The 224,953-nt window shown below is 64.4% G+C and carries 223 protein-coding genes, 3 tRNA genes and 1 pseudogene (2 of these 227 running past the window's edge); 142 read left to right on the forward strand and 85 right to left on the reverse strand.

Annotation, left to right across the window (positions count from 1 at the left end; translation table 11 throughout):
• Window positions 1-1,202: the 3' portion of an acyl-CoA dehydrogenase family protein gene (locus tag XH96_RS16075; RefSeq protein ID WP_194393329.1), read on the forward strand. 34 nt of this gene lie to the left of the window's left edge; the window shows 1,202 of its 1,236 coding nt (coding positions 35-1,236); the start codon falls outside the window, past its left edge; its stop codon occupies window positions 1,200-1,202.
• A gap of 125 nt (window positions 1,203-1,327) precedes the next feature.
• Window positions 1,328-2,386, forward strand: a complete 1,059-nt coding sequence (locus tag XH96_RS16080; protein WP_194393330.1) for a phosphotransferase family protein — start codon at window positions 1,328-1,330, stop codon at window positions 2,384-2,386.
• 129 nt (window positions 2,387-2,515) lie between these two features.
• On the opposite strand, the gene argE is transcribed toward XH96_RS16080, so the two are convergent.
• Together argE and XH96_RS16090 are read right to left on the reverse strand one after the other, a co-directional pair.
• Complete coding sequence (gene argE / locus XH96_RS16085) at window positions 2,516-3,688, reverse strand: acetylornithine deacetylase (protein ID WP_194393331.1); 1,173 nt, start codon at window positions 3,686-3,688, stop codon at window positions 2,516-2,518.
• Window positions 3,689-4,919: 1,231 nt separating this feature from the next.
• Window positions 4,920-5,705: an SDR family NAD(P)-dependent oxidoreductase gene (locus XH96_RS16090; RefSeq protein WP_194393332.1), complete on the reverse strand. Its 786-nt coding sequence runs from the start codon at window positions 5,703-5,705 to the stop codon at window positions 4,920-4,922.
• 133 nt (window positions 5,706-5,838) lie between these two features.
• Between XH96_RS16090 and XH96_RS16095 the strand changes: the two genes are divergently transcribed.
• Together XH96_RS16095 and XH96_RS16100 are read left to right on the forward strand one after the other, a co-directional pair.
• Complete coding sequence (locus XH96_RS16095) at window positions 5,839-6,537, forward strand: histidine phosphatase family protein (RefSeq protein ID WP_194393333.1); 699 nt, start codon at window positions 5,839-5,841, stop codon at window positions 6,535-6,537.
• 66 nt (window positions 6,538-6,603) lie between these two features.
• Window positions 6,604-7,371 (forward strand): SDR family NAD(P)-dependent oxidoreductase, encoded by a 768-nt coding sequence (locus tag XH96_RS16100; protein WP_025037031.1) that lies wholly within the window; start codon window positions 6,604-6,606, stop codon window positions 7,369-7,371.
• 197 nt (window positions 7,372-7,568) lie between these two features.
• Here the strand turns inward: XH96_RS16100 and XH96_RS16105 are convergent, their stop codons facing one another.
• A complete protein-coding gene (locus XH96_RS16105) occupies window positions 7,569-8,804 on the reverse strand; it encodes a serine hydrolase (RefSeq protein ID WP_194393334.1) in 1,236 nt (411 codons plus the stop codon).
• A gap of 147 nt (window positions 8,805-8,951) precedes the next feature.
• Between XH96_RS16105 and XH96_RS16110 the strand changes: the two genes are divergently transcribed.
• Window positions 8,952-9,027: transfer RNA gene (locus XH96_RS16110), tRNA-Trp, on the forward strand.
• Window positions 9,028-9,145: 118 nt separating this feature from the next.
• Here XH96_RS16110 and XH96_RS16115 read toward each other — a convergent pair.
• From XH96_RS16115 to XH96_RS16215, 21 genes are all read right to left on the reverse strand, one after another.
• Window positions 9,146-9,907, reverse strand: a complete 762-nt coding sequence (locus XH96_RS16115) for a glycosyltransferase family 2 protein (RefSeq protein WP_194393335.1) — start codon at window positions 9,905-9,907, stop codon at window positions 9,146-9,148.
• 141 nt (window positions 9,908-10,048) lie between these two features.
• Window positions 10,049-10,489 (reverse strand): hypothetical protein, encoded by a 441-nt coding sequence (locus XH96_RS16120; protein WP_246790170.1) that lies wholly within the window; start codon window positions 10,487-10,489, stop codon window positions 10,049-10,051.
• A gap of 74 nt (window positions 10,490-10,563) precedes the next feature.
• Window positions 10,564-11,070 carry a hypothetical protein gene (locus XH96_RS16125; protein ID WP_194393337.1) on the reverse strand — a complete coding sequence of 169 codons (507 nt, stop codon included), beginning with the start codon at window positions 11,068-11,070 and terminating at the stop codon, window positions 10,564-10,566.
• A 223-nt stretch (window positions 11,071-11,293) separates the two neighbouring features.
• Window positions 11,294-12,334, reverse strand: a complete 1,041-nt coding sequence (locus tag XH96_RS16130) for a Gfo/Idh/MocA family protein (RefSeq protein ID WP_194393338.1) — start codon at window positions 12,332-12,334, stop codon at window positions 11,294-11,296.
• A 3-nt stretch (window positions 12,335-12,337) separates the two neighbouring features.
• On the reverse strand, window positions 12,338-13,543 hold the full coding sequence (locus XH96_RS16135; protein WP_194393339.1) for a class I SAM-dependent methyltransferase: 1,206 nt from the start codon (window positions 13,541-13,543) through the stop codon (window positions 12,338-12,340).
• The gene (locus tag XH96_RS16140; RefSeq protein WP_194393340.1) at window positions 13,536-14,753 is read right to left on the reverse strand and encodes a class I SAM-dependent methyltransferase; all 1,218 of its coding nucleotides are present in this window, start codon (window positions 14,751-14,753) and stop codon (window positions 13,536-13,538) included. The genes XH96_RS16135 and XH96_RS16140 overlap by 8 nt, the downstream gene beginning before the upstream one ends.
• Before the next feature lie 244 nt (window positions 14,754-14,997).
• Window positions 14,998-16,926 (reverse strand): hypothetical protein, encoded by a 1,929-nt coding sequence (locus XH96_RS16145; RefSeq protein ID WP_210337890.1) that lies wholly within the window; start codon window positions 16,924-16,926, stop codon window positions 14,998-15,000.
• A 344-nt stretch (window positions 16,927-17,270) separates the two neighbouring features.
• On the reverse strand, window positions 17,271-19,022 hold the full coding sequence (locus XH96_RS16150) for a hypothetical protein (protein WP_194393342.1): 1,752 nt from the start codon (window positions 19,020-19,022) through the stop codon (window positions 17,271-17,273).
• 17 nt (window positions 19,023-19,039) lie between these two features.
• Window positions 19,040-19,612, reverse strand: coding sequence for a WbuC family cupin fold metalloprotein (locus XH96_RS16155; RefSeq protein ID WP_194393343.1), 573 nt, complete (start codon window positions 19,610-19,612; stop codon window positions 19,040-19,042).
• Window positions 19,590-20,255 carry a class I SAM-dependent methyltransferase gene (locus XH96_RS16160; RefSeq protein ID WP_194393344.1) on the reverse strand — a complete coding sequence of 222 codons (666 nt, stop codon included), beginning with the start codon at window positions 20,253-20,255 and terminating at the stop codon, window positions 19,590-19,592. Before XH96_RS16160 ends, XH96_RS16155 begins: the two co-directional genes overlap by 23 nt.
• 25 nt (window positions 20,256-20,280) lie before the next feature.
• Complete coding sequence (locus XH96_RS16165) at window positions 20,281-20,673, reverse strand: LIC12192 family sporadic carbohydrate cluster protein (protein ID WP_194393345.1); 393 nt, start codon at window positions 20,671-20,673, stop codon at window positions 20,281-20,283.
• Window positions 20,666-21,472, reverse strand: a complete 807-nt coding sequence (locus XH96_RS16170; protein WP_131867549.1) for a sporadic carbohydrate cluster 2OG-Fe(II) oxygenase — start codon at window positions 21,470-21,472, stop codon at window positions 20,666-20,668. The genes XH96_RS16165 and XH96_RS16170 overlap by 8 nt, the downstream gene beginning before the upstream one ends.
• Window positions 21,469-22,587: a DegT/DnrJ/EryC1/StrS aminotransferase family protein gene (locus XH96_RS16175; protein ID WP_194393346.1), complete on the reverse strand. Its 1,119-nt coding sequence runs from the start codon at window positions 22,585-22,587 to the stop codon at window positions 21,469-21,471. The genes XH96_RS16170 and XH96_RS16175 overlap by 4 nt, the downstream gene beginning before the upstream one ends.
• Entirely contained in the window at window positions 22,577-23,683 is a 1,107-nt protein-coding gene (locus XH96_RS16180) for a DegT/DnrJ/EryC1/StrS aminotransferase family protein (protein WP_194393347.1), read from the reverse strand. Before XH96_RS16180 ends, XH96_RS16175 begins: the two co-directional genes overlap by 11 nt.
• An 8-nt stretch (window positions 23,684-23,691) precedes the next feature.
• A complete protein-coding gene (locus tag XH96_RS16185) occupies window positions 23,692-24,651 on the reverse strand; it encodes a transketolase family protein (protein WP_194393348.1) in 960 nt (319 codons plus the stop codon).
• A gap of 10 nt (window positions 24,652-24,661) precedes the next feature.
• Complete coding sequence (locus XH96_RS16190; protein ID WP_210337892.1) at window positions 24,662-25,510, reverse strand: transketolase; 849 nt, start codon at window positions 25,508-25,510, stop codon at window positions 24,662-24,664.
• Window positions 25,485-26,522 carry a phosphotransferase gene (locus XH96_RS16195; protein WP_194393349.1) on the reverse strand — a complete coding sequence of 346 codons (1,038 nt, stop codon included), beginning with the start codon at window positions 26,520-26,522 and terminating at the stop codon, window positions 25,485-25,487. The genes XH96_RS16190 and XH96_RS16195 overlap by 26 nt, the downstream gene beginning before the upstream one ends.
• Window positions 26,519-27,130 carry a hypothetical protein gene (locus XH96_RS16200; RefSeq protein WP_246790103.1) on the reverse strand — a complete coding sequence of 204 codons (612 nt, stop codon included), beginning with the start codon at window positions 27,128-27,130 and terminating at the stop codon, window positions 26,519-26,521. The genes XH96_RS16195 and XH96_RS16200 overlap by 4 nt, the downstream gene beginning before the upstream one ends.
• A 5-nt stretch (window positions 27,131-27,135) precedes the next feature.
• Window positions 27,136-28,137, reverse strand: coding sequence for an NAD(P)-dependent oxidoreductase (locus tag XH96_RS16205; protein ID WP_194393351.1), 1,002 nt, complete (start codon window positions 28,135-28,137; stop codon window positions 27,136-27,138).
• 26 nt (window positions 28,138-28,163) lie between these two features.
• Window positions 28,164-29,729, reverse strand: a complete 1,566-nt coding sequence (locus tag XH96_RS16210) for a PfkB family carbohydrate kinase (protein WP_194393352.1) — start codon at window positions 29,727-29,729, stop codon at window positions 28,164-28,166.
• Window positions 29,730-29,813: 84 nt separating this feature from the next.
• Complete coding sequence (locus XH96_RS16215; protein WP_194393353.1) at window positions 29,814-30,842, reverse strand: SDR family oxidoreductase; 1,029 nt, start codon at window positions 30,840-30,842, stop codon at window positions 29,814-29,816.
• Window positions 30,843-31,007: 165 nt separating this feature from the next.
• Between XH96_RS16215 and XH96_RS16220 the strand changes: the two genes are divergently transcribed.
• The 48 genes from XH96_RS16220 (at window position 31,008) to XH96_RS16455 (ending at window position 75,718) form a co-directional block, all read left to right on the forward strand.
• Window positions 31,008-31,595: an SIS domain-containing protein gene (locus tag XH96_RS16220; protein ID WP_246790104.1), complete on the forward strand. Its 588-nt coding sequence runs from the start codon at window positions 31,008-31,010 to the stop codon at window positions 31,593-31,595.
• A gap of 12 nt (window positions 31,596-31,607) precedes the next feature.
• Entirely contained in the window at window positions 31,608-32,630 is a 1,023-nt protein-coding gene (locus XH96_RS16225; protein WP_131867569.1) for a lysylphosphatidylglycerol synthase transmembrane domain-containing protein, read from the forward strand.
• Window positions 32,631-32,784: 154 nt separating this feature from the next.
• On the forward strand, window positions 32,785-33,981 hold the full coding sequence (locus XH96_RS16230) for a class I SAM-dependent methyltransferase (protein WP_246790105.1): 1,197 nt from the start codon (window positions 32,785-32,787) through the stop codon (window positions 33,979-33,981).
• A 338-nt stretch (window positions 33,982-34,319) separates the two neighbouring features.
• On the forward strand, window positions 34,320-34,511 hold the full coding sequence (gene secE, locus XH96_RS16235; RefSeq protein WP_007611620.1) for a preprotein translocase subunit SecE: 192 nt from the start codon (window positions 34,320-34,322) through the stop codon (window positions 34,509-34,511).
• Complete coding sequence (nusG, locus tag XH96_RS16240) at window positions 34,511-35,065, forward strand: transcription termination/antitermination protein NusG (protein WP_028177956.1); 555 nt, start codon at window positions 34,511-34,513, stop codon at window positions 35,063-35,065. The genes secE and nusG overlap by 1 nt, the downstream gene beginning before the upstream one ends.
• 134 nt (window positions 35,066-35,199) lie before the next feature.
• Complete coding sequence (gene rplK, locus XH96_RS16245; protein WP_194393356.1) at window positions 35,200-35,628, forward strand: 50S ribosomal protein L11; 429 nt, start codon at window positions 35,200-35,202, stop codon at window positions 35,626-35,628.
• Window positions 35,629-35,634: 6 nt separating this feature from the next.
• A complete protein-coding gene (gene rplA, locus XH96_RS16250; RefSeq protein WP_018647230.1) occupies window positions 35,635-36,327 on the forward strand; it encodes a 50S ribosomal protein L1 in 693 nt (230 codons plus the stop codon).
• A 90-nt stretch (window positions 36,328-36,417) separates the two neighbouring features.
• Window positions 36,418-37,371: a 2-hydroxyacid dehydrogenase gene (locus tag XH96_RS16255; protein ID WP_194393357.1), complete on the forward strand. Its 954-nt coding sequence runs from the start codon at window positions 36,418-36,420 to the stop codon at window positions 37,369-37,371.
• A 586-nt stretch (window positions 37,372-37,957) separates the two neighbouring features.
• On the forward strand, window positions 37,958-38,476 hold the full coding sequence (gene rplJ / locus XH96_RS16260; protein ID WP_036041495.1) for a 50S ribosomal protein L10: 519 nt from the start codon (window positions 37,958-37,960) through the stop codon (window positions 38,474-38,476).
• A 54-nt stretch (window positions 38,477-38,530) separates the two neighbouring features.
• Complete coding sequence (rplL, locus tag XH96_RS16265) at window positions 38,531-38,908, forward strand: 50S ribosomal protein L7/L12 (protein ID WP_024342440.1); 378 nt, start codon at window positions 38,531-38,533, stop codon at window positions 38,906-38,908.
• A gap of 482 nt (window positions 38,909-39,390) precedes the next feature.
• The gene (gene rpoB, locus XH96_RS16270; protein WP_194393358.1) at window positions 39,391-43,515 is read left to right on the forward strand and encodes a DNA-directed RNA polymerase subunit beta; all 4,125 of its coding nucleotides are present in this window, start codon (window positions 39,391-39,393) and stop codon (window positions 43,513-43,515) included.
• 128 nt (window positions 43,516-43,643) lie between these two features.
• Window positions 43,644-47,840 carry a DNA-directed RNA polymerase subunit beta' gene (rpoC, locus tag XH96_RS16275; protein ID WP_194393359.1) on the forward strand — a complete coding sequence of 1,399 codons (4,197 nt, stop codon included), beginning with the start codon at window positions 43,644-43,646 and terminating at the stop codon, window positions 47,838-47,840.
• 194 nt (window positions 47,841-48,034) lie between these two features.
• A complete protein-coding gene (locus XH96_RS16280) occupies window positions 48,035-50,089 on the forward strand; it encodes an FAD-dependent oxidoreductase (RefSeq protein ID WP_194393360.1) in 2,055 nt (684 codons plus the stop codon).
• A 115-nt stretch (window positions 50,090-50,204) separates the two neighbouring features.
• Window positions 50,205-52,205, forward strand: coding sequence for an ABC transporter ATP-binding protein (locus XH96_RS16285; RefSeq protein ID WP_194393361.1), 2,001 nt, complete (start codon window positions 50,205-50,207; stop codon window positions 52,203-52,205).
• 850 nt (window positions 52,206-53,055) lie between these two features.
• Window positions 53,056-53,427, forward strand: a complete 372-nt coding sequence (gene rpsL, locus XH96_RS16290; RefSeq protein WP_007603006.1) for a 30S ribosomal protein S12 — start codon at window positions 53,056-53,058, stop codon at window positions 53,425-53,427.
• 15 nt (window positions 53,428-53,442) lie between these two features.
• A complete protein-coding gene (rpsG, locus tag XH96_RS16295) occupies window positions 53,443-53,913 on the forward strand; it encodes a 30S ribosomal protein S7 (RefSeq protein ID WP_194393362.1) in 471 nt (156 codons plus the stop codon).
• 32 nt (window positions 53,914-53,945) lie between these two features.
• Window positions 53,946-56,018, forward strand: coding sequence for an elongation factor G (fusA, locus tag XH96_RS16300; RefSeq protein WP_194393363.1), 2,073 nt, complete (start codon window positions 53,946-53,948; stop codon window positions 56,016-56,018).
• Between the two features lie 40 nt (window positions 56,019-56,058).
• Window positions 56,059-57,249 carry an elongation factor Tu gene (gene tuf, locus XH96_RS16305; RefSeq protein WP_028177965.1) on the forward strand — a complete coding sequence of 397 codons (1,191 nt, stop codon included), beginning with the start codon at window positions 56,059-56,061 and terminating at the stop codon, window positions 57,247-57,249.
• 83 nt (window positions 57,250-57,332) lie between these two features.
• Window positions 57,333-57,641: a 30S ribosomal protein S10 gene (gene rpsJ, locus XH96_RS16310; protein ID WP_002712302.1), complete on the forward strand. Its 309-nt coding sequence runs from the start codon at window positions 57,333-57,335 to the stop codon at window positions 57,639-57,641.
• A 98-nt stretch (window positions 57,642-57,739) separates the two neighbouring features.
• On the forward strand, window positions 57,740-58,453 hold the full coding sequence (rplC, locus tag XH96_RS16315; protein ID WP_024342448.1) for a 50S ribosomal protein L3: 714 nt from the start codon (window positions 57,740-57,742) through the stop codon (window positions 58,451-58,453).
• 1 nt (window position 58,454) lies between these two features.
• A complete protein-coding gene (rplD, locus tag XH96_RS16320) occupies window positions 58,455-59,075 on the forward strand; it encodes a 50S ribosomal protein L4 (protein ID WP_018647243.1) in 621 nt (206 codons plus the stop codon).
• Window positions 59,072-59,374, forward strand: a complete 303-nt coding sequence (locus XH96_RS16325) for a 50S ribosomal protein L23 (protein WP_007603019.1) — start codon at window positions 59,072-59,074, stop codon at window positions 59,372-59,374. The genes rplD and XH96_RS16325 overlap by 4 nt, the downstream gene beginning before the upstream one ends.
• Window positions 59,375-59,386: 12 nt before the next feature.
• Window positions 59,387-60,220 carry a 50S ribosomal protein L2 gene (rplB, locus tag XH96_RS16330; protein WP_028177967.1) on the forward strand — a complete coding sequence of 278 codons (834 nt, stop codon included), beginning with the start codon at window positions 59,387-59,389 and terminating at the stop codon, window positions 60,218-60,220.
• A gap of 12 nt (window positions 60,221-60,232) precedes the next feature.
• Window positions 60,233-60,511, forward strand: coding sequence for a 30S ribosomal protein S19 (rpsS, locus tag XH96_RS16335; RefSeq protein ID WP_008136357.1), 279 nt, complete (start codon window positions 60,233-60,235; stop codon window positions 60,509-60,511).
• Window positions 60,512-60,521: 10 nt separating this feature from the next.
• Window positions 60,522-60,905 (forward strand): 50S ribosomal protein L22, encoded by a 384-nt coding sequence (rplV, locus tag XH96_RS16340; protein WP_131867589.1) that lies wholly within the window; start codon window positions 60,522-60,524, stop codon window positions 60,903-60,905.
• A gap of 17 nt (window positions 60,906-60,922) precedes the next feature.
• A complete protein-coding gene (rpsC, locus tag XH96_RS16345; RefSeq protein WP_014494500.1) occupies window positions 60,923-61,648 on the forward strand; it encodes a 30S ribosomal protein S3 in 726 nt (241 codons plus the stop codon).
• A 30-nt stretch (window positions 61,649-61,678) separates the two neighbouring features.
• Window positions 61,679-62,092: a 50S ribosomal protein L16 gene (rplP, locus tag XH96_RS16350; protein WP_008136349.1), complete on the forward strand. Its 414-nt coding sequence runs from the start codon at window positions 61,679-61,681 to the stop codon at window positions 62,090-62,092.
• A gap of 5 nt (window positions 62,093-62,097) precedes the next feature.
• Window positions 62,098-62,304: a 50S ribosomal protein L29 gene (gene rpmC / locus XH96_RS16355; RefSeq protein WP_011088144.1), complete on the forward strand. Its 207-nt coding sequence runs from the start codon at window positions 62,098-62,100 to the stop codon at window positions 62,302-62,304.
• Window positions 62,305-62,317: 13 nt separating this feature from the next.
• The gene (gene rpsQ, locus XH96_RS16360) at window positions 62,318-62,566 is read left to right on the forward strand and encodes a 30S ribosomal protein S17 (protein WP_028177969.1); all 249 of its coding nucleotides are present in this window, start codon (window positions 62,318-62,320) and stop codon (window positions 62,564-62,566) included.
• Window positions 62,567-62,650: 84 nt separating this feature from the next.
• Complete coding sequence (gene rplN / locus XH96_RS16365) at window positions 62,651-63,019, forward strand: 50S ribosomal protein L14 (protein ID WP_007603030.1); 369 nt, start codon at window positions 62,651-62,653, stop codon at window positions 63,017-63,019.
• Complete coding sequence (gene rplX / locus XH96_RS16370; RefSeq protein WP_028177970.1) at window positions 63,019-63,333, forward strand: 50S ribosomal protein L24; 315 nt, start codon at window positions 63,019-63,021, stop codon at window positions 63,331-63,333. The genes rplN and rplX overlap by 1 nt, the downstream gene beginning before the upstream one ends.
• The gene (rplE, locus tag XH96_RS16375) at window positions 63,326-63,883 is read left to right on the forward strand and encodes a 50S ribosomal protein L5 (RefSeq protein WP_028137019.1); all 558 of its coding nucleotides are present in this window, start codon (window positions 63,326-63,328) and stop codon (window positions 63,881-63,883) included. Before rplX ends, rplE begins: the two co-directional genes overlap by 8 nt.
• Window positions 63,884-63,929: 46 nt before the next feature.
• Window positions 63,930-64,235 (forward strand): 30S ribosomal protein S14, encoded by a 306-nt coding sequence (gene rpsN / locus XH96_RS16380; RefSeq protein ID WP_057745473.1) that lies wholly within the window; start codon window positions 63,930-63,932, stop codon window positions 64,233-64,235.
• 14 nt (window positions 64,236-64,249) lie between these two features.
• Window positions 64,250-64,648, forward strand: coding sequence for a 30S ribosomal protein S8 (rpsH, locus tag XH96_RS16385; protein ID WP_024342456.1), 399 nt, complete (start codon window positions 64,250-64,252; stop codon window positions 64,646-64,648).
• A gap of 16 nt (window positions 64,649-64,664) precedes the next feature.
• Window positions 64,665-65,198 carry a 50S ribosomal protein L6 gene (gene rplF, locus XH96_RS16390; protein ID WP_194393364.1) on the forward strand — a complete coding sequence of 178 codons (534 nt, stop codon included), beginning with the start codon at window positions 64,665-64,667 and terminating at the stop codon, window positions 65,196-65,198.
• Window positions 65,199-65,209: 11 nt separating this feature from the next.
• Window positions 65,210-65,572, forward strand: a complete 363-nt coding sequence (rplR, locus tag XH96_RS16395) for a 50S ribosomal protein L18 (protein WP_024342458.1) — start codon at window positions 65,210-65,212, stop codon at window positions 65,570-65,572.
• Window positions 65,573-65,619: 47 nt separating this feature from the next.
• Entirely contained in the window at window positions 65,620-66,216 is a 597-nt protein-coding gene (gene rpsE / locus XH96_RS16400; protein ID WP_014494507.1) for a 30S ribosomal protein S5, read from the forward strand.
• 25 nt (window positions 66,217-66,241) lie between these two features.
• Entirely contained in the window at window positions 66,242-66,436 is a 195-nt protein-coding gene (gene rpmD, locus XH96_RS16405) for a 50S ribosomal protein L30 (protein ID WP_027554162.1), read from the forward strand.
• A 75-nt stretch (window positions 66,437-66,511) separates the two neighbouring features.
• Window positions 66,512-66,997, forward strand: coding sequence for a 50S ribosomal protein L15 (rplO, locus tag XH96_RS16410; protein WP_028177974.1), 486 nt, complete (start codon window positions 66,512-66,514; stop codon window positions 66,995-66,997).
• A 148-nt stretch (window positions 66,998-67,145) separates the two neighbouring features.
• Window positions 67,146-68,477 (forward strand): preprotein translocase subunit SecY, encoded by a 1,332-nt coding sequence (gene secY, locus XH96_RS16415; RefSeq protein ID WP_028177975.1) that lies wholly within the window; start codon window positions 67,146-67,148, stop codon window positions 68,475-68,477.
• An 83-nt stretch (window positions 68,478-68,560) separates the two neighbouring features.
• Entirely contained in the window at window positions 68,561-69,685 is a 1,125-nt protein-coding gene (locus XH96_RS16420) for a preprotein translocase subunit SecY (RefSeq protein ID WP_246790107.1), read from the forward strand.
• Entirely contained in the window at window positions 69,682-70,572 is an 891-nt protein-coding gene (locus tag XH96_RS16425) for an adenylate kinase (protein ID WP_194393366.1), read from the forward strand. The genes XH96_RS16420 and XH96_RS16425 overlap by 4 nt, the downstream gene beginning before the upstream one ends.
• 185 nt (window positions 70,573-70,757) lie before the next feature.
• Window positions 70,758-71,126, forward strand: coding sequence for a 30S ribosomal protein S13 (gene rpsM / locus XH96_RS16430; RefSeq protein WP_028137012.1), 369 nt, complete (start codon window positions 70,758-70,760; stop codon window positions 71,124-71,126).
• 130 nt (window positions 71,127-71,256) lie between these two features.
• Window positions 71,257-71,646 carry a 30S ribosomal protein S11 gene (gene rpsK, locus XH96_RS16435; RefSeq protein ID WP_007603045.1) on the forward strand — a complete coding sequence of 130 codons (390 nt, stop codon included), beginning with the start codon at window positions 71,257-71,259 and terminating at the stop codon, window positions 71,644-71,646.
• A gap of 111 nt (window positions 71,647-71,757) precedes the next feature.
• Window positions 71,758-72,789, forward strand: a complete 1,032-nt coding sequence (locus XH96_RS16440) for a DNA-directed RNA polymerase subunit alpha (RefSeq protein ID WP_029674561.1) — start codon at window positions 71,758-71,760, stop codon at window positions 72,787-72,789.
• A gap of 192 nt (window positions 72,790-72,981) precedes the next feature.
• Complete coding sequence (gene rplQ / locus XH96_RS16445) at window positions 72,982-73,398, forward strand: 50S ribosomal protein L17 (RefSeq protein WP_035680050.1); 417 nt, start codon at window positions 72,982-72,984, stop codon at window positions 73,396-73,398.
• A 168-nt stretch (window positions 73,399-73,566) separates the two neighbouring features.
• Window positions 73,567-74,355, forward strand: coding sequence for an SDR family NAD(P)-dependent oxidoreductase (locus XH96_RS16450; RefSeq protein ID WP_194393367.1), 789 nt, complete (start codon window positions 73,567-73,569; stop codon window positions 74,353-74,355).
• Between the two features lie 61 nt (window positions 74,356-74,416).
• Window positions 74,417-75,718 carry a chloride channel protein gene (locus tag XH96_RS16455; RefSeq protein WP_194393368.1) on the forward strand — a complete coding sequence of 434 codons (1,302 nt, stop codon included), beginning with the start codon at window positions 74,417-74,419 and terminating at the stop codon, window positions 75,716-75,718.
• 90 nt (window positions 75,719-75,808) lie between these two features.
• On the opposite strand, the gene XH96_RS16460 is transcribed toward XH96_RS16455, so the two are convergent.
• The gene (locus tag XH96_RS16460; RefSeq protein WP_194393369.1) at window positions 75,809-76,822 is read right to left on the reverse strand and encodes a zinc-binding alcohol dehydrogenase family protein; all 1,014 of its coding nucleotides are present in this window, start codon (window positions 76,820-76,822) and stop codon (window positions 75,809-75,811) included.
• A gap of 121 nt (window positions 76,823-76,943) precedes the next feature.
• On the opposite strand from XH96_RS16460, the gene XH96_RS16465 reads away from it, so the two are divergent.
• The gene (locus XH96_RS16465; RefSeq protein ID WP_194393370.1) at window positions 76,944-77,321 is read left to right on the forward strand and encodes a helix-turn-helix domain-containing protein; all 378 of its coding nucleotides are present in this window, start codon (window positions 76,944-76,946) and stop codon (window positions 77,319-77,321) included.
• A gap of 66 nt (window positions 77,322-77,387) precedes the next feature.
• On the opposite strand, the gene XH96_RS16470 is transcribed toward XH96_RS16465, so the two are convergent.
• On the reverse strand, window positions 77,388-79,001 hold the full coding sequence (locus XH96_RS16470) for an OprO/OprP family phosphate-selective porin (RefSeq protein ID WP_194393371.1): 1,614 nt from the start codon (window positions 78,999-79,001) through the stop codon (window positions 77,388-77,390).
• A gap of 316 nt (window positions 79,002-79,317) precedes the next feature.
• On the opposite strand from XH96_RS16470, the gene XH96_RS16475 reads away from it, so the two are divergent.
• From XH96_RS16475 to XH96_RS16510, 8 genes are all read left to right on the forward strand, one after another.
• Window positions 79,318-80,724, forward strand: a complete 1,407-nt coding sequence (locus XH96_RS16475; protein WP_194393372.1) for a DegQ family serine endoprotease — start codon at window positions 79,318-79,320, stop codon at window positions 80,722-80,724.
• Window positions 80,721-82,058: a replication-associated recombination protein A gene (locus XH96_RS16480; RefSeq protein WP_194393373.1), complete on the forward strand. Its 1,338-nt coding sequence runs from the start codon at window positions 80,721-80,723 to the stop codon at window positions 82,056-82,058. Before XH96_RS16475 ends, XH96_RS16480 begins: the two co-directional genes overlap by 4 nt.
• Window positions 82,059-82,110: 52 nt before the next feature.
• Window positions 82,111-83,325: an RluA family pseudouridine synthase gene (locus XH96_RS16485; protein WP_194393374.1), complete on the forward strand. Its 1,215-nt coding sequence runs from the start codon at window positions 82,111-82,113 to the stop codon at window positions 83,323-83,325.
• Window positions 83,326-83,370: 45 nt separating this feature from the next.
• On the forward strand, window positions 83,371-83,667 hold the full coding sequence (locus XH96_RS16490; RefSeq protein WP_194393375.1) for a hypothetical protein: 297 nt from the start codon (window positions 83,371-83,373) through the stop codon (window positions 83,665-83,667).
• 135 nt (window positions 83,668-83,802) lie between these two features.
• Window positions 83,803-84,597: an ATP12 family chaperone protein gene (locus XH96_RS16495; protein ID WP_194393376.1), complete on the forward strand. Its 795-nt coding sequence runs from the start codon at window positions 83,803-83,805 to the stop codon at window positions 84,595-84,597.
• Window positions 84,598-84,651: 54 nt separating this feature from the next.
• Window positions 84,652-86,262, forward strand: coding sequence for a flagellar hook-length control protein FliK (locus XH96_RS16500; RefSeq protein WP_194393377.1), 1,611 nt, complete (start codon window positions 84,652-84,654; stop codon window positions 86,260-86,262).
• The gene (locus tag XH96_RS16505) at window positions 86,259-86,522 is read left to right on the forward strand and encodes an EscU/YscU/HrcU family type III secretion system export apparatus switch protein (protein WP_194393378.1); all 264 of its coding nucleotides are present in this window, start codon (window positions 86,259-86,261) and stop codon (window positions 86,520-86,522) included. The genes XH96_RS16500 and XH96_RS16505 overlap by 4 nt, the downstream gene beginning before the upstream one ends.
• Window positions 86,523-86,558: 36 nt before the next feature.
• Window positions 86,559-87,416: a penicillin-binding transpeptidase domain-containing protein gene (locus XH96_RS16510; protein WP_371740107.1), complete on the forward strand. Its 858-nt coding sequence runs from the start codon at window positions 86,559-86,561 to the stop codon at window positions 87,414-87,416.
• Between the two features lie 110 nt (window positions 87,417-87,526).
• Here the strand turns inward: XH96_RS16510 and XH96_RS16515 are convergent, their stop codons facing one another.
• The gene (locus tag XH96_RS16515; RefSeq protein WP_194393380.1) at window positions 87,527-87,931 is read right to left on the reverse strand and encodes a DUF4260 domain-containing protein; all 405 of its coding nucleotides are present in this window, start codon (window positions 87,929-87,931) and stop codon (window positions 87,527-87,529) included.
• A gap of 139 nt (window positions 87,932-88,070) precedes the next feature.
• Between XH96_RS16515 and XH96_RS16520 the strand changes: the two genes are divergently transcribed.
• Together XH96_RS16520 and XH96_RS16525 are read left to right on the forward strand one after the other, a co-directional pair.
• Window positions 88,071-89,603: an acyl-CoA carboxylase subunit beta gene (locus XH96_RS16520; protein ID WP_194393381.1), complete on the forward strand. Its 1,533-nt coding sequence runs from the start codon at window positions 88,071-88,073 to the stop codon at window positions 89,601-89,603.
• Between the two features lie 614 nt (window positions 89,604-90,217).
• Window positions 90,218-90,565 (forward strand): hypothetical protein, encoded by a 348-nt coding sequence (locus XH96_RS16525; RefSeq protein ID WP_194393382.1) that lies wholly within the window; start codon window positions 90,218-90,220, stop codon window positions 90,563-90,565.
• 19 nt (window positions 90,566-90,584) lie between these two features.
• On the opposite strand, the gene XH96_RS16530 is transcribed toward XH96_RS16525, so the two are convergent.
• Both XH96_RS16530 and XH96_RS16535 read right to left on the reverse strand, forming a co-directional pair.
• Window positions 90,585-90,737, reverse strand: coding sequence for a hypothetical protein (locus XH96_RS16530; protein WP_194393383.1), 153 nt, complete (start codon window positions 90,735-90,737; stop codon window positions 90,585-90,587).
• Between the two features lie 75 nt (window positions 90,738-90,812).
• Window positions 90,813-91,466, reverse strand: coding sequence for a glutathione S-transferase family protein (locus XH96_RS16535; protein WP_194393384.1), 654 nt, complete (start codon window positions 91,464-91,466; stop codon window positions 90,813-90,815).
• 130 nt (window positions 91,467-91,596) lie between these two features.
• Here XH96_RS16535 and XH96_RS16540 point away from each other — a divergent pair, with 130 nt between their 5' ends.
• Both XH96_RS16540 and XH96_RS16545 read left to right on the forward strand, forming a co-directional pair.
• On the forward strand, window positions 91,597-91,911 hold the full coding sequence (locus XH96_RS16540; protein ID WP_194393385.1) for a hypothetical protein: 315 nt from the start codon (window positions 91,597-91,599) through the stop codon (window positions 91,909-91,911).
• A gap of 111 nt (window positions 91,912-92,022) precedes the next feature.
• Window positions 92,023-92,307 (forward strand): twin-arginine translocation signal domain-containing protein, encoded by a 285-nt coding sequence (locus XH96_RS16545; RefSeq protein WP_028182359.1) that lies wholly within the window; start codon window positions 92,023-92,025, stop codon window positions 92,305-92,307.
• 162 nt (window positions 92,308-92,469) lie between these two features.
• Here the strand turns inward: XH96_RS16545 and XH96_RS16550 are convergent, their stop codons facing one another.
• From XH96_RS16550 to XH96_RS16560, 3 genes are all read right to left on the reverse strand, one after another.
• A complete protein-coding gene (locus XH96_RS16550; RefSeq protein ID WP_194393386.1) occupies window positions 92,470-92,721 on the reverse strand; it encodes a GCG_CRPN prefix-to-repeats domain-containing protein in 252 nt (83 codons plus the stop codon).
• Window positions 92,722-92,910: 189 nt separating this feature from the next.
• Window positions 92,911-93,921 (reverse strand): alpha/beta fold hydrolase, encoded by a 1,011-nt coding sequence (locus tag XH96_RS16555; RefSeq protein ID WP_194393387.1) that lies wholly within the window; start codon window positions 93,919-93,921, stop codon window positions 92,911-92,913.
• Between the two features lie 194 nt (window positions 93,922-94,115).
• Window positions 94,116-94,814 carry a winged helix-turn-helix domain-containing protein gene (locus XH96_RS16560; protein ID WP_194393388.1) on the reverse strand — a complete coding sequence of 233 codons (699 nt, stop codon included), beginning with the start codon at window positions 94,812-94,814 and terminating at the stop codon, window positions 94,116-94,118.
• A 71-nt stretch (window positions 94,815-94,885) separates the two neighbouring features.
• On the opposite strand from XH96_RS16560, the gene XH96_RS16565 reads away from it, so the two are divergent.
• Genes XH96_RS16565 through XH96_RS16575 form a run of 3 tightly spaced genes read left to right on the forward strand, consistent with a single transcriptional unit; the run spans window position 94,886 to window position 96,429 of the window.
• Entirely contained in the window at window positions 94,886-95,194 is a 309-nt protein-coding gene (locus XH96_RS16565) for an NIPSNAP family protein (RefSeq protein ID WP_194393389.1), read from the forward strand.
• 23 nt (window positions 95,195-95,217) lie between these two features.
• Entirely contained in the window at window positions 95,218-95,568 is a 351-nt protein-coding gene (locus XH96_RS16570) for an antibiotic biosynthesis monooxygenase (RefSeq protein WP_027574093.1), read from the forward strand.
• A 51-nt stretch (window positions 95,569-95,619) separates the two neighbouring features.
• The gene (locus XH96_RS16575) at window positions 95,620-96,429 is read left to right on the forward strand and encodes an oxaloacetate decarboxylase (protein ID WP_194393390.1); all 810 of its coding nucleotides are present in this window, start codon (window positions 95,620-95,622) and stop codon (window positions 96,427-96,429) included.
• Window positions 96,430-96,486: 57 nt separating this feature from the next.
• Here the strand turns inward: XH96_RS16575 and XH96_RS16580 are convergent, their stop codons facing one another.
• Complete coding sequence (locus tag XH96_RS16580) at window positions 96,487-96,912, reverse strand: hypothetical protein (RefSeq protein WP_194393391.1); 426 nt, start codon at window positions 96,910-96,912, stop codon at window positions 96,487-96,489.
• A 166-nt stretch (window positions 96,913-97,078) separates the two neighbouring features.
• Between XH96_RS16580 and XH96_RS16585 the strand changes: the two genes are divergently transcribed.
• Window positions 97,079-97,729: a trimeric intracellular cation channel family protein gene (locus tag XH96_RS16585; protein ID WP_194393392.1), complete on the forward strand. Its 651-nt coding sequence runs from the start codon at window positions 97,079-97,081 to the stop codon at window positions 97,727-97,729.
• A gap of 55 nt (window positions 97,730-97,784) precedes the next feature.
• Here the strand turns inward: XH96_RS16585 and XH96_RS16590 are convergent, their stop codons facing one another.
• On the reverse strand, window positions 97,785-99,005 hold the full coding sequence (locus XH96_RS16590) for a cytochrome c (RefSeq protein WP_194393393.1): 1,221 nt from the start codon (window positions 99,003-99,005) through the stop codon (window positions 97,785-97,787).
• 291 nt (window positions 99,006-99,296) lie between these two features.
• Between XH96_RS16590 and XH96_RS16595 the strand changes: the two genes are divergently transcribed.
• From XH96_RS16595 to XH96_RS16630, 8 genes are all read left to right on the forward strand, one after another.
• Window positions 99,297-102,788, forward strand: a complete 3,492-nt coding sequence (locus XH96_RS16595; protein ID WP_194393394.1) for an indolepyruvate ferredoxin oxidoreductase family protein — start codon at window positions 99,297-99,299, stop codon at window positions 102,786-102,788.
• Between the two features lie 858 nt (window positions 102,789-103,646).
• The gene (locus XH96_RS16600) at window positions 103,647-104,804 is read left to right on the forward strand and encodes a thiolase domain-containing protein (protein ID WP_194393395.1); all 1,158 of its coding nucleotides are present in this window, start codon (window positions 103,647-103,649) and stop codon (window positions 104,802-104,804) included.
• Entirely contained in the window at window positions 104,804-105,193 is a 390-nt protein-coding gene (locus tag XH96_RS16605; protein ID WP_194393396.1) for a Zn-ribbon domain-containing OB-fold protein, read from the forward strand. Before XH96_RS16600 ends, XH96_RS16605 begins: the two co-directional genes overlap by 1 nt.
• A 234-nt stretch (window positions 105,194-105,427) precedes the next feature.
• Window positions 105,428-106,288 (forward strand): MaoC family dehydratase, encoded by an 861-nt coding sequence (locus XH96_RS16610; RefSeq protein WP_194393397.1) that lies wholly within the window; start codon window positions 105,428-105,430, stop codon window positions 106,286-106,288.
• A 157-nt stretch (window positions 106,289-106,445) separates the two neighbouring features.
• Window positions 106,446-107,324, forward strand: a complete 879-nt coding sequence (locus XH96_RS16615) for an SDR family oxidoreductase (protein ID WP_194393398.1) — start codon at window positions 106,446-106,448, stop codon at window positions 107,322-107,324.
• Between the two features lie 104 nt (window positions 107,325-107,428).
• Window positions 107,429-108,382, forward strand: coding sequence for a dihydrodipicolinate synthase family protein (locus tag XH96_RS16620; protein WP_194393399.1), 954 nt, complete (start codon window positions 107,429-107,431; stop codon window positions 108,380-108,382).
• 4 nt (window positions 108,383-108,386) lie between these two features.
• Window positions 108,387-109,184, forward strand: a complete 798-nt coding sequence (locus tag XH96_RS16625) for an NUDIX hydrolase (RefSeq protein ID WP_194393400.1) — start codon at window positions 108,387-108,389, stop codon at window positions 109,182-109,184.
• 211 nt (window positions 109,185-109,395) lie between these two features.
• Window positions 109,396-112,083 carry a PAS domain S-box protein gene (locus XH96_RS16630; protein WP_194393401.1) on the forward strand — a complete coding sequence of 896 codons (2,688 nt, stop codon included), beginning with the start codon at window positions 109,396-109,398 and terminating at the stop codon, window positions 112,081-112,083.
• Here the strand turns inward: XH96_RS16630 and XH96_RS16635 are convergent, their stop codons facing one another.
• The gene (locus XH96_RS16635) at window positions 112,084-112,437 is read right to left on the reverse strand and encodes a GrlR family regulatory protein (protein ID WP_028178611.1); all 354 of its coding nucleotides are present in this window, start codon (window positions 112,435-112,437) and stop codon (window positions 112,084-112,086) included.
• 261 nt (window positions 112,438-112,698) lie between these two features.
• Here XH96_RS16635 and XH96_RS16640 point away from each other — a divergent pair, with 261 nt between their 5' ends.
• Window positions 112,699-113,196: a hypothetical protein gene (locus XH96_RS16640; RefSeq protein ID WP_194393402.1), complete on the forward strand. Its 498-nt coding sequence runs from the start codon at window positions 112,699-112,701 to the stop codon at window positions 113,194-113,196.
• Window positions 113,197-113,251: 55 nt separating this feature from the next.
• Here the strand turns inward: XH96_RS16640 and XH96_RS16645 are convergent, their stop codons facing one another.
• Window positions 113,252-113,638: a VOC family protein gene (locus XH96_RS16645; RefSeq protein ID WP_194393403.1), complete on the reverse strand. Its 387-nt coding sequence runs from the start codon at window positions 113,636-113,638 to the stop codon at window positions 113,252-113,254.
• Between the two features lie 169 nt (window positions 113,639-113,807).
• Between XH96_RS16645 and XH96_RS16650 the strand changes: the two genes are divergently transcribed.
• The 3 genes from XH96_RS16650 (at window position 113,808) to XH96_RS16660 (ending at window position 115,292) form a co-directional block, all read left to right on the forward strand.
• Window positions 113,808-114,380 carry a hypothetical protein gene (locus XH96_RS16650; RefSeq protein ID WP_194393404.1) on the forward strand — a complete coding sequence of 191 codons (573 nt, stop codon included), beginning with the start codon at window positions 113,808-113,810 and terminating at the stop codon, window positions 114,378-114,380.
• 160 nt (window positions 114,381-114,540) lie between these two features.
• The gene (locus tag XH96_RS16655; protein WP_194393405.1) at window positions 114,541-115,065 is read left to right on the forward strand and encodes a hypothetical protein; all 525 of its coding nucleotides are present in this window, start codon (window positions 114,541-114,543) and stop codon (window positions 115,063-115,065) included.
• Window positions 115,066-115,215: 150 nt separating this feature from the next.
• A tRNA-Arg gene (locus tag XH96_RS16660) sits at window positions 115,216-115,292 on the forward strand.
• A 66-nt stretch (window positions 115,293-115,358) separates the two neighbouring features.
• Here the strand turns inward: XH96_RS16660 and XH96_RS16665 are convergent.
• Window positions 115,359-116,324, reverse strand: a complete 966-nt coding sequence (locus XH96_RS16665) for an AraC family transcriptional regulator (protein WP_194393406.1) — start codon at window positions 116,322-116,324, stop codon at window positions 115,359-115,361.
• A 357-nt stretch (window positions 116,325-116,681) separates the two neighbouring features.
• Window positions 116,682-116,960: a hypothetical protein gene (locus XH96_RS16670; RefSeq protein ID WP_194393407.1), complete on the reverse strand. Its 279-nt coding sequence runs from the start codon at window positions 116,958-116,960 to the stop codon at window positions 116,682-116,684.
• 235 nt (window positions 116,961-117,195) lie between these two features.
• Between XH96_RS16670 and XH96_RS16675 the strand changes: the two genes are divergently transcribed.
• Together XH96_RS16675 and XH96_RS16680 are read left to right on the forward strand one after the other, a co-directional pair.
• Entirely contained in the window at window positions 117,196-117,606 is a 411-nt protein-coding gene (locus tag XH96_RS16675) for a DUF3775 domain-containing protein (protein WP_194394156.1), read from the forward strand.
• Window positions 117,607-117,645: 39 nt separating this feature from the next.
• Complete coding sequence (locus XH96_RS16680) at window positions 117,646-118,107, forward strand: host attachment protein (RefSeq protein WP_194393408.1); 462 nt, start codon at window positions 117,646-117,648, stop codon at window positions 118,105-118,107.
• Between the two features lie 25 nt (window positions 118,108-118,132).
• On the opposite strand, the gene XH96_RS16685 is transcribed toward XH96_RS16680, so the two are convergent.
• Window positions 118,133-118,396, reverse strand: a complete 264-nt coding sequence (locus tag XH96_RS16685; RefSeq protein ID WP_194393409.1) for a hypothetical protein — start codon at window positions 118,394-118,396, stop codon at window positions 118,133-118,135.
• Window positions 118,397-118,696: 300 nt separating this feature from the next.
• Here XH96_RS16685 and XH96_RS16690 point away from each other — a divergent pair, with 300 nt between their 5' ends.
• Both XH96_RS16690 and XH96_RS16695 read left to right on the forward strand, forming a co-directional pair.
• Window positions 118,697-119,143, forward strand: a complete 447-nt coding sequence (locus XH96_RS16690) for a hypothetical protein (RefSeq protein ID WP_061027138.1) — start codon at window positions 118,697-118,699, stop codon at window positions 119,141-119,143.
• 102 nt (window positions 119,144-119,245) lie between these two features.
• Window positions 119,246-120,118 (forward strand): DMT family transporter, encoded by an 873-nt coding sequence (locus tag XH96_RS16695; RefSeq protein ID WP_194393410.1) that lies wholly within the window; start codon window positions 119,246-119,248, stop codon window positions 120,116-120,118.
• A gap of 239 nt (window positions 120,119-120,357) precedes the next feature.
• On the opposite strand, the gene XH96_RS16700 is transcribed toward XH96_RS16695, so the two are convergent.
• Window positions 120,358-120,672, reverse strand: coding sequence for a histone (locus XH96_RS16700; protein ID WP_194393411.1), 315 nt, complete (start codon window positions 120,670-120,672; stop codon window positions 120,358-120,360).
• Between the two features lie 66 nt (window positions 120,673-120,738).
• Window positions 120,739-122,130 (reverse strand): deoxyribodipyrimidine photo-lyase, encoded by a 1,392-nt coding sequence (locus XH96_RS16705; RefSeq protein WP_246790171.1) that lies wholly within the window; start codon window positions 122,128-122,130, stop codon window positions 120,739-120,741.
• A gap of 170 nt (window positions 122,131-122,300) precedes the next feature.
• On the opposite strand from XH96_RS16705, the gene XH96_RS16710 reads away from it, so the two are divergent.
• Window positions 122,301-124,025, forward strand: a complete 1,725-nt coding sequence (locus XH96_RS16710) for a methyl-accepting chemotaxis protein (RefSeq protein ID WP_194393412.1) — start codon at window positions 122,301-122,303, stop codon at window positions 124,023-124,025.
• Between the two features lie 94 nt (window positions 124,026-124,119).
• Here XH96_RS16710 and XH96_RS16715 read toward each other — a convergent pair whose 3' ends face one another.
• Window positions 124,120-124,779, reverse strand: coding sequence for a peroxiredoxin (locus tag XH96_RS16715; protein WP_188102111.1), 660 nt, complete (start codon window positions 124,777-124,779; stop codon window positions 124,120-124,122).
• A 393-nt stretch (window positions 124,780-125,172) separates the two neighbouring features.
• Between XH96_RS16715 and XH96_RS16720 the strand changes: the two genes are divergently transcribed.
• Window positions 125,173-125,742 carry a hypothetical protein gene (locus XH96_RS16720; protein ID WP_194393413.1) on the forward strand — a complete coding sequence of 190 codons (570 nt, stop codon included), beginning with the start codon at window positions 125,173-125,175 and terminating at the stop codon, window positions 125,740-125,742.
• 55 nt (window positions 125,743-125,797) lie between these two features.
• Here the strand turns inward: XH96_RS16720 and XH96_RS16725 are convergent, their stop codons facing one another.
• From XH96_RS16725 to XH96_RS16745, 5 genes are all read right to left on the reverse strand, one after another.
• The gene (locus XH96_RS16725; RefSeq protein ID WP_194393414.1) at window positions 125,798-127,654 is read right to left on the reverse strand and encodes an alkaline phosphatase family protein; all 1,857 of its coding nucleotides are present in this window, start codon (window positions 127,652-127,654) and stop codon (window positions 125,798-125,800) included.
• A gap of 663 nt (window positions 127,655-128,317) precedes the next feature.
• Window positions 128,318-128,680, reverse strand: coding sequence for a response regulator transcription factor (locus XH96_RS16730; protein WP_246790108.1), 363 nt, complete (start codon window positions 128,678-128,680; stop codon window positions 128,318-128,320).
• A gap of 4 nt (window positions 128,681-128,684) precedes the next feature.
• Complete coding sequence (locus XH96_RS16735; RefSeq protein ID WP_194393415.1) at window positions 128,685-129,908, reverse strand: ABC transporter permease; 1,224 nt, start codon at window positions 129,906-129,908, stop codon at window positions 128,685-128,687.
• The gene (locus XH96_RS16740; protein WP_194393416.1) at window positions 129,905-130,630 is read right to left on the reverse strand and encodes an ABC transporter ATP-binding protein; all 726 of its coding nucleotides are present in this window, start codon (window positions 130,628-130,630) and stop codon (window positions 129,905-129,907) included. Before XH96_RS16740 ends, XH96_RS16735 begins: the two co-directional genes overlap by 4 nt.
• A complete protein-coding gene (locus XH96_RS16745; RefSeq protein ID WP_246790109.1) occupies window positions 130,627-132,459 on the reverse strand; it encodes an efflux RND transporter periplasmic adaptor subunit in 1,833 nt (610 codons plus the stop codon). Before XH96_RS16745 ends, XH96_RS16740 begins: the two co-directional genes overlap by 4 nt.
• A 188-nt stretch (window positions 132,460-132,647) precedes the next feature.
• On the opposite strand from XH96_RS16745, the gene XH96_RS16750 reads away from it, so the two are divergent.
• From XH96_RS16750 to XH96_RS16775, 6 genes are all read left to right on the forward strand, one after another.
• Window positions 132,648-133,322, forward strand: coding sequence for a response regulator transcription factor (locus XH96_RS16750; RefSeq protein WP_194394160.1), 675 nt, complete (start codon window positions 132,648-132,650; stop codon window positions 133,320-133,322).
• A gap of 151 nt (window positions 133,323-133,473) precedes the next feature.
• Window positions 133,474-133,872 carry a curlin subunit CsgB gene (locus XH96_RS16755; RefSeq protein WP_194393417.1) on the forward strand — a complete coding sequence of 133 codons (399 nt, stop codon included), beginning with the start codon at window positions 133,474-133,476 and terminating at the stop codon, window positions 133,870-133,872.
• Window positions 133,873-133,996: 124 nt separating this feature from the next.
• A complete protein-coding gene (locus XH96_RS16760) occupies window positions 133,997-134,395 on the forward strand; it encodes a curlin (RefSeq protein ID WP_194393418.1) in 399 nt (132 codons plus the stop codon).
• Window positions 134,396-134,440: 45 nt separating this feature from the next.
• Window positions 134,441-134,854, forward strand: coding sequence for a curlin (locus XH96_RS16765; RefSeq protein WP_194393419.1), 414 nt, complete (start codon window positions 134,441-134,443; stop codon window positions 134,852-134,854).
• Between the two features lie 48 nt (window positions 134,855-134,902).
• Window positions 134,903-135,352: a curlin gene (locus tag XH96_RS16770; protein ID WP_194393420.1), complete on the forward strand. Its 450-nt coding sequence runs from the start codon at window positions 134,903-134,905 to the stop codon at window positions 135,350-135,352.
• A 12-nt stretch (window positions 135,353-135,364) separates the two neighbouring features.
• Window positions 135,365-135,646: a hypothetical protein gene (locus tag XH96_RS16775; protein ID WP_194393421.1), complete on the forward strand. Its 282-nt coding sequence runs from the start codon at window positions 135,365-135,367 to the stop codon at window positions 135,644-135,646.
• A 53-nt stretch (window positions 135,647-135,699) separates the two neighbouring features.
• On the opposite strand, the gene XH96_RS16780 is transcribed toward XH96_RS16775, so the two are convergent.
• A complete protein-coding gene (locus XH96_RS16780) occupies window positions 135,700-135,981 on the reverse strand; it encodes a hypothetical protein (RefSeq protein ID WP_194393422.1) in 282 nt (93 codons plus the stop codon).
• Between the two features lie 284 nt (window positions 135,982-136,265).
• On the opposite strand from XH96_RS16780, the gene XH96_RS16785 reads away from it, so the two are divergent.
• The gene (locus XH96_RS16785; protein ID WP_194393423.1) at window positions 136,266-136,712 is read left to right on the forward strand and encodes a hypothetical protein; all 447 of its coding nucleotides are present in this window, start codon (window positions 136,266-136,268) and stop codon (window positions 136,710-136,712) included.
• A gap of 188 nt (window positions 136,713-136,900) precedes the next feature.
• Here XH96_RS16785 and XH96_RS16790 read toward each other — a convergent pair whose 3' ends face one another.
• Window positions 136,901-137,743 (reverse strand): GNAT family N-acetyltransferase, encoded by an 843-nt coding sequence (locus XH96_RS16790; RefSeq protein WP_194393424.1) that lies wholly within the window; start codon window positions 137,741-137,743, stop codon window positions 136,901-136,903.
• 114 nt (window positions 137,744-137,857) lie between these two features.
• Between XH96_RS16790 and XH96_RS16795 the strand changes: the two genes are divergently transcribed.
• The 3 genes from XH96_RS16795 to XH96_RS16805 all read left to right on the forward strand — a co-directional run bounded on the left by XH96_RS16795 (window position 137,858) and on the right by XH96_RS16805 (window position 139,526).
• Window positions 137,858-138,562 (forward strand): SDR family oxidoreductase, encoded by a 705-nt coding sequence (locus tag XH96_RS16795; protein ID WP_194393425.1) that lies wholly within the window; start codon window positions 137,858-137,860, stop codon window positions 138,560-138,562.
• Window positions 138,563-138,645: 83 nt separating this feature from the next.
• Complete coding sequence (locus XH96_RS16800; protein WP_194393426.1) at window positions 138,646-139,032, forward strand: helix-turn-helix transcriptional regulator; 387 nt, start codon at window positions 138,646-138,648, stop codon at window positions 139,030-139,032.
• Between the two features lie 2 nt (window positions 139,033-139,034).
• A complete protein-coding gene (locus XH96_RS16805) occupies window positions 139,035-139,526 on the forward strand; it encodes an SRPBCC family protein (RefSeq protein WP_194393427.1) in 492 nt (163 codons plus the stop codon).
• Between the two features lie 225 nt (window positions 139,527-139,751).
• On the opposite strand, the gene XH96_RS16810 is transcribed toward XH96_RS16805, so the two are convergent.
• The gene (locus tag XH96_RS16810; RefSeq protein ID WP_194393428.1) at window positions 139,752-140,075 is read right to left on the reverse strand and encodes a hypothetical protein; all 324 of its coding nucleotides are present in this window, start codon (window positions 140,073-140,075) and stop codon (window positions 139,752-139,754) included.
• Between the two features lie 288 nt (window positions 140,076-140,363).
• On the opposite strand from XH96_RS16810, the gene XH96_RS16815 reads away from it, so the two are divergent.
• On the forward strand, window positions 140,364-140,861 hold the full coding sequence (locus XH96_RS16815; protein ID WP_194393429.1) for a ferritin-like domain-containing protein: 498 nt from the start codon (window positions 140,364-140,366) through the stop codon (window positions 140,859-140,861).
• Window positions 140,862-140,983: 122 nt separating this feature from the next.
• On the opposite strand, the gene XH96_RS16820 is transcribed toward XH96_RS16815, so the two are convergent.
• The 4 genes from XH96_RS16820 to XH96_RS16835 are packed head-to-tail and all read right to left on the reverse strand — an operon-like array spanning window position 140,984 to window position 145,357.
• Complete coding sequence (locus XH96_RS16820) at window positions 140,984-142,207, reverse strand: ABC transporter substrate-binding protein (RefSeq protein WP_194393430.1); 1,224 nt, start codon at window positions 142,205-142,207, stop codon at window positions 140,984-140,986.
• 20 nt (window positions 142,208-142,227) lie between these two features.
• Window positions 142,228-143,214, reverse strand: coding sequence for a tripartite tricarboxylate transporter substrate binding protein (locus tag XH96_RS16825; RefSeq protein ID WP_194393431.1), 987 nt, complete (start codon window positions 143,212-143,214; stop codon window positions 142,228-142,230).
• A gap of 57 nt (window positions 143,215-143,271) precedes the next feature.
• Window positions 143,272-144,468, reverse strand: a complete 1,197-nt coding sequence (locus tag XH96_RS16830; protein ID WP_194393432.1) for a CaiB/BaiF CoA-transferase family protein — start codon at window positions 144,466-144,468, stop codon at window positions 143,272-143,274.
• Window position 144,469: 1 nt separating this feature from the next.
• Window positions 144,470-145,357, reverse strand: a complete 888-nt coding sequence (locus XH96_RS16835) for an IclR family transcriptional regulator (protein ID WP_194393433.1) — start codon at window positions 145,355-145,357, stop codon at window positions 144,470-144,472.
• Between the two features lie 213 nt (window positions 145,358-145,570).
• On the opposite strand from XH96_RS16835, the gene XH96_RS16840 reads away from it, so the two are divergent.
• Complete coding sequence (locus XH96_RS16840; protein ID WP_194393434.1) at window positions 145,571-146,413, forward strand: hypothetical protein; 843 nt, start codon at window positions 145,571-145,573, stop codon at window positions 146,411-146,413.
• A 3-nt stretch (window positions 146,414-146,416) separates the two neighbouring features.
• On the opposite strand, the gene XH96_RS16845 is transcribed toward XH96_RS16840, so the two are convergent.
• The 4 genes from XH96_RS16845 to XH96_RS16860 form a co-directional block, all read right to left on the reverse strand.
• Complete coding sequence (locus XH96_RS16845) at window positions 146,417-147,628, reverse strand: ABC transporter substrate-binding protein (protein WP_194393435.1); 1,212 nt, start codon at window positions 147,626-147,628, stop codon at window positions 146,417-146,419.
• Window positions 147,629-147,669: 41 nt separating this feature from the next.
• Window positions 147,670-148,521: a fumarylacetoacetate hydrolase family protein gene (locus XH96_RS16850; protein ID WP_194393436.1), complete on the reverse strand. Its 852-nt coding sequence runs from the start codon at window positions 148,519-148,521 to the stop codon at window positions 147,670-147,672.
• A 22-nt stretch (window positions 148,522-148,543) separates the two neighbouring features.
• Window positions 148,544-150,049, reverse strand: a complete 1,506-nt coding sequence (locus tag XH96_RS16855) for a bifunctional 3-(3-hydroxy-phenyl)propionate/3-hydroxycinnamic acid hydroxylase (RefSeq protein ID WP_194393437.1) — start codon at window positions 150,047-150,049, stop codon at window positions 148,544-148,546.
• A 188-nt stretch (window positions 150,050-150,237) separates the two neighbouring features.
• Window positions 150,238-151,029, reverse strand: a complete 792-nt coding sequence (locus XH96_RS16860; protein ID WP_194393438.1) for a DNA-binding transcriptional regulator — start codon at window positions 151,027-151,029, stop codon at window positions 150,238-150,240.
• A 147-nt stretch (window positions 151,030-151,176) separates the two neighbouring features.
• On the opposite strand from XH96_RS16860, the gene XH96_RS16865 reads away from it, so the two are divergent.
• Complete coding sequence (locus XH96_RS16865) at window positions 151,177-152,160, forward strand: VOC family protein (protein WP_194393439.1); 984 nt, start codon at window positions 151,177-151,179, stop codon at window positions 152,158-152,160.
• A gap of 37 nt (window positions 152,161-152,197) precedes the next feature.
• Window positions 152,198-153,160, forward strand: coding sequence for an MBL fold metallo-hydrolase (locus XH96_RS16870; RefSeq protein ID WP_194393440.1), 963 nt, complete (start codon window positions 152,198-152,200; stop codon window positions 153,158-153,160).
• Window positions 153,161-153,171: 11 nt separating this feature from the next.
• Here the strand turns inward: XH96_RS16870 and XH96_RS16875 are convergent, their stop codons facing one another.
• Both XH96_RS16875 and XH96_RS16880 read right to left on the reverse strand, forming a co-directional pair.
• On the reverse strand, window positions 153,172-153,819 hold the full coding sequence (locus XH96_RS16875) for a response regulator transcription factor (RefSeq protein ID WP_194393441.1): 648 nt from the start codon (window positions 153,817-153,819) through the stop codon (window positions 153,172-153,174).
• Entirely contained in the window at window positions 153,816-155,198 is a 1,383-nt protein-coding gene (locus XH96_RS16880) for a sensor histidine kinase (RefSeq protein WP_194393442.1), read from the reverse strand. Before XH96_RS16880 ends, XH96_RS16875 begins: the two co-directional genes overlap by 4 nt.
• 192 nt (window positions 155,199-155,390) lie before the next feature.
• On the opposite strand from XH96_RS16880, the gene XH96_RS16885 reads away from it, so the two are divergent.
• The gene (locus XH96_RS16885) at window positions 155,391-156,257 is read left to right on the forward strand and encodes a DUF3280 domain-containing protein (RefSeq protein ID WP_194393443.1); all 867 of its coding nucleotides are present in this window, start codon (window positions 155,391-155,393) and stop codon (window positions 156,255-156,257) included.
• Window positions 156,258-156,263: 6 nt separating this feature from the next.
• On the opposite strand, the gene XH96_RS16890 is transcribed toward XH96_RS16885, so the two are convergent.
• From XH96_RS16890 to XH96_RS16900, 3 genes are read right to left on the reverse strand one after another with little or no spacing between them, the layout of a single operon-like run.
• The gene (locus tag XH96_RS16890; RefSeq protein ID WP_194393444.1) at window positions 156,264-157,295 is read right to left on the reverse strand and encodes an L-idonate 5-dehydrogenase; all 1,032 of its coding nucleotides are present in this window, start codon (window positions 157,293-157,295) and stop codon (window positions 156,264-156,266) included.
• 20 nt (window positions 157,296-157,315) lie between these two features.
• The gene (locus XH96_RS16895) at window positions 157,316-158,083 is read right to left on the reverse strand and encodes an SDR family oxidoreductase (RefSeq protein WP_194393445.1); all 768 of its coding nucleotides are present in this window, start codon (window positions 158,081-158,083) and stop codon (window positions 157,316-157,318) included.
• Window positions 158,084-158,095: 12 nt separating this feature from the next.
• Window positions 158,096-159,295, reverse strand: coding sequence for a mandelate racemase/muconate lactonizing enzyme family protein (locus XH96_RS16900; RefSeq protein ID WP_194393446.1), 1,200 nt, complete (start codon window positions 159,293-159,295; stop codon window positions 158,096-158,098).
• A gap of 177 nt (window positions 159,296-159,472) precedes the next feature.
• Between XH96_RS16900 and XH96_RS16905 the strand changes: the two genes are divergently transcribed.
• Both XH96_RS16905 and XH96_RS16910 read left to right on the forward strand, forming a co-directional pair.
• Window positions 159,473-160,240 carry a GntR family transcriptional regulator gene (locus XH96_RS16905; protein ID WP_194393447.1) on the forward strand — a complete coding sequence of 256 codons (768 nt, stop codon included), beginning with the start codon at window positions 159,473-159,475 and terminating at the stop codon, window positions 160,238-160,240.
• Between the two features lie 26 nt (window positions 160,241-160,266).
• The gene (locus XH96_RS16910) at window positions 160,267-161,631 is read left to right on the forward strand and encodes an MFS transporter (RefSeq protein ID WP_194393448.1); all 1,365 of its coding nucleotides are present in this window, start codon (window positions 160,267-160,269) and stop codon (window positions 161,629-161,631) included.
• Window positions 161,632-161,677: 46 nt separating this feature from the next.
• On the opposite strand, the gene XH96_RS16915 is transcribed toward XH96_RS16910, so the two are convergent.
• The 4 genes from XH96_RS16915 to XH96_RS16930 all read right to left on the reverse strand — a co-directional run bounded on the left by XH96_RS16915 (window position 161,678) and on the right by XH96_RS16930 (window position 167,153).
• Entirely contained in the window at window positions 161,678-161,914 is a 237-nt protein-coding gene (locus XH96_RS16915) for a hypothetical protein (RefSeq protein ID WP_194393449.1), read from the reverse strand.
• 123 nt (window positions 161,915-162,037) lie between these two features.
• On the reverse strand, window positions 162,038-163,288 hold the full coding sequence (locus tag XH96_RS16920) for an arsenic transporter (protein WP_194393450.1): 1,251 nt from the start codon (window positions 163,286-163,288) through the stop codon (window positions 162,038-162,040).
• 26 nt (window positions 163,289-163,314) lie between these two features.
• The gene (locus XH96_RS16925; protein ID WP_194393451.1) at window positions 163,315-164,598 is read right to left on the reverse strand and encodes an MFS transporter; all 1,284 of its coding nucleotides are present in this window, start codon (window positions 164,596-164,598) and stop codon (window positions 163,315-163,317) included.
• Between the two features lie 77 nt (window positions 164,599-164,675).
• Window positions 164,676-167,153, reverse strand: coding sequence for a PAS domain S-box protein (locus tag XH96_RS16930; RefSeq protein ID WP_194393452.1), 2,478 nt, complete (start codon window positions 167,151-167,153; stop codon window positions 164,676-164,678).
• 215 nt (window positions 167,154-167,368) lie between these two features.
• On the opposite strand from XH96_RS16930, the gene XH96_RS16935 reads away from it, so the two are divergent.
• From XH96_RS16935 to XH96_RS16950, 4 genes are all read left to right on the forward strand, one after another.
• Window positions 167,369-168,460, forward strand: a complete 1,092-nt coding sequence (locus tag XH96_RS16935; RefSeq protein WP_194393453.1) for a putative zinc-binding metallopeptidase — start codon at window positions 167,369-167,371, stop codon at window positions 168,458-168,460.
• A 165-nt stretch (window positions 168,461-168,625) separates the two neighbouring features.
• Window positions 168,626-170,641: an acetyl/propionyl/methylcrotonyl-CoA carboxylase subunit alpha gene (locus XH96_RS16940; RefSeq protein ID WP_194393454.1), complete on the forward strand. Its 2,016-nt coding sequence runs from the start codon at window positions 168,626-168,628 to the stop codon at window positions 170,639-170,641.
• Between the two features lie 221 nt (window positions 170,642-170,862).
• The gene (locus tag XH96_RS16945) at window positions 170,863-171,729 is read left to right on the forward strand and encodes an oxaloacetate decarboxylase (RefSeq protein ID WP_194393455.1); all 867 of its coding nucleotides are present in this window, start codon (window positions 170,863-170,865) and stop codon (window positions 171,727-171,729) included.
• Entirely contained in the window at window positions 171,726-172,025 is a 300-nt protein-coding gene (locus tag XH96_RS16950) for an acylphosphatase (protein WP_131867775.1), read from the forward strand. Before XH96_RS16945 ends, XH96_RS16950 begins: the two co-directional genes overlap by 4 nt.
• A gap of 94 nt (window positions 172,026-172,119) precedes the next feature.
• Here XH96_RS16950 and XH96_RS16955 read toward each other — a convergent pair whose 3' ends face one another.
• Together XH96_RS16955 and XH96_RS16960 are read right to left on the reverse strand one after the other, a co-directional pair.
• Window positions 172,120-173,637 (reverse strand): PAS domain-containing sensor histidine kinase, encoded by a 1,518-nt coding sequence (locus XH96_RS16955; RefSeq protein ID WP_194393456.1) that lies wholly within the window; start codon window positions 173,635-173,637, stop codon window positions 172,120-172,122.
• A 108-nt stretch (window positions 173,638-173,745) separates the two neighbouring features.
• Window positions 173,746-174,621 carry a LysR substrate-binding domain-containing protein gene (locus XH96_RS16960; protein ID WP_194393457.1) on the reverse strand — a complete coding sequence of 292 codons (876 nt, stop codon included), beginning with the start codon at window positions 174,619-174,621 and terminating at the stop codon, window positions 173,746-173,748.
• 114 nt (window positions 174,622-174,735) lie between these two features.
• On the opposite strand from XH96_RS16960, the gene XH96_RS16965 reads away from it, so the two are divergent.
• A complete protein-coding gene (locus XH96_RS16965; RefSeq protein ID WP_194393458.1) occupies window positions 174,736-175,158 on the forward strand; it encodes a 4-oxalocrotonate tautomerase family protein in 423 nt (140 codons plus the stop codon).
• A gap of 50 nt (window positions 175,159-175,208) precedes the next feature.
• On the opposite strand, the gene XH96_RS16970 is transcribed toward XH96_RS16965, so the two are convergent.
• Complete coding sequence (locus XH96_RS16970; protein WP_194393459.1) at window positions 175,209-175,922, reverse strand: DNA helicase; 714 nt, start codon at window positions 175,920-175,922, stop codon at window positions 175,209-175,211.
• A gap of 172 nt (window positions 175,923-176,094) precedes the next feature.
• Entirely contained in the window at window positions 176,095-176,844 is a 750-nt protein-coding gene (gene lipB / locus XH96_RS16975) for a lipoyl(octanoyl) transferase LipB (RefSeq protein ID WP_194393460.1), read from the reverse strand.
• 68 nt (window positions 176,845-176,912) lie between these two features.
• Here lipB and XH96_RS16980 point away from each other — a divergent pair, with 68 nt between their 5' ends.
• The 6 genes from XH96_RS16980 to XH96_RS17000 all read left to right on the forward strand — a co-directional run bounded on the left by XH96_RS16980 (window position 176,913) and on the right by XH96_RS17000 (window position 183,134).
• Window positions 176,913-177,155 (forward strand): FliM/FliN family flagellar motor switch protein, encoded by a 243-nt coding sequence (locus XH96_RS16980; RefSeq protein WP_028177375.1) that lies wholly within the window; start codon window positions 176,913-176,915, stop codon window positions 177,153-177,155.
• 194 nt (window positions 177,156-177,349) lie between these two features.
• Window positions 177,350-177,434: transfer RNA gene (locus tag XH96_RS16985), tRNA-Leu, on the forward strand.
• 348 nt (window positions 177,435-177,782) lie between these two features.
• On the forward strand, window positions 177,783-177,914 hold the full coding sequence (locus XH96_RS39640) for a hypothetical protein (protein ID WP_256439354.1): 132 nt from the start codon (window positions 177,783-177,785) through the stop codon (window positions 177,912-177,914).
• Window positions 177,915-178,016: 102 nt separating this feature from the next.
• Window positions 178,017-179,333 (forward strand): aspartate aminotransferase family protein, encoded by a 1,317-nt coding sequence (locus XH96_RS16990; protein ID WP_194393461.1) that lies wholly within the window; start codon window positions 178,017-178,019, stop codon window positions 179,331-179,333.
• An 85-nt stretch (window positions 179,334-179,418) separates the two neighbouring features.
• On the forward strand, window positions 179,419-181,077 hold the full coding sequence (locus XH96_RS16995; RefSeq protein ID WP_194393462.1) for a hydantoinase B/oxoprolinase family protein: 1,659 nt from the start codon (window positions 179,419-179,421) through the stop codon (window positions 181,075-181,077).
• Window positions 181,078-181,091: 14 nt separating this feature from the next.
• On the forward strand, window positions 181,092-183,134 hold the full coding sequence (locus XH96_RS17000) for a hydantoinase/oxoprolinase family protein (RefSeq protein WP_194393463.1): 2,043 nt from the start codon (window positions 181,092-181,094) through the stop codon (window positions 183,132-183,134).
• 235 nt (window positions 183,135-183,369) lie between these two features.
• Here the strand turns inward: XH96_RS17000 and XH96_RS17005 are convergent, their stop codons facing one another.
• Together XH96_RS17005 and XH96_RS17010 are read right to left on the reverse strand one after the other, a co-directional pair.
• The gene (locus XH96_RS17005) at window positions 183,370-184,692 is read right to left on the reverse strand and encodes an HlyD family type I secretion periplasmic adaptor subunit (protein WP_194393464.1); all 1,323 of its coding nucleotides are present in this window, start codon (window positions 184,690-184,692) and stop codon (window positions 183,370-183,372) included.
• 10 nt (window positions 184,693-184,702) lie between these two features.
• Window positions 184,703-186,481, reverse strand: coding sequence for a type I secretion system permease/ATPase (locus XH96_RS17010; protein WP_194394161.1), 1,779 nt, complete (start codon window positions 186,479-186,481; stop codon window positions 184,703-184,705).
• A 501-nt stretch (window positions 186,482-186,982) separates the two neighbouring features.
• Between XH96_RS17010 and XH96_RS17015 the strand changes: the two genes are divergently transcribed.
• Window positions 186,983-195,304: an ExeM/NucH family extracellular endonuclease gene (locus tag XH96_RS17015; RefSeq protein ID WP_194393465.1), complete on the forward strand. Its 8,322-nt coding sequence runs from the start codon at window positions 186,983-186,985 to the stop codon at window positions 195,302-195,304.
• Between the two features lie 431 nt (window positions 195,305-195,735).
• Window positions 195,736-196,344 (forward strand): cysteine hydrolase family protein, encoded by a 609-nt coding sequence (locus XH96_RS17020; RefSeq protein WP_194393466.1) that lies wholly within the window; start codon window positions 195,736-195,738, stop codon window positions 196,342-196,344.
• A 142-nt stretch (window positions 196,345-196,486) separates the two neighbouring features.
• Here the strand turns inward: XH96_RS17020 and XH96_RS17025 are convergent.
• Together XH96_RS17025 and XH96_RS17030 are read right to left on the reverse strand one after the other, a co-directional pair.
• A pseudogene (locus XH96_RS17025) lies at window positions 196,487-197,058 on the reverse strand (hypothetical protein).
• Between the two features lie 12 nt (window positions 197,059-197,070).
• On the reverse strand, window positions 197,071-198,246 hold the full coding sequence (locus XH96_RS17030) for a zinc-dependent alcohol dehydrogenase (protein WP_194393467.1): 1,176 nt from the start codon (window positions 198,244-198,246) through the stop codon (window positions 197,071-197,073).
• Window positions 198,247-198,413: 167 nt separating this feature from the next.
• On the opposite strand from XH96_RS17030, the gene XH96_RS17035 reads away from it, so the two are divergent.
• Complete coding sequence (locus XH96_RS17035; protein WP_194393468.1) at window positions 198,414-199,196, forward strand: SDR family oxidoreductase; 783 nt, start codon at window positions 198,414-198,416, stop codon at window positions 199,194-199,196.
• A gap of 336 nt (window positions 199,197-199,532) precedes the next feature.
• On the opposite strand, the gene XH96_RS17040 is transcribed toward XH96_RS17035, so the two are convergent.
• The gene (locus XH96_RS17040) at window positions 199,533-199,745 is read right to left on the reverse strand and encodes a hypothetical protein (protein ID WP_194393469.1); all 213 of its coding nucleotides are present in this window, start codon (window positions 199,743-199,745) and stop codon (window positions 199,533-199,535) included.
• Window positions 199,746-199,796: 51 nt separating this feature from the next.
• A complete protein-coding gene (locus XH96_RS17045) occupies window positions 199,797-200,201 on the reverse strand; it encodes a response regulator (RefSeq protein WP_194393470.1) in 405 nt (134 codons plus the stop codon).
• 85 nt (window positions 200,202-200,286) lie between these two features.
• Between XH96_RS17045 and XH96_RS17050 the strand changes: the two genes are divergently transcribed.
• The 4 genes from XH96_RS17050 to XH96_RS17065 all read left to right on the forward strand — a co-directional run bounded on the left by XH96_RS17050 (window position 200,287) and on the right by XH96_RS17065 (window position 205,825).
• The gene (locus tag XH96_RS17050) at window positions 200,287-201,294 is read left to right on the forward strand and encodes a chemotaxis protein CheB (RefSeq protein ID WP_194393471.1); all 1,008 of its coding nucleotides are present in this window, start codon (window positions 200,287-200,289) and stop codon (window positions 201,292-201,294) included.
• Window positions 201,295-201,304: 10 nt separating this feature from the next.
• Entirely contained in the window at window positions 201,305-201,571 is a 267-nt protein-coding gene (locus tag XH96_RS17055; protein ID WP_194393472.1) for a hypothetical protein, read from the forward strand.
• Window positions 201,572-201,896: 325 nt separating this feature from the next.
• Entirely contained in the window at window positions 201,897-205,067 is a 3,171-nt protein-coding gene (locus XH96_RS17060; RefSeq protein ID WP_194393473.1) for a CheR family methyltransferase, read from the forward strand.
• A complete protein-coding gene (locus XH96_RS17065; RefSeq protein WP_194393474.1) occupies window positions 205,067-205,825 on the forward strand; it encodes a Crp/Fnr family transcriptional regulator in 759 nt (252 codons plus the stop codon). Before XH96_RS17060 ends, XH96_RS17065 begins: the two co-directional genes overlap by 1 nt.
• 73 nt (window positions 205,826-205,898) lie before the next feature.
• Here the strand turns inward: XH96_RS17065 and XH96_RS17070 are convergent, their stop codons facing one another.
• Entirely contained in the window at window positions 205,899-206,090 is a 192-nt protein-coding gene (locus XH96_RS17070; protein WP_194393475.1) for a hypothetical protein, read from the reverse strand.
• Between the two features lie 298 nt (window positions 206,091-206,388).
• On the opposite strand from XH96_RS17070, the gene XH96_RS17075 reads away from it, so the two are divergent.
• Window positions 206,389-206,571: a hypothetical protein gene (locus tag XH96_RS17075; RefSeq protein WP_194393476.1), complete on the forward strand. Its 183-nt coding sequence runs from the start codon at window positions 206,389-206,391 to the stop codon at window positions 206,569-206,571.
• A 132-nt stretch (window positions 206,572-206,703) separates the two neighbouring features.
• Window positions 206,704-206,904 carry a hypothetical protein gene (locus XH96_RS17080; protein ID WP_194393477.1) on the forward strand — a complete coding sequence of 67 codons (201 nt, stop codon included), beginning with the start codon at window positions 206,704-206,706 and terminating at the stop codon, window positions 206,902-206,904.
• A gap of 163 nt (window positions 206,905-207,067) precedes the next feature.
• Here XH96_RS17080 and XH96_RS17085 read toward each other — a convergent pair whose 3' ends face one another.
• The gene (locus tag XH96_RS17085; protein ID WP_194393478.1) at window positions 207,068-207,352 is read right to left on the reverse strand and encodes a hypothetical protein; all 285 of its coding nucleotides are present in this window, start codon (window positions 207,350-207,352) and stop codon (window positions 207,068-207,070) included.
• A gap of 278 nt (window positions 207,353-207,630) precedes the next feature.
• Between XH96_RS17085 and XH96_RS17090 the strand changes: the two genes are divergently transcribed.
• The 6 genes from XH96_RS17090 to XH96_RS17115 all read left to right on the forward strand — a co-directional run bounded on the left by XH96_RS17090 (window position 207,631) and on the right by XH96_RS17115 (window position 210,697).
• Window positions 207,631-207,840, forward strand: coding sequence for a hypothetical protein (locus XH96_RS17090; RefSeq protein ID WP_194393479.1), 210 nt, complete (start codon window positions 207,631-207,633; stop codon window positions 207,838-207,840).
• Entirely contained in the window at window positions 207,840-208,040 is a 201-nt protein-coding gene (locus tag XH96_RS17095; protein ID WP_194393480.1) for a hypothetical protein, read from the forward strand. The genes XH96_RS17090 and XH96_RS17095 overlap by 1 nt, the downstream gene beginning before the upstream one ends.
• Window positions 208,041-208,102: 62 nt before the next feature.
• Window positions 208,103-209,179 carry a flavodoxin family protein gene (locus XH96_RS17100; RefSeq protein ID WP_194393481.1) on the forward strand — a complete coding sequence of 359 codons (1,077 nt, stop codon included), beginning with the start codon at window positions 208,103-208,105 and terminating at the stop codon, window positions 209,177-209,179.
• A complete protein-coding gene (locus XH96_RS17105; RefSeq protein WP_246790112.1) occupies window positions 209,176-210,078 on the forward strand; it encodes an NAD(P)/FAD-dependent oxidoreductase in 903 nt (300 codons plus the stop codon). Before XH96_RS17100 ends, XH96_RS17105 begins: the two co-directional genes overlap by 4 nt.
• 90 nt (window positions 210,079-210,168) lie before the next feature.
• Entirely contained in the window at window positions 210,169-210,498 is a 330-nt protein-coding gene (locus tag XH96_RS17110; RefSeq protein ID WP_194393482.1) for a four-helix bundle copper-binding protein, read from the forward strand.
• 10 nt (window positions 210,499-210,508) lie between these two features.
• Entirely contained in the window at window positions 210,509-210,697 is a 189-nt protein-coding gene (locus tag XH96_RS17115; protein WP_194393483.1) for a hypothetical protein, read from the forward strand.
• Between the two features lie 19 nt (window positions 210,698-210,716).
• Here the strand turns inward: XH96_RS17115 and XH96_RS17120 are convergent, their stop codons facing one another.
• Complete coding sequence (locus XH96_RS17120; protein ID WP_194394163.1) at window positions 210,717-211,655, reverse strand: GlxA family transcriptional regulator; 939 nt, start codon at window positions 211,653-211,655, stop codon at window positions 210,717-210,719.
• Between the two features lie 92 nt (window positions 211,656-211,747).
• Here XH96_RS17120 and XH96_RS17125 point away from each other — a divergent pair, with 92 nt between their 5' ends.
• Together XH96_RS17125 and XH96_RS17130 are read left to right on the forward strand one after the other, a co-directional pair.
• On the forward strand, window positions 211,748-212,434 hold the full coding sequence (locus tag XH96_RS17125; RefSeq protein WP_194393484.1) for a DJ-1/PfpI family protein: 687 nt from the start codon (window positions 211,748-211,750) through the stop codon (window positions 212,432-212,434).
• Between the two features lie 59 nt (window positions 212,435-212,493).
• Entirely contained in the window at window positions 212,494-213,759 is a 1,266-nt protein-coding gene (locus XH96_RS17130) for an ABC transporter substrate-binding protein (RefSeq protein WP_246790114.1), read from the forward strand.
• Window positions 213,760-213,805: 46 nt separating this feature from the next.
• Here the strand turns inward: XH96_RS17130 and XH96_RS17135 are convergent, their stop codons facing one another.
• Window positions 213,806-214,063 carry a hypothetical protein gene (locus tag XH96_RS17135; protein ID WP_193374346.1) on the reverse strand — a complete coding sequence of 86 codons (258 nt, stop codon included), beginning with the start codon at window positions 214,061-214,063 and terminating at the stop codon, window positions 213,806-213,808.
• A 277-nt stretch (window positions 214,064-214,340) separates the two neighbouring features.
• Between XH96_RS17135 and XH96_RS17140 the strand changes: the two genes are divergently transcribed.
• On the forward strand, window positions 214,341-214,715 hold the full coding sequence (locus XH96_RS17140; RefSeq protein ID WP_194393485.1) for a hypothetical protein: 375 nt from the start codon (window positions 214,341-214,343) through the stop codon (window positions 214,713-214,715).
• A 4-nt stretch (window positions 214,716-214,719) separates the two neighbouring features.
• Here the strand turns inward: XH96_RS17140 and XH96_RS17145 are convergent, their stop codons facing one another.
• Entirely contained in the window at window positions 214,720-216,039 is a 1,320-nt protein-coding gene (locus tag XH96_RS17145; protein ID WP_194393486.1) for a polysaccharide deacetylase family protein, read from the reverse strand.
• Window positions 216,040-216,200: 161 nt separating this feature from the next.
• The gene (locus tag XH96_RS17150; RefSeq protein ID WP_194394165.1) at window positions 216,201-216,974 is read right to left on the reverse strand and encodes a polysaccharide deacetylase family protein; all 774 of its coding nucleotides are present in this window, start codon (window positions 216,972-216,974) and stop codon (window positions 216,201-216,203) included.
• Between the two features lie 116 nt (window positions 216,975-217,090).
• On the opposite strand from XH96_RS17150, the gene mgtE reads away from it, so the two are divergent.
• The 4 genes from mgtE to XH96_RS17170 all read left to right on the forward strand — a co-directional run bounded on the left by mgtE (window position 217,091) and on the right by XH96_RS17170 (window position 220,868).
• Window positions 217,091-218,512, forward strand: coding sequence for a magnesium transporter (gene mgtE / locus XH96_RS17155; RefSeq protein ID WP_194393487.1), 1,422 nt, complete (start codon window positions 217,091-217,093; stop codon window positions 218,510-218,512).
• Window positions 218,513-218,643: 131 nt separating this feature from the next.
• Window positions 218,644-218,946, forward strand: a complete 303-nt coding sequence (locus XH96_RS17160) for a DNA-binding transcriptional regulator (RefSeq protein WP_131867921.1) — start codon at window positions 218,644-218,646, stop codon at window positions 218,944-218,946.
• A 121-nt stretch (window positions 218,947-219,067) separates the two neighbouring features.
• Complete coding sequence (locus XH96_RS17165) at window positions 219,068-219,886, forward strand: aldo/keto reductase (protein ID WP_194393488.1); 819 nt, start codon at window positions 219,068-219,070, stop codon at window positions 219,884-219,886.
• A gap of 49 nt (window positions 219,887-219,935) precedes the next feature.
• Window positions 219,936-220,868, forward strand: coding sequence for a hypothetical protein (locus tag XH96_RS17170; protein ID WP_194393489.1), 933 nt, complete (start codon window positions 219,936-219,938; stop codon window positions 220,866-220,868).
• Window positions 220,869-221,081: 213 nt separating this feature from the next.
• On the opposite strand, the gene XH96_RS17175 is transcribed toward XH96_RS17170, so the two are convergent.
• Window positions 221,082-221,798, reverse strand: a complete 717-nt coding sequence (locus XH96_RS17175) for a DUF599 domain-containing protein (protein ID WP_194393490.1) — start codon at window positions 221,796-221,798, stop codon at window positions 221,082-221,084.
• A 135-nt stretch (window positions 221,799-221,933) separates the two neighbouring features.
• Here XH96_RS17175 and XH96_RS17180 point away from each other — a divergent pair, with 135 nt between their 5' ends.
• From XH96_RS17180 to XH96_RS17195, 4 genes are all read left to right on the forward strand, one after another.
• Entirely contained in the window at window positions 221,934-222,596 is a 663-nt protein-coding gene (locus tag XH96_RS17180; RefSeq protein ID WP_194393491.1) for a glutathione S-transferase family protein, read from the forward strand.
• Window positions 222,597-222,899: 303 nt separating this feature from the next.
• Window positions 222,900-223,103, forward strand: a complete 204-nt coding sequence (locus XH96_RS17185) for a hypothetical protein (protein ID WP_085966667.1) — start codon at window positions 222,900-222,902, stop codon at window positions 223,101-223,103.
• A 154-nt stretch (window positions 223,104-223,257) separates the two neighbouring features.
• On the forward strand, window positions 223,258-224,241 hold the full coding sequence (locus tag XH96_RS17190) for a hypothetical protein (protein ID WP_194393492.1): 984 nt from the start codon (window positions 223,258-223,260) through the stop codon (window positions 224,239-224,241).
• A 42-nt stretch (window positions 224,242-224,283) separates the two neighbouring features.
• The gene (locus XH96_RS17195; RefSeq protein WP_091889570.1) at window positions 224,284-224,724 is read left to right on the forward strand and encodes a DUF1489 family protein; all 441 of its coding nucleotides are present in this window, start codon (window positions 224,284-224,286) and stop codon (window positions 224,722-224,724) included.
• On the opposite strand, the gene panC is transcribed toward XH96_RS17195, so the two are convergent.
• Window positions 224,721-224,953, reverse strand: the final stretch of a protein-coding gene (panC, locus tag XH96_RS17200; RefSeq protein ID WP_194393493.1) for a pantoate--beta-alanine ligase. Its footprint extends 619 nt past the window's final position; 233 of the gene's 852 nt are visible here — the last part of the coding sequence; its start codon lies beyond the right edge, outside the window; it ends in the stop codon at window positions 224,721-224,723. The genes XH96_RS17195 and panC overlap by 4 nt on opposite strands.

Consider the following 224,953-nt stretch of genomic DNA (forward strand, 5'->3'; position numbering starts at 1 on the left):
GGCTCGATCGCGTGCGGTCCTTCATGGCCAAGCACGTGCGCCCGGCAATGCCGATCTACGACCAGCAGGACAAGAGCGGCGACCGCTGGAAGGTCATCCCGATCCTGGAAGACCTCAAGAAGAAGGCAAAGGCCGAAGGCCTCTGGAACATGTTCATGCCGCCGAACGAGCATGAAGATGATGAATTCCGCGGTGCGGGATTGACCAATCTCGAATACGCGCTTCTTTCCGAAGAGATGGGCCGCATCACCTGGGCCTCCGAGGTGTTCAACTGCTCCGCGCCGGATACCGGCAACATGGAAGTGTTCATGCGCTACGGCACCAAGGAGCAGAAGCGCAAATGGCTGCGTCCGCTGATGGACGGCGAGATCCGCTCCGCCTTCCTGATGACGGAACCGGCGGTCGCCTCGTCGGACGCGACCAACATCGAGACCCGCATCGAGCGGGACGGCGACCACTACGTCATCAACGGCCGCAAATGGTGGTCGTCCGGCGTCGGTGATCCCCGCTGCAAGATCGCGATCCTGATGGGCAAGACCGATTTCAAGGCGGCCAAGCACCAGCAGCAGTCGCAGATTCTGGTTCCGCTGGACACGCCAGGCATCAAGGTCGAGAAGATGCTGCCCGTGTTCGGCTTCGACGACGCCCCGCACGGCCATGCCCAGGTGCTGCTCGAGAACGTGCGGGTGCCGAAGGAGAACATCCTGCTCGGCGAAGGCCGCGGCTTCGAGATCGCGCAGGGCCGCCTCGGCCCCGGCCGCATCCATCATTGCATGCGCACCATCGGCAAGGCCGAGGAGGCGCTGGAGAAGATGGTGAAGCGGCTCACCTCGCGCACCGCCTTCGGCAAGAAGATCGTCGAGCACAGCGTGTGGGAGCAGCGCATCGGCGAAGCCCGCACCAACATCGAGATGACGCGTCTCTTGTGCCTCAAGGCGGCCGACATGATGGACAAGGTCGGCAACAAGACCGCGCAGGCCGAGATCGCCATGATCAAGGTCGCCGCGCCCAACATGGCGCTGAAGATCATCGACGAGGCGATCCAGGCATTTGGCGGCGCCGGTGTGTCGGACGAGGCCGGCCTTGCCAAGGACTACGCCCTCATCCGCACGCTCCGTCTCGCCGACGGTCCGGACGAGGTGCATAATCGCGCCATTGCCAGGCTCGAGGTTCGGAAGTATGCAAACTCTCCCAATCATTGAGAGGGAGAGCCGGGAGGCGCTCCCGATCTGAAGAAACGACAGGGCATGATGCAGTGACCGCTTGACGCAAGTGCGTCAGCGGTTACCGATTAGGATCATGTTCGGACTGAAGAGGGAGCGTCACCGTGGCTGACGGCGTCAGGAAAGACGAGGAGTTCTCGGGCACCAAGCCGGTCGAGGAGCGGCATCGTTTCGACGAGCTGCGGCTCGAAGCGTGGATGCGCGAGCATGTCGAAGGTTTTGAAGGCCCGCTGGTCGTGCTCCAGTTCAAGGGCGGCCAGTCCAATCCGACCTATCGGCTCAACACACCGAAGCGCTCCTACGTGATGCGCCGCAAGCCGTTCGGCAAGCTGCTGCCGTCGGCGCATGCGGTCGATCGCGAGTATCGCGTGATCGCGGCGCTCGGCAAACAGGGCTTTCCGGTCGCGCGCGCCTATGCGCTGTGCCAGGACGACAGCATCATCGGTGCCGCCTTCTACATCATGTCGATGGAGGAGGGCCGCGTGTTCTGGGATCCGACGCTGCCGAGCCAGGCGCCGGACGACCGGCGCAAGATTTTCACCAGCAAGATCGAGACGCTGGCGAAGCTCCACATGTTCGATCCCGTTGCGATCGGCCTCGGCGACTTCGGCAAGCCCGGCAACTACTTTGCACGCCAGATCGATCGCTGGACCAAGCAATATCGCGCCTCCGAGACGCAGCACATTCCGGAGTTCGAGAAGGTCGCCGAATGGCTGCCGAAGACGGTGCCGGAGCAGGCGCGCGTCTCCATCGTCCATGGTGACTATCGCCTCGACAACATGATCTTCCACGCGACGGAGCCGCGCGTGCAGGCCGTGCTCGACTGGGAACTGTCGACGCTCGGCGATCCCATGGCCGACTTCACCTACCTGTTGATGCAGTGGATCATGCCGGGCCTCGAGGGCGCCGACCTCAAGGCGCTCAACATCCCGACCCTGGACGAGGCGGCGCAGATCTACTGCAACGTCACAGAGATGACGGTGCCTGATCTCAACTGGTACTTCTCGTACAATCTGTTCCGTCTCGCCGGCATCACGCAAGGAATCGCCGGCCGCGTCCGCGACGGCACCGCGGCGAATGCCAAGGCGCTGGAATCAGCCAAGCGCACCGTGCCGCTGTCGAAGGCCTCATGGGAATACGCGCAGAAGGCGGGCGCGGTGTAGGACGAAAAAGGCGCGACCGACGTGGCCGCGCTTTTTCTTATTGGCGTGCACAACTCTCGTGTCCCGGACGCGGTGCAGCACGAAGTGCTGCTCCGCAGAGCCGGGACCCAGTCACGTCGCCGATATTGCCTACGCGTTCTTACAATACGCGATCAGCTTTTCCACGAAGCCTGCGCATTTCTCCAGCTCCGCCATCTCCACGAACTCGTCCGGCGTATGCGCCTGCGCGATCGAGCCCGGGCCGATCACCACCGACGGGATATCGGCTATGCTGGAGAACAGGCTCGCCTCGGTGCCGAAGGCGACCTTGGCGTGGTCGTTTCGCCCCGCAAGGCTTTTCGCCAGCGTGACGATTGCGGCATCGGCGGCCGTGTCGAGCGCGGGATAGTCGAGGATCTCCTCGAAATCGATGCCGCAGTGGGGATTTCTCGCCTTCATCGCGGGCTCGAGTTCGGCCTTGGCCCAGGCGACGATCGCATCCGTGACTTCCTTGGACTCAGTGATGCCGATGCCGCGGCATTCGAAATCCACCGTGCAGGTGTCAGGGACGATGTTCAGTGCCGCGCCGCCGTGCACGATGCTGGTGAGCAGCGTCGAGTGCGGAACGTCGTAGAGGCTGTCCGTCGATCGCGTGGCCGCGAGCGCTATGGCGCGGCGGCGGATCTCGACGATCAGCTCCGCCGCATATTCGATCGCGTTGACACCGTCAGGCGCGATCGAGGAGTGACGGGCGAGACCATGGAACGTCGCTCGCACGCCGTGCTTGCCCTTGTGGCCGATGATGACCTGCATCTGCGTGGGCTCGCCGATGAAGGCGCCGAGTGGCCTGACCCTCTTCTTCGCGACCTCGCGCAGCATCGGCCGCACGCCGACGCAGCCGATCTCCTCGTCATAGGAGATCGCCAGATGAATCGGTGTCTTGAGCCCGGCCTCCAGCATCTCCGGCACCATGGCGAGGCACACCGCGACGAATCCCTTCATGTCGGTTGTGCCGCGGCCATAGAGCTTGCCGTCGCGCTCCACCAGCTTGAACGGATCATGGCTCCAGTCCTGGCCCACGATGGGCACCACGTCGGTATGGCCCGACAGCACCATGCCGGGACGATCCTCCGGCCCGATCGTGACCCAGAGCGCGGCCTTCTCGCCGGTCTCGTCGACGATACGCTCACCCTTGATGCCGAACGCGCCGAGATAGTTTTCGATATGGGCGATCAGGGGCAGGTTGGTGCGGTCGCTGATGGTGTCGAAACCGACGAGGTCGGCGAGGAGTTTTCGGATCCGTTCGGGTCTTGAGCTTAGCATTGTCTCGTTTTTGTCGGAGGAAGATGGAGGCTGGAACGCTTGCAGGAACCATACCAATGTGGCGCCCGGTCGAGCAAATCAACATCGCAACGGTCGTTCCGGGGCGATGCGTAGCGAGCCCGGAATCCCTCGGGCCGCATCGCGCGCGGTAAACGGATTCCGGGTTCGCGCCGTCGTCGCGCCCCGGAATGACGAGGGAGGAGCTACCAGACCTTGCGGCGCCCGTCGGGCAAAACGCCCAAACCATCGGTCAAGACGCGTCGCCGAAAATATTCCACTTTACCGAAATTCGGAAACGGCGTATGTGTCGCCGCAACCCGGCCCATGGAAGAGGGGCGTATCGCGATCGTCACGAACGCGGGCCGGGCGGCGGTGGACGCAGATGGCGTTGGCGCGAACGGGCTTGTAGGGCGGGCAACCGTGAGCAAGGTCGTCGCGCATACGACCGGTGCCATCAGCGTACGGCAAAATCGTGTGGTCCTGGCGCCCGGGGTCTGTGCGCCAAGTGTTGCGGTGATGCGTGTTTCCCAACCGGGCGATGCGCATCAGCCATCCGCAAGGCGACGGGGGCAATAGTGCATCGCTCCCCGGGGAGAGCACGACATAAGCCGTCAAACCACTGCGCAGGGAAGGCCGGGATGTCCTGGCTACACCTGTATGCCGCTGTGCAGCTTCTTACCACGCAGATTCGCACAGTGGACCTCGGGTGCCAGCGGGCTCCCGGTCTTCCCTGCGTCCTCTTTCATTTCAGAGGGTGAGACATCGAAACAAAGCTCGGGCGAGATCAGCCGCGAGGCTGCGAAACTGTGTCTGTTGGGGTTGTAGGATGGGTAGAGCGAAGCGAAACCCATCATGGTCCAGCGCGGAGGAAGCGTTGATGGGTTTCGCTTCGCTCTACCCATCCTACGAACCAGAGGCGCGATGCTGCCACTCACGCACTCCGTCATTGCGAGGAGCCCTCGCGACGAAGCAATCCAGAAGTCTTTCCGCGGATGCATTTCTGGATTGCGTCGCTGCGCTCGCAATGACGCTGTTGATGCCGTCGCGCCAAGACGCCCGCTCTCGTGCCCCGGACACAGCGCAGCACTCCCGGCGATGCGAAGCATCGTCCGGTGTGGTGCGCTGCAGAGCCGGGGCCCATGTTGCAGCGAGCCGTGTCGCTTCCTGGGTCCCGGCTCTGCGCCGCACCGCTTACGCGCTGCGTCGCGTCCAGGACACAGGAGTGTACGAACTAAACCGGCTTGCCCGTATACGGCATCGACGCCGTGAGGCCGCCGTCGACCGGGAACGCCTGGCCGTTCACATACGACGCCTCGTCGCTTGCCAGGAACAGCCCCATCGCCGCGAGCTCGTGCGGCTGTCCCGCGCGCTGGAGCGGGTTGAGCTGGCCGATCTTGTCTTGGGTGCCGCGCTCCTTGGCGCGGTCGAAGATCGGCTTGGTCATGCCGGTTTCGATCAGGCCGGGGCAGACCGCATTGATGCGCACGCCGGTGCCGGTGAGCGAATAGGCGGTGGTCTGTACCAGGCTGATCACGCCGGCCTTGCTCGCGGCATAGGGATGTCCGCTGGCGCCGGCCTTGAGGCCCGCGACGGAAGCGGTCAGCACGATCGCGCCGGAGTGCTGCTTGACCATGTGCGGCATCGCGTATTTCACCGCGAGAAACGGCCCGATCAGGTTGATGCGCAGGATCTCCTGCCAATGCTCCACCGTCTGCTCGGCGAGCGGAACGAGCCCGCCGGAGATGCCGGCATTGGCCCAGATCACGTCGAGCCGGCCATGCGCCTTCATGGCCTTGTCGATGACGGCGATGACGTCCTTCTCGGAGCCGGCATCGGCCATCATGGCTTCCGCGATGCCGCCGGCCTTCTTCACCTCGTCGACGGTCTCCTTCACCGCCTCGGTGCGATCGACTGCGATCAGCTTGGCTCCTTCCCTGGTGAACAGCAGCGCAGCTGCGCGACCGATGCCGCTGCCCGCGCCGGTGATGATGACGGATTTGCCTTGCAGGCGGCCCATGCGTTTCTCCCTTTTGCTCGCGCGCGACGCTTGCCGCGCGACGGAATTTCAAACAAGATTTCAAACGGTAAAGTGTCTTGAGACACGTTCGCTACTGACGTACAGCGACATCAGACGGGATGGAAGGGTTTCGATGGCAGGTGCAGACAAGCCAAATGTGGTCGTCACGCGATGGTGGTGGGTCCGTCACGCGCCGGTGCGCAATGACGGCGGCAACATCTACGGACAGTCCGACATCGCCTGTGATACCAGCGATACCTATGTGTTCAATGCTGTTGCCAAGGTGCTGCCACGCACGGCGCTCTGGTATTCGAGCAATCTGATGCGCACCCACCAGACCGCCGAGGCGATCTGGGCGGCCGGCTTCCCGAGGCCCGCGTCGATGAAGCGGGAGGTGGACCTCGCCGAACAGAACCTCGGCCGCTGGCAGGGCATGAACCGGGCCCAGTTCATCGCGAGCCGCCCCGTCGGCGCCAGCTGGTTCGCCGACATCAACGAGCCCGCGCCCGGCGGCGAGAGCTTCATGGACCTCTACAACCGCACACGCCGCACCATCGAGCGGATCAACGCTGAGGCGGCAGGGCAGGACATCATCGCGGTCGCGCATGGCGGCACGATCAAGGCGGCGCTGGGGCTCGCGCTCGACGGTCAGCCGGAGCGGGGGCTGTCGTTCGACATCGACAATTGCTCGGTGACGCGGCTGGACTATTTTGCGAGTCCCGAGCGCACCGTCTGGCGGCTGCCGATGGTGAATCAGCAGCCGTGGATTGCGGATGCTGCGCATGCAGCGATGCACCAGCCGGCGGGGCCGGAAGTCAAGAAGCTCGCCTGAAGCGGCTGTCGCTCGCGCGAGCGATATCAGTTTCGGGCCAATCAAATCGTACTCAGGGAGAGACACATGACCTTGTTCGACATGAAGGGAAAAGTCGCCGTCATCACGGGATCGACGCGCGGCATTGGGCTTGCGATCGCCGAGCGCATGGCCGAGCACGGTGCCAAGGTGGTGATCTCCTCGCGCAAGGCCGACGTCTGCGAGCAGGTCGCCAAGGGGATCAACGACAAGTTCGGCAAGGGTACCGCGGTCGCGGTCGCCGCCAACATCTCGTCGAAGGAGAATCTGCAAAACCTCGTCGACGAGAGCAACCGCGCCTTCGGCAAGATCGACGTGCTGGTCTGCAACGCTGCTTCGAACCCGTATTACGGTCCGCTCGCCGGCATCTCCGACGATCAGTTCAGGAAGATCCTCGACAACAACATCGTCGCCAACAACTGGCTGATCTCGATGGTGGTGCCGCAGATGATCGAGCGCAAGGACGGCTCCATCATCATCGTCTCCTCGATCGGCGGCCTCAAGGGCTCGACCATCCTCGGTGCCTACGCGATCTCGAAAGCCGCCGACATGCAGCTCGCGCGCAACCTCGCCTGCGAATACGGCCCGCACAACATCCGCGTGAACTGCATCGCGCCGGGCCTGATCAAGACCGATTTTGCCAAGGCGCTGTGGGACAATCCGGAGAACCTGAAAGCCTCGACCTCGCGCTCACCTCTGCTGCGCATCGGCATCCCCGACGAGATCGCCGGCGCAGCGGTGTTCCTGGGCTCCAAGGCCGGCGACTTCATGACCGGCCAGACCATGGTGATCGACGGCGGCGCGACGATTAGTTGACGCGATAGAGCGTAGAAGAGGCACGCAGCCCACCCAACAACCGGTGTCATCGCCCGCGAAGGCGGGCGATCCAGTATTCCAGAGGCCTTCGTTGGAGAGTTCGCTCTTACTACATCCGCCGTGGCGTACTGGATGCCCCGGTCAAGCCGGGGCATGACAGTGAGTGTGGGGATGCAGCGTCGCGCGTAAGCGCCGCCTCACTCCACCGCCGCGTAAACCAGATCCCGCACCAAGGTCCGCGTGTAGTCGCGCTGTCCTGGCCCTTGCGTCATGAACACCGCGAACAGATCCTCCTTCGGGTCGATCCAGAAGAACGTGCCGGCGATGCCGCTCCAGAAATACTGGCCGACGCTGCCGGGGAAGGGCGCGATGCCGGCCTCGCGGCGCACGGCGAAGCCGAGACCGAAGCCGTGGCCGGGCGACAGCAGGGTGCCGTTGACTGCAACGCCTGGCCCGAGGTGATCGGAGGCCATCAGCTCCAGCGTCTTGCGGCCGATGACCCTGTTGCCGTCGAGCGTGCCGCCATTGCGCAGCATCAGGCAGAAGCGCGCATAGTCCATCGTGGTCGAGACCAGACCGCCGCCGCCGGACTCCATCACCGGCTGCTCCAGCATGTTGAACAGCGCGACCTTGTCGCCGGTCCAGGGATCGGCCGCGAACGGCTCGGCGAGCCGGCCGGCATTGGCCTCGGATGTGGAGAAGCCGGTCTCGGCCATCTGGAGCGGCGCGAGCACGCGCTCGGTGAGGAATGCGCCGAGCGACTTGCCGCTGACGACCTCGATGATGCGGCCCAGAATGTCGGTGGAGCGGCTGTAGTTGAACTCCGCGCCCGGCTGGCAGACCAGCGGGAAGCTCGCCACCAGTGCGGCGTGCTCGGCGTTGCTGATCTTGCGGCTGCGGACGCGGGACTCCTGGTAGAGCTTGTGCACGGGGCCGTCGCCCTGGTGCTCGTAGGTGAGGCCGGAGGTGTGGCGGAGCAGGTCCTGCACGGTCATGGGCCGCGTCGGGGGCACCAGCTCCAGCTTGCCGTCCTTGACGACGCCGACCTTCTGGCTCGCAAATTCCGGGATGAATTTTGCGACGGCGTCGCTCAGCAGGAGCTGGCCATCCTCGACCAGCGCCATGATGCCGACCGAGACGATCGGCTTGGTCATCGAGAAGATGCGGAAGATCGAATCGCGCGCCATCGGTGCGGCGTCCGCCGGGCTCTGCCTGCCGAGCGCCTCGAACCAGCCGATCTGGCCGCGCCGGGCCACCAGGACGGTGACGCCGGGAACGGTTCCCTTGTCGATCTCGCGCTTGAAAGCGTCCGACATGGCCTGGAGACGGGGACGCGACAGCCCGAGCGTCTCGGGGCGCGCATCCGGCACAGGCGGGGTCTGGAGCGCGGTCGTGGCCTGTGGGGCGGCTGTGGCGGTCGCTGTCGCGGTCATGGGCACTCCCGGTTGTTTTTGTTATCGCCAACGGACTGTGGCCCAGAAACCCCGGCACAAACAAGCGAAGCCGGCGCGGTTCACCCTTGCAAACCGGCCGTCCCTTGTGCTTGAAAGCGCCCCTGATCCGCGGTGACGCGGGTTCGTAGGAGTGTAGCTCAATTGGTAGAGCACCGGTCTCCAAAACCGGGGGTCGCAGGTTCGAGCCCTGCCACTCCTGCCAGTAAAATCAGTCACTTAGACGAGATGCTGGCGGGGTAGGGACAAGGCGTCCCTCGTACGAATCACCGAAAGCCGGTCCAAATATCCGAGGTCCCGCGCCGAGGCCCGCGGGGCACGCCTCAACGCGCGAGGGTCCGCTCCGCGTCGGAGGGAATCTGGCTGAAATCGACGTTCCGAATGGGAACGCGGCGCAGCAGAGAGACGATGGTGCCGACGAGTTCGAAATAAGTACGCAGCCGCAGCGCGCGGGACGATCCCTTCAGCTCCGCGTTCAGGCTCACGGGCACCTGGACGTAGGTCAAGCCGAGCTGGAGCAGAGAGATCAGCGCGCAGATCTGATAGCCGTAACCGTCGGCCTTCACCGCGATCTGGCGCAGCCATTTCACGGGATAGACGATCATGCTGTGGTAGTCGGACAGCCAGAAGCCGAACAGGCAGTTCAGGATGAACCGCAGCGAGTGCGATTGGAGAGAGCGGTTGATCGAGCGGTCCGACTGGTTGTCGCGATAGGTGATGACGAGGTCGGCGGCGCCCGCCGCCTTGAACATCCGGGCGATCCCTTCGTTTTGAAAGGCGTGATCGCCGGGAATGAGCGTGATGGCATCGAACTTCGCGCGCGACAGGGCGAATTCGAAGCCGGCGCCGACACCCCGCCGTTCGGCGTTGTGATGCACGATGATGCGTGGCTCGCCGGCCGCGAACTCGTCCATGATCGCGCCGGTGGCGTCGGTGCTGCCGTCGTCGATCAGGAAGATCTCGAAATCGTCGAGCAGCTCGCGGGCGAGCGGCAGCACACCGTCGATGGTGTCGGCGATCTTGTCCTGCTCATTCAGTGCAGGGATGACGATCGTAAGCCTCTTTGCCGCCCTGGAATGTGTCATCTTATGCCGCCGTTGCCGGCCACCCTTGACTGGTAGAACCCTGGCGCAACTCTAGGTCATCTGAGCCGAGCGAACAATGTGGCTCCCGGACATGATCCACACAACCGGACACGAAAGGCGGGATGTGTGTGTTTCGCGCAACTAGTCGGAAAAATCGTAGAGACCGGTATCGCCAATGCCGAAGGCGCGGCGCAACCGTCCGATGCGGCCTGCCATATTCCGGCCCGCCGCCGTCGCCCTGAAGTGCGAATCGACCGGCTCGACCAGGCCGCCATCGACCAGGTTCCCAATTCGTCCTCGGAAGAGATCCGGAACCTGCCTTTCGGCGATCTCCAAAACCGGGGCCCTGCGGCCGGGCCGGTCGACGAGTCCGCGCAGGATGTCCAGGGAAACCGATTTATACACCGCGCCAAAGGCGAAAACGTAAGCCATGACGCAAAATCCGAAAATCGACGCGGCGTTCCAATACTGAAATTGCGGGACGGCGAAAATTCCGAGCATCACGCCGAGACCATGCGAGACGACCGCGGCGATCGCGAGCAGGATCACGGGTCCGAGCGCCCATGCGCGAGCGCGGGCCATGAGCTGCAAGGCAGGCGCCAGCAGGGCGAAGACGATGACGGCGACAAGTCCGACAGCGAAAGACATTGTGCCGCTCACCGAAGACCCGTCGACAGGCGAACGAGTTTGACCAGCTGTGCGACCGCGACCCCCTTGGCCGTTGGGGCCAGCCGGCCGTCCGCCGTCACCACGAGCCCCGAGCTGATCAGGAGTTTCAGGCGGTTGTGCGCGAAGGTGCCGAGGTCGCCGCCCTGCATGTAGGCCGCAGCCCATTGGTCCAAAGTGAGGGGACGTCCGATCTTGACCAGCGCCGTGAGCAGCGTGACCGTAAAGCCCCAGGCCAGCAGGCTGAACAGGATGTAGCAAAACATCATCGCCGTCGCCAACAGAAGCAGACCACCAAGCACGTCGTCGACGTGGCGTTGACCTGGAAGCGCGATACAGGCGATCGCGAAAAACACGACGACGCTGACGCAGGCCAGCCTGAAGCGGCGGCCGGATCCGCCGGTGGCGGCGATGCGCGCGTAACACAGCAACAGCAGTGGAAAGGCGATGCTGAGACCAATCGCAGCGGCCTGCGCCGGGCCCGGTAGCATGTTCATTGCGTAAATCGCCCCGGACGCCTCTCAGGCCCAGCCAGAGCGAAAGTCTATAGGAGGTCGCATTTTTCCGGTCAAGAGAGCCCGGCGCCCCGGACTTGCGGTCGTCTCACGGGCGTGCCAATCGTGTATCGCGATGCCATTCCTCCATCCGAGAGTCTTGACCTCGATTTGAATGACGCTGGCCATGCGCTCGACAGCGAAGGGTGCCGCAGCTAAAGCGCGATCATGCTTTGCCGCTAGCCCGCCGCTTCCAGGCCGTCTCTGCAAGCGAGATGTCGGTCACTGAGTCCGCGCCGGAGGCCAAGGGTATTCTTCGCTCGACGATATCGGTGACGAAGGCATCGGCTTGGCGCCGAAACGCCCAGCTGGTTGCGCGCACCAGCCGAGTTGATTCGCCGTCATGATCGACGATGACCTGCGCCTCCTGTTTGCCGAAGGGGGCGGGCAACTCGATGGTCACCGCACCGCGCTCAAAATCGATCGTCAGTCCTTCGCGCCAGGCGCCTTCGGACCCATTCACGAGATCCAGCGTGCAAGGGATGCCGTCGAAGTCGAGGGTCATGCACGCGGCTCCGGAGGTCTCGATCGAGCTTTCGGCGAGCGTCGGCGATGGTCCGAGCAGGTAGCGCGCCAGATTGATGATATGGCTGAAGACATTCAGAAAATTGTCGTAGCCGAGGCGCATCGCGCGCGGCATCCAGTCGGGACCATCCTCCCAGAGTTCGAGCCCGTCGGGACGCGCTTCGCCGGTCATCACGAAATTGTCCTGCGCCCGGCCCGTGTCGCCGCCGAAGCACCAGCCTCGCGCGGCGACGATGCGTCCTAGCGACTGGTCTGCGCGGATGCGCGCCAACTCGGCCAGCGCGCGTGCCACGCCGGCATCGTGTCGCTTCATATAACCGATGCTGTAGATGAGATCCTGTCGCCGCGCGGCTTCGACCAGTGTCTCGGCTTGAACCGTCGTGTAGGCCATCGGCTTTTCCGACAGCACGTGGCGGCCGCTGTTCAACGCGTCCAGGACGATCGGCCCGGTCGCGCGCCGCTTCGTCACCACGACCACGGCGGACACCTCGCTGTCCGCAAGCAATTCCCGGTGCGTGCCGTAGACCCGCGAGATGCCAAACTTCTGCGCCGCGGCGGCAGCGAGATCCGGCCGGAGATCGGCGATCGCGACGACGCGGCAGGCGGGATTGGCAGCGAAATTGGCGAGGTGGCACATCTGGCCGACCATGCCCGTCCCGATGATGCCAATGCCTGGCTTCACTGGCTATGATTCCTTGGAGCGCTTTCGGATGACGAGGAAGTGCGCCGGCTGCCCCCAGGTGTTGATGAACGCCGGATCCGTCTGGGTGAGGGCGGTGACCGCGGACGCATCCCGTCGCAAGATCGCGCCAAAAATGCGATGGAAACTGTCGAGCGTTGCCGTGATGGATTCGATGTCGGCAGCATCGTCGGCGAGAATGTCCGTTGTCCGGATCGTCTCGCGCAGGGACGCGAGGCTCGCGACCACGCGCGGCAGGCTCTCGCCGAAGGGATGGTCGATCATCGCATCGACATCGAGAACCAGCGTCTCGATCGATGCCGAGATCGCCTCCACTGCATCGGCGTTGCCCACCAGATAGAGCTTTCGTCCGCCAAGGAAGCTCAGGCGGCTACGGTCGAGATGGCGCGCCGCGCGCCGCAGCTTCTCGTCGTTGGACAGAACCTTCTTGTGCCAGTAGACGTCCAAGCTGTCGCGATAGGCTGGCCATGCCGAATGGATGTCGAAACCCTGTTCATGCGCCGTCGTGCACAAGGCCGCGGCGTCGAGGAAGTACCGATGCCGGACGAAGGGATTTTCGAGCACGTCCATCAGCCAGGATTCGAAGCTGCGGGTGTGCGGAATGCTGCTCCATTTCGCATCGAACAGCATTCTCGCCGTCTCGAGCGCAGGACGGCCGGTCAATGCCTTGCCGGCAGCATGGATCGCCTTGAGCGCGAGCTCGAAGAATCCGCCATGGCGCTCGTAATACGACACGACGGCGTAACCGTCGGGGTTGAGCAGCCGGTGGAAGACGCCGAGCCAGTTTTCGGTCGGCTGCACGGTGTAGATGAACCCTTCGGCATCGATGATGTCGAACCCGCGGTCGCTGCGGAATCCCTCGACATCGGCGAGTGCAAGCTCGCGGAGACGTTCGGTCAGGCCGAAATGAGCGAAATAGGCCTGGATCTTCGGGTGTGCATGCCGGTTCGGCTCGGCGAGCGTCATGTTCGCGCCCCAGCTCGCAAACACCAGAGCGTTCTCGCCGGAATCAGGACCGAATTCGAGCACCTCGGCATTGCGGAACAGCCGCGGTGGCAGCACCAGCTTGTGCGAGAACAGTTCGCGCCGCTGGCCGCCGTAAGCCTCGAGCTCGGCGGACGACTTGAAATTTCCGAACGTCGGCAGAACGTCCTGACGTTCGTAGTAGTTGAAGAGCTTGTCCTCAACCATGCGGCGACCCTGCGGCCGCCTCGAGACGGTCGAGCTCGCTCCAGATGTCGGAGGGTGCGAAGATCGAAACGACGTGCAGCGGCCGCTTCACATTCTCGCGCAGCCGGCTGCTGACCTTGGCTTCGTTCTCCTGGTTCACGGCGAGAAGACAGACGAGCGGTCCTGACTTGCTGGCGAGATCCGCCGGCGAGCGGATCGGAATGCCAGTGCCGGGCAGGAACAAGCCCTGGCGCTCCTTCTGATCGTCGACAGAGAGGTCGACGACATCCGCCAGCTCGTGGGCGTTGGTGAAGGTGCAGGCGCGGCAGCCGGCGCCGTAGATGGCGATCTCGGCACCATTGGCCCGGGCCTTCGCGAGGATCGGACGAAGGCGCGCGCCGTATTCCCGTGCGCGTTGACCGAATTTCTCACCGACCCCGGACGGCGCAGGCGGCGGCGTCACGCGGCCCTCGGCACGACGGGCCGCGATGGCGAGGCTGCCGCCGCTGAAATTGTACTTCTTCACGGACACCGCCTCGAAGCCGTGGCGCGCCAGCAGAGCGAGCAGGGTCGGTTCGGTGAAATAGCTGACGTGCTCCTCCCAGAGCACGGAAAGATCGCCTGCTGCCGAGCCGGGGGCGAAATCAGGCACGTCGATGAACAGCAGCCCATCCTCACGCAGCGCGATCTTCACGCAATCGAAGAAGTTCTCGAAATCGACGATGTGTTCCAGCACCTGGCGCGAGACGACGAGGTCGAACTTGCCCGCCTGGGCAACGGCGTCGTGACACAGCGCCGGGCTGATCATGTCGGAATAGACCTTGATGCCACGCTCGCCGGCGATCTTGCCCGACACTGGGTTGGGCTCCACGCCCACCAAGACCTTCGCGCCGCGCTCGCGCAGCTTGTCCATGAACAGGCCGTCGTTGCATCCGATCTCGAACACGGATTGATGCTTCGAGAACTTCGCGATGGTGTCGAGTTCGTCCGCCTGGTGCGGCTCCGGCTTCCAGCTGCTGAAATTGTAATTGAATTGGCGATACAGAATTTCGGGATCGATCGGCTTGACGATCTGCGGCAGGCCACACTCGCCGCAAGCCAGCACCTCGAACGGATACCGTTCCTCCTGCTCGTTTCGGCTGTGCCGAAGCCTATGTGCAATCGGCATCAGGCCGAGGTCGATGACCGGTCGCAGGTTGGTCGAATGGCAAAGGCGGCAATGGTCGGTCACTGATTATTCTCGCATTTGAGCGGGTCTGACGAGGCGACCTTCGATGAAAGCCGGCGCGGGCGGCAACGAGACGGTCCCGGATACATCATATCCGGGTTGCGCGGAGCATTCCTCCGGCCGATGCGTCCTCGGCCAAAGCAGGTAGCAGCCGTCGATGGGTCTTGCAAGACGTGCCGCCCCCCATCAATCGGAGGTGGATACGGCCAGCTATGTGCGCTCTCAAGAGCCGCGAGCACGGCCGAGGTCAATGCCGCCGCTCATAGAGTGTCAAATTACCCCTGGTCTCCACTGCCACGAAATCTCGCTTGATCCGCTTCATGACCTCTTGGACATAGGGATACTCAGGCCTGCGCTCCACCATGCTATCATAAAACAGCCGGTCCGCCGGGTTCATCGAGCGATCCAGGAACCGCGCGTCAAAGGACACCAAGAACGGCATGAAATAGGCCAGTGGCGCCCGATGGGCCTGCGCCAGATGGGCCCAATCCCTGAGGGCGATGACCAGGACCCTCTCGTCTGGCCTCGTTTTCTCCTGGATGAACTTGGTCTCAGTCTCGGTGATCTGGTCAAGGTCCTCCTGCCACGTGACTGGTGGGCTCGAGACGAATGGCCACCTCAGAAGGCTGGGATAAGTTGCATACGATCTCAGGCCGTAGAGGTGGGGATTGTTCTTGTCTTGCACGAACAGCAGCGCAAGAACGGTCGCAACGGCCGCTATGGCGCCTGCGGCTCTTCGGAACGATGGTTGCCACCCGGTTGAAAACTGGCGGATCCACCAAGCCGAGACGATCACCAGCGGCAACGCGTTCTGGTGCCAGACAGCGTCCAGCGTCCGGTTGACCCATTTGATCATCAGCGCCATGCCAATCATCGACAGCGTCAGCAGAAGCCCGGTCACGAACCGGTCATGCCAGGAATCAGAGGGCCGTGACAGCCGGATCGCGGCCCAGCCGACGGTGATGCATCCGACGATCTGGAGCGGCAGATTGTAGATGATGCCCCAGCCCAAGTCCCATTTGATGGGCGTGCTTCCCCATCCCGTTCCGTAGAGTACGAGTGGGCGGAAGCACTCGATCAGAAAGTCCAGGGAGAAGGCTCTCGCGCCGAACAGCACCAGGCACATCAAGGTTGCGGTGACGATCGACGTGACTGCGAACACGAGGGCATTGCGATAGCTCGGGAAGCCTCCGGCGATCGCGGCGACGAAGGTACCGGTCACAAGGAAGAACAGTCCGATCTCGGTCTGCCAGAGCAGCGAGACAGCGCACATGATGGCCGACATGATCAGCCATGTGAGGCGCCCGGGAGCGGTGCAGTGCAGGCTGATGGCGAGCGCAAAGACGATCAAGAGAGGAAATCGCGTCGGGTAGGCAGACGGCGAGTAGAACTGGCCGGTTGTGGAGAAAGCCAGCACGGCGAGAGCCGTGATGATGGCGATCGCGGCAAGCCTCGACCGGATCAAGTAGTTCAGAAGAAAGTAGGCCTGAACGTAGGTCGCGAGCGTGATCGCGATGTTCAATCCGACCGCTCGCATCGCCGCCGATTTCCAGCCATCTCCCATGATGAGATGAAAGAACCAGCCGAGCGCGGGGCCGTAATGCGAATGGAAGTCCAATCCCGGAACGAGACCGGGGGCATAGCCGTAAAGCGCCGGACCGATGAAGTAGCTTACCTTGTGCGCTTCGTCCCTCACGGCCGCTGTCAGGCCTTCGAGATCGGAGGGGATCAGCAGCAGGGCAAGGAATATGATCGCGAGCAGATCGGCCGCTCCCACGCTGAACCGGGTGTCGGTCGAGGGTTTTGCAGCAGGAAAGTAATTGTTGGCGCCTCGATTGAGGGCGACGGTGATGGCCGCGGCCGTTAGCATGGCGATCGCGATTCCGGGGCTGCCCGCATCGTTGGCGGCGTCGAGTGCAAGGTAGACGAAGCTCGCCGTGATGGTGCTCAGTGTAAGCGAGCCCGATGATCGATGCGTCGCATACAATACAGCTGCGGCCGCAATCGGCCCGGACAGGAAGAACGAGCCGTAGAACGCCTTCTTGCAGAAGTCGCAATTCTTATCTGCCAAGGCCATATCGAAGCCTTCGACGAAATTCGATTGAAACGACGGAAGGTGATTTTTCAACAGCAGCAGCACCACGTAGGCGACGGCGCATCCCAGCAGGGCGGCCACAACTGCTCTGGCAGCGATCGAGAATTCCCTTGTGTACTCCACTAGGAGATCTCGAGGCTGGCTACGATCGAAGTCGCGGAGGAGGCTGCGTCGAACACAGCGTAAAATCTAACTCTCTCTGAAATCACGTCCAGTCCCCAATTGCCTCAACTTCCCCTTGCGCCGCGCTTCTACCACCACAGCGTTCCTTGAACAATCCCGCGAAGCCCGTGGTTGCCTCCGGCATGGCATGTTGCGTTCGGAATGTCGGGCGTTGGAACTCTTCATGGCTGACGGCATGCCTGTTCATTTCGGGCAAAAAGTCCGGCGCCGTGCGTGCCGGCTCGATCATCGCAACGCGCGGTTTAGCGAACTCCAGAGGCGGCACCTTCACATGCCGGGGCGGGGAGAGCGAGCAACCAGGCCGACGCACGGACGCCGGGCCGGTTGCAAGGTGGCCGATACTCGGCTCTCGCCAAAGGCGCCGGCTCTCCGTCCTTCAGCTGCACCAGTTCACCGCGGCCTTCCGTGGCCGAGAGGCTGTTTCCGAGGACCGCTGTCAGCAATGCGACGAAGCCAATGTCGTCGGGCCGCGGAAGTCCCGGTGCTGCGCGATAACGCCAGGTCTCGCGGCGGGGCGGACAAGGAAAGGTCTCGAGATACGAAACCGGGCAGTTGCCGTTCACGACGAAATGAGGATCGGTGAAATCCCCGCAATAATCAGTATAGACGAACGACCGCTCTCGATTTGCATCGCGCAATATCATCTGGGCCACGTTCATGTCATTGGCGCCAAGGCATCGTGAGCGGAACGAGAACACGTGCGAATCCTCGACCTGGAGCTTCACCACCTTTGGTCCGGGATCTGCGAGCAAAGCTGCTCGAACTTGCCGCAGCATGTCGCTACTGAGCAACCCGTCGTAGAGCAGCCATTTGGAATCGTGAGCCAACGACAATGCGAAGATCGCGATTAAGCCTCCCGCGACCGCCGCGCGTACGCGGAATCCCGGAATTGCCTGTAGAACAGTCGCAATCAGGATCAAGACGCCAAACTGCGAGGGAAAGAGCAGCCTCGACTCGCCCCGCGTCACGTCGCCATAAATTCCGGTAAGTGCGTAGGGCAGCGCGCCAATAAGGGCAATCGCGCCTCCCAACAACAGCAGCAGAAGTGTCGCATTCCTGGTCGAGCGGCTGTTCAGCACCCAAGGCGTCCACAATGCTCTCGAAGAGAACAGAGCAAACACGGTGATCGCGGCCAATGTCAGTACCACGGAAGCAGGAAGCCCCAGCAGCGCGAACCCGTAAGAGTAGGCGTAGCTTAGGCCGTGCGGGAAGGCCATGAGATGAGCATAAAGCGCATTGCCTATGATCGTGAAATCGTTCGCGAAACTATATTGTCCGGCGTAGTGACCGCTCTTCCCCAGTATTGTCAGTCGCAGAACGATCATGGCTGCAACAGCCAGCCAGAACGGTACAAGACGCGCGAGCTTCTGCCTCCAATGCTCGGGGCTAGACCACGCAAGCACGACGCGGAGCGGTTCGAGGGCGATCAGTGTCTCGAGCGACAACGAGAAAAGCAGACTAAATGGCGCGCCCCATCGAAGCGCACGGACCTTCGAATAGGACAGCTCATAGGACAGCAGATAGAAAAGCAGGAAGAAATCATAGACCGCATTCTGAGTCAGGCGAATTGCATAGAACGGGCTGAGCAAGAACAGGGCGGTAACGAGTGCCGCGATCATTCTTGTGATAGAAGAGCGCGATAGGACAGAATAGAGCAATATGCCGTTCACAAGGTGGCAAGCGAGTCCAGCGAAGCGGGCGGCGACGTCGGGAGTATCGTTCAGCAGCCAGACGAACAGCGTCATAGGAATCGCGAAGCCAGCGTGTGCGGACTCCCACAGCACGCGGGCAACGCCGGATGTGCCTTCGGTCCAATAGATGTAATAAACGGTCCAGTCGTCGCCGAAGACCTCGCGCGCGAGCAGTGCAGGTGCGCTTGCAATAGCAGCAAGAGCGAGGGCTGCGTAGACAAATCCAATGCCCGGCCGGGATCGCTGTCGGAGAGCCGCTGTCGCCGTCATGCGGAAATCATCGGAATTGGCAGAATCGTCCATCGTCCCTAGGCCTTGCCTCAGCCGCCTCGATGTTCTGCAGCGAGCGCGCCGATTTTCGTGACATAGTCCTGGACCGCGGCAGTGTCGCTGCCATCGGGGGCCCAGTCGGGGAACGCGGTGCGGGCGGGATCGAACGGGCCAGCGGTGGTTTCGTGAAACACCAGCCACTCCGAAGTGATCAGGATCGAGTGGTAGACCTTCTCGGGCATCCGGTAATAGCAGACGGCGCCATGACCGTAGGGCGCCATCTCGAGCACGTCGCGAATGCGGCCGTCATCCTCGAAGATCACGACCCTTGCGGTGCCCTCGATCACGTGGAACGATTCAGGTTTGCCGAAGTGCTTGTGAGGCCGCACATAGGCCTCGCGATGATGCACGATCAGCATCTCGTGCAGGCCTGACGAGGGATCTGGATGCGTGCACAGCCGGCTGCGCAGACGCGGGTTGCCGGCGGCGATCCGCTTCAGCTCCGCGATCGTGGCGTCGTCCGCCGTGACGATCGCGTCGTCCGAATAGTACACTTCCGGATTTTGCGCGCGCAACGAGGTCGGCCGGCGCAGGCCTGCTTCATTCGAAGAAGATGAACCCATGGTCGCCCCGATACCCGCATTTGTCATAGATCCAGGCCCACGTTTGCGGACCGTGGAAGCTCAGGCAGGTGAGCTGCCAGTAAAGCAGATTCGCCTTCTCGCGCTCGTTGCGGAAGGATTCGACCATCAGATATTTCGAGGCGCCGCGTCCGACGCGCTCGATCTCGGGCACAGCGCGGAAGACGTCCTCGAGCGAAAGATTGTGCAGCACGCCGAGCGATACCACGAGATCGAAGCTTTGATCGGGATAGGGGAGCTCGACGGCGCTGCCGACCGTCAACTGCGGCCGCACCTCCTCCTTGGCATTGGCGATGCCGTAGTCGGAGATGTCGAGGCCGGCGATCCTGAGGTCGGGGACGAGCTGGGTGAACTCGTAGAGCAGGTAGCCCTTGCCGCAACCGACATCGAGCACGCTCATGCCCGGCTTGATGCCGTAGCGATCGATCAGGGTCTGGGCCAGCGGACGCCACCGGCCGTCATAGCGATAGCCGCCGTAGCCGTAGCGCCGGTCACCATCCCAGTAGTCGCGCCCCCATTGCCGCGCGACGGTAGCGGATTCCGCCTTGTCGTGCTCGACCACGCGCTGGACGTAGTTCCGCTTGGTCGATGCGTGCATCGGCTGTAGCAGGTTGATCTCGGCCATGATCGTCAACCGCTCCGCGCCATCGTCACAGAATGGTCGCGAATTTATTGACGAGCAGGATGTCCTCGATGGCCTGGATGTCCTTCTGCGACGACAGCGTGATCTCCTCGACCGCTGCGTGGAGGTCGCAGCCCTCGCGCAGCACGCGGTCGTAGATCTGCCGCCGCCGCGCCTCTTCGGGCGGCAGCATGAAGATGCTGTAGAGGATCAGGCCGCGCAGCCGCGGCAACTCGTCCAGGATGTCCTCGAGCACCATGTAGCTGCCGGGCATGGTGTGTTCGGCGGCGCTCAGCAGATAATGCAGGTTCTTGCGCCGCGCGTAGTCGCGGATCACGATGTTCTGGACGTGTTGCGGGGTGCGGCTGCCGTTCAGCGGCCGGGCGCCGATATAGCCGCGATGGCCGGCTCGCTCAGCCATGGAAGCCTCCGGGCAGCTTGTACTGCATGCCGACCCGCGTCGCCGGGCGCAGCAGGATAGGCTCGAAGAACTCGCCGAAGCGCTTGTCCGCGTAGGGCGACATGATGCTCTTGAAGCGGCAATTCATGCTCCAGCGCGTGCCGGCTTCCTCGTTGACGCGATTGCCGTGCATCAGGGTCTGGTTGAACAGCATGACGTGACCGTAGGGGATCTCGATGAAGGTCGCGTGCGGCTTGATGGTCTTGTACAGTTCCTCGGCGCTTCGCAAGGCTGCCATCCGGTCCTGCATCTCGCCATTCAGGGACGGCGGCAGCAGATACATCGATTTGCTGCGCTGGACATCGACCAAGGGCACCCAGACCACGACCTCGAACGGCGAATCGCCGGACCAGACGTCGGAATGTGTGGCGAGCAGCGACGAACTGTCGCCGGGGAGCTGGATGCTGAGATTGACGCGGCGCTGCATGCAGAGCTCGTTGCCGACGATGGTCTCGATCGTCGAGCGCGCCAGACGAAAGTAGGTCGGCCGGAACCACGGTTCGGCGTTGAGGCCGTTGAAGACGTGCAGCCGCAGGCCGTTGAGATCATCCACGCTCACCCGCGTGTGGATGGTATCGAGCATCGCGTAGGGATCGTTGCTGTGCGGCAGCTTGAGATAGTCCGCCGCGAGTTCGGCGGCACGACGCTGGATCCGGTCGAGGCCGGCGCGATCGTCGGCCGGCGTGGTGACGAAGCCATCGTCGATGAAGCGCTGCGCCAGCGCCTGCTCGTCGGCGTGCAGGAAGTCCGTGTCCGTCATGCAAAATACTCCCGGGCGGTCGCGCAAATATAGCTGATGTCGGAGGCCGAGAGGAACTGGTTGATGGGGAGGGTGAGGATCTGGTCCGCCTGCCGTTCCGTCACCGGGAACGCGCCGCGGCCATGACCCAGATGCGCCGCCGCCGGCTGTAGGTGGATCGGGACCGGATAGTGGATCGCGGTCTCGATGCCCTTGTCGGCAAGATATTTCTGGAAATCGTTGCGACGGTCGGTCTGCACGACGAAGGTGTGGAAGGTGTTGAACTCGATGTTGCGGCAGGGCGGAATGAACAGCGGCAGGCCCGCGAGCTCCGCGCGGTATTGCGCTGCGTTGCGCCGCCGGCGTTCGATCACCGACGGCAGGTGACGCAGCCGAATGCGCAGCACCTCGGCCTGAAGCGTGTCGAGCCGCGAGACGATGCCCCATTCCTGGACGTCGCTGCGGTTGATCAGGCCGTGATTGCGGAGCCGGCGGATTCGCGCGGCGAGCTCGGCATCGGCAGTGACGAGGAAGCCGGCATCGCCCGCGGCGTTGAGATTCTTCAGCGGGTGGGCGGAGAAGCAGCCGAATGTTCCGATGGTGCCGCTCATCCGGCCGTCATAGGTCGAGCCGACCGCCTGGGCGCTGTCCTCGATCACGGCGAGCGCGTGCTTGTCCGCGATCGCCATCAGCGGGGTCATGTCGGCCATGCGCCCGGTCAGATGCACCGGCATGATCGCCTTGGTCCGCGGGGTGACGGCAGCCTCGACCGCGGCCGGATCGATGTTCTGGTCCGGCAGCACGTCCGCAAACACCGGCGTGGCGCCGACCGCGATGATCGCCGCGGTCGATGCCACGAACGAATTCGGCGGGGTGATGACCTCATCGTCCGGGCCGATGTCGAGCGCCCGCATGGCGAGGATCAGCGCGTCGGTGCCGGAATTCAGCGTCACGACATGCGAGGAGCCGAGATAGGCGGACAATTCCTCCTCGAGCTTCGCAACCGCCGCGCCGCCGATGAAATCGCCGCGCTGGAAGACGCCCTCGACCGCCTGTATGATCTCGGCGCGTTCTTCCTCGAATTGCGCGGGAAGATTGACGTAGCCGATGCGCCTGCGGCCGGTGTCAGCGTCCATGGCAGAACTTCCTGACGGTCTCGATGACGCGGTCCTGCTGTGCGCGCGTCAGATGCTGGTCGACGGGGAAGCTGATGACTTCCTTGGCATGGCGATCGGTGACCGGGAAGGTGCCGGGCGCGTAGCCGAGATGCTTGAGGCCTTCCTGCTGGTACAGCGGGATCGGATAGTGGATCTTGGCCTCGATGCCGTTGTCCAGGCAGTATTTGTAGAGCTCGTCGCGGCGCTCGGTGAACACCATGTAGAGATGGTAGACGTGCTTCACGTTGGGCCGGCGCGGCGGGATGCGCAGGCCGGGCAGGCCGGCGAGGCCCGCGTCGTAATAGGCCGCGTTCTCGATCCGGCGCCGCGTGATCTCGCTGGTCTGGCCGATCAGCCAGTTGCCCACGACCGCCTGGAGAGAATCGAGCCGCGAGTTGCAGCCGAGGATCGCGATCTCGTCGCGGTTCTTCATGCCGTGGTTGCGGATGAGGCGGAGTCGCTCGTTCATCCCGTCGTCATTGGTGACGACCACGCCGGCATCGCCCCAGACGTTGAGGTTCTTGAGCGGATGCAGCGAGAAGCCGGCCGCGATGCCGTGGGTGCCAGAGCGCTTTCCGGCGAACTCCGACAGGATGCCCTGGCAGGCATCCTCGACGACTGGAAGATTGTGGCGCTGCGCGATCGCCATCAGCTTGCCCATGTCGGTGACCTCGCCGGTCAGCTGAACCGGCATGATCGCCTTGGTCTTCTCAGTGATCGCGGCTTCGACATGGTCGACGTTCATGCAGAAGGAATCGTCGCAATCGACCAGCACAGGCGTCGCGCCGGTCTCCGCGATCGCGCCGACGGTGGCGATGAACGTGTTGGCGGCGGTGATGACCTCGTCGCCGTGGCCGATGCCGAGCGCCTTGAGCGGCAGCTTGAGCGCGTCGGTGCCCGATCCGACGCCGATGGCGTGACGCACGCCGATCAGCTCGGCAAAGCGTTTTTCGAATTCGGCGACGGGCTTGCCAAGGGTGAAGTCACCGGTCGCCACCAGCCGGCCGATCTCGGCCAGGATCGGAGCGGGGTCGGCGAATTGCTCGAGCAGATAGGAATATCGAACGTCGTACATGTGACCCGTCAGGTGGAATGAAGTTGAGGAGAGGAGGTGCGCGAGGCGGCGAGCGCATGCTCGATCGACGTCGCAATCGCACCAGCGGAAAGGCCGTGCTTCTTCAGGAGCGAGTCCTGCGAGCCGTAATTGTGCATGAAGCGGTCCGGTAGCGACAGACGCAGCATCGCAGGGAAGCCGGAGCCGAGCTTGTCGATCAACGCCTCCGCGACCGCGCTGCCGAGGCCACCGGAAGGCACGTGCTCCTCCAGCGTCGCCACGAGCCTGGTGCCGCGGATCGCCTGCAGCAGGGCCGCGGTGTCGAGCGGCTTCACCGTATGCATGTGCAGGATACCGGCGCGAATGCCTTGTGCGGCCAGCAGATCGGCCGCGGCGATGGCGCGCTGGAGCATGATGCCCGTGGTCACCATGAGGACGTCGCCTTGCGGGCGCATCAGGATGGCCTTGCCGATCTCAAAGCCGTGCTCGGCCTTGGAAACGACGGCATCGCCGCCCTTGCCGAGCCGGATGTAGATCGGACCTTTCCAGTCGAGCGTCTGCTCCATCATGCGCGCGGCCTCGTCGGCGTCGCACGGGCAGATCACCGTCATGTTCGGCAGCGCGCGCATGATGGCGATGTCCTCGATCGCCTGGTGCGTTGGGCCGAGCGGCGCGTAGACGAGCCCGCCGCCATTGGCGATCAGCCGGACCGGCAGATTGTGCAGGCAGAGGTCGACCGCCACCTGTTCGTAGCAGCGGCGGGTGAGGAAGGTCGCGATGGTGTTGACGTAGGGCACGAAGCCCTCCATCGCGAGGCCGGCCGACATGCCGATGATGTGCGCTTCCGAAATGCCCTCGATCAGATGGCGCTTGGGAAACTCCTTGCTCATTGCGCGCAAGGTGCCCGCGCCGGGATCGGAGCCGATGTAGAGCACCCGCTCGTCGCGCGCGGCGAGCTTGTGGACCATGTTCATCGCTGTGTTGCGCATGGGGAGCCGATCAAAAATCGCCGACGGCGACGCGGATGGCGTCAAGCTCGCTGTCGGTCAGCTTGTTCTTGTGATGCCAGTCGGCGTTGGATTCCGCTGCCGGAAGACCCTTGCCTTTGACGGTATGGCAGATGATCGCGGTGGGTTTGCCCGGAACGGCCGGGACCTGCTTCAGGACGGTGCGCAGGGCGCCGACGTCGTGGCCATTGAGCTCCTGCACGGCAAAGCCGAAGCTGCGCCATTTGTCCGCAAGCGGCTCCAGCGGCAGGACGTAGTCGGTGGGTCCGTAGCTCTGGAGCTTGTTGTAGTCGATCATCGCGACCAGGTTGTCGAGCCCGTGCTTGGCCGCGCCCATGGCGGCTTCCCACACCGATCCCTCGTTGATCTCGCCGTCGCCGAGCAAGACGAAGGTCCGGTAGCCGCGCTCGCGCATGCGCGCGGCGAGCGCGAGTCCGACACCGATCGACAGGCCGTGGCCGAGCGCGCCGGTCGAGGCCTCGACGCCCGGCACCATGCCGTATTCGGGGTGTCCGCCCAGGATGCTGTCGGACCCGCAGAAGCCGTCCAGCTCTGACAGGGGAAAGAAGCCGCGATCGGCCAGCAGCGCATAGAGCGCCAGACAACCGTGTCCCTTGCTCAGGATCGCGCGGTCGCGATCGGGATCGCGCGGGTTCTTGGGATCGATCCGCAGCACGTCGTCGTAGAGCACGCGGACCATCTCGATCAGCGACAGAGCCGGACCGACATGTCCGCGCCCGGCAGAGCGAACAGAACCGAGGACCAGGCGGCGCAAATAAAGGCTGCGCTCGTCCAGCGTGCAGGTGAGGGCGGCTTCAGCGTGGGGTGAGATCTGGATCACGTTGGCAAATCGTTTGATGGAGCCGGCGGGCTTTGTCGAGCTGGCCGGCGAGGCGGACCGTCAGATCGCCACCTTGCGCAGCCAGGGCGCGCCGGGAGCGGCTTTCCGGCAAATAGACATTCAGGACAATCAGGCACCAAATCGCCCCGAACACAGGATACAGTACGTCACGGCGGATCGCAAACGCGTCATCCCCAGCTTCGAAGGCACGCGAGAGCCGTTCGATCAATCGGTTGGCGCCGGCAGCCGGCAGATCGCTGCCGGGATGGATCGCGGTGTCGGTCACGAGCTTGACCGGGTCGTCCCAGCCGAAATACTCGAAGTCGATAAATCGCAGTCTGCCGTCGTCGGCACGCAGCGCGTTGTGGAGTCCGAAATCCGACGGGCTCAATGCACGATGGGTGGGCGCAAGGGCCGCTGCGGGATCCAGGCCCAGTTCCGCATAACGGCGACGGAGTTGCCGGATTGCGATGGCGGTGCTGGGAACCAGGCTGCCGTCCATGAACGCGCGCAGGTCCGGATGAGCCTCCGACGCGCGCCGTAGTCCGTCCAGGCGCTGCTCGTACTGCGCGATGGCTTCCTCTGGCGAAAAGATGCTGGCTGACGCGCTTCGCAAATTCTGCGCGCCTTCCGCGCTACGCAGCCGTTGCAGCTCGATCAGGAAATCGGCCAGCTGATCGGCATCATCGTCCTGGGGATGCAGAACTGCCGCATCGCCGTCGAACCATTGATACAACGCGCAGAACGCAGCCGGATCTTTCGCGATCGGCCGCGGCGTCGACGTAATGCCGTGGCGGGACAGAAACGAGAGCGCGTCATATTCCTGTCCCAGGCGATCACGCCCGTCGGACGGATAGTGCTTGAGGGCAAGGGGCGGTCCCTCCGCCATCTCCAGCCGAAACACCCGGTTGTTGCCACCGGACCGCGCCGGTTGGGCGGCCGCGACCCGCGCGCCGGAGAGGCGGCCGCCGATCGAGATCGCATCCTCGCCGCTGATGTCGGGCTCGCTCATTGCGCGAACACTCCGCGGTGGATGCCGGCCCAGGTTGCAATCGGCTCGCAATGATCAGGATGGGGAGGCCGCGATTGCGTGAACAGGATTGATCGCGTCGTCTTCGGAAAATGCGGCTGCTCGAACACATCGACGAGATCGTCAATGAAGATATCGAGCTGCAGGCTCGCAAGCCGCTCGACCTTGGCCGCCAGTGTGTCCTCGAAATAGATATTGCCCACGGCCAGCGCCGCACCGGCGGCGTCGATGAGACCCGCACCCTTCAACCAGCCGCGCGCGGCCTCGCGCAAGTCGACGCGGTCGGGATCCTGATGGCCGAACTGCGTCTTGTGGCTGACGATATAGACGCTCGCGCCGGCCGCGCGACACGCTGCCAGGAACTCGCGGACTCCAGGATAGATCTCGGCGCAGCCAATTCCTTTGCCGTAGACGAACCCTTGCAGTCCCTGCCAGGCAAGCTCGCCGCCCGCGCGGGACCGCAGATAATCCCGCACCTCGGTCTTCAGCCCGTCCCAGCCCTCCGGCACCAGCCCACGCTGCCGCGCGACGGCGGCAAAGACCTTGTCGTAGCAGATGATCGTGTTGTCGAAGTCGATGCCGATCCGCACGCCGCTCACTTCAGGCTGATGTTCTGCATCATCTTGATGTTGAAATACCTGGGGTCGTTGAGCGAGTTCGGCAGGCGGCCGGCCTTGAAGGCGTCCACGAGGCCGGACACGGCCTGTTCGATCGTGTGCGTCGGCGCAAATCCGAGCTCGCGGCGGATCTTCTCCGAGGAGACGTGATAGGAGCGGAGATCGTCGGTCGGCTCGACGGCCACGTCGACATTGTTTCCGACCACCGATTTGACGATGTCGGCGATCTTCATCAGCGAGTGGTTCTCGTAGCCGATGTTGTAGGTCTTGCCGTCGATCTTCGCGTCATCCTGCTGAAGCAGGAACAGATAGGCCGCGGACATGTCCTCGATGTGCAGGTTGGGCCGCTTCTGCGTTCCGCCGAACACGCGGATGCGGCCGGTGTTGACCGCGAGGTTGGTCAGGATATTGACGACGACGTCGAGCCGCTGCCGCGGTGCGTAGCCGCAGACGGTGGCGGGACGAACCGTACAAGTGACGAAGCCGGATGCGGCCTCGTCGGCAAGATCGGTCTCGCACATCGCCTTGAACTTCGAGTAGTCCGTGAGCGGCTCGCAGGACAGCTCCTCGGTCACCTCGGCCTCGTCCTTGATGCCGTATACGCTGGACGAGGACGCATAGATGAAGCGCTTGATGCCGGCCTTCTTCGCAGCGCGTACCATCGGACGGAAGCAGTCGTAGTTGATGGACTTGCCGAGCGTCGGATCCAGCTCGAACGAGGGGTCGTTGGAGATGCAGGCGAGGTGGATCACCGCATTGTTGCCGCGCAGGGCCTCGTTGATCGCGGCCTCATCGCGGATGTCGCCCTTGATCAGGCGCAGATTGGGATTGTCGCGGACGGCGTTGAAGACGTCCTCGCCATACATGAACAGGTCGAGCACTGTGACCTTGTGGCCCGCCGCCAGCAACTGGGGAACCAGCACGCTGCCGACATAGCCGGCGCCACCGGTGACCATCACATTCCATTTCTGACCAATCACTGTCGTTCTCCAGATTCCCGTTCGCGTCACTTCAACAACGCGGTGACAAATTTGACCAGCGGCGCCTTTTCGACCGAGCTGCGGTGGCCGACGATGCCCACCTTGATCGCGCCCGCCGCGTTGCCGATGAAGGCGACGTCTTCGATGTTGCCGCCGGCTGCCACCAGCGGCGCCGTAATCGTCAGGAAGGCATCGCCGGCACCGACCGTATCCACGACGGTCTTGGTGAAGGCGGGCACGCGGGCGACGCCGGTCTTCGACGAGAAGGGGTAGCAGCCGAAGGAGCCGTGCGTGATGATCATGTTGTCGCAATCGATCTTGCGGTGCAGGCGGTCCTGGATCACCGAAGCGATGTCGCTGAACTTGTCGGTGGCCGCCAGGCGCGCTTCCGGCGCGTCGATGCAGACGTAGTCGGCGCGCGGATATTTCGTGATCAGATTGTAGCCGTGGTTTCCGCTGTTGCTCTGGGCGTTGACCGCAAGGAACTTGGAGTTCGCGATCAGCGTGTCGATCGTGCTGGGTGCGATCATGCCGTGGCCGAAATCGGTGACGATGACCACGTCGCCGCCGCGCACGCGCTCGGCGGTGACATGGTCGATCTCCTTGCGCTCGGCCTCGTCGAGCGGCGTGTCGTCCATGGTGTAGACTTCGAACAGCTTGTGCAGGTAGCCCATCTCGACGTACCGCAATTTGCGGGTGGTCGGGCGGCCCTGGATGCGGATCGGAGTGAGCGTGACATTCGGGCGGACATGCGCGCGGATGAACTCTTCGGGGTAGTCCTTGCCACCCAGCGTCGTGACGATCTCCACCGACTTGCAGAAGCTTGCCACGTGATTGGCCGCGGCAATGACACCGCCGGCAAATTGCTCGCCGTTCTTGAACAGAGTGGCGACAATGTTCTCCTTCGAGGCCTTTCCGAGCGCCGTGACGTACTGGTATTCGTCGATGATGGTATCGCCGACAAGCACGACGTGCATGTCCTGGATCTTGTCGATCAGTTTCAGCAGGCGCTCGGCGCCACCGCCTTCGCGCACCTTCTGGAGGTAATCGCGCAGAGGGGGGTCGTAGATGTCGAAGTAGCGGTTCATCAGCGACGACGAGCTGAAGGTCACGTCGCGGGTGAAGACGATGCGGCCGCCATGGCGTTCGACGGCCTCCCGCTCGACGGCGATCTTGCCGGTGACGTCATCCTCGGGATTCTCGTAGTCGGAGCCCTTCACGTAGATGTCTGGGCGCACGGTATCGAGGATCGGCTCGGCGCTGGATGTCCGGTTGATGCCGACCCAGTCGACGGTGCCGAGCGCGGCCAGCATCTCGGCGCGCATGTTCTCCGGAAAGATCGGCCGTCCCGGGCCCTTGTTGACGAAGCGGTCCGCCGTGACGGTCACGATGACCACATCGGCCTCGTTGCGTGCCGCCAGGATGTGCCGGACGTGGCCGAGATGCACGAGGTCGAACACGCCATGGCAGAGCGCAACGGTCCGGCCCTCGGCCTGCGCGGCGCGCGCGATCTCGCCCAGTTCCTCGACCGTCTTGATCTTCTGGTGCGGCGCCGGATGAACGGTCGGCTTGTCGGTCGGAACATTACCCATGTGAGTTATCCAAAGCGCGGGTCGGTCTGGCCGGCCCGGAAATGATCGGTTGGCGGCACGAACGTCGGGGTCGAACGAGTCTGCTCAACGGCCCGCCTTCTGCGCAGTGCCGGACGCCGCATCGCCGTCGTCGCCGAGATATTTGAACCAGTCCTTGGTGGCATCGGCGATCTTGTCCACCGTCCACAGGGGCGCGTCCCTGTACTGGTCCATCGACTTCAGCATCGTCGCGACGCCATCCTCGAACTTCACCTTCGGCGCCCATTTCAGGACCCGTTTGATCTTGGCGATGTCGGCGTATGTGCAATCGGGCTCGCCGGGACGCTTGGGAATATGGACCTTGTCGCCGCCGAGAAGCTCGACCAGCCGGTTGACGCTGTAGGTGTTGTCCGAACCGACGTTGAATATCTCATGTGAGACATCGGAGCGCGCGGCGGTCACGAAGGCGTCGGCGACATCGCTGACGAAGGTGAAGTCGCGGGTCTGTTCGCCATCGCCGACCACGGTGAAGGGCTTGCCCGCGAGCTTCTGCGCCATGAACACGCCGAACACGGCACCATAGGTGCCCGTGGTGCGATGGCGGGGCCCGTACACGTTGAACAGGCGTAGCGCCACGGCAGGCAGTTTGTAGACCTGGCACCAGTGCATGACGCACTGCTCGCCGAGATTCTTGGTGAGTGCGTAGGGATACATCGGCCGGATCTCGGCGCTCTCCGGCGTCGGATAGGCGTCGGGGATACCGTAGCAGGACGATGACGCCGCATAGACGAAGCGGCGGACGCCCGCGTGCCGCGCAGCCTCGAGAACATTGACCGTGCCGTCCACGTTGGCGCGGTGATACGGGATCGGGGACTCGATCGAGGGAACGATGTCAGCCAGTGCCGCGAGATGGAAGACCCAATCGACACCGTGGAAATACGGTTTGATCGCGTCGAGGTCGGTGACGTCCGCCCGTACGACCTTCAATTGGCTCGAACTGGCGCGCGCGGCCAAATTTTCGGCGCGTCCGATAACGAAATTATCGAGCGCAATAACTTCATGGCCATCGTCGAGCAGGCGATCGACGAGGTGGCTGCCAATGAAACCGGCGCCGCCAGTAACGATGCATTTCATGGGGAACATCCGTGACGCGAATGCCCAGCGAAACAGGCTCGCCAATGTTGAGTGAAACCCGAAAGCCGACTATCAGCCGCTCGCAAACTTTGCAAGTATTATACCTTTGCAATCCATGGTAATAGTCGGTATCACCCGGACATGTTGCAATCGAGCCGCCAGCCCATGCCCGCCGAGTCCGTCGATCCCGACCACAAGGCCTTTCTCGACGACTACGTGGGCCGCCTGCATCGCGCGACGGCGATCGACGACGGTATTTTTGCCAGGATCTCCGCCACGCGCGCGTCCTGGTTGCGCACGCGAGAGCAGGGCGGTCGCGTCATCTTCATCGGCAATGGCGGCTCAGCCGGCATCGCCTCGCATCTGGCGATCGATCTGGCGAAGAATGCGTCGGTGCCTGCACTTTGCTTCAGCGATGCGAGCATGATGTCGTGCCTTGCCAACGACTACGGCTTCGAGGACTGGATCGCGCACGCAGTACGCCTGAATGCCCGCGCCGGCGATTGCCTCGTCGCGATCAGTTCGTCCGGACGTTCGAAGAACATCCTCAATGCGGTGGCGCAGGCGCGCACGATGAAGCTCGACGTGATCACGCTGTCGGGCATGAATGCGGACAATCCGCTGCGCAACCTCGGCGACGTCAATTTCTGGGTCGACAGCCGCAGCTACAACATTGTCGAGACCACGCACCAGTTCTGGATGATGGCCGCAATCGACCTCGTCATCGGTCGTGCGGAATATCCGGCGTCCTGAGGCGGGCATTCGATGCAGTCGCGATTCAAGCATGCGGCCCTGTTTTCGGTGAAGCTGCTGCTGTCAGTCGCGGTGCTGGTCTACATCGCGCGCGGCCTCGACCTGCGCCAATTGCGAACTCATCTCGTCTCGGTCGATCCTGTCCTGTTCGTCGTCGCGTTTGCGCTGATCTTCTTCCAGACCTTCGTGCTCAACGGCCGGTGGGAGCTGATCATGCGCGCGCTCGGCGTGCCGCTGAACTGGCTCGCGGGCTGGCGGATCCTCATGATCAGCCTCTGGTTCAATCAGGTGTTGCCGTCGTCGGTCGGCGGGGACGCGGTGCGGATGTGGCTGCTCCGCCAACGTGGCGTGCAGTGGTCGGAGGCGGTCAAGGGCGTTGCGGCAGACCGCTTCACGGCGTTGATCGGGCTGATCGTGTTGATGGTGGCCGGATTGCCGTTTCTGCTGTCACGCGTGTCCAATCCGGCCGCGATCCTGGCCATCGGCGGACTGACGCTCGCGGGCGTCGCCGGCACCGTGGTCCTGTTGACGCTCGACCGTCTGCCGAAACGCCTCATTGCGCTTCCCGCGATCGCAAGCTTCGTCCGGTTCGGAACGCTCGTCAGGTTTCTTCTGCTGCAATCCGAGCGCCGTGGTCTGCTGTTCGGATCCGCGCTTCTCATCCATCTCGTGACGGCGGCGGCCTGCTACACCCTGGCGCGCGGAGTCGGAGCGCAGCTTTCCGTGCTGGACGCGGGCATCCTGATCCCGCCGGTCGTGCTGTTGACGGCCGTTCCGATCTCGATCAGCGGCTGGGGCGTTCGCGAAGGGGCGATGGTCGCCTGCCTCGGTCTTGCGGGTGTGCCGTCCGAGGAAGCGCTCTCGGTTTCACTCCTCTTGGGTGCCATCAGCGTGATCGTTGGCCTCGTCGGCGGCGTGATTTGGCTGGCGAGTCCGGAGCGCGGGTCGTATTCCGCTGACAAGGCCGCCAGGGCGGCGGAGGAAGCGCCCGGTTTCGCGCTGGGGCAGGGCACGGAAGTCTCGAGCCACTCATGACCTGCGTAAGCCCATTGCCGATCTGGTCTTCACAGGATGGGATTATCTCATTCGCTCGCGTATCTCATATCTCGGTTTCACGATGAAAAACCTGTTCTACGTCCGCCAAACTTGCCGCCTCTGCCATTCGGACAAGCAGGAGCTGGTCGTTCCGATGGCAGGCATGCCCATCGGCACGCCGAACTTCCAGGTGCCGGACGCCAGCGTCGACGATCCCGTCTTCCGGGCCGCGGTACCGATGGCGCTGCATCTGTGCCGGGACTGCGGCCACCTCCAGATTCTCCATGTCGGCAATCCGGAGATCCAGTACCGCAACTACGTCTATACCACCTCGCTCTCGCTCGGCTTGCGGGAGCATTTCGCAGGCTATGCCAATGACGTCGTCAGCCGCTTCGGGATCGCGCCGGGCTCGCTTGTCGTCGAACTCGGCAGCAATGACGGATCGTTGCTCGGCTTCTTTAGGGAGCGCGGCATGCGGGTGCTGGGTGTCGATCCCGCTGTCGACATCGCGCGGCGTGCGACGGAAGCCGGGATTGAGACCATCGGCGATTTCTTCACGGACGCGATCGGGCACCGCATCCTGCAAAGCCATGGTGCGGCGAGCGTCGTGATCGCCAACAACATGATCGCCAATGTCGACAATCTCGATCCGCTGGTGATCGGGGTTCGCGACGTGCTTGCACCGGACGGATTGTTCGTCTTCGAGACGCAGTACGGCGTCGATGTCACCGAGAAGAACCTGCTCGACACCGTCTATCACGAGCATCTGTCCTATTTTAACATCAAGCCGTTGACGCGCTTCTTCGCGCGGCTCGGCATGGAAGTGATCGACGTTCAGCACATCTGGACCAAGGGCGGCTCGATCCGCGTGACGGTCCAGCGCGCCGGCGGTGCGAAGAAGCCGTCAGCGGAGGTCGCGAGGTTCATCGCCGAGGAGGACCGGCTCGGCGTCGATCAGCCGGCCTATTATGCGCCCTATGTGAAGAGGATCGCGGCCATCCGCGACGAGCTGGTCGCGATGGCCGATGCCGCCCATGCGCGGGGGCAGCTGGTCGCCGGCTACGGTGTGTCGGTCGGCACCACGACGCTGCTCCCGCAGTTCGGCCTGGAGAACAAGATCGACTTCCTGGTGGACGACGACCCCAAGAAGGGGAACGTGATGGCAGGCCCGGGTTACGACATTCCGATTCTGCCCCCGGCGGCCCTTTACGAGCGCAAGCCAGCGTTCGTCGTAGTCTTCGCCTGGCGCTATGTCGACCCGATCCGGGCCAAGCATGCCCGCTATTTCGCCGAGGGTGGAAAATTCGTGGTGCCGCTCCCGGGTGTCTCCATGGTCGACCGGGCCGACTGATCCGGGCGGCGGGTTGGCAGGGAGGTTCCGGGGCTGATCTCGTCCCTGCTGGGACGGGAGATAAGTCCTTGATCCTCCTTGGGGTGTGCATGGGTTGCCTGAGGACGCCGGTTTCTCGCCGCGAAGCCGCGTATCTTGACCTTTGGCCCCATCCGCAGTATTTACCCGGCACTCGCAGCCGGCCCGTTAGACGCGGATCTCCGGCGCGGCTTTGAAATCCCCGAACAATCGAGCCCGGCTTCCGGCTCATCCTTCGAGACAGAGGGCTGGGCCAACGGCGGCTGTTCGGATCCCCGAAATTCATTCGCGTCTGTCGACGGACGTTGGACATCAAAACGATGGCAGTCAGCCCGTTCAAGTTCTTGCAGGAAGTGCGTTCGGAGACCGCCAAGGTCACTTGGCCGACCCGTCGTGAGACCACGATCACCACCATCATGGTGTTCGTCATGGTCGCCGTCGCCTCGATCTTCTTCTTCGCCGCCGACCAGATCATCCGCTACCTCATCACCTTCCTCCTGGGCATTCACTGATGGCAACGGCAACCGCTCAATTGTCCGACAAGCGCTGGTACATCGTTCACGCCTATTCGAACTTCGAGAAGAAGGTCGCCGAATCGATCCGCGAGCAGGCCAAGCAGCGCGGCCTCGAGGATCTGTTCGAGCTGGTGCTGGTTCCGACCGAGAAGGTTACGGAAGTGCGCCGCGGCCGCAAGATCGATGCCGAGCGCAAGTTCTTCCCAGGTTATGTGCTGGTGAAGATGAAGCTGACCGACGAGGCGTTCCATCTGATCAAGAACACGCCGAAGGTAACGGGCTTCCTCGGCGCGGAAAACAAGCCGATGCCGATCTCTGAGGCCGAGGCCATGCGCATCCTGCACCAGGTGCAGGAGGGTGTGGAACGGCCGAAGGCGTCGGTCTCGTTCGAGATCGGCGAGAACGTGCGCGTGGCCGACGGCCCGTTCGCCTCGTTCTCGGGTGTCGTCGAGGAGATCGACGAGGCGCGCTCGCGCGTGAAGGTCGCGGTGTCGATCTTCGGCCGCGCAACGCCGGTCGAGCTGGAATTCGGTCAGGTCGAGAAGGTCTGACCGGACGAGGCGTGAGGCTTCAGGCCTTGCGCGACAAGAGGCCGTGGGAGGACGAGGGCGGTTGCCAGCCGCACATCGATCCCGACCACGAACCTGAAACCGCCGGCGACATGCCGGCACAACAGGAGTGATACATGGCAAAGAAAGTGACCGGATACCTGAAGCTTCAGGTCCCGGCCGGTGCGGCGAATCCTTCGCCCCCGATCGGTCCCGCGCTTGGTCAGCGCGGTCTCAACATCATGGAGTTCTGCAAGGCATTCAACGCCCAGACCCAGAAGGAAGAGAAGAACACCCCGATTCCCGTCGTGATCACGATCTACGCCGATCGTTCGTTCACGTTCGAGATGAAGACCCCCCCGATGTCCTTCTTCCTCAAGCAGGCTGCCAAGATCCAGTCCGGCTCGAAGGCGCCGGGCCGCGACAAGGCCGGCAAGGTGACCAAGGCGCAGGTGCGCGAGATCGCCGAGAAGAAGATGAAGGACTTGAATTGCGACACCATCGAAGCGGCCATGAAGATGGTCGAGGGCTCTGCCCGTTCGATGGGTCTGGAAGTTGCGGGGTAAGCGGTCATGGCAATCGGAAAGCGTTTGAACAAAGCCCGCGAAGGCATTGATCGCGAAAAGCTTTACCCGCTCGCGGACGCCATCAAGATGGTCAAGGAGCGCGCCAAGGCGAAGTTCGACGAGACCATCGAGGTCGCGATCAATCTCGGTGTCGATCCGCGTCACGCCGACCAGATGGTTCGCGGCGTCGTGACCCTGCCGAACGGCACCGGCCGTACGCTCCGCGTCGGCGTGTTCGCCCGGGGCGCCAAGGCCGACGAGGCCAAGGCGGCTGGTGCTGACGTCGTCGGCGCCGAGGACCTGGTCGAGAAGGTGCAGAACGGCTCGATCGATTTCGACCGCTGCATCGCCACCCCCGACATGATGCCGCTGGTCGGCCGGTTGGGTAAGGTGCTCGGCCCCCGCGGCTTGATGCCGAACCCGAAGATCGGCACCGTGACCATGGACGTCACCGGCGCGGTGAAGGGTGCCAAGGGCGGCTCGGTCGAGTTCCGCGTCGAGAAGGCCGGCATCCTGCAGGCCGGCGTCGGCAAGGCCTCGTTCTCCGAGGAGAAGCTGGTCGAGAACATCAAGGCCCTGGCGGATGCCGTCTCCAAGGCGAAGCCGGCTGGTTCCAAGGGTACCTACATCCAGCGCGTTGCGGTGTCCTCGACCATGGGCCCGGGCGTGAAGGTCGAGCCGGGCACCATTCTCGGCTAAGGTTTGGAAATTGCATGAGGCGAGGGGCGGAATTGGGCAACCGATTCCGCCCCTCGTCGTTTGTGGCGGCGCTCACTGGAAACAAGAACAATGGCTGACAAGGTCCTGATCTACTCGCGCTTTCCCAAGACGATGATGGCGCGTTTCGCCGAGCGGTTCGAACTGCTCGACACCGCTGGCAAGCCCGCGCACGAGGTTTTTCCGGCGGACGAGCTCAGGGGTGTCCGCGCGATGCTGACCGCGGGCGGGACCCCGCTCGGCGCGGAGGCGATGGATCTGTTTCCAAAGCTCGGCGCCATCGTCTGCTACGGCACCGGTTATGACGGCGTCGATCTGAAGGCAGCCGCCGCGCGCAACATCGCCGTCGGCCACAGCCCGGGCGCCAATGCGGCTTCGGTCGCCGATATCGCGATGACCCTGATGCTTGCGGCGACGCGGCGCCTTCTGGTCGCCGACCAATATGTCCGCAGTGGCGACTGGGCGGCGTCAAAACAGTCGCCAATGATGCGGCCTCAGGCCGGCATGCCCGGCCGCCGCATCGGCGTCTACGGCATGGGCGAGATCGGCCGCAAGATCGCCGTGCGCTGCGCGGCTTTCGAGAGCGAGGTCGGCTATTTCAGCCGCACCAGATACGATCTGCCCTATCGATATTTTTCCTCTCTGGAGGCGCTGGCCGACTGGTGCAGCGTCCTGATGATCGCGGTCCGGGCAGGGGCCGACACCCAGCACGTCGTCAATGCCGATATCCTTCGGCGACTCGGCGCGGACGGCTATGTCGTCAACATTGCCCGCGGCTCAGTCATCGACGGGAAAGCCCTGGTCGCGGCGCTCGCCGACAAGACCATCGCCGGCGCCGGCCTCGACGTCTTTGAACAGGAACCGCACGCCCCCGATGCGCTGACGGCGCTGCCGAACGTGGTCTTCGCCCCGCATATCGGCGGCCACACCCTGGAATCGCACGTTGCCATGCAGAATTGCGTCCTGGCCAACCTGACCGCGTTCTTCGAGGGCAAACCGCTCCCTTACGCGGTCAAATCGTCCTGAATCGGGCCTTGTCAGCCGAGATCAAGCCTGGCCGGCAATCGATTGGAACTGGTGTGAATTTTGCTCTTGGCAAGCAGGCAGAGAGCGGTTAAAGAACCGCCTCCGGACGTGCCGGCCTCGGCTGGCGCGTTCGTGCACGCATTCCGAAAACCTGACACGACAGGAGATCATTCCTTTTCAGGACGTCCGCAAGGATTTGCCCGAAAAGGAAGGAAAACCCGTCGGTGGGTGGGATGCGGGCAGAGGTCGGACGGTTCGCCGGCTGGCCTCGTCCTGTCCAAGACTGCAGGCGCCTGCGAGAAATTTTGATTTCTCAACGGCTTAATCGCATGGCCTGCATAGACGGGTGAAGACCGGATTTCACTTCGCGCCCAGCTTTGACGGTTGGGTTCGCGAAACGGGTCTGGTTCGGACCTCGACACGCCGTGGGCCTCCAAGGGGGCTCCCGGAGGGCAGGCTTTGAATTGTCGTCTTGCCCGGCGTGTCCGATGGGTTTTTGGCCCGGAGGTTCAGGTTCGGGCGGGACGATGGGTGCAACCCGGCGGTCCCGCTTCTTGCGATGACCGCCAACCGGAGAGAGCTTGCTGTGGAACGAGCGGCAAAAAAAGAGGCGGTCGAACAGCTCAACGAGGTCTTCAAGACCACGAGCGTCGCGATCGTTGCTCAATATTCCGGCCTCACCGTCGCCCAAATGCAGAAGCTGCGCCAGCAGATGAAGCAGGCGGGTGCGTCGGTGAAGGTCTCGAAGAACCGTCTCGCCAAAATTGCTCTTGAAGGCACTGACGTCGTTGCCATCGGCCCCATGCTGAAGGGGCCGACCGTGATCGCAACTTCCAACGATCCGGTAGCGGCGCCAAAGGTCGCCATCGAATTTGCCAAGGCGAACGAAAAGTTCGTCATCGTTGGCGGGTCGATGGGCAAGACCGTCCTGAATGTCGACGGCGTGAAGGCGCTTGCCTCGCTGCCGTCGCTTGACGAACTGCGCGGCAAGATCGTCGGCCTCATCGTGGCCCCGGCGACCAAGCTGGCCCAGCTCGCCAACGCGCCCGCGGGCAAGCTCGCGCGCGTCATCCAGGCTCATGCCTCAAAGGGCGAAGCGGCCTGACGCCCTTCGCAAAACTCAAACCCGAACCAGACTTACACTCAAGGAAACTGAACAATGGCTGACTTGCAGAAGATCGTTGACGACCTCTCGAGCCTCACCGTGCTCGAAGCTGCCGAACTGGCGAAGCTCCTCGAAGAGAAGTGGGGCGTTTCGGCCGCCGCGGCCGTCGCCGTGGCCGGCCCGGCTGCTGGTGGCGCCGCTGCCGCTCCGGCGGAAGAGAAGACCGAGTTCACGGTCGTTCTCGCCAGCGCCGGCGACAAGAAGATCGAGGTCATCAAGGAAGTCCGCGCCATCACCGGTCTCGGCCTGAAGGAAGCAAAGGACCTCGTCGAGGGTGCTCCGAAGCCGCTGAAGGAAGGCGTGAACAAGGAAGAAGCCGACAAGATCAAGGCCCAGCTCGAGAAGGCTGGCGCCAAGGTCGAGCTCAAGTAAGCAACGCTTGCTGGCGGGGATCCCGGCCGCGCATCGGCGAGGCCCGGGATCCCGGTCTGCTCCTCAAGGGGGTGGACCAGATGCAAAAGGCGTGCGACGGAACGTCCCGACGCAGGCCGAACACGAAAAAGTGTGGGGATTTGAGGGTTTACCCCTCGAATCTGCACTATTGTCGCCCCATATCGGGTCGGCAGCACGAAAGCGCGGTGGGCAGGGATGCCGGATTTCCCTGTAAGCCGTTGGGAGAGCAGGCTATTTCGGGCTTTTGCAGTCCGTGAAGACGATCGTTGTGACGGGCGGGTGCGCTCTTGCGCCCCGCGCGTCGTTTTGCGTTTTGAAGGTCTGAAGAACAGATTCAGGACATTCAAGCCTGAAGCTGCGTCTCTGGCCCCAAGGCGGGTTCGAAAATTCAACCCGGAGAGCGGTGGCAGCCGCGTTCCGGACGGCGCGCCCAGAGCGGGCGACGAAAATGAGAGGCCACGATGGCGCAGCAGACATTCACCGGTCGCAAACGTGTTCGCAAGTTCTTCGGACACATCAAGGAAGTCGCCGAGATGCCGAACCTCATCGAGGTTCAGAAGGCGTCCTATGACCAGTTCCTGATGGTCGACGAACCCTCGGGCGGCCGTCTCGACGAGGGTCTGCAGGCGGTGTTCCGCTCGGTGTTTCCGATCTCCGACTTTTCGGGCACATCGATGCTGGAATTCGTCCGCTACGAGTTCGAGCAGCCCAAATACGACGTCGACGAGTGCCGCCAGCGCGGCATGACCTTCGCTGCGCCGCTCAAGGTGACGCTGCGCCTCATCGTGTTCGATATCGACGAGGAAACCGGCGCGAAGTCGGTGAAGGACATCAAGGAGCAGGACGTCTACATGGGCGACATCCCGCTCATGACGATGAACGGCACCTTCATCGTCAACGGCACCGAGCGCGTCATCGTCTCGCAGATGCATCGGTCGCCCGGCGTGTTCTTCGACCACGACAAGGGCAAGACCCATTCCTCGGGCAAGCTGCTGTTCGCCGCCCGCGTCATCCCGTATCGCGGCTCCTGGCTCGACATCGAGTTCGACGCCAAGGACATCGTCTATGCGCGTATCGACCGTCGCCGCAAGATTCCGGTGACGTCGCTGATGTTCGCCCTCGGCCTCGACGGCGAGGCGATCCTGTCCACGTTCTACAAGAAGATTCTCTACAAGCGGACCAAGGAAGGCTGGCGCGTTCCGTTCGACGCCAACCGTTTCCGCGGCTACTCGACCGTCAACGACCTGATCGACGCCGACACCGGCAAGGTCGTGCTCGAGGCCGGCAAGAAGCTCACCGTTCGCGCCGCCCGCCAGCTCCAGGAGAAGGGGCTGAAGGCGCTGCGCATGGCCGACGAGGAGCTGGTCGGCAACTACGTCGCCGAGGATCTCGTCAACCCGAAGACCGGTGAGATCCACGCCGAGGCCGGTGAGGAAATCACCGACAAGCTGATGAAGGCGCTCAACGAGCAGGGCTACAAGGAGCTGCCGCTGCTCGACATCGACCACGTCAATGTCGGCCCCTACATCCGCAACACGCTGTCGGCCGACAAGAACATGACGCGTGAGGATGCGCTGTTCGACATCTACCGCGTGATGCGTCCGGGCGAACCGCCGACGCTGGAATCGGCGCAGGCCATGTTCCAGTCGCTGTTCTTCGACGCCGAACGCTACGACCTGTCCGCGGTCGGCCGCGTCAAGATGAACATGCGCCTCGACCTCGATGCGCCCGACACCCAGCGCACGCTGCGCAAGGAGGACATCCTCTCCGTCATCAAGACGCTGGTGGATCTGCGCGACGGCAAGGGCGAGATCGACGACATCGACCATCTCGGCAACCGCCGTGTGCGTTCGGTCGGCGAGCTCATGGAGAACCAGTACCGCATCGGCCTGCTGCGCATGGAGCGCGCGATCAAGGAGCGCATGTCCTCGGTCGACATCGACACGGTCATGCCGCAGGACCTGATCAACGCCAAGCCGGCGGCCGCCGCCGTGCGCGAGTTCTTCGGTTCCTCGCAGCTCTCGCAGTTCATGGACCAGACCAACCCGCTGTCGGAGATCACCCACAAGCGCCGCCTGTCGGCGCTCGGACCGGGCGGTCTGACCCGCGAGCGCGCCGGCTTCGAGGTGCGCGACGTGCATCCGACGCATTACGGCCGCATCTGCCCGATCGAGACGCCGGAAGGTCCGAACATCGGCCTGATCAACTCGCTCGCGACCTTCGCGCGCGTGAACAAGTACGGCTTCGTCGAGACGCCGTACCGCAAGGTCAAGGACGGCCGCGTCACCGACGAGGTGGTGTACCTGTCGGCGATGGAAGAAGGGCGCTATTCGGTGGCTCAGGCCAACGTGCCGATCGACGCCAAGGGTCGCTTCACCGAAGACCTCGTGGTCTGCCGCTCGAGCGGAACCCGCGACGTCGTGCCGATGACGCCCGACAAGGTCGACTACATGGACGTGTCGCCGAAGCAGCTCGTTTCGGTCGCCGCGGCGCTGATCCCGTTCCTCGAGAACGACGACGCCAACCGCGCGCTGATGGGCTCGAACATGCAGCGCCAGGCAGTGCCGCTGGTTCGCGCCGAGGCGCCGTTCGTCGGCACCGGCATGGAGGGCGTCGTTGCTCGTGACTCGGGTGCCGCGATCGCGGCACGCCGCTCGGGCGTGATCGACCAGATCGACGCCACCCGCGTCGTCATCCGTGCCACGGAAGATCTCGATCCCACCAAGTCGGGCGTCGATATCTATCGTCTCATGAAGTACCAGCGCTCGAACCAGTCGACCTGCATCAACCAGCGCCCGCTGGTGAAGGTCGGCGACATCGTCAAGAAGGGCGACATCATCGCTGACGGTCCGTCGACCGATCTCGGCGAGCTCGCGCTCGGCCGCAACGTGCTGGTCGCGTTCATGCCGTGGAACGGCTACAACTTCGAAGACTCGATCCTGCTCTCCGAGCGGATCGTGAAGGAAGACGTCTTCACCTCGATCCACATCGAGGAGTTCGAGGTGATGGCCCGCGACACCAAGCTCGGACCTGAGGAAATCACCCGCGACATTCCGAACGTCTCGGAAGAAGCGCTGAAGAACCTCGACGAAGCCGGTATCGTCTACATCGGCGCGGAAGTGCGCGCCGGCGACATCCTGGTCGGCAAGATCACGCCGAAGGGCGAAAGCCCGATGACGCCGGAAGAGAAGCTCCTGCGCGCCATCTTCGGCGAGAAGGCCTCCGACGTGCGCGACACCTCGCTGCGCGTTCCTCCGGGCGTGCAGGGCACGATCGTCGAAGTGCGCGTGTTCAACCGTCACGGCGTCGACAAGGACGAGCGTGCGTTGGCGATCGAGCGGGAAGAGATCGAGCGCCTCGCCAAGGACCGCGACGACGAGCAGGCGATCCTGGACCGCAACGTCTACAACCGTCTCGCCGAGCTCCTCGAGGGCCGGCAGGGCATTGCGGGTCCGAAGGGCTTCAAGAAGGACACCAAGATCACCCGTGCGGTGCTCGAGGAGTACCCGAAGTCGCAGTGGTGGCTGTTCGCTTCGCCCAACGACAAGCTGATGGCCGAAATCGAGGCCATGCGGAAGCAGTACGACGAGTCGAAGAAGGGGCTGGAACAGCGCTTCCTCGACAAGGTCGAGAAGCTTCAGCGCGGCGACGAATTGCCGCCCGGCGTGATGAAGATGGTCAAGGTCTTCGTCGCGGTGAAGCGCAAGATCCAGCCCGGCGACAAGATGGCCGGCCGCCACGGCAACAAGGGCGTGGTGTCGAAGATCGTGCCGATCGAGGACATGCCGTTCCTCGAAGACGGTACGCATGCCGACATCGTGCTCAATCCGCTCGGCGTGCCCTCGCGCATGAACGTCGGACAGATCCTCGAGACCCATCTCGGCTGGGCCTGTGCCGGCCTCGGCAAGCGTATCGGCCAGACGGTCGATGCGTACCTGTCGAAGCAGGACATCAAGCCGCTGAAGGAAACCTTGAAGAAGGTCTACGGCGAGGACGAGACGATCAAGTCGCTCAACGACAACGAGCTGCTTGAACTCGGCCATAACCTCAGCCGCGGCGTGCCGATCGCGACGCCGGTGTTCGACGGTGCCAAGGAAGCCGACATCGAGGAGATGCTGAAGCTTGCCGGTCTCGACGCTTCGGGTCAGTCGACCGTCTATGACGGCCGCACCGGCGATCCGTTCGATCGCAAGGTGACGGTGGGCTACATCTACATGCTCAAGCTGCACCATCTGGTCGACGACAAGATCCATGCGCGTTCGATCGGTCCGTACTCGCTCGTCACCCAGCAGCCGCTGGGCGGCAAGGCGCAGTTCGGCGGCCAGCGCTTCGGCGAAATGGAGGTGTGGGCGCTCGAGGCTTACGGCGCGGCGTACACGCTCCAGGAGATGCTGACGGTGAAGTCGGACGACGTCGCCGGCCGTACCAAGGTGTACGAGGCGATCGTGCGCGGTGACGACACGTTCGAGGCCGGTATTCCGGAATCGTTCAACGTGCTGGTCAAGGAAATGCGCTCGCTCGGCCTCAACGTCGACCTGCACAACTCCAAGATGGGACCGGCGCCGACGTCGGAAGCGGCCGAGTAATTCGACCTTTCATGCCCGGCCTTCGCGGCCGGGCATCGGCGCCCTTCCCGAGGCCTTGAGGGCAGGGCGCCTCGTTGAATGATTTTCGAATTTGCGGCCGGAGGCGACCGGCACGCGAGGAGAAGACGATGAACCAAGAAATTATGAATCTCTTCAATCCGACGACGCCGGCTCAGGTCTTCGACCAGATCCGGATCTCGATCGCGTCCCCAGAGAAGATTCTGTCCTGGTCCTACGGCGAGATCAAGAAGCCGGAGACCATCAACTACCGCACCTTCAAGCCCGAGCGCGACGGCCTGTTCTGCGCCCGCATCTTCGGGCCGATCAAGGACTATGAGTGCTTGTGCGGCAAGTACAAGCGCATGAAGTACAAGGGCATCATCTGCGAGAAGTGCTCGGTCGAGGTCACGCTGTCGCGCGTCCGGCGCGAGCGCATGGGCCATATCGAGCTCGCAGCTCCCGTCGCCCACATCTGGTTCCTGAAGTCGCTGCCCTCGCGCATCGGCCTCCTGCTCGACATGACGCTGAAGGATCTCGAGCGGATCCTCTACTTCGAATATTACGTCGTGCTGGAGCCGGGCCTCACCGCGCTGAAGGACCGTCAGCTGCTGTCGGAAGACGAGTATCTGAAGGCGCAGGACGAGTACGGCCAGGATTCCTTCACCGCCATGATCGGCGCCGAAGCGATCCGCGAACTGCTCAAGGGCATGGACCTCGAGAAGCTCGAGGCTTCCCTGCGTGTCGAGATGCAGGAGACCGACTCCGACATCAAGCACAAGAAGCTCGCCAAGCGTCTGAAGATCGTGGAAGCGTTCCGCCACTCCGGCAACAAGCCGGAATGGATGATCATGACCGTGGTGCCGGTGATCCCGCCGGACCTGCGTCCGCTAGTGCCGCTCGACGGCGGCCGCTTCGCGACCTCCGACCTCAACGACCTCTACCGCCGCGTCATCAACCGCAACAATCGCTTGAAGCGGCTGATGGAGCTGCGCGCGCCCGACATCATCATCCGCAACGAGAAGCGCATGCTTCAGGAGGCCGTCGACGCGCTGTTCGACAACGGCCGCCGCGGCCGCGTCATCACGGGCGCCAACAAGCGCCCGCTGAAGTCGCTCGCCGACATGCTCAAGGGCAAGCAGGGCCGCTTCCGTCAGAACCTGCTCGGCAAGCGCGTCGACTATTCGGGTCGTTCGGTGATCGTGGTCGGTCCCGAGCTGCGCCTGCATCAGTGCGGCCTGCCGAAGAAGATGGCGCTCGAGCTGTTCAAGCCGTTCATCTATTCGCGGCTTGACGCCAAGGGCCTGTCCACCACGGTGAAGCAGGCCAAGAAGCTGGTCGAGAAGGAGCGTCCCGAGGTCTGGGACATCCTGGACGAGGTGATCCGCGAGCATCCGGTGCTGCTCAACCGCGCGCCGACGCTGCATCGCCTCGGCATCCAGGCGTTCGAGCCGGTGCTGATCGAGGGCAAGGCGATCCAGCTCCACCCGCTGGTCTGCTCCGCGTTCAACGCCGACTTCGACGGCGACCAGATGGCCGTGCACGTTCCGCTGTCGCTGGAAGCGCAGCTGGAAGCGCGCGTCCTGATGATGTCGACCAACAACATCCTGCATCCGGCGAACGGCCAGCCGATCATCGTGCCGTCGCAGGACATCGTGCTCGGCCTGTACTACGTCTCGATCATGCGCGAAGGCCTGCCCGGCGAGGGCAAGGTGTTCGGCGACATGGCCGAGCTCGAGCACGCGCTGCACGCGAAGGTCATCCACCTCCACACCAAGATCAAGTACCGGTGGGAAGGCATGGACGAGACTGGCAAGGTCTCGAGGCGCTGGATCGAGACCACTGCCGGCCGCGTCATGCTCGGCAATTTGCTGCCGAAGAACCCGCGGATCTCGTACGAGATCATCAACAAGCTGATGACCAAGCGCGAGATCTCCGGCGTCATCGACCAGGTCTACCGTCACTGCGGCCAGAAGGAGACGGTGATCTTCTGCGACCGCATCATGGCGCTCGGCTTCTACAACGCGTTCAAGGCCGGCATCTCGTTCGGCAAGGACGATATGGTCGTGCCGCACGGCAAGTGGAAGATCGTCGATACCACCCGTACGCTGGCGAAGGATTTCGAGCAGCAGTACAACGACGGTCTGATCACGCATGGCGAGAAGTACAACAAGGTCGTCGACGCCTGGTCGAAGGCCACGGAAGAAATCGCCAAGGCGATGATGAAGGAGATCTCCGCCACCAAGAAGACGGCGAGCGGAGCCGAAGCCGACATCAACTCGATCTACATGATGGCTCACTCCGGTGCCCGCGGTTCGCCGGCCCAGATGCGCCAGCTCGCAGGCATGCGCGGCCTGATGGCCAAGCCGTCGGGCGAGATCATCGAGACGCCGATCATCTCGAACTTCAAGGAAGGCCTCTCGGTGCTCGAGTACTTCAACTCGACCCACGGCGCCCGCAAGGGCCTCGCGGACACTGCGTTGAAGACCGCGAACTCCGGCTACCTGACGCGTCGTCTCGTCGACGTGGCGCAGGACTGCATCATTACGCAGAGCGACTGCGGCACCAAGCTCGGCATCAAGATGCGCGCCATCGTCGATGCTGGCACCGTGGTCGCTTCGCTCGGCTCGCGCATCCTCGGACGCACGGCCTGCGAAGACGTGCGTGACAGCTCGGGCAAGGTGATCATCAAGCGCGATACGCTGATGGAAGAGAGCCATCTGGAGGCCATTCAGCAGGGTGGCGTGCAGGAGGTGAAGATCCGCTCGGCGCTGACCTGCGAACTCGTCAACGGCATCTGCGGCAAGTGCTACGGCCGCGACCTCGCCCGCGGCACGCCGGTCAACCACGGCGAAGCGGTCGGCGTCATCGCGGCGCAGTCGATCGGCGAGCCGGGCACCCAGCTCACCATGCGCACCTTCCACATCGGTGGTGCGGCGCAGCTCAACGAGCAGTCTTTCGTCGAAGCCAATTTCGACGGCAAGATCGTGATCCGGAACAAGGCCATCGCTCGCAACAGCGAAGGTCATCTGATCGCGATGGTGCGCAACATGGTTGTCGCGATCGTCGATGCCGACGGCACCGAGCGTGCGACGCACCGTATCCAGTACGGTTCGCGCCTGCATGTCGACGAAGGCGACATGGTCAAGCGCGGCCAGCGCATCGTCGAGTGGGATCCCTACACCCGGCCGCTGCTCACCGAAGTCGAAGGCACCATCGGCTTCGAGGATCTGGTCGAGGGGCAGTCGATCTCGGAAACGCTCGACGAAGCCACCGGTATCGCCAAGCGCGTGGTCATCGACTGGCGCTCGACGCGCGGCGGCGCGGACCTGCGTCCGGCCATTGTGGTGAAGGGCAAGGACGGCAAGGTGCTCAAACTCGCCCGTGGCGGCGACGCCCGCTACATGCTGTCGGTCGATGCCATTCTCTCGGTCGACATCGGAGCCAAGGTACAGCCGGGCGACATCCTCGCCCGTGTCTCGACCGAAAGCGCCAAGACGCGTGACATCACCGGCGGTCTGCCGCGGGTGGCGGAGTTGTTCGAGGCGCGGCGCCCGAAGGATGCGGCGATCATCGCCGAAATCGCGGGCACGATCCGGTTCGGGCGCGACTACAAGAACAAGCGTCGCATCTCGATCGAGCCGATGGACAAGACCGACGAGCCGCGCGAGTACCTGATCCCGAAGGGCAAGCACATCCACCTTCAGGACGGCGACGTCGTCGAAAAGGGCGACTTCATCGTGGAAGGCAACCCGGCGCCGCACGACATCCTTGCGGTGAAGGGCATCGAGGAGCTCGCGGCCTATCTGGTCAACGAGATCCAGGAGGTCTACCGGCTGCAGGGCGTGCTCATCAACGACAAGCACATCGAGGTGATTGTCCGTCAGATGCTCCAGAAGGTGGAAATCACCGATCAGGGCGATACGGACATGATCTCCGGCGAGCAGGTCGACAAGATCGAGTTCGACGCGCTGAACGTGAAGGCCAAGGAAGAGGGCAAGAAGCCCGCGACGGGAACGCCGGTTCTGCTCGGCATCACCAAGGCGAGTCTCCAGACCCGGTCCTTCTTCTCGGCAGCATCGTTCCAGGAGACCACACGCGTCCTCACCGAGGCGGCGGTCAACGGCAAGATCGATCCGCTCGAGGGCCTCAAGGAGAACGTCATCGTCGGCCGGCTGATCCCGGCGGGCACCGGCGCCTCCATGGCCAAGATCCGCGAAGTCGCCATGAAGCGCGACAAGCTGATCCTGGACGAGCGCGAGAAGCAGACGGCCGTCGTGTCGCCGGCACCGGAAGCTGAGCTTCCTGCGCTGCCGCCTGCGGAATGATCGTTCATCCGTAGGAATACCGAGGACAATGAAAAGGCCGGCTTTTGCCGGCCTTTTTGCTGCTTTCTTTGCTTGCTGCGATGCAGGATCAGCCTTTGTTCATCTTTCCTTCAGCCGTAAAAGCGCTTCTGCTAGGAGAGCCTAGACCGGTGGTCCCGTGATGGGGGGCAGCGCCGGAGGACCACGGAACTCACATGCTTGATCTTGCAATCGTAGGCGGCGGCCCCGGCGGGCTGATGAGCGCCTGGTATCTGAAGCGTAAGCTCGGCGATCTCTGCCGCGTCACCATCTACGAGGCCTCCGACCGGCTTGGCGGCAAGATCGTCACGCGCAAATTCGATTCGGCGCCCGCGATGTACGAGGCCGGTGTTGCCGAGATCTACGACTACTCGATGACGGGGCCGGACCCGCTGCGCGAGCTGATCCAGCATTTCGGCCTCCAGACCATTCCGATGGATGCCGAGCAGGTCCATTTCGGCGGCGAGCTCCTCAATGACGTGCCCGACATGCGCCGCAAATACGGCGCCAGGACCGCGGCCGCGATCGAGGCATTCCGCGAGCGCTGCACCGAGATGTTGTCGCCGGTTGAATATTACGAGGGCGTCGGCGCGCACGACAACGAGAATCCCTGGGCTTACAAGACCGCCGAGCAGGTGCTCGACGAGGAGGTCGAGGACGAGACGGCAAAGCGTTTCTTCAAGGTCATGGCCCGCTCCGACATCGCGACCGAGAGCCACAACACCAACGGTCTCAACGCGCTCAAGAACTATCTGATGGATGTCGATGGCTATATCGGCCTCTATTCCATCCAGAACGGCAACGAGCAGCTGATCGAGTGCCTGCAGTCGGAGGTCAATGCCGACATCCAGCTCAATCACCGCGTGCTCACCGTCGGCAAGGCGCCGACCGGCCGCTATCAGCTCAAGATGATGAACGGCAAGGGGCCGGAAACCCGCGACTTCGATCTCGTGCTGGTCTGCCTGCCGCATTCGTGGCTCGCCACCCTCAGCTGGGAGGGCGAGCAGCTGCGCAAGTCGATGGTCAAGCACGTCGCCTATTTCGATCGGCCCGCGCACTATCTGCGCGTCTCAATCCTGTTCGACGAGCCGTTCTGGGGCGAGAAGATTCCGGGCGCCTGGTTCATGTCGGAGGCTTTCGGCGGCTGCTGCGTCTACAACGAGGGCGCGCGCCACGACGTCGGCAAGCATGGCGTTCTAAATTGGCTCATTCCGGGCTCCGACGCGCTGGCTTTCGCCAATCTGTCGGACCAGGAACTGATCGATGTCGCCCTGAAATCGCTGCCGGCTTCTTTCGGCGATGCGCGTTCGCATTTCATGGAAGGCAAGATCCACCGCTGGCTGTCGTCGGTGAACGCGATTCCCGGCGGTCTGCCCGTGCGCGACGTGATGACCAACCACCGGCCCGAGCCGAAGGAGCATCCCGGCATCGTGGTAGTCGGCGACTATCTGTTCGACTCGACGCTGAACGGCCTGCTCGATTCTTCGGATGCGGCGACCGACATCATCCTGACCGAGATGATGCGCCTGCGCCGCGAGCGCGCACAGGACGACAAGCCGCTGTCGGACAAGATCGACCGCGACTATTTCGAGAATTATCGCGGCCTCGGTCCCTACCACGAGGCGTGGCGGCACTTCACCGATCCCGATTACCTCAGCAGGCTGATCGGGATCGTCTGGGGCAAGGCAACGGACGCCAAGCTGCTGGTCGCGGGGGCCGCCAGCGGCGAACTGGTCGGCGCGCTGCGTGATCGCGGCATCGATGCGTGGGGAATCGAGAACAACCGCGCCATCCACGCCAAGACGCCGAAAGCGCTGAAGAAGTACAACAAGCTCGGCTCGATCACCGACATGCCGTTCAAGGACGACACGTTCGACTTCGTGTTCGAGACCAGCCTCTGCCACGTTTCCCCGAAACAGGTGGCCCGTGCGATCCGCGAGCTCAACCGCGTGGTCAAGACCGGCCTCGTGTTCGGTTCGGTCACCTCGGACATGGCGCCGGCGCTGATCGACCGCTACGACCTGCTGCGCGGGGTCAAGAAGCTCGGCACCTGGTGGGAATGGTCCGAACTGTTCTTCGGCAACGGCTTCGACCTGTCGATGCACCGCAAGGATTGCACCGATGCGCTGTGGGAGGCGACGCTCGCCGCCAACAAGGGGCCGGGGCAGTGGTACGCCGACGCCGACAGTTTGCGCTATTCCTTCTTCGACAAGGTCGAGGACGAAGACTAGCCGCGGGGTGCGGATCGATTGGCCAATTGTTTTGCCGAATTCATCCTGATCGCATAGAATCGGTGCAATAGCGCATTCTCTGCGGTCATGCCGGCCGTCAGCATCGGTTGGTTTCATGGCATCCAAGCCTCTCTTGCCCGACAAACAGAAGCTCGCTGCGGAAGAGGCGGCCGAGCTCGACGACAAGCTCGCCTCCGCGGCCAAGCCGGACCTCGAAGATGATGAGGACGGCGAAGACGTAGGGGACGACGAGCTGGAGCTCGACGAGGACGATGAGGACGAGGATCTCGTCGTCTTCACCGCGAGCGAAGCCGCCGGCGCGCTCGCGACCATCGTCGGGTTCGTCAAGCCCTATCTGACGAACTACAAGCGGATGCTGTCATTCGTGGCGTTCGGCGTCTTCGTGGAGACGCTGTTCAACGTCATCATGCCGCTTAGTCTCAAGTTCCTGATCGACGAAGCGCTCGGCGAGGAGGATTTCCAGGCGCTGTACAAGATCCTGGGCGTGCTTGCGGTCGCCGGCATCTTCACCTCGATCGTTGCCGTCTGGTACGAGCGCTGGGATGCGCGGCTCGCCGCCTGCATCATCTCCGACGTCCGCAAGCGCCTCTTCGAGCACGTCCAGGACCTGCCGGCGGCCTATTTCGGGCGTACCAAGCGCGGCGAGATCCTGTCGCGCTTCTCCGTCGACCTCTCGGCTTTCGAAGGCTCGGTCAAGACTTTTGCAAACAGTGCCGCGCTGCCATTCCTGGAACTGATCGCAGGCATCATCCTGATGTTGTTCTTGAACTGGCAGCTTGCGGTCGTCGCGTTGCTCGTGTTCCCGATCACGCTGATCGGCCCGCGGATCCTGACGCCCAAGGCGGTGCAGGCCAATTACGAGCAGAAGCTCAACGAGAGCGCGCTGCTCGGCATGGTTCAGGAGAACGTTGCCGCCCAGGCCGTGATCAAGGCGTTCAGCCTGCAACGCAAGATGTTCGGCTTCTTCACCTTGCGCAACGACGAGACCCGCAACAAAATTGCCTCGGCCGCGTTCCTCTCGACCATGGTGGAGCGGACGGTCACCATCTCGGTGCTCCTCCTGCACCTCGTGGTGCTCGCGATCGGCGCGTATCTCGCGACCAAGGGCCAGATCACCATCGGCACCTTCGTCACCTTCGAGAGCGCGTTCTGGGAGGTTTCCTACAACATCGCTCATGTGATGCATTTCATCCCGGTGTCGATCTCGTCGGCCGCCGCGATCCGCCACATCCAGGAACTGCTCGACGAGCCGACCCGGAGCGCCGATCGCCCCGGCGCGCCCGATCTGCCGCGCATCACCCACGACATTACGTTCGATCACGTCACCTTCCGGTACGAGGGCAGTCAGACGCCGGTGCTGGACAATCTCAGCCTCAAGCTCAATGCCGGCAAGCGCATCGCGATCGTCGGCCCGAGCGGCTCCGGCAAGAGCACGCTGCTCAACCTGATCCTGCGGCTCTACGTGCCCGACGAAGGCCGCGTCACCATCGACGGCGTCGACGTTCGCAAGGTGACGCTGGATTCGCTGCGCCGGAGCATGGCGGTGGTGTTCCAGGAGAACATGCTGTTCAACATGTCGATCCGCGAGAACATCCGGCTCGGCAAGGAGGGGGCGACCGACGCGGAGGTGGAGGACGCCGCCAAGAAGGCCGAGATCCACCGCTACATCATGAGCCTGCCGCAGCGATACGACACGCCGGTCGGCGAGCGCGGAGACACGCTGTCCGGCGGCCAGCGCCAGCGCATCGCGATCGCACGCGCAATCATCCGTAACCCGTCCGTACTGCTGCTGGACGAGGCCACGTCGGCACTCGACCAGACCACGGAGGCCGCGATCAACCGCACGCTGCTCAAGATCGCCAAGGGCCGCACCATGATCTGGTCGACTCACCGTCTGACCTCGGTGGTCGAGATGGACGAGATCATCGTGATTTCAGGGGGCAGGGCGATCGAGCGCGGCTCCCACGCCGAATTGCTCGCCAAGAACGGCACCTATCGCAAGCTGTGGAACGACCAGATCCATCAGCCGCATGGCGCGCCGGTTCACGACGACGACAGAAGCGACGACGACGATGACGAAGAGGACGAGGAGTGACCGGGGCCGGGCACTGCAGCTCCGGCTCGGTGATTCCCGGATGCAAATCGTTCGGCCGGAGCGGAGCCGCTGATTCTTGGTGTCCTTAGGTTGGCGGCATCAACTCGCGCCGGTCGATCAACGCTGCCCGGACATCGCTGGCGCAACCGGGTGTCACGGCGGGCGATTGCCCTGGATCCCCGCCGCACAAGGCGGATTCGTTGATAAGGCGGGAAAAGAGCCTCGGTTTGGTAATAAAAGTACATTTAATCCGGGTGTAATATCGCCGGAGCTGACTGCGCGACCCTTCATTCCCCGATCGGACTGGCGCGGTGAGGGCGCAGAAGGGGCTTGTTCTGCAGGCGCATGAAGCGCCTTCTAACTGTCGTTTCGCCTTGACTGGACCGATTCTCGCCTATAGAAAGCGCCTCACTTAACGACAGGCGGTGAGCATCGCCAGCGTCGGAACGGGCCACCCGTTGATCCCAAAGGACCAAGTCCGCGAAGGATCGTGCAAGACGGGCACCAACCTCGACGAATGCCGCTCAAACGCTGTCGATCATAGCTAGGCAATGCCAGTGCGACTTTAGTTCTCTTGAGCAAGTTCTCTTGAGATCGAATTCGGATGCATGACCTCAGTGCGCGGGCCGCGGCTTTACGCCGAATGGCCTTGTTACTGCGGTCCTCTGTGGCGTCGAAGCGCTTTCCGCTCGGTGATGGAGCGGTTGGCGCAATTTCGCTTTGTGCGGATTGTTCGCATGAGGCGGCCTCGTCGGGCGGGTGGCTCGAAAGAATTTGCGGTCCCGGCAACGGGCCGCGGCAAGACAGCGGACCCGGTAGGGACCGCGGCAGAACAAAGGGTAAGGCCAGGATGCCGACGATCAACCAGCTGATCGCTCAACCGCGTGAAGTGCAGAAGTCGCGCAAGAAGGTGCCGGCGCTGCAGCAGTCGCCGCAGAAGCGTGGTGTTTGCACCCGCGTCTACACCACGACCCCGAAGAAGCCGAACTCGGCGCTTCGTAAGGTCGCCAAGGTGCGTCTGACCAACGGCTTCGAGGTGATCGGCTACATCCCCGGCGAGGGCCATAACCTTCAGGAGCACTCGGTGGTCATGATCCGCGGTGGCCGCGTCAAGGACTTGCCGGGCGTGCGCTATCACATCCTCCGCGGCGTTCTGGATACCCAGGGCGTCAAGAACCGTAAGCAGCGTCGTTCGAAGTACGGCGCCAAGCGTCCGAAGTAAGCGGGAACCAGGTCCATGTCTCGTCGCCATTCTGCTGAAAAGCGTGAAGTCCTTCCCGATCCGAAGTTCGGGAACATCATCGTCACGAAGTTCATGAACTCGGTGATGTACGCCGGCAAGAAGTCGGTCGCCGAAGGTATCGTCTACGGCGCGTTCGGCCTCATCGAAAGCAAGACCAAGCAGAGCCCGCTCGGCGTGTTCGAGCAGGCGCTCGAGAACGTCATGCCGACCATCGAAGTGCGCTCCCGCCGCGTCGGCGGCGCGACCTACCAGGTTCCGGTCGAGGTTCGTTCGACCCGCCGTCAGGCCCTGGGCATCCGCTGGCTGATCGCGGCTGCGCGCGAGCGCAACGAGAAGACGATGACCGAGCGGCTCTCGGCGGAGCTCCTGGATGCATCGAATAACCGGGGGAACGCCGTCAAGAAGCGCGAAGACGTGCACCGCATGGCGGAAGCCAACCGCGCCTTCTCGCACTATCGCTGGTAACGGCGACACACTCGGACTCGCAAGGAACGCCCATGCCCCGCCAACATGCCATCGAGGACTACCGTAACTTCGGTATCATGGCGCATATCGACGCCGGCAAGACCACGACGACCGAGCGCATCCTCTATTACACCGGCAAGAGCCACAAGATCGGCGAAGTGCACGAAGGTGCCGCGACGATGGACTGGATGGAGCAGGAGCAGGAGCGTGGCATCACGATCACTTCGGCTGCCACCACCGCGTTCTGGAACGGCAAGCGCCTGAACATCATCGACACGCCTGGCCACGTCGACTTCACCATCGAGGTCGAGCGTTCGCTGCGTGTGCTCGACGGCGCCGTCTGCGTGCTCGACTCGAACCAGGGCGTCGAGCCCCAGACCGAGACCGTCTGGCGCCAGGGCGACAAGTACAAGGTTCCGCGCATCGTCTTCGCCAACAAGATGGACAAGATCGGTGCGGACTTTTTCAAGTGTCTGTCCGACATCGTCGACCGTCTGGGTGCGAAGCCCGTCGCGATCCAGCTTCCGATCGGTGCCGAGAACAACTTCAAGGGTCTCATCGACCTCGTGAAGATGAAGGGCGTCGTCTGGAACGATGAAGCGCTCGGCGCCAAGTTCGACTATGTCGACATTCCGGAAGACCTCGTCGACCAGGCCAAGGAATATCGCGAGAAGATGGTGGAGGCCGCCGTCGAGCTCGACGACGACGCCATGGCCGCCTATCTCGACGGCAAGGAGCCGGACGAGGCGACGCTGAAGCGGCTGATCCGCAAGGCGGTGCTGACCGGCGCCTTCTATCCCGTGCTGTGCGGCTCGGCCTTCAAGAACAAGGGCGTGCAGCCGCTGCTCGACGCCGTCGTCGATTATCTGCCGTCGCCGCTCGACGTGCCTGCGATCAAGGGCACCGACGACAAGGGCAACGAAGTCGTGCGCAAGGCGGACGACAAGGAGCCCTTGGCGCTGCTCGCGTTCAAGATCATGGACGATCCGTTCGTCGGCACCATCACCTTCTGCCGCATCTACTCCGGCGTTCTGCAGAGCGGCACCGGCGTCGTGAACTCGACCCGCGAGAAGAAGGAGCGGATCGGGCGCATGCTCCTGATGCATGCGAACAACCGCGAGGACATCAAGGAAGCCTATGCCGGCGACATCGTCGCGCTGGCGGGCCTGAAGGAAGCGCGCACCGGTGACACGCTGTGCGATCCCGACAAGCAGGTGATCCTGGAGAAGATGGAATTCCCCGAGCCGGTCATCGAGATCGCGATCGAGCCGAAGTCCAAGGCCGACCAGGAGAAGCTGGGCGTGGCGCTGGCCAAGCTCGCCGCGGAGGATCCGTCCTTCCGCGTGTCGACCGACCACGAGTCCGGCCAGACCATCCTCAAGGGCATGGGCGAACTCCATCTCGACATCAAGGTCGACATCCTCAAGCGCACCTACAAGGTCGACGCCAACATCGGTGCGCCGCAAGTGGCGTTCCGTGAGCGCGTCACCAAGCGGGTGGAGCACAGCTACACCCACAAGAAGCAGACCGGCGGTACCGGCCAGTTCGCGGCCGTGTCGTTCATCGTCGAGCCGAACGAGCCCGGCAAGGGCTACGAGTTCGAATCGAAGATCGTGGGCGGCGCGGTGCCGAAGGAATACATCCCCGGCGTCGAGAAGGGCCTGGAGAGCGTGCTGTCGTCGGGCGTGGTCGCGGGCTTCCCCGTGGTCGACGTCAAGGTGACGCTCGTCGACGGCAAGTATCACGACGTCGACTCGTCGGCGCTCGCCTTCGAAATCGCTTCGCGCGCCTGCTTCCGCGAAGCGCTGCAGATGGGCAAGTCCGTCCTGCTCGAGCCGATCATGAAGGTCGAGGTGGTGACCCCGGAAGACTACACCGGCTCGGTCATCGGCGATCTGAATTCCCGGCGCGGTCAGATCCAGGGACAGGACATGCGCGGCAACGCCAACGTCATCAACGCGATGGTGCCGCTCATGAACATGTTCGGTTACGTGAACAATCTGCGCTCGATGAGCCAGGGTCGCGCGACCTTCACCATGCAGTTCGACCACTACGCAGAAGCGCCGGCCAACGTGTCGGCAGAAGTCCAGAAGAAGTTTGCCTGATTGTCGTCGGTCTCAAGCTGACGATTGAACGGAGAGTCAAATGGCCAAAGCAAAGTTTGAACGTAACAAGCCGCACTGCAACATCGGCACCATCGGTCACGTCGACCATGGCAAGACGTCGCTGACCGCGGCGATCACCAAGATCCTCGCCGAGACCGGCGGTGCGACGTTCACCGCGTACGACCAGATCGACAAGGCGCCGGAAGAGAAGGCCCGCGGCATCACGATCTCGACCGCGCACGTCGAGTACGAGACGCAGAACCGCCACTACGCCCACGTCGACTGCCCCGGCCACGCCGACTACGTGAAGAACATGATCACCGGCGCCGCCCAGATGGACGGTGCGATCCTGGTCGTGTCGGCCGCTGACGGCCCGATGCCGCAGACCCGCGAGCACATCCTGCTCGCCCGCCAGGTCGGCGTCCCCGCGCTCGTCGTGTTCCTCAACAAGTGCGACATGGTCGACGATCCCGAGCTGCTCGAACTCGTCGAGCTCGAGGTCCGCGAACTGCTCTCGAAGTACGAATTCCCGGGCGACAAGATCCCGATCATCAAGGGTTCGGCGCTCGCCGCTCTCGAAGACTCCGACAAGAAGCTCGGCCACGACGCCATCCTCGAGCTGATGCGCAACGTCGACGAGTACATCCCGCAGCCGGAGCGTCCGATCGACCAGCCGTTCCTGATGCCGGTTGAGGACGTGTTCTCGATCTCGGGCCGCGGCACCGTGGTGACCGGCCGTGTCGAGCGCGGCGTCGTCAAGGTCGGCGAGGAAATCGAGATCGTCGGTCTCCGCGCCACCCAGAAGACCACCGTCACCGGCGTTGAAATGTTCCGCAAGCTGCTCGATCAGGGCCAGGCCGGCGACAACATCGGCGCGCTGCTCCGCGGCACCAAGCGCGAGGACGTCGAGCGCGGCCAGGTTCTGGCCAAGCCCGGTTCGGTCAAGCCGCACACCAAGTTCAAGGCTGAGGCCTACATCCTCACCAAGGAAGAGGGCGGTCGCCACACTCCGTTCTTCACCAACTACCGTCCGCAGTTCTACTTCCGCACCACCGACGTGACCGGTGTCGTGCACCTGCCGGAAGGCACCGAGATGGTGATGCCGGGCGACAACATCGCGATGGAAGTGCACCTGATCGTGCCGATCGCGATGGAAGAGAAGCTCCGCTTCGCGATCCGCGAAGGTGGCCGCACCGTCGGCGCCGGCGTCGTCGCCTCGATCATCGAGTAACAAGCGAATAGGGAATGGTGAGTGGCGAATAGGGGATTCTATTCGCTACTCGCTACTCGCCACTCACTAGAGAAAGCACGGCAATGAACGGCCAAAACATTCGTATCCGTCTCAAGGCGTTCGACCATCGTATCCTCGATACGTCGACCCGCGAGATCGTGAACACGGCGAAGCGCACCGGCGCGCAGGTCCGCGGACCCATTCCGCTGCCCACCCGCATCGAGAAGTTCACCGTCAACCGTTCGCCCCACGTGGACAAGAAGAGCCGCGAACAGTTCGAGATGCGCACCCACAAGCGCCTGCTCGACATCGTCGATCCGACCCCGCAGACCGTCGATGCTTTGATGAAGCTCGACCTGGCCGCCGGTGTCGACGTCGAGATCAAGCTCTGAGCAAGACCCCGAGGAGTGGGCACCGGTTCTCGGACCGGGACTTGCTCACTACGAAGATTAGCTAGTCCGCAAGGACAGAAAGAACAGGAAGCAAGCCGATGCGCTCCGGAGTGATCGCACAAAAGGTCGGGATGACGCGGGTCTTCACAGAGGCCGGCGAACATATCCCCGTGACCGTGCTGAAGCTCGGCAATTGCCAGGTCGTAGGCCACCGCACCGAAGAGAAGAACGGTTACGTCGCGCTCCAGCTCGGTTCTGGCAGCCGCAAGACCGTTTACATGCCGAAGGCCGAGCGCGGCCAGTTCGCGGTCGCCAAGGTCGAGCCGAAGCGCCGGGTCGAGGAATTCCGGGTCAGCGCAGATGCGATGATCCCGGTCGGCGCCGAGATCCAGGCGGATCACTTCGTCGTCGGCCAGTTCGTCGACGTCACCGGCACCTCGGTCGGTAAGGGCTTCGCCGGCGGCATGAAGCGCTGGAACTTCGGCGGTCTGCGCGCCACGCACGGTGTGTCGATCTCGCACCGCTCGATCGGTTCGACCGGTGGCCGTCAGGACCCCGGCAAGACCTGGAAGAACAAGAAGATGCCCGGCCACATGGGTGTCGACCGCATCACCACGCTCAACCTTCGTGTCGTCCAGACCGATGTCGAGCGTGGCCTGATCCTCGTCGAAGGCGCCGTTCCCGGCTCCAAGGGCGGTTGGATCCGCGTGCGCGACGCCGTCAAGAAGCCGCTGCCGAAGGAAGCTCCGAAGCCCGGCAAGTTCAAGGTTGCTGGCGACGCGGAAGCCGCTCCGGCTGCGCAGGAGGCGTGAGATGGAATTGAAGGTCACCACTCTCGAAGGTAAGGAAGCCGGCTCGGTCCAGCTCTCCGACGCCATTTTCGGCCTCGAGCCGCGCGAGGACATCATCGCGCGCTGCGTGCAGTGGCAGCTCAACAAGCGCCAGGCCGGCACGCACAAGGCCAAGGGTCGCGCCGAGATCTGGCGCACCGGCAAGAAGATGTACAAGCAGAAGGGTACCGGCGGTGCTCGTCACGGCTCGGCCCGCGTGCCGCAGTTCCGCGGCGGCGGCCGTGCCTTCGGTCCGGTGGTGCGTTCGCACGCCACCGACCTGCCGAAGAAGGTCCGTGCGCTCGCCCTCAAGCATGCGCTCTCGGCCAAGGCCAAGGATGGCGATCTCGTCGTGATCGAGAAGGCCGCACTGGAAGCCGCCAAGACCAAGGCGCTGCTCGGTCACTTCTCGGGCCTCGGGCTCACCAACGCGCTGATCATCGACGGCGCCGAGCTCAACAACGGTTTTGCCGCTGCGGCCCGCAACATCCCGAACATGGACGTGCTGCCGATCCAGGGCATCAACGTCTATGACATCCTGCGCCGTCAGAAGCTTGTTCTGACCAAGGCCGCCATCGATGCGCTGGAGGCGCGCTTCAAATGACGAAGAACATTGAGCCTCGCCACTACGACGTGATCCTGTCGCCGGTCGTGACCGAGAAGGCGACGATCGCCTCGGAGCACAACAAGGTGCTGTTCAAGGTGGCTGCAAAGGCGACCAAGCCGCAGATCAAGGAAGCGATCGAGAAGCTGTTCGACGTCAAGGTCAAGAGCGTCAACACGCTGGTCCGCAAGGGCAAGACCAAGATATTCCGCGGCAATCTCGGCTCGCAGTCGAACTCCAAGCGCGCGATCGTGACCCTCGAAGAGGGTCATCGGATCGACGTGACCACCGGTCTGTAAGGTCGTACGACGATGGCACTGAAGACATTCAATCCCACGACGCCCGGCCAGCGCCAGCTGGTCATGGTCGATCGTTCGGCCCTGTACAAGGGCAAGCCGGTCAAGGCGCTCACCGAGGGCAAGAAGTCCTCGGGTGGCCGCAACAACACCGGCCGCATCACCGTGCGTTTCCGCGGTGGCGGTCACAAGCAGACGCTGCGTACGGTCGATTTCAAGCGCGAGAAGGTAGACGTTCCCGCGACCGTCGAGCGGCTGGAGTACGATCCGAACCGCACCGGCTTCATCGCTCTGATCAAGTATCAGGACGGCGAGCAGGCCTACATCCTGGCGCCGCAGCGCCTGGCCGTGGGCGACACGATCGTCGCCGGCAACTATGTCGACGTGAAGCCGGGCAACGTCATGCCGCTCGGCAACATGCCGGTCGGCACGATCATCCACAACATCGAGGTCAAGATCGGGAAGGGCGGCCAGCTCGCCCGTTCCGCAGGCACCTATGCCCAGCTCGTCGGGCGCGACCAGGACTACGTCATCATCCGCCTGAATTCGGGCGAGCAGCGCCTGGTTCACGGCCGCTGCCGCGGCACGATCGGCGCGGTGTCGAACCCGGATCACATGAACACCTCGATCGGCAAGGCCGGTCGCAAGCGTTGGATGGGCCGCAGGCCGCACAACCGCGGTGTCGCGATGAACCCGATCGACCATCCGCACGGCGGTGGTGAAGGTCGTACCTCGGGCGGTCGCCACCCGGTCACTCCGTGGGGCAAGCCGACCAAGGGCAAGAAGACCCGCACCAACAAGTCGACCAACAAATTCATTCTCCTAAGCCGCCACAAGCGGAAGAAGTAAGGAACGCCGGACATGGTTCGTTCAGTCTGGAAAGGCCCTTTCGTCGAGGGCTCTCTGCTCAAGAAGGCAGATGCCGCGCGCGCGTCCGGCCGTCATGACGTCATCAAGATCTGGAGCCGTCGCTCGACGATCCTGCCGCAGTTCGTCGGCCTGACCTTCGGCGTCTACAACGGTCAGAAGCACGTGCCGGTGGCGGTCAACGAGGAAATGGTCGGTCACAAGTTCGGCGAGTTTTCGCCGACCCGGACCTTCCATGGCCACTCCGGCGACAAGAAAGCCAAGAAGGCTTGAGGATTAAACGATGAGCAAACCTAAGCGCGAACGGAGCCTCGCCGAGAACGAGGCCAAGGCGGTCGCCCGGATGCTGCGGGTGAGCCCGCAGAAGCTCAACCTGGTCGCCCAGCTCATTCGCGGCCGGAAGGCGTCTGCCGCGCTCGCCGACCTGCAGTTTTCGCGCAAGCGGATCGCGGTTGACGTCAAGAAGTGCCTGGAATCGGCTATCGCCAATGCCGAGAACAACCATGACCTCGACGTCGACGATCTCGTCGTGGCGCAGGCCTTTGTCGGCAACGGGCTCGTGATGAAGCGCTTTGCCGCCCGCGGCCGCGGCCGCTCGGGCCGTGTCTACAAACCGTTTTCGCAACTGACGATCATCGTTCGTCAGGTCGAAGCTGAAGCCGCTTAAGGGCGCAGGAGAACACGATGGGTCAAAAGATCAATCCGATCGGTCTGCGTCTCGGCATCAACCGGACCTGGGATTCCCGCTGGTTCGCCGGCAAGCAGGAATACGGCAAGCTGCTGCACGAGGACGTCAAGATCCGCGAGATCCTGCACAAGGAGCTCAAGCAGGCGGCCGTCGCCCGCATCGTGATCGAGCGTCCGCACAAGAAGTGCCGCGTCACCATCCACTCGGCCCGTCCGGGCGTGGTGATCGGCAAGAAGGGCGCTGACATCGACAAGCTGCGCAAGAAGGTCGCGGACATCACCTCGTCCGACGTCGTCATCAACATCGTCGAGATCCGCAAGCCGGAGCTCGACGCGACGCTGGTGGCCGAGTCGATCGCGCAGCAGCTGGAGCGCCGCGTGGCGTTCCGCCGCGCCATGAAGCGCGCCGTGCAGTCGGCGATGCGTCTCGGCGCGGAAGGCATCCGCATCAACTGCTCGGGACGTCTGGGCGGCGCGGAAATCGCGCGCATGGAGTGGTATCGCGAAGGTCGCGTGCCGCTGCACACGCTGCGCGCCGACATCGACTACGGCGTTGCGACCGCGTTCACGACCTTCGGCACCTGCGGCGTCAAGGTCTGGATCTTCAAGGGCGAGATCCTCGAGCACGATCCGATGGCCCAGGACAAGAGAATGGCCGAAGGCGAGACGGGTGGTAGTGGCGATCGTGGTGGCCGTCAGCGCCGCGATACGGCTGCAGCCTGATCTGCACCAGGAATTTGAGGGCTTAAAGCCATGATGCAACCTAAGAAAACGAAGTTCCGGAAGGCGCACAAGGGCCGCATCCACGGCGTTGCGTCTTCGGGCGCGACGTTGGCGTTCGGCCAGTTCGGCCTGAAGGCGACCGAACCTGAGCGCGTCACCGCGCGCCAGATCGAAGCTGCCCGCCGCGCGCTGACCCGCCACATGAAACGCGCCGGCCGCGTCTGGATCCGCGTGTTCCCCGACGTACCGGTGTCGAAGAAGCCGGCCGAAGTCCGCATGGGCTCCGGCAAGGGTTCGCCGGAACTGTGGGTCGCGCGCGTCAAGCCTGGCCGCGTGCTGTTCGAGATCGACGGCGTCAACACCCAGACGGCGCGTGAGGCGCTGACCCTGGCGGCGGCCAAGCTGCCGATCAAGACGCGCTTCGTCGAGCGCATTGCGGAGTAATGGCCATGGCCCAGATGAAGATCGAAGACATCCGCGCGATGAGCCCCGACCAGCAGGATGACGCCATCCTGAATCTGAAGAAGGAGCGCTTCAACCTGCGCTTCCAGCGCGCCACCGGGCAGCTCGAGAACACCTCGCGCCTGCGCGAGGCCCGCCGTGACATCGCCCGGATCAAGACCGTCGCCGCGCAGACGCGCGCCAAGAAGAAGTAAGAGGCTTACGAAGATGCCGAAACGTACTTTGCAGGGCGTGGTCGTCAGCGACAAGCAAGCCAAGACCATTGTGGTGCGTGTCGATCGCCGCTTCACGCACCCGATCTACAAGAAGACCATCCGCCGGTCGAAGAACTACCATGCGCACGACGAGAGCAACGAGTTCAAGCCGGGCGATATGGTGTGGATCGAGGAAACGAAGCCGATTTCGAAGTTGAAGCGCTGGGTCGTGATCCGGGGCGAACACAAGAAAAGCGCCTGATCTGTTGGCTCTAGCCGACTGACTTCAGGGAAATGTTGAGCGCCGGCTGGGCTGGCGCAAAGAGAAAGAGGACGAGGTGCATCAATGATTCAGATGCAGACCAACCTCGACGTGGCCGACAATTCTGGCGCACGCCGTGTGATGTGTATCAAGGTGCTCGGAGGCTCCAAGCGCCGCTACGCCACGATCGGCGACATCATCGTCGTGTCGATCAAGGAAGCGATTCCGCGTGGCAAGGTGAAGAAGGGCGACGTGATGAAGGCCGTCGTGGTGCGCGTCCGCAAGGACATTCGCCGCGCCGACGGTTCGGTCATCCGCTTCGACCGCAACGCCGCCGTGCTGATCAACAACCAGTCCGAGCCGGTCGGCACCCGTATCTTCGGGCCGGTGCCGCGCGAGTTGCGCGCCAAGAACCACATGAAGATCATCTCGCTCGCGCCGGAGGTGCTGTGATGGCTGCGAAGATCCGCAAGGGCGACAAGGTCGTCGTGCTGACCGGCCGCGACAAGGGCCGCACCGGCGAAGTGTTCGAGGTGCGCCCCGACGCCGGTACCGCGCTCGTGCGCGGCATCAACGTGGTCAAGCGTCACCAGAAGCAGACGCAGGCCCAGGAGGGCGGCATCATCTCGAAAGAGGCGCCGATCCAACTGTCCAACATCGCGTATGTCGGCAAGGACGGAAAGCCGACCCGCATCGGATTCAAGATTCTGGCGGACGGCAAGAAGGTCCGCATCGCCAAGAGCTCGGGAGCTGAGATCGATGGCTGAGGCCGCTTACACGCCGCGCCTGCGCGCGGAATATGATGCGAATATCCGCACGGCTCTGACCGAGAAGTTCGGTTACGAGAACGTGATGCAGGTTCCGCGTCTGGACAAGGTCGTGCTGAACATGGGCGTTGGCGATTCCGTCAACGACCGCAAGAAGGCCGAGACCGCCGCTGCCGAGCTGACCCAGATCGCTGGCCAGAAGGCGATCGTGACCTATTCGCGTATCGCGATCGCGACCTTCAAGCTGCGCGAGAACCAGCCGATCGGCTGCAAGGTCACGCTGCGCAAGGCCCGCATGTACGAGTTCATCGATCGCCTGGTGACGGTCGCGCTGCCGCGCGTCCGCGACTTCCGCGGCCTGAACCCGAAGAGCTTCGACGGCCGCGGCAACTATTCGCTCGGCATCAAGGAGCATATCATTTTCCCCGAGATCGACTTCGACAAGGTCACGGAAGCCCGCGGTATGGACATCACCGTCTGCACCACGGCCAAGACCGACGAAGAGGCGAGGGCCTTGTTGACCGCTTTCAATTTCCCGTTCCGGCAGTGAGACGCTGACCTAAAGCCTCTCAAACGCGGATACCCAGGAGCCAAGCATGGCAAAGAAGAGTTCAGTCGAGAAGAACAACCGGCGCAAGCGGATGGTGAAGAATGCCGCACCGAAGCGCGAGCGGTTGAAGGCGATCATCGCCGACAAGACGCTGCCGATGGAAGAGCGGTTCGCCGCCACCCTGAAGCTGGCGGAAATGCCGCGTAACTCGTCGGCGACCCGCATCCGCCTGCGCTGCGAGCTGTCGGGCCGCCCGCGCTCGAACTACCGCAAGAACAAGCTGTCCCGTATCGCGCTGCGCGACCTTGGCTCGAAGGGCATGGTCCCGGGCCTCGTGAAGTCCAGCTGGTAAGGAGGGTCGTTTAGATGTCAACGCACGATCCAATCAGCGATCTGATCACCCGTATCCGCAACGCGCAGATGCGCTCGAAGACCAAGGTCTCCACGCCTGGCTCGAAGATGCGCGAGAACGTGCTCGAGGTTCTGAAGGCCGAGGGCTACATCCGCGGTTACGCTACGCTCGAGCATTCCTCGGGCCGCAGCGAGATCGAGATCGAGCTGAAGTATTTCGACGGCGAGCCCGTCATCCGCGAGATTGAGCGCGTTTCCAAGCCGGGGCGTCGCGTCTACGCTTCGGTGAAGAACCTGCCGCGGGTGAACAACGGACTCGGCATTTCGGTGTTGTCGACGCCGAAGGGGATCATGGCCGACCACAGCGCGCGCGACGCGAATGTGGGCGGTGAAGTCCTCTTCACGGTGTTCTGAGAAGGATTTTCGATCCATGTCACGTGTTGGCAAAAGGCCTGTCCCGGTGCCGTCGGGCGTTACCGCGACCGTTGATGGGCAGACCGTCAAGATGAAGGGGCCGAAGGGCCAGCTTCAGTTCATCGTCCATGACGACGTCGAGGTGAAGCTCGAGAACGGCCAGGTCAAGGTCAAGCCGCGGACCGAGACCAACCGCGCGCGGGCGCTGTACGGTACCGCTCGCGCCCAGGTCGCGAATCTGGTCGAAGGCGTCACCAAGGGCTTCGAGAAGAAGCTCGAGATCACCGGCGTCGGCTATCGCGCCGCGATGCAGGGCAAGAACCTGCAACTCGCGCTCGGCTACAGCCACGACGTGATCTATCCGATCCCCGAGGGGATCACGATCACGGTGCCGAAGCCGACCGAGATCACGGTGGCGGGCAGCGACGTCCAGCGCGTCGGCCAGGTCGCCGCCGAGATTCGCTCCTATCGTCCGCCGGAGCCCTACAAGGGCAAGGGCGTGAAGTATGTGGGCGAATTCATCTTCCGCAAGGAAGGCAAGAAGAAGTAACGGAGCCGGTCATGTCGAAAGCCAAGGTTACGAATGCCCGGCGCAAGCGGAGTGTGCGGCTGAAGCTGCGCCGTTCCGCCGGCGGCCGTCCGCGCCTGTCAGTGTTCCGCTCGTCCAAGCACATCTATGCCCAGGTCATCGACGACCTGAAGGGCGAGACGCTGGCCTCCGCCTCCTCGCTCGAGAAGTCGATGCGCGACGGTGGCAAGACCGGCGCCGACATCGATGCGGCGAAGGCGGTCGGCAAGTTGCTGGCCGAGCGCGCGGCCGAGAAGGGCGTCAAGGAAGTCGTGTTCGATCGCGGCAGCTATCTCTACCACGGGCGCGTCAAGGCTCTGGCCGACGCGGCGCGTGAGAGTGGGCTGAGCTTCTAACAGAATTTGAGGATTGGGGCGCAAGCCTCTGAAGGATTGGAAAAACCATGGCAGCTGAACGCGAACAACGTGGTGGACGCGATCAACGCGGCGGCGGACGTGAACGCAGGGAGCGCGAGGAGCGCGACAGCGAGTTCGTCGACAAGCTCGTCCACATCAACCGCGTGGCCAAGGTCGTCAAGGGCGGCAAGCGCTTCGGTTTCGCAGCGCTGGTCGTGATCGGCGACCAGAAGGGTCGTGCCGGCTTCGGTCACGGCAAGGCGCGCGAGGTGCCCGAGGCGATCCGCAAGGCAACCGAGTCCGCCAAGCGCAACCTGACGCGCGTGTCGCTGCGCGAGGGCCGCACGCTCCATCACGACATCGCCGGCCGTCATGGCGCGGGCCGTGTCTACCTGCGTGCAGCTCCGGCCGGTACCGGCATCATCGCCGGCGGTCCGATGCGCGCCGTGTTCGAAACGCTCGGCGTCCAGGACGTTGTGGCGAAGTCGATCGGCTCGTCGAACCCGTACAACATGGTGCGCGCGACCTTTGACGCGCTGAAGCATCAGGATTCGCCGCGCTCGGTCGCTGCCCGCCGCAACATCAAGGTGTCCACCCTCCAGTCCCGCCGTATCGGTGGCGACGCAGAGGCGGCTGCCGACTAACGGAAGCTTTTCGGAGTAGACCACGATGGCCAAGGCCGCAAAGACGATCAAGCTTGAGCAGACCGGCAGCGCGATCCGCCGCCATCACTCGCAGCGTTCGACGCTGATCGGGCTCAAGCTCAACAAGATCGGCCGTATCAGCGAACTGCCGGACACCCCGGCGGTCCGCGGCATGATCGAGAAGGTTCACCATCTCGTCCGCATCGTCGACGAGAAGTAAGCAAGGGCGCACGATCCCGAAGAGCGGGAAGCGGTTTTCGGTGAAGATCGTGCGCAAGACACAAGGAGAAGGGCGATGAAGCTCAGCGATATCGCCGACAACGCCGGCTCGCGCAAGAAGCGTATGCGCGTCGGCCGCGGCATCGGTTCCGGCAAAGGCAAGCAATCCGGCCGCGGCGGCAAGGGCCAGACCGCGCGTTCGGGCGTACGCATCAAGGGTTTCGAAGGCGGCCAGATGCCGATGCATCGCCGTCTGCCCAAGCGCGGCTTCAACAACATCTTCCGCATCGAGTTCGCCGAGATCAATCTCGACCGGCTCCAGGAAGCGGTCGATGCCAAGAAGATCGACGCCGGCAGCGTCGTGAACGTCGAGGCCCTGGTGAAGGGCGGCGTGTTGCGCCGCGCCAAGGGCGGCCTGCGGCTGCTCGGCCGCGGCGAGCTCAAGTCCAAGCTCAACATCGAAGTGCATGGCGCCACCAAGACCGCAATCGCGGCGGTCGAGAAGGCCGGCGGCTCGGTGAAGATCCTCGCCCCTGCCAAGGAAGAAGGCGAGGCGGCGTAACAACTGCGTCATTGGCCCGCGGCTCGCGGGCCTTTACGCATGCGGGACGTGGACTTATCGAAGCCGAGCCCCAGATAATGTCCGGCGTCCGCTAAAGTAGCCCGGCCGCGGGCATGACGGCGCAACAGGCGGCGGGAGAAAGTCCAAGATGGTCTCTGCAGCGGAACAACTGGCAGCCAATCTCAATTTCGGCGCGTTTGCCAAGGCCGACGAACTGAAGAAGCGCATCTGGTTCACCCTGGGTGCGCTGCTCGTTTATCGGCTCGGGACCTACATCCCGCTGCCCGGCATCGATCCGAACATCTGGGAACAGGTGTTCCGATCGCAGGCGGGCGGCATCCTCGGCATGTTCAACATGTTCGCCGGCGGCGGCATCCACCGCATGGCGATCTTTGCGCTGAACATCATGCCGTACATCTCGGCCTCGATCATCATCCAGCTCCTCACCACCGTCTCGCCGCAGCTCGAGGCGCTGAAGAAGGAAGGCGAGGCAGGCCGCAAGACGCTGAATCAGTACACCCGCTATCTGACGGTCATCCTGGCCGCATTCCAGTCCTACGGGATCGCGGTAGGTCTCGAAGGCGCCGGCAACGTCGTCAGCGAGCCCGGAATGTTCTTCCGCCTGTCCACGGCGATTACGCTGACCGGCGGCACCATGTTCCTGATGTGGCTGGGCGAGCAGATCACCTCGCGTGGCATCGGCAACGGCATCTCGCTGATCATTCTCGCCGGCATCGTCGCCGAGCTGCCCGCGGCGCTCGCCAGCATGCTCGAGCTCGGCCGGCAGGGTGCGATGTCGACCGGCCTGATCCTGGTCGTCATCATCATGGCCGTCGCCGTGATCGCCTTCATCGTGTTCATGGAGCGCGCGCAGCGCCGCCTCCTGATCCAATATCCGAAGCGCCAGGTCGGCAACAAGATGTTCGAGGGCCAGTCCTCGCATCTGCCGCTCAAGCTCAACACCTCGGGCGTGATCCCGCCGATCTTCGCGTCCTCGCTGCTCTTGCTGCCGACCACGGTGGCGAACTTCAATGCGGGCAGCGGGCCGGAATGGTTCCAGTGGATCAACACCCAGCTCGGCCATGGTCGCCCGCTGTTCCTGATCATGTATCTGGCGCTGATCGTGTTCTTCGCCTTCTTCTACACCGCGATCGTGTTCAACCCGACCGAGACCGCGGACAATCTGAAGAAGCACGGCGGCTTCATTCCGGGCATCCGTCCTGGCGAGCGCACCGCCGAATATATCGACTACGTGCTGTCGCGCATTACCGTGCTCGGCGCGATTTATCTGGCGATCGTCTGCCTGATTCCCGAGATCCTGATCTCCTATGCGTCGGTACCGTTCTATTTCGGCGGCACCTCGCTGCTGATCGTCGTCAGTGTCACCATGGATACGGTGGCGCAGGTCCAGGGCTATCTTCTGGCCCATCAGTATGAAGGCCTGATCCGGAAGTCCAAGCTGCGCGGCCGCCGTAGATGAGCCGGGAGCTCGCGCGCCGAATCGCTTTCACGATCGGCGCGCTTCTCCTCTTCAGGCTGGGCACGCAGATCCCGATTGCGGGGTTGGATGTTTCGCGTTTCTCGTCACTACCCGATTTCAACGGCCGCCTTTCGCCGTTTTCGCTCGGCCTCGTTCCCTATCTGACTGCGGCGATCTTTGTCCGGTTGCTGTCGTTGGTGTGGCGCGGCCTGAGTTCGCTCGAGCGGTCGGGCGAGGACGGCCGGCGCAAGGTGGCCCGCGCTACGCTGGGACTCACGCTGGCTCTTGCCGCCTTTCAGGCTTTCGGCATCTCCTCCGCGCTGATCTCCATTCCGCAGCTCGTCAGGGATCCCGACGGCTGGTTCGTGATGACGGCCACGGCCTCGATGATTGGCGGCGTCTTTGTGCTGGTGTGGCTGAGCGAACAGATCACCCGCTACGGCATCGGCAACGGTCTGGCGCTGATCTTGAGTGTCGGCATGCTCGCCTCCCTGCCGCGAGACGTCGCCGGCATCGCAGATGCCGTGCGGAGCGGGATGGTCTCGGGCTACCTCGTGTTCTTCCACGCCGTGTTCTGGATCGCGACCATCGCTGTGATCGTGCTCGTCGAAGGCGCACGGCGAAATGTTCGGGTCGAGTTCGGCGCGCTCAATGTCGGCGCGCGGCAACTGCCGGTGCGCGAAGCGGTGCTGCCGATCAAGCTCAACAGCGCGGGGTTCCTGATTCCGGTCACCATGGCGCCATGGATCTTCTTTCTCCCGCTCGCCCTTGCGGGCCTCGTCATTGGTGCCGATCACCCCTTGGTCGCCGCGGCCTATCGCCATCTTCAGCTGGGGCAGCCGGCGCACCTCATCCTCGTATCCGTCGCGGTGTTCGTGCTGGCCTTCGTCTACACCGCCTATGTCATCGATCCCGAATACACGGCCAAATCCCTGGCGCAACGTGACGGCATCATTTCCGGTGTCGCGCCCGGCGAGGCGACTGCCGCCTATCTCGATCGCGTCGTGTCATTGACGACGGTCATCGGAGCCGTCTACCTGACTGCGTTGCAGTTGATTCCGGAGGTGTTCGACCTTTACCGGATCGGTCTGCCTTATAGTATGGTCGTCAACGGTGGTGCTGCGCTGGTTGTGGTTTGCACCGCTCTTGATATCAAAGCACAGGTGCGCGACGTATCGCTCACCAATCCGGGGGGCGTACGCCGATGAGAATTATACTTCTGGGACCGCCGGGGTCGGGCAAAGGGACCCAGGCGCAACTCTTGGTGCAGCGCTATGGCATCGTCCAGCTCTCGACCGGCGAGATGCTGCGTGCCGCGGTTGCGGCCGGAACGCCGGTCGGGCTGAAGGCCAAGGAGATCATGGCCAGCGGCGGCCTCGTTCCGGACGAGGTCGTGGTCGGAATCATCTCCGACCGGATCGACCAGCCGGACGCCAGGAACGGCTTCATCCTCGATGGTTTCCCGCGCACCGTCCCGCAGGCCGCGGCGCTGGATGAGCTGCTCAAGCAGAAGCATCTCAAGCTCGACGCCGTGATCGAGCTCCGCGTCAACGAGAGCGCGCTCTTGAACCGCGTCGAGACCCGTGTCGCACAGATGCGCGAGCGCGGCGAGGAGGTTCGGGTCGACGACACCCCGGAGGTCCTGACCAAGCGGCTTGCCAGCTACCGCACCCAGACGGAACCGCTGATTCACTACTATTCCGAGCGTCGCAAGCTCTCGACCATTGACGGCATGATGGCCATCGACGAGGTCACCCGCGCCATCCACCGCCAGCTTCTGGCGCTCGGCGCGGTCGAGCCCAAGGCCCACTCTAGAAGCGCGGCCAAGGCTGCGCCGGCCAAAAAGGCCAAGGCGGCGAAGAAATCGGCCAAAAAGCCGGCGAAGGCAGCCAAAAAGGCGGCCAAATCGGCCAAGGCCGCCAAAAAGGCGGTCAAGAAGCCCGTGAGGGGTTCCAAGGCTGCTACCAAGACTGCTACCAAAGCGGCGACCAAGAAAGCGGCCAAAAAGGCCGCAAAAGCGACCGCCAGGAAGGCCGTCAAAAAGGGTGCCAAAAAGAGCGCAAAAAAGGTCACGAAAAAGCGAGCCAAGGGCTAGCAGCGGTTGACGAAAGCCCCTGGAATCCCCTAATAAGCCCCGCATCCAAGTCGGATAGTTTCAGACGATGCCGGGCCCCAGGAAGACCGGGGGTGGGCGTCGTGTTCGCGTTTGTGAACACCTGCCCGAGAACACAAGCACTTAAAGCCCGATCCTGACGAGGATCGGCGACAGGAGAGAAGGCCGTGGCCCGTATTGCCGGCGTGAACATTCCCACCAACAAGCGCGTGCTGATCGCGCTCCAGTACATCCATGGCATCGGTCAGAAGATCGCCAGTGAGATCCTGGAGAAGGTGAAGATCCCCGTGGATCGTCGCGTCAATCAGCTCAGCGACGCCGAAGTGCTCCAGATCCGCGAAGTCATCGACCGCGACTATCTCGTCGAGGGCGATCTGCGTCGCGAGGTCGGTATCAACATCAAGCGTCTGATGGACCTCGGCTGCTATCGCGGCCTGCGTCATCGTCGCGGTCTGCCGGTGCGCGGCCAGCGCACCCACACCAATGCGCGCACGCGCAAGGGTCCGGCCAAGGCCATCGCCGGCAAGAAGAAGTAAACTCGCGAATAGGAATGGCGAATGGCGAGTAGGGAGCATCCCTATTCGCCATTCGCTACTCACTATTTGCTTCCACAGGTGTAGCCGCTGGCATTACGGCGGCGTTTGAGATCTTCAGGAAAGGGACTCAATGGGCAAGGAAGCCACCCGCGTTCGTCGTCGTGAGCGCAAGAACATCGCCTCCGGCGTCGCGCATGTGAACTCGTCGTTCAACAACACGACCATCACCATCACCGACGCGCAGGGCAACACGATTGCCTGGTCCTCGGCCGGCACGATGGGTTTCAAGGGCTCGCGCAAGTCGACCCCGTACGCCGCGCAGGTCGCCGCAGAAGACGTCTCCAAGAAGGCGCAGGAGCACGGCATGCGCACGCTGGAAGTCGAAGTGGCCGGCCCCGGTTCGGGCCGCGAATCGGCGCTCCGCGCGCTCCAGGCCGCGGGCTTCACCGTCACCTCGATCCGTGACGTGACCACGATTCCGCACAACGGTTGCCGTCCCCGCAAGCGTCGGCGCGTTTGATACCAAGTTGCGGGCGCATCGGCGCCCGCGATGACTTTGCTTAAAGCCGCGGGAATGATCTGCGGCCTTTCTCCAACGCCAGTATTTGAACTGTCAAATTGACTGGCCTGTATGGGTGAAACAGTGACGATCCAGAAAAATTGGCAAGAACTGATTCGGCCGAACAAGCTCCAGGTCACGCCCGGCAGCGATCCCTCGCGTTTTGCGACCATCGTCGCCGAGCCGCTCGAGCGTGGTTTCGGTCAGACCCTCGGCAACGCGCTGCGCCGGATCCTGCTCTCCTCGCTCCAGGGCGCGGCGGTGCAGTCGGTGCACATCGACGGCGTGCTGCACGAGTTCTCCTCGATCGCGGGCGTCCGTGAGGACGTCACCGACATCGTGCTGAACATCAAGGACATCTCGATCAAGATGCAGGGCGAAGGCCCCAAGCGCATGGTCGTGAAGAAGCAGGGCCCGGGTGTCGTCACCGCCGGCGACATCCAGACCGTCGGCGACGTGGTCGTGCTGAACCCCGATCTGCAGATCTGCACGCTCGACGAGGGCGCAGAGATCCGCATGGAGTTCACGGTTTCCACCGGCAAGGGTTACGTGCCCGCCGAACGCAACCGTCCTGAGGACGCGCCGATCGGCCTGATCCCGGTCGACAGCCTGTACTCGCCGGTCCGCAAGGTCTCCTACAAGGTCGAGAACACCCGCGAGGGCCAGATCCTCGACTACGACAAGCTGACCATGACGATCGAGACCAATGGCGCGATCACGCCGGACGATTCGGTGGCTTATGCCGCCCGCATCCTGCAGGATCAGCTCAACGTGTTCGTCAACTTCGAAGAGCCGCGCAAGGAAGTCGCCCAGGAGATCATCCCGGACCTCGCCTTCAACCCGGCCTTCCTCAAGAAGGTGGACGAGCTCGAGCTGTCGGTGCGTTCGGCCAACTGCTTGAAGAACGACAACATCGTCTACATCGGCGACCTCGTGCAGAAGAGCGAGGCGGAAATGCTCCGCACCCCGAACTTCGGCCGCAAGTCGCTGAACGAGATCAAGGAAGTGCTGGCCCAGATGGGGCTGCATCTCGGCATGGAAGTGCCGGGCTGGCCGCCGGAGAACATCGACGAGCTCGCCAAGCGCTTCGAGGATCATTACTAACAATTTGTCGTTCCGGGGCGATGCGAAGGGACCACGCGAAGCGTGGCCCTGGAGCATCGAACCCGGAACCTCGAGATTCCGGGTTCGGCTCTGCGAGCCGCCCCGGAATGACGACCGGGCGAACGCAGGCAGCCCACCTGAGCAACATGTCCGACGAACCGTCGCGGCAGTTCATATGTAAGGAATAAACACATGCGTCACGGCAAGGTTCATCGGAAGCTCAACCGCACGGCCGAGCATCGCCGCGCGATGTTCGCAAACATGGCGGCCGCGCTGATCAAGCACGAGCAGATCGTCACCACGCTGCCGAAGGCGAAGGAATTGCGCCCGATCGTGGAGAAGCTGGTCACCCTCGGCAAGAAGGGCGGACTCTCGATGCGCCGCCAGGCGATCTCCGAGATGCGCGACAAGGACCAGGTCAAGAAGCTGTTCGACGTGCTCGCGCCCCGCTACAAGGACCGCCAGGGCGGCTACACCCGCATCATCAAGGCCGGCTTCCGCTACGGCGACAATGCCGCGATGGCCGTGATCGAGTTCGTCGATCGCGACGTCGATGCCAAGGGCCAGGATTCTGGCCCGGTGCAGGAAAAGGAAGCCGAGGCGGCCTGAGCCAGTCAGCGGCTATGAATTGACAGCGGCGCCTTTCCGGGCGCCGTTTTTTTTGGATGCGTTGGGTGGATTCGCCCGTGTCCGGGCGCTCCCTCACGCGTCGGTGAGCCCGATTGCGGCATCACAGGTCGCTCCCGATATCTCCGTCATCAGCCTTGGAGGCAGCGCATGAACATCGACCTTTCCGGAAAGACCGCCATCGTGACCGGCTCGACCGCCGGCATCGGCCACGCCATCGCCAAGGGTTTGGCAGCCTCCGGCGCCAGCGTCGTCATCAACGGCCGCGGCCAGGACAAGGTTGACGCTGCCGTGCGCAAGCTGGAAGGGACGGGCGTCAAGGTCCGCGGCATCGCCGCCGACGTCTCGACCGCTGCGGGCTGCAAGGCGCTGGTTGCGGCGCTGCCCGAGGTCGACATTCTCATCAACAATGCCGGCATCTTCGAGCCCAAGGATTTCTTCGAGATCCCGGACGAGGACTGGACCCGCTTCTTCGAGGTCAACGTTATGAGCGGCGTGCGGCTGTCGCGCGCGTACATGAAGGGCATGCTCGAGCGCAACTGGGGCCGCATCGTCTTCATCTCCTCGGAGTCCGGGCTCAACATTCCCGTCGAGATGATCCATTACGGCATGACCAAGACGGCCCAGCTGTCTGTCGCGCGCGGCCTAGCGCAGCTCACCCGCGGCACCGGCGTCACGGTCAACTCCGTGCTGCCGGGCCCGACCATGTCGGAAGGCGTCGAGACGTTCGTCAAGGATCTCGCCAAGCAGAATGGACAGTCGGTGGACGAGGCCGCGGCCAACTTCGTTAGGCAGCATCGCCCCAGCTCGCTGATTCAGCGCTTCGCCAGCGTGGAGGAGATCGCCAACATGGTGGTCTATGTCGCCTCGAAGGAGGCATCCGCCACGAACGGCGCCGCGCTGCGCGCGGAGGGCGGTATCGTCAACACCATCGCCTGAGCGCCCGCGCGTCAGCTGTCTGGCTTTTGGTTCGGGGCACGATCGGCTAGATTAAGCCTCCATGCTCCGGACCTTCTCCACTCGCGACAAGCGGCGCATCCGCCTGACCTATGCACGCTGGCGCCGGCGGGCGATTTTCCTGCTCGGCGGCGTGGCCGTCGGCGCAGCGGCCGTGGCGCTGGCGCAGGCCGCCGATCTGGCACAGCAGGCCTTCGCGTTCTTGCTGGCGAAGTCGCGCTATATCGTGCTGGCGATTACGCCGCTCGGATTCATGCTGTCGGCCTATCTGACCATCCGCCTGTTCCCGAATGCGCAGGGCAGCGGCATCCCGCAGGCGATCGCCGCCCGGCATCTGACCGACCAATCCGCGCGCGAAAGTCTGGTCTCGATGCGGATCGCGGTTGGGAAGGTGATCCTCACTTTGTTCGGCCTGCTCTGTGGCGGCTCGGTCGGCCGGGAAGGGCCGACCGTCCAGGTCGGCGCGTCCATCATGTTCGCACTTGGCCGCGTGTCGCCGCGCCGCCAGCCAGGCCTGATCCTGGCCGGAGCGGCCGCCGGCGTTGCCGCCGCGTTCAACACGCCGCTGGCGGGGATCGTGTTCGGTATCGAGGAGATGAGCCGCGCTTTCGAGACCCGCACATCCAGTCTCATCATTGCTGCGGTCATCGCGGCCGGCCTGACGTCGCTCGCGCTGGCCGGCAATTACGCTTATTTCGGCAGTAGCGCGATGTCGCTGGCGCGCGGGATCGATTGGCTGGCCGTGCCCGTCTGTGGCATGATCGGGGGTCTCGCAGGCGGATTGTTCAGCCGCATCGTCATCGCCACGGCGCGGGGATTCAAAGGGCCGGTCGGGCGCGCGATGAAGGACCACCCGCTCTGGTTCGCCTTCGCCTGCGGTCTCGCCGTCGCGCTCTGCGGCCTCGCCTCCGGCGACACCGTTTACGGCACTGGCTATCAGCAGGTGAAAACGGCGCTGGAGCAGGGCGCGCCGCTGCCGCAGGATTTCGGCATCCTCAAGATGATGGCGACGACGTTCGCCGCGATCAGCGGCATTCCGGGCGGCATCTTCGCGCCCTCGCTCGCCGTCGGTGCCGGGATCGGATGCAATGTCGCCTCTTTCTTCCACGACGCGCCGCTCGGTGCAATCATGCTGCTCGGTATGGTCGCCTATTTCGCCGGGGTGGTGCAGGCGCCGATCACCGCCTTCGTCATCGTCACGGAGATGACGGACAATCACGGCATGGTCGTGCCGTTGATGGCGGCCGCCCTGATCGCGCATCTCGTCTCGCGACTGGTCTGCGAGGAGGGCATCTATCACGCGCTCGCCAAGGGCTTCATCGAGCGGGGGATGGCGAAGACGTAGCAGCGGAGGTGTCGGGTAGATTCCACTGTCCGTGTCGCGGTTTCAAAGGCGGGTGGGTTTCGCCTTCGGCTAACCCACCCGACGAAGCCTTTACCACCCCTCCAGCACGATCTTGCCGCGCGACTTGCCGCTCTCGAGCAGCGCATGGGCTCGCTTGAGGTTGGCGGCGTTGATCGTGCCGAAGGTCTGGTCGAGCGTGGTGCGCAGCACGCCCTTGTCGATGAGATCGGCGACATCATTGAGCAGATGATGCTGCGCGATCATGTCTGGTGTCTGGAACGAGGAGCGCGTGAACATCGATTCCCAGTGCACCGAGATGGCCTTGCCCTTGAAGGTGCTCATGGTGAATTCCGGAGGATCGTCGATCAGGCCGAACCTGCCCTGCGGGGCCATGAAGTCCGCAATCGCCTTGTAGTGCTGGTCGGTGAAGGTGAGGCTTGCGACCAGCGCGACCGGCGGCAGCTTCAGCTTCTCGATCTGCTCCTTCATGGGCTTGCCGTGGTCGATCACGGCATGTGCGCCGAGATCGAGGCACCATTTCTGCGACTCTGGCCGCGTGGCGGTGGCAAGTACTGTCAGCCCGGTGAGGCGACGGGCGAGCTGGATCAGGATCGAGCCGACCCCACCGGCGCCGCCCGTGATCAGGAGTGTGCGCGGATCGACGCTCTTGCCGGGGATCGCGCCGAGCCGGTCGAACAGCAGCTCCCAAGCGGTGATGGAGGTGAGGGGAAGGGCGGCGGCCTGCGCGAACGACAGGCTCTTCGGCTTGTTGCCGACGATGCGCTCGTCGACCAGGTGGAATTCGGCGTTGGTGCCTTGGCGCAGGATCGAGCCGGCGTAGAACACCTCGTCGCCCGGTTTGAAGAGCGTCACGTCCGGGCCGACGGCATCGACCACGCCGGCCGCGTCATAGCCGAGGATCTTGGTCTCGCCTTCGGGCGGGCTCGCGCGCTTGCGTACCTTGTAATCGACCGGATTGGCCGAGATCGCCTTCACGGCGACGCGGATGTCGCGCCCCCCGGGCTCGGGCTTGGCGGTCTCGAAATCGATCAGTGAATCCGCATCCTCGATTGGAAGCGATCTTTTGTAGCCGACGGCCTTCATGGCTTGTCTCCATCAGATGAGCTGTTCGCCTGCCGCCCTAACTGTCGCCCTGGCTTCAAATTGGCAAGTACTGTAAATTCGGGGATATAGTCCCTGTTTGGATACTATTGGGAAAACACGCATGAAGCGGCGCAATTTTGCCCGTCGTCCCGGCTGCTCGGTCGAGGCGACGCTGGACCTGATCGACGGCAAGTGGAAGGGCGTGATCCTCTACCACCTCCAGAGCGGCACCCAGCGCTTCGGCGAATTGCGCCGCCGGATGCCCGGCATCACCCAGCGCATGCTCACCAAACAGCTGCGCGCGCTGGAGGAGGACAAGCTGGTCATCCGCAAGGTCTATGCCGAGGTGCCGCCGCGCGTGGAATATTGCCTGTCCGAGCTCGGCGAGAGCCTCAGGCCTGTCATCGACATTCTGAAGGCCTGGGGCGAGAGTCATCAGGAACGGCTGTCTTGCGCGCCGCCGCCGGTGGTGGAGAGGAAGCCGAAGCGCGCGGCGTAGATCATCGAGGGTGCTATGGGCCCCGGGTTCGCGCCGCCGCGCGCCCCGGGACGAGGGTTCAGAGCCTCAGAACGCGAACTGTGTGCGCATCGCGACCGCGTCGAACTTCGAGCCGACATCGGCAGTCGAGACCGGCGAGGCCTGTCGCGACACCGTGCCGTGCAGATAGTCCAGCATGAATCGGACATTGCCGTTGACGTACCAGTTGAGCGCGAGGGTGTAGACTGTTTGCCGGCCGCCGGCGACACCGGTCGCGGTCGCGAGCTGGTCATTGAGGTCGATCGTCGAGAAGCGCCCCGCGATTTCCCACGCACCCCAGCCGCCGCCGTCGAGCGAGAACGGATGCGCCGGCTTGACGCCGTAATAGGCCGCCGCCGCGGCATTGTAAGTCCGGCTCTCGCCCGTCAGCACGTAGCCGGCCTGCGCATAGCCGCCCTGGAATTTCAGGCTCGGTGCGCCGACCAGCGGCACGCCGGTGTTGGCGGTGCGATCGACGTTGTACCAGAAGTACTCGCCCTGGACGATGAGCGGCCCGTAGGTCGCGGCCGCTTCGACGCTGTAGACCTGCGCGCCCGAGACATTGGCGATGGCGCCGGTGGAGATCAGCGTGGTCGGGTCGAGACGCAATTCCGGACGATCGCTGAGCGTGACCGTCTGCGTGTTGGCGATCAGGTTGCGCGGCGGCTGGATCAGCCATTGCGCGTCGGCGCCGATGTGCACCGAATAGTCCTTGCCGCTGATGGGATTGCCGGCGACGCGCGCCACCGCGCCGTACTGCTCGCTCGTGCCCGGCGGCGAAGCGCTCGATGCGGAATGGATCGCGCCGGTCGACGGTCCCGTGACATAGCCGCCGATCCAGAGCTGGTCGTTGAACCAGCGCGCACCGGCCGCGGAGCGGAAGTCGCCCGCGGCGATGTTGGTGGCGATAACACCGGGTGAGGCGCGTTCCATGAACATGATGTCGTTTGAGCTCGTCGCCTCGTCGAGCGTGTATGGCAGATCCATGATGCCGGCCTCGATTGCCATCTTGCCGCCGAACGGCTTCAGGCCGGTGTAGCTGATATAGGCATTCTCGACGCCGGAGAGGCCGCCGCCCGGCAGCGAGCCCGGTGCGGCGCCGCCGAATCCGTCGGAGGAGCCGCCGAAATCGTAGACCAGCGCAAAGTTCCAGTCGTTGAAGAACTTGCCGGCGACGCCGATGCGCGCACGGCGAACGTTCTGGCCGCTATCGAGCTTCTGGGGCACGGTGGCCGCGGTGTTGGGACGATAGTCGTAGCCGCCGACATCGTAATGCAGGCGGCTGGTGATGGCGACGCAATTGGCCTGGTCGGCGGTGCAGATCGTCGGGCGGTTGTTCGGCATCGTCACGACGACGCCGGATGCCGGCGCCGGCCCCTTGACGGGAATCGCCGCATTGGCGTTGGCAACGACGGCCTTTGCCTCCGAACGCGCTTCGGCCTTCGCTTCAGCCTTCGCTTCGGCCCTGGCTTTTGCCGCGGCCGCCGTGTTCGCCGCGGTCTGACTCTGGAGCTTGTCGAGCTTCTGCTCCAGCATCTTCAACTGCTGCTTCAGCAGTGCGATCTCCTGCTCGCTGCTGCTTGCCGATTGGGCCTGGGCCTGCGAGGCTGCCAGTGCGCCGGCGAGACCAATCGCCGTGGCTGTAATTCTTGTCCTGCTCATGTCATCACTCCATCGGTTGGACCAACTTCCCCAGGTCGTAAGCGCAGAGCCTAAGAACGGTCGATGACTGCCCCGCGACGGCGAGCCTTCGGTTGCGCTGGTTCCCGCTGATGCAAATTCGTCGCAACCGAATCCACCGAGAGCGAGCATGCAAGATGATGCGTGTCATGCCAATCCGCCCGCCGGGGCAAGTTGTCGTTTCGCACGCCTGGCTCCGGGCTCAAGCCGTTGGAATGAGGCCGAATATTGCCGCCCCGCGCCCTTCTATTGAGGGGCGAACGCGCCTATATTCCGGCGTCTTTTCCGAGAGGTAGGAATGTTTCGATCGACCTGGACCGCCGTCCTCACGGCCTTGTGCATAGCCTTTTCGGCCCATTTCAATCCGGCCTCAGCGCAGGACCGCCGCGTCCCGTCATCGCCGGCCGAGCTGCGGCTGTCCTATGCGCCGATCGTGCAACGGGTGCAGCCCGCGGTCGTCAACGTCTATGCCGCCAAGGTGGTGCAGAACCGCAATCCGCTGCTGGACGACCCGATTTTCCGCCGCTTCTTCGGCGTGCCGGGTCAGCAGCCCGAGCAGATGCAGCGCTCGCTCGGCTCCGGCGTCATCGTCGATGCCTCCGGTCTCGTCGTCACCAACGTCCACGTCATCGAAGGCGCGGACCAGGTGAAAGTGTCGCTGTCGGACAAGCGCGAGTTCGAGGCCGAGATCCTGCTGAAGGATTCGCGTACCGATCTCGCCGTGCTGCGTCTGAAGGACGCCAAGGAAAAATTTCCGACCCTCGATTTCACGAATTCCGATGAATTGTTGGTCGGCGACGTCGTGCTGGCGATCGGCAATCCGTTCGGTGTCGGCCAGACCGTGACCCACGGCATCATCTCGGCGCTGGCGCGCACGCAAGTCGGCATCACCGACTACCAGTTCTTCATCCAGACCGATGCGCCGATCAACCCCGGCAATTCCGGCGGCGCGCTGGTCGACATGAGCGGCAAGCTCGCCGGCATCAACACGGCAATCTATTCGCGCTCCGGCGGCTCGCAGGGCATCGGCTTTGCGATTCCCGCCAACATGGTGCGCGTCGTCGTCGCATCAGCCAAGAGCGGCGGCAAGGCAGTGAAGCGGCCGTGGCTCGGGGCAAAATTGCAGGCGGTGACTCCGGAGATCGCGGAAAGCCTCGGCCTGCGCTCGCCGACCGGTGCGTTGGTCGCAAGCGTGGTGCCCAATGGCCCCGCAGCGAAGGCCGGTCTGAAATCCTCCGACCTCATCACCGGCATCGACGGCCAGACCGTCGATGATCCCAACGCCTTCGACTACCGTTTTGCAACCCGTCCGCTCGGCGGCACCGCGCAGATCGACGTGCAGCGCGGCAGCAAGCCGATCAAGCTGACCGTGGCACTGGAGACCGCGCCCGATACCGGGCGCAGCGAGCTCGTCGTCACCGCTCGCTCGCCGTTCCAGGGCGCGAAGGTCTCGACCATCACGCCCGCGGTCGCTGACGAGCTGCGTCTGGACGCCGACACCGAAGGCGTCGTGATCACTGATATCGGCGGCGATACCGCGGCGGCCAATGTCGGCTTCCAGAAAGGCGACATCATCCTGGCCGTCAACAACCAGAAGATCAGCAAGACCGGCGATCTCGAGAAGGCCGCAGGCGAGCGGCCGCGGATCTGGCGCATCACGCTGGTGCGCGGCGGCCAGCAGATCAACGTCACGTTGGGCGGATGAGTCCGAAGCGACCACAGCAGACGCCGACTCTCTTTGCCGCGGCGGGGCTCGACCACGAGGCGCCGCATCCGCTGCCGGACCGGCTGCGGCCGCGCGCGCTCTCGGAGGTCGTCGGCCAGGACCACATCCTCGGCCCCGACGGCGCGCTGACGCGCATGCTGGAGACGCGCACGCTCGGCTCGCTGGTGTTCTGGGGCCCGCCGGGCACCGGCAAGACCACGGTGGCACGGCTGCTGGCGGATGCCACCGATCTGCATTTCGAACAGATCTCCGCGGTATTCTCCGGCGTCGCCGATCTCAAGAAGGCTTTCGATGCCGCGCGCGCCCGCCGCGAGATGGGCAAGGGCACGCTGCTCTTCGTGGACGAGGTGCATCGCTTCAACCGCGCCCAGCAGGATTCCTTTCTGCCCGTGATGGAAGACGGCACGGTGGTCATGGTCGGCGCCACCACCGAGAACCCGTCCTTCGAGCTCAACGCGGCGCTCCTGTCCCGCGCGCGCGTGCTGGTGTTTCGTTCGCTCGATGCCGCCGCGATCGAAAAGCTGTTCGCACATGCCGAGGCGGTCGAGGGCAAGAAGCTGCCGCTCGATGCGGAGGCGCGCGCGGTGCTGGTGCGCATGGCCGACGGCGATGGCCGCGCATCGCTGACGCTTGCCGAAGAGGTATGGCGTTCGGCGCGGGCGGACGAGATCTTCAATGCCGTGCAGTTGCAGGACATCCTGCAACGCCGCGCGCCGATCTACGACAAGTCGGCCGACGGCCATTACAACCTGATTTCGGCGCTGCACAAGTCGGTGCGCGGCTCCGATCCCGATGCCGCGCTGTATTACCTCGCGCGCATGCTCGATGCCGGCGAGGATCCGCTGTTCCTGGCCCGTCGTGTCGTGCGCATGGCGGTCGAGGACATCGGGCTTGCCGATCCGCAGGCGCTCGTCATCGCCAATGCGGCCAAGGATGCTTTCGACTTCCTCGGCCACCCCGAAGGCGAGCTCGCAATAGCGCAGGCCGTCGTCTATCTCGCCACCGCGCCGAAATCGAACGCGGTCTACACCGCCTTCGGCACGGCGATGCAGATCGCCAAGCAGGCCGGCTCGCTGCTGCCGCCGAAGCACATCCTCAATTCCCCGACCAAGCTGATGAAGTCGGAAGGCTACGGTGCAGCGTACGAATACGACCACGACGCCCCCGACGCCTTCTCCGGCCAGGACTACTTTCCGGAGGCTCTCGGCCGCCAGACCTTCTACGACCCGCCCGAGCGCGGCTTCGAGCGGGAGATCAGGAAGCGGCTGGATTACTGGGCCAAGCTTCGGAAGGAGCGGGGCGGTTCGCGCTAGAGACGACCATTTCGCCGTGACGGCAGCCGGCTTTTAGGCTAGGCAGGCAATCATGAGCCGCCGCATCAAGAGAATGAATCCAAGGCCGCGTTCGCGAGACGAGCGCGAGGACGCGCGTCCGCATCAGGCGCGCAGCGCGAAGAAGGCCGGGCCACGGCCGGGCGGCAAGCCCGGCAGCAAGCCGCCGCGCTTTGCGGGCGAACGGGCCGAGCGGCGTCCGCCCAAAGCTGTGCTGGAAAAGGCCGTTCCGGCAAAGCCGGTCGAAGCATTGCTGCCCACCAAGGTCCAGACCGTCACGGTGACGGCCGACGAGAACAACATGCGTGTCGACCGTTTCCTCGAAGCGCGCTTTCCCGGCCTGTCGTTCTCCCACATCCAGCGCGTCGTCCGCAAAGGCGAACTGCGCGTCGACGGCAAGCGCGTCGACAGCAAGGATCGCCTCGAGGAGGGGCAGAGCGTCCGCATTCCGCCGCTGAAGCTCGACGCACCGAAGGTCGTCGGGGAGCTCTCGGACGCTGCGCAAAAAACGCTCAAGGCGCTGAAGGAGATGACGATCTACGAGGACGACGACGTCCTCGTCCTGAACAAGCCGGCCGGCCTTGCCGTGCAGGGTGGGTCGGGTATGACGCGGCACATCGACCAGATGCTGGAGGTGATGCGCGACGCCAAGGGCCAGAAGCCGCGGCTCGTGCACCGCATCGACAGGGAGACATCGGGTTGTCTCCTGATCGCCAAGACGCGCTTCGCCGCCTCGCATCTGACCGGCGCATTCCGCTCGCGGTCGGCGCGAAAGGTGTATTGGGCTCTGGTACCGGGCCTGCCGAAGCCCAAGCAGGGCCGCATCTCGACCTTCCTCGCCAAGGAAGAGAGCGAGGACGACACCATCATGCGCATCGCCCAGCATGGCGACGAGGGCGCGAGCCACGCGGTGACCTATTATGCGGTGGTCGAGACGGCCGGCAACAAGCTGACCTGGGTGTCGCTGAAGCCGGTGACGGGCCGTACCCACCAGCTGCGCGCCCACATGGCCCATATCGGCCATCCTATCGTTGGCGATCCCAAATATTTCAACATCGAGAACTGGCAGCTGCCGGGCGGCTTGCAAAACCGGCTGCATCTCTTGGCACGCCGCATCGTCATCCCGCATCCGCGCGGCGGCGTGATCGACGCCACCGCGCCGTTACCACCGCATATGCAGCAGTCGTGGAACCTGCTCGGACTGGATGCAACCAGATTTGATCCGATCGAGAACGCGCCTGAAGAATAGTTAAGTCAGGTTGAACGGGGGCGATCGGAGCACAACATATCGACCATGAAACGGTTCTCGCTCTGTCTCATGGTTTTGACCGCACTGCTCTTGGGGCAGGCGGCTCAGGCACAGATTTTGCTGCCGGGCCCCACGCAGGTCGTTCCGCCGCCTTCGCCGCCACCGCCGCCGAAGCTCGAGGTGCCGAAAATGCCGCGGATCGATGCGCAGCCGAGCTACAACTACCGGCCGCTCCCGCGCAATTCGTTCAGTGATCGCTTTTCGAAGTGCCTCGAGGATGCCGCTGGCGCGGGGCTGGGCCCCGCTCACCGCGGCACCTATGCACTCAGATGCGCGAACTAGGGTCGATCTAGCGGCCAGGCCCGGCGAACAGGGCCGCAACGCCGGCCAGGTTCCCTCATGCCCGCCGCTCGCTTTATCGGCTGCCGGTTTTATCCTAAAAGCCTGGCATTCAGCGGCAGAGACTGAAAAACCGAGATGCGCGAATTGTTCGATGAAGCTGCGGGGCAAACCCCGCCCGATCCGCGCGAGGCGGCACGCCGGTCGGCGCGTCCACCGCAGCGCAAGCGCTTCTACAAGGAGGCGGGCGTGAGCGAGGCAGATGGCGGGTATGCCGTCGTGCTCGACGGCAAGCCGATCCGTACGCCGTCCGGTCGGCAGGTGATCATCCCTTCGCGCGACCTTGCCGAAGCGGTGGCCGCGGAATGGGCAGCCCAGGGCGAGACGATCGACCCCATGAGCATGCCGCTGACGCGGATCGCCAACAGCGTGGTGGAGGGTGTCGTCGATCGCGTCGAACTCGTCAGCGACGACCTCGCCAGATACTTCGAGTCCGACCTGCTGTTCTATCGTGCCGGCCATCCCGCGGGACTGGTCGCCCGCGAGGCCGCGCATTGGGATCCCGTGCTGTTCTGGGCGGCGGAGACGCTGGGTGCGCATTTCATCCTGTCCGAGGGCATCATGCATGTGAAGCAGCCGGACCAGGCGCTTCGGGCGGCTCGCGCCGCGCTGCCGCAGGATGCCTGGTCGGTCGCCGCTCTCCATGTGGTGACGACCCTGACCGGCTCGGCGTTGCTGGCGCTGGCGCTCGCCCATGGCGCCCGGGACGCTGACCAGGTCTGGACCGCCGCCCATGTCGACGAGGACTGGAACGCCGAGCAATGGGGCGTGGACGAGGAGGCGGCCAGCCGCCGGGCCACCCGCCTCCGGGATTTCGAGGCCGCCGTGGCCGTGCTGGCGGCCGCAAGCTCGGCCGGGACCACAGGTCCTTAACGGGAGGTTTACGGCGCGGCGTTACGGTAGCCGGCGCTCCCTGAGGCCGCTGAGATGCCGACGCCGGTCACTTCCATTGCTCCCGTCAGCGCCGCCAGCCCCGCGGCTGATGCGGCGACGCCCGATCTTGTGCTTCAGGCCGGCAGTGTCGTCGATGCGAGAGTCGTCAGTGTCCTCGCCGACAATCTGGTGCGGATCGCGATCGCAAATCTATCGCTCGACGTGATGTCGGAAGTCGCGCTGTCGCCCGGGCAAAATCTCCAACTGGCGGTGTCGCGGAACGACGGCACCGTCCGTCTTGCCGTCGTGGGCGGGGCAGGCGAGGCGGCCGCCGACGTGGTGACGCTGACGCCGCGTGCGGCCTCGCTGGTGGAGAGCCCGCCGCTTGCCCCGTCGGCGGGCGCCGCGCGCAGCACGCTGACACCTCCGGAGCAAGTCGCCGTCACGGTGGCTTCGGCCGATGCCGTCACCAGGCAGGGCAGCCAGGCGCCGCTGTTTGCCAATCTGGCCGCCGTCGTCACCGGCAGCGATCTGCCCGCGGGCTTGAAGCAGGCGGTGCTGACCGTGTTGTCTCAGCAGACGCCGCTCGATACAGGGCTTGTGGGGGGCGATATCGAATCCGCATTCCAGAAGTCGGGTCTGTTCCTCGAGGCTTCGCTCGCCGCAGGCGCTACGCCGTCGTCAGGCACAATGCCAGATCTGAAGGCGGCGCTGCTGGTGCTGCGCCAGGCGCTGTCCACGATTGAGAGGGCTGTGCCACCGGCGCCAGGCGCTTCGACTCCTGCCGGCGCTGCGGGGACACCGCAGGTCGGCATCGCACCGGCTCCGGCCGCCGGGACGGCGCAGGCGGCATCACCATCAACCGAAAGCGCGCAACAGCCGCAAACGCCGGGCCGCGCCAATCCCGCCGCTGCCGTGCTCGCCGACATGGCCGGCGGGGCTTCGCAGGCGGCGACGTCGCGGACCATGTCGGCAGGTCTTGCCGCAGCCCTGCTGCAAGAGGTCACGCAGAACCTGCCGCGCCTGACCGGCAACGTGCCGGGCTCCAACAAGGCCGCACCGGATGGCCACGTCTTCGAGACTGCCGCACACGCGACGCCCCCGCCATTCCGCGGTGCGCTGCCGGCGCCGCAGTCCATCGCCGCGCCATCGCTGGCGCCGGATGCGCCGCTCGCGGCCACCGTGCATCGCCTGCTCGACGACACCGATGCGGCGCTCGCGCGGCAGACGCTGCTCCAAATTGCGTCGCTCCCCGATCGCATCGATGCCAGCGGGCACCGCAGCGATCCGGCCGTGCCGCAGTGGAATTTCGAGATTCCGTTCGCGACCCCGCAGGGCACCGCGATGGCGCAGTTCGAGATCTCGCGCGACGGCGGCAACGAGTCCGGCGATCCCGCCCAGCGCACCTGGCGCGCGCGCTTCTCCCTCAATGTGGAGCCGGCCGGACCCGTGCATGCGTTGATCACGCTGAACGGCGACAAGACGTTCGTGCGGATGTGGGCGGAGCGGCCGGCGACGGCGCAGCAGCTCCGTGCCGGCGTCGGTGAGCTCAGCCAGGCATTGACGAGAGCCGAGCTCAAGCCCGGTGACATCGTGGTCCGCGACGGCACGCCGCCGCAACCGGCGCCTGCCCGCGCCGGCCACTTCCTGGACCGGGCGACATGAGCGATTCATCCAGGCTCGCGATCGCGCTCCACTACGAGAAGGGCACCAACGCGCCTGTCGTCGTCGCCAAGGGCAGGGGCACGATCGGCGAAAAGATCGTCGAGATCGCCAAGGCCCACGACATCCCGATCGAGGAGAACGAGATTCTGGCCGGCGCGCTGTCCAAGGTCGAGCTCGGCGACGAGATCCCGCCCGATCTCTACAAGGCCGTCGCCGAGGTGCTGGTGTTCGTGCTGCGGCTGTCGGGCCGGGGGCGGTAAGAATAACCTGTCATCGTTTCACCACGTAGCGGCTGCATGGTCGCGCTGGTTCTTCACTGCTCACGGATATCGCTTTTGCTGACTCGTCGTTCCACCCTCGGTCTTCTCGCCGCAGCCGCGGTGCTGCCATCCCGCGCGCGCGCCCACGTCGCGCCGCCGCGCGATGAAATTCGTGAGAGTCTTGCAAAACGCTTCACCGATCTCGGCACATCCGGCACCTTCGTCGGCTACAAGGTCGAGGACTATCTGATCGTCGCCAGCGACAAGGAGCGCTCGGGCGAGGGCAAGCTGCCGGCCTCGACCTTCAAGATTCCGAACGCGCTGATTGCGCTGGAGACCGGCGTGGTCGCTGACCCCGACAAGGACATGTTTCCCTGGGATGGCGTCAAGCGCCCGATCGAGGCCTGGAACAAGGATCACACGCTGCGCAGCGCCATCGCGGTGAGCGCGGTGCCGGTCTTTCAGGAGATTGCACGGCGCATTGGCCAGGAGCGCATGCAAAAATATGTCGACGAGTTCGACTACGGCAATCGCGACATCGGCGGCGGCATCGACCAGTTCTGGCTCACCGGCGCCCTGCGCATCGATCCGGTCGAGCAGGTCGATTTCGTCGACCGGCTGCGCCGCCGCGTGCTGCCGATCTCAAAGCGCAGCCAGGATCTCGTCGCCGACATCCTGCCGGTGACCAAAGTGGGCGACAGCATCATCCGCGCCAAGTCGGGCCTGCTCGGGGCCGAGCGCGGCGAGCCGTCGCTCGGCTGGATGGTCGGCTGGGCCGAGAAGGGCGAGGCGCACACCGTGTTCGCGCTCAACATGGATTGCAAGGAGCCGCGCCTGATCGGCGAGCGCATGCCGCTGACACAGGCCTGCCTTGCCGAGATCGGCGCGGTCTAACAGATGCGCGGTCTAACAGATGCAGTGATTGCGCCTTATTGCGGACCGCAAAGAAGTCCTCGTCATTGCGAGCGCAGCTCTCTCGCCAACGCAATTGCGAGGGCCACCGGTCAGGCGTCCTTCTGCCGGCCGATCATGCCCAGATGCGTGAAGCCGAATCCGGCGGAATATTTCAGGCCGTAGCCGAGCGCCCGGTCGATGCCGATATGGGCAAGCCAGATCAAGGCAATGGATAAAGTGAGGGGCGAGGCGAGGCCGAAGCCCAGCGTCAGCAGCGCCACCGGCGCCATGTAGCTGTGGGCGGCGTTGTAGACCATCGCGCCGAACCTGGCGTCGGACAGGTATGCCAGGAAGCTCAGATCGGGCACGAAGAAGAGCAGGGCAAACACCAGCCAGGACCCGTCCCAGGCGGCGTAGAGCGTCACCATCCCTGCGAACAGGGTGAGGCCCTCCAGCCGCAGCAGGATATTGACGCTGCCCGTCGCCGCGCCCGTCTCGGCCGTTCCTTCGCTCATCTTCGTCTCCTAGGCAAAGCTCTGTAATTCCTTGCGCTTTCACGCTGCGGCAGGGCAGCCCTGCGACGCCGAAAGCCGCTTCCCGGCCCGCAAAATGCCGTGTTAGAACCCCGCATCACTTAAGAACTGGCGGGAGCAAATGAAACACATCCTGGACGCCCTCGAAGACCGTCGCGCTGCCGCAAAGCTCGGCGGCGGGGAAAAGCGCATCGAGGCGCAGCACGCCCGCGGCAAGCTGACGGCGCGCGAGCGTATCGAGCTGCTGCTCGACAAGGGGTCGTTCGAGGAGTTCGACATGTTCGTCGAGCACCGCTCCACCGAGTTCGGCATGGAGAAATCCAAGGTGCCCGGCGACGGCGTCGTCACCGGCTGGGGCACCGTCAACGGCCGCAAGACGTTCGTCTTTGCCAAGGATTTCACCGTATTCGGCGGTTCTCTCTCGGAGACGCACGCGCTGAAAATCACAAAACTCCAGGACATGGCGATGAAGGCGAGGGCGCCCATCATCGGCCTCTATGACGCCGGCGGCGCCCGCATCCAGGAGGGCGTCGCCGCGCTCGCCGGCTATTCCTACGTTTTCCGCCGCAACGTGCTGGCCTCCGGTGTGATCCCGCAGATCTCCGTCATCATGGGGCCCTGCGCCGGCGGCGACGTCTATTCGCCGGCGATGACCGACTTCATCTTCATGGTGAAGAACACCAGCTACATGTTCGTCACCGGCCCCGACGTGGTGAAGACCGTGACCAACGAGGTCGTCACCGCCGAAGAGCTTGGCGGCGCCTCGGTGCACGCCACGCGCTCCTCGATCGCCGACGGCGCCTTCGAGAACGACGTCGAGACGCTCCTGCAAATGCGGCGCCTGATCGACTTCCTGCCGTCCAACAACACCGACGGCGTGCCGGAATGGCCGAGCTTCGACGACATCGGCCGTGTCGACATGTCCCTGGACACGCTGATCCCCGATAATCCGAACAAGCCCTACGACATGAAGGAGCTGATCCTGAAGGTCGTGGACGAGGGCGACTTCTTCGAGATCGCGGAAGCCTTCGCCAAGAACATCGTCACCGGCTTCGGCCGCATCGCCGGCCGCACCGTCGGCTTCGTCGCCAACCAGCCGATGGTGCTGGCCGGCGTGCTCGACAGCGACGCATCACGCAAGGCGGCGCGCTTTGTTCGTTTTTGTGATGCCTTCAACATCCCGATCGTCACCTTCGTCGACGTGCCGGGCTTCCTGCCCGGTACCGCGCAGGAATATGGCGGCCTGATCAAGCACGGCGCAAAACTGCTGTTCGCCTACTCGCAATGCACCGTGCCGCTGGTCACCATCATCACCCGCAAGGCCTATGGCGGCGCCTTCGACGTCATGGCCTCCAAGGAGATCGGCGCCGACATGAACTACGCCTGGCCGACCGCCCAGATCGCGGTGATGGGCGCCAAGGGCGCGGTCGAGATCATCTTCCGCTCAGACATCGGCGACCCCGACAAGATCGCGGCGCGCACCAAGGAATACGAAGACCGCTTCCTGTCGCCCTTCATCGCCGCCGAGCGCGGCTACATCGACGACGTCATCATGCCGCACTCGACGCGGAAACGCATCGCCCGGGCGCTGGCGATGCTGAAGGACAAGAAGACGGAAATGCCGGCGAAGAAGCACGACAATTTGCCGTTGTGAGGGATGGAGACGCCGGTGGCAATTTGGCGTCGACGATCGAGATTACGGCGGAGCGCCAATGGATCGCGCCACCGGATACTGGGCGTGTTGTCCGCGGTCCTGGCGATGGACGCATCGTGCTTCGCCCAAGACAGCGAGATGACGGTTACCGCTCGGACGTCGGAAGAGACTGTCATCGAAGGCTACGCCGACGCCGACAATGCGTGCGCGCTGATCGAGCTTCCCCGGCTCTTGCTCATGAAGACGCCAGAACACGGGATCGTCTGCTATCGTATCGAGGATTTCGAGGTGGCGGGCGACTCTGGAAGGGATCAGGCTTGTATCGGGCGCTGGGTCCGCGGCATAAGCGTTTTCTACCTGGCTCGACCCGGTTACAGCGGGCCGGATAGTCTCCGATACGAAGCGATTACCGATCGAAGGCGGGACCGAGTGTCTGTTCGCGTCACGGTCTTGCCAGATCCTGCAAACGCTTCCCAAGTGCCAGCCAACCCTGACGGGTCTTCATACGAGCCGGCTATGTCGATTGGGCCTCTCCCTGCGTGCGTTGTGCTGGTGTCCTAGGGTGCCTATAACTGAAGTTCGTTTGTCTCTCGATCTACGCGCTCACAAATCTCATGACCGAAGACGATCCGACCGACGAAATCTCCGACATCGAAGACCGGATCGAGCGGCTCGCCGAGATCGCTGAGCGCTGCCGCAAGTACATCCTGGCGTCCAAGATCGCCATCGGTGGCGGGGCGGTGCTGCTGTTGGTGACGATCCTCGGGCTGTTTGGCTTCGGTCAGACGGCCGCGCTCGGATCGATCGCACTGGTGCTGGGCGGGATCGTTTCGCTCGGTTCGAATGTCAGCACGCTACGGCAGACGGATGACGCCATTCGTGCTGCGGAGGCGCGGCGTGCGGCGTTGATCGGACGCATCGACCTTCGCCTGGTCGCTGATGCTCCGTTGAAGCTGGTGTGACAACCACCGCCACCACCTCTCACGCGGCCCGCTTGACGGTCATCTCCGACAATTCCGTGCGGCATTCAGCGGCGAAGGCCTGGAGCCGGTCGGCGGTCTGGTGGTCGAGGATGGCTTTGGCGAGCCGCTCGGCGCGGGCGATCTGCTGCTTGAGATATTCGATGCGGGTCATGTGCCACCTGTCGAATGGCGTCCTTCCGTTGGCGACGATTGTAAGCCGCGCCCTAAATCAATTGTGTGAGACACATCACGCCCCGCGTGCCTGATCCGCCGCAGCGAAATGCGCCATCTGGTCGGCTTGGGCCTTGGCGAACGCCGGACGTCCAGTGACGCGCGCGACGTAGGCGCGGCAGGCAGGACTGTCCGTCAGCCCGTCGAAACCATCGACGACGCGCAGCACGTCCGCCATCAGGATGTCGGCGACGGAGAAGGAGCCGGCCAGCCATTCGCGGCTGCCCAGCACCGGTTCGAGGCGCTTGAGCCGAAGCTTGAGGAAGTCGTCTACGAATGTCCACGCCGCCGTGTCGGTCGGATGTCCCATGAACTTCGACATGCCCCAGGGCAGGCTGGCCATCTCCACCGAATTGAGCGCCGCGAAGACCCATTTCGTCGCCTCGGCGCGACCGCGCGGATCGGATGGTATCAGCCTCTCGCTGAGCCCGCCGAGGTGCAGCAGGATCGCGCCGGTCTCGAAGATCGAGAGGTCGCCGTCGGTCAACCACGGCACCTGGCCGAACGGCTGGTGCGCGAGGTGCGCAGGCCCGCGATCGTCGAACGGCACGCTGGCGACGCGATAGGGCAAGCCGGCTTCTTCCAGCGCCCAGCGCACGCGGAAGTCGCGCACGAAGCCTCGCGGCGCTGCAGGAACCCAATCGAAGGTGGTCAGGGTGAGGTCGGCCATTTGCTGTCTCCGTGTCCTGGTTCGAGGCAAAGGACGAACGAAGGGCGTCCATTCCGACACCGGCACCAACTCTTTTGTCGCCGGCGGCTTAACCGGCTAGTCTCGGTTCAAACAACAGGAGGAAATCCAGATGCCAGCAGCCTTCTTCATCGTCCGCGCCATCGTCACCGATGCCGGCAAGCGCGCCGCCTTCGACCGATGGTACGAGAGGGAACATCTGCCAGATGCGGTGAAGGCGTTCGGCGCGAGCAAGGCTTGGCGGTTCTGGAGCCTTGACGATCCCTCGCTGCACCAGGCGATGTATCAGTTCGATGACGAGGCCAAGCTGAATGCGATGCTGAAAGGTGACGCGTTGCAAAAGCTCGTCGCCGACTTCAACCGCGACTGGCCCGACGTGAAGCGCACGCGCGAAACGCTGGTGCTGGCACAGGAATTTGCGAAATAGCCGGGAGAGATCCGCGGCTCAATAAATCTGAACGCGCGATTCACCTTCGGTTCATGTCGTGAACGCGACACTTGCTCTGCATCACAGTCACGATGACCAAAGGAAGAAATGATGGAGCGCCGGAACTTTCTGAAACTTGCATTGGGGGTGACGGCGGGCGCCGCCGCCTTCGCAGCGACGGCCGCGCAGGCCGCGCCGCTGTCACCGCAGCCGGTCGGTGATCCCGCCCGTATGCCGCAGGGCAATTCCGACGCTCATCCCGCGGTCACCACCAGCGAGGAAGCCGCGAAGCTGGCGCCAGAGCAGGTTCACTACGGCCATCATCGCCACTGGGGCTGGCACCGCCGTCATTGGCGCCGGCATCGCCGACGCTGGCACCGCCGCCATCACTGGTAGGCTCGCGACGTTCGCGGGTCGGACGGGGATCGCCACAGGCGGTCCCCGTTTCGATTCTGGAGGCGCTCCAGTTCACGGCGGATGATCGTTGGCGGCAACCCCGAATAAAATGGCCGCGCAGGCTTCCGCCGCGCGGCCACTCAGTAACGCAAATGGACGAGATCAGAACGGGCGGCAGCGGCCGGCGTACCAGCGGAAGCCGTAGGGGCACACACGCGCGCGAGGCACAACGACGACCGGCGCCGGGGCGACCACCACCGGAGCGGGGCGAACGACGACCGGGCCGCGCATCGGACGGCAGCCACCATAGGGGCCGCGATACCAGCCCGGGCCGCAACCGCCGGCGGCGCTGGCCGCCTCGCTGAAACCGACGGCCGCGCTGGCGAGCATGACGGCGGCAAACAGGTATTTCATTGGGTATTCCTTCTCGTCCTTGGAGGCAGGCTAGGGAATGGCGCTTGCGGCGCACAATGAATCAAGAGACACGATTCGACACGTTAAATCTGGAACGTGCCGACACGTCGTGATCCAAACCTGCCAATCATGACCTGAATGCGGCATGAACGTTCCGCGCATCCTGCCTCGGACGACACGTAAGTGTCGCTAGCGACCGAGAAAGCCAAGCACCAGCTCCTTGTACTTCTCCGGCGCCTCCAGGAAGACGAGATGCCCGGTGTTCGGGATCACTTCGGCCCGCGCATTCGGCATCTTCGCCGCCAGCGTCTTCGCCAGTTCGGCGTTCTGCCCCATCCTGGCACGCAGCGCCTCGGGCGCGAGTGGCCGGCCCGGTGCGTTGTGGTCGTCGGCCCCCATGATGAACAACGTCGGCAGCGCGATCAGCGGAATCTCGTGCGCCACCGGCTCTCGGTAGATCATCTGGCCGGAACTGACGAAGGCGCGCAGCCAGCGCGGATAGTCGGGGCTGCCCTTGATGTTGAAGCGGGCATCGATGAACGGCGTGATCGCCTCGGCCGGCAGCTTGATCGCGTAATTGGTCTGGAGTTGCTTGCGATAGCCCTCCGCCGTGAGCTTGTCCTCGGTCTCGATCATCTTCGCGGTCGGTGTCGGCGGCACGTAGAGGCGGTAATCTTCCAGCCCGATCGGCGCGGTCAGCACCAGATGGGCGACGCGGTCCGGATAGGCGCGGGCGATGCGCACGCCCAGCATGCCGCCGAGCGAATGGGCGACGACCTCGGCCTTGTCGATCTTGAGGTGATCGAGCAGCGCGATGGTGTTGCGCGCCAGATTGTCGAAATGCAGTTCGCCCTGCGGCTTGGAGGATTTGCCGAATCCGATCTGGTCCGGCACCACGACGCGAAAACCGGCCTCGCTCAGCATCTTGATCACGGGGTCCCAGTAGCTCGACGGGAAATTGCGCCCGTGCAGCAGCACCACGGTGCGGCCGTTCGGCTGCGCGGGCGACACGTCCATGTAGGCCATGCTGAGCTGCTCGCCGTCGTTGATAACAGGTAGGAGGTGGACGGGGTAGGGATAGGCAAAGCCTTCGAGCGCGATGCCATAGGGCTCACGGGGCGGGCTGTCGGCGGCGATGGCGAAGGCGAACGGAGAGACGAGAAGGGCGGCGGCGAGCGCGGCCGGGAGGATGCGGTTCATGGAGGGTCTCGTAATTGGAGCAGTCATTCCGGGGCGCGCGCAGCGCGAACCCGGAATCTCGAGATTCCGGGTCTGGTCCTTCGGACCATCCCGGAATGACAATGCGCATAAAGACGTCAACGGCCGGGTCAAGCCCGGCCATGACGACAGTGATAGTTCACACGCAAACGTGTGATTTCACGACGTTTGCGTGACTAATCCCTTCCGCTGCCGAACAGCGCGGCGAACTGCTTCTCGCCGGTGCGGGTGAAATTCACCACGCGGCTGCCGGGCGCGGCATCACGCGAGGCCCATTTCAGCTCGGCGAAACGCTGCATCATGGCGGCGCCCAGCGTGCCGGCGAGATGGTGGCGCCTCTCGCTCCAGTCGAGGCAGGCCTTGCACACCGGGCGGCGCGGATGCGCCAGCATCTCGGGCGAGATCTGCAGATGCTTGACGAGGAAGCGCTCGCCCTCGACCGTCAGCTCGATGTCCTGCTTCTTCTGCCTGACCAGGTTTCGCTCGCGCATGGTGTCGAGCATCTGCACGCCGAGATCGCCGGCGAGATGGTCGTAACAGATCCGCGCCCGCCGCAGCGCCGGATCCTTCGGTCCGGTGCGCACGCGCATGTGGCCGGTGCGCGCGGCGAGGCCCGCGAGGCCCTCGAGCACGCCGGCGACGTCGTCGTCGGTGAGCCGGTAATAGCGGTGGCGGCCCTGCTTCTCCGGCTCGATCAGGCCGCCGGCCTCGAGCTTCGAAAGATGCGAGCTCGCGGTCTGCGGCGTGATGCCGGCCTCCTGCGCCAGCTCGCTCGCGGTGAGCGCGCGGCCGTTCATCAGCGCGGTCAGCATGTTGGCGCGGGCGGGGTCGCCGACGAGGGAGGCGACCATGGCAATGTCAGGACCTGCTTTCATGCTTCGATGGTAGCCGAAGCATCGTGGCCGGGCAAGGGCGTAGCGTGTTGCTTCAAGCACAGGAACCCGTCATGTCCGTCACCGTCTTCATCCGCTATCAGCTCGATCCCTTCAAACGCCCGCAGTTCGAGGAATATTCGAAGCGCTGGCTCACCATCATCCCGAGATGTGGCGGCGAGCTGATCGGCTATTTCATGCCGCATGAGGGCACCAACAACATCGCGTTCGCCCTGATCTCGTTCGAGAGCCTGGCGGCGTACGAGTCTTATCGCAAGCGGCTGCGCGCCGATCTCGACGGCACCGCAAATTTCAACTTTGCGGAGGCGGAGAAATTCATCCTCGCCGAGGAGCGCACCTTCCTGCGCAAGGTGGTATTGTAGGCCATCAACGCAAGGAGATGCCCATGATCGCCGTGATCTTCGAGGTCTGGCCCAAGCCGGAACACCGCCAGGACTATTTCGACCTCGCAGCCGATTTGAAGCCGCTGCTGCAGACCATCGACGGCTTCATCTCGGTCGAGCGCTTCGAGAGCCTGACCGAGAAGGGCAAGATCCTGTCGGTGTCGTTCTGGCGGGATGAGGCAGCAGTCGCGGCCTGGCGCAACACGATGGAGCATCGCCGCACCCAGGCCAAAGGCCGCGCAAAGATCTTCGCGGACTATCATCTGCGCATCGCCAGCGTGATCCGGGACTACAGCATGACCGACCGCGAGCAGGCTCCGAAGGACAGCCGCGCGGTGCACGACGCGCACTAGCGCACTTGAAGACGCGCGCCTATCTCTGCGCGGCCAACAAGGGAGAGAAACATGCACGTGACGACCGCGGACAAGCGCGCGACATTCAGGAAGATGCACGAGAGCGGCTGCTTCATCCTGCCTAATCCGGTCGATGTCGGCAGCGCGAAAGCCTTGCAGCATCTCGGTTTCAAGGCGATCGCCTCCTCGAGCGCAGGCTTTGCCTGGACCATCGGCAAGGCCGACAACCACGTCAGCGTCGAGGACGTCTGTCAGCATCTGGCAGCATTGAGCTCGGCCGTCGACATCCCCGTGAACGCCGATTTCGAGGGCGGCTTTGCCGTCGAGCCGGACAGGGTCGCCGACAATGTCGAGCGCTGTGTGCGTACCGGCGTCGCGGGCCTCTCGATCGAGGATTCCACGGGCGACACGGACAAGCCGCTCTACGACCGCGCGCTTGCGGTCGAGCGCATCAGGGCCTCGCGCAAGGCGATCGGCGACAGCGGCACGCTGCTGGTCGGCCGCTGCGAGGCTTACTTGTGGGGCGTCACCGACCTCAAGCTCGTCATCGATCGGCTGACCGCTTATGCCGATGCCGGCGCCGAGTGTCTCTACGCGCCCGGCCTGAAGAGCCGCGAGGACATCGCCGCGGTGGTGAAGGCGGTGCATCCAAAGCCGTTCAATCTCCTGATCGGCGCGTCCGGCCTGTCGCTGCAGGAAGCCCGAGATCTCGGCGTGCGCCGCATCAGTGTGGGCGGCTCGCTCGCCCGCGCCGCCTGGGGCGGCTTCATGCGCGCTGCAAAGGAGATGGCGGAGAAGGGAACGTTCACAGAGCTTGCCGGCGGCTATTCCGGCGGCGAGCTCAACAAGATCTTCAGCTAGGCCGACGAAAAGCGGCGGGATGTTGCATCCCGCCGCTCTCGCGTCTCATTGCGACTGTTACTTCGCGCCGCTGGACGGCGTCTGCGCATCCGGCGCCGGCTTTGCAGCAGGCGTATCGGGAGCCGGGGCAGCAGGCCTGCTCGGCGCCGCACCCGTGGTCACGCCCGGCTCGGTGTTGTTGCGCGGGGTCACGTCGCGCATGCCAGGAGGCGCCGCCGGATTGGTCGGCTGCGTCTGCGCAGTCTGCGAGGCCGGTGTGTTGCGGGCCTCGTTGGTCGTGCTCGTATTGTTCAAGCCGTAGAACACCGCGCCCAGCACCAGGGCGACCGCTACCGCAAACAGCGCGATCTTGCCGCTGGAGGCAGGGCCTTCCCCGAGCTCGGGATCGGCCTGGAGGTCGGCATCCCGGCGCGCCGCGCGAGAATACTCATCGTCGGCGAGGTTCGGGCGATACGGATCGTTGGGAAAACGGTCGTCAGCCATCGATTGGATCTCCTCGGTTATGACGTCGGGACAACCCTCAGGTGCGAGATTCCGTTCCGCGCCACCCAATGCTTTCGTCGCATGTTGCTCTCCTGTCGGGAATCGGGAACCTGTTCGCTCGGGAACTGCACGCGAGTTCCATGGCCGCGACGAGGGAACGAAGCCGATGTGGAGTCTGCCGCCGACCGATAGCGTGCTGCACTTTCTGGCCCTCGTCGCCTTGACGGCAGAGGGCATGACGGCCGCACTGGCCGCGGGGCGGCGCAGCATGGATTATGTCGGCGTCTGTCTTCTCGCCTGCATCACCGCGCTTGGCGGCGGCACGCTGCGCGATCTGTTTCTCGGTCACTATCCGCTCGTGTGGGTGGCCCACCCGATCTACCTTGCACTGCCGGGCGGGGCGGCGCTGCTGACGATCCTGATCGCGCGCCTCGTGCATCGGCTGCACCTCGCCTTCATCGTGCTCGATGCGATCGGCCTCGTCGTCTTCACCATGATCGGCTGCAACGTCGGCTGGCAGATGGATGCCTCGCTGCCGATCGTCATCGTCTCGGGCATGGTAACGGGCTGCGCCGGCGGCGTGTTGCGCGATGTGCTCTGCAACGACGTGCCGCTGCTGTTTCGATCCGAGCTCTATGCCAGCGTCTCGGTCGTCACAGGCTTGTTCTACGCCACGGCGTTCGGCTTCAATCTCCATGCCGAGCTCTGGACGATCTTGACCTTCGTGCTCGGCCTCAGCTTCCGCCTGCTCGCGGTGCACTACAGATGGGAGATGCCGAAATTCGTGTTCACCGGGGATGAAGAGAAGGAGCGGTGAGCGCTGTCGCGCGCGAGCGGCGAATAGCGAATGGTTCTCGGCCATTCGCCACTCGCTATTCCCCACTCGCCTGGCTCTTCCTCGCCCTCGCCACCTGGGCCGGCGTCACCAGCAGGCCCGCATTGCCCCAGGAATTGCGGATGTAATTCGTCACCGCCGCGATCTCGTCGTCGGACAGTTGTTTGGCATAACCCGGCATCTCCCCGGTGTTGGGCGCGCGCGGTGTGGTCACGGTGAGGGCGCCGTCGAGGATGATGCGCAAGGTGGAGGATGGGTTGTTGGATTGCAGCAGCGCATTGCCTGGCAAGGGCGGATAGATCCGCGGGGCTCCGGAGCCGTCGGCCTCATGGCAGGCGATGCAGAGTTTTGCGTAGACGGCCTGGCCGGCCTTCATCTCGGCATCGTCAGGCGGCGTCACGATCGTCTCGCGTCGCGTCGACGGCAGGCTCTTCAAGTAAATGGCGATTGCGCGCACATCGGCATCGCTCATTTTCGCGGTCGAGTTGACGACGACCTCCGCCATCGGCCCGCCGGCATGGCTTTTGGCGTTGCGCCCGCTTTGCAGATACTCCGCGATGTCCTCCTCGCTCCACGATTTCAGCCCGGTGCGGACGGCGCCATCGAGGCGGGGGGCAAACCAGCCTCCGACCTCGTTGCCGGATAGCGCCTGCGCGTCCCTGTCGGCGCCGAAGTAGTTCTTGGGCGTGTGGCAGGCGCCGCAATGACCGAGCCCGGTGACGAGATAGCCGCCTCTGTTCCAGGCCGCGCTCTTGCTCTGGTCCGGCTCGAACAGGCCGGGCTTGAAATACATGGCGTTCCACAGCCGCATCAGGCCGCGATAGCCGAACGGCCAGCGCAGTTCCGGCGGCTTGTTGCGGCTCGCCACGGGCGCCAGCGTGGCGAGATAAGCGCGGATCGCCAGCGTGTCGTCCTTCGTCATTTTGGTGAAGTAGGGATAGGGGAAGGCCGGGTAATAGTTCGAGCCGTCGGGCGCGATGCCATAGCGCAGTGCACGGGTGAAATCGGCATCCCTCCAGGCGCCGATGCCGGTGTCGCGGTCCGGCGTCAGGTTCGGCGCAAAGATCGCGCCGAACGGCGTGTCGATCCGCTTGCCGCCCGCGAACGGCTTGGCCGGATCCGCGGTGTGGCAGCCCGCGCAGTCGCCGGCCTCGACCAGCGCCTTGCCATAGGCGATCAGTTCCGGCGATGGCTCGGCGGCAAGGGCCGCGCCAGCAACTGCACTGCACAACGCGATCACAGCCAGAATCGTCCGCATGCTCGGCCTCTCCTGCGACCAATCGCCGTCATCGGCGCCACGGGGGCGGCCATTCATTTCGCGACGGCGGGGGTATGGTGACACAAATTGAAAATGCCCGGCGTGTTTGCTGCCACGAAATTGCGATTTTCACCCGGCGCGCCCTTTCATCCAGATTTGTGGTGCGGATCATGAAATATCCGACATAGAGTGGCGGTGATGGTCGGCGCGCCCTAGCTAAAAACGACGGGAAGGCAACGGCTTAAGCGAGCTTAAGTAACAAAGGCCTGAGCAGGGCCAAACGAGGACAGCATGGGCATCAACCAGGGTCCGATCAGTCTCGATCAAAAATACACCCAGGAAACCGGTCACGTCTTCACCACGGGCATCCAGGCCCTGGTCCGCCTGCCGATGGCCCAGATCCGGCGCGACCGCGCCAACGGCCTCAATACCGCGGGCTTCATCTCCGGCTATCGCGGCTCGCCGCTCGGCGGCTACGACCAGCAGCTATTCGCCGCCCGTAAGCATCTGGAACAGTACAACATCAAGTTCCAGCCCGGCGTGAACGAGGACCTCGCGGCCACCGCCGTCTGGGGCTCGCAGCAGCTCAACCTCTCGCCCGGCGCCAAATACGACGGCGTCGTCGGCATCTGGTACGGCAAGGGCCCGGGCGTCGACCGCTGCGGCGACGTGTTCCGCCACGGCAATGCCGCCGGCTCGGCCAAGAACGGCGGCGTGCTGTGCCTTGCCGGCGATGACCACGGCGCGAAATCCTCCACCGTTCCGCATCAGTCGGACCACGCCTTCATCTCGGCGCTGATGCCCTATCTCTATCCCTCCAGCATCCACGAGATGATCGAGATGGGCCTGCTCGGCATCGCGATGTCGCGCTATTCCGGCTGCTGGGTCGGCATGAAGGTGATCACCGAGACGGTGGAGACCACGGCCGAGATCGACCTCACCGACGAGATGAAGCCTTTCATCATTCCCACCGATTTCGAACTGCCGCCCGGCGGGCTCAATCTGCGCTGGCCCGACGACCGCTTCGAGCAGGACCGGCGCCTGCAGGACTACAAGGGCTTTGCCGCCATCGCATTCGCGCGCGCCAACAAGGTCAACCGCGTCACCATGGATTCGCCGAACGCCCGCTTCGGCATCATGGCGTCAGGCAAGAGCTATGAGGACGTGCGCCAGGCGTTGCGCGAACTGGGGATCACCGAGGAGGTCGCCGCCAGGATCGGCCTTCGCCTCTACAAGATCGGCATGCCCTGGCCGCTGGAGCCGGAAGGCGTGCGGCAGTTTGCGGTCGGGCTCGAAGAGATCTTCATCGTCGAGGAGCGCCGCGAGATCGTCGAAAACCAGGTCAAGCAGGAGCTGTTCAACTGGCGCGACGACGTCCGCCCGCGCATCGTCGGCAAGATGGACGAGCACGACAAGCGCTTCCTGACCTTCGCCGCCGAGCTGAGCGTCGCCTCGCTTGCGACCTCGCTGACCGAACGACTTCTTCGACTTAATCTCAACCCTGAGATCGCGGAGATGCTGCGCGTCAAGGCCGATTGGTTCAACGGCCGTCAGGCGACCCAGATGCAGGCGGTCGCCCCTGTCTCCCGCACTCCCTACTTCTGCTCCGGCTGTCCTCACAACACATCTACGAAGGTCCCCGAAGGCAGCCGCGCGCTCGCCGGCATCGGCTGTCACTTCATGGCGCTGTGGATGGACCGCTCGACCGAGACCTTTACCCATATGGGCGGCGAGGGCGTGCCCTGGGTCGGCATCGCGCCCTTCACCAACGAGAACCACATCTTCGCCAATCTCGGCGACGGCACCTATTTCCACTCCGGCTTGCTTGCCATTCGCCAGGCGGTCGCCTCCAAGACCAACATCACCTACAAGATCCTCTACAACGACGCTGTCGCCATGACCGGCGGCCAGCGCCATGACGGCGATCTCTCGCCGCAGCAGATCACCTTCCAGCTCCACGCCGAGGGCATCCGCGAGATCTACCTGGTCTCGGAGGCGCCTGACGCCTATCCGGGCGACACCATCGCGCCCGGCGTGAAGAAATATCATCGCGACGAGCTCGACAGCGTCATGAAGATGTGCCGCGAGTACAAGGGCACCTCGGCGATCGTCTTCGTGCAGACCTGCGCCGCCGAAAAGCGCCGCCGCCGCAAGCGCGGCCTGATGGAGGATCCGGCGCGCCGCGTCATGATCAACCCCGCCGTTTGCGAAGGCTGCGGCGACTGCTCGGTGCAGTCGAACTGCATCTCGGTGGAGCCGCTGGAGACCGAGTTCGGCCGCAAGCGCGCCATCAACCAGTCCTCTTGCAACAAGGACTATTCGTGCCTCAAGGGCTTCTGCCCGTCCTTCGTCACCGTCGACGGCGGCAAGCCGCGTCACCGTGCGCCGGCCGAGCTCAGCGAGATCGGCGCGCTGCCTGAGCCGGCCTCGCGGCCGACTCTCGACAAGCCCTACAACATCGCAGTCGGCGGCGTCGGCGGCACGGGCGTGCTGACCATCGGCGCGCTGCTCGGCATGGCCGCCCATATCGAGGGCAAGGCCTCGATGATCCTCGACATGTCGGGCCTTGCGCAGAAGGGCGGGGCGGTGCTCAGCCATGTCCGCCTGTCGGATCATCCGGCAGAGGTGACCTGCTCGCGCATCGTCACCGGCACGGCCGATCTCGTGCTCGCGGCTGACGAGGTGGTTGCGGTCGCCAAAGACACGATCTCGCTCTGCGACACCAGCCGCACCCGCGGCATCATCAACAGCCACGTCATCCCGACCGCCGACTTCGTCCTCAACCGCGACTTCAACTTCCAGACCCGCAAGCTGAACGGATTGCTGGAGACGGCGCTGCACAAGGACTCGGTCTTCTTCGATTTCACCAGGCCGGCCGAGCAGCTGCTCGGCGATGCCATCGCCACCAACATGATGATGATGGGCTACGCCTATCAGAAGGGACTGTTCCCGCTGTCGGCGGAATCGATCGAGCAGGCCATCGAGGTCAACGGCGTCTCGATCAAGATGAACAAGGAAGCCTTCCGCCTCGGCCGCCTCGCGGTCGCGGACCCCAAGCGCCTCGCTGACATGCTGAAGGGGGCCGACGAGGTCATTGCGCCGAAGACGCTGGACGCAATGACGCTCGACGAGGTGATCGAGCATCGCGTCAAGCACCTGACCGCCTATCAGAACGGCCGGCTGGCTAGACGTTATCGCAAGCTGGTCGATCAGGTTCGCGATGCTGCCAAGCAGGGCGGCTATGACGATGCCCTGCCGCGGGCGGTCGCGGTGAACTATGCCAAGCTCCTCGCCTACAAGGACGAATACGAAGTTGCGCGCCTCTACACCAACGGCGCCTTCGAGCAGCAGCTCCGCGACCAGTTTGAGGGCGACTTCAAGTTCAGCTTCAACCTGGCACCGCCGATCCTCAGCCGCGGCGTCGATGCGCTGGGACGTCCGAAGAAGCGCGCGTTCGGCCCGTGGATGCTGAACGTCTTCCGCGTGCTGGCAAAGTTCAAGTTCCTGCGCGGCACGCCGTTCGACATTTTCGGCCGCAGCGCCGACCGCAAGCTCGAACGCGACTTGATCGCCGGTTACGAGAAGGACGTCGCCACGGTGCTCGGCCTGCTGTCCCCCGTCACGATCGACACCGCGGTCGAACTGCTCTCGCTGCCCGACCGTATCCGCGGCTATGGCCCGGTGAAGGAGAAGGCGGTTCAGGACGCCAAGGTGCGCTACGCCCAGCTCGCCGCGGACTTGGCCAATCCGCCCCCTGCGCCGAGGCAGATCGCCGCGGAGTAGGGCGCTCTCGTAGGGTGGGCAAAGGCGCAAAGCGCCGTGCCCACCATCTGCCATTGACTACGAAGAAGACGTGGGCACGCTTTCGCTTTGCCTACCCTACGGCACCATCCCTTGCGTTGCCCGTCGGGCAAAACACCCACGCCGTGGGTCAATCCGTACGCACTAAAACATTCCGCTTTACCGAAATTCGGAATTGTCGTATCCGTCCGCCACCTCATCCCTCTCTGAGGGGCGTATCGCGATCGTCACGAAACGCGGGGTGAGCGGCGGTGGACGCGGGCTGCGTCGCGCGAGCGATTGTCTCGTGCACGACGGGCGCGGTCTCGCGTACGGCAAAATCGTGTGGTCCTGACACCCGGGGTCTGTGCGTCAAGTCTTGCGATCGCTCGCAAGGCGACGGGGGCAATAGTGCATCGCTCCCCGGGGAGAGCACGACATAAGCCGTAAAGCCACTGCGCAGGGAAGGCCGGATGTTGGGCTTCACCTGTATGCCGCTGTGCCTCTGTTCTTCGCGCAATTCGCGCACAGCGGACCGTGGGTGCCCGGCCGGCACCCGGTCTTCCCTGCGCCCTCTGTTTTCCGAGGGAGCAAAACGGAAGCAAAGCTCGGGCGAAACGCGCCGCGAGGATGCGGGGGTGTGTCTGCAAAGCAACCTCTGGTGCCCCGGACGCAGCGCCGCGCTCTGGGCTCTGCGCAGCAACGCCAGGGCGTTGCTGCGCGTCCGGGAGACGAGACATATCCCCCACTTGCGCCGACCGGCTGCCCTCTCGCACGACGGAATATTTCCGCGCTTGCCAATCAGGCCATCGCGGTTCAGAAAAACCCGAGCAAGAAGAAGCGCAAGCGGAGACCTGAAGTTTGACCATCAAGGGCAAGGCCTACATTGCCGGGATCTATGAACACCCGACCCGGCATGCGCCGGACAAATCCACCGCCCAGCTCCATGCCGAGGTCGCCAAGGGCGCGATCGAGGATGCCGGGATCAGCAAGGACGATATCGACGGCTACTTCTGCGCGGGCGACGCGCCGGGCGGTGCCTGGCCGATGGTCGATTATCTCGGCCTGAACACCAAGAAACTTCGTCACATTGATTCCACCGAGACCGGCGGCTGCTCCTACATCATCCATCTCGGCCATGCCGCCGAGGCGATCGCCGCGGGCAAATGCTCGATCGCGCTCGTTACGCTCGCCGGCAAACCGCGTACCGGGGCGATGCCGCCGCGCGCAGCCGGGGCCGAGGTCGATTTCGAAACCGCTTACGGCGCGACCACCCACAATGCCTACGGCATGTGTGCCATGCGCCACATGCACGACTATGGCACCACCTCCGAGCAGCTCGCCTGGATCAAGGTCGCGGCCTCGCATCATGCGCAATACAATCCGCATGCGATGCTCAAGGACGTCGTCACCGTCGAGGACGTCCTGAACTCGCCGATGATCTCCGATCCCCTGCATCGCATGGATTGCTGCGTCGTCTCCGACGGCGGCGGCGCAATGATCGTGACGACGCCCGAGATCGCCAAGAGCCTGAAGAAGCCGCTGGTGCGTCTTATCGGTCACGGCGAGGCAATGAAGGGTCCGCGCGGCGGCAAGGATCTCGACCTCACGTACTCCGCCGGCATCTGGTCCGGCCCCCGCGCGTTCGAGGAAGCCGGCATCACGCCGAAGGACATCAAATACGCCTCGATCTACGACAGCTTCACCATCACCGTGCTGATGCAGCTCGAAGACCTCGGTTTCTGCAAGAAGGGCGAGGGCGGCAAGTTCGTCGCCGACGGTAATCTCATTTCCGGCGTCGGCAAGCTGCCGTTCAATACCGACGGCGGCGGCCTCTGCAGCAACCATCCCGTCAACCGCGGCGGCATGACCAAGATCCTCGAGGCCGTGCGTCAGCTGCGCGGCGAGGCGCATCCGAAGGTGCAGGTTCCGAATTGCGATCTCGCCATCGCCCACGGCACCGGCGGCCTCTTGGGTGTTCGCCACGCCGCCTCGACGGCCATTCTGGAGCGCGTGTGATGAGTGAAGCGAAGAAATATCCGGCCCCGGTGACCAATCCCGAGACCGCCGCGTTCTGGGACGCGGCGAAAGAGGGCAAGTTCATGATCAAGCGCTGCACGGCCTGCGGCGAAGCGCATTACTTCCCGCGCTCGATCTGCCCGTTCTGCTACTCCGACAAGACGGTGTGGGAGGAGGCGTCGGGCGAGGGCACGATCTACACCTGGAGCCTGATGCGGAAATCGCCGACCGGTCCTTACGCGATCGGCTATGTCACGCTGAAGGAGGGGCCGTCGGTGCAGACCAACTTCGTCGACTGCGATCTCGAGAAGCTGAAGATCGGCCAGAAGGTGAAAGTTGTGTTCAAGCCGACCGACGGCGCGCCGCTGCCGTTCTTCACGGTAGCCTGACGCGAAGCGAGATGTAACCCTCTCCCCTTGTGGGAGAGGGTGGCAGCCAGGGTGGCAGCCGAAGGCTGCCGGGTGAGGGGTCTCTCTCCACACGATAACGTGTCACTGCGGAGCCAACCCCTCACCCGAGTGAGTTTGTTGCAAGAGCGGTGCTGCCCTCTCCCACAAGGGGAGAGGGCACATTAACGGGCATCGCCGCCTGCGGATGAGAAACTCGGGGAGGAAACAAACAAAATGTCCGCCAGATATGAAGAACTCAAAGGCCTGAAGAACATCGGCCAGAAATACGCCTACACCGACCGCGAAGTGATGCTCTACGCCTACGGCATTGGCCTCGGCGCCGATCCCATGGACGAGAAGGAGCTCGCTTTCGTCAACGAGGGCACGCTGACGCCGCGGCCGCTGAAGGTGGTGCCGACCTTCGCCTCCGTCGCGGCCTGGGGTTCGGGGCCGGGCGAGATGAATCTCAACCGCGTGATGGTGGTGGATGGCGAGCGCGACATCACCTTCCACCAGCCGCTGCCGGTTGCCGCCAACATCACTGCCGATTCCTCCGTGCTCGAGGTCTACGACAAGGGCAAGGACAAGGGCGTCGTCATCGTTCACCAGACCGTGCTCAAGAACGAAAAGGGCGAGAAGCTGGCGACGCTGGTCGCCTCGCGCTTTGCCCGCGGTGACGGCGGCTTTGGCGGGCCGAACCTGAGTCAACCCGATCCGCACAAGATCCCCTCGCGCGCGCCCGACAAGACCATCGACATCACGACGCGCCCCGACCAGGCGCTGGTCTATCGTCTCTGCGGCGACCGCAATCCGCTGCACTCCGATCCGGAATTCGCGAAGAAGGCGGGCTTCCCGCGCCCGATCCTGCACGGCATGTGCACCTACGGCATCACCTGCCGCGGCGTGCTGCAGACCTATGCCGATTACGACGCGAGCGCCTTCCGCCAGCACGTCGCGCGGTTCTCCTCGCCGGTCTATCCCGGCGAGACCGTGACCATGGACCTCTGGAAGGACGGCAACGTGGTCTCGTTCGAAGCCAAGGTGAAGTCGCGCGGCGTCACCGTGATCAAGAACGGCAAGACGGTGCTGGATTAGGACGGTCTCGTGCCCCGGACGCGGCGCAGCACGCAGTGATGCGCTGCTGAGCCGGGGCCCAGCGGACGTAACAAGGAACTGGGTCCCGGCTTGGCGACGCAGCGTTTCACGCTGCATCGCGTCCGGGACACGAGAAAACAAACAGGGAGAAGCCACCATGGGACTGCTCGATGGCAAGGTTGCGCTGATCACCGGCGCGGGCGGGGGGCTCGGTGAGGCCTACGCAAGACTGTTCGCGCGGGAAGGGGCCGCGGTCGTCGTCAACGATCTCGGCGGGCCCCGCGACGGCTCCGGCGCCGACAAGTCCATGGCGCAGCAGGTGGTGGACGCGATCAAGGCCGAGGGCGGCAAGGCGGTCGCCAACGGTGCCGACATTTCCACCATGGAAGGCGGCCAGTCGGTGTTCGACGACGCCATCAGGCATTTCGGCCGTGCCGACATCCTCGTCAACAATGCCGGCATTCTGCGGGACCAGACCTTCGCCAAGGCCTCCGAGGCCGACTGGGACAAGGTCATCAAGGTGCACCTGAAGGGCACCTTTTGTTGCACCCTGCCGGTGTTTCGCTGGATGCGGGAGAATGGCGGTGGCGTCATCGTCAACACCTCCTCGACCTCCGGGCTGATCGGCAATTTCGGCCAAAGCAACTACGGTGCGGCCAAGGGCGGCATCTGGGGCTTGTCCAACGTGCTGGCGATCGAGGGCCGCAAGTACAACATCCGGGTCTGGACGCTGGCCCCGGGGGCCCTGACCCGCATGACCGCAGACCTGCCCCGCTATAAGGAGAACCCCGGCGCCGCGCTGGGGCCGGACGGCATCGCGCCGGCCGTGCTATACATGGTTAGCGATTTGTCGGGCGACCAGACCGGCAAGGTGCTGGGCGTGTCCGGGCCCCGCGGCGTGCGCGAAATGCGGATGATGGAAATGGAAGGCTGGAAACCGCCGCACACGGGCTGGAAAGCCCAGGACATCGCCGATCACGCCAAGGAGATCTTCTTCTCCGAGGAGCAGATCAAGATGGGGGCGCGGCGGTTTTAGCTGTTGTTGTCGTTCCGGGGCGGCTCGAAGAGCCGAACCCGGAACCTCGAGATTCCGGGTTCGCGCTGCGCGCGCCCCGGAATGACGGAGAAAGAGAGAGACCTATGAAACTCACCGCCGACGCCAAGGGCACTTTCGCAATCGCGCCGACGCCGTTCCACGACGACGGCCGGATCGACGAGCGCTCGATCGACCGCCTGACCGATTTCTACGAGGAGGTCGGCTGCGACGGCGTCACGGTGCTGGGCATCCTCGGCGAGGCCCCCAAGCTCGATGCCACTGAAGCCGAGCAGGTGGCGGTGCGCTACGTCAAGCGTGCCAAGAAGATGCAGGTGATTGTCGGCGTCTCCGCGCCGGGCTTTGCCACCATGCGCGCGCTGGCGAGGGCCTCGATGGACGCAGGCGCGGCCGGCGTCATGATCGCGCCGCCGCCCTCGCTTCGCACCGACGACCAGATCGTCGGCTATTTCAAGCAGGCAGCGGAAGCGATCGGCCCTGACGTGCCCTGGGTGCTGCAGGACTATCCGCTGACCTTGCAGGTCGTGTTCACCCCCGCCGTGATCCGCAAGATCGTCATGGACAATCCGAATTGCGTGATGCTCAAGCACGAGGACTGGCCGGGCCTGGAGAAGATCTCGACCTTGCGCGGCTTCCAGAAGGATGGCTCGCTCCGTCCGCTCTCGATCCTCTGCGGCAATGGCGGCACCTTCCTGGACTTCGAGATGGAGCGCGGCGCCGACGGCGCCATGACCGGCTACGCCTTCCCCGAGCTTCTGATCGACGTCGTGAACCTCTCCAAGGCCGGCAAGCGCGACGCCGCGCATGACATCTTCGACGCGCATCTGCCGCTGATCCGTTACGAGCAACAGCCCGGCGTCGGCCTCACCGTGCGCAAATACGTGCTGCAGAAGCGCGGCATCATCGCCTCCAGCGCGCAGCGCAAGCCCGGTGCGACGATGACGGCGACGGCGAAGGCCGAGGTCGACTATCTCTTGTCGCGGGTCGCCCGTTTCGACAAGCGCGCCAATCTCGGCCCGCAATCCAGCGCCGCGGGTTAGTTGAATGGCCGATACATCAGCATCACGCCCGGCGTCGACGATCCTCCTGCTGCGCGACGGCGCAGCACGGGACATCGAGGTCTTCATGATGGTTCGCCATCATCAGATCGAGTTCAACTCGGGCGCGCTGGTGTTTCCGGGCGGCAGCGTCGATGCCGGCGACAAGGAGATCGTCGCGCGCTCGGACCTGTATTCCGGCGGGGAGGGCCTCAGCGAAGCGGACCGCGGATTTCGTATCGCCGCGATCCGCGAGACTTTTGAAGAGAGCGGCATCCTGCTGGCGCGATCGAAGGATATCGGCGCGCCGGTCGACGCCAAGCGTGCTGGCGAGATCGCCGACGCACACCGGATCGCGCTCAACGAGCACAAGATCAGCTTCCTCGATATCCTCGCCGAGAACGGCCTCCAGCTCGCGCTGGACACGCTCGTGCCTTACGCACACTGGATCACGCCGGAGGGCATGCCGAAGCGCTTCGACACCTGGTTCTTCCTCGCGGCAGCTCCGCCCGACCAGCTCGGCGCTCATGACGGCCGTGAGTCCACCGACTCGATCTGGGTCTCGCCGCGCGAAGCGGTGGAGGGCGGCGAGAGCGGCCGCTTCAAGTTGCCGTTTCCGACCACGCGCAACCTGATCCGGCTTGCGAAGCAGCCGAACGTGAGCGCGGCGCTGGAGCACGCCCGCGGCCTGTCCATCGTCACGGTCATGCCGGTGATGACCAAGACCGAGACCGGTCGCCAGCTCCGCATCCCCCGCGAAGCCGGCTATGACGGTGAGGTGTTCGAGGTGGGGGCTGTCGGCTGACACACTTCGACAGGCAGCGAAGTATCGACGAGCCGGACGCGCTCGGTTCCGTCCATGACATCGGCTGTCGGCGCTCGCGGTGTTTTCGACTGCGGCAGCGTTCGGGCAGCAGGTCCCGATATTAACGATATTCCGCGCCCCGAGGCATGTTCCCCCCGGGCGGCAATACGTCGTATATTGGGTCTCCAGCAGCCCGGTCCTCAAACCAGCAATGTCCGCCGAATTGACGCCGCCCCCTGAGAAAAGGCGAACATTTTCGCTCTCCATCGGCCAGCTCACCTTCGGCAGCTTTCTGTTGATGCTGGCGGTGATCATCGTCACCTCGACCGCGAGCGTGATCGCGATCCGGCACATCGACACGACATTCGCCGAGCTGCAGCGGCTCCAGAGCGTCGGAGATCTCGCCGAGGATATTGATCGCCGCATGAACGAGCTGCGCGTCGCCGCGCGAGACTTCGTCACAGACCCCGGCGCCGGCATCCAGTTCCAGCAGGTGGGCGAGGCGGCCTCGACCCTGAGCGACATCCTGAAGAAGACCCGCATCGAGCTCGCGCCCGAACAGCAGGATATGATCGACGGGGTCACCGAGCGGCTTGCGACCTATCGCAACGGTCTGGAGCGGATCTCGACCCTGATCGACCGCCGCGCCCAGCTGCTCGCCGGCCTGCCGCCGCTGCGCGAACGGTTCGATGCGGCCATCGCAGGCACTGCGGACCGCGAGCTGGCATCCCGCCTGTCCGAGGCGCAGAGCCGGATCGCGGTCGGGTTGCTCGCGCGCAACCCGTCCGCGGCCGAGCAGGCCGCGCAGGGGATGCGGGCGCTTGATATTGGCGATGCCAAACTGAAGTCGGCGGTGAACGACTATGCCGAGGCCATCATGGCCGTCGCCGTCCGCGAACGGCAGATCGCCGACATCGATCGCGAGGTGCTGGGCACCGAGGGCCGATTGATCGGCCGCGTCACCGAACTGCTGCGCGAGGTCAGCGCAAGGCGCGGCCACGTGCTGTCGCGCGACTTTGCCCGCACCCTGACCGAGGCGCGGTGGCAGAGCATCGTGCTCGGTACGATCGGCGTGCTGATCGGCATCGCCGCTGCGTTGTTCGTCGTACGCAGGACGGTGCGTCCGCTCGCCCAGATCGCGCGATCCATCCGCGCGCTTGCGGCCGGCCGGAAAGACACCTCGATTCCGTCCGCCGAGCTCGACAACGAGATCGGCGACATCGCGCGGGCGGCCGAAGTGTTCCGCCGCGCGCTGGAGGAGGCCGACACGGCGCGCGAGGCGGCGGTACACGCGCTGACCGAGCAGCGCCTCGCCGAAGAGAGCTACCGGAAACTGTTCGAGGGCTCGGTCGACGGCATCTATGTGACGACGCCGGCCGGCGACCTCCTCAATGCCAATCCGGCGCTGGCGCGGATGATGGGCTATGACAGCCCGCAGCAGCTGATCGACAGCATCAACGACATCGCCCACACGATCTACGTCCATCCCGAGGCGCGTGCCGAATACCAGCGGTTGATGGCGCGCGACGGCATGGTGCGCGAGTTCGAGTACCAGGTACGCCAGCGCAACGGCAACATCCTCTGGCTCTCCGACAGCGCCACGGGGGTGCGGGATGAGCAGGGCAACATCGTCCGCTACGAGGGTACGCTCCGCGACATCACCGACCAGAAGCGCGCGGAGGACGCCATCGCCGAGGGCCGGCGCCTGCTCCAGCAGGTCATCGACACCGTGCCCGCGGTGATCAACGTCAAGGACCGCGAGCTGCGCTACGTGCTGATGAACCGCTACATGGCGGGCATCTTCGGCATCGAGCCCGGCGACGCGCTCGGCCGCACCACGGCCGATCTGATGTCGCGCTATGGCGCGGCCAAGTCCGACGAGAGCGACAAGAGGGTGCTCAAGCTCCGCAAGGGGCTCGGCTTCTACGAGGAGGAGTACAAGGACGCGGCAGGCAACATGCGGCAATGGCTGGTCAACAAGCTGCCGCTGCTCGATACCGAGGGCGAGATCGAGCGGATCGTGACCGTCGCGCTCGACATCGGCGAGCGCAAACGCGGCGAGCAGGAAATGCGCAAGGCCAAGGAAGCCGCCGAAACCGCGCTACGCAATCTGCGCGAAACCCAGGCCTCGTTGATCGAGGCGGAGAAGCTCGCCGCGCTCGGGCGCCTGGTCGCCGGTGTCGCCCACGAGGTCAACAATCCCGTCGGCATCAGCCTCACCGTCGCCTCCGCGCTGGAGCGCAAGACTGCGATGTTCACCGCCGATGTCGAGCGCGGCGAGCTGCGCCGCTCCACGCTCAACGAGTTCCTCAACACCAGCCGCGACGCGTCTTCGCAGCTCGTCTCCAATCTCAACCGTGCCGCCGAGCTGATCCAGTCGTTCAAGCAGGTCGCAGCGGACCGCAACTATTCGGACCAGCGCACTTTCGATCTCGGCGACCTCACCGAGCAGGTGGTGATGAGCCTGCGGCCAGGCCTACGCAAGCACAATCTGACGCTCAACGTCGAGTGCCAGCCGGACCTGACCATGAACAGCTATCCCGGTCCGTACGGCCAGGTGCTGACCAACCTGTTTCTCAATTCGGTGGCGCACGCCTTCCCGGACGGCCGGCCGGGGACCATCGAGATCCAGGTGCGCGAGTCCGGCAAGGACAATGTCGAGATCATCTTCTCCGACAATGGCTGCGGCATGTCGCTCGACGTCCGCCGCCGTGCCTTCGATCCGTTCTTCACGACACGGCGCGACCAAGGCGGCACCGGCCTCGGGCTGCACATCGTCTACAGCATCGTTACGAACCGGCTCGGCGGACGGCTCGATCTCGATTCCGAACCTGGCGGCGGCACGCGTATCCAGATCATCCTGCCGCGCGTGGCGCCGCTCGAGCAGGCTGCGGAATAGCTAATCGACTTCTGCGAGCTTGTGCAGGGTGGCGCCGAAAATCAGGCTGGCCTTGCCGACCAGCGCCGTGCCCGTCATCTCCGCGCGCGTGTCCGTGTAGGTGCCGCTGACGCCGATGCCGACCGGGGCAGGGCCGCCGAACAGCGGATTGTCGTCGCCCCGAGGCGAAGTGTGCCGTTGCACCAGCACCTCGCCCTTGAAGGTGTTGTTGTTCTTCACCGTGTAGCTGCCGGTGTAATAGAGGTAGGCATCGCCGCCAAGAATCTTGCCGTCGCGGAAAAGAATCACGCCGCTGCCCTTGCCGACTCGACCATCGAGCAGGGTCACGTGAATTGAATAGAGGCCGTTCTTCATAACGTCCCGTGGGCCGGCCGCCATCGCCCAATGGCGTCACCGGTCCGGCTTTTATGCCAAAGCCCATCCCCTCGCGCAACGCGGCAGTTTGCCGGCCGCTCGCGGAAGCCTGCAACGGCGAGCCGTAGTTGTCCCGGCTTGTGCGTGATGCCGTCATGACGCTCTGATGGTGAAGCGGGGCTCGCCGTTACGAATCGGGGTTGGCCCGCGAAATGCATAACCATTGTTGCACTGGCCGCGGGGTGCTGGAGCAAGACGAACGTGACCAACTGGATCGATTCCGGCGGCAATGAGCCGCGTCTGTACAGTGTGCGTCCCACGAATTGCAAAAGCGAACAACGGCGGATTGGCGACGCGAGACACCGGGGAAACCTGACGCGGCTGGCGCCGGCCTTGGCTTTGATCGCGCTCGCAGCCTCCTCGGGGCACGCGCGCGACCGCGGGCAGTTCGCCAATACCAATCCCGAATTGAAGGCCTGGTTCGACAGTCTGCGCAGCGGCAAGGGGCCTTGCTGCTCCGATGCCGACGGTTCGGCGCTCTCGGACTCCGACTGGGACAGCAAGGACGGGCACTATCGCGTCCGTGTCCCGCGCTACGGCTATGCGCTCGACGGCCAGCAGCAGGAACTCGTCTGGGTCGATGTGCCCGAGGAGGCCGTGATCTCGGAGCCGAACCGGGTAGGGCGCACCATGGTCTGGCCGATCTACGGCTACATGGGCGTCACCATCCGCTGCTTTATGCCCGGTAGCATGACTTAGCCCCCGCGCGGGCTCACGTCGTCCCGGTGGTATGCCTGAGGCGGCCGGCGCCGCGTCAGGTGTATTTCTTGTCGCGCTCGAGCAGCTCGATGGAGATGCCTTCGGGGCCGCGGATGAAGCAGATGCGCACGCCGGGCCGAATGGTCGTCGGCTCGCGCGTGAAGGTGACGCCCTTGGCCTTGATCTCGGCGGCGACGGCGTCGATGTCCTTCACCGCCAGGCCAAAATGGTCGAGACCCTGATGCGGATGCGGGGGCGGCGGGTTGACAGCGCTGTCGCCCTCGAGCGGTGCGATGAAGATCCTGGCTCCGCCAAGGTTCACGTCGATCCGTCCGGGGGCGCGCACGATCTCGCCACCAAGGATGTCGCGCAGCCAGGCCGCCGTGGCCTCTGGATCGGGGCTGCGCAGATGGACGTGATCCCAAGTGACGGCGATTGGCATTTCATTTTCTCCCAACGGGGTCTTCCGATGTTGCGGCGCATGTTAGCGGCCTCGGCCGGTGGTCGCCACCGTCCTTGCTCGCATCACGTGCGGGAACCTTAGTTCGTCGCCCGGATTAAGGTAGCAGTGGCCCAGTTCAACGTGCTCGGCTGCGATCGGTGCTGCAACCATGAGTGCCAGGCTCGACCGGATCGGATTGGGGCGCTTCGCCGGAACCGGCGAACGATTGGCGCGGGCCGTAACGATGGCGAGCGTCTCGTTTGGCCGTGGTCTTCTGTGGCTGCTGGCGGCAATCATCGTCGGCTGCGGCATCTGGATGCTGCTGCCCCTTTCCAAAGGCAATAGTGCTGAGGCGGCGAGGCCGGAGCTGGCGGCTGTCGAGTCGGCTCCTTCGGGCGATGCGTCCGCGGTGGTATCGTCGGCGTCCGAAGCTCCGGCACCTGCGACGGCGGAACTCAGTCGGCTCAGGATTTCATCGCAGACCTGGCGTCGCGGCGGCCTCGGCTCCAAAGCCCTGGTGACGCTAACGCTGCGAAACGACAATGACTATGCCGTTAAAGATGTCGAGATCGTCTGCGCATTTGCGCGGCGCGATGGCAGTCATCTTACCAACCGTAGCCGGGTGCTGGCGGATGCAGTCAGCATGAAGAGCCGCAAGACCTTTGCGCGTATCCCCGTCGGCTTCGTTAACGTGAATGCCGATCAGGCGAAATGTTCGCTGGTCGCAGCGCGCCGCGCCTAAAGGCGGCACGTTCCGGTAGCGGAAAAGTTACTCTACGCGCACCTTGGCCAAGAAACTATGCATCGCCATTTGAACCAAATGGCTGGGTCAGGAACCAATTGAGAGATCGCCTGTTGAGGCGGAGAGCCCACGCGGGGATGCAAGGGGCGGAGCACGGCCAATGCCCATCTTTAGGTATTTCATTTTTGTCGGTGGAGCTCTGCTCGCACTGCTGTTCGCGGCGGATTTCGTCTTCCCGGCGGCGCCTGTGGCACAAGCCGTTGCGACGACTGCGGGCAACGACCAGCCCCTGATCCGAATCCGGTCCAATCGGCATCTGCCCGAGCGTGTTGTGCTCGACACGAGCCAGCCGACGATTGCCGCACCTGCGGTGAAGACTGCCGCTGTTGCGGCTCCCCAGCCGCCGGTACAGGACGGCGTCTCCCCGGCATTGGCTGAGATCTCGGCCAAGACGCGGGTACGCGAGACCTTCGCCCAGTTCACGCCCGAGCCGAAGACCAATACCGCCGCCGCCAAGAAGGCAGGGGCCACTCAATCTCAGGTCGCTCAGGCTCAAGCTTCTCCTGTGCCGGCTCCTCAGCCCAAGCGCAGGATCGTCAGGACGCATCCGGCGCCGCAGCCCGGCCGGCCGATGATGCAGGTCGCTCAGCAGCCGCATTTCGGTCTCTTCAACACGACCTGGTGACAGCGCCTTCGACCCGCCTCGACCGAGGCCGGAAGGGCTTTTTATTGGCCGGGCTCTCTGCTAATTCGAACCAATCCGAACGCCGTCCGGTGTGCTGGTTCGTGACCGGCGCGGTCTGGCGAATCTCGGTGGCCCGGTACCCGGGCGAGGGCGCTCGTAGCTCAGCTGGATAGAGCATCGGATTTCGATTCCGAGGGTCGGAGGTTCGAATCCTTCCGAGCGCGCCAGTCTCCTGGTGTTCTAGATATGTTCCGAAACGGCGCTAATGCCGGTCGCGGTGCCCGCGGCGTCAATCAGCCTGCCGAGACACCGCTTCGCCGGCCGCGTGACAGCGTGTCGGAGGGCGCCTCGTGGAATATTGCGCGGTAGGCTGCGGCAAATTCACCGAGATGGTGGAAGCCGTGGGCGCGTGCGCAGGTGGCAACGGTGACGCCGCCGCCCTTGAGGAGGCGGGAGCGGGTCGCCCACAGCCTTTTCAGGCGAATGTACTGGTGCAGGCTCATGCCGCGTACCATGCTGACGGCGCCGCCGAGCGTCCGGATCGAGACGCCAAACGCGCGCGCGAGATCGGCTGTATAGATCGGCGTGGTCGGATGGGTCGCGACGTAGTCGTCGATGCGCTGCACGAGCTTGATCGCTCGCTCGCCCTGGACCGAGGTACTCCGATCCGGGATCGAATCGATTCGGAACAGGTCGTCGAGAGCGAGCAGCAGGCCTTCCTGGAGATGGCCCGCAACCTCGGTGGTTTCGAACAGGCCCGGTTGCACCGACGCGGTGCGCAGGATGTCGATCAAGAGTTGTCGCGTGTGCAGCAGGGCGGGCCGGTTCGCGACAAGCGCCTGCAAATCGTCGACGTGGTCGAACCAGCCCCGGTCTCTCAGCGCAGGGGAGAAGATGATCATGGCATAATGATTGGCCCGCGGCTCGACGAAATGGCACTCATCGTTGCCGCGCAGGGCAACGATGAAGCGGGCGTCGAGATCCATTCCCTTGAAGTTGACCTGGAGGTCGTCGGTCATGGACAGGATCACCATCCCACCCGGCATGCGATAGGCGGCATCGAGGATGCGTGCGAACGATCTCATCATGATGATGCGGCACGCCGGCAGGGAGACGACGGCACGGGCCGCCGCGAAGTTCGGGATGTCCAATGGAATGCTTCTCGCATCTTCCATCGTCTCGATCGGCCGAAATGCGTCTACATCGGAAAACCCGATCAGTTGAAGCGCGGAGGACGGAGCGAGGTCGTCGAACAACATGGTTCTGGCCGGCTGCTGAAATGAGAAAATGAAATGAATGTCGATGCATTGCCATCAATGGCGAAACATCGCGGTTCAGTAAACCGGATTCCGGGCCGTAGTATTGCGGACATCATGCCATCAGATCCGCCGGATCGATGTGACCGCCACGGTCTCGGCTCATCGCTTCGCCGGCGGCGAGATCGATGAAATGCTGCAGGCGTGACTGGCGCAGGACGAAACCCCGTCGCTTCGTCACCATGTAGAATGACTGTATCGGCTGATTTCAACTTTGATTTGGATCAGGTCCAGTCCGGGGGACGGCCGCGCAAGAAATGATTCCGCAAAAGCGAAGGGCCCCAAGGGGCCCTTCAAACGTCACCAGCGGCGATAGCCGTAATAACCGCGATAGCGCGGACCGTAATAGCGCGGCGGCCCATAGTACCGTGGGCCGTAATACGGCCGCGGCCCGTAGTACCCGTAGTAGTTCGGGCGCCACCAGCACTGCCCCCAGGCGTTGCAGACCATGCGGACCTGCTCGACTCCGGAGACCTGCGGTGTCGCCGGTGCGGGCGCGATGGGCATGGCGGATGCCGCCGACGATGCCGCGAGGGCGCCGAACAGGGACGTGGCGACGAGGCCAGTCTTGAGATTCATGATGTCTTCCTCCGCTTACGCGATGCAGGATATCGAAATTGTTCGGATCAAATTGTGGCGGAACCGAAATGTAATACTGATGAACAAACCTTCAGCGAGCTGGCCCGGCCCAATTCCACCGTAGAGCAATGCCGTGCCTTAGACCTTGATCCTGCGCAATTCGCAAGTCTGCCTTGGCTTTAGTGTTGCTCCTATGGCAGTGGCGTGGTGCCTGCTGCCGGACAAGGTGAGCTGGATGCGAGTCATTCCAAATCTGTCGATCTCGCCGGAGAAGGTCTTCTTCGTCATCTCGAAGTCGCGCCGGTCCGACAGCGAAGCGGGCGGGAACGGTGTCGTCCTGGAATCTGGTGACGACGACATGAGCTTCGGCCGCGGCGGACGCGGCGAAACCACCGACCGTGCCGAGCTTTCGGGTTTTATCCGCGATCTCAATGTCGATGAACAAATCGATCTCGTGGCGCTGACCTGGCTCGGCCGCGGCGACGGCGATCTGTCCGATTGGCGCCAACTGCGCGCTCAGGCCGCGCAGGCGCACAACCAGCGCACTGCCTCCTACCTGATCGGCACGCCCATGCTCGCCGACTATCTGGAAGAGGCGATGGCGCAATTCGGCAAGTCCTTCGAGGAATTCGAAGAACAGCTCTGATGCCGAAGCGGCATCTGCGAGTGGCAAGGAGAAGTTGTGATGGACAAGATGAGAATGGCCAAGGGCGACTGGCTGGTCGTGTGCGACGGGCGCAAGGCGCTCATTCTGGAGAACCTCGGCGACGACAAGTTTCCGAATCTCCACACCCGGGAAGTGCATGAGCAGTCCAACCCCTCGACTACCGCGCAAGGCAGCGACGCGCCTGGCCGGTTGCACCCGGCGGCCGGCGGGGCGCGCAGCTCAGTCGAGCAGACCGATTGGCACGATGAGGCCGAGCGCGCCTTCTTGCGGGGACTGGCGGGCCGGCTCGATACTGCCGTCAGCTCCGGCGAGACCAAGGCCCTGACCATGGTGGCCTCACCGCGCGCGCTCGGCATGATCCGCGCCGACTATTCGGACGCCGTGCGCAAGGCGCTTCAGGGGGAGGTCAGCAAGGACCTCGTCAAGCTGCCGGTCTACGAGATCGAGAAGCAATTGCTGCTGTCGGGCGCCGCAAAATAGGTGCCTGACAGAGGGCCGCGGCGCCTCAGTAGCAGGGGTGCCGCCGGCCGTCCTGGCCGATATAAGCGGCCGCGCTGCGGTAGCAGTAGTTGGTCGACGGACCGTCGTAATAGGCGAAGGTGCCGGGGGTGATGCCGGGTCCGTAATTGTGCAGATAGCTGATCGGGTAGGGTAGCGGGTTGGCATAGGAGCGGTGGTGCCGGTGATGTCCATGCGCCTCCGCAAGGCCAGGGGCCAGGATTGCAGCCGTCAGGGCCGCAACCGCGGCTACAAGCGTCAACTTGCTCATCTCGATTCTCCGGAACCCGCTCGAACAGATCAACTATTTATAGCAATTTCGGGCGGTCAGGCATCGCTGCGAAGGCCGGAAATCATGGCCGGTCCTGCAGATTTCCGGGTGGGTGTGACAGAATTGCCGGACATGCGGTCGAAAGCTGCCCATTTTTGGCCTTTTCCGGATGCTTAACGAATTCCCCACACAAGTATGACCAAAGAGTATTTGCTTAAGAATCCTGCCGCCGTCCCCACGGGATCACTTGCGGGTCCTTCAAGGTCGGTGATTCCTGAAGGCCATCGCCGTTATCTCGCCATGCGCATCACGCTTCTGAGCCTGCTGTTGCTCTCCGTCGCTGCCGCTACGCCGGCGCGCGCCGAGCTGCACATAACCCGCGACCATGGCGGCTATGTCGAGGAGTACAAGGCCAAGTACAAGCGCGTGCGCGAGAAAGGCGAGCGCGTCATCATCGACGGCATCTGCAATTCGGCCTGCACGCTCGTGCTCGGCATCGTGCCGATGAACAAGATCTGCGTGACGCCGCGCGCGAGCCTCGGTTTCCACCAGGCCTATTACGACAAGGCGTTCACCTTCGGCATCAAGGTCACCAGTGCCGAAGGCACCTCCGATCTCATGTCCTACTACCCCGACAAGGTGAAGGACTGGATTCGTCGCAATGGTGGCCTCACCACCGACATGAAGAAGATCAAGAACGGCGTCGAGCTCTGGAAGATCGTCGATCCCTGTCCGGAAGAATGGTGATCAGCTGACGCTGACTTAGACCGCTGTCATCCGCCGCAGCGCAACATCGTCCGAACGAAATTCGCATTGCCGCATGGCCTCCGCTGAGGCAATGAGGCCGCAATGAACCATAATCAAGACAACCTGACCGCCCGCGTCGCGCCGATCCTGTTCGTCCTGCTCTGGAGCACGGGATTCATCGGCACCAAATACGTGGTCAACAATGCCGATCCCTTGACCTATCTCGCCATCCGCATGGCCATCGTGGTCGGGCTGATGGCGATCATCGCAGGCATCGCGCGGCCGAAATGGCCCGACCGGATCGGCATCGCCCACAGCGCGGTCGCCGGCATCCTCGTCCACGGCTTCTATCTCGGCGGCACCGCGATCGCGATTGCGCATTCGATTCCCGCCGGGCTCTCTGCGCTGATTCCGGGACTGCAGCCGATCCTGACCTCGACCATCGCCAATCGCTGGCTCGGCGAGAAGGTGACACCGGTGCAATGGGCCGGCCTCGTCCTCGGCCTCGGAGGCGTCATGCTGATCCTGCACAACCGTCCCATGACCGGCGAAGCCGGGCTCGGCTGGCTTGCCTCGGTCGTCTCGCTGATCAGCATCACGCTCGGTACGCTCTATCAGCGCCGCTACTGCAACCAGATCGACTGGCGAGCCGGCAATCTCGTGCAATACGTTGCCGTCACCATTTTCTTCGCGATCGGGGCATTCCTGCTCGAAGACCGGGTGGTGCATTGGACACAGGAGTTCGTGCTCGCGCTCGCCTGGCTCGCCGTGGCACTCTCGATCGGTTCGATCGGGTTGTTGTACTGGCTGATCCGCCACGCTGCGGCAACCTCGGTCGCGAGCCTGTTCTACCTGGTGCCCGCCGTCACCGCGCTGATGGCCTATCTGTTGTTCGGAGAAAGACTCGATGCGCTGGCGATTGCCGGCATGGCGATGTGCGCGGCGGCGGTGTTCGTCGTCAACCGGCGCTTCTAAGGCATGATCCGGAAAAGTGCGCAGCGGTTTTCCGAAAAGATCATGCTCCAACAACAACCTAAAGCGTGATCGCATCGCCCTTTAGGCGGACGGGGCGGGGCGTCGGAATACATCCCTGCTGAACGGGGCACGTTCGTGATCGGCCGGACAGCCGGGCCGCCGCGCGGCAAGGGTCGCGTATCGTGGGGCAGGTCTCCAGGCGGATGTCCACTCCCGGAGACCTGTCCTGAGCGTCGTGATCAGCGCTTCGCCTTCTTGGCCTTCTTCTTCTTGCCGGCTTTCTTGACAGCTTTCTTGGCAGCTTTCTTGGCGCCCTTTTTCGCAGATGTCTTGCCGGCCTTCTTCGCGGTCTTCTTGGCCGCTTTCTTTGAGGACGTCTTCGCCTTCTTCTTGGCCTTCTTCTTGGACGTCTTCTTCGGGCCTACTTTCTTCGCGACCTTCTTGGCGGCTTTCCTGACTTGCTTGACGGCGGCGACCGCCGCGTCCTTGGTTGCATCGACGGCGCTGGTGATCGTGTCCATCGCCTGTTCGGTGATCGGCTTTTCGTCGTCCATATCGTCCCCCGCGGTTTGACTGAGGCAATGACGATAGCGGGTTTCGAAATTGTGTCAAAGCGGCGCTCAACCTCTGCGGATCTTTGCGTAGGCGGCGAGCGCACGCTCGCGCCCCCTGGCGTGATCGATGATCGGCTGCGGATAGGTCTTGCCGAGCGTGATGCCCGCGCTCGCAAGCTCGATCGGCGTTGCCCGCCAGGGCTGGTGGATCAGCTTGGCCGGCAGGTTCTTCAGTTCCGGCACCCAGCGCCGAACGTAGGCGCCGTCCGGATCGAACTTGTCGCCCTGGAGCACCGGATTGAACACGCGGAAATAGGGCGCTGCATCTGCACCGCAGCCGGCGACCCACTGCCAGTTGGCGGGATTGCTGGCGGGGTCCGCATCGACCAGCGTGTCCCAGAACCAGGCTTCCCCCTCGCGCCAGTCGATCAGCAGGTGCTTGACCAGGAAGGAGGCGACCACCATCCGCACCCGGTTGTGCATCACCCCGGTGTGCCAGAGCTCGCGCAGACCGGCATCGACGATCGGATAACCGGTGCGCGCGCGCTGCCAGGCCGCGAGCGCCTTGTCGTCGTGCGTCCAGGGGAAGCCATCGAAGTTGGTCTGCAGGTTTGCGGTGGCGAGGTCGGGATGGTCGTGGAGGAGATGACGGCAGAATTCGCGCCAGCCGAGCTCACTCAGGAATTTCTCGATGTCCGTCCCGAGCGCCGGATCTTCGGCCGCGGCGAACCGCGCGGCGTGCCAAACCTGGCGCGGGCTGAGCTCGCCGAACCTCAAATGCGGCGAGAGCCGCGAGGTGCCCTCCCGGTCCGGGCGGTCGCGGTCGCCGGCATAGACGCGTGCGGTGCGCTTGAGGAAGTCGCGGAGACGGCCTCGCGCCGCGGCTTCGCCGGGAATCCATGCCTCGCGCAGGCCACCGGCCCAATCGGGTTTGGCCGGCTCGAGTTTCCAGCTCTCCAGACGATCGCCGGCGATCCTTGCTGCAGGGCGCAGCGCCTTCGGTGCGGGCAGCGGCTTTGGCGGATCGCCGAGCGACAGCACGCGCCGCCAGAATGGTGTGAACACGCGCAGGCCCCGGCCATCCTTGTTGCGGATCGCCGAAGGTGGGACGAGCAAATCGCCGGGACAATTTTGTGAGTCTGCTCCGAGCTTTGCCAGCGCCGCTTCGAGCGCTCGCTCAACCGACTGATGCGGCGCCTGGGCGATCCCGTTCCAGTAGACGGCGCGGGCGCCGCTTTCGCGCACCACCTCGGGGATGACCCTGGCGGCCGGTCCCCTGCGCAGGACCAGCGATCCGCCGCGCTCGGCGATCTCGGCCCCGAGCGCCCGCAGCGACTGCGCCAGCCACCAGCGCGCCGCGCCACCCGGTGCCCGCCCGGTCGTCTCATCGAGCACATAGAGGCAGACCACCGGCGCTCCGGTCTTCGCGGCGGCGTGCAGGGCGGGGTGGTCGGACAGGCGGAGATCGTCGCGAAACCAGACGATGACGGGCGGCACGTTTGGCGCGGTCAGGGGGTGTCCTCGTTTACGATTTGGAAAGGTGTGCCGCCTGCAGCGGTATGATGGTCGTTAATGTCGCCGTAAGCCTATTGCACGATTATGCAGGAATTACTGGGGCCATTCCATCCATGTTCAAAGCTTCGAAGTTCCTGCCGCAGTTCAAGCTGGGCACCAAGGCTGTCCTGTGCGCCGTGCTGTTGATCGCCATGAATACGGGGCTCGTGGTCGGCGCCGGCTATTGGTCGCTGACCTCCGCCTTCAATGATCGCGCGCTCCGCGACATCGACGTCAGCCTGCGCACGCTGGCGCTGGCGTTCGCGGAGACCGTTCCCGAGGCCAAGATCACGGTCCAGGACGGGGCGGTCGTGCGCGCGGAGATCCCCAAGATGCCCGACTTCAAGGACCATGCCATCGTCGATCGCGCGGTGTCCTATGTCGGCGGCAATGCGACCCTGTTCGTGTTCGACGCGGCAAGCGGCCAGTTTGTCCGCCGCTCCACGAATGTGAAGAAGGAAAACGGCGACCGCGCCGTCGGCACCCAGCTTGCCGCCGATCATCCGGGGCAGGCCGCGCTGCGCCGTGGCGAAGCCTATAAGGGGCCGGCCACGCTGTTCGGCAAGACGTTCATGACCGCCTATTTCCCGATCTTGGACTCGACCGGCAAGGTCGCCGGCATTCTCTATGTCGGCATCCCGATGATCCAGTACGAGAACATGCTGGCCCAGGCCATCGAGAGAATGGCGGCGGCCGCTGGGCTTGCCGCGCTCCTGGTGCTGGCTCTGACCCTGCTGGTCGTGCGCCGGATCACCCGGCCGCTCACCTCGGTCACGCGCTCGCTCACCGCGCTTGCCGAGGGCCAGAGCGACGTCGCGATCGAATGCGAGGACCGTGCCGACGAGATCGGCGAGATCGCCCGCACGGTTGCGGTGTTCAAGAGCAATTCGCAGGAGCGAGCGCGCCTGCGCAGCGAACAGGCGGCGGCAGCGACTGCCGCGGCCGAGCAGCGCAAGGCGGAGCTGCGCAGCTTCGTCGAGGAGTTCCGCGGCAGCGTCGGCGGCATTCTCGACAAGGTGCTCGCATCGTCCGGCGAGTTCGAGCGCGCCGCGCGACAACTCACCGACGCCGCGCGCGCCACGGCCGATCTGTCGGCTCAATCGGCCGGAGCGTCCGAAACCGCCTCCGAGCATGTGCGTTCGGCGGCGTCGGCTTCCGAGGAGCTGTCTCAATCCATCTCCGAGATCACCCGCCGGGTGCAGGAATCGAACCAGATTTCCGCCGACGCGGTGCGGCAGGCAGAGGCGACCGACCAGCGCATTGCGCAGCTCTCGGAGGCCGGCACGCGCATCGGCGACGTCGTCAAGCTGATCACCTCGATCGCCGAGCAGACCAACCTGCTGGCGCTGAACGCCACCATCGAGGCCGCTCGCGCTGGCGATGCCGGCCGCGGCTTTGCGGTGGTGGCCCAGGAGGTCAAGACGCTCGCCGGTCAGACCGCGAAAGCGACCGACGAGATATCGAACCAGATCGAGAGCATGCAGCTTGCGACCGAGGAATCGGTTGCTGCCATCAAGGCGATCAGCGAGACCATCGAGCGCATCAGCGGTATTGCCGGCTCGATCTCGGCTGCGGTCGAGCAGCAGAAAAGCGCAACCCACAACATCGTGGCGAGCGTTCGCGCGGCGGTCTCGGGCACGGCCGAGGTCGCCGTCAACGTCCGGCACGCCGCCAAGGGTGCCAGCGAGACGGGCGAGACCTCGAGCCGGATGTTTGCCTCGGCCCAGGCGCTATCCGGCGAGAGCCTGCATCTGAAGGCAGAGGTCGACGGTTTCCTCGACCGCGTGCGGACGGCGTAGTCGCTACAGTCATTCCGGGGCGGTCCGTAGGACCGACCCCGGAATCTCGAGATCCCGGGTCTGGTCCTTCGGACCATCCCGGGATGACAGTTGGTTATTTCGGCTGCGGGACGATGCGGATGTAGGGCTTCGGCTCCTTCCAGCCCTGCGGATAGATCGTCTTGGCCTCGTCGTTGGAGACCGAGCCCGCGATGATGACGTCGTCGCCCTGCGACCAGTCGGCCGGGGTGGCGACGCGATGCTTGGCGGTGAGCTGGAGCGAGTCGATGACGCGCAGGATCTCCTGGAAGTTCCGGCCCGTGGTCATCGGATAGACCAGCACCAGCTTGATCTTCTTGTCCGGGCCGATGATGAAGACGTTGCGGACAGTCTGGTTGTCGGCCGGCGTACGGGTGAGGGGATCGCCCGAGGTCGAGGCCGGCAGCATCTCGTAAAGCTTCGAGACGTTGAAGTCGGTGTCGCCGATCAGCGGATAGTTGGGAGCGGCGCCTTGCGTCTCCTTGATATCCTCGGCCCATTTGGCGTGGCGATCGATCGGATCGACCGAGAGGCCGATCAGTTTGACGCCGCGCTTGTCGAACTCCGGCTTCAATTTGGCGAGAGCGCCAAGCTCGGTCGTACAAACCGGCGTGAAGTCCTTCGGGTGCGAGAACAGCAGCGCCCAGCTGTTGCCGATCCAGTCGTGAAACTTGATCTTCCCCTCGGTGGTCTCGGCTTCGAAGTCGGGTGCGGTAGCGCCGATCGGAAGTGTCATGATTTTACCTCATCGCATTGAATTTACTGGAAGATTCGTCTCTGGCCGTCATCCTCAGTATAGGGCCCTTGCAAGGCCAAGTGAACGCCAACTGAACCGGCTCAAGTAAAATGTGAATTCCTTGCTTGAAGGGCCGATTTCGTAGCAACTTATTGTTACAGCGGCACCTGCGGCGAAACATCCCCATCCGGGGTCTCACGGTCTCGCTCGCCCCGATAATGCCTTTTATGACTTCCATCACGCTCGCCCGGCGCGTCCTGGAACCAGATTGGTCCTGACAGCGACCAATTGGCAACCATCTCGAAAAGTCGCGATACCCGTATCGAATCGTTAACCACCCCTTTACGCCGGCATGGAAATGCTGGCCGATCAGAAGAAGTCTGGAAGTGAACTATGTCTGCCGCTGCGCCTAAGCCTACCGAGTCGTCCCTCGAACCGTCCTGCCGCGATACCGCGGCCCATGCGCTGAGCATCGTGCGCGACGGCGTGATCACGGGCGAAGGCCCCACGACCAGGGGAAGGGTGCATTTCTCCCGTTCGCTGGATGCCGATGACACCGCCTGGTGCATTCGTATCCTGACCGCGACCGCCGTCAACGACCAGCCGGTCAGCCGCGCTGAAGCCGAACGTCTGTTCGAGATCAACGAGGCCGCGACCGAGCGCACCGATGGCGGCCGGTTCGACGACCTGCTCGCCAAGGCGGTTGCCCATTACGCGGCGAGCGCCTCGGGCCTGAAGGTGCCGCCGCGGAGCGTGGCGCTGTCGGCCGACACCGAGATCGAGAGCTGGGCGCCGTCCTATGCCTCCAAGGTCAACAGCGAGATGCTGGAGTGGATCGCCGGCCAGATGCGCGGCAAGCGCCAGAACAACCGTCGCCTGATGGCGATGGTGGCGACTTTCGTCGGCGCCACTGCGCTGCCTCTGGCGGGCCAGTTGCCGAACGTGTTCGACATCGGGATGTAAGAAACCGGGCATGTAAGATTTGTGCGTCACTCGAGGACGCGAGGGAACGGCGGGGTCATTTCCCCGCCGTTTTTTGTTTGCCGGCCTCAGGCTCGAGCCCGAGCGTGCGGCCGGGGAAGCCGGCGGCATCGAAATAGCGCTGGCTGCCGACGCGCTGGAAGTTCAGCACCGTCATCAGGCCGCCCTCGGCGGGCTTCGACTTCAGCGTGCCGACAAAAGCCTTCGGCACGATGCCGTTGGGCATGGCTTCCGACATCACGCGGCCGATCAGGCCGCCGTTCTGCGAGCCGCGCAGGCCCATCAGCCGGGCGGCCGTCATGCCGACGTCGGCATTGCTGACCGGAATCGCATCGACATAGCCCGCCTTGAAGTCCGGACCGATCGCGGCCATGAAGTTCATGGTGTCGCCACGGCTGAAGCTGCCATGCATGCCCTGGCCCTGGCGCAGCACGGTATCGGCGACCTGCACCGAGCAGTTGGTCGGTGCCTCGCCGCAATCGCTGGCATAGGAGCGGAAGTTGACGACGATCGAGGGCGTCGGCGTCGCCGCCTTGCCGCGCAGGTTGATGCTCGACAGCGGCAGCGTGCCGGGGAAGCGGCCGAGCGAGTCCTCGACGAACAGGCCGGACACGTAATCCTGTTCGAGCAGTGCCTTGATCGTCTTCGCCGCCAGCTTCTTGTCCTTGTTCGGCAGATAGATCAGGTCGGAGCCGCCATTGGTGGCGACGATGAGATCGGGCTTCTCCGGATCCTTGCCGAGCACACCGTTGCCCGCCCTGGGATGCTTGTTGCCTTCGACCTTCGCGTTCTTGTCGTTGGGGTCGAACAGCGGCAGGTCGAGCGCCTTCGCAAGGTCGAGCGCCAGGAATCCCATCGGCAGGAAATCCTTCGGGGTGTCGTCATAGCCGACCTTGGCCGAGGGGCTGGACTTGCTCTCCTTGGAGATGGTCGAGAAGCCGTGATCTGCGGAGACGATGATGTTGGTCGAGGCCGCGAGCCCGAGCTCGTCGAGCGCCTTGCGGAGCTGGGCGAGGTTGGTGTCGGCGTTCTTGATGCCGGCCATCGAGGTCGGCCCGTTGATCCCGGGCATGATCTGGTTGAGGCTGTCGCCGGTATTGTGCTGGCTGCCGTCAGGATCGCGCGACCAGAACACCAGTACGAACGGCTTGTTGCGCGCCTTGAACATCGGCAGCACCACCTTGGTGGCGACGTCGGCGAAATAGGCCTGCTGCGCGACGTTGGCGACCGTGGTGCCCGGCGTCTTGGCATCGCCCGCCTTGGAGTTGTCGCCGCGCGGCGGCGTGGTGAGGGGCAGGCCGGCCTTGGTCAAGGCGTCCTTTACCTCGTCGGACAATGCGACACCGTGCTTGCCGCCGGTGGAATCGTCGAACACGATCGAATGCTGGCCGGGCTTTTCAGGCTTGTCGGTGTGGTCGAACTGGTAGGTCGGGCCGACCTTGCCGATCGCCGCGGTGCTCAGCCCCTTGTCGCGAGCCATCTTCAGGATGGTCTCTTCGTTGAGGTAGTCGCCCTTGAAATGCTCGTCGATGTCGCCGAGCACGGCGTCGTTCTCGATGAAGGGGACGACGGTGTCGCCCGCAGGTGCGGAGGTGTAGTTGGTCCAGATCGTGTTGGAGAACACGCCGGTGTCGCCGAGATAATGACCTGTCGACATCGCCGAGCCGTTGGCCATGGTGAAGGTCGGGAACAGCGAATGCGGGTTCTTGAAGTTGACGCCCTTGTCGCGGACTTCGGCCATCGCCGGCGCGGTTTCCGGCGTGACCTTCAGCGCACGCAGACCGTCGGGAATGAACAGGATCAGGTTGCGGGGCGTACTGTTCTGGGCGGAGGCCAGTCCGGTGGACAATACTGTCATCAGTCCGGCGGACAGCAACACCAGTGAACGGCGCATCAATTCTCTCCCTGCGGTGAGGTGGCGTGGCCGCGACCCGCGGCCTCCGGCAATCGTTTAGTTTTGCTGTATGACAGTCCTGTTACAAGCCCCCGTTGTCGATGCAAGAGGGCTGGGGAGGGGGGCGATCCACTCTCGTGTTCCGCACCGCGACGCCGCGCGTCGCGGTGCGGCGCAGAGCCGCGACCCAGCAAGCTGTAGAACTCGCTGCTACATGGGCCCCGGCTCTGCAGCGCACCGCCGAAGAGGCGCTGCGGGCACGAGACCTGAATCTACGCGCGCGCATCGTCATTGCGAGCGCAGCGAAGCAATCCAGAAAGGCATTCGCGGAAAGACTCTGGATTGCTTTGCTGCGCTCGCAATGACGCGGATCAAGTGGTGTCAGCGTCACTTCTACAGCTCGCACGTTCGTCGCAGACACACTTCGCATTCTCGCGGCTCATCTCGCCCGAGCTCTACTTCCGTCATCTCATCCTCAACTGAAAGGGCGCAGGGAAGGCGGGGAGCGATGCACTATTGCCCCGTCGCCCTGCGGCCGGGTTGCGGTGATATATGCGCTAATTCAGAAATTCGATAAATATGAATGTTTCTAACCGGTCGCGTTGACTTGGCGCTCGCATGTTTTGCCCGTCCGGATAACGCAAGGGATTGTAGCCCGAACACTCAATCCGGCGCGGTCTCCGCCCGTGGATTTTGTGCAAGGGTCTGCGCGGGCCTTGTTGCCGTCGGATAACGTTCGGCCTTGGCGAGATCACGGCGAAGCGACGACGGCGCAGCATGCAGTGCAAACACGATCGCGATTTGCGTTCTGTTCTGAAGTCGGTATTTCCGCATGATGTTGCCGATGTGCGCCCGCACAGTATTCTCCGAGATACTGAGCTCGTAGGCGATGTTCTTGTTCTGCATCCCCCGCGCGATCAGCATCATCAGCTCCCGCTCGCGCGGTGTCGGTGTGATCAAATCTTTTGGATCCGAACTCATGGCTAATGCCTCCCTGGCCTTTGCTTGATGCGAACATCCCAGCATGTTCTCACTCCGTCTTGAGTGCCTCGATCGGGCTCAGCTTTGATGCCTTATGGGCGGGATAGAAGCCAAAGATGAGGCCGGTCGCGATCGAGAAGATGAGAGAAAGGCCGATCGCCTGGCCGTCGATCGAGGTGATCCACCCGGCCATGCGGGCGACCGTCATCGAGAGCGTGATGCCGCCGGTGACGCCTATCGCGCCGCCGAGCAGGCAGAGGACGAGCGCTTCGCAGAGAAACTGCAGGCGGATGTCGCGCATTCGCCCGCCAAGCGCGCGGCGGATGCCGATCTCCCGCGTGCGCTCGGTGACCGACACGATCATGACGTTCATGATGCTGATGCCGCCGACGAGGAGCGAGACCGAGGCGATGGCAACGAGCAGCAGCGCGACGGTGCGGATCGCTCCCTGCTGCGCCTCCATGGCGGCGGCCGGGTCCTGGACCTTGAAATCGTCCTCCTGGCCGGCGGGGATACGGTGGCGCTGCCGCAGCAGGTTTTCGATCTCCGATCGCGCCCCCGCCATCTGACCATCCGCAGCCACTTTGGCGATGATGTAGGCGACCGAGGCGCGGTTGATGTTGCTCGCGCTGCCGAGGAAGCGCAGCTTGGCCGTGGCGAGCGGCACGAAGGCGACGTCGTCCTGCGCCGGACCCTTGCGGTCGAGAACGCCGATCACCTCGAGCGGCACCTTCATGATCCTGATCTGCGCGCCGATGGGATCGTCGCCGGGCGCGAACAGCTCGCGCGCAACCGTGCTTCCGAGGATCACGACCTTGCCGGCGCCGGCCTCCTCTATGGCGGAGAAATAGCGCCCGGTCGCAAGCTGCCAGTCGCGCACCATGAAGTGTCCGGTCGTCGTGCCGTTGATCGTCGTATTCCAGTTCTTGCCCTCGTGGATGACCTGCGCCGTCCCGGCGAGGGAGCCGGCCGCAGCCTGGATCTCCGGAATCTGCTCGAGAATGGCTTGCACGTCGCTCTCGGTCATCGTCAGCTTGCTGCCGTCCTTGAGACGCACGCCGCCCTGGTAGACCGCGCCGGGGGTGATCATCAGCACGTTGGCGCCGATCGAACGGATCTGCTCCTGGAGGCGGAGCTGGGCGCCGGCCCCGATCGCAAACACCGTCACGATCGAGGCCACGCCTATCACGATGCCGAGCATGGTGAGGAAGCTGCGCAGCAGATTGAGGCGTAAGGCGTGCAAAGCGATCTGAAAGCCTTGGAGCATCGTCATGACGCAACGCTCCGCTTCGGCAGAATCGGAGCCAGCGTTTCGTCGCCGACGAGTTCACCGTCATGCAGATGGATCGTGCGCCGGCACTGGGTCGCGATGCCGGGATCGTGCGTGATCATGACGATGGTCTGGCCGGTCCGATTGAGCGCGGCGAACAGGGACAGGATCTCGGCGCCGGTGCGGCTGTCGAGCGCGCCGGTCGGCTCGTCGGCGAGCAAGATCAGGGGGGAGGCGATCAATGCGCGCGCGATCGCGACGCGCTGCTGCTCGCCGCCGGAGAGCTGCCGCGGAAAGTGATGAGCCCGGTGCAGCATGTCGACGGCCTGGAGGCTCGCTTCCGCGCGTGCCAGACGTTCCCTGCGACCGACGCCGCAATAGACCAGCGGCAATGCGACATTCTCGATCGCATCGTGGCGCGCGAGCAGATTGTAGGATTGGAACACGAAGCCGATGCTACGGGCGCGCAAGGACGACCGGCGATCTTCCGTAAGCTCGGCGACATTGGCCCCCTGGAGGTAGACCGCGCCTCCGCTCGGCAGGTCGAGCAGTCCAATCATGTTCATCAGCGTCGACTTGCCGGAGCCGGACGGCCCCATCACGGCGACGATCTCGCCTTGCGCGATGTCGAAGCTGACATTGCGCACCGCGGCGACCGCGACTCCCTCGGTGCGATAGGTCCTGCTGACCGACTGGAGGCTGATGAGGGGCGTAGAGGCGGTCATGACCCGAACCTGATTCCGAGAATTTCCATGCCTGCCGGACGGATGGCCTGGCCGACGGCGACTTGGCTGCCTTCGACGAGGTCTCCGCTCTGGAGCGCGACCTGCTCGGTGCCGGCGGTGCCGATCGTGACAGCAACGCGCTGGAGTGCGCCGCTTGCGGTGCGCACCCACACGCCGCTTTGTGCAGCGGTGTCCGGCCGCGTGCCGGCCGGCTGGAAACGCAGCGCGGCGAGCGGCACTTTCAAAACGTTGTCTTGGCGTTCGATCACGATCTTCACCAGGGCGGTCATTCCGGGGAGCAGCGCGCCGTCGAGATTGGAGGTCGCCAGGACCACGGTGTAGGTAACGACGTGCTGCTGGGTCTGCGGCGCCTTGCGCACCTGGCGCACCACGGCCTCGAAGCGGCGGTCCGGGTAGGAGTCAACGGTGAAATGCGCGCGCTGCCCAGGAGCGATGCGGCCGATATCGGCTTCATCGACCTGCGCGTGAATCTCCATGTCCTCCAGGCGGTGCGCCACCACGAAAGTGGTGCGTGATTCTAGTCCGACTGCGAGCGTCTGGCCCTCGTTGACGAATCTGCCGACGACGACGCCGTCGATCGGCGAACGGATGACGGTGCGGTCGAGATCGGCCTGCGCCGCGGCGAGAACGGCCGCCTTTTCGGGCACTGCCATGCGTGCCTGTTGCAGCTCCGCCTCGATGCGGCGGACGTCGGCCTGTGCCCCCTCCACCGAATAGGAGTTGAGGGACATCAAGACCTCGGCCTCGCGCTCCTGGGCCAGACGTGCCGTGAACTCGGTTTGCGCGTCGTCGACTGTCGTCGTCGCCACGACGTTTTGCGATTGGAGTGCCAGCTTCCGCTGCAGGGTCTTCTGCGCCGAGCTCTTGACCGCCTGGGCGCTCTCGAGCTTGGCGGCGAGCACGTCCCGGTTGCCCTTGGCATTCTGCAGGTCGATCCTGGCGCGATCGAGCTTGGCTTGCGCGACGTCAACCAGGGAATTGGCGACGGCCAGGGAGGCTTGGGCCTCGTCGACCTTGGCGGCAAAGCTGCGCGGATCGATCAAGGCGAGCGGCTGATCCTTGGCGACGGTGTCGTTGAAATCGACATAGACCCGGGCGAGCTGCCCGGACAGCTGGGACCCCACCTCGATCGTCTTGACGGGCTGCAGGGCACCAGTGACGGCGACGGTCTGCTCGACGCTGCCGCGCTGGATCGAAGCGTAGCGGAACATTGGTGCATCCGACCCGAAAGTCGGGGCTTCGCGCCCAACGGGCACGAGCAGGCGCCTGGTCGATTCCAAGGCGTGCGACGCCTTGTCCGCAGCGCTTCCGGCCGCGTCCATGACGATCGGCCCTGCGGTGGTGACCGCGGCGAGGCCGCATGCAGTTCCGAGCAAGGCAATGATTGGCACAAATCGCATATCAAAAACCCACCTCTTGAAAATGGATGCGCTGGCGGCACGGACGTAAATCGCGCAGTGGTTGTATTCTACCAGAGCGATATCAATCGTCAGTATGTCGCTCCTGCAGGGGCGACGGTCGGGCGCGGCTGATGATCCAGATGTAAAGTCGTCGGGGTGCGACTTTTCGTGATTTGCTGGAGGTGCATACGGAGCGTATCGATATGGCGCGCGCGGTATCGAATTCGACAAATTTACTGAACGTCCCGACTGCTCCGGTCGAAGCGGCCGGTGCCCGGCGTTCAAGTCGGCACATGAGTGGCGATGCATGACGCAGCTGGCAATACAGTGGTCAATATACCGGATTGCGGCGCTCTCGATATCGCGCGCTGCCGCGATGCGCACGGTGGCGAGCTCAAATCCCTCCAATCACAAAGCCCGATATGTGAACGCCTTCACTCGTCATGAGCGGGTGTTCACCCTAAGAGGTCGAACCGATGGACGGATGCGAATCGCCCGATCTTCGCAAATTCGCCCAAGCACCTTGTCTTCGCTTGCAAGAAGAATGGATGGCTCGTTGCTTGCTTTTCAAGACCCAAGCCGGGGAGTCCGTTGCCATGAGTTCAGGTAAAGCCATTGTCTATATCGTTGATGATGAAATTCAGATTCGAACTGCGATTGGAAGTCTCTGCGAGGAGACCGGACACAAGGTGAAGTTGTTCGCCTCGACAGAAGAGTTTCTCGGGGAGAATATTTCCGGCGGGCCTTCGTGCCTCGTGCTTGATGTCCGCTTCCCCGGCACGTCGCCGACCGGTCTCGAGCTTCAGTGCCGGCTCGCCGAGGCAGGCGTGCCCATTCCGATCGTCTTCATCAGCGGCCATTCCGACGTCCGCGTCTCGGTCGAGGCCATGAAGCGCGGCGCGGTCGAGTTTCTGCCGAAACCCTTTCGCGAGCAGGAGATCCTCGACGCGATCAGACATGGCATCGAGCGCGATCGCAGGCGGCTGCAACGCGAAGATGCCATGCGCGAGGCCCGCCAGCGTGTCGAGACGCTGACGGCGCGAGAGCGCGAGATCATGCTGCTGATGGCTGAAGGGCTCATCGCCAAGCAGATCGCAGCACGACTTGGCGTGAGCGAAGTGACGGCGAAGGTCCATCGCGCCAGGATGATGCGAAAGCTGGAGCTGCGGACGCCGATCGACGTGGTGCGGCTGATCGACAGCATGGGGCTGGAGGCAGACGCTGCGCGCGTTGGCTCGATGCATTCTTCGTTTCACGCTAGCGGACACTGAAGCCGCGCGGAATCTAGTCGGTCCGGACTAGCATGAACTGCAGTCTGTCGCCTCGCGGCCAATCGGTTCACAGTCATCCCATGATGTTGGTGCATTCGACAACCGGCATCGCCACTCCTGGTCAGATACTTTGGCAGAAAAGGGATTAGCCATGCGCAAATTGTTCCTCGCTTCCGTCGCCGTGTTCGCTCTCTCGTCCGCTGCTCACGCGGCCAACACTGCCACCACCGTTCAAATCGGCGGCGCAAACTCCTCGGCTGTGACGCAGAACGGCGTGACGAACGACAGCTCGAGCACGACCCAGATCGGCTTCTTCAATTCCGCGACCACCTCGCAGGGTCTCGGCATTCCGTCGCTTAACAACGTCAGCACGGTGAGCCAGACTGGCGGTATCGTGAACACGGCCACGACCATGCAGAACGCCTTCGGCAGCAACAACAGCTCGATCTCTCAGAGCTCATTCCCCTTGCTGCCGCCGAGCAACAGCGCAACCGTGGGGCAGAACTCGATCTTCCTCTTCGGCAACACCAGCGTCATCAACCAGAACTGAGCCAGCCCTGAACCGCCTTGGGCGCGTAGCAGCGCTGCGCGTCCGGGCGGCGCTTGGAAAACACCGCACAGGCCGCCCGACCGGAGGCGGATCTACGCCCGCTATTCTTTGCGGAGGAAATCAAATGCGTGTCAAATTTGTCGTTGCGACGGTCATCACCCTCAGCGCGTTGACTGCTGGCCAAGCTCACGCCGGAAATTCGGCGAGCGTGCTGCAATTCGGCGGAACGAATAGCTCCGTCATCTCCCAGAGCGGCGGCACCAGTAACACAGCAACGACCCTGCAGTTCGGTTCGATCAACTCGGCAACCATCTCGCAAGCGGGGACACCCACTTCGGTCAACTCGCTGACGATCGGGCAGGGAGCTTGGTTGGCGGGGTCCGCGATCAGCAATTTCACGCTGGCGGGTCAGAGCGGAGGTTCGAACACGAGCCTGATCGGGCAGATCGGCGGCAATAACGCAGCCTTGCTGTCTCAATTCGGCCTTTTGAACGGATCGACGATTCTTCAGCAGACCCCGTGACGATGGGGTTCATTCCTGGTATCGGCAACATCGCAGAGGCCTGCCATGAAGCATCAGCTCTTCGCCGCCGCCAGCATGGCGGTTCTGGTTGTCTGTTGCGCACAAATAGGTTCGGTGCAGGCGCAAACCTTCGACTTCAAGAACATCGTGTCGGTTGGCGGTTCTCCCGTCACGGTGAACCAGAGCAGCCAGTTCAACATGACTGGCCTGTTCATGGTCGGCGGTAGCACGAGCGGTACCGTCGCGCAGGCCGGGACCACCAACGTCGTCGGGATACTCCAGTTCGGTGGGACGACGTCGGCGTCGGCCAGCCAGACCGGAATTTTCAACTCCGCTTCGATTGGCCAGGTCGGCCAGTCGACGTCGAGCCTGCTCTCCCAGCTCGGTGCCATGAATTCAGGATTCGTCGCGCAGTTCGGCGCGGTCAACACGTCGACGGTCAACCAGAGCGGTCCGTAGGATCAGCGCGAGCCCAAAGCCGTCAGAATCTGAGCGGGGCGAAATGCGATGAGACGTGGTAGGCATATTCTGGTGATGATGGCGGCACTCGCCGCCGGGAGCGTGGTGACGGAGGCCTCCGCGGGATCCGTCCAGCGCAGCATGACGAACCGGAACGTGAGCATCGAAACGGTCGTGCAGTTCGGCAACAATGTTCAGCCTGTCACGATCGAGGAGAACAGCCGCATCAACATCGCGCGGGTGATCCAGATCGGCGCGACCGGGACGGTGGACGCGACCATCGTCCAGAACGGCACGCGCAATTATGCCAACGTAATCCAGGTAGGCGGCACCACCAATGCGGCGATCGGTCAGTCCGGGGTGCGCAACACCGCCGAGATCACCCAGATCGGCAATTCCACCAGCGCGCTCCTGCTCCAGATCGGAGATATGAACACGGGAGCGGTGAGGCAGTTCGGGCGTTTCAACTGGCTGGCGATCTTCCAGTTCGGCCGATGATGGAGGTGTGACATGAAGTTGCTTCCGCTAGCATCCGGACTAGGGCTCATGAGCGTGCTTGCGATGGCGCCGGCCGGAGCCGGCGACGGTCGCACCACGGTGGTCCAGGACGAGAACGGCACGTCGGTCATCACCCAGAGCGGGGATCCGGCGCAGGCCGAGGTCAAAATCGAGAAGGAGCCCGGGCGCACGACGGTCTATCGCCGCAGCGGCGGAAATACGGCCATCGTGACGCAAGGCAACGGAAGTCCGCAGGACATGCTCGACTGGCTGCGCAAGCAGCAGGGCCGCTGACGCGCGAAGGCCCACCGCCCGCCGTGGAACGGTGGGCTTCGCGTCACGCGGCCTTACCAGCGATATCTGCCGGTCAGCGTGCCGTTGTTGTTGCCGCCAGGGCCGACATCACCTTGCGTCGAACTCGGAGTTGGATGGTTGGTGCCGTTGAGTGCGCCATACGGCCCGGCCACGTCCGGATAGTATGCGCGCGGCTGCACTGGTTCATAGGCTGGCGCCGTGCGGTCCCAGCCCACGGACCGGCCGTTCCAGTCGTAGCCCTGCGCCGAGGCGGCCGCAGTGCCCGCGACCAGTGATGCCGTGATCAGGCAGAGGAGTTTTGACTTGTTCTGCATTGGAGATGCTCCTTGCTTGTGTCGGGGCCAACGGTTGCAATGCGGGGGCGTTCCGGACGCATGGGCCAGGAGAAGTCAACTCCGATCAACTGGTTATGATGCGCCCGCCGCGGAACGAAATGGCTGAAACGAGATGAGAATCCCGGGCGTTCTGCCGCAGAATGTTCCGCCCTAATCGCGTGCCTTAACCAATAGTTAAATATATGTTTGCGGGTGGGCGGCAGCCCGGCCTAGCCTCTTGCGGGGAGCCGCTATCGCGAAGCCAAACGAGTGTGGTGCGTATCATGATTGCCAGATCACATGGGGCGCTGTTCGCCTCGCTCAGCGCAGCCGCGCTGCTCCTGACTGCAAGTGACGGCTCTGCCGGACCCGCTGTCACCGCGGCGCCCGGCGTCGTTGCCACCGCGCCGCCGGTTGGAGCACGTCCGCCGATCGCGCCGGGCGCCCGGTTCCATCGCCGCGGCGCTCCGTGGGTCTATTGGCCGGGCGGCGGCGGCTTCTTGTATGATGGCGCTGGCTACAGCCAACCCTTTGTTGATCCCGCCCAGCCACTCTCCAGCGACGTGCGTTATACCTACACCTATGATGTTCCCTGGGACTGGACGCATCGCTATCCGCCGAACGTCGTTCCATCCAACCGGCCCTATGTGCCGAGCTGCCCGACGGAGCAGGTGACAGTGCCCGGCCGCGGCGGGAGCGAGCACACCGTCAACATCATGCGCTGCTACTGAAGGGCGTGGTCGGCATTCGACGGATGATCTTTTCGGAAAGCCGCTTCACGCTTTGCGCTAAAGCGCGATGAGATTTGGATGAATCGTCATCGCGCTTTAGGTTGTTGTTTACGCATGATCTTCCGGAAAACTGCTTCGCACTTTTCCGGATCATGCTTTAGCGCAGCCCTTCGGGTCGGGATCATGCTCTAGCCCAGCTCGAAGCTGGTCACGCCGAAGACGCGGTCGAGCCGCAGCGGTGCGATCGGCCCCGTGTACATCCGTGCCGTCTCGAACACCGGCTTGAGGCCGAGCGCCTCCGCGAGCGCGATCGCGCCGGGATTGACGGCGGGGACATCGAGAAAGACTTCGCCGCCGCCGGTGCTTCCGAACAGGGCGTGCACGACCGCATCCGCTGCCGCGCGGTCGTCGGCGATGAGCGGGCCGATCTTGTGGCCCGTCCGGCACGGACGGATCACGCCCCATGCCGCAAGCCTGCCCTCGCGCAGCAATGCGCGGCCAACGTGACCTGGTGTGTCGATCCAGGCGCGCAGGAAGGCGCTGCGCGCGGCAGGGAATACGGTGGCATCGTCAGCTTCAACGATTGCAAATGGGATCTTGTCGAGGGGGACGACGCCGGCAGGTGAAGTCGGTGGCGCTGGCACGACGCCGCCATAGCGGATATTGGCGTAAGCGAGCTGGAAGCCGGACCTCTTGTAATTGTCCTGCTGCGCCACGACGCCGTCGAGCCCGATCACGCGCCCGTCTGCATGAGCGAGGGCTGCGTTCCAGATGCGCAGGCCATGGCCGGCGCCGCGAAAGCGCTGGCGCACGATGTAGAAGCCGAGGAAGGCGAAGCGGTCGTCGTAATTGACGCAGGAGACGGTGGCGACCGGCTCGCCGTCGATCTCGCCGACAAAGAAGCCTTGCGCATCGGGGACGGCGAAGCAGGCGGCATCGGCCAGGCCCGGATTCCATCCCTCGGCCGCGGCCCAGTCGACGGCGAGGGCGATTTCGTCGGGGCGCAGATTGCGGATCTGCAGATCACTCATCTCGAGTCGCTCATGATGGATGCCTTCGACCATGGACCTGCCGCGAGGTCTGGCTGTAGAAGGCCCCATGATAGGCCGAGCGTGCGGCTCGCCTCAACACAGGGATGATCGGTCATGGCAGCAGAGAAGGTTGCGCTCGTTACCGCCGGCGGCAGCGGCATGGGGGCGGGGGCTGCGCGCCGGCTGGCAGCGGACGGGTTTCGCGTCGCGATCCTGTCGTCCTCCGGCAAGGGCGAGGCGCTGGCGGCCGAGCTCGGCGGCTGCGGCGTCACAGGCTCGAACCAGTCGAACGACGATCTGAAGCGCCTGGTCGACGCCGCGATGGCAAAATGGGGGCGGATCGACGTGCTCGTCAACAGCGCCGGGCACGGGCCGCGTGCGCCCATCACCGAGATCACCGACGAGCAGTGGCACGCCGGCCTCGACACCTATCTGCTGAACGTGATCCGTCCGACGCGGCTGGTGACGCCGGTGATGCAGGCGCAGAAGGGCGGCGCCATCATCAACATCTCGACGGCCTGGGCGTTCGAGCCGAGCGCGATGTTCCCGACCTCGGCGGTGTTCCGCGCTGGCCTTGCCGCCTTCACCAAGATCTTCACCGACACCCATGCGGCGGACAACATTCGCATGAACAACGTCCTGCCGGGCTGGATCGACAGCCTGCCGCAGCTGGATGCGCGTCGCGACAGCGTGCCGCTGAAGCGCTACGGCAAGGTCGAAGAGATTGCGGCGACGATTTCGTTCCTCGCCTCCGACGGGGCGGCCTACATCACCGGCCAGAACATCCGAGTCGACGGCGGCTTGACGCGCTCCGTCTGAGGCGACGACTGCGCCACCAAATTACTTAGCTTGTGAGCTAACAATTATTGACGGCGCAGGGCCGCGGCGCTATAGTTAGCTTCATGGCTAACCAATCATTCCGCCTCGACCATGTTTTCGCAGCGCTCGCCGATCCCACGCGGCGGGCGATCGTGATGCGGCTCTGCGCGGGCGAGGCGTCGGTCGGCGAGCTCGCCGACCCCTTCGACATGGCACTGCCGAGCTTCATGAAACACATCCACGTGCTGGAGACGAGCGGGCTCGTTCTGTCGGAGAAGACCGGCCGCGTGCGTACCTGCCGCCTCAGTCCGGATGCGCTTCTCGGCGCGGAGGATTGGTTCCAGCAGCAGCGCGCAGTGTGGGAGGCGCGGCTCGACCGGTTCGAGGCCTACGTGATGAAGCTCAAGGAAGAGAAGGAGAGGGCGGGCGCCAAGCGGCCGTCCCGAACAACCAAACGGAAAGGTTCCTGACGATGACGAGTTCTGCCAATCCAGCTTTGTCGCAATGGTCGCTCGACCGTGAGATCGTGATGTCGCGCGTGATCGACGCGCCGCGCGATCTGGTGTTCGAGGCGTGGTCCGATCCGAAGCATCTGCCGCAATGGTTCGGGCCGAAAGGATTCAAGGTCGAGACCTTCGAGATCGACGTGCGGGTCGGCGGCGTCTGGCGCTTCAACATGATCGGGCCCGACGGCACGGTCTATCCGAACCGGATGCGGTTCCGCCGCATCGAGCGGCCTTCTCTGATGGAGATGGATCACGGCCTCGACCAGGACGATGACCCCGGCATGTTCCGCTTCACCGTCACCTTTGCCGAGCAGAGCAACGGCAAGACCGTTTTGATGATGCGCCAGCTGGCCTCGAGCACCGAGCAGCGCGACGGCATGATCGGCTTCGGCGCCGTCGAATACGGCTACCAGACGCTGGACAAGCTTGCCGCCTATGTCGCCGCTATGAACCGGTGACAAGAGTAGGCGGCAGTCTGCAGGGCAAGCCGTCGTCGCAGCCGACGGATTGCCCTGCGCAGGGTCACGTGAGCGCGTTGGTGACCGGGGGCTCCTGCTTCACTGCAGTTGTACCGCCGCTCTCCTGAAGCGCGATGCGATCAGCATGAATCGCCATCGCGCTTTGGGTTGTTGTTCGAGCATGAGCTTTTCGGAAAACCGCTACGCACTTTTCCGGATGATGCTCTAGCGCCGCGTCGTACCGTCGGATCGTGGAGTGGTTTCATTGCGCATGCCCGGAGGGCTGGAAGCGCCTTGTCCACCACGCTCGACATGCGTGATGCCACCGCCACCGCCGGCGCTACCCGCACCGCCGCTGCCCGAGCCTGCTCCGGCTCCAGCGCCGCCACCGGCACCCGCGCCAGCACCGGCGCCTGCACCGGCTCCACCTGCGCCGCCGCCGGCTCCGCCAGCACCGCCGCCACCGCCGGCGCCTTGTGCGAACGCTGCGCCGACCGAAGCGCCGGCCAGCATCGCAGCTGTGAAGATCGTCAGAACAGTCTTACGCATCTTGTTTCTCCTTGATGTCTACGGCGAACCAATCGTGCGTGGCGGCGACTGTTCCTATGCTCGTCGATGAGAAGCCAAAGCGATTTCGTCATCTCCGGCGAATCGCGGCGTTCCTGCCGCGAAGATCTGTCTTGCGTCCTGCTCCCGCAGGTTGGCGCCGGGTCCTTCGGCCGGAACACGCGTGGAGATAGTCGGGTCTCCTGCGGCAATCGGCGCGGCCCTCTCAGGAACAATCGCCCGTGCTTCCCTGTTGCGCGAACGAAGCCAGTCACAACGGAGGACAGGAAGATGGCCAATGCAGCCCGCGATACGTTCGTGGTGGGACTACGCAATGCGCATGCGATGGAAGTGCAGGCGCGAGAGTTGATGGAACGCCAGTCAGAGCGGCTGGACGATTATCCCGAGGTCAAGGCGAAGGTCATCGCTCACCTTCAGGAGACCAACGAGCAATTGCGCCGGCTGGAGAAATGCCTGGAAGCCTGTGGCGAGAGCACGTCGACACTGAAGGACACGGCGCAGTCGGTGATGGCCAACATGACGGCCATGGCGCATTCGGCTGCTGGCGACGAGATTCTCAAGAACACCTTCGCGAACAATGCGTTCGAGAATTTCGAGATCGCCGCCTACAAGTCGCTCCTCGCGCTCTGCGGCGCCGCCGGCATGCCGGAGGCCAAGGCACCGCTCGAGACATCGTTGAAGGAGGAGCAACGCATGGCTGCCTGGATCGACTCCAATGTCGAGAAGGTGACGATGGAGTACCTGACGCATCAGCGCCAGGCCGCGTAGCTCGGAGATCCCTGCCGATATCGAACCACCGGCGCGCCAGGGCGGCCGGTGGCTTTTTCGTGCCTTCGCCTTGCGTGCGTTGACCGGCAGGAACGATCACGGCCAAACGGCCTCCCGCCGTCTCACTCCCTGGCCTCGTCCGTCACGATGTCGCCGAGCTTCTGCCAGCGCAGGCCGTCGAACTGCACCATCTGGAACTGCTTGTTGACCCGATAGTCGGTCGGTGAGGTCGTGACCGAGATCCCCGGGAGCGTCAGGTCGAGTTCGACGTTCTTGAGGTTGGCCGCCTGCCGCATCACGTTCTCGCGGGTGAGATCGTCACCGCACTGCTTCAGCACCTGCACGAGCAGCTGGGCGGTGATGTAGCCGTAGACATTCAGGTTCGAATCCTTGTCGCCGTCTGGATAGTACTTGGCCATGAAGGCGAAATAGCGCTTCATGCCGGCATCGTCCTTCCATTCGGGGTCGGCGGCATCCTTGACGTAGCCGACGCTGACGACGCCCTTCGAGCTTTCGAGGCCCGCCGGCTTCAGCACGGCGCTGACCGAGGAGGCGTTGATGTCAATGATGTGCAGCGGCTTCCAGCCGATCTCGGCGACCTTCTTGATCGCCTGTGCCGCCTGCTTCGGGGTCGTTGCGCTGAACAGCACGTCGGCGCCCGCGTCCCTCAGCCGCAGGATCTGCGAGTCGATCGTCGGCTCGGTGATCTCGTAGGAGGTCTCGGCCACGACCATCTTCGCGGCCTTGTCGCCGAGGCCGGCCTTGAGGCCGGCGAGATAGTCCTTGCCGAGGTCGTCGTTCTGGTAGAGCACGCCGATTTTCGCGTTCGGGTGGTTCTTCAGCAGGTACTGCGCGTAGATGCGGCCCTCGACGAGGTAGGACGGGTTGAAGCCCATCGTCCAGGGGAAGTTCTTCGGGTCGGTGAAGCGCGCCGCGCCGGTCGCGGCGAAGAGCTGCGGGATCTTCCTGGCGTTGAGATATTTCTGTACGGCGACGTTCGGCGCCGTGCCGATGATCTGGAACGTCAGCAGCACCTCGTCGCTTTCGACCAGCCTGCGGGTCTGCTCCACCGTTTTCGGCGGCGAATAGGCGTCGTCATACTGGATCAGCTCGACCTTGCGGCCGTTCACGCCGCCCTGGTCGTTGATCATCCGCATATAGGCGGCCTGGGTCTTGCCGATCACTGCGTAGGCCGAGGCGGGCCCGCTGAGCGGCACGGTCTGGCCGACCTTGATCGCGGTATCGGACGCGCCGGGGTCGTATTTCTTCTGCGCCTGCGCTGCCGTGATCGAGAGCGCCAGAAGCAGCGCGGAAGCTGCGATGCGCTTGAGAAGCGTGCTTGTCATGTGCTTGTCCCTCCCCCTTGCTATTCGCCCTTGAGGCCGGCGTCGCGGATCAGCCTGGTCCACTTCTGCGTCTCGTTGTCGATGAACCGGCCGAACTCGGCTGCAGTGCCGGCACGCACTTCGAGGCCCTGGGCGGTCAGCTTGTCCTTGATTGCGGGTTCGGCGAGCGCGCGCAGGACCTCGGCCTGGAGCTTGTCGACGATCGCGCGCGGCGTCGTGGACGGCACCATGAAGCCGTACCACCCGGCGGCGGCCACGTTGGGAAAGCCCTGCTCGCGCAGCGTCGGCGCCTGCGGGTAGAGCGCGCTGCGCTCGGCCGAGGCGACACCGAGCACGGCGAACTTGCCGCTCTGGATATAGGGCAGGGCGGTCGGCAGCGCCGTCAGCGTCGCATCGACGCGGCCGGCGAGCAGCTCGGTGTAGGAGGCCGCATCGCCCCGGAACGGGATGTTCAGCCCCTTGACGCCGGCATCGCGGAACAGAAGCTCTCCGGCGAGGTGCGGCTGCGAGCCCGCGCCGGGAGACGCGAAGGTCAGCCCATCCGGCTTCGATTTGCCGTAGGCGATCAACTCGGGCAGCGTCTTGAACGGTGCGTCGGCACTGATGATGAGGAACAACGGCGCGATCACGGCCATCGCGACCGGCTGCAGATCTTTGCGGTCATAGGTCAGCTTGCCGAACAGCGCCTCGGCGGTCGCGTAGGGCGCCGCGACGTACAGGATCGTGTAGCCGTCGCCCGGCGCATGGGCGACCATGTCGTTGGCGATGCGCGTGCCGGCACCCGGCTTGTTCTCGACGATGAACTGCTGACGCAGGCTGCGGCCGAACTCCTCGGCCAGCAGGCGCAGCGAGATGTCGTTGGAGCCGCCGGGCCCGTAGGGCGAGATCAGCCGCACCATGCGCGAGGGCCAGGCGTCCTCGGCATGCGCTGTCAAGCCTGATCCTGCTGCGAGGCCGCCTGCGATCGTGCCGAGCAGGGTTCGGCGTGTGACCTTGAATGATGCCACCGTTGTCGTCCTCCCTCTTGTTGTTGGTCTTCTTGTGTTGTTGGTCTTCTTGCGACGTCAGATCACCTTTCGTTGGGTGAGCCGTTCGATCTCCTGATCCGACAGGCCAAGCCAGTTCCGGAACACCTCGTCATTGTCCTGGCCGACGTCGCCCGCGGCGTGGCGCAACCGCGCGGGATCGACGGTGAAGCGAGGAACGGCATTGGCCATGGCAACCGTGCCGAAATCCCGGTCGGCAACGCGGGTGATCACCTCGCGTGCCTGCACTTGCGGGTCGGCGGCGATCTGATCGATCGAATAGATCGGGGCGAGCGTTCCCTGCGCGGCGTTGAAGCTCGCGAGGACCTCGTCGAGGGGATGCGCCGCACACCAGGCCGCGAAGATGCTGTTGAGCTCGGCGGCGTGCTTGACGCGCTGGTCGTTGGTGGCAAAGCGCGGATCCTCGACGAGGTCCGGGCGTCCGATCGCCCGGCAATTCGCGGCAAAGAGCGCGTTGGTCGAACCTGCGAGCGTCACCCAGTGATCGTCGCCGGTGCGAAACACGGCGGCCGGCGCCGAATAGCCGTTGGCGTTGCCGATCCGCTCTCGAACGGCGCCGAGCTGGTCGTGCTCGATGGCGAGCACATCGAGCAGGCGAAACACCGCTTCGGTCAGCGCAAGATCGATCTCTTCGCCCGGCGCATGCGGATCGCGTGCCCGCTTCCACAGCGCCGCGAGCACGCCGACGGCGCCGAACAGGCCGCCGATCGAATCCCCAATCGGATATCCGGGATGGGTCGGCTCGCCCTCGCGCTCGCCGGTGATGTAGGTGAGGCCGCCCATGGCCTCGAAGATGCGGGCGAAGCCGGGGCGCTCGCGATAGGGGCCATCCTGCCCGAAGGCGGTGGCGCGCAGAATCACGAGGCGCGGCTGGATCGACCACAGCACCTCCTTGGGAAGACCCCAGCGATCCAGCGTTCCCGGACGAAAATTCTCGATCAGCACGTCGAAGCGCGGAAGCAGCTGCTTGAACAGTGCGAGCCCTTCCGGCGTGCGCAGGTCGAGCGTGGCAAACTTCTTGTTGCGGTTGGCGGCCTTCCACCACAGCGGCTTGCCGTCCTTGAACGGCGGAAACGACCGCACGCCGTCGCCGTGCCCGGGCATCTCGATCTTGAGCACGTCCGCGCCGTAATCGGCCAGCAGCGTGGCGGCGAACGGCGCGGCGATGATCGTCGCGATGTCGAGAACCTTCAAGCCTTCGAGCGGCCCAGCCATGTCATGTCCCGCCGCTTGTGATCTTCTTGGTTTTGCGCGGCGGCGTCGTGAGTTCGGCCTGCCCGACGATGGCGCGGATGCTGTCGGCGAGCGCCGCGATGCGCGGACCGATCTCGCCCTCGAGCTGACTTGGCTGGAGCCGGAAGGCGGGGATGCCGCAATTGATCGAGAACGACTGCTTCGATTCGCTCGCATGAAACAGCGGCGCGGCGACGGCATGGATCGAGGCCATGTACTCGCCCCAGCAGGTGCAGAAGCCGCGGTTTTTGCATTGCGCGATCCCGGCGCGGTATTTGTCCCGGAACGTCGACCACAGCCCGGCGTCTTCGGCGGCGATGTTCCGTTCCAGCCGGTCTGCATCAGCCGGCGGCAAGGTCGACGCCGCGGCGCGGCCCATGGCGGTCATCACGACGGGAATGGGCATGCCGATGTCGGGCACGTGCGGGCCGACATCGCCGGAGCGCGCGGTCTCGACATAGATCATCGAGGTTGCATCGAGCAGGCCGATCGAGACCGTGCCGCGGACACTGTGCGCCAGCTCCTGCATCATGGGCCGCGCCACCTGGCGGAATTGCATGCCGGCGAGCAGGGGATGCGCCATCCGCAGCGCCCGCGCACCGACGCGGTACTTCGACCGCTCGGCGTCGTAACGGAGATAGCCGAGCTCGGCCAGCGTATGGGTCAGCCTCGCCACTGTCGGCCGCGGGATGCCCGTCAATGTCGACAGCTCCATGTTGCCGAGCAGCGTGCTCCCGGCCTTGAACGCCTCGATCACCACGAGTCCCTTTGCCAGCGTCGTGGCGAAGGCGGCGTCGTCGGCGCTGTCCGCGAGCACTGCTGCGGCGGAGGAGGGCGGATGTCGTGGCTTGGATGAGCTCGTCGGGGCCATTCCTAATTATCAGACGGGCGCAGCTCAGATGTCCAATAGATTTGCCAGTTGCGCCGAAATTGTCCGATATGTGGACGTAAGCGTGCTTGGGACACTTCCGTGAGAGGCCGCTCTCAAACGACCGAGCAGACAGATTCTTGTCGCGATTGCATGCCGTCCTGTGACAGGATTATTACGACGGAATGTCAGTTCGATAATTTTGCGGAGCGGCTCATGTTGCAGTGGCAGGCGCGGTCAAATCCCCTCGCGTGGTGGTGGGGATCCCTTACGCTTGTGAGCAGCGCCAATATTCTCGTCTGGTTCATGCTCTATCGCGAGTTCTACCCGACGGTGGCGGGCAGCATCAGTGGCGGCTCGGATATCGGGCTGATGTTCCTGCTGTGCGCCGGCTATGTGTTCGGCTGTGCCTTCCGCTCGGTGCTGCCGCGCGCCGACGTGCAGCGCATCTGCCTGTTCGACACCTGGCTATCAAGTGTCTTTGTCGGCCGCTCGGTCGCGACCGTCGCCGAGGTCTGCTTCGCGGCGCAATGGGCCATCATCCTGCATCAACTCGGCACCATGACCGGTGCCGAGACGGCGGTGAACATCGCCTGGGTGATCGTCCCGGTGATCGTCATCGCCGAGTGCTTCTCCTGGTACGCGGTGGTGACCACCAACTATCTCTACAACGCGATCGAGAATTCGCTGTGGGCGGTGACCTTCTTCCTCGCCGGCATCGCGCTGTGCCGCCTGATGCCGGAATTCCAGGGCGTGGTGCGCTGGGCGCTGATGTCAGGCGTCGTCGGCATCGCCTGCTTCCTTGCCTTCCTCGTCACCGTCGACGTACCCATGTATCTCAGCCGCTGGCGGGCAGGGCACGCCGAGGGCAACAGGTTCCTCGGCTTTCTTGAGGGCCTGCACGACGTCTCGACGCGCTGGGTCGTGACCCACGACATCGCGCATTGGAAGGGCGAGCTGACCTGGATGTTCCTGTATTTCAGCGCCGCGGTATGGTCGAGCCTCGCGCTTTGCGCGCTCTACGCCATGGAAGGCTACATCACGCGCTATCTGGCCTAGCGATTACTTGCCGACCAGGCCGCATTTGCTGCGGTCGAGCGGACGAAAGGCCTGGTCGGGCGGGATCGTCGCGACCAGCTTGACGAAATCCCACGGGCCTTTCGATTCTTCCGGCGTCTTGACCTGAACCAGATAGAGATCGTGTACCATGCGCTGGTCCTCGCGAATGCGGCCGTTGGGCGTGTAGGCATCTGACACCGGGGTTGCCTTCATCTTCGCCATCACGGTCGCGCTGTCGTCGGAATCGGTGTCCTTGATCGCTTGCAGATAGTGGCGCACGGCGGAGTAGACGCCGGCCTGGATCTGCGAGGGCATCGCCTTGCGCCGCCCATAGAATGCATCCGAGAATCTTCGGGCGGCGGGCGAGACATCCTCGAAGAACGAGGTGACGATGAGATCACCGCGCGTCGCCTTCAAGCCCACGGACTCGATGTCGACATTCTGGAACGACATCGGTACGATCTTCATGCCCTGATCAGCGAGCCCGAATTCCTCGGCCTGCTTGATCGCGGTTGCGTTGTCGCCGGCGACGTTGATGGCGAGGATCTTGGCGCCTGACGACTGCGCCTGGAGCAGGAATGAGCTGTAGTCGGGCGTGCCGAGCTGCGCCTTGACGCTGCCGGCGACCTTGCCGCCGAGCGCGGCGATGCGCTCGCGCGCTGTCGCCTCGATCGAATGGCCGAATGCGTAGTCCCCGGTGATGAAGAACCAGGGCTCCTTGCTGGTCTGCATGATGCCGGAGACCACGGCGGTTGCCGTGGAGTAGGCATCCTGGGTCCATTGCACGCTGGTCGGCGCGCAGGCCTCGTCGGTGAGCTGGTTTGCGCCGGCGCCGGAGATGAGGAACATCTTGCCATTGCCGCGCACCAGCGCTTGCACCGCCAACGCCGCGCCGGAGCTGCCGCCGTCGGCGATTGCCTGCACCCCGTCGCTGAACCACTTTCGCGCGAGGGATGCCGCGAGATCCGGCTTGTTCTGGTGATCGGCCTGCAGGATCTCGATCGGCTTGCCGTTGATCTTGCCGCCGAACTCCTCCGCTGCCATGCGCGCCGCCTCGACCGAGCCCGGACCCATCGCGGTTGCGAATACGCCGTTCATGTCGGTGAGCACGCCGATGCGGATGGCATCGCCCTTGATTTCGGCCCGCGCAGCGGAGCCGGCGAGCGCGAGTGTCATCAGCAGGGTGGCGGCGGAGATGGTGCGGGTCGTGCCCATGGCGTTTCCTGATTTTATCGTTGATTGATCGGTCTTGACGGTCAGGCCGGTTCGGCGATCACCGTGTTGCGCAAGGTGCCGATGCCGGAAATCTCGACCTCGACGGTGTCGCCGGGGCGCATCCACAGCGGCGGCGTGCGCTTGGCGCCGACACCGCCCGGCGTGCCCGTCACGATGACGTCGCCGGGCACGAGCGGGCAGATGGTGGAGATGTAGGCGATCAGCTCGGGGATGGCGGTGATCAGGAGATCCGTCGTGGTGTCCTGCACGACGTTGCCATTCAGCCGGGTCTGCAAAGTGAGCCTCGACGGATCGGGAATCTCGTCCGTCGTCACCAGCCACGGACCGAAACTGCCGCTTTCGGCAAAGGTCTTGCCGGCGAGGAACTGACTGGTGTGGCGCTGCCAGTCGCGGATGCTGCCTTCGTTGTAGCAGGAATAGCCGGCGACGTGGTCGAGCGCGCGGCCGACGGGAATGTGACGGCCCTCCTTGCCGACGACGAGCGCGAGCTCGCCTTCATAGTCGAAATCGTCGCTGATGTTCGGTTTCACGATGGGCTGGAGATGGCCGACTTGACTGCATGGGAAGCGAACGAACAGAGCCGGCTTCTCCGTGACGGTGCGGCCGGTCTCGGCCACGTGGTCGCGATAGTTGAGACCGACGCAGATGATCTTGCCGGGATCAGGGATCACGGGTGCGAAGGTGATGCTGTCGAGCGGATGATCGGGGGCAGTGGAGGCTGCAAGCTTGGCCGCCTCGGAGACGCGGCCAGCTTCAAGCAACTGTCGTAGCGTTGTGCAGCCCGTCATGTGCGCGCCCAGATCGACGACGCCATTGTCCTTGACGGCTCCGAACGAGGTGCGGCCGTTGGCGATGAAAGAGAGCAGCTTCATGGAGTGTCCTTGGGATGTTCGCTCAGGCCGCGGACGGCACGTGGGTTGGAGGCGTGATGGCGGTCATGAGTCGGTCGAGGTCGGTTTCGTTGCGGGCGGTGCCGCGGATGTAGCGGTCGGGGCGAACGAGTGCGGCGATGATGCCGTGCTCGCGCAGCCAAGGGCCGACGGCCTCGGCATCATTGCTGGTCAGGATCTCGATCCCCGGCAGTGAATGAGCGGGGCGCGAATGGGGCGTGGCCGAGCTCTCGACGAGCAGGACATGGCCGTAGCCGATCCGGTCGTCGCTGCGGCTGCCGTCTTGCAGCGCGAACTGCGGCGCGAGATGTCCGGCGAGCAGATCGCCGAGCGCGAGCCCGGGGCCGAGCAGGGGCTTTTTCACCTCCAGCTTGACCGGCGCATTTTCGCGCATCTCGCCGGCGGCAAGGCCGGCCTCGATTGCCTTGGTGTTGATGATGCCGCCGAGGCGAATGGCGAGCTCGATGAATTCGCGCACATGCGGCTGGCGCTCGCTCTGATAGGTGTCGAGCAGGTGGGGCGGGGCGCCGTCGCGAATGACCGCGGCAAGCTTCCAGGCCAGGTTGGCGGCATCGCGGATGCCGGCGCACATGCCCTGGCCGAGAAAGGGCGGTGTCTGGTGCGCGGAATCGCCCGCGAGCAGCAGGCGATCGTTCCGCCATCGCTGTGCGATGACGGAATGAAACGTGTAGACCGCGGCGCGCTCGATCTCGGCATCGTCGGGAGTGATCCAGCGCGACAACAGCTCCCACACCTTCGCGGGCTGCGCGACCTCCTGGGAATCCTCGTCGGGGAGGACCGTGATCTCCCAGCGCCGCCGCGTGCCGGTGCCGCGCACGTAGGTCGCCGGACGCCGCGGGTCGCAATGCTGAAGGCTGTAGTCGCCCAGGTCGTCGCGCTCGCGCTTGAGCAGGACGTCGATCACCAGCCAGCGCTCGTGGAAGCCAAGGTCGTCCATCCCCGAGCCGATGAAGCGGCGCACCAGCGAGCGGGTGCCGTCGCAGCCGATCACGTAGGCGGCGCGAACCTCGCTGAGCCTGCCGTTCGAGAGGTCTTCGTAGCGGACGCGCACGCCATGCTCGTCCTGGTCGAGCGCGAACACATCGCAGCGGTTGCGCAAGCTGATGTGTGGCCAGCGGGAGAGGCCGCCGATCAGGACATCCTCGAGATCCGGCTGATGGAAGCGGTAGCTGAGATGCCAGCCCATCGGCGTCAACGTCTGCGGCCGCGACCAGTCCAGCAGCATCTTGCCGTTGGCGTCCAAAAACAGCATGCCGGGGCTGAGAATCACCTGCGGCAGGATCGCGTCGGCAAGCCCGATGGTCTGGAACACGCGCATGCATTCATCGTCGAAATGCACGGCCCGCGGCAGATGATAGGTCCGCGCCTCGCGCTCCAGCACCAGCGTGCGCACGCCGCACAGGCCGAGCAGGTTGGCGAGCGTGGCGCCGACCGGCCCGCGGCCGACGATCACGACGTCAAACTCTTCAGGGGTGGATTTATCTTGCATGGGGCTATCTCTTCCCCAAGCCGCGCCGCAGCATCAACGCCGCCGCGCCAAGTGTCCGCCCTGCGGACGGCCTCCCGCCGCTCGTCATGGCCGGGCTTTGTCCCGGCTATCCACGCCGTGCGGCTCGGCATGAAAGGCGTGGATGCCCGGGTCAAGCCCGGGCATGACGGCGTGGAGACGTGAGCGCGTTACACTTCGACCGGAATGGCGGATGCCGCCTCCTGAAGTTGCCCCGCGAACTGCGTCACCGCTTCCTCGATCCCGAGAGCCGAGCGGATCCAGATAATGGAGATGCAACCGAAAACGGTGCCGTCCCGCACGATGGCAACGGCAATCGAAGCCGTCTTGGGATTGAATTCGCCCTCGCTGCGGATTGCGTAACCTCGTGCGGCAGTCTCGGCGATCATGCGGTCGAGCCGGCCCTGGTCGAGAAAGGGGCGGTCGTCGGCCTCGTCGATGCGGCGGAGATGATTGACGATCAGGTCGCGTTCGCGCGCGGGGCAGGCGGCGAGATAGGCGCGGCCTGCAGACGTGCGCAGCATCGGCAGGCGCTTGCCGATCATGCCGCGGTCGATCGAGAGCGGGCTGCGCGAGTGTGTGGTCTCCTGCACCACCATCGCCGCGTTCTCATAGGTGGAGAGATCGACCGGCCAGACCAGTTTCCTGCTGAGATCGGCGAGATAAGGCGCCGCCGCCTGGCAGATCACCACGCCAGGGTCGTAGCCGTCGCCGAGGCTCAGCGCGCGCCGGGTGACTCGAAATCGGTCGTCGCTGGCGCTGCGGGCGATATAACCGAGCTCCTCCAGGGTTTCGAGGAGGCGGTAGACGGTGGGTCGGGGCAGGTCGAGCGCTCGGGCGACGTCGCCGGCGCGGATGCCGCCGGAGCGGTTGACCTCGTGCAGCACGTCGAGCCCGCGCTTGAAGGCGCGGACGCCCTCGGATTGCCGCGGCTGGCCGTTCCGCGTCCGCTCCTTGGACACTTCGCATTTCCTCCCTTGTGGCATATCGCGGCGCGGCTATCGTCGTTGCGAACGCGAAGCGATTGCGGAACGCCACCGTAGGATCGCGCGCGGCCGGTATCAAGCTCGCCGCAGTGCTGCGATCGCGATGCCTTCGGGAGGAATTCGATGGAAATCACAGCGCTTGGCTATATCGGGATCAATTCATCCCAGCTCGACCAATGGAGCCGGATGGCGACCGGGCTGCTCGGCATGCAGCAGGTCGATCGCGGCGGCAAGATGCGCGCCTTCCGCATGGACGACCGGAAGCAGCGGCTGATCGTCGACGGCGGCAGCGATGTCGGCCTTGCGGTGATGGGATGGGAAGTTCCTTCGATCGCCGAATTGGACAAGTTGGCAGGACGGCTGGAAAGCCACGGCATCAAGGTGGTTCGAGGCTCGCGCGCGCTCGCCGACGAGCGGCATGTCGCCGAGCTGATCGCGTTCGCAGATCCCGCCGGCAACAGGCTGGAGGCATTTTGCAAGCCGGAGCTTGCGAGCGAGCCGTTCAAGCCGGGCCGTCCGATCTCGGGCTTCCGCACCGGCGCGCTCGGCATGGGGCACGTCGTGCTCAATGTGGAGGATGTCGAGCCGCTGTTGCCGTTCTATCGCGACGTGCTCGGCTTTCACGTCTCCGATTTCGGGCTGAAGCCTTACGGGCTCTATTTCTTTCACGTCAACGGCCGCCACCACTCCTTTGCGATGGTCGGCTCGGGGCGGAAGGCGATGCACCACTTCATGGTCGAGCTCGGCAGTCTCGATGATGTCGGCCAGGGCTACGACCTCGCGCAGATGGACGAGGGGCGCATTGCCTACACGCTGGGCCGGCACACCAACGACCACATGACCTCGTTCTACGTCAATACGCCGTCCGGCTTCTTCATCGAATACGGCTGGGGCGCGCGCGTCATCGATCCCGAGACCTGGCAGCCGCACGAGACCTTTGATGGGCCCTCCCTATGGGGCCACGAGCGGCTCCATATGCCGGAAGAGCAGCGCAAGCGCCTGCGCGACATGCGGCTCGATGCGGCCGCGCGCGGCGTGCGCGTCGCCGACCCCCGCGTGCCGCCGCTCAATTGCCCGTGGCTGGATTCGGTGGTCGCGCGCGAATGATCTGCGGCCAATAATCCAACACTCAGGAAGGGGAAACATGCTCAAAACGCTCCTGCGGGCGGGCCTTGTGCTGCTCGCGTTCACCAAGGTCGCCTCCGCGGAACCGATGAAGGTCACGCTGCTCGGCACGGGCGTGCCGACGCCGCGACCAACCAGTTTCAGCGCGTCGACGCTCGTGCAGGCAGGGAGCGAAAAATTGCTGTTCGATCTCGGCCGCGGCGCGACCATCCAGCTCTACAAGCTGAAGATTCCACTCGGCGCGATCACCGCGAACTTCATCACGCATCTGCATTCGGACCACGTCGTCGGCCTTCCCGACATGTGGCTGACAGGGTGGCTTGCCACGCCCTGGGCTTCGCGCAAGGGGCCGATGAAGCTCTACGGCCCGAAGGGAACCGTCGCCATGACGGAAAACCTCACCAAAGCTTTCGCCGACGACATCCGCATCCGCATCGATGACGAGCATCTCGATCCCGTAGCGGTCACGTTCGCGGCAAAGGATATCGAAGCCGGGTCGGTCTATGAGAACAACGGCGTGACGGTCACCGCGATCGAGGTGAACCACGGCGAGAAGATCAAGCCCTCGTTCGGTTACATCGTCGAATATGGCGGCCACAAGGTCGTGTTGTCGGGCGACACCAAGTACGATGAGCGCATCGCGAAGGCGGCCGAGGGCGCCGACCTGCTGATCCACGAGGTCGCGGTCATCGAGCCGGAGCTGATGGTCAAAAATCCCGTCTACAAGGACATTCAGGCGCACCATACCTCGCCCGAGGAGGCCGGCCAGATCTTTGCGGCCGCCAAGCCAAAACTCGCGGTCTATTCCCACATCGTGTTCGGCACGGTGAAGCCCGCGCCCGATATTCCCGAGGAGCCCCTGATCCTGCGCACGCGCACCACCTACAAGGGGCCGTTGCTCGTCGGCCGTGACATGATGTCGTTCAGGATCGGTGACACCGTGGAGGCGTTCTCCCCTGACGGAGCGCGGCTGGAGCCGTAAGGCGACGGCGATCAGACCTCGGTCAACAATCCCTGGCGCAGCGCCAGGCGGACCAGCTCGATGTCGGAGCCGACGCCGAGCTTGTCCTTGATCAAGGAATGCAGGTTCGCCACCGTCTTCGGGCTGACATGCAGCGTCTCGGCGATCTCCTCCGTCGTGTTCTCGGCGAGCAGCAGCCGCAACACCTCGAATTCGCGCGGCGTCAGCACGTCGGCGGCCGAGCTCTCGCCGCTGATGCGGCTGAGCGCAAGCTCGTGGTCGATATCGGGGCTGATCGCGATCTTGCCGGCGAGCACGTCCTTGACCGCGCGCACCAGTGTCTCGGGCGGGCTGGTCTTGGTGACGTAGCCCCTCGCGCCGGCGCGGATCGCCTGCACGGCAAAGCCGGCATTCTCGTGCATGGTGAAGACGAGGATTCGTGCCGTCTTGTCCCACTGCCTGATCCGCCTGACGGCCTCGATGCCGCCGATGCCGGGCATGGTGAGGTCCATGATGACGAGGTCGGGCGCCTCGGATTTGTACAGCCGGTAGGCCTCCGCGCCGTCGGCCGCCTCGGCGACGACGCGCAAGCCCGGCTGTTTCTGGAGCACCGAGCGGTAGCCTTCGCGGACGACGGAATGGTCGTCCACCAGCAGGATGGTGGCGTCGGCCGCGCTCATGCCGCGTGCTCCAGCGCCTGCCGATCGGCGGCCGCGAGCGGAATGAACACGCGCAGCGCCGAGCCGTGAGGGCCGGTCTCGAAGCTCAGCCGGCCGCGTAGCGCGGCGACGCGCTCGCGCATGCCGAGCAGGCCCATGCCGGATTTGGCGGCAGCCTCGTTCGGCCGGCCGTCGTCCTCGATCGCGAGCGCGATCTCATCGTCGGCCATCGTCAGATGCAGGCTGACCTTCGTTGCGCCGGCGTGCTTGGCCGCGTTGGTGAGTGCCTCCTGCACGATGCGGTAGAGATTGGCGCTGACCGAGGCGGGCACGCTCTCGAAGGCACCGTCGAACCGGATCTCGAAGCGCGTCTGGCCGCGGCTGCGGCCGTTCCACCCGGACACCAGTCCTTCGAGGCTCGCGACGATGCCGAGCTCGTCGACATCGGGCGGCCGCAACCGGAACAGCGCGCCGCGCAGCGTCTCCATCATGCCGGTCGCGGTCCGGGCAATGCCGTCGCACTCTCCGAGCAAGGCGGGACAGTCCTGCGCCGCAGTCTGGCGGGCGGACGCGGCCAGCGCGCGGATCGCGGCGAGCGACTGGCCGAACTCGTCATGCAGCTCACGCGCGAGATGACGGCGCTCCTCGTCCTGGAGCGCGATCAGCTTCCGCGTCAGCTCGTTGCGTTCGGCAAGCGCGGTGTCGAGGCTTTCGGCGAGATGGTTGAAGACGTCGCGGATGGCGGAGAGCTCGGCGAGGTCGAACGGCGGCAGCCGGGTGGTGAGGTCGCCGGCGGCGATGCGCTCGAGACCGTTGCCGATCATGCGGGTGGGACGCAGGGCGCGGGCCAGCGCGGCATAGACCAGCGCGCAGAGCAGCGGCAGCGCGATCGCAAGCGCGATCATCAGGCGGCCGGCCTCGTGCCAGGCTTCGGCCGTCTGCACGGCTGCATCGACCGAGACCACGGTCTCGCCGAGCTTCGTTCCGCGCACGATCACGGGCCGTGCCGCCTCGCGGCCGGGGTCGAACAGGTTGCGGTAGAAGGCGGTGAAGGCCTGCGGCGGCGGGCTCGCCGGGGCAGGCGCGCCGCTACAGAAGCGCTGGAGGATGTCGCCGCTCGTGCCGCGGAATGCCAGACACAGGCCGGGCGTCATCACATAGGCGGAAACGGGGTCGAGGTTCGGAAAGTCCGAGCGCGGGCTGGCCACCCACTGGACCTTGCCCTGTTGCAACTCCAGCGACTTCGCCACGATGGCGGCGATACTGTCGATGCGCGCATGCGCCGCGCGGTCGGCCGTCACGAGGAAATAGGCGGAAATCGCGGCGAAGCAGGCAGCCGATATCGCGGCCACGCGCAACGTCAGACGGATCTTGAGATCGAACCTCGGGCGATTCCACATCGGCGGACACCTGGTGCGAACGGGTTTGTCGCTCCCGCATTAAAGGGCAGAACGCAAGCGGCGGGAAGCGTTCCCGCCTTACCGCAGTGCAACGTCGTGAAATTTTCCCGGCATTTGTTGGGACGGTCACGGCTGCATGGCGTCAGGCGACCCGTCCAGATTTGCGGGCCGCTCCATCGACGAGGCCCGTTCATGCACCGCTCCCGGCTGATTCTCGTCTTTGTCCTCTGCGTCCTCTCTGGCTCGCGGGCCGATGCCGCGGACGCCATTGGCGTAGCCATCGACGATTTCAGCTACACCGATACCTCGGCCGAGCCGGCCGACCAGACCGCCGCCCACGAGCGGCGGCTGGCGGCGTTCATGGCCGCGCTTCGAAGGGACATCGGTGCGGATCCGCGCTATCGGCTGGTTCCGTCCGCCCAGGACGGCGCGGCGTTCAAGGTCATCGGCGGCATCCAGAAGACGAGCACGCTGGTGCAATGGGCGAAGGTCGCCGTGATCGAAATCGGCGCCAAGAGGCTCGTGATGGACAAGCTCTACAGCTTCCGCGGCGACAATGATGAATCCTGGGAGCGCGCCGAGATCTTCGTGTCCCGCGAGATCATGGCTGCGCTCGCAACGCCCGCGCCGATTGCGCTCGCCGTGTTCGATTTCGAGCTCGAGGATACGACCGCCGCCTCGGCCGGCGCATCGGCGGCATCGGACGCGTCATACATGGCCGAGGTGACCGGCGGCGTGCGCGAGGCGCTGAGCCAATCCGGCCGCTACCGCATCGTCGACGTCAGCGGCGCGCGCGGCGAGGCGGCGAACAGGCGCGCCTTGCGCGATTGCGGCGGTTGCGAGGCGGCGATCGCGAAAGAGCTCGGCGCGGATCAGTCGCTGATCGGCGTGGTGCGGCGGGTGAGCCGCACCGAATACACGCTCGGCTTCCAGGTGCGCGACGCCAGGACCGGCACGGTGCTGACGCGTGGTGACAGCGGCTTGCGCATGGGCGCGGACTATTCCTGGAGGCGCGGGGCCGTGCGGCTGGTCAGCGACCGGCTGATCGAGAGCCAGTAGCGCGGTTCAGAACGTCAACTGCACCTTCATCGACTGCGAGCGATCGCTGGCAAGCTCGAAGGCGGCGACCGCGTTCTCGAACGGCATGGTGGCCGTGATCAGCGGCTTCACGTCGATCAGGCCTTCGCCCATCAGGCGCACCGCCAGTTCGAACTCGGGATCGAAGCGGAAGGTGCCGCGGAGCTGCAATTCCTTGGCGACGATGGCGTTGATCGGCAGCGTCATCTCGCCGCCGAGGCCGAGCTGCACCAGCGTCGCGCCCGGCCTGAGCACATCGAGCGCGGTGCGCAGCGCCGCCTCATTGCCGGAGGCCTCGAACAGCGTGTCGAACACGCCCTTGCCGGCGCGCCAGGGATCGAGCGCGGCAGCGTCGGTCGCGACGTTGACGGCGTGCGTGGCGCCGAGCTTCCTGGCGACCGCGAGAGGCGCGTCCGCGACATCGGTGACCACGATTTCGGCCGCGCCGCCGAAGCGCGAGACCAGAATCATCAACGCGCCGATCGGGCCGCAGCCGGTGATCAGCACGCGCTTGCCGAGCAGGGGACCGGCCTGCTTGCCGGCATGCAGGCAGACCGCGAGCGGTTCGGCGACCGCGGCTTCGGCGAGCGAGAGCTTGTCCGCGATCGGCACGGCCTGCGTCGCATCGATCGTGATGAATTCGCGAAAGCCGCCCTGCACGTGGGGAAAGCGCATCGCGCTTCCGAGGAAGCGCATGTCGAGGCACTGGTTGCGCATGCCCTCCTGGCAATGCAGGCACACCCCGCACGGCTTGCTCGGGTTGACTGCAACGCGGGTGCCGGGCTTCACGCTGCTGACGCCGTCACCGACCGCCGCAACCACGCCGGCGATCTCGTGTCCCAGCGCCATCGGCTGCTGGATGCGGACGACGCCGAAACCGCCGTGATGGTAATAATGCAGGTCCGAGCCGCAGATGCCGCCATTGGCGATCCTGACGCGGACTTCGCCCGGACCGGGCGCCGGATCGGGATACAGGTCGATCCGCAGGTCCTTCGGTGCGTGGATGACGACGGCGCGCATGGGCTGCTCCTGGTTCGCGGTCACATCGCGGCGATCATGCCGCCATCGACATAGATGATCTGGCCGTTGACATAGGTCGAGGCGTCCGAGGCGAGGAAGATCGCGGCGCCCACCAGCTCGTCCGGCTTGCCCCAGCGCTTCGAGGGGATACGGCCCATCAGCCAGTTGTTGAAGTCGGCGTTGTTGACCAACGCCTCGTTCATGTCGGTCAGCATGTAGCCGGGGCCGATCGCATTGGCCTGGATGCCGTGCTGGGCCCATTCCACCGCCATCGAGCGGGTCAGGTTCTTGATGCCGCCCTTGGCCGCGGTGTAGGGCGCGATGGTGGGACGCGCGAGCTCGCTGCCGAGCGAGCCGATGTTGATGATCTTGCCGTGCTTGCGCGGGATCATGCGCTTGGCCGCCTCGCGGCCGATCACGAAGGCGCTGGTGAGATTGGTCTCGATCACCTTGCGCCACTCGTCGGTGGTGAATTCCACCAGCGGCTTGCGGTGCTGGATGCCGGCATTGTTGACGAGGATGTCGACGGCAAGCCCTTCGCGGTCGAAGCGCTCGAAGGCGGCGACGATGGCGGGCTCGTCGGTGACGTTGAACGCGGCGCCTTCAGCCTGGTATCCGGCGGCGCGAAACTCGGCGACGGCCTGCTCGACTCGCTCAAGATCGACGCCATTGACGATGATCCTGGCGCCGGCCCTGGCCATGCCCTCGGCGATGGCGCGGCCGAGGCCGCGGGAGGAGCCGGTCACGAGCGCGGTGCGGCCGGAGAGATCGAAAAGGGAAGTGCTCATCACGGGAAGTCCTCAGACGTTGGAACGGCGCACGGTGAGATCGGAGCGGTCGAAGACATCAGGCAGGAGGTCGACGCCGAGGCCGGGTCCTTCCATCGGATAGACGTACCCGTCCCTGATTGTCGGCATCGTGGTGACGAGCTCATTGTACCAGCCCTTGTAGAAGGCGCGCACCGATTCCTGGATCAGCGTGTTGGGCTGGCTGAACGACATGTGGATGGCTGCGATGAAGCCGATCGGGCCGATGCAATCGTGCGGTGCGAAGGGCCGGTGATAGGTCTCGGCCATCGCGGCGATCTTGCGGCCCTCGGTGAGGCCGCCGGTCCAGCACAGATCCGCCATCACCACGTGCATGGCGTCGCGGTCGAGCATGTCCTTGTAGGGGAAGCGCGAGCCCAGCGTCTCGCTGGCGCAGACCCAGACGTCGGTCGAGCGTGCATACTCGGCCAGCGCCTGCGGCGAGTTCATGCGGATCGGGTCCTCGTACCAGGTCGGCTTGTAGGGTTCGAGTGCGCGCGCGATCTGCTTGGCCGTCGGCAGGTTCCACAGCGAGTGGAGCTCGACCATGATCTCCATCCTGTCGCCGACCGCCTTGCGGATCTTCTCGAAAGGCTCGATGGCCTGTTTCATCTGCGCGGCGGTGATGTAGAGGCCCTTGTTCTCCTGCGCGGCCGGATCGAACGGCCAGATCTTCATGGCGGAGATGCCGCTTTCCAAAAGGCTCTCGGCGAGCGCGTCGGCGCGATGCATGAAACCGTCGAGATCCTCGTAAGGCCCCTTGGAGGCGCCGAGATTCCAGTTCGCGACCGGGCTGATATTGGTCGAGCGGACATATTGCGTGCCGGCGCAGGTATTGTAGATGCGCTGCTTGTCGCGGCAGAGGCCGCCGAGCATCTGGTGCACCGGCTGGCCGCAGACCTTCCCGAACAGATCCCACAGCGCGATGTCGATCGCGGAGGCGGCGCGATATTCGACGCCGGTCGAGGATTGCGCCATCGGCAGGTTCAGCATGTCGCGATGGATGGCTTCGATGTGCAGGGGATTGCGGCCGAGCAGGCGGCCGGCAAAGGTGTCGTGGATCTGCGCCTCGACCGCGCCCGCGCCGTAGAACGTTTCGCCGAGCCCGATGACACCCGTGTCGGTGTGAACGCGGACCCAGATGACGTTGGAAAATTCCTCTGTACGCAGCGTCTCGATCGACGTGATCTTCACGGCAATTATCCTCCCATCACAGACGTCGCGCGTCCGTCGTCTCATTTTGCACTGCAACATGTTGCAGATCGCGCGGGAGTCTTACGCCGGCTTGTAATATATCACAACATGTTTTAAGGCTCGAACAAACAGGGCGCCATCCAGCAACGAGAGCGCGGGCCGACGGGAGAGAACGACATGGCAAAGCGCAAGCGCGCGCTCGAGGTGGTGAGAAACGACGACGACGGCGAGGGCAAGCCCTCGCGGCGCAACCGGCTCAATTTCTTCGAGCTGGCCTACCAGAAGATCGAAGAGCTCCTGGTTCACTGCGAGCTCAAGCCCGGACAGTTCATGACGATGCTGGAATTGCAGCACATCACCGGCTTCGGGCGCACACCGGTGCATCACGCCGTCAATCGTCTCTCGGCCGATACCCTCATCATCATCCGGCCCCGTCACGGTCTGCACATCGCTCCGATCGATCTGGCGCGCGAGCGCATGCTGCTCGGCCTGCGCCGCGACATGGAGCGCTTCGTGATCCGCCTTGCCGCCGATCGCGCCAGCCTCTCGCATCGCAATCAGGCGCTGCACATCGAGCGTCTGCTGCGCGAGCGCCGCGCCAGCCTGACGCTTGACGAATTCAACAGTATCGACCGCCGCATCGACGCGCTGGTGCTGGAGGCGGCCGGCGAGCCGTTCCTGGTGCATACGATGCGGCCACTGCACACGCTGTATCGGCGCATCGGCTACATCCACCACCGCTTCATGCCGGGGCAGGCGGATCTGTCGGGCACGATCGATCATCATCTCGCCATTCTCAGTGCCGTGGCCGGCCGCCATGTCGAGGACGCCGTGAAGGCGAGCGATGCCCTGATCGACTACATGGACTCGATGTTCACCGGCATGGAAGCGGGGATCGATCCGCGCCTGCTCGATTGCAGCATCGAGCCGCTGCTCGACACGTAGAGAGTTTCGAAGAGAGGACCAAGAAAATGTCAACGATGGCGATGCCACATCCGACCGCGAGCGAGGCCGCGGTCCGCTACCTCATCACGAACTACAGCCCCAAGGGCAACAAGGTCGGTTGGCTGATGATGGCCTCGATCCTGGTCGAGGCCTGGGACCTCTATTCGATCGCCTTCGTGCTGATCTTCATCAAGGAGCAGTACAATCCCGATCCGCTGATGCTCGGCCTTGCTGCGGCCGGCACGCAAGGCGGCGCCCTGATCGGCGCGCTGCTCGGCGGCTGGCTGTCCGACAAGATCGGGCGCCGCGTGATGTTCCTGGTGACGATGGTGATGTTCATCGTGCTGGCGCTGGCGCAGGCCTTCGTGCCAAACGTCGCCTGGCTCGTCGTGATCCGCTTCCTGCTCGGCATCCCGCTCGGTTCCGACATCTCGACCGGCTACACCTACATCATGGAATCCATGGCCAAGGGCGAGCGCGAGGTCATGGGCAACCGCTGGCAGTTCATGTTCGCCGTCGGCGAGGTCCTGACCATCGGCGTCATCGTGATCTTCCTCCTGACCGACATGAACCACGAGATGCTGTGGCGCGTGACGCTCGGTCTCGGCGCGGTGCCGGCGCTGATCATCCTCATCATGCGCCACGACGTGCCGGAGACGGCGGTGTGGCTTGTGCAGAAGGGGCGCTACCGCGAGGCCAAGCAGGTCGCGCGCGAGATGTTCAACGACAATCTCGACATGCTGCCGGACCGGGACGTCCAGGTGCCGAAGGTCTCGACCCGCGCGTTCCTCGCCGACCTCAAGAAGGACCCGATCCGCTGGCGTGCGACGATCTACGGCTGGATCGCCTGCTTCGCGCAAGGCAGCGAATTCTCGACCTTCGCGTTCTACCTGCCGGTGCTGTTCGTGATGGTCGGCGTGTCGAGCGTGCTCGGCAATAACCTTGTGACGATGGGACTGTTCTGCTTCGCCGCGTTGTCCGGCTGGGTCGGTCCGCTGCTGACGCCGAAGATCGGCCATCGCGGTATCGCCATCGCCGGTTTCGGCATCGTGCTGGCTTCGCTTCTGGTCGCGGCCTTTGCGCTCTACACCGACAACAAGATACTGCTGCCGTTCGCGGCCGCCGCCATGCTGTGGGGCCATTATTGGGACGCGTCGAACTGCATGACGATCCCGACCATGGTCGCCAAGCCGAAATATCGCGGCACCGCCAGCGGCTTCGCCTACATGTTCGTCAAGCTGCCGTCGTTCCTGGCGATCTTCCTGTTCCCGTCGCTGTTCGCGGCGATCGGGCAGGCCAACGCCACGCTGTTCGTCGCGATCTTCCCGCTGATCGGATTGCTCGCCGCGATCTTCATCCTGCCGGAAGTCTACGGCTACGAGAACGACTGACGTGTAACCCGGTCGCGGCCTTGTGGCCGCGACCGGGCTCCGTTCGCTATGGGCTCAGGAAGACGGGATCGATCCCGGTGCCATGGCCGAGCAGGCCGATGGCCTGAAGCTGGGCCGTGTGCACGTCGACCTCCAGGATGGCGAACAAGGTCAGCAGCACGACGACGGAGAAGAGGAGCAGGGGATGGGACGTCTCCGTGCCGCCTTGGCCGGGCGCGACGAAGCTCTGAATTCCGCGACGCAGTGAGAACCGCTGCGGCAGCGACTTTGATCGAATCTGCATGATCAACCTTCCTTGCCGCGACCTGTCTGAAGCTCGCGACAGGTGAAGTTTAGCCGCCGCCGCAATGCCGGCCTTGATGCACCGCAAACGGCTGTCTACTTATTTAAGCAGCGCGATTTGCCGCTACCTGATGGCAGCCGCCAGTGCACCGATCAAGGCAGGCGGCGTCACCAGCAGACCGAGCTTGAGGAACGGCCAGGCGCCGACCTCGATCTTCTCCCGCCGGAGCGCCACCAGCCAGAGGATGGTGGCGAGCGATCCGGTCACCGACAGATTGGGGCCGAGATCGACGCCGATCAGGATGGCGCTGACGACCGGCGCGGGCAGATGATCGCTGGCGGCGACCGAGCCGGCGACGAGGCCGACCGGAAGGTTGTTGGCGATGTTGTCGGCGAGCGCGGTGGCGATGCCGACGCTCCAGGCTGCCTGAGGCACCGATTGCGCGACCGCCTGGTGCAGCAGCGCGCTCAGCTGCGCGATCACGCCGGTCTTCACCAGAGCTTCCACCATGACAAAGAGCCCGCCGACCAGCGGCAGCACGCTCCAGGAGACACCGCGCAGCACGGGCAAGGGCGATTGCCGGTTGATCAGCAGCACGATCGCCGCCGTCGCGACGCCGCAGATGAAGGTCGGCAGGCCCAGTTGCCTGTCCAGCGCAGACGCGGTGACCAGCACGATGCCGATCGCGACGATGCCTATTGCCGTGAGCTTGCCGCCGCGTCCAAGCTTCGGATGCGGCACGCTGAGGGCGATCGTCTCCTCCTTGAGCGCGCGATGCTGGCTCAGGCGTAGGACCACGTATGTGAGCAGGATCGAGGTCGCCGAGGGCAGGGCGAACAGGCGCAGCCATTCGGTGAGGTGCGGCATGCGCGCGCCGAACACGACGAGATTGGCCGGATTTGAGATCGGCAGCACGAAGCTTGCGGCATTGGCAATGAAGGCGCAGACGAACAGATAGGGCAGCGGCTTTGCGCCGGCGGCGCGCGTCGCGGCATAGACGGCCGGTGTCAGCACGATCGCGGTGGCATCGTTGGAGAGCAGCACGGTGACGAGAGTGCCGACGAGGTAGATCAGCAGGAACAGCCGCTGCGGAGAGCCACGTGCATACTCCACCGCAAGCGCGGCGAGATAATCGAACAGGCCTTCGAGCCGCGCCAGCTCTGCGATCAGCATCATGCCGATCAGGAAAAGATAGACGTCGACGCCCTTCTCGATACCGGTCAACGCATCCGGCCACGGCAGCAAACCAAACAGCAGCAGCGCGCCGGCGCCGATCACCGCCCAGATCGCCTCGGGCAGGCGAAAGGGCCGGACGATGACGCCTGCGGTCGCGACGACGATGATGCTCCAGGTCCAGATGGCGTCAGACGGCACGGTTCAGGTCTCGAATGGGAGTGGAGTTATTCGGCAGCGATAGCCGATGCGGGCGCCGCTGTCTTCCCCCGCGGGCGCGGATCGCCGTCGTCGCGTTGCCGCGTCTCGGGCAAGGCGAGGAGGCAGATCACGGCACCGATCGCCGCCACGGCGCCGAGCGTGATGAATGCCGCGCTGTAACCGGCGCCGACCACGACCAGGCCCGCCAGTGTCGTCGATAGCGCCGCGCCGATGCTCTGGGCCGTGATGACGGCGCCCTGTGCGACGTTGAAGCGGCCGGTGTTGCGCATGAGGTCGGCGACGATGACGGGAAAGATTGCCCCGAAAATGCCGGCGCCGACGCCATCCAGCAGCTGCACGCCGACCAGCCAGAACGGATTGTCGGAGAGCGTATAGAGTGCCCCCCGGATCGGCAGGATCAACAATGCGGCAAGGAAGAACCGCTTCTGCCCCCAGCGGTCGGCCCGTGCGCCGACCAGCATCGCGAACGGAACCATCACCACTTGCGCCGCAACGATGCATGCCGACATCAGGCTGGTGCCGATGTTCTTGTCCTGGAGCGCGAGCTTTTGTCCGACCAGCGGCAGCATCGCGGCGTTGGAGAGATGAAACAGAACGACGCAGACAGCGAATATGAGCAGGGGACGGCAGGTCAGGAGCACGCTAAGGCCCGAGGGTTGTTCGGGTGCGCCATTGATACGAGCGTGGTGCAGTCCGCGTGCGAGATCGTGGTCGATGGCCCGTTCGGGGATCGCCAGGATGCTGACGAGGCTCGCGATCGCCATGGCGCCGAGAAGGTAGAACACGACGGTCGGTCCGAACCAATAGGCGGAGAGGCCGGCGATGCCGGCCGCGACGGCGTTGCCGGCGTGGTTGAAAGTCTCGTTGCGGCCGATGCGCCGGGTAAATGCGGCATGCCCGAAAATGCCAAGCGAGACAGCGGCGATCGCCGGCGGGAAAACCACGGCAGCGGCTTGCGCGATGCCTTGCGAGATTATCACCGGCAGGAGGCTGGGGAAGAATGGCAGCGAGAGCGAGGCGAGTGTCACCAGAATCGCAGCGGCCACCATCACCAGCCGCTTCGCCCGCGTGCCGTCAACCAGCGCACCGGCCGGCGTCTGCGCGACGATGCCGGCGATCGTCGCGATCGACATCACAAGGCCAATGCGAGCTTCGTTCCAATGCTGCTCGGTGAGAAGATAGACCGCGAGATAAGGGCCGAGCCCGTCGCGGACGTCGGCGAGGAAGAAATTGGCCGCATCCAGCGCGCGGCCGGCGCGCCTCGCCTGATCAAGGTCTTGGCTCGACATGCATTCCTCGATCCAGGCTGGAAGGTCCCCGGCGAAAACCGATTTCGCGGCAGCTTTGTTCCGTCAGGTAACGGTATTCACCGTGCCACCGACAGCTTTTCCGTGATCGCCTTGCGCAATATGCGCGACAGCGACTCCACAGAGTAGGGCTTCTGGATCAGTTCGAAGCCGCGATGGGCGCTTTCGGCGAGCACGTTGCTGTAGCCGCTGGTGAGCACCACGGGCAGGCCCGGATAGCGCTCGCGGATGATGCCGGCAAGCTCGACGCCGTTCATTCCGGGCATGATGACGTCGGAGAACACGAGGTCGACGGCAAATTCGTTTTCGCCGAGGATCGCCAGTGCGGCGTTGGCGTTGGCGACGCGGCGGACGACATAGCCGAGATCCTCCAGGAGTTCGGTGGAGAAGCGGCCGACTTCGTCGTCGTCCTCGACCACGAGCACGCGATAGCCGCGTCCGGTCGCCGCGACCTCATGGGTCAGTGCCGCGGCTTCCTTGTCCGTCGCGGGACTTTGGGCCTGCGGCAGATAGATGGTGAAGGTTGCGCCTTTGCCCTGTGTGCTCGTCACCGCGATGTCGCCCTCGGACTGTTTTGCGAAGCCGAAGGCCTGGCTGAGGCCGAGGCCGGTGCCCTTGCCGACCTCCTTGGTGGTGAAGAACGGCTCGAAGATCGAATCGAGATGCTCCGGCGCGATGCCGCTTCCGGTGTCGGTGACGGAGATGGCGATGTAGTTGCCGCTTCGCGCCAATTGCGCGCGCAGCTGAGGGATACCCTGGACCTTGCGCACGGCGATAGTGAGGCGGCCTTCGCCATTCATGGCATCACGGGCATTGATGGCGAGGTTGATCAGCGCGGCCTCGAACTGGGCGATGTCGGCCACGGTGAAGCAGTCTGGATCCTGAACCTCCACGGCGATCTCGATGCGGCTGCCGACCAGCGGCCGGACCAGCTGCGCCACACCTTCGACCTGGCTGCCGACATTGAAGATCTGCGGCTTCAGCGGCTGCCGGCGCGCGAACGCCAGAAGCTGTGCCGTCAGCTTGGAGGCGCGCTCGACCGTCTCGGAGATGGCATCGACATAGCGGCGTCGGCGTTCCTCCGGCAGCTCGCGTCGGCGCAGGAAGTCGGTGGCCGAGCGGATGATGGTGAGGAGATTGTTGAAGTCGTGCGCGACGCCGCCGGTGAGCTGGCCGATCGCTTCCATCTTCTGCGATTGCCGCAGCGCTTCCTCGCCGCGGCGGCGCTCGGTGACGTCGACCGCCTCGGGCACCGCGCCGGTGATGTTGCCGTGGCGGTCGAGAACGGGCCGCATGCCGAAATCGAAATCGCGCTCGCCGATGGGAAGGCGCAGGCGCATTTCCAGCCGTACGGCTTCGCCTTTGAGCACCGTGTCGAAGGCCTCTCGCACGGCGGCACTCATGCCGGTCGTGCCGGTGAACCAGGGCGTGTCCCAGAGCGGCTTTCCGATCACATCCGACGAGCGTGCCTTGATGCCGTCCAGCGCGGTCTTGTTGGCGTAAAGCAGCTCACCGCTGAGATTGACCAGGCCCTGATACTGATTGCTGGTCTCCAGGATCGCGCGCAGCCGTGCCTCGTTGGATTCGAGCTCGGCGGTGCGCTCGACAATGCGCTGTTCCAGCGTCTCGTTGAGCTGCCTGAGCTCGATCTCGGCCTGCTTGGCGACGGTGATGTCGTGGGCGACGCCGATGAAGCCGATATGCTTGCCCGTCGGGTCCCAGCGCGGCTGCGATTCCGATCGAAGCCACCGCCATTCGCCGCTTGCGTTCCTGTAACGCGCTTCCAGCACGAAGGGCTTGAGGGATGCTTCACCCTGGACGGATTGCTGGAGCACGTGCGGCAGGTCGTCGGGATGCAGCACCTTGCGCCAGTCGAAGTCGATGGCCTGATCGTAGGGCAGGCCGACGAAATCGACATAGGCCTGGTTGGCGAAGGACCGCTTGCGGTCGAGCTTGGTGACCCAGATCGGTACCGGCGCGCTGTCGGCGATCAGCCTAAAGCGCTCCTCGCTCTCGCGCAGCGTCTCGCGCGCCAGCGCCTGGTCAGTGATGTCGATGTGGGCGCCGACCAGGCGGATGGCGCGGCCGTCCTTGTCGCGCTCGAGCTTGGCGACGACCCGGATCCAGCGGGTCTCGCCGTCGCTGGGACGGATGATGCGGTATTCGGCGCTGTAGTCTTCGCTCGTTCCGGCGAGCGCCTCGAAGAAATGCTTGACGGTTGCCTCGCGGTCGTCGGGATGGATGCGATTGACCCAATCCTCGTGCGACTCCTCGGCAGCTTCCGGCGGCAGGCCGTGGATGATCAGATATTCGGGCGAGCGACGGTTCTTGAAGCCTTCACGGAAATCGACCTCGACGCCGCCGACCTTGCCGATACGCTGGATGCGCGCCAGCTCGGCCTCGCGTTCCTGGAGCGCGCGATAGGCGTAATCGCGCTCGCGCGCGACGTCTTCGAGGTGCTGACGCAGCCTTTCGGCGGCGATGGTCTCGGGCAAGGGATCGTTCAAGGCATCGGCCGTTGTGATGCGGGTGCGCACGTGCCGGACCGATATTCACACAGACGGAACGTGATGACCATTGTTTAGAGGGTAAAGTATCGGAAAATAGGAGCGCGTGCCTGAACGCGAGCAACGATCCGGCGGCAACGTCTGGTCTGGCAATTTGTTCCGGAGACTGGAACGATCTGCTGATCGAGGCGTCTTCGCGGGGGGCCAACTCTCTCGTAAGAATCCCTTTCCAAAGAGGCTAAATCTTGAAGCTCTTCGTCTGTCAGGCCTGCGGCAACGTTCTCTATTTCGAGAATCGTGCCTGCGAACGTTGCGGCCATCGTGTCGCCTTCATGCCGGAAAAGGAGACAATGTCGGCGCTCGAGCCCGACGGAGAAGCCTGGCGGACATTGGCCGACAACGGCGAAGGCCGGATGCTGTGCCGGAATGCCGAGTACGACGCCTGCAACTGGCTGACAGACACGGACGATACCACCGGCTATTGCCGCGCCTGCCGCCACAATGGGACGGTACCGAACCTCTCCGATCCGGCGCAGCTTGCTGGATGGCGTGAGCTGGAGGTGGCCAAGCACCGTCTACTCTATGCCCTGATCCGCTGGAGGCTGCCGCTCCAGACCCGGCAGGACAATCCCGAGCATGGGCTGATCTTCAATTTCCTTGCCGACGATCCGAACAGCGGACAGAAGGTCATGACGGGCCACGACAGCGGTCTGATCACGATTGCGCTCAAGGAGGCGGACGACATCGAGCGCGAGCGGCGCAGGCTCGAGATGGGCGAGCCCTACCGGACGCCGCTCGGGCATTTCCGCCACGAGGTCGGACACTATTTCTGGGACGTGCTGGTCCGCGACGGCGGCAAGCTGGAGGAATGCCGCGCCATCTTCGGCGACGATTCAGCCGATTACGGTCAGGCCTTGCAGCGGCACTATGCCGAAGGCCCGCCGGCCGATTGGCAGCAGAACTATGTCTCGGCCTACGCCACCATGCACGCCTGGGAAGACTTCGCCGAGACCTGGGCGCACTATCTCCACATCGTCGACACGCTGGAGATGGCCGCCGAGTTCGGCATGGAGGTGCGCCCCAGGGTCGACCGCGACGGGGAGTTGACGGCGCGCATCCGCTTCAACCCCTACGAGGCAAGGGATATCGAGGCGCTGGTCAACGCATGGCTGCCCTTCACCTTCGCCATGAACAGCGTCAACCGCGCCATGGGCCTGCGCGACCTCTATCCGTTCATCCTGTCGCCCACAGTGGTTGGCAAGCTGGGCTTCATTCACGGCCTGGTCCGGGACGTGGCCAAGGCCGGGAAGCCCCGGGAAGCGGCACGGCGTCCCTAGGGCTCGCCGGGCCCATTTCGGTCTTGCGCTGGTACGCCAGAGGCCCCGGATTTAGACCGTTGCCTCCGGCCCATTTTGATGTACCACGGGAGCCACACGGCCCGTCCCCATAGGCCCCAACGGCCAGGAGACTGGTCCCGCCCAAGGTCGAGACTCAAGAAAAGCATGTTCAAACGGATTCTGATCGCCAATCGCGGCGAAATCGCCTGCCGGGTCATCAAGACCGCCCGCAAGATGGGAATTCAGACGGTTGCGGTCTACTCCGAGGCCGACCGCGATGCCCTCCATGTCGAGATGGCCGACGAGGCGGTGCTGATTGGTCCGCCGGCTGCGGCCGAGAGCTATCTGGTGATCGAGAAGATCGTCGAGGCCTGCCGCAAGACGGGCGCCGAGGCGGTGCATCCCGGCTACGGCTTCCTGTCCGAGCGCGAGGCGTTTCCGCGTGCGCTGGAGGCGGCCGGAATCGTCTTCATCGGCCCCAACCCCGGCGCGATCGCGGCGATGGGCGACAAGATCGAATCCAAGAAGGCGGCGGCGAATGCCGACGTCTCGACCGTGCCGGGCTTCCTCGGCGTGATCGAAGACGCCAAGCATGCGGTCAAGATCGCCGATGCGATCGGCTATCCCGTGATGATCAAGGCCTCCGCCGGCGGCGGCGGCAAGGGCATGCGGATCGCCTACTCGACCCAGGAGGTCGAGGAGGGATTTGGGCTGGCAAAAGCGGAAGCGAAGGCCTCGTTCGGCGACGACCGCGTCTTCATCGAAAAGTTCATCGTCGATCCCCGCCACATCGAGATCCAGGTGCTGGGCGACAAGCACGGCAACGTGATCTATCTCGGCGAGCGCGAATGCTCGATCCAGCGTCGCAACCAGAAGGTCATCGAGGAGGCGCCGTCGCCGCTGCTCGACGAAGCCACCCGCCGCAAGATGGGCGAGCAGGCGGTCGCGCTGGCCAAGGCCGTGAATTACGACTCCGCCGGCACGGTCGAGTTCGTGGCAGGGCAGGACAAGAGCTTCTACTTCCTGGAGATGAACACGCGCCTCCAGGTCGAGCATCCCGTCACGGAACTGGTCACCGGCATCGACCTCGTCGAGCAGATGATCCGTGTCGCCGCCGGCGAGAAGCTCGCCATCGCGCAGAAGGACGTCACCCTGACCGGCTGGGCGGTGGAGTCTCGCCTCTACGCGGAAGACCCGTTCCGCAACTTCCTGCCCTCGATCGGGCGGCTCGTGAAATATCGCCCGCCGGCGGAAGCCAGCAAGGACGGCATCACCATCCGCAACGACACCGGCGTGCAGGAGGGCGGCGAGATCTCGATCCACTACGATCCGATGATCGCCAAGCTCGTCACCCATGCGCCGTCGCGCGCGGCTGCGATCGAGGCGCAGGCGACCGCGCTGGATTCGTTCTACGTCGACGGCATCCGCCACAACATCCCGTTCCTGTCGGCCCTGATGCACCATCCGCGCTGGCGCGAGGGACGGCTCTCGACCGGCTTCATCGCCGAGGAGTTCCCCAAGGGCTTTGCGGTGCGCGTGCCCGAAGGCGAGGTCGCGCGGCGGATCGCCGCGGTCGGCGCCGCCATCGATCACGTGCTCGGCGAGCGCAAGCGGCAGATCTCGGGCCAGATGGGCGGCCGCATCGTGCAGCGAGAGCGACGCCGCTCGGTCTGGCTCGACCGCCAGGAGATCCTGCTCGAGGTCGGACGCGAGGGCGAGGCGATCGCGATCCGCTTCATCGATCCCGACGGCAAGGCCGGCAATGCGCATCTCTTGCAGTCGCCGTGGAAGCCCGGCGATCCGGTCTGGCAGGGCACCATCGACGGTCACCTCGTCGCGGTGCAGGCGCGTCCGATCCCGAACGGCATCCGCCTCGCGCATCAGGGCGTCGAGGTGCCGGTCTATGTCTGGACCGAGGCCGAGGCGGCCTCCGCGCGGCTGATGCCGGTGACGACGGCCTCCGACACCGGCAAGAAGCTGCTGTGCCCGATGCCCGGCCTCGTGGTCTCGATCGCGGTGACCGAGGGGCAGGAGGTCAAGGCCGGCGAGACGCTGGCGGTGGTCGAAGCCATGAAGATGCAGAACGTGCTGCGCGCCGAGCAGGACGGCACCGTGAAGAAGATCCACGCCAGCGCGGGCGCGACACTCGCGGTGGACGCGCTGATCCTGGAGTTTGCGTAGCGAGGCCCACCCTCGTGTCCCGGACGCGATGCAACGCATTGGCGTTGCTTCGCAGAGCCGGGACCCAGATCATCAGTGTATCACTCAGCAGCATGGGCCCCGGCTCTGCAGCGCATCGCTGAAGGGCGTTGCGCTGCGTCCGGGGCACGAGAGTGCCATATTTCCGTCGCTCGCAATGACGGAGTATGCTGCGGCCCTCGTGACCCAACCGAGACAGCACCATGGCCTTTCGTTCCCGCCGCGAGAAACTTCGCTCCATCCTGTCGGGCGGGACTTGTGTCCATCCCGGCTCGGTCTACGACGCGATCTCGATCCGCATTGCCGAGGACCTCGGGTTTCCGCTCGGCATGTTCGGGGGATCAGTGGCATCGCTCGCCGTGCTCGGCGATCCCGATGTCACGCTGATCACGCTCACCGAGCTTGCCGAGCAGATGCGGCGGATGTCGCGCGCCGCAACACTCCCCGTTCTGGTCGATGCCGATCACGGCTACGGCAATGCGCTCAACGTGCGCCGCACGGTGCAGGAGCTTGAGATGGCGGGCGCGGCCGGTCTCACCATCGAGGACACGCTGCTGCCGGCTGCCTTTGGCGAGACCAAGGCGCAGCTGATCTCGCTCGAGGAAGGCGTCGGCAAGATGAAGGCGGCGCTTGGCGGCCGCAGCGATCCGTCGCTGGTGATCATGGGCCGCACGGGCGCTGCCGCGATCACCTCGATCGAGGATGCGGTTCGCCGCGCCAAGGCCTATGAGGCCACCGGCGTCGATGCGTTGTTCTTCACCGGCATCAGGTCGCGCGGCGAGCTCGAGGCCATCGCATCTGCCACGCGCCTGCCGATCGTGCTCGGCGGTGCGCCGGACGAATTGAACGCGCCCGACTACCTTGCAAGCCGGCGCGTACGCATCGCACTCCAGGGTCATGCGCCGATCGCCGCCGCGACCCAGGCCGTCTACGAGACGCAGAGGGCGCTGCGCGAGGGCACGGCGCCGAAAAGCCTCAAGGGTTTGGCGTCGCCGGAGCTGATGGCCCGTGTCATGCGCGAAGGCGAGGCCAGGGTGCGTAGCGCCGATGTCCTCGGACTGAACAAGTGAGCCGGGCAATTCTCCAGGTCATGATCCGTGGACGCGTGCAGGGCGTCGGCTATCGGGCCTGGGTCGAGTATCAGGCGACGACGAGCGGCCTCGAAGGCTGGGTCCGCAACCGTCGCGACGGCAGCGTGGAAGCGCTGTTCGCCGGCGCGCCGAAGCACGTTGCCGACATGGTCGCGCTGTGCCGCCACGGCCCGCCGTCCTCCCGCGTCGACAGCGTCACCAGTGAAACCGCGAGCGTGGATGAGCTGAATCTGCGCCGGGCAGGGGAGACGTTCTCGGTGCTGCCGACGGTGTAAGCGCTTACAAGAGGCGGTCATGCCCGGGCAGGCGGGACAAGCCCGGTCATGACGGCGAGGAGGCCTAGGTGCCTCAAGCTCTCGAAGTGAGCCCTCATCGCGGCAGCTTGGCGATCGCCTCGCTCAGCTCGTGGATCTCATAGGGCTTGCGCAGGATCGGGAAATCGCCGCGCACGCCGGCGGCGACCTCGCTGTAGCCGGTGGCAAGCAGGATCGGCAGGCCGGGGCGGATCTGGCGGAGGCGATGGGCGAGGCTGAGCCCATCCATCTTGCCGGGCATGACGATGTCCGAGAACACGAAGTCGACGCCGTTGCTCTCGATCTCGCGCAATGCCGCTTCGGCATCGGCGACCCGGCGCACTTGATAGCCGAGCTGCTCCAGAAGACCGATGCTGACCAGAGCGACGTCGGGATTGTCCTCGACCAGCAGCACCGTGCCGCTGCCGCGGAGAGGCGTCCCCGATGTCTCGCGCGACGGCGCATCTGTGCCGCGCGGCAGGATGATGGTGAATGTCGTGCCCTTTCCGAGCTCGCTTGCGACCTTTATCGTGCCGCCGGCCTGATGAGCGAAGCCGTGCACCTGCGAGAGGCCGAGGCCGGTGCCTTTTCCGATCGGCTTGGTGGTGAAGAACGGCTCGAAGATCTTGTCGAGAACGTCGGAGGGTATTCCAAGCCCGGTATCCGTGACGTCGATTGCGACGAAGTCGCCGGCGAGGGGAGGTTCGTTCAGCACGACATTGCGCGCGCCGATCGTCACCATGCCACCGTCCGGCATCGCGTCGCGGGCATTGATCACGAGGTTGAGCAGCGCGGTCTCGAGCTCGGAGACGTCGGCCTTGATCGGCCAGGTGTCGGAGCGAATGTCGAAGGCGAGACGCACGGAACTGCCCACGCCGGCGTCGAGCACCTCGCGGATGGCCGCGACGCGTTCGGCGAAATCGATCGCCTGCGGGTTGACGCTCTGCCGCCGCGCGAAGGTGAGGAGCTGGTTCGTCAGCGCGGCGCCGCGCTTGGTGGCGGTCTCGATCGCGGACATGGCGCGCTCGAGCTTGGGGTCGCCAGTGGCGCTCTTCTTCAGGATGTGAAGGCTGCCGCTGATGATCATCAGAAGATTGTTGAAGTCGTGCGCAACCCCGCCGGTGAGCTGTCCGAGTGCGTCGAATTTCTGCGACTCGGCGAGCTGCTTCTGCATCGCCTCGAGCTTGAGCTGGGCGTTGCGACGTTCGGTGATGTCGCGCGTGATCTTGGCGAAGCCGATCAGCGCGCCGCCCTCGTAGATCGGGTCGATCACGACGCTGGCCCAGAAGAACGTGCCGTCCTTTCGGACGCGCCAGCCTTCCTCCTCATATCGGCCCTTGTCCCGGGCAATACCGAGCGCCCGCGCCGGCTTGCCATTGGCGCGGTCGGTCTCGGTGTAGAAGCGGGAAAAATGCTGGCCGAGGATCTCCTCGGGCGAATAGCCCTTGATGCGTTCGCCGCCGATGTTCCAGCTGGTGATGATCCCGTTGGGATCAAGCATGTAGAGGGCGTAGTCGGCGACTCCCTCAACCAACAGCCGGAAACTGCGCTCGCTCTCGAACAAGTCTCTCTGTTGACTGAACTTTTCGGTCATTCCGGACCCCGCCTCGACGGGGACAAACGCCGCACATGGCAGATTTGTTCCCATGCTGTGGGACATTTTTAGGCAATATCCGCACTATATACGGTGGCCGCCGGGCAATCAGGCTCCTCGGACTGGCCGCTGGCTCGTCGCCACGCTCCGGAACGTCGCGGCTACAGCGCGCAGTGCCGCGAGCTTGGCGGGATCACTGACTTTCGAATGCAGCATCACCTTCGAGCTGCCGAGCCTCGGCAGCTCGTGCGCCGGCCCGATATCGACCAGGCCCGGAGACGCGATCCGCCGCGCCAGCGGCGCGATTGCAAGTCCGGCAAGCGCAGCGGCGACCACCGCCGTGACGCCGCCGCCGACAAATCGCTCGCGCCAGGCGATGCCGGCCTTGTCCAGCGCGCGCACGGCGATGGCGCGGACGCCACACGGCGGGGCGAGTGTTGCCAGCGGCAGTGCTTCGCCCTTCGGGAGCGTGAAGCGCCGTGATGCGAACCAGCCGAACTCGTCATCAGCCAGCTTCTCGCCGCCGCGGCGGCTGCCCTCCTGGCGGACGATCACCGCGTCCAGCTCGCCCGCATCATAGGCGTCCTGCATCTCGCGCGAGAAACCGATGGTGACGGCGAGCGTGAGATTCGCGGACATCGCGTGCAGCCGTTCGAGCAGCGGCACCAGTTCGGGGCCCGCGGCATGGTCGGAGATGCCGAGCGAAAGCGACTGCGCGGCGGAAGCCTCGCCGGAGAGCGCACGGTCATGCGCGTCCATGAGCGCGCGGGCACGATCGAGGAAATCAGCACCATCCGCCGTGAGCCGAACCGCGCGCGGCGAGCGTTCGACGAGGCGTTTTCCGACCAACGTCTCCAGGCGTTGCAGCTTGAGGCTGACAGCCGCCTGCGTCGTGCCGAGGGCTTCGGCCGCGCGGGTAAAGCTCTGGAGGTCGGCGACCAGCAGGAAGGCCCGGACTGTGGCGATGTCGAGGGTGGCCGTCATTATAGTACGTTATCACTGATATCAGGTGAGATAAGATATCAAAATGAACCGAGGAGGTCTAGCTTCCCACCAACGCCGCGCAAGACCCTGCGCAGCATCCTGAGGAGAACCACCATGCCCCTGATCACCGTGTCCTACGCCACGTCTCGCCAGTCGCCGTCGCTGAAGGCCGACATCGCCAATGCCGTGTCAGAGCTCACCGCAAGGATCCTGCACAAGGATCCCAGGGTCACCGCCATCATCGTGAAGTCCGTGGATGCCCACGATTGGTTCGCAGGCGGCAAGTCGCTCGCCGAGCAGAAGCTCGCAAGCTACTGGATCGACATCCATGTTACGGAAGGTACCAATACCAAGGACGAGAAGGCGGCTTATCTCGCTGCAATGTTCAAGCGGATGGCCGATATCCTGGGCCCGCTGCATCCCGAGACCTACCTGCATGTCGACGAGGTCAAGGGCGATGCCTACGGCTTTGGCGGCCTGACCCAGGAGCGGCGCTACATCGCCGGCAAGCTCGAGGTTTCGCTGCAGGCGGCGTGATGCTTGATCGCGGGTGAGCAATCTCACCCGCGACCGGTTGCGAGGGATCGTCAGCTCGCTGCGCGGAACTGAACTTCGGAATTGTTGATGAAGCACGTCTTGTCGAACAGCTTCAGGTCCAACGGGTTCGGCAAGCGGACATCGCTGAGATCGGGGCAGGGCTTGACTGCGGGATCATAGGATCGGTCGATCTGCGAGATGAAGACGACGATCAGCCCCTTGTCGCGTGCGAACGATTTCAGCGCGCGCACCTGAACGGTCAGGTCGGGGTTTTCCCGCCGCTGGTCGAGCAGTTGCAGATAGTCGATCACCACGAATGTGCCGCGCGGGGCGGGAGCCATCTGCTTGACGACGTAATCGGCGCTGATCGCGTCTGAGCAATCGAGCTCGAATAATCTGTCGAACTGCGCAGGCTCGACGCCGATCGCCCGCAAGCGGTCCAGAACGTCTCTCTCGGTGTATTCGAGCGAGAAGAAAGCGGCGCGGCTGCCTTTCCTCATGGCCTCTACCGCAAGTTCGAGACTCATCAGGGTCTTGCCATGACCGGGTCGCGCACCCAGCAGCACCAGCTCGCCCGGCCGGAATTGAGGAAACAGCTTGCCGGCCGGCGTCTCCGCCGCAGCTTTTGCCGCCAGCAAGCTCCAGGCGGAAAACCCTTCCGTTGTGGCGACGCGGTCAAGCGCGTCGTGGAGTGGAATGCCTTCCTCGCGGGACAGGCGCTTCGCCTTGCGCTTGAGATGATAGATCGGTGCAGACAGTCTCATCGTGAGAACCTCCCATTGCGAGCATGATCGCAATCCCTCCTTATGCCCAGCGCTCGAACAGTCGGTCCGATGATCAATTCGCCCGGCATGAAGTCTGCTTTCCCGGCGGAGGGGGGAGGCGTGGGCGACGCCGGAATCAATTATAGCCGATTCCGCGCAGAACGCGGTAGCGCTAGGCGACCGCTTCCGGCAGCAGCGCGCGGGTCGGCCCGAACAATTCTTCGAACGTCCGCCTGAGCGCGATATCGACGTCGGCCATGGTCACGAGCTGGCCGAGATCGACCAGCGAGGTGACGCCGTAGCGGGGATCGGCAACGCCGCAGGGCACGATGCCGGCGAAGTGCGACAGCTCCGGCTCGACATTGATGGCGATGCCGTGGAACGACACCCAGCGCTTCAGGCGGACGCCGATCGCCGCGATCTTGTCCTCGTGATCGGCTCCCTTGTCGGGGCGCCTGACCCAGACGCCAACCCGGTCCTCGCGCCGCTCGCCGCGAATGTTGAAGGCAGCCAGCGTGCGCAGGATCAATTCCTCCAGGCTCGCGACATAGGCCCGCACATCAGGCCGGCGGCGCTTGAGGTCGAGCATAATATAGGCCACCCGCTGGCCCGGCCCGTGATAGGTGAGCTGCCCGCCGCGCCCGGTCGCGAAGATCGGGAAGCGGGCATCCAGCAGGTCTGATTGCTTGCCCGAGGTGCCCGACGTGTAGAGCGGGGGGTGTTCGAGCAGCCAGACCAGTTCCGGGGCCTCGCCCGCCGCGATCGCGGCGACCCGGGCCTCCATGATGGCCACCGCATCCGGATACGGTACCGGTGCATCCGAGATGAGCCATTCGACGGGCTCGCCGCCTGCCGCGGAAAACGACGTCAAATCGAGCTCTTGGCGCTGGCTTTGGCGGGGGTTTTCAGGCGAATTAACCATTAGCTAACCATAACGTGGTGATGATCGCAGGCGCAAATGAAGAGTCCCAAGTCGCGGCGGTCCTGACAGTGCCCACTCTCGATAAAGTCACCGTGGATCTCATGGTCGTCCTCGGGACGACCACTATGCCGATCCATCAAGTATTGCGTCTTTCCCGCGGCGCCATCATCGAGCTGGATGCCACCGAGGCCGACGAGGTCAAGGTCCTCGCCAACAATCTGCCGGTCGCCTCCGGCGTCGTGCTGGTCGATCGCAACCGGATCGCGGTCGAGGTCAAGCAGATGCTGCCGCGCTCGGCGGGCACCCGGTAGGCTTTGGGCACCAGCTGGGCAGGGCGGGAAGCGGCCCGGCCACCCGGCGAGGCCGATTCGGGGCAGAAGGCTGGAACTTTCCTGCAAAGCTTGTGGAATTCAGGGCCTTTGCAGGCTTGTACCCCTCTGATGGATTTGTTAGATCGGCGCCGTTGATCCGGCTGGCCCTCAAGCCTCAAGCTGGCATCCCCAAAGCGCTCGTGGCGGAACTGGTAGACGCGCTGCCTTGAGGTGGCAGTGAGTAAAATCGTGGGGGTTCGAGTCCCTCCGAGCGCACCATAGACCCGCGACGGGCATTGAAATCACTCAACTTTTTTTGGATTTGCCTGGGAACGTTACATTCCCGCGTCGCATCGGGTCCCCGTAAAGAGTCGTCGAGTGACGGCTCTGATCGAATGCGACGATCTCTTCCATGCCGCTGAGGCCGAGCTTCTCTCGATTCGCCTGAGCCCGCCGGCGATGAGGTAAGCGCCTTCATCTCTGCCTTGATGACCTTGCGCGTCAGCACCGCGAACGGATTCTCGCCATTCTCGGGCAGTCATGACTCGACCGGTCCGGTGCGCTGCAGCCGGATCGATTCCGCGAGCCCCTAGCGAAGTCGAAAGAGAAGAGTGGCCATCGCTCGGCTTGGCGCCGCGGCTCGCCGAAGAGGTTTACGAACAAGTCAGGTGTATTGGCGAGGCCGGTCTGACCATCCTGGTCACGGAGCAGAACACGGTGCTTGCGCTCTCGGTCGCCGATCGCGCCTATGTGCTGTAGACGGGGCGCATTGTGCTCGATGGACCAGCAGGCGAACTCAAGCACAATGCGCGCGTGCGCGAAGCTTATCCGGGCCGTTGAACCCGGAATCAAGGAGGCAAGATGTATCCCGCCAATCATTCTCAATCGCGAGATCTCTATCAGCGAGCGCTGAAGAGCTTGCCGGGTGGCAATACGCGCACCACGGTCTACATGAAGCCGTTTCCGATCTACGCAGCTTCGGGCGCCGGCTGCCGAGTCTGGGACGTCGATGGCAATGAATATATCGACTGCATCAACAATTTCACGTCTCTGATCCATGGCCATGCTCATCCCGCATTGATCGAGGCGGCGACCAAGCAGCTCGCGCTGGGCTCGGCCTTCGGCATGCCGACGGAGTCCGAAGTCGAGCTCGCCGAATTGCTGGCAGCAAGGCTTCCATCGGTAGACCATGTCCGTTTCTGCAATTCGGGCACGGAGGCGGTGATGATGGCGCTGAAAGCTGCCCGCGCCTACACGGGTCGTCCGAAGATCGCCAAGTGCGAGGGTGCTTATCACGGCTCCTATGACTACGCTGAAGTCAGCCTCGACCCGACACCTGCGGCTTGGGGCGGCAACGCCCCGGTATCGGTAGCCTACGCCAAAGGCACGCCCGACAACGTGCTCGCGGACGTCGTGACCATTCCGTTCAACGACGTCGAGGCGGCCGTGAGCTTGATCCGCGAGCATGGTCCCGAACTCGCTTGTGTACTCGTTGATCCGATGCCGAACCGAGCAGGTCTGGTTCCGGCGGACAGAGCCTACGTGGAAGCGCTCCGTCAGGTCACGCGGGAAGTCGGCGCGCTGCTTGTATTCGACGAAGTCATCACGTTCCGTCTCGGCTATGAGGGTGCGCAAGGGCTTTGGGGGATCGATCCGGACCTGACTACGCTCGGCAAGATCATCGGCGGCGGCTTCCCGGTCGGCGCGATCGCCGGCGGCGAGAAGTTCATGTCAGTGTTCGATCCATCCTCCGGGAAGCCGGCGCTCCCGCACGGCGGCACCTTCTCGGCCAATCCCGTCACCATGCGCGCCGGACTTGCCGCCATGAAGCTGCTCGATACAGCAGCCTATTCACGCCTCGATAGGATCGGCACCGCGGTACGCGACGGAATCAATGCGGCTTTCCGCAAGACCGGCGTTGCCGGGACCGCAGTCGGATTGGGCTCGCTACTCAAGATTCATTTTACGGATCGCAACGTCCGGGATTATCGTTCAGCCTACTTGAGCGAGATGGAAGCGAAGCGCCAGGCCGTGTTCACCACCGGGCTGCTCAATCGCGGGATATTGGTCGCGAGCTATGGCCTGATGGCGCTGTCGTTGCCGATGACCGATCCTGACGTGGATACGATTGTGAAGGCGGCTGCGGAGTCCCTGGAGGAGGTCGCCGCGTTCGGCTGATCAGGCTCCCCGTACCCGGGAACTGTTCCGACCGGCGCTCGCTTGACGCCGGATTGAGATCCTCATTCCTACCAGCAGGCTTGCGATGACCTCCAAGATTGACCCGATCACCCGTTCCGTTGTCCAGCATCGCCTGAGTTCGATCGTGAACGAAATGGGTGAGGCGATGCTGCGTACGTCTTACTCGCAGATCCTGAATTCCAGCCGTGACTTCTCGCTGGGGATCTGCGACGTGAATGGGCGGTTGATTGCGCAAGCGGACCATATTCCGGTTCATGTCGGCGCGCTGTCCTGGGCGACGCTTGCTATCGAGGAGCGCTTCAAGGACGTCAAGCCTGGCGACGTTCTGCTGCTCAACGACCCCTATCATGGTGGCAGTCACTTGCCCGATCTGACCGCGTTCGTGCCAGTCTTCGACGGGGAGCGGAGGTTGTACTGGACCATCGTGCGCGCACACCAAAGCGATATCGGCGGGGCCACCCACGGCGGCTACAATCCGAGTGCGACCGACATTTGGCAGGAAGGATTGCGGGTACCGCCGATCCGTCTTTACGAAGCAGGCAAACTTCGCGACGATCTGCTCGACATGCTGGCACTCAATGTGCGGAATCCTCGCGATTTCCGCGGTGATCTTGCTGCGATGATTGGTGCGGCGCATCTCGGCGAACGCCGGATCAGGCGGCTGCTCGACGAATTTGGTGGACAGGTCGTCGAAGCGGCCGTCGAAGCAATTCTCGATGCTGCCGAACAACAGACGCGGGCAGTCCTATCGACGTGGCAGGACGGTACGTTCTATGGAGAAGCGCATCTCGACGACGACGGTCATGGCCGAAGCGATATCAGGATCGCCGCGAAGGTGACCAAAAAGGGATCCGACATCGAGATTGATCTTTCGGAGTCGGATCCTCAGTCGACGAGCTTTGTCAATTCGTCGCACGCCAACATGCAGGCTGCGGTCGTCATGGCTTTTGCCTATCTCATCGACGCGGATATTCCCAAGAATTCCGGCGCACTTCGGCCGCTGAAGGTCGTTGCCAGACAGGGCACGATCGTGTGGGCAGATCCCGGCCGTCCGGTCACGATGTGCACCAGCCATCCTTCGAATGAAATCGTGGAAGCTATCGTCAAGGCGCTTTCCCAGTCGTGTCCCGATCGTGCGATGGCCGGGTGGAGCCGCAGATTCCGCATCGCCATCCAAGGTGAAAATCCGCGGACAGGACGCAATTTTATCTGGCATTTGTTTCAGGCCAGGCCCGGAGGAGGGGCGTCGTCGGCCGGCGATGGTTGGTCATCGATTGGTGAGTGGCATACGGTCGGGGGCATCAAATTTGGCAGCATCGAAGTCGACGAAGCCCGGTTTCCGCTCTATTTCCGACATCACGAATTTCGCCCGGACTCCGGCGGCGACGGCAGTTTTCGTGGCGGCCTGGGCGTATCGTTGGATCTCGTCGTGGAAACGGCGAAGCCTGCGCGAGCAAACACGGCAGGCGAGGGCACGAAGCATGGAGGATGCGGGATGCTCGGCGGCAGCGATGGGCTTCCACATCAGTACACCCTCGTGTCGCAAGGCCGCGCGCCGCGCGTGCTGCGCACGAAGGAGGTCGGCATCGAAGTCCGTCCCGGCGACTGCTTCGAGGTTCGCTCCTCGGGGGGCGGAGGATGGGGCCCTCCAGGGCAACGGTCAGCTCAAGCGCGCGAAGCCGACTTGATGCAGGGCCTCACGACAAAATTCACAACGGTTTAACGGATAGCCCGAAGATGTTCACCATCGGAGTCGATGTTGGCGGTACGTACACCGACCTCGTCGCGATCGATCGCGACGGCAACACCGTGTTCGCAAAATCGCCGACGACGCCGGCAGACCAGTCTTTAGGCGTTATGAATGGACTTGAAGAACTCGCAAGCCGGCTGAAGATGCCGCGAGCGGAGATGCTCGCTACGACGGACCGCCTGGTGCACGGGACAACCGTCGCGACGAACGCATTGCTCGAGCGGAAGGGAGCAAAGGTCGCGCTTGTCACGACGGAAGGCCATCGTGACGTCATCGAAATGCGCGAGGGTCTGAAGGAAGATCGCTACAATCTCCGCATCGCACCGCCGTCTCCCCTGGTGCCGCGCCAACTGCGCTTCGGTGTACGCGAGCGCGTTAGGCCGGACGGCGCAGTGCTGATCCCGCTCGATCAAGATTCCCTCGGTGAGGCGATCTCGGCGATCCGCGCCGCCGGAGCAAGCTCCGTGGCTGTGTGCTTCCTGCATGCCTACTGTAATCCGGCGCACGAAATTGCGACCGTCGAACGACTGAAGCGCGAACTTCCGGAACTCGACGTCTCTCGATCGAGCGATGTGTTGCCGCAGATCAAGGAGTATGAACGCGTTTCAACGACGATCGTGAACGCCTACGTCGCTCCGGTGGTGCGGCGCTATCTCACCAATCTGGAAGCCCGGCTGAAAGACGCAGGCTTGGCCAGCAGCCTTTTCATCATTCTTTCGCATGGCGGGATGGCCCCACTCGAGGAAGCCGCGCGGCTCGCTGCCGGCACCGTACTTTCCGGCCCAGCGGGCGGCATCTCGGGAGCCCGGCGCTGCGCGGAACTGCTCGGAATTCCCGATCTTGTGCCGTTCGACATGGGCGGGACCAGCACCGACATCTCGCTGATTGCGGATGGACGCGCGTCGCTGTCGGCCGAAGGTGGGCTTGCCGGTCAACGCATCGCGCTCAGGAGCCTCGACATTGCGAGCATCGCCGCCGGTGGAGGCTCGATTGCCACTCTGGACGCGGGTGGTACGCTCCGCGTCGGGCCAGAAAGCGCGGGGTCCGTGCCGGGGCCTGCGTGCTACGGCAACGGCGGTCTCGAGCCGACGGTTACAGATGCCAATGTTGTTCTCGGATATCTGGACGCTTCTGCATTCATGGGCGGAAAGCGGCCGCTCGATCGCGCGGCCGCAGAAGCGGCAGTCGATCGGCTCGCGAAAGCGCTCGAGCTATCCCGGGACGATGCGGCGGCTGGAATCTATCGAATGGTCAATCTGCGTATGGCGGATGGTATCCGTCTGATGACCCTGCGACGCGGCGTCGACCCACGCCCCTTCGCGCTGCTCAGCTTCGGCGGCGCTGCCGGTCTGCATGCGGCCGAAGTTGCGCGCGAACTTGAAATCAAGCGCGTCATCGTGCCGACGGCGGCTTCGGTCCTATCCGCTTGGGGCATGTTGACCAGCGATCTGAGGTACGAGGTGAGCAGTACGCATTACAGCGCCGGCCAACGGATTACGGCCCAAGAGGTCAGGACCATCTTCGCTGACCTCGAAAGAGATGCTACAGGCCGTCTGAAGTCGTGGTTTGGCGGCGATGTGGCTGTCGAATGTTCCGCCGAGATGCGCTACGGCGAGCAGATCTTCCAGATTGACGTCCCGCTAAACGATCTCGATTGGAATTCGGAGAACGTCGTCGATCGGATAGAGGAGCGATTCCATCGTCGCCATGAGGAACTGTACACCTACTCGTCGCCGGATCAGGAAGCGGTGTTCGTCAATGCGCGGGTCGCTGCCATAGGCGCTGTCCCGAGCGTCGGAGAAGTCGCGCGTGGGCGGAAGACCGTAGCGCCGTGCAAACCAAAAGGGCGTCGAAAAGCATTCTTCGGCGAATGGCGAGAGGTTGAAGTATTCGCCGCGGATCAACTTCGTTCAGGCAACAAGATCGAAGGTCCAGCAATTGTGGAAGCTGAGACGACGACCGTCCTGATTGGTGACGGCGATCAGATCGAGGTCAATGATCTGGGATGGCTCGACATCAGGCTCAGGTGATCGAATGATGAGGCCGCTCGGCGTTTGGGTGCGCCACTCGGTCAGTTTAGTCCGGCCTGAACTGCTGACGTGCCGAGCGCCACCGCGGTCTTCGCCTTAGCAGACTCAGTCAACATCAGCTCACCACGCTTGCTCGCTTGGCGAGGATCCGCAGATCTGACGCCTTCGAAAGTCTGGCTACCGTGCTGGCGGCAATGCGGACGCATGCTGACAACGATCGCGAGAGGGACTTGGACTATTTCTGCCGCAGCGCGCGGGCGAGTTGATCTTCCAGCGGCTTGCGCAGGTAGGCGAGCGCCGTCCGCACGCCGTTCTGGATGAAGGCTTCAACCGGCATGCCGGGCACCAGCGCCTTGCCGTCGAGCTTGGCGAGTTCGCTCGCGTCGAGGCTGATGCGGGCGACGTAGTAAGCCGCGCCGGATTGCGGGTCCTTGGTCAGGTCGGCGGCGATCCGCGTCAGCGTGCCGTCGAGCTCGGGGGTCACCGCGGCGTCGAACGCGCTGAAGCGCAGCTTGGCGGATTGCCCGACCTTGAGCCGGTCGATCATTTGCGGATCGACCCGGGCCTCGACCACAAGCGAATCCTTCGGCACGATGAGCATCAGCTGTTCGCCCGCGGTGATCACGCCACCGACGGTGAAGACCGATTTCTGGTGGATCAGACCGTCCTGCGGCGCGCGCAATACCACGCGATCGAGCTGGTCCATCGCGGCGATGCGGCGTTCGCCGAGATCGGCAAGCTTGGTCTCGACGTCGCGCAGTTCGGTCGCGACCTCGCGGCGCTGATCCTGGACCAGCTGGATGATCTGCAGTTCGGTTTCGGTGATCCGGCCCTTGGCGCGCGCGATCTCGGCGATCAGCTGGCCTTCCTCGCCGGTCAGGCGCGAGGCCTCGCGCTCGAGCGCAGTGAGGCGCGCATAGGGCACCAGACGCTTTTCGTACAGCTGGCGGACGCCCTCCAGCTCGGTGTCGATCCAGCGGATCTGTTCGCGCTTCGACGCGATCTGCGCCTCCAGGCCGCGGATTTCGTCCGCGATCTGCGCCTTGCGTTCGCGCAGCTGCGACTGCTGGCCGCTGATCGCCTCGCGCCGCCGGGCGAACAGCGTGGTCTCGCCCTCGACCATCTCCGCGAGCGCGGCGGCGGCGCGGCGGGCGGCGATCTCGCCGGGCAGCGCCACTGCATCGCGGCCGTTCTGCTCGGACTGCAGCCGGGCACGACGCACCCCTAGCTGGTTGAGCTGGTTTTCGATCAGCGCAAGGTTGGCGCGCGACAGCGTCTCGTCGAGGCGGACCAGCACGTCGCCGGCGCGAACCTGATCACCATCGTTGACGTAGATTTCGGCGACCACGCCGCCGGTGGGGTGCTGAACCCGGCGGACGTTGCTGTCGACCACCACCTGTGCCGGCGCGATCACGGCGCTGGCGAGCGGCGCGGTTATCGCCCAAACGCCGGCGGTGGACACGACGATCGCCAGCGTGCCGATTCCAAATGCGGTGGCGCGCCGGATATCGCGAAACGGATCGTTGCGGCGAGCCTCGGGCGTGCGGGCTGCGGTCATATGAAAGTCCTCAACTGGCGGCGGCGGCAGGAACCGAGCGCGCGTCGGGCACCGCCTGCAGCGCCGCGCCGCCCGGCGCCGGATGAGCGGCCAGCGATTTGCGCAGCACTTCGTCCTTCGGTCCGAACGCCTGCACCTGGCCGGTCGCCAGCGTCAGCACGAGATCGACCGCGGCGAGCGCCGCCGGCCGATGCGCAATGATGACGGCAATACCGCCGCGAGCCCGGACACGCCGGATGGCGTCGGTCAGCGCGGCGTCGCCTTCGGCGTCGAGGCTGGCGTTCGGCTCGTCGAGCACCACCATGAACGGATCCTTGTAGAGCGCGCGCGCCAACGCGATCCGCTGCCGCTGGCCGCCCGACAGGGTGGCACCGGCTTCGCCAATCCGCATCTCGAACCCCTTCGGCAGCTTCAGGATCATCTCGTAGGCGCCAGCGGCCTTCGCCGCGGCGATCACCGCCGCCTCGTCGATCTCCGGGTCGAAGCGTGCGATGTTCTCCGCCACCGTTCCGTCGAATAATTCGACGTCCTGCGGCAGATAGCCGATCATGCCGCCACGAATTTCTGCCGGCCACTGGTCGAGGGTGGCGCCATCAAGGCGGATCTCGCCGCGTGCGATCGGCCAGATCCCGACCAGTGCCCGCGCCAGCGTCGATTTGCCGGCGGCTGACGGGCCAATGATGCCGACCGCCTGGCCGGCTTCAAGTGCGAACGAGGCGTTGTGCACGATCGCGGCGGTGCCGCCGGGGGCGGCGATCGTGACCTGCTCGACCGTGAGCCGATGAACGGCGCGTTCGGGTGCGACGTCGGGGTGCGGGGCGTCGCCGTCGCGCAGGGCGGCGCGGAGCCGTTGGCCCGCCTGTCGCGCGCCGATGAACGGTCGCCAGATGGAGATCGCCAGTTCCACCGGCGCGAGCGCGCGGCTGCCCATGATCGATGCGGCGATCATCACGCCGCCGCTTGCCAGTCCCTCGATCACCAGATAGGCGCCGAGGCCGAGCAGCGCCGATTGCAGCATGAAGCGCAGCGTCTTCGACAACGCGCCGAGTGATCCGGCGATATCGGCGTTTCGCTGCTGGGCGGCGACGAGATCGTCGTTGGCGGCCCCGATCCGGTCGATCAACCGCTGCTCCATCCCCAGCGCGGCCACGATCTCGGCGTTGCGCCGACCGGCTTCAAGCTGGACGCCGCGGATTGCGCAGGCACGCGATGCGTCCCTGGTCGGCGCCCGCGTCAGCAGCTCGGTGAGCAGCGCGATCCCGAACAGCAGCACAGCGCCCGCGACCAGCGTCCAGCCGAGATAAGGATGCAAGAGAAAGCAGCCGGCGAGATACAGCGGCATCCACGGCAAGTCGAACAGGGTCGTCGGGCCGAGCCCGGAAAGGAACGACCGGACCGAGTCCAGATCATGTGACAATTGCAGGCCGCGATTCGCGCCGCCGCCGCGTAGCGGCCCGCGCAGGATGTTGCAGACGACCGGTTGCCACAGCGCGGCGTGCAGTGCCGATCCGATCCGGGTCAGAATGCGCTGACGCAGCAGGTCGAACAGCCCTTGTATCGCATACGCCGCCGCCACCGCGATCGACAGCGCGATCAAGGTCGGAATGCTGTGCGATGGAATGACCCGGTCGTACACCTGCAGCATGTAGATCGAGCCGGTGAGCATCAGCAGATTGAGCACCGCCGAGAACAGTCCCACCGTCAGAAAGGCCGTTCTGCAGGAGGCGATCGCGGCCGACGCGAGATCGCCGGACGCGGGAGTCGACGCGGAGGACGTTGTAGCGGTCATGATACTCAATTCAAAACGACGTCGGATCGTCACGGTCGGATGCGGTCGGCGTTCGTTAGCGAGGTTCAACGTCAGGCGCATGACAAAGCGCGGTGCGCGAAAACGCGGGCCGACGGCAACGAGGCCACGGTGCCCTGCGACGAAACGCCGCCTTGGTTCGGAAGTTCGGCCGCGCAGGCCGCCAATCGAAACCTCGCGTGGTCACCTCTCGCGGCGGGCTGATCGAGCTCAAGCGCGATGACTCATTGGCGATTGCTGCCGGCCGAGAGGTCGAGCGCGCCGCCTGTCGCAAGACGAGTCGTTGGTTCGCACGGTCTTCGGCGCTTTTTCGTGTCGCGACTTCACCGGCCCGTTAAGAAGCAGTCACCGATCTGTTGTGGTCGGCGTTCTATCAACGCGCATTGACGATCCGTTAACCATCGGCCGTCCGGACCGCGCCCTTACGCATGCCGTGAGGCGGCGATCCGCGACGTCTTCTCTCAAGCGCTGGAGTGGCGATACATGTCGACGACCCCTCATGTCCTGGCGAATGGCGATTTCCTGCAGGATTGGTCCAACACCGGCCTTATCACGACCAACGATGACTGGTCGGGGGTCGCATCGATCGTCGGCTATCTCGGCAACGATGTCGTTTCGACCACCGGGGTGGACGCGCGCACGGCGACCGGATCGTCGTCGGGAGATGTCGACGTCGTCGCCAACCAGACCAACACCGCCATCACCAACGGCGGTGTGGCCGAATTCCAGATCGCCGACCCGACGGTGGCGCTGAACGGCTCGAACAGTGCGGATGCTCCCAGCCTCGTGATCCATCTCGACGCTACCGGCCGCAAAGATGTCCGGCTGAGCTTCAACGCGCGCGACCTCGACGCCGGCACGGACGACTCCGCGCAGCAGATCAACGTGCAGTACCGGCTCGGATCGAGCGGGGCGTGGACCAACGTTCCGAGCGGTTTCGCCGCCGACGTCACCACCGGCGGTACCGCGACCCAGGTGACGCCGTTCGATCTGCTGCTGCCTGCCGACGTCGATGGCCGCAACGACATCCAGGTTCGCATTCTCACCACCAATGCCGTCGGCAATGACGAGTGGGTGGGTATCGACGACATCCGCGTCACCAGTTCGTCCGGATCGTCGATCGAAGCTCAGCACGTCGCCTTCGCGCCGGACTCGCTCACGGTGTCGCATGACGAAGGTGACAGCGGCCCGACCGTCTATCAGTTCACGGTCGAGCGCAGCGGCGGCAGCACGGGCGACGTCGCGTTCTCGGGAACGATCGCTTCGGCACAGACCGATGCGGCCGACTACGTCGGCGGCAAGCCGGTCAGCTTCAGCGGCAGCATCGCGGCGGGAGAGACGTCCGCGGTCGTGACCGTCACCGTCGCCGGCGACACCGACAATGAGGCGAACGAGAACTTCACGCTGACGCTGCAGGACGTTTCGAATTCGGCGGCCGTGACCACCACGATCGGCAGCGCCGCGACGGCGACCGGCACCATCGTCAACGACGACGTCGGCATTACCAAGATCAGCACGATTCAGGGCAGCGGAGCCAGCAGCGCCATGGTCGGCGAGACTGTGACCGTCGAAGCCATCGTGGTCGGCGACTTCCAGAACGGCGATGCCGACGCCAACCGCAATCTCAACGGCTTCTATCTCCAGGAGGAGACCACCGATTCCGACGGCAACGTGCTGACCTCCGAGGCGATATTCGTCTACGGCGGCGCCACCGACGTCCAGATCGGCGACCGGGTGCGGGTCACCGGCTCGATCAGCGAATATTTCGGCCTGACCGAGCTCACCGCCAGCAACATTTCGGTGGTCCAGGCCGGCGCGGTGGCCGACGTCGACGCGATGGCGGTGCAGATCGACCTGCCGTCGATGGGCACCACGCTGAGCCAGGACGGCGACTACCAGCCCGATCTTGAAGCCTATGAAGGCATGCTGGTCACGATTCCGCAGACCCTGACCGTCACCGAGCAGTACAATCTCGACCGGTTCAACGAGATCAAGCTGGCGGCGGGCGAACGGCCCGAACAGTTCACGCAGGAGAACGCGCCCGACGCCGCCGCCTACCAGGCGTATCTGGCCGAGCTCGGTGCCCGCACCATCACCTATGACGATGGCCTGAACGTCCAGAACGCCGCGATCAACAACCTCGACGGCTTCGATCCGAACGACAACCCGTCCGCCACGCCGAACTACGGCACCGACGACGCGGTCCGGATGGGTGACACCGTCACCGGTTTGACTGGCGTGCTCGACTATCAATGGGCCGGCAACTCCGCCTCGGGGGCGACCTGGCGGATCCGCGCGGTCGAGGATGGCGCCAACACCTTTGGAGCCGGCGACAATCCGCGCACCGATGCGCCGGAAGACGTCGGCGGCCGCCTGAAGGTGGCGAGCTTCAACGTGCTGAACTACTTCACCACGCTAGACAATGGCGGCACCACCGCGATCGGCGAAGCGCCGCGTGGCGCCGACAACGCCGCGGAGTTCGCGCGTCAGACCGAGAAGCTGGTCGCGACCATCCTCGACATGGACGTCGACGTGCTGGCGCTGACCGAGCTAGAGAACGACTTCTCCGCTGCATCCTCCGGCAACGCGATCAAGTATCTGGTCGAACAGCTCAATGCCGTGGCTGGGGCCGGTACCTATGCCTGGGTCGATCCCGGCCAGCAGTTCGTTGGCGGCGACGCCATCGCGGTCGGCTTCATCTACGACACCACCGCGGTGAAGATTGCCGACGGTACGACCGTCGAGACCCTCAACGACGCCGATCTGCCCGGCCTCGGCCTCGCCGGCCTGCTCGGGCAGAGCACGGTCGGCGCGGTGTTCGACGGCGAGAACACGAGCCGCAACGCGATCGCGGTGACCTTCGAGGAGCTTGCGACCGGCGAAACCTTCACGGCGATCGCCAACCATCTCAAGTCCAAGAGCGGTACCGGCTCCGGCGCCGATTCCGATCAGGGTGACGGTCAGGGCAACTGGCAGAACCAGCGCGAGCTGGCCGCCACCGCGCTGACCGCGTGGGCGGCGAGCGATCCGACCGGCTCGGGCGATCCGGACGTGATGCTGCTCGGCGACTTCAATGGCTACGCCAAGGAGCAGTCGACCGCGCTCATTGAGAGCGCGGGCTATGAGAATCTGCAGGACCGCGAGGACGGCGCTTATTCCTATGTGTTCGACGGCCAGACCGGCACGCTCGACTATGCCTTCGCCAATGCCAGCCTCGGCGCGCAGGTGTCCGGTATGACCACCTGGCACATCAACGCCGACGAGGCCGACGCGCTCGACTACAACACCGACTACGGCCGCGACACCTCGATCTTCGACGGCGACGCCCCGGTCCGGGTGTCCGACCACGATCCGGTGATCGTGGGCCTCAATCTCGGGGAGCAGGAGCCGACCCCGGCTTACACGCTGCAAATCCTGCATGCATCGGACTTCGAGGCGGGCCTGAACGCAGTTGATCGCGCCGGCAACTTCGCGGCGATCGTCGACTATCTCGAGGAGACCTACGAGAACTCGATCACGCTGTCGTCGGGCGACAATTTCATTCCCAGCCCATTCTTCAGCGCCGGCAGCGACGGCTCGCTGAAGGAGGTCTACGAAACCGCGCTGGAGACCTACTACGGCCTCGCTGCCGGGACGCTGAACATCTCGCCCGGCTTCGGCACCGCCGACATGGCGATGCTGAACATCATCGGCGTACAGGCCTCGGCGATCGGCAATCACGAATTCGACGCCGGCACCAAGGCGTTTGCCGACATCATCAAGCAGACCGCCGGCTATCCCGGCGCGCAGTTCCCGTACCTCGCGGCCAATCTGGACTTCTCGGCCGATGCCAATCTCGCCTCGGTCTACACCGGCACGATCCAGGATGCCGACGCCTACACCGGCTTCCCGCCGGAGGCCGGTATCGGCAAGAAGATCGCGCCGGCCACGATCATCGAGGAGAACGGCGAAAAGATCGGCGTGGTCGGCGCGACCACCCAGATCGTGCAGAGCATCTCCTCGACCGGCGGCGTCGAAGTGATCGGCGACAATGTCGATGACATGGCGGCGCTGGCGGCAATCCTGCAGCCGACCATCGACGGTCTGCTGGCTCAGGGCATCAACAAGATCATCCTGGTCAGCCATCTGCAGCAGCTCGCGCTCGAAAAAGCGCTGGCGCCCCTGCTGCACGGCGTCGACGTCATCGTCGCCGGCGGCTCGCACACGCTGCTGGCGGACGAGACCGACGCGCTCCGTGCCGGCGACACCGCTGCCGACACCTATCCGATCGTCACCGCGAACGCCGACGGCAAAACCACGCTGATCGTCAACACCTCCGGAGAGTACTCCTATGTCGGACGGCTGGTGGTCGATTTCGATGCTGAAGGCAACGTGATCTACACCGCCAACACGGCGGTCAACGGCGCCTACGCCAGCACGGAAGAGGTGGTCGCCTCGCTGTACGACGGCAACACCACGGTCGATGTCGACGATGACGGCGACGTAGATGCCGACGACGCCGATCCGTTTGCCGACGGCGGCCGCGGCGATCTGGTCAACGACATCGCCCAGGCGGTGGGTGGCATCATCGACGTGCAGGACGGCAACACTTTCGGCAAGACGGACGTCTATCTCGAGGGCCGTCGCAGCGAGGCGCGCACCGAGGAGACCAACCTCGGCGACCTCTCCGCCGATGCGAACCTGTGGTACGCCCAGAAAGTCGACCCGACCGTGCTGGTTTCGATCAAGAACGGCGGCGGCATCCGCGACTCGATCGGCTACGTCTATGCGGTCGGCGGCGAAGCGGTGGAGAGCCCGCCGCTGGCGAACACCAGCGTCGGCAAGGAAGCGGGCGAGGTGTCGCAGCTCGATATCGCCAACTCGCTGCGCTTCAACAACGCGCTGTCGATGGTCACGGTGACCGCGGATCAGCTGCTCGAGGTGCTCGAGCACGCGGTGGCGGCGACCACCGCGACCGCGACGCCCGGCCAGTTCGCCCAGGTCGGCGGCATCGCGTTCTCGTTCGACAAGGATTTGCCGGCCGGCAACCGCGTGCAGTCGGCAGCGCTGATCGATGACAACGGCAACCCGGTGCTGGCGCTGGTCGCGAACGGCGAACTGGTGGTCGATCCGGAGGTGGCGATCCGGGTCGTGACCTTGAGCTTCCTGCTCACCGGCGGCGACGGCTATCCGTTCGCGAGCTTCATCGCGGCCAATCCCGCCTTTGCCAACGTCGTCAATCTGTCGCCAGACCTGGTTCCGGATGCGGGGCAGGGGGCGAACTTCGCCGCCGAAGGCACCGAGCAGGATGCCTTCGCCGAATACATGGCGGCGAACTACTCCGACACGCCCTACGACGTCGCCGACACCGACCGGGCGCACGACGAGCGCATCCAGAACCTCGACTATCGTCAAGACACGGTGCTCGAAACCGAGGCCCTGGTGCTGGTCGGCGACGACGGTGACAACGAACTCACCGGCGCGCTCGGTGACGACGTCCTCAACGGCCTCGGGGGCGACGACGTCCTCGCCGGGCTCGGTGGCGACGACCAGCTCGATGGCGGCGAAGGCGATGATACCCTGTCCGGCGGCGACGGCGACGACACGCTGCTTGGCGGTGCAGGCGACGACACGCTCGACGGTGGCGCTGACGACGACCGGCTGGTGGGCGGCGACGGTGACGACACCCTGACCGGCGGCGAAGGCGACGACGTCCTGGTCGGCGGCGAAGGCTACGACACCCTGCAAGGTGGCGACGGCAACGACGAGCTGGTGGCTGGCGCCGGCGACACTGCTGAAGCCGGTGAAGGCGACGACCTCATCATCGTCTCCACCGACGATCCCGCGCCGACTTTGATCGACGGCGGCGCCGGCAACGACACCGTCAAGCTGATCGGCGGCGGCACGGCGGAAGTGATCGCCACGCTCAATGTCGAGAACCTGCTGGTGGCTGCAGGCACCTGGTCGGTGGCCGGATCGGCATCGTACGACGCCGTGACGATCCAGGGCGACGCGACGCTGGCTTCGAGCCTCGTTGTGGACAACAACGACCACGTCGCCGTCGATGCCGGCGGCGCGCTCTCGGTGTCCGGCAACGCGATCGTCTGGCAGGGCGGTGGCAACGCGGTCATTGACAATGCCGGCGAGATCTCAGGTTCGACCCGTGCGCTCACCACCACGGCGGGGGCGACCGGCTCGGTGACCCTCAACAACCAGGCCGGCGGCGTCGTCCGCGGCGCGCTGACCCCGGAACGGGCCGGTCACACCGACGCGACCATCACCGTCAACAACGCCGGCGTGATCGAAGCGAACGGCCGCGTCCTCGATTTCCGTACCTTCGACAACAACGGCGCGTCGGCGGTGATCAACAACCTTGCCGGGGGCGTCATCCGCCAGCATGGCAGCGATACCGACGTGATCCGCCCGGGCACCGACGGCGTCGTCAACAACTGGGGGACGATCACGACGGATCCGACATTCGTGGGCGGAGGCGATCTGATCGACGTCCAGAGCGACACCGGCGGCAAGGTCAACAACTATGCCGGCGGCTGGATGGAAGCTTCGCGTCATGCCGTCACCGGTGACAATGCCGTCACCGTCATCAACAGCGGCACGATGATCGGCCGCAACGGGTCCGCCGTGAACTTGGACACCGACGGGTCGCTCGCACAGAAGGCCTTCATCACCAACCATGGGGTGATGGAAGGCCGCTCCGCCGAACTGGCCGACTCCGATGGCGACGCCATCGACGTCGATGGCTTGGTGCAGGTGCTGAACTATGGCCGAATTGCCGGCCTCGGTGCCGAGGGCTATCACGACGGCGAACCGAACGTGTCCGAAGCGATCGCGATCGGCGGCGGCGAGATCGTCAACAGCGCCACCGGCGAGATCTATGGCTATGGCCGGGCGATCCAGGTCGACAACTCCAGCAACAGCAACGCATTGGGGGCGACGACCATCGTCAATGACGGTCTCATCCAGGGCGACGGGCACGGACCGGAAGGGGTTTCGCCGGCGGACGCTGCCCGGTTCGACCTCCGCGGCAACGAGGCGATCAACCTCGTCGGCGACTACGAGGACTTCGTCGGCAACAACAGCACCGGCCGGATCGTCGGTGGCATCTCGATGGGCGGCGGCCGCGACACCCTGAACAACTCGGGGTCGATCGTTGCGACGGGCGGTTCGGCGATCGACATGGGCGCCGGCAACGACCAGGTCAACCTCTACGTCGGAGGCACGGTGACCGGCACGATCCTGCTCGGGGTCGGCGACGACGTCGCGCTCTCGACATCCGCGGGCGGCTTTGTCATCGATGGTGGCGATGGCAGCGACACCATCGCCATGGACTACACGTATGGCGGCGATGACGTCCTGTTCGGAGGCGCAGGCAACGACTACATCTACGCCGGCGCCGGCAATGACCAGGTCGATGGTGGTGCCGACAACGACACGTTGTACGGCAATGACGGCGGCGACCTGATCAAGGGCGCAGCAGGTGACGACATCATCGACGGCGGCGCCGGGACCGACACCGCGACCTTCTCCGGCGCGATTGCCGGATACGCGATGACGCTCAATGCCGATGGCTCGATCAACATCGCTGATCAGGTCGGCACCGACGGCACCGACACGCTCGGCAACATCGAGGAACTCGGCTTCGCCGACGGCACCTGGAAGCTGCGTATCGGAACCGGCGGCAGCGATACGATCGTCGGCGGCCTCGGCAACGATCTGGTGTTCGGCGGCGCCGGCGACGACACCTTCATCGGCGGCGATGGTCTGGATCGTTACGACGGCGGCGACGGCGTCGACACCATCGATTACAGTCACATCCTGTTCGAGCTGACGATCGACCTCGACTCCGGGCTTGCCTACTATCCCGGCTATCTCCCCGGCGCCGACCATCTCGCCGGGATCGAGAACGCGGTAGGCACGGCGTTCGGCGACACGCTGATCGGGTCGGCCGGAGCCAACACCCTGAACGGCGGCCTCGGTGACGACCTGCTCGTCGGCGGCGCCGGTAATGACGTGCTGCTCGGCGGCTTCGGCGACGACGTGCTCCGAGGCGGTGCCGGTGACGACACCATCGACGGCGGCTGCGGTCAGGATCTGCTGGATCTGTCCGACGCCACCGGTGCGGTCACGATCAACCTGGTGTCGGGCACCGCGACCGGTGCAGGCATCGGCACCGACCACTTCAGCGGCATCGAGGGCTTCGTGCTCGGTGCCGGTGCAGATCATCTGACAGGCGGCAACGGCGCTGATATGTTCGATGGCGGAGCCGGCAACGATGTCATCGCCGGTGGTGCCGGCAATGACACGCTGCGCGGCGGCGAGGGCGACGACGGCGTCGACGGTGGCTCCGGCAACGACGTGATCGAGGGGGGCGTCGGCAAGGACACGTTGAAGGGCGGTTCGGGTGTCGATACCATCTCCGGCGGCGACGGCGACGACAACATCGATGGCGGCTCCGAGAATGACATGCTGAATGGTGGTGCCGGCAACGACACCATCAAGGGTGGCTCGGGTGCCGACATCCTCGCGGGCGATGCCGGCAACGACATCCTGTCCGGCGGCTCGGGTGCCGACGTGTTCATGTTCGCCGCCGGCTTCGGCAAGGAGACCATCACCGACTTCGCCACCACCGGTGCCTCGGCCGATGTGCTGCAATTCTCGAGCAGCCTGTTCTCGAACTTCGCCGAAGTGATGTCGCACACCACGCAGGTCGGCAACAACGTCGTCGTGACGCTCGATGCCGACAACACCGTGACGCTGGCCAACATGCAGATGGCCTCGCTCGCGGCAGACGATTTCCGCTTCGTCTGATCCATCGCCGGCTGAACCGAGCCACGGAACGCAGGAGCGTTCCGTGGTTCTTCGCGAAGCGCCCCGACACTTCGCCGGTGGGGCAGGAGAGGATTGTCGTCCAAATTCAGATTGCGCGAAATTCTGGCCGTCCAATCGCGCGTCCCATTCAGAACAGTGTCCGTGAGCTCGAAGGTGTCGTCCGCCTGTTGCGTCAGCGATCGGGCCGGATTGGCCATGTGTTTGAGCGGCAGCGCTCGAGGTTAGTCTTGGCATCCTGCCGTGGCCGCGGGGGGCGATGCGCGATCGCCGGGATGAGAGCCGTGCATGGATGCCCGTCCTGCGTCCCGTCATGACGCGCGAGCCGGTGCGAGGTTGCGGGCGCCTAGGAACTTGCGATGGCATTTCGGGTTTTGGGTGCGGGGCCCGCAATCGGTCAGGGATGGAGGACGATGAGGGACAGCACATCGGATGTCGCCGACATCAGAGACGCCGTTCACTTGTGCATCGACATGCAGAACATCTTCGCTCCCGGCGGCCTTTGGGCGACGCCCTGGATGGAGCGTGTCCTCCCGACGATCGTTTCGGTCGTCTCGCGCAATCCGGCGAGAACGATGTTCACGCGCTTTATCGCCCCGCAGGATCCGGAGGATCGTCCGGGGCAGTGGCAGAGCTATTTTCGTCGCTGGCACCAGGCGACCCGCAGGCATCTGCCGCAGTCCGCCCTCGAGCTTGTGCCGTCCTTGAACCGCTTCGTTCCGCCGGCGGCCGTCATCGACAAACCGGCTTATTCGGCCTTCAGCAATCCCGGTCTCGCGAGCCTCCTGGTCGAAAAGAAGATCGGTACTGTCGTGATATCAGGCGCGGAGACGGACGTCTGCGTGCTTTCGACGGTCCTGAGCGCCGTCGATCTCGGCTTCAGGGTCGTCATCGTCGAGGACGCGCTGTGCAGCTCGTCGGACGTCGGGCACGATGCGCTCATGACGATGTATCGCACTCGCTTTCACGGCCAGGTCGACCTGGTGACAGCGGAAGAGCTGGCCGACTTCTGGCGGGAGTAGGAAGCGAAGCGGGATACGATCCGCAAATCGCGAAGGCAATGCGCACCCGGTGCCCTTTGAGATGGGTCAAGCGACGGCGGTCTCGGCCGTCACCGAGGCTCGAGCGCGATGATCACGCCTTCGTTGCCCCGGAGCCGTTTCGTCACGGAACCCGGCGCTCATCGCCTTGCTTCACCTCGTTATGCCCGGCATGCGCTGCGATCTGCCTTGCCGCAGTTCGGACGCTCTCGATGCCCTTGGGGAAACCGCTGCGGCTCGGATAGAGCTTGCGCCGTGCATCGCGCGGCGGGCGGCGGGGCTTGGTGTCCTGCGCGGCGCGGTAGTCGAGCATGGCGATGCCGCCGACCATCAGCAGTGCGAGCGCGATATTGCCCTTCTTGGGATTATCCGACGTCAGCCCTGACAGCAGCGCGGCGGCATCGAGGCCGTCGCCGCCGACACGGGCCCACAGGCCGGCGTTCTTCTCGACCGAGAGCGACATGATCCCGGCCATGATCTCGCGTACGCCGAAGGCGCGCACCAGCGTCTCGCGGCCTTCCATGCCCAGCGTGCGCGTGACGCGCCTTGGCGCGAAGAGCTCGACGACACCGAGGCCGATGCTGAACCAGCCGAGCGCGCGCGCGCGAGCTGGTCCGCGGGCTGCTTCAGGCTCGGTCCGCCCTCGATGATCTTCGGGTCGCCCTTGGTGCGCACGATGTTGGAGAAATGAAACATGGATTTGCTCCTTCAGGGCTTCAGCACGACCTTGACGCAGGAATCCCGCTTGTCGCGAAACACCTGGTACATCTCCGGTCCCTGTTCGAGCGGGACGGTGTGGGTGATGACGAAGGACGGGTCGATCTCGCCGTCTTCGATGCGGCGGAGCAGGTCGTCGGTCCAGCGGTTGACGTGGGTCTGGCCGGTCCGCATCGTCAGGCCCTTGTTCATGAAGGCGCCCATGGGCAGCATGTCGGACAGGCCGCTGTACACGCCCGGCACGGAGATGATGCCGCCGGGACGGCAGACATAGATCATCTCGCGCAGCACGTGAGGCCGGTCGCTCTCCGCCATCACCATCTGCTTGGCGCGGTCGAGCAGGGTGTCGGGCAGCGAAGCCATCACATGCGATTCCATGCCGACGCAGTCGATGCATTTTTCCGGGCCCTTGCCGTCGGTGAGCTCGTTCAGCCGCCCCACCACGCTCTCGGTCTCGAAATTGATCGTGGTGGCGCCGCCGGCCTCGGCCATGCTGAGCCGCTCGGGCAGGCAGTCGATCGCGATCACCTGGTTGGCGCCGAGCAGGATGGCGCTGCGGATCGCCATCTGGCCGACCGGGCCGCAGCCCCAGATCGCCACCGTGTCGGTCGGCTCGATATCGCATTGCACGGCGGCCTGCCAGCCGGTCGGGAAGATGTCGCTGAGGAACAGCAATTGCTCGTCGGGGATGCCTGCGGGCACCTTGATGTGGGTCGCGTCGGCATAGGGCACGCGCAGATATTCGGCCTGGCCGCCGGGATAGCCGCCGGTGAGATGGGTGTAGCCGAACAGGCCAGCCGTGCCGTGTCCGAACACCTTGTCGGCCAGATGACGCTTGCGGTTCGTGGTCTCGCAGACCGAGAAATTACCACGCTTGCACTGGTCGCATTCGCCGCAAATGATCGTGAACGGCACGACGATTCGGTCGCCCTTCTTCAGCTTGCCATCGACGCCCGGGCCGACCTCGACCACTTCGCCCATGGTCTCGTGGCCCATGATGTCGCCGGGCAGCATGCCGGGAATGAAATTGTGGAAGAGGTGCAGGTCGGAGCCGCAGATGGCGCAGCTCGTGACCTTGATGATGGCATCGCGCGGATCCTGGATCTCCGGATCGGTGACGGTGTCGCACCGGATGTCCTCCTTGCCGTGCCAGACCAGCGCCTTCATCGTCCGTCCTCCCGGTTTGAACCACGTGGCATCCAAGTCCAGGAATGAACGATGGTTGCTATCGCCCCGCGCAAATTCTTCGCACTGCGCAAATAGGAACGAGGGAGCAGGGCGGCGATTGAGCGTCATCACCTCAATTCCAAGACCCGGATTTCAAGGATGTGCGCATGCCCGCCAATCAACTCGCCGTCGTCACAGGCGCCTCAACCGGTATCGGCCTGGAACTCGCCAGGTGCTGCGCCCAGGCAGGATTCAACCTCGTCATCGCAGCGGACGAGCCTCAGATCGAAAGGGTTGCCGTCGATCTGCGCCGGCTCGGCGGCAGCGTGGAGCCGGTCGAGGCCGATCTCTCCACCACCGAGGGCGTCGACAAGCTCTGTGACGCCGTCGCCGACCGGCCGATCGATGCGCTGCTGGCCAATGCCGGCATCGGTCTCGGCAGGGCCTTCCTCGACCAGGACTTCGCCAGGGTGAGACGCCTCATCGACACCAACATCACCGGCACGCTGTATCTGCTCCACCGCGTCGGCAACGAGATGCTTCGCCGCAATGCGGGCCGGATCCTGATCACCGGCTCGATCGCCGGGTTCATGCCGGGCAGTTTCCAGGCCGCCTACAACGCCAGCAAGGCGTTCCTCGATTCATTCTCGTTTGCGCTGCGTGAGGAGTTGCGCGACAGCGGCGTGACCGTCACCTGCCTGATGCCGGGTGCGACCGAGACCGAATTCTTCCGCCGTGCCGGCATGATGGACACCAAGGTCGGCACCGAGACGAAGGACAGCGCGTTCGACGTCGCCAAGGCCGGATTCGACGCAATGCTGCGCGGAGAGTCCGACATCGTCACCGGGTTGAAGAACAAGGTCCAGACGACCGTCGCCAACGTCACGCCGAACGAGGTGCTGGCCAAGCAGCACCGCAAGATGGCGGAGCCGGGCACCGCGCGGTCATAGGGCAAGGCCGGCGCAGTCTCGCGGAGGGGCGCCAACCGTCTTGCGGACGGCAAAGGAGACCGCCGATTCACATAGCCTAATGCGCAGCGGCCTCGAAACCGTCAATTTGTACGGGCTGAAAACAAAAAGGGGCTGCGATGGCGATGGATCGCATCGAGCAGGCCTTTGTCGCGACTGCGGTCACGGGTTTTCTCGTGATGATGGTGGCAATTATCTGGATGGTGATGAGCTGAACCGGGGGAGCTTGCCGTCTTGCGCGTGGCGCTACCTTACGCCGCGGTTATCCTGTGCCTGGCGGTGACCGCCTGGATTGCTTTCGCGCATCTGCTCTGATCGTCAATCGGGCGTGCCCTCAAATGAGCGGGCGCGGCCCGCCATCTGGCTGTCCCGGTGTGGCGGCTTGCGGCGGTCTTGCGCCAGCTCATCGCGCAGGCGCAGCCCGCTCACGAGATGGTCGGTGCTGCGCAGCAGTGCCATGCCCTCGCGCACCAGCTCGCGCGACTGGCCGAGCAACTGCCTGTCGACGTCGGTATCAGGTGTGTAGATCATCGAACGTCACTCTCCAATGCGAGAAGTGGGGAGGACGTGCCGCGTTGCACGTCATGCACGCCGGTCGCCGACGAGCCCCGCCAGAGTCTGCGTCATGGCCACGATATCGATCGGCTTTTCCCAGAGCGGTACGTCATGGAATTCCGGCGCGATGCTGACCTTGTCGTACCCGGTGGTGAAGACGAAGGGCACGTCGCGCACCCTGAGCTCCCTGGCGATCGGAAAGATCATCTCGGTCCGGATGTTGACGTCGAGCACGGCGCCGTCAAGTGCTGCATCCCCGTGCAGCATCGCCGTCGCATCCTCAATGTCTCCGACGGGCCCCGCGATCTCCGCGCCGAGTGTGCGCAGCGCAGCACCGATGTCGTCGGCGAGAAAATATTCGTCCTCGACCACGAGGATGCGGCGCCCTGCCAGGGGCGCGCGCTGACGAGACGATGCGAGCGAACCGGACATGATCCCTCCAGCAATCCCTCAGGCAAATAGGAACATAAGACTTGAACCCAGTTTGGTGCAAACGATGCAATCGGGGCCAGGTTCCATGAGCAATCGCGACGTCATCGTTATCGGCGGCTCGGCTGGAGCCACGCAGCCGCTGAGGCAGATTCTAGGCCGTCTGCCCGCGGACTTGCCGGCCGCCGTCTTCGTCGTGCTGCACATTCCGGCGCAGGGCATCGGCATTCTCTCGACGGTCGTCGGCAGTGCCGGCCCGCTTCCGGCCCGGCAGGCCGAGAACGGCATGACAATCGAGCCCGGCCAGATCTATCTGGCCGCACCTGACCATCACCTGCTGCTGTCCGGGGATCACATTTTCCTTGGCCGTGGCCCGCGCGAGAACATGGTCCGTCCGGCAATCGATGCGTTGTTTCGTTCAGCGGCTCTTTATCACGGCCCGCGCGTGATCGGCGTGCTTCTCAGCGGGCTGCTGTCCGACGGCGCGGCCGGCCTTGATGCCATCAAGCGCTGCGGCGGGATGGCAGCGGTGCAGGACCCCTCGGACGCAATCTCCGACGAGATGCCGCGGCGCGCAATGGGGGCGACCACGGTCGACCTCTGCGTTCCCGGCGCCGCCATGGGTGACATGCTGACCGAACTCGTCAGGGAGTCGGCCGGAGCCGCGCTGCCGATCCCGCCCGAGATCAGGCTCGAGGTCGAGATTGCGGCCGGAGGGCGGATCGGAAGCGACAAGCTGATCTCGGTAGGAGACCCCGTTGCACTGACATGTCCCGCCTGCGGGGGTGTGCTGTCCGAGGTCAATGATGCCCGTCCGATGCGCTTTTACTGCCAGGTCGGCCACGGTTTCACCGCCGATGCGCTTGCCAAGGAGCAGGAAGGGCGCGTCGACGAAGCGCTGCGCGTGGCGCTGCGGATCATAGAGGAGCGCGCGGAGCTGGTGCAGTGCATGGCGGCCGACGGCCGGCGCAGCGGCCGGGCAGCCGTGGTCGAGATGTACGAGGCTCGGGCGCTCGAATACCGCGAATATGCCGACATGATCCGACGTGCCGTGCTAAAGTCGCTCGACCCTTCCGTAGGCAAACGGGAGGCCTGAAGGCATTGCCATGGCCATCTCCCTTGCCGAACGCACTGCGCAGCTCGATGCCGAGCAACGCCTCCTGGTGAAGGCGGATCGGGACATCGAGGAGGGATGGCAGCGCGTCCGGGATCAGGAAGATCGGTTGCGTGAGCTGCTGGCCGGCCGACACGACACGTACCAGGCGGAGCGGTTGGTCAGCCTGCTCAAGCAGACTCTGGTCGAATGGGAACGCCACCGTGTCCTGATCGCGCAGCGGGTCGAGTATCTTCGGCAAGAGGTCGAGGCTGGTTAGGAGAGGTGGCTGGCCTGCTGAGCTCTGCCCTGGGCTCGACCAGGGCATCGAGCAGCCGCTCGGCGTACCGGCGCCGGCGGTCGATCTCAGGCGGCGGGCGTCCGCGCCGGCGCGATCGGCGAGTCTGATCAGAACGGTGAGTTCCACGGACATCGATATCGCGGGTTCCCACCGCTGTGTGACGAGTATGGAGCTGTCGGCCGGAGCTGACGACGGAGGCTAAGGGACGTTTCTGCGTTTGATCTGTTGGGGTAATATCGATCTCTGCTATTTGCAGGAGCCGGGTGCCTATCGGTCCGGCGCGCGAACGAGAGCCACAAGAGCCATGAATGAAGTCGGCGATCAGCCGGTCCAAGGAGAGCGCCAGATCAAGACTCCTCTGATCATAGGTGTGGGCGCTTCCCCGGGCGCCCTGGACAGCATCGAGCGCTTTTTTGCCAGGCTGACCGTAGGCGCCGATCAGGCGATCGTGCTGGCGCTTCAGCACCACGAGGCTCTCGACGAGCCACGGCTGCGCGGGATCGTGCAGGGGTCCAATGGCGGCAAGGTTGCCGACATCGGCGACGGCCACGCGATCGAGGGTGGCACGATCTATCTGTGCCCGCCGGCGATGATCACCACGATCCAGGGCGACCGGTTCGCAATCCGCAAGGCGGAGCAGGCACCAGGCGAGCACGCCAACATCGACACGTTCCTGGTCTCGCTGGCGGAGGAACGCGCCGAGCAATCCATCGGCGTCGTTCTTGCCGGGACCGGTGGTGACGGTACGCTCGGCACGGCGGCGCTGAAGGATCACGGCGGTCTGTCGATCGCAGAAAGGGTCGCAGGCCCGCAAGAGGCCGCGCATCTGGACGACGGCAACACGCCGGCTTCGATCGCTGACTACGTGCTGCCGCCGGAAGAGATCCCCGGGCACATCCAGGTCTACGCCCGTCACCTGCGGCGCCTGGACGAGAAGCAGGGATTCGACGAGGTGCTGGCCGGGGCGGCGGCCTCGCTGTCGCGAGTTGCCGACATCCTTCGCGCCAAGACCGGCAACGATTTCCGCGACTACAAGCAGAACACCTTCCTGCGCCGTGTGCAGCGGCGCATGCAGGTGATCCAGATCGACGATATCGACGCCTATGTCGATTTCCTGCGCAACGACAAGGACGAGGCCCAGAACCTCTTCAACGACCTCCTCATCGGCGTCACCGAGTTCTTCCGGGACAAGCGCGAATTCGAGGTGCTGGAAACCCAGATCATACCGCAGATATTCGAGGGCAAGGGGGCGGCGCAGCAGGTTCGTGTCTGGGTGCTCGGTTGCGCCACGGGTGAGGAGGCCTATTCGATCGCCATCCTGCTGCGCGAGCATATGGCGAGGATGGATGTCGCGCCGCAGGTGCAGATCTTCGCCACCGACATCGATGGCCGCGCGCTCGCCGCCGCACGGGTCGGCCGCTACCGCACCAATATCGAAGCCGAGATGACCAGCGAGCGCCTGGCGCGCTGGTTCGTGCGCGAGGGCGACGCCTATTGCGTGGTGAAGGAGCTGCGTGAGATGTGCATCTTCTCGCAGCACAACGTCATCAAGGACGCACCGTTCTCCAAGCTCGACCTCGTCTCCTGCCGCAATCTGCTGATCTATCTGAATGCCGAACTGCAGAACCGGGTGATCCCGCTGTTCCACTTCGCGTTGCTGCCGGACCGCTACCTGTTCCTCGGAAATTCCGAGAACGTGACGCGGCACCCGAAGCTGTTCGTGCCTGTCGACCGCCGGGCGCGCATCTTCAAGAAGCTGGAAACCGGAACGCGGCTGCCGCCGGAGTTTCCGATCACGACGACGGCGGGCAGGGCGCTGGCCGAGGTCTCGCCCGTGCGCTCGTTCGCCTCCGATGTCGGGCTGGAGCGCCGCGCGCAGCGCGTCGCGGAGCGCTATGCGCCTGCCTATGTCATCACGGATGACAATTTCCACATCCTGCATTTCTCCGGACGGACCGGCCGCTACATCGAGCCGACGGCGGGCGCCGCCACGCTCGACCTGCTCCAGCTCATACACCGTGACCTCCGCCTGGAATTGCGCACCGCGCTCAGCCGCGCCGCCGAGGCCAACGAAGCAGCCCATGCCGAGCAGGTGCAACTCGGACAGAACGGCCACCGCGTGCTGGTCGATATCACCGTGGAGCCGGTCCAGGAGGGCAACGGCGGGCAGCGCAATTTCGTAGTCCTGTTCAAGGATGGTCCGGCCCGCGTCGACGATGCCATTCAGAGCAATCCGAATGCGCTGGTGCGCACCGAGCACGTTGAGCGCCTCGAAAACGATCTGCGCGCCACACGCGAGCGCCTCCAGGCGACGATCGAGGAGCTGGAGAGCAGCAACGAGGAGCTGAAATCCTCGAACGAGGAATACCAGTCGCTCAACGAGGAGCTTCAGTCTGCAAACGAGGAGCTGGAGACCTCGCGCGAGGAATTGCAGTCGGTCAACGAGGAGCTGACGACCGTCAACGGCGAGCTGGCGCACCGTGTCCAGGAATTGACGCGCGCCACCAGCGACCTGAAGAATTTCCTCGAGAGCACACAGATCGCGACTGTGTTCCTCGACAACGATCTGCGCGTGATGAACTTCACGCCAGCAGTCGCGCAGATCCTGCATCTTGTCGAGACGGACACGGGCCGGCCCATGGCCCACATCAAGGCGCGCATCCCGATCGAGGAGCTCTATGACGACATCCGTCGGGTGCTGCGCACGCTCGCCGGCGTCGAACGCGAGCTGAGCGCGCCGGACAGCGGCACGCGTTACATCGTGCGCATCCTGCCCTATCGCAGCATCGACAATTTCATCGCGGGCGTCGTCCTCACTTTCGTTGACGTGACCGCCATCACCCGTGCCGAGGAGCGCCAGCGCTTGCTGCTGGCCGAGCTCCAGCACCGCGTTCGGAACACGCTCGGTGTGGTGCGGTCGATCGCCCGCCGCTCGGCGGAGACGAGTTCTACCGTCGAGGAATACGCCTCTCATCTCGACGGCCGGCTGAACGCCTTTGCCCGCACCCAGGCGCTGGTGACCCGCGATCCCGAAGGTGGCGTCGATCTCGAATATCTCGTGATCGAGGAGCTCCTTGCCTACAATGCCCGCGAAGGCGAGCAGATGCGGGTCTCGGGGCCGAAGGTGCGCTTCCAGCCCAAGGCGGCGGAAACCTTCGCGCTCGCGATCCACGAGCTCGCGACCAATGCGCTCAAATACGGCGCCCTGAGCCAGCCGGCCGGGCGCATTGAAGTGACCTGGCGCGTCGATGAGAGCACCGAGCCGGCGGAGCTGATGTTCGAATGGCGGGAGCGCGGCGGGCCGCCCGTGGCTCCGAGGCCGCGAAAGGGATTTGGTACCGAGCTTCTGGAGCGCACGCTGGCATTCGAGTTGAAGGCGCAGACGATGATGACATTCAATCCTGCCGGGCTGCAGTGCACCATCATCATTCCCCTGAGCAAGCGTGCCTTCCACACACCCGTGGTGGCCGCCTGATGCCCTTGTCGACGGCTGAACGCAGCGTCGCAGAGCCGGTCATTCGCCGGCTGAGCGCGCTCAGGCCATTGTCGACCGCAGCCCGCGCATCGCTCGAATATGCCATGCTCGAAGGCCTTCACCGCGCCGGATCTGGCGAGGACCTGATCTCCGAGGGCGACCCGGTCGACAGCGTCCGCCTCGTGCTGTCGGGCTGGCTCTGCCGCTACAAGACGCTCGAGGACGGCCGGCGCCAGATCGTCAACTTCATCTTCCCGGGGGAGAGCTGCGACGCGCATGCGTTCCTTCTCTCGGTGATGGATCATTCCATCGCGACGATGACGCCGGTGGTCTATAGCGAGATCAAGCGCGCGCGATTCGAGAGCCTGATGGCCAGCGATCGCTCGCTCGCGGAGGCGTTCTGGTGCGAGACCCTCGTCAACAACGCCATCCAGCGCGAGTGGGCTATCAATCTCGGTCGCCGCATTGCGCTCGAGCGCGTGGCCCATCTGTTCTGCGAAACGTTCGAGCGGCTTCGCCCCGTCGGGATGGTCGACGGCAATTCCTGCGTCATGCCCGTGACGCAGATGGATCTTGCCGATGCGACGGGACTGTCTGTCGTTCACCTCAATCGGACTCTTCAGGAGCTGCGTGCGTCTGGTCTGATCATCCTGCGCGAGCGGATGCTGACCGTTCCCAATCTCGATGCGCTCAAGGATGCGGCGCTGTACTCGCCGAGCTATCTGCAACTGTATCGAGCGGCTGAAGCGACGCGGTGAGGCCGGCGTTCTTTCGCTTGGACGCGTTTCGTCGGTGACACGCGCTCAGCGCAGTAAACCGTCCTGCTCGCAATCATGCCTTGCGACGCTGTCCGTCCAGCGCATCGTCACCTTGCTCGCTTGGAAAAGGCTCGTGCGTCTGTCGGCCGAGAAACGTATCCGGCTGGGGAAGCTCCAGAACCTTTCGCGCCTTGCGGATGGCCTCGCGAACCTGCGCCACGTGCTTCTGATCGGACTGCAATGGAAAATGAGTCTGCTTCGCCATCAGGCGCTCCCAGGGTCATGCAGGCGGGAGCGCCATTGGTCTCTCAGCCACCAGCGCCTACGGGCAGTGCCTCGGCTGATGATGCAGTGACCGTACACCTGACGCGGCGTTTCGGCCAACGAAATCGGGGAATGTGCCGGTCGATTTCCGCTCCGGCCGCTGCTTCCTGGTTGAAGAGCCGTCCGAAACGGTTGTGAACGCTTGATCCAGGTTAGTCGGCGAAGCTTTTTTGAGCGCTTGGCGCGATTTGAGTAACTTATGCAAGAGCGCGACCATGAACTTCGATGCATGATGGCGGATGCCCGACGCCCTGTTTGCCCGCGCCACACGTGCTATCGAAGAGAGCCGCGCCCTCCGGGAGCAGCACAGAAAGGCTGCGGGCCAATATGGCGAAACCGTCAACGATTTGCGTTTGGCCATCATGGACAGCGCGATGCTGCGCTCGGAGATCAAGGCGCGCCGGGACAACGAGGAACCGTAGCTCCGATCTTTTCACGGACGTGCGCAACCGTTCCCCGTCCGGAACGTTGATCGTCGGTGAACCTGTGCGGCTGGGCCGCCGACGTCAGAACGCGACGGCGCGCTCGACCTCATGCACCAGGGAGAACGCCTGATGACGGCGCGACATCGGTTCAAGCATGTAGAGACCCTGGAAGCGCGCCTCGCCGCCGAGGCGGAGCGGCTGCGTGAACAGGCCAGCTCGCTTCCGCCCGGAGTGGCCCGCGAGGAGATGTTGCGCAAGGCGCGTCAGGCGGAAGCGGGATCTCAGATGAGTGAGTGGCTGAGGTCACCGGGCCTGCAGCCGCCGGACTAGGCGTTGCGACCGTCAGCGTGCAGCCTGTCAGGCTGCACGCGCCGGGAACGGGTTAGATGTCGGCGCGTACCAATGCGCTGGTGTCGTGGGCAGAAACCGGAAAAATGAGCACCACGTCCATCGTTCCTCGTTGCGTCCGGTTGTCACCCGGCGGTGCGGGAGATCAACGCCGCTTCGCCGCTTTGGTTCGCCGGTTGTAGGGCGAGCGGTTCACGGGCCTCAGCGAAATCCCTTCGCGTTGCGCCTTGCTGCGGATGGCCGCGACCGGGCGCTGAAGCTTGATGCTCATCACGCCGGTCGGCGTGTTGCCTTTCGCAAGCTGCTTCAGCTTGCTCACATCCGCCGGCGTCCACCGCTCGTGCGCGCGGCGCTTGTAAGCGGGATTTGCCTTGCGCGGTCCCTTGCGGCCGATCGGCGAGCCCGAGCGTTTCCATGCTGCTTTTGCCATGATGATCCTCCTTCAAGTCGTTCTTGAACATGCGAATCAGCATTTCGGTTCCGGCGCAGTGCGGATCGATCGGTCGTGCGCCTGTCGCGCGCGCAAAATCGCGCGGCGTTAACTTATTGAAATGCCGGAACCGCAAGTTGCGGCGGAAGCTGCCAATGCGCTTCCGGAACTGGGTCGCCCCAACGGCAGCGACTTGACTGACGAGCAACCTGGGCCCCGGCGCCAACCTCCCGCCGGGGCCAGCTTTCTTCCATCCGAAATCCAATGTGAATATCCAAATGACCGCCAAACGTAACCGCAGGAAACAGACCCAATCGCTCCAGGAGCGGTTGGCCGCCTTTGCCGAGAACGCCCGCGAGCGCGCGCGCAGCCTGCCGCCCGGCAGGGAACGCGAGATGCTGCTGCGGCGCGCCAAGCAGAACGAGATGACCTCGAACCTGACAGACTGGCTGAGCGCACCCGTCTCTCCAAGACGGGAACAACCGTAATGGGGAGCATCAAGCATTACCGCGCATTCCAGATCGATCCGGATGGCCACGTGTTCGGATGCATCAATCTGGTCTGCGACGATGACGAGCAGGCCAAACGCGAAGCGGCCGCGCTCATGCGGGTCCACCGTATCGAGCTGTGGCGGCTCGACCAGCGGATTGCGCAATTCGATCTGCCGCGGGAGGCTGCTCGCCAGTAGAGCTGCGGGAACCGCGGGCTGCGCGCCGGGTTGGTCGATGACCGACTTCGCCAGGAGCCAGCATGACGGAAGCCGACGTTCGCAAGGGGATGCCGCCCGTCAAGCTGTCGCGCGAGGAGTTCGAGCGGCGCTACAAGGGTCAGTTCGTCGATCCCGCCTTTGCCCCGCTGCAACGTGAGCTCGATGCCATCACCGCTGCGGCCTGGGACGCCTACAGCCATTCGCGCAAGGCGCCGTTGACGCGGAAGGCCGGGACAGGCTTCTCCGACCCCGACTATGATCTTGCCGTCGACTGGCTCGAGGCGCGCGCAAAGATCCTGGAAGCGCAGCGGCGTCACGACGATGCGCGCGAGACGCCGCGCATCCTCATCATCAACGGCTCGGCCCGCAGCGAGCACACCTGTCCCGGCGAGATGTCCAAGACCTGGCGGCTGGTCAAGCTGGCCGAGCCCGTCTTTATCGAGATGGGATTTGCCGTCGACATCCTCGATCTGTCGCGCCTCGCCTCGGAATTCGGCAAGACCATCCACCTCTGCAAGTCCTGCGTCGGCACCGCCATGCCGCTCTGCCACTGGCCGTGCAGCTGCTATCCGAACCATTCGCTGGGTCAGACCGGCGACTGGATGAACGAGATCTATCCGCTCTGGGTTGCCGCCCACGGCATCCTGATCGCGGCTCCGGTGCACTGGTATCACGTGCCTGCCGGGCTCAAGGCGATGATGGACCGCATGGTCTGCGCCGACGGCGGCAATCCCGATCCGACCTCGACCCACGGCAAGAACGCCACCGAAGCCAAGGCGATGGAGCTGAAGGGCTGGCCCTATCCGCGCCATCTCGCCGGCCGTCATTTCGGCGTCGTCGTTCACGGCGATGCGGTCGGCGCCGAGGGCGTGCGCCGGGCCTTGTCCGACTGGCTGACCGACATGCAGCTGATCTCGGCGGGGCGCTTCGCCGAGCTCGACGGCTATGTCGGCTACATGGAGCCATACGCCACCTCGCATCGCGATCTCGATGAGGACAGGGAATTCCAGCAGGAGGTGCAGAATGTGGCGCGCGCGCTGGGCAACGCGGTCCGGCTTGCAAGGAGCGGGCGCCTCGAGGAGCCCGGTACGGGTCTTGCGGACCCCAACCCGAAATGACCGGCGCGATGCCACTCGATTGCCTGATCGTCGGAGGCGGTCCGGCCGGGCTGATGGCCGCGATCTATCTGGCGCGATTCCGCCGCAGCGTCTGCCTCGTGGATGCGGGCGCGAGCCGGGCGGCGCTGATCCCGCGCAGCCACAATGTCCCGGGCTTCGTCCACGGCCTGTCCGGTACTGAACTGATCGAACGGATGTCGGTCCAGCTGGACGAGCTCGCCGTCCCGCGCGTAGACGCCGAGGTCACTGGCCTGCAGCGACACGATCAGGGTTTTCTGGCGAGCTGGAATGGCCGGGCGCATGCGGCCGCTGTGGTCATTCTCGCCTGCGGCATCGTCGATACCCATCCGCCGTTCGACGAATGGCGCACTGCCGTTGCGGATGGGCTGTTGCGCTACTGCCCCGTCTGCGACGCCTTCGAGGCGTCCGGCCGCCGCATCGGCGTCATCGGCCCGCTCTCGCGCGCCGCGGGCAAGGCGCTGTTCCTGCGCGGCTATTCGAAAGACGTCATGCTGCTCGCAACGGATCGTGATGACGATCAGGCGGCGACGTCACGATTGGCCGAGGCGGATGTGGACGTCCTGTTCGCGCCCGATCTGCGTCTGCGGCGGAGAGGCGAACTCGTGGAAGCCGTCTTCGCCAACGGCCGCACGGCGCAGTTCGACACTGTCTATCCCGCGATGGGTGCGGAGGCGCGCTCGCAGCTCGCGGTGTCGCTGGGCGCCAAGCATACCGGGGAGGGCTATCTGAAGGTCGACGACCAACAGCGCACGTCGATCGATGGGCTTTACGGCATCGGCGACGTCGTCACCGACCTGCACCAGATCGCGGTCGCGTTCGGCCACGCGGCGGTTGCCGCCTGCACGATCCACAACAGCCTGCCGCAGCGCTTTGCATAGCCTGTCCCGTCTCAATCGACCGGAACCTGGAACGAAGCGCGTTGCTCCGCTTTGGTCGACCGAAAGGGGGCGCGCAATTGGAGACAACCGATGGCTCAATCCGAAGACATGATCCGCTGCATCGATCTCTGCATGAGCTGTTACCGGACATGCCTCGGCACGGCGATGAACCATTGCCTCGAGACCGGCGGCAAGCACGTCGAGCCGAAGCATTTCCGCCTGATGATGGCCTGCGCCGAGATGTGCCGGACGGCTGCGCATGTCATGCTGATCAACACGCCGCATCACCGGCATACCTGCGCTGAGTGCGCCGAGATCTGCAACGAATGCGCCGAGGATTGCGAGCGGATCGGCGGCATGGACGAATGCGTCGCGATGTGCCGCTCATGCGCGCAATCCTGCCGCGCGATGGCGGCCTGAGGAGGCGCCGATGCTGGAAGAGAAGCTCAAGGAAGCGATCGTTGGCGAGTTGCAGCGTCAGGCCGCCGACCGGCCGCAAGCGCTGAAGGTCCAGCGCGTGGGAGACGCGGAGGGCTCGGAGGAGCTGACCGTCAACGGCAAGATCGACCTTGGTGCGCTGGTCATGGTGATCGCAGGATCGGTCGCGGGCGGGCCCTAGCGCCGGTCGACTGCAGCTCTCATGCAGTTCGGGCGGAACGCCGCAGGGACTTCGGCGGCTGACCGAATGCGCGGATGAAGGCTCTGCGCATCCGCTCGGGGTCGCGAAAGCCGGTGGCTTGAGCGACGCGCTCGATCGCCTCTCCGGAGGACTGCACGCGCTCCCGTGCCACCTCGACCCGCAAGCGCTCGACGGCCTTCGTTGGCGTGGATCCGGTTTCGGCGATGAAGGAGCGGACGAAATGCCGTGAACTCAGGCCTGCGCGCTCGGCAAGTGCCTCGACCGTGAGAGGCGCATCCAGATTCTCGCGCACCCATGAAAGAAGGTTGCCGAAGCGCCCGTTCGGCGTCTTCAGTTCGAGCAAGGTCGAGAATTGCGATTGTACGCCACTGCGGCGATGGTACAGCACCAGCTGCCGAGCGGTCGCTTGCGAAATCTCTTCGCCGTGGTCCTCGGCGATCATGGCGAGCGCCAGATCAATTCCTGCGGTGATTCCGGCCGATGTCCACACGCCGCCATCGCGGGTGAAGATCTGGTCCGGCTCGAGCCGGACTTTCGGGTACCGTCCGATGAAGTCACGGGTGCAGGACCAATGCGTGGTCGCGCAACGACCATCCAGGACTCCCGCCTCGGCGAGCAAATAGGCCCCCGAGCAGACGCTGGCCAGACGCACGCCGCGGCGCGCCAATCTCTGAATGAATGCGATCGTCGTCTTGCAGCGCGCCGCGTCCTCGACGCCTTCGCCACCTGCAACGAAAAGCGTCGTGACCGAGCTTGCCGATCGCAAGCTGCGCGCGAGCATCTCGGTGCCCGACGAACTGCGCACGGCGCCGGCCTTCGTGGCAACCGTTATCACACGCGGCGCGTGCGGCGTGTGGCGTCTTGCGATCTCGAACACCGATATCGGGCCGGCGGCATCCAGCAACTGGAATTCGGGAAAGATCAGGAAGCCGATCATGAACGCGTCCAAAAATGAGGGAATTACGCCGTTTCCGCTCCCAAGGCCAACATGGCAGGCTGCCACCGTCAAGCGCGATGTCGAGGTTGGATATGTCGGGTCCGTTACAGATCGGTCTTCTGGTTTTTCCCCGCGTGACCCAGCTCGATCTCACCGGTCCCGCCCAGGTCTTCTCCAGCCTGCCTGACGTGACGGTGCATCTGATCTGGAAACGCATCGAGCCCGTGCCGAGCGATTCCGTGATTGCGCTGACGCCGACCGTCACCTTCGCCGATTGCCCGCAACTCGACGTGATCTGCGTCCCGGGCGGCTATGGCACCGACGAACTGATGCTGGACGAGGAGGTGCTTGCGTTTCTGAAAGCGCAGGCGCGGGGCGCGAAATATTTGACTTCGGTCTGCACGGGTTCGCTCGTTCTCGGTGCGGCCGGTCTCCTGAAAGGATATCGCGCGGCCACGCACTGGACGGCGACCGATGCATTGCCGCACTTCGGAGCCGAGGTGTCGCGCGAGAGGGTCTGCATCGATCGCAATCGCATGACGGGCGGCGGCATCACCGCCGGAATCGACTTCGCGCTCACGCTGGTTTCGATGTTGAGAGGCCGCGCGGCTGCGGAAATGATCCAGCTGCGCATGGAGTACAATCCGGTACCGCCTTTCCGAGCCGGTTCGCCGGATACCGCACCGGCGGCGATCGTTGCTGCGATGAAGGAGCTGGTCGCGCCCGCGCAGGCGAGGCGTCTGGAGTTCGTCAGGAGAGCCATTCATCAGGAGGGATAGCGCGGCGTTTCGAGGCAATCATCGCCGACAGTCGTCGCGATGCGAGAGCGAAGGGGAAGATGGTGGATCACGTAGCGGCGTTGCAGTCATGGCACATCCGACTTTGCCGGTCGGTCTTCGGCATCATCCTGACGCTGGGGCCGGTCGCATTCGCCGAACGGAGCCTGGCCGCCGATTTTTCCGGTGACGTCGTCCGGATCGGCATCATCAACGACCAGGCGGGACCATTGTCCGACCTTGCCGGACCCGGCTCCGTCGTCGCCGCGAAGATGGCAGTCCAGGATTTCCAGAAGGTCGCGCCGGGACTGAAGGTCGACATCGTCGTCGCCGACCATCAGAACAAGCCGGATATCGGCGCCCAGATCGTCCGCAAATGGTTCGACGTGGATGGCGTCGACATGGTGGCCGACGTCGGAAACTCGGCGGTCGCGCTCGCCATCCAGTCGATCGCGCGCGACAAGAACAGGATCGTCATCTACTCGGCGGTCGGGACCACCGAAATCGGCGGCAAGCAATGTTCGCGCACCGGTCTGATGTGGTTGCACGACAATTACAATCTGGTCGCCGGCTCGGTCCGAAAGCTGGTGTCGCAAGGATACGACAGCTGGTTCTTCATCGCGTCCGACTATGCGTTCGGGCGCAATATGGTCGAAGTATCTCAGCGCGTGCTCGCGGCGACTGGGGCCAAGTCGCTCGGCGCGGTCTTTCATCCGCTGGGAAATGCCGACTACAGCTCTTTCCTGCTCCAGGCCCAGGCCTCGAAGGCCAAAGTGGTCGCGTTCGCCAATGCTGGCGAACAGCTCGTGACCTCGATGAAGCAATGGAATGAGTTCGGAATGAATGCCGGGTCTCAGAAGGCCGTCGCCGAGCTCATGTTCCTGACCGATGTGCACGCCATGGGCGCCGAAACGGCCAAGGGGTTGACGACGGTTACCGCCTGGTACTGGGCGCTCAACGAGGCGACGCGGGTGTTCGCCCAGAGGTTCTACAACCTTCACAACGCAATGCCGACCGCGCCACAAGCCGCCGTCTACTCGGCCGTCCTGCAATACCTGAGGGCCGCGGCTGCTGCAGGGACGGATGAAACCAATGCTGTCCTGGAGCAGATTCGGTCAATGCCCGTAGACGACTTCTATGCGCCTGGCGCGCGGCTGCGCGCTGACAACAAGCTGGTGCACGATTTCTATCTCGTCGAGGTCAGGAAGCCTTCGGACGTGAAGACGCCCTGGGACTATTACGACGTTGTCGAGAGAATACCTGCCGAGGAAGCCTATCTCCCGTTGAGCCAGAGTGAATGCCCGCTGCTGAAGACCTCGCAAAAATAGCGCTTTGCCCCGCGCCGGGCCTTGCGACCCCTTAAAGCGCGCCTCTTCAGCCATACTCCTCGCCGATGCCGTATTCCCGGTAGATCTCCAGCGGGTCGATCTCGGGAAACAGGCGGCATTTGGCCTGGGCGAGGTGCAGGCTCACCGCCGCCGGCTCCTTGCCGTTCGCGAGCAGCTTGCGGATGTCGTCCATATGCGCGTTCGGCTGGTGCTTCGGTGCGAGCTGCTCCAGCGCGACCAGGGCGGTTGCGAGCGCCTCGGTCAGAACCCACTCGTCGTGGCCCGTGATTCCCTTCTTCGGCATCGGCAGACCCCACATATGGCGGCGCCGGGCAGTTTACCGCGAGTTCGGCCAATTCGCCATGAGCCGTCGCGGGCAGTCCGATCGGCCATATTCCGGCCTGTGTTGTGGCCGCGTCTGGCTAAAAGGCGGCAAGTTTCGGGACGATAGTATCTTTGTTGAAACAAACTTGGCGTAGACGGGCCGCTGCCGCATCCAGGCCGGCCGTTCCGGTCCGGGTCCCCCATCCCGAAATTTCGCAACACGATCGAGTTGCGCCCCCGCAAAGGTTCGAGCCAGCATGGCCTTTCTTAGCTTCGTCTACCGCTTCCTCACCAATTTCGCGTTCATGGCGGTGGTCTATTTCAGCCTGAACTTCATGGAGAAGTATCCGAACCGGGCGATCCTGGCGATCCTGGTACTGGTCTATGCCGGCATGCGCGCCGCCTCGACGCTGCGTGCGTTCTACTTCTTCCAGAAGATCGAGAAGCTGGAGACCGAGACCAAGCGCCTGCAGGCTTCGATCAGTGACGGTTCAGGCGGAGCCTCGGCGCGCAGGCAGGTCGTCGCCGACGTGGCGCGGCTGCGGCGCGATGGCGAGCTCAAGTCCTATATGGACCTGTTCTTCCTGGCGCTGATCGTGCTGCTCTGCGTCGCCGCGATCACGCGGCAGTGAGGGCTCAGGCGCGCTTCTTCAGGCTGGCGACGCGGGTCGGGCGGGTGGTGGCGCTCCTGGATGCCGGGCTCTTGGGTGCAGTGCCCGTGGCTGTCGTGCCCTTGGGCTCGGCATGATCCGGTGCCGCCGCCGCATGCGCCGTGCGCCGTCCCTGCAGCTTGGCCGCCTTGCCCTTTGCTGCTTTGGCATGTGCGGCCTTGTCCTTCGCCGCACGAGTTGCCTCGGCCGCCATCGCCAGCCGCGTCGCGGCACGCCGAGATAGGGTCGTCGACAGCAGCACCTCGACCGAGCCTTCGGGGATCGCAAAGAGCGCGCGGCCGGGCACGGGCAGGGTGGCCGCGACATTGGCCTGCGCCCTGGTCCGGAGCGGCAGCAGCGGCTGATGCTCGGCCTGCGCATTGAGGTCGGCAAGAGCGGGCGCCGGCAGCGTCCGGGTCTGCGTGAACACGAAATTCGGCACGCGCGGCCAGCGCGCGATCGGCGTTGTCTCGGTCGGCGGATGCAGCAGCCATTCCACCGTCGTGGTCGGCGTCGCCGGCCGCTCGGCGGTCGCGGGTACCACATGCACGATGCGATAGCCGCGCGCCTTGAGGTCGCGGATGATCTTGGGCAGCGCCGCCACCGTGCGGGCCTGGATGTCGTGCAGCAGCAGGATACCCTTGCCCTTGGCCTCCAGCCGCTGGATCGCGAGCTGGTAGACGCGGTCGGACGACACATGCCGCCAGTCGTCGGCGGGGAAATCGGCGCTCCAGACCTGGATGCCGCGCGAGATCAGATAGTTCTCGACGCCCTCGGCGCGCATCAGGCCGGGAATGCGGAAGAACGGGGCGAGCTGCGACGGATCGGTCATCGCGGCCGAGGTCCACGCGATTCCGCCGTTGATCTCGGCCTCGGCCTTGTCGATCGGCATCCGGTCGAACGTCAGCGGATGGTCCATGCTGTGCGTGCCGACGGTGTGGCCCGCCGCGACCAGCTTGCGCACGCCTTCCGGATTGGCCTTGGCCTGGCTGCCGATGATGAAGAAGGTCGCCTTGATGCACTCGTCGGCGAGGATCTGGAGCACCTGGTTGGAATACTTCGGCAGCGGACCGTCGTCGAAGGTCAGGACGACCTCATGGTCCTTCAGCGGCAATGTCTCGCGGTATTGCATGGTGCCGATCAGCGGATGTTCGCGCGGATCGACCACGAGGGTGCGGGAGGTGCCGAGGGCGTCCGGGTGGCCGGGACAGTCGGCTGCTAAGGCCGCCGGTGTGCCGACAGTCAGGATTCCCAGACAGAGGACGATCCACGATCGCGTCCGCAAAACAACGCCAATTCCGATCATGAACCTCGTCTGCCCTCGTGCGCGATTGCCGCCTTAGTAGGTCGGAGACGCCCCGGAATGGTTCAGGGGCAATACCCCAACCATCTTTGCAGGAGGTAGCATGAACAGAGTGTTAATTGGGCCGGGATCACCCCATTTTGCGCTGGCGTGACATTCCGGCATCAATGCGCATCGGCGCTCTTCTGTGACGTGCCCGCCGGTACGACGTGGACAACCCGGTAGCCGTTCTCCCTCAGATACCGCAGGAAGGCCGGCATCATTGCGGCCGTGCGCACCTTGTTGTCGTGGAAGAGGATGATGCCCTTGCCGCTCGCCGCCAGGCGGTCGGTGACGAGTTTCAATTCCTGCTCCGGCGTGATCTCCTCCCAGTCGCTGGCCCATAGATCGGCCCCGAACACGACGATGCCGCGCGACTGGAGCAGGTCGAGTTGCGCTTGCGTCGACTCGAAATAGGGAAAACGGAAGAACGGCGTCGAGGGTGTCGTGGTCGAGGTGCCGTGCAGCGCCATCTCGTCGGCGGCGATGCCGCGATCGATGTCGGCCTTCGACTTGTCGAACGGGATATGCGCCATGAACGGATGCGACCAGGTATGGTGGCCGACGGTATGGCCCTCGCGGGCGATGCGCTTGACCATGTCGGGATACTCGGCGGCGTGCTGGCCGATCAGGAAGAAGGTCGCGCGCACGCACTCCTGCGCCAGCGCCGCCAGCACCTTCGACGTCGTCGGCGGGAACGGGCCGTCGTCGAAGGTCAGCACGACCTCATGATCGGCCAGCGGCAGCGTTTCAGGGAAGCTCTTCAAGCCGACGCGCGGATACGTCTTGGCGTCAACCCTCAGGATGCGCGAGGTGCCGAGCGCGTCCTTGCGCGGGCACTCGGCAGCATCGGCCGAGGCGATGCCGATGATAGCCGCGATGACCGCGCCCGCCGTCATCGATGTCCATTTCAGTCGAAGCATCTTTGTCATTGCGCTCAGAGTTGCCTTGTGGGTATTGCCTGAACCATCAGCTCAGACCACTGGTTCCAACCTGTCAACCGGCGAGGCGCGCCATGGATGAACAAATGGACGTTGCCCCATCCGCCTCGGATTCGGTACTCGACCACGTGCCGATGCGCAATGAGAACGGCGAAATTCGGCACGAATTCGTCGAAGAAATTGCCCGGGCGATCGAGGCTGGAGACAGCGCTGCGCTGCGTGCCTGTGTCGCCGAGCTGCATGAGGCCGATCTCGGCGATCTGATCGGCGCCCTGGAGCCCGACGACCGCGTCCGCCTGGTCGAGCTGACGGGGCGCGATTTCGACTTTTCGGCCCTGAACGAGGTCGACGAGGCCGTCCGCGAGGAGATCCTCGAGGAGCTGCCGCCGGAGACGGTCGCCGAGGGCGTCCGCGAGCTCGAATCCGACGATGCGGTCGAGCTCCTGGAAACCCTCGACGAGGCCGAGCAGGAGCAGATCCTCGAAAAGCTGCCGCTCAAGGAGCGCGTCGCGCTCGAGCGCAGCCTGCTCTATCCGGAGAACTCCGCCGGCCGCCGGATGCAGACCGAGTTCATCGCCGTGCCCCAGGATTTCACCGTGGGCCAGGCGATCGACTACATGCGCGAGACGCCGGATCTGCCCGACCGCTTTTACGAGATCTACGTCGTCGACAAGGACCAGCACTGGCTGGGCGCGGTGCCGCTCGACGTGCTCTTGCGCACGCGCCGCCCGGTAGCGCTGACCGAGCTGACCGACGAAGACCGCCGCCGCGTCTCCGTCCTGGAAGACCAGGAAGAGGTGGCGCGCATGTTCGGCAAGTACAATCTCGTTGCCGCGCCCGTGCTCGATACCCAGGACCGCCTGGTCGGCGTCATCACCGTCGATGACGTCGTCGACGTCATCGAGGAGGAGGCGGACGAGGACCTCAAGGCGCTCGGCGGCGTCACCAGCGACGAAGAGCTGTCGGACACCTTCCTGACGATTGCGCGCGGCCGCTTCAACTGGCTGCTGGTGAATCTCGCCACTGCCTTTCTGGCGTCCTCCGTGCTCGGCCTGTTCGAGGGCCAGCTGGAACAGATGGTGGCGCTCGCGGTGCTGGCGCCGATCGTGGCGAGCCAGGGCGGCAATGCCGCGACCCAGACCATGACGGTGGCGGTGCGCGCGCTCGCCACCCGCGAGCTCGGCTCCTCGAACGCCTGGCGCGTAGTGCTGCGCGAGACTCTGGTCGGCCTCGTCAACGGCCTCGCCTTCGCCGTGATCACGGGCATTGCCGCGGTCGCCTGGTTCAAGATCCCGGGCCTCGGCATCGTCATCGGGCTCGCCATCATCTGCAACCTCGTCGCCGGCGCGCTCGGCGGCATCCTGATCCCGATGGCGCTGGATCGCGTCCGGGCCGACCCGGCGGTGGCGTCGGGCACCTTCGTGACCACCGTGACCGACGTCGTCGGCTTCTTCTCGTTCCTCGGGATTGCGACGCTCTGGTTCGGATTGAAGTAGCGGCCCCTCGCTCTCGTGTCCCGGGCGCGCTGCAACGCCTTTAGCGTTGCCGCGCGGCGTCCGGGGCACGGGACCTCCTATCTTTAATCCGAACTTAAGCGACCTGCCGCATCATCGCTGTGCTTGGGGGAATGGGCATGCGGTTGCGGCTGAAGGCGGACGGACGGATCGTCGAATTGCGGGATGGGCAGGAATTTCCGGTCCAGCCTGCGGCCAATGCCGCGCCGGGCGATACCGGCCCGCTCGCGGTGCGCGATTTGCGCCGCCGCGCCTGCCTGACCCAGATGGAGTTCGCCGCCAAGCTCGGCGTCCCCGTCGAGACCATCCGCAACTGGGAGCAGGGCAAGCGCGCTCCACGGGGGCCCGCCCGCGCGCTGCTCGCAGTGATCGCGCATGCGCCGGACACCGTGTTTCAGGCGCTCGCCAAGGTCTGACGCACACCTCTCGTTAGTCTTGCACCTGAATATTCGCCCCGATCGTTGCGGCGTCCGTTGGCAGCATCATCGGCCGGGTCCATAATGACATTTCGGGCTGCCGCAACAGAGAGGATTCCTCATGCTGTTCGTCGAGGCCAATGGCGCGAGAATCCCGGCGATCGGGCTCGGGACCTGGGAGCTGAGCGGCAGGCCTGCCGCGCGCGTGGTCGAGCAGGCGCTGCGGCTCGGCTATCGTCATATCGACACCGCGCAGGTCTACGACAATGAGCGCGAGGTCGGCGACGGCTTGCGCGCCTCCGGCGTGCGCCGCGACGACGTCTTCCTCACCACCAAGGTCTGGACCAACCATTTCGCGCCCAACGATCTCGAACGCTCGGTCAAGGAGAGCCTCGCCCGGTTGCGGCTTCCCTGCGTCGATCTGTTGCTGCTGCACTGGCCCAATTCCCACGTGCCGCTGGCGGAGACGCTGGGCGCGCTGTCGCATGCCAGGCAGATGGGACTGACCCGCCACATAGGTGTCTCCAATTTCACGGTGGCGCTGATCGAGCAGGCGGTCGCGCTGTCGGCCGAGCCACTCGTCTGCAACCAGGTCGAATATCACCCTTATCTCGACCAGGCGAAGGTGAGGGCGGCCTGCGACCAGCACGGCCTCGCGCTGGTCGCCTACAGCCCGATTGCGAGGGGCCGCATCAAGTCCGATCAGACGCTTGCCGAAATCGGGCGCGTCCACGGCAAGACGCCGGCGCAGGTCTGCCTGCGCTGGCTGGTGCAGCAGAATGTCGCTGCGATCCCGCGCACCTCGCGCGTCGAGCGTCTGTCGGAAAACATCGACATCTTCGATTTCGAGCTGTCGGAGGACGAGATGAGCCGGGTCGCCGGGCTCGCCAATCCCAGGGGACGCCTGACCGATTTCGGCTTCGCGCCAAAATGGGATTGAGGGAGACTTCCGTTATGCTAGGACCGCGGCAGCAACCCAAGATCGGTCGATGGAACTGCGGAAGATCATACGGACGGACATTGCGGCGTCGGCGATCGCGCATCTGACGCTGGTGGGGCTGATCATCCTGATCAGCGAAGTCCATCCGTTCCACGGCGCGCCGCCCGAGACCGTGATGGTGGACATCGTCACGCCGGAGCAGGTGAAGCAGGAAGAGGCCAAAGCGGACGAGAAGGCCGAGGAGAAGTCCAAGGACGAGGCGAAGGAGAAGCCGCCGGAGCCGCTCCCCGATCTGAAGCTGCCGAAGCTGGATGTCACCGACAAGGCCGACGCAGCGCCGAAGGCCGCGGCCAAGCAGGAGGCTGCTGCTCCATCGCCATCCCCGCAGGCCTCGCCTGAGGCAAAGCAGAACCAGCCGCCATCCTCACAGCCGGCGAAGCAGCGCGAGGCCAATGTGCAACCTCAGCCTCAGCCGCCTCAGCAGTCGCCGTCACAACCGCCAGCTCAGGCAATGCAGCAGCCGCAGGCCATGCCGCCGCCGGCCTATCTGCCTCCGGAGCCGGACGTCACCGTCAAATACGGTGTCATGCTGGGCCTTCCGCCTGAACTGCCGACGGAGCAGCTGAAAGATGTCCCCAAGGACGATGGCGGCGATGCCAAGGATTCGATTTCCGCGAAGCTTCCACCCGAGGTCATCGCCGCGCTTCGCCGCCACCTGAGAAGCTGCGCCAAGCTGCCGGCGGGGGTCGCGCCGACCGACAACGTCCAGGTCAAGCTGCGCACGGTGTTCGCCACCGACGGCACGCTGGCACGCGAGCCGATCCTGCTCGAGGCTCCGCCGTCCGCGAAGGGCGTGGCTATCGTCAAGTCCGCAATGAGCGCGCTCCAGAACTGCCAGCCCTACAAGATGCTGCCGGCCGACAAGTACGGGGAATGGAAGGTGCTGGACTTGCCGTTCAGCCCGCGGGATTTCGGCGGGTAGCGTGGAGCCGGACCTGCTGTGTCGCCCTCCGTCAATCCGCTCGCACGAAGGCGGAAGCAAACCAGAATCCCTCCGCGGCGACAGTCTGGATTGTTTCCTCGCAAGAGCTCCTCGCAATGACGAGGAGGAGAGAGTCTGCGCCAAACTCCACTCTCGTGCCCCGGACGCAGCGCAGCGTCCCTTCGACGGTGCGCTGCAGAGCCGACGCGCGCCTCAACGACCGCGCTTCCGCATCTCCTCACCATCCACCACCTCCGGCGCCATCGCGGCCCACGCACTGGACGCGAACTGCCGCCGCCAGGTGACGACCACCACGGCCGCCGTGGTCACGAACAGCACCCAGGGGCTGACGAACCAGCCGAGATAGCCGAGCGCGAAGAAGAACGCGCGCTGGCCGCGGTTGAAATGGCGGCCGGCGGATTCGAACAGGCGGGAGGTGCGAATGACATGGGCTTCGGCCTCCGGCGTGTCGCGCCGGTCGGCCGGCGGCATGCCGCCGAACAGGATCGCGACGTAGTTGAACAGGCGATAGGCCCAGGCGAACTTGAAGAAGGCGTAGACGCAGATCAGCACGAGGCCGACGCATTTCAGCTCCCACATCGCGGGCGAGGTGCTGAGGTCGACCGGCAGCTTGCTCAGAATCGTGATCGCATCATTGGTGGCATGCAGCAGCGCCAGCGCGCCGCCGAGCGCGAACAGGCTGGTGGAGGCGAAGAAGGCGGTGCCGCTCTGGAGCGAGGCCATGATCTGCATGTCGACCATGCGTGTCTCGCGGTTGAGCATGCGGCGCACCCAGACCTCGCGATAGCGGTTCATGCGCGCCGACAGGCTGTCGCGGCCGTAGGCCGAGTGCTCCAGCGTCAGGGCATAGACCAGCCATTCGATGATGAAGAAGCCGACGGCGGTGATGTCGACCCAATGCCTGCTCACGTCTGTCTCATGTCTGTCTCTTGGCAAGGACCGCAACGATTGCCACGCATGACGGGGCGCAGCAACGATTGATTGGCGGCAGGCGATGGCGCTAAAAGCAGCTCGCTTCAAGGCGTATCAAGAAGGACTGGTGACATGGCAGCGCTGAAACTCGCGATCGGCAACAAGAACTACTCGTCATGGTCGATGCGGCCCTGGCTCGCGCTTCGCGCCAACGATATTCCGTTCGTGGAGACGCTCATTCCGCTCTACACCGATAATCCCGCCGACAAGGACCAGATCCTGTCCTTCAGCCGCGCCGGCAAGGTGCCGGTGCTGGTCGACGGCGACGTCACGGTGTGGGATTCGCTTGCCATCATCGAGTACATCGCCGAGCGCTATCCGGAAGTGAAGCTGTTGCCCGACGATGTCGCTGCGCGTGCGCATGCCCGCTCTGTGTGCGCCGAGATGCATTCCGGCTTCATGGCCTTGCGCAACGAATGCGGCATGAACCTGCATCGGCCGATCCGCCCCGTGGCGCTGTCGGAGGACGCCAAGGCCAACATCGCGCGTATCGAGGCGATCTGGCGCGAGTGCCGCACCCGCTATGGCGCGAACGGACCGTTCCTGTTCGGCCGCTTCGGCGCGGCGGACGCCATGTATGCCCCGGTCGTGCACCGCTTTCGCACCTACGCGATCGAGGTGTCGCCGGACACCAAGGCCTATATGGAGACGATGATGGCACTGCCGGCGTTCCAGGAATGGACGCGCGACGGGCTTGCCGAAACGCTCGTCATCGCGAAATTCGAGGACGCCTGACCGCAGGCTTGACGGGGGCTGCCGACCGCCCGCCGGCCGGCGGCCTCAGGCCGCCAATGAGCGAGGGGCGGTGGATCGGGAGGTGCGACACCGGCCTGCGACATGCCGGCGGAACGAGCAGCTCCGCTGGTATCATCGGCCCGCCATTTGTCCCGTTATCATTCTGAAATAACTGAAAAATTTGAGTGCTTGCCATGCTGCCATGGCGCTGGCCAAAACGGCGAGTCGCGTGCTATATAGCAGCCCGGGTTTCCGGCCGGCCATCGCAGTGGGACACTGGGCGAGGTAGGCGCTGTTTGAGTAATGGAGAGGGTGTTGAAGCACAAATTTCCCGTGGGATCGCGCGTCCTGTTCACGGCAAGCAACGTCGCGCGTCCCGCTGCCAGCGGCTCGTACGAAGTTATCCGTCTGCTGCCGACCGACGGCGACGACTGCCAGTACCGGATCAAGAGCTCGACCGAAGCCTTCGAGCGCGTCGCGAAGGAGAGCCAGCTCGCTCTCTCCTGAAGGCTGACCGCACCCGCGCATTGGTGCCATCAGGGATTTGTGTCCTGCGCCGTCAAAAGGCCAGCTTCACGCTCACAAGGTGGGCCGGGGCAGTTTCCGACTCGCGGTGCTCGCTTGACCATCCGCTCTTTGCTCGCGTGAGGGAACGTCGCGCATGAACTGGGCATGGGCCACTTCGTTCGACCAAATCTGGCACTCGCCGGCCTTCCCGATGTGGATGACGCTGGCGGCCGCCGGATTCTTCGGATTGATCCTCCTGATCACGCTGCACCGCGCCGACAGATCGGTCGCCAACGGTGCGCTGACCGTCATTACGCTGCTATCCATCGTGATCGCGGGCGCAGCCACCGTGCGCGCCTATGGGCCGGACGGACAGGCGGCCCCGGCCGAAGCGCGCGCGCAGGCCGCGGTTGCCGCGAGCCTGCCGGCACTGTCCTGTCTCGACGATCTCGCGGGCGATGCCGTCGCCGCTGGTTGCGAGAAGGCGCTGTTCGGTGCGCCTGACGCCGCGGCCGCCGCCGTGTCCTACACGGCCGCCAGGATCGACCGGCTGACCGCGCTCGGCGACGTCGCCACGGCGGAGAGAAGCCTGACACTCGAGATGAAGGTGCTGCGCAAGTCGCTTGAGCGTGATCGCTACGGCCTTGTCGCGCATGTGCTGATCGTGCGCGACGGCTGCACGCAGTTCGATTGCGCCGCATTCCGCTCGCTGACCGACCAGCAGCAGGTCGCCGCCAACATGGGCTCCCATCTCTACGACACACTGGTCGCGCGCTACGCGCCGACCTGGAATACGCCCGCAACAGCGCCGGCGATGCCGGCCACCGCCGCGCTTGCCGGGCTGCCGCCGTCGGTGCCGACGGGCAGGCCGACCAATGCTGAGTTCCCGAGCGCTGCGTCGACGCCGCCGGTGAGCATCATGAGCGCGGAGCCAACCACGACATCGCGCCAGGCCGCGCCTGCAGCCAACGCGGCGCCGCCAGCGCCGCGCGCGCCGGCCGCAACCTCGGCGCAGGCAGCGGCACCCGCCGCCAAGAAACCGCCGGCGCCGAAAGCCGCGCGTGCGCCGGCTGCCGCCCCGGTTCCTCTCGCGCCACCGGCCACGGCGCCGGCTCCGGCGGCTGCGGATAACGAGTAGATCGGCATTTCCAATGCGTGGCTGCCCGGCTAATGCTTGGGCATGCCACTCCATCTGATCAAGCTCGCCGTCGGCTGCGACTCCGTCAAGGAATTGAAGGAGTGGGTGGCCGAACGGATGCAGACCGCCAAGAAGAAGGGTCTGCCGCAACGTCACATCCATATCACCCGCATGGTGCCCAAGCGCGACGCCGAAATCCTCGCCGGCGGTTCGCTCTATTGGGTGATCAAGGGCGAGATCGCCGCGCGGGAAAAGATCATCGGCATCGAGCCGTTCCGCGACAAGGACGGTATCGGGCGCTGCCGGATCGTGATGCAGCCGAAAGTGATCTCGGTCTCGCCGCGGCCGATGCGCCCGTTCCAGGGCTGGCGTTATCTCACGGACGATTCCGTTCCGGCCGATCTCGGCAAGTCCGCGGCCGGCTCGATCGCGGCGATGCCCGAGCCGATGCGGCGCGAGCTGCGTGATCTCGGGCTGCTCTAAACCGCGATATTATCGATCAGCCGGGTGGTGCCGAGCTTGGCTGCGACCAGGATCCGCAGGGGGCCGTCCTTGCGCGAGGTGACTGGCGCCAGCGTCTCGGCGTGGCGAACCTCGTAATAGTCAAGCGCAAAGCCGGCCGCCTTGATCATTTCGGCGCCGCCCGCCATCGCCGGCGCGATCGCATCGCCGGCACGGATGCGTCCGGCGCTCTCTTTCATGGCCCGGTAGA

Origin of the sequence: Bradyrhizobium sp. CCBAU 51765 (assembly GCF_015291725.1) — a bacterium.
Classification (GTDB): Bacteria; Pseudomonadota; Alphaproteobacteria; order Rhizobiales; family Xanthobacteraceae; genus Bradyrhizobium; species Bradyrhizobium liaoningense.

Excerpts from the sequence above, each read along its gene's own strand:
- argE (WP_194393331.1), bottom strand. The coding sequence starts at position 3,688 with ATGCTAAGCTCAAGACCCGAACGGATCCGAAAACTCCTCGCCGACCTC.
- XH96_RS16090 (WP_194393332.1), bottom strand. The coding sequence starts at position 5,705 with ATGGGCCGCCTGCAAGGCAAATCCGTCATCATCACCGGCGCGGGCAGC.
- XH96_RS16095 (WP_194393333.1), top strand. The coding sequence starts at position 5,839 with ATGGCAGGTGCAGACAAGCCAAATGTGGTCGTCACGCGATGGTGGTGG.
- XH96_RS16100 (WP_025037031.1), top strand. The coding sequence starts at position 6,604 with ATGACCTTGTTCGACATGAAGGGAAAAGTCGCCGTCATCACGGGATCG.
- XH96_RS16105 (WP_194393334.1), bottom strand. The coding sequence starts at position 8,804 with ATGACCGCGACAGCGACCGCCACAGCCGCCCCACAGGCCACGACCGCG.
- XH96_RS16115 (WP_194393335.1), bottom strand. The coding sequence starts at position 9,907 with ATGACACATTCCAGGGCGGCAAAGAGGCTTACGATCGTCATCCCTGCA.
- XH96_RS16120 (WP_246790170.1), bottom strand. The coding sequence starts at position 10,489 with ATGGCCCGCGCTCGCGCATGGGCGCTCGGACCCGTGATCCTGCTCGCG.
- XH96_RS16125 (WP_194393337.1), bottom strand. The coding sequence starts at position 11,070 with ATGAACATGCTACCGGGCCCGGCGCAGGCCGCTGCGATTGGTCTCAGC.
- XH96_RS16135 (WP_194393339.1), bottom strand. The coding sequence starts at position 13,543 with ATGGTTGAGGACAAGCTCTTCAACTACTACGAACGTCAGGACGTTCTG.
- XH96_RS16150 (WP_194393342.1), bottom strand. The coding sequence starts at position 19,022 with ATGGACGATTCTGCCAATTCCGATGATTTCCGCATGACGGCGACAGCG.
- XH96_RS16155 (WP_194393343.1), bottom strand. The coding sequence starts at position 19,612 with ATGGGTTCATCTTCTTCGAATGAAGCAGGCCTGCGCCGGCCGACCTCG.
- XH96_RS16160 (WP_194393344.1), bottom strand. The coding sequence starts at position 20,255 with ATGGCCGAGATCAACCTGCTACAGCCGATGCACGCATCGACCAAGCGG.
- XH96_RS16165 (WP_194393345.1), bottom strand. The coding sequence starts at position 20,673 with ATGGCTGAGCGAGCCGGCCATCGCGGCTATATCGGCGCCCGGCCGCTG.
- XH96_RS16170 (WP_131867549.1), bottom strand. The coding sequence starts at position 21,472 with ATGACGGACACGGACTTCCTGCACGCCGACGAGCAGGCGCTGGCGCAG.
- XH96_RS16175 (WP_194393346.1), bottom strand. The coding sequence starts at position 22,587 with ATGGACGCTGACACCGGCCGCAGGCGCATCGGCTACGTCAATCTTCCC.
- XH96_RS16180 (WP_194393347.1), bottom strand. The coding sequence starts at position 23,683 with ATGTACGACGTTCGATATTCCTATCTGCTCGAGCAATTCGCCGACCCC.
- XH96_RS16185 (WP_194393348.1), bottom strand. The coding sequence starts at position 24,651 with ATGCGCAACACAGCGATGAACATGGTCCACAAGCTCGCCGCGCGCGAC.
- XH96_RS16195 (WP_194393349.1), bottom strand. The coding sequence starts at position 26,522 with ATGAGCGAGCCCGACATCAGCGGCGAGGATGCGATCTCGATCGGCGGC.
- XH96_RS16210 (WP_194393352.1), bottom strand. The coding sequence starts at position 29,729 with ATGGGTAATGTTCCGACCGACAAGCCGACCGTTCATCCGGCGCCGCAC.
- XH96_RS16215 (WP_194393353.1), bottom strand. The coding sequence starts at position 30,842 with ATGAAATGCATCGTTACTGGCGGCGCCGGTTTCATTGGCAGCCACCTC.
- XH96_RS16220 (WP_246790104.1), top strand. The coding sequence starts at position 31,008 with ATGCCCGCCGAGTCCGTCGATCCCGACCACAAGGCCTTTCTCGACGAC.
- XH96_RS16225 (WP_131867569.1), top strand. The coding sequence starts at position 31,608 with ATGCAGTCGCGATTCAAGCATGCGGCCCTGTTTTCGGTGAAGCTGCTG.
- XH96_RS16230 (WP_246790105.1), top strand. The coding sequence starts at position 32,785 with ATGGCAGGCATGCCCATCGGCACGCCGAACTTCCAGGTGCCGGACGCC.
- secE (WP_007611620.1), top strand. The coding sequence starts at position 34,320 with ATGGCAGTCAGCCCGTTCAAGTTCTTGCAGGAAGTGCGTTCGGAGACC.
- nusG (WP_028177956.1), top strand. The coding sequence starts at position 34,511 with ATGGCAACGGCAACCGCTCAATTGTCCGACAAGCGCTGGTACATCGTT.
- rplK (WP_194393356.1), top strand. The coding sequence starts at position 35,200 with ATGGCAAAGAAAGTGACCGGATACCTGAAGCTTCAGGTCCCGGCCGGT.
- rplA (WP_018647230.1), top strand. The coding sequence starts at position 35,635 with ATGGCAATCGGAAAGCGTTTGAACAAAGCCCGCGAAGGCATTGATCGC.
- XH96_RS16255 (WP_194393357.1), top strand. The coding sequence starts at position 36,418 with ATGGCTGACAAGGTCCTGATCTACTCGCGCTTTCCCAAGACGATGATG.
- rplL (WP_024342440.1), top strand. The coding sequence starts at position 38,531 with ATGGCTGACTTGCAGAAGATCGTTGACGACCTCTCGAGCCTCACCGTG.
- rpoB (WP_194393358.1), top strand. The coding sequence starts at position 39,391 with ATGGCGCAGCAGACATTCACCGGTCGCAAACGTGTTCGCAAGTTCTTC.
- rpoC (WP_194393359.1), top strand. The coding sequence starts at position 43,644 with ATGAACCAAGAAATTATGAATCTCTTCAATCCGACGACGCCGGCTCAG.
- XH96_RS16280 (WP_194393360.1), top strand. The coding sequence starts at position 48,035 with ATGCTTGATCTTGCAATCGTAGGCGGCGGCCCCGGCGGGCTGATGAGC.
- XH96_RS16285 (WP_194393361.1), top strand. The coding sequence starts at position 50,205 with ATGGCATCCAAGCCTCTCTTGCCCGACAAACAGAAGCTCGCTGCGGAA.
- rpsL (WP_007603006.1), top strand. The coding sequence starts at position 53,056 with ATGCCGACGATCAACCAGCTGATCGCTCAACCGCGTGAAGTGCAGAAG.
- rpsG (WP_194393362.1), top strand. The coding sequence starts at position 53,443 with ATGTCTCGTCGCCATTCTGCTGAAAAGCGTGAAGTCCTTCCCGATCCG.
- fusA (WP_194393363.1), top strand. The coding sequence starts at position 53,946 with ATGCCCCGCCAACATGCCATCGAGGACTACCGTAACTTCGGTATCATG.
- tuf (WP_028177965.1), top strand. The coding sequence starts at position 56,059 with ATGGCCAAAGCAAAGTTTGAACGTAACAAGCCGCACTGCAACATCGGC.
- rpsJ (WP_002712302.1), top strand. The coding sequence starts at position 57,333 with ATGAACGGCCAAAACATTCGTATCCGTCTCAAGGCGTTCGACCATCGT.
- rplC (WP_024342448.1), top strand. The coding sequence starts at position 57,740 with ATGCGCTCCGGAGTGATCGCACAAAAGGTCGGGATGACGCGGGTCTTC.
- rplD (WP_018647243.1), top strand. The coding sequence starts at position 58,455 with ATGGAATTGAAGGTCACCACTCTCGAAGGTAAGGAAGCCGGCTCGGTC.
- XH96_RS16325 (WP_007603019.1), top strand. The coding sequence starts at position 59,072 with ATGACGAAGAACATTGAGCCTCGCCACTACGACGTGATCCTGTCGCCG.
- rplB (WP_028177967.1), top strand. The coding sequence starts at position 59,387 with ATGGCACTGAAGACATTCAATCCCACGACGCCCGGCCAGCGCCAGCTG.
- rpsS (WP_008136357.1), top strand. The coding sequence starts at position 60,233 with ATGGTTCGTTCAGTCTGGAAAGGCCCTTTCGTCGAGGGCTCTCTGCTC.
- rplV (WP_131867589.1), top strand. The coding sequence starts at position 60,522 with ATGAGCAAACCTAAGCGCGAACGGAGCCTCGCCGAGAACGAGGCCAAG.
- rpsC (WP_014494500.1), top strand. The coding sequence starts at position 60,923 with ATGGGTCAAAAGATCAATCCGATCGGTCTGCGTCTCGGCATCAACCGG.
- rplP (WP_008136349.1), top strand. The coding sequence starts at position 61,679 with ATGATGCAACCTAAGAAAACGAAGTTCCGGAAGGCGCACAAGGGCCGC.
- rpmC (WP_011088144.1), top strand. The coding sequence starts at position 62,098 with ATGGCCCAGATGAAGATCGAAGACATCCGCGCGATGAGCCCCGACCAG.
- rpsQ (WP_028177969.1), top strand. The coding sequence starts at position 62,318 with ATGCCGAAACGTACTTTGCAGGGCGTGGTCGTCAGCGACAAGCAAGCC.
- rplN (WP_007603030.1), top strand. The coding sequence starts at position 62,651 with ATGATTCAGATGCAGACCAACCTCGACGTGGCCGACAATTCTGGCGCA.
- rplX (WP_028177970.1), top strand. The coding sequence starts at position 63,019 with ATGGCTGCGAAGATCCGCAAGGGCGACAAGGTCGTCGTGCTGACCGGC.
- rplE (WP_028137019.1), top strand. The coding sequence starts at position 63,326 with ATGGCTGAGGCCGCTTACACGCCGCGCCTGCGCGCGGAATATGATGCG.
- rpsN (WP_057745473.1), top strand. The coding sequence starts at position 63,930 with ATGGCAAAGAAGAGTTCAGTCGAGAAGAACAACCGGCGCAAGCGGATG.
- rpsH (WP_024342456.1), top strand. The coding sequence starts at position 64,250 with ATGTCAACGCACGATCCAATCAGCGATCTGATCACCCGTATCCGCAAC.
- rplF (WP_194393364.1), top strand. The coding sequence starts at position 64,665 with ATGTCACGTGTTGGCAAAAGGCCTGTCCCGGTGCCGTCGGGCGTTACC.
- rplR (WP_024342458.1), top strand. The coding sequence starts at position 65,210 with ATGTCGAAAGCCAAGGTTACGAATGCCCGGCGCAAGCGGAGTGTGCGG.
- rpsE (WP_014494507.1), top strand. The coding sequence starts at position 65,620 with ATGGCAGCTGAACGCGAACAACGTGGTGGACGCGATCAACGCGGCGGC.
- rpmD (WP_027554162.1), top strand. The coding sequence starts at position 66,242 with ATGGCCAAGGCCGCAAAGACGATCAAGCTTGAGCAGACCGGCAGCGCG.
- rplO (WP_028177974.1), top strand. The coding sequence starts at position 66,512 with ATGAAGCTCAGCGATATCGCCGACAACGCCGGCTCGCGCAAGAAGCGT.
- secY (WP_028177975.1), top strand. The coding sequence starts at position 67,146 with ATGGTCTCTGCAGCGGAACAACTGGCAGCCAATCTCAATTTCGGCGCG.
- XH96_RS16425 (WP_194393366.1), top strand. The coding sequence starts at position 69,682 with ATGAGAATTATACTTCTGGGACCGCCGGGGTCGGGCAAAGGGACCCAG.
- rpsK (WP_007603045.1), top strand. The coding sequence starts at position 71,257 with ATGGGCAAGGAAGCCACCCGCGTTCGTCGTCGTGAGCGCAAGAACATC.
- XH96_RS16440 (WP_029674561.1), top strand. The coding sequence starts at position 71,758 with ATGGGTGAAACAGTGACGATCCAGAAAAATTGGCAAGAACTGATTCGG.
- rplQ (WP_035680050.1), top strand. The coding sequence starts at position 72,982 with ATGCGTCACGGCAAGGTTCATCGGAAGCTCAACCGCACGGCCGAGCAT.
- XH96_RS16450 (WP_194393367.1), top strand. The coding sequence starts at position 73,567 with ATGAACATCGACCTTTCCGGAAAGACCGCCATCGTGACCGGCTCGACC.
- XH96_RS16455 (WP_194393368.1), top strand. The coding sequence starts at position 74,417 with ATGCTCCGGACCTTCTCCACTCGCGACAAGCGGCGCATCCGCCTGACC.
- XH96_RS16460 (WP_194393369.1), bottom strand. The coding sequence starts at position 76,822 with ATGAAGGCCGTCGGCTACAAAAGATCGCTTCCAATCGAGGATGCGGAT.
- XH96_RS16465 (WP_194393370.1), top strand. The coding sequence starts at position 76,944 with ATGAAGCGGCGCAATTTTGCCCGTCGTCCCGGCTGCTCGGTCGAGGCG.
- XH96_RS16470 (WP_194393371.1), bottom strand. The coding sequence starts at position 79,001 with ATGAGCAGGACAAGAATTACAGCCACGGCGATTGGTCTCGCCGGCGCA.
- XH96_RS16475 (WP_194393372.1), top strand. The coding sequence starts at position 79,318 with ATGTTTCGATCGACCTGGACCGCCGTCCTCACGGCCTTGTGCATAGCC.
- XH96_RS16480 (WP_194393373.1), top strand. The coding sequence starts at position 80,721 with ATGAGTCCGAAGCGACCACAGCAGACGCCGACTCTCTTTGCCGCGGCG.
- XH96_RS16485 (WP_194393374.1), top strand. The coding sequence starts at position 82,111 with ATGAGCCGCCGCATCAAGAGAATGAATCCAAGGCCGCGTTCGCGAGAC.
- XH96_RS16490 (WP_194393375.1), top strand. The coding sequence starts at position 83,371 with ATGAAACGGTTCTCGCTCTGTCTCATGGTTTTGACCGCACTGCTCTTG.
- XH96_RS16495 (WP_194393376.1), top strand. The coding sequence starts at position 83,803 with ATGCGCGAATTGTTCGATGAAGCTGCGGGGCAAACCCCGCCCGATCCG.
- XH96_RS16500 (WP_194393377.1), top strand. The coding sequence starts at position 84,652 with ATGCCGACGCCGGTCACTTCCATTGCTCCCGTCAGCGCCGCCAGCCCC.
- XH96_RS16505 (WP_194393378.1), top strand. The coding sequence starts at position 86,259 with ATGAGCGATTCATCCAGGCTCGCGATCGCGCTCCACTACGAGAAGGGC.
- XH96_RS16510 (WP_371740107.1), top strand. The coding sequence starts at position 86,559 with ATGGTCGCGCTGGTTCTTCACTGCTCACGGATATCGCTTTTGCTGACT.
- XH96_RS16515 (WP_194393380.1), bottom strand. The coding sequence starts at position 87,931 with ATGAGCGAAGGAACGGCCGAGACGGGCGCGGCGACGGGCAGCGTCAAT.
- XH96_RS16520 (WP_194393381.1), top strand. The coding sequence starts at position 88,071 with ATGAAACACATCCTGGACGCCCTCGAAGACCGTCGCGCTGCCGCAAAG.
- XH96_RS16525 (WP_194393382.1), top strand. The coding sequence starts at position 90,218 with ATGACCGAAGACGATCCGACCGACGAAATCTCCGACATCGAAGACCGG.
- XH96_RS16530 (WP_194393383.1), bottom strand. The coding sequence starts at position 90,737 with ATGACCCGCATCGAATATCTCAAGCAGCAGATCGCCCGCGCCGAGCGG.
- XH96_RS16535 (WP_194393384.1), bottom strand. The coding sequence starts at position 91,466 with ATGGCCGACCTCACCCTGACCACCTTCGATTGGGTTCCTGCAGCGCCG.
- XH96_RS16540 (WP_194393385.1), top strand. The coding sequence starts at position 91,597 with ATGCCAGCAGCCTTCTTCATCGTCCGCGCCATCGTCACCGATGCCGGC.
- XH96_RS16545 (WP_028182359.1), top strand. The coding sequence starts at position 92,023 with ATGGAGCGCCGGAACTTTCTGAAACTTGCATTGGGGGTGACGGCGGGC.
- XH96_RS16550 (WP_194393386.1), bottom strand. The coding sequence starts at position 92,721 with ATGAAATACCTGTTTGCCGCCGTCATGCTCGCCAGCGCGGCCGTCGGT.
- XH96_RS16555 (WP_194393387.1), bottom strand. The coding sequence starts at position 93,921 with ATGAACCGCATCCTCCCGGCCGCGCTCGCCGCCGCCCTTCTCGTCTCT.
- XH96_RS16560 (WP_194393388.1), bottom strand. The coding sequence starts at position 94,814 with ATGAAAGCAGGTCCTGACATTGCCATGGTCGCCTCCCTCGTCGGCGAC.
- XH96_RS16565 (WP_194393389.1), top strand. The coding sequence starts at position 94,886 with ATGTCCGTCACCGTCTTCATCCGCTATCAGCTCGATCCCTTCAAACGC.
- XH96_RS16570 (WP_027574093.1), top strand. The coding sequence starts at position 95,218 with ATGATCGCCGTGATCTTCGAGGTCTGGCCCAAGCCGGAACACCGCCAG.
- XH96_RS16575 (WP_194393390.1), top strand. The coding sequence starts at position 95,620 with ATGCACGTGACGACCGCGGACAAGCGCGCGACATTCAGGAAGATGCAC.
- XH96_RS16580 (WP_194393391.1), bottom strand. The coding sequence starts at position 96,912 with ATGGCTGACGACCGTTTTCCCAACGATCCGTATCGCCCGAACCTCGCC.
- XH96_RS16585 (WP_194393392.1), top strand. The coding sequence starts at position 97,079 with ATGTGGAGTCTGCCGCCGACCGATAGCGTGCTGCACTTTCTGGCCCTC.
- XH96_RS16590 (WP_194393393.1), bottom strand. The coding sequence starts at position 99,005 with ATGCGGACGATTCTGGCTGTGATCGCGTTGTGCAGTGCAGTTGCTGGC.
- XH96_RS16595 (WP_194393394.1), top strand. The coding sequence starts at position 99,297 with ATGGGCATCAACCAGGGTCCGATCAGTCTCGATCAAAAATACACCCAG.
- XH96_RS16605 (WP_194393396.1), top strand. The coding sequence starts at position 104,804 with ATGAGTGAAGCGAAGAAATATCCGGCCCCGGTGACCAATCCCGAGACC.
- XH96_RS16610 (WP_194393397.1), top strand. The coding sequence starts at position 105,428 with ATGTCCGCCAGATATGAAGAACTCAAAGGCCTGAAGAACATCGGCCAG.
- XH96_RS16615 (WP_194393398.1), top strand. The coding sequence starts at position 106,446 with ATGGGACTGCTCGATGGCAAGGTTGCGCTGATCACCGGCGCGGGCGGG.
- XH96_RS16620 (WP_194393399.1), top strand. The coding sequence starts at position 107,429 with ATGAAACTCACCGCCGACGCCAAGGGCACTTTCGCAATCGCGCCGACG.
- XH96_RS16625 (WP_194393400.1), top strand. The coding sequence starts at position 108,387 with ATGGCCGATACATCAGCATCACGCCCGGCGTCGACGATCCTCCTGCTG.
- XH96_RS16630 (WP_194393401.1), top strand. The coding sequence starts at position 109,396 with ATGTCCGCCGAATTGACGCCGCCCCCTGAGAAAAGGCGAACATTTTCG.
- XH96_RS16635 (WP_028178611.1), bottom strand. The coding sequence starts at position 112,437 with ATGAAGAACGGCCTCTATTCAATTCACGTGACCCTGCTCGATGGTCGA.
- XH96_RS16645 (WP_194393403.1), bottom strand. The coding sequence starts at position 113,638 with ATGCCAATCGCCGTCACTTGGGATCACGTCCATCTGCGCAGCCCCGAT.
- XH96_RS16650 (WP_194393404.1), top strand. The coding sequence starts at position 113,808 with ATGAGTGCCAGGCTCGACCGGATCGGATTGGGGCGCTTCGCCGGAACC.
- XH96_RS16655 (WP_194393405.1), top strand. The coding sequence starts at position 114,541 with ATGCCCATCTTTAGGTATTTCATTTTTGTCGGTGGAGCTCTGCTCGCA.
- XH96_RS16665 (WP_194393406.1), bottom strand. The coding sequence starts at position 116,324 with ATGTTGTTCGACGACCTCGCTCCGTCCTCCGCGCTTCAACTGATCGGG.
- XH96_RS16670 (WP_194393407.1), bottom strand. The coding sequence starts at position 116,960 with ATGAATCTCAAGACTGGCCTCGTCGCCACGTCCCTGTTCGGCGCCCTC.
- XH96_RS16675 (WP_194394156.1), top strand. The coding sequence starts at position 117,196 with ATGCGAGTCATTCCAAATCTGTCGATCTCGCCGGAGAAGGTCTTCTTC.
- XH96_RS16680 (WP_194393408.1), top strand. The coding sequence starts at position 117,646 with ATGGACAAGATGAGAATGGCCAAGGGCGACTGGCTGGTCGTGTGCGAC.
- XH96_RS16685 (WP_194393409.1), bottom strand. The coding sequence starts at position 118,396 with ATGAGCAAGTTGACGCTTGTAGCCGCGGTTGCGGCCCTGACGGCTGCA.
- XH96_RS16690 (WP_061027138.1), top strand. The coding sequence starts at position 118,697 with ATGCGCATCACGCTTCTGAGCCTGCTGTTGCTCTCCGTCGCTGCCGCT.
- XH96_RS16695 (WP_194393410.1), top strand. The coding sequence starts at position 119,246 with ATGAACCATAATCAAGACAACCTGACCGCCCGCGTCGCGCCGATCCTG.
- XH96_RS16700 (WP_194393411.1), bottom strand. The coding sequence starts at position 120,672 with ATGGACGACGAAAAGCCGATCACCGAACAGGCGATGGACACGATCACC.
- XH96_RS16710 (WP_194393412.1), top strand. The coding sequence starts at position 122,301 with ATGTTCAAAGCTTCGAAGTTCCTGCCGCAGTTCAAGCTGGGCACCAAG.
- XH96_RS16715 (WP_188102111.1), bottom strand. The coding sequence starts at position 124,779 with ATGACACTTCCGATCGGCGCTACCGCACCCGACTTCGAAGCCGAGACC.
- XH96_RS16720 (WP_194393413.1), top strand. The coding sequence starts at position 125,173 with ATGTCTGCCGCTGCGCCTAAGCCTACCGAGTCGTCCCTCGAACCGTCC.
- XH96_RS16725 (WP_194393414.1), bottom strand. The coding sequence starts at position 127,654 with ATGCGCCGTTCACTGGTGTTGCTGTCCGCCGGACTGATGACAGTATTG.
- XH96_RS16730 (WP_246790108.1), bottom strand. The coding sequence starts at position 128,680 with ATGCTGGGATGTTCGCATCAAGCAAAGGCCAGGGAGGCATTAGCCATG.
- XH96_RS16735 (WP_194393415.1), bottom strand. The coding sequence starts at position 129,908 with ATGACGATGCTCCAAGGCTTTCAGATCGCTTTGCACGCCTTACGCCTC.
- XH96_RS16740 (WP_194393416.1), bottom strand. The coding sequence starts at position 130,630 with ATGACCGCCTCTACGCCCCTCATCAGCCTCCAGTCGGTCAGCAGGACC.
- XH96_RS16750 (WP_194394160.1), top strand. The coding sequence starts at position 132,648 with ATGAGTTCAGGTAAAGCCATTGTCTATATCGTTGATGATGAAATTCAG.
- XH96_RS16755 (WP_194393417.1), top strand. The coding sequence starts at position 133,474 with ATGCGCAAATTGTTCCTCGCTTCCGTCGCCGTGTTCGCTCTCTCGTCC.
- XH96_RS16760 (WP_194393418.1), top strand. The coding sequence starts at position 133,997 with ATGCGTGTCAAATTTGTCGTTGCGACGGTCATCACCCTCAGCGCGTTG.
- XH96_RS16765 (WP_194393419.1), top strand. The coding sequence starts at position 134,441 with ATGAAGCATCAGCTCTTCGCCGCCGCCAGCATGGCGGTTCTGGTTGTC.
- XH96_RS16770 (WP_194393420.1), top strand. The coding sequence starts at position 134,903 with ATGAGACGTGGTAGGCATATTCTGGTGATGATGGCGGCACTCGCCGCC.
- XH96_RS16775 (WP_194393421.1), top strand. The coding sequence starts at position 135,365 with ATGAAGTTGCTTCCGCTAGCATCCGGACTAGGGCTCATGAGCGTGCTT.
- XH96_RS16780 (WP_194393422.1), bottom strand. The coding sequence starts at position 135,981 with ATGCAGAACAAGTCAAAACTCCTCTGCCTGATCACGGCATCACTGGTC.
- XH96_RS16785 (WP_194393423.1), top strand. The coding sequence starts at position 136,266 with ATGATTGCCAGATCACATGGGGCGCTGTTCGCCTCGCTCAGCGCAGCC.
- XH96_RS16790 (WP_194393424.1), bottom strand. The coding sequence starts at position 137,743 with ATGAGTGATCTGCAGATCCGCAATCTGCGCCCCGACGAAATCGCCCTC.
- XH96_RS16795 (WP_194393425.1), top strand. The coding sequence starts at position 137,858 with ATGGCAGCAGAGAAGGTTGCGCTCGTTACCGCCGGCGGCAGCGGCATG.
- XH96_RS16800 (WP_194393426.1), top strand. The coding sequence starts at position 138,646 with ATGGCTAACCAATCATTCCGCCTCGACCATGTTTTCGCAGCGCTCGCC.
- XH96_RS16805 (WP_194393427.1), top strand. The coding sequence starts at position 139,035 with ATGACGAGTTCTGCCAATCCAGCTTTGTCGCAATGGTCGCTCGACCGT.
- XH96_RS16810 (WP_194393428.1), bottom strand. The coding sequence starts at position 140,075 with ATGCGTAAGACTGTTCTGACGATCTTCACAGCTGCGATGCTGGCCGGC.
- XH96_RS16815 (WP_194393429.1), top strand. The coding sequence starts at position 140,364 with ATGGCCAATGCAGCCCGCGATACGTTCGTGGTGGGACTACGCAATGCG.
- XH96_RS16820 (WP_194393430.1), bottom strand. The coding sequence starts at position 142,207 with ATGACAAGCACGCTTCTCAAGCGCATCGCAGCTTCCGCGCTGCTTCTG.
- XH96_RS16830 (WP_194393432.1), bottom strand. The coding sequence starts at position 144,468 with ATGGCTGGGCCGCTCGAAGGCTTGAAGGTTCTCGACATCGCGACGATC.
- XH96_RS16835 (WP_194393433.1), bottom strand. The coding sequence starts at position 145,357 with ATGGCCCCGACGAGCTCATCCAAGCCACGACATCCGCCCTCCTCCGCC.
- XH96_RS16840 (WP_194393434.1), top strand. The coding sequence starts at position 145,571 with ATGTTGCAGTGGCAGGCGCGGTCAAATCCCCTCGCGTGGTGGTGGGGA.
- XH96_RS16845 (WP_194393435.1), bottom strand. The coding sequence starts at position 147,628 with ATGGGCACGACCCGCACCATCTCCGCCGCCACCCTGCTGATGACACTC.
- XH96_RS16850 (WP_194393436.1), bottom strand. The coding sequence starts at position 148,521 with ATGAAGCTGCTCTCTTTCATCGCCAACGGCCGCACCTCGTTCGGAGCC.
- XH96_RS16855 (WP_194393437.1), bottom strand. The coding sequence starts at position 150,049 with ATGCAAGATAAATCCACCCCTGAAGAGTTTGACGTCGTGATCGTCGGC.
- XH96_RS16865 (WP_194393439.1), top strand. The coding sequence starts at position 151,177 with ATGGAAATCACAGCGCTTGGCTATATCGGGATCAATTCATCCCAGCTC.
- XH96_RS16870 (WP_194393440.1), top strand. The coding sequence starts at position 152,198 with ATGCTCAAAACGCTCCTGCGGGCGGGCCTTGTGCTGCTCGCGTTCACC.
- XH96_RS16875 (WP_194393441.1), bottom strand. The coding sequence starts at position 153,819 with ATGAGCGCGGCCGACGCCACCATCCTGCTGGTGGACGACCATTCCGTC.
- XH96_RS16880 (WP_194393442.1), bottom strand. The coding sequence starts at position 155,198 with ATGTGGAATCGCCCGAGGTTCGATCTCAAGATCCGTCTGACGTTGCGC.
- XH96_RS16885 (WP_194393443.1), top strand. The coding sequence starts at position 155,391 with ATGCACCGCTCCCGGCTGATTCTCGTCTTTGTCCTCTGCGTCCTCTCT.
- XH96_RS16890 (WP_194393444.1), bottom strand. The coding sequence starts at position 157,295 with ATGCGCGCCGTCGTCATCCACGCACCGAAGGACCTGCGGATCGACCTG.
- XH96_RS16895 (WP_194393445.1), bottom strand. The coding sequence starts at position 158,083 with ATGAGCACTTCCCTTTTCGATCTCTCCGGCCGCACCGCGCTCGTGACC.
- XH96_RS16905 (WP_194393447.1), top strand. The coding sequence starts at position 159,473 with ATGGCAAAGCGCAAGCGCGCGCTCGAGGTGGTGAGAAACGACGACGAC.
- XH96_RS16910 (WP_194393448.1), top strand. The coding sequence starts at position 160,267 with ATGTCAACGATGGCGATGCCACATCCGACCGCGAGCGAGGCCGCGGTC.
- XH96_RS16915 (WP_194393449.1), bottom strand. The coding sequence starts at position 161,914 with ATGCAGATTCGATCAAAGTCGCTGCCGCAGCGGTTCTCACTGCGTCGC.
- XH96_RS16925 (WP_194393451.1), bottom strand. The coding sequence starts at position 164,598 with ATGTCGAGCCAAGACCTTGATCAGGCGAGGCGCGCCGGCCGCGCGCTG.
- XH96_RS16940 (WP_194393454.1), top strand. The coding sequence starts at position 168,626 with ATGTTCAAACGGATTCTGATCGCCAATCGCGGCGAAATCGCCTGCCGG.
- XH96_RS16945 (WP_194393455.1), top strand. The coding sequence starts at position 170,863 with ATGGCCTTTCGTTCCCGCCGCGAGAAACTTCGCTCCATCCTGTCGGGC.
- XH96_RS16955 (WP_194393456.1), bottom strand. The coding sequence starts at position 173,637 with ATGACCGAAAAGTTCAGTCAACAGAGAGACTTGTTCGAGAGCGAGCGC.
- XH96_RS16960 (WP_194393457.1), bottom strand. The coding sequence starts at position 174,621 with ATGACGGCCACCCTCGACATCGCCACAGTCCGGGCCTTCCTGCTGGTC.
- XH96_RS16965 (WP_194393458.1), top strand. The coding sequence starts at position 174,736 with ATGCCCCTGATCACCGTGTCCTACGCCACGTCTCGCCAGTCGCCGTCG.
- XH96_RS16970 (WP_194393459.1), bottom strand. The coding sequence starts at position 175,922 with ATGAGACTGTCTGCACCGATCTATCATCTCAAGCGCAAGGCGAAGCGC.
- lipB (WP_194393460.1), bottom strand. The coding sequence starts at position 176,844 with ATGGTTAATTCGCCTGAAAACCCCCGCCAAAGCCAGCGCCAAGAGCTC.
- XH96_RS16990 (WP_194393461.1), top strand. The coding sequence starts at position 178,017 with ATGTATCCCGCCAATCATTCTCAATCGCGAGATCTCTATCAGCGAGCG.
- XH96_RS16995 (WP_194393462.1), top strand. The coding sequence starts at position 179,419 with ATGACCTCCAAGATTGACCCGATCACCCGTTCCGTTGTCCAGCATCGC.
- XH96_RS17000 (WP_194393463.1), top strand. The coding sequence starts at position 181,092 with ATGTTCACCATCGGAGTCGATGTTGGCGGTACGTACACCGACCTCGTC.
- XH96_RS17005 (WP_194393464.1), bottom strand. The coding sequence starts at position 184,692 with ATGACCGCAGCCCGCACGCCCGAGGCTCGCCGCAACGATCCGTTTCGC.
- XH96_RS17010 (WP_194394161.1), bottom strand. The coding sequence starts at position 186,481 with ATGACCGCTACAACGTCCTCCGCGTCGACTCCCGCGTCCGGCGATCTC.
- XH96_RS17015 (WP_194393465.1), top strand. The coding sequence starts at position 186,983 with ATGTCGACGACCCCTCATGTCCTGGCGAATGGCGATTTCCTGCAGGAT.
- XH96_RS17020 (WP_194393466.1), top strand. The coding sequence starts at position 195,736 with ATGAGGGACAGCACATCGGATGTCGCCGACATCAGAGACGCCGTTCAC.
- XH96_RS17030 (WP_194393467.1), bottom strand. The coding sequence starts at position 198,246 with ATGAAGGCGCTGGTCTGGCACGGCAAGGAGGACATCCGGTGCGACACC.
- XH96_RS17035 (WP_194393468.1), top strand. The coding sequence starts at position 198,414 with ATGCCCGCCAATCAACTCGCCGTCGTCACAGGCGCCTCAACCGGTATC.
- XH96_RS17040 (WP_194393469.1), bottom strand. The coding sequence starts at position 199,745 with ATGATCTACACACCTGATACCGACGTCGACAGGCAGTTGCTCGGCCAG.
- XH96_RS17045 (WP_194393470.1), bottom strand. The coding sequence starts at position 200,201 with ATGTCCGGTTCGCTCGCATCGTCTCGTCAGCGCGCGCCCCTGGCAGGG.
- XH96_RS17050 (WP_194393471.1), top strand. The coding sequence starts at position 200,287 with ATGAGCAATCGCGACGTCATCGTTATCGGCGGCTCGGCTGGAGCCACG.
- XH96_RS17055 (WP_194393472.1), top strand. The coding sequence starts at position 201,305 with ATGGCCATCTCCCTTGCCGAACGCACTGCGCAGCTCGATGCCGAGCAA.
- XH96_RS17060 (WP_194393473.1), top strand. The coding sequence starts at position 201,897 with ATGAATGAAGTCGGCGATCAGCCGGTCCAAGGAGAGCGCCAGATCAAG.
- XH96_RS17065 (WP_194393474.1), top strand. The coding sequence starts at position 205,067 with ATGCCCTTGTCGACGGCTGAACGCAGCGTCGCAGAGCCGGTCATTCGC.
- XH96_RS17070 (WP_194393475.1), bottom strand. The coding sequence starts at position 206,090 with ATGGCGAAGCAGACTCATTTTCCATTGCAGTCCGATCAGAAGCACGTG.
- XH96_RS17075 (WP_194393476.1), top strand. The coding sequence starts at position 206,389 with ATGCCCGACGCCCTGTTTGCCCGCGCCACACGTGCTATCGAAGAGAGC.
- XH96_RS17080 (WP_194393477.1), top strand. The coding sequence starts at position 206,704 with ATGACGGCGCGACATCGGTTCAAGCATGTAGAGACCCTGGAAGCGCGC.
- XH96_RS17085 (WP_194393478.1), bottom strand. The coding sequence starts at position 207,352 with ATGGCAAAAGCAGCATGGAAACGCTCGGGCTCGCCGATCGGCCGCAAG.
- XH96_RS17090 (WP_194393479.1), top strand. The coding sequence starts at position 207,631 with ATGACCGCCAAACGTAACCGCAGGAAACAGACCCAATCGCTCCAGGAG.
- XH96_RS17095 (WP_194393480.1), top strand. The coding sequence starts at position 207,840 with ATGGGGAGCATCAAGCATTACCGCGCATTCCAGATCGATCCGGATGGC.
- XH96_RS17100 (WP_194393481.1), top strand. The coding sequence starts at position 208,103 with ATGACGGAAGCCGACGTTCGCAAGGGGATGCCGCCCGTCAAGCTGTCG.
- XH96_RS17105 (WP_246790112.1), top strand. The coding sequence starts at position 209,176 with ATGACCGGCGCGATGCCACTCGATTGCCTGATCGTCGGAGGCGGTCCG.
- XH96_RS17110 (WP_194393482.1), top strand. The coding sequence starts at position 210,169 with ATGGCTCAATCCGAAGACATGATCCGCTGCATCGATCTCTGCATGAGC.
- XH96_RS17115 (WP_194393483.1), top strand. The coding sequence starts at position 210,509 with ATGCTGGAAGAGAAGCTCAAGGAAGCGATCGTTGGCGAGTTGCAGCGT.
- XH96_RS17120 (WP_194394163.1), bottom strand. The coding sequence starts at position 211,655 with ATGATCGGCTTCCTGATCTTTCCCGAATTCCAGTTGCTGGATGCCGCC.
- XH96_RS17125 (WP_194393484.1), top strand. The coding sequence starts at position 211,748 with ATGTCGGGTCCGTTACAGATCGGTCTTCTGGTTTTTCCCCGCGTGACC.
- XH96_RS17130 (WP_246790114.1), top strand. The coding sequence starts at position 212,494 with ATGGTGGATCACGTAGCGGCGTTGCAGTCATGGCACATCCGACTTTGC.
- XH96_RS17135 (WP_193374346.1), bottom strand. The coding sequence starts at position 214,063 with ATGCCGAAGAAGGGAATCACGGGCCACGACGAGTGGGTTCTGACCGAG.
- XH96_RS17140 (WP_194393485.1), top strand. The coding sequence starts at position 214,341 with ATGGCCTTTCTTAGCTTCGTCTACCGCTTCCTCACCAATTTCGCGTTC.
- XH96_RS17145 (WP_194393486.1), bottom strand. The coding sequence starts at position 216,039 with ATGATCGGAATTGGCGTTGTTTTGCGGACGCGATCGTGGATCGTCCTC.
- XH96_RS17150 (WP_194394165.1), bottom strand. The coding sequence starts at position 216,974 with ATGACGGCGGGCGCGGTCATCGCGGCTATCATCGGCATCGCCTCGGCC.
- mgtE (WP_194393487.1), top strand. The coding sequence starts at position 217,091 with ATGGATGAACAAATGGACGTTGCCCCATCCGCCTCGGATTCGGTACTC.
- XH96_RS17160 (WP_131867921.1), top strand. The coding sequence starts at position 218,644 with ATGGGCATGCGGTTGCGGCTGAAGGCGGACGGACGGATCGTCGAATTG.
- XH96_RS17165 (WP_194393488.1), top strand. The coding sequence starts at position 219,068 with ATGCTGTTCGTCGAGGCCAATGGCGCGAGAATCCCGGCGATCGGGCTC.
- XH96_RS17170 (WP_194393489.1), top strand. The coding sequence starts at position 219,936 with ATGGAACTGCGGAAGATCATACGGACGGACATTGCGGCGTCGGCGATC.
- XH96_RS17180 (WP_194393491.1), top strand. The coding sequence starts at position 221,934 with ATGGCAGCGCTGAAACTCGCGATCGGCAACAAGAACTACTCGTCATGG.
- XH96_RS17185 (WP_085966667.1), top strand. The coding sequence starts at position 222,900 with ATGGAGAGGGTGTTGAAGCACAAATTTCCCGTGGGATCGCGCGTCCTG.
- XH96_RS17190 (WP_194393492.1), top strand. The coding sequence starts at position 223,258 with ATGAACTGGGCATGGGCCACTTCGTTCGACCAAATCTGGCACTCGCCG.
- XH96_RS17195 (WP_091889570.1), top strand. The coding sequence starts at position 224,284 with ATGCCACTCCATCTGATCAAGCTCGCCGTCGGCTGCGACTCCGTCAAG.